We start from the raw sequence: 225637 nt of genomic DNA, 5'->3' as shown, positions 1-225637 counted from the left end.
CTGCCGTGCCACGCATTTCGGATGGGCTGTTATAGAGGCCGGCGCTGTCGGCCTGCCAGATTTCGACGACGGCATCGCGCACAAGCGTGCCGGCACCATCAAGAACGCGGCCGGTAACGGTGATGCGCTCGCCGAGAGTCTTGTCGTTGATCATCGCCGAGCCGAGATCGGTCTCATAGACGCCGCCGATATCGCAATAATTCGGCGTCAGGCCGATATGGACATAGGGGCCGGCGGTTTGCGACGGCGTTTCCTTCAGGTAGCCGAGTTCCTGTACCATCAGTTCCCCTCCAGGCGGTTTTCGAACATGGTCGAGCGGCGACCGCGCAGCACGATGTCGAACTTGTAGGCGCGCGCATCCATTGGAATCGTGTTGCCCCAATCGAGCGGTGCAATCAACTGCTCAATGGCCCGCTTGTCGGGGATCGTGCCGACGATCGGGCACTTCCAGATCATTGGGTCCCCCTCGAAATACATCTGGGTAATCAGACGCTGCGCAAAACCGTGACCGAAGATCGAAAAGTGGATATGGGCCGGCCGCCAGTCGTTGACGCCGTTCGGCCAGGGATAGGCGCCTGGACGAACAGTACGAAACGCATACTGGCCATCGTCGTCGGTTATGCAGCGCCCGCAGCCGCCGAAATTCGGATCGATCGCGGCGAGATAGGTTTCCTTCTTATGGCGGTAGCGGCCACCGGCATTGGCCTGCCAGAACTCGACAAGGGCACCCGCTACCGGACGCCCGCGCTCATCGAGCACGCGGCCATGAACGACGATGCGCTCGCCGATGGCACTTTCGCCTGGCTTGGCGAAGTTGTGGATCAGGTCGTTGTCGAGCTCGCCGATGACAGAATGGCCGAAGACCGGCCCTGTGATCTCGGAGATCGTCCCGTCGAGCGATAGTAAGGCGCGCTGCGGCGAGCGCAACACCGAGGTCTTGTAGCCTGGGGTGAGGGCAGGCGCGTGCCACGCGCGGTCGCGCGCGAAGAAGGCGCCGGTTTCGGGCTTGCGGTTGGGGAGATCGGACATCCTATGCCTTTCAGGCCGCCTTGCCGGCGTCCATCTGTTCGAAAACGTGCTTGGCGATTTTGATGGCGTGATTGGCGGCGGGAACGCCGGCGTAAATTGCCACGTGCAGCAGTGCCTCGCAGATGTCGTCCCGTGAGGCGCCGGTATTGGCGGTGGCGCGCACATGCATCGCCACCTCGTCATCCTGCCCGAGTGCAGCAAGCAGCGCGATGGTGACGATCGAGCGCTCGCGGCGCGTCAGCGTCGGGCGCGACCAGACGTGGCCCCAGGCAGCTTCCGTGATCAGGTCCTGAAACGGCCGGTCGAATGGCGTCGAACTTGCTTCGGCACGATCGACATGGGCATCGCCCAGCACGGCTCGACGTGTCGCCATCCCTTGCTCAAAGCGCTCCGATGGCTCGTGGAGTTCACTCATGGGCTCTTTTCTCCATGCAATGCAAAATCGATGAATGCGCGGATGATTGCCGTCAGCGCTTCGGGCTGCTCCACGCAAGGGATATGGCCTGCGTCGCGAATGATCTCGAAGCGGGCGTTGGGAATGAGCTTGGCAGTCGACTTTACCAGGTCGGGCGGCGTCGAACCGTCCTGATCTCCAACGATGCAGATCGTCGGAACGCCTATCTTCGCGGCGGCCTCCGTGTAGTCGGCATCCCGGATTGCCTCGCAGGTGGCGAGATAGCCTTCCACCGGCTGACGAACAAGCATATTGCTGTAGCCGTGATAGGCCGTATTCTCGGGTCGCCGGAAAGCTGGCGTGAACCACAGCTTCATGACGCCATCGACAATGCTGCCGATGCCCTTGCTGGCCACAGCTGCAATCCGCGCATTCCAGCTTTCATTGGTACCGATCTTGTGCGCGGTATCGCAAAGGATCAATCCCTGCACCATGTCGGGACGGGCCTTGTAAAGCGCCTGGGCAATCAACCCGCCCACCGAAAGCCCACAGATGAAGGCCTGCTTGACCGCCAGAAGATCGAGCAGACCAGCAAGATCGGAGGCATGGTCCTCGATCGAATAGGGAACCTGACCGACATCGGAAAGCCCGTGGCCACGCTTGTCGTAGACAACGATCGCGTAATCCCCGGCCAGTCGCACAATCACGTCGCGCCAGATGCGGAAATCGGTGCCAAGCGAATTGGCAAAGACAATGACCGGCTTGTCGGCGGGACCGCCGATCAGCTGATAATGGATCGCGATGTCGTTGATACGAGCAAACTGCACGGCGAATCTCCTCTCTGCGCCTATCCTGACGCAAGCCGCAATCGACTTGACGAAGGATTCTGCACAGACCCAAGTTCAAATTGGATGTTTAATCTGGTTAGGTAAAATGATATTTCGTGGCATTTCGATAACTCCGGAGTTATGAAAAACCATGATCGACAATCGCGTCAAGTTTCGTCATCTGCAGACATTTGTCGAGGTCGCCCGCCAGAAAAGCGTGATGAAAGCGGCCGAACTGCTCAATGTCAGCCAGCCGGCGGTGACGAAGACGATCCGCGAACTGGAAGACGTGCTGGGTGTGGCCGTCTTCGAGCGCGATGGACGCGGCATCAAGATCACCCGGTATGGCGACGTCTTTCTCCGTCACGCGGGGGCGGCACTGACAGCACTGCGCCAGGGGCTCGATTCGGTTTCACAGGAGCGTTTCGGCGAAGCGCCGCCGATCCGCATCGGCGCGTTGCCGACAGTATCGACGCGGATCATGCCGCGGGCGATGGAGCTTTTCTTGAAGGAGAACACCTGGAGTCGTATCAAGATTGTGACGGGCGAAAATGCAGTGCTTCTGGAGCAGTTGCGTGTGGGCGATCTCGATCTCGTCGTCGGGCGTCTGGCCGGCGCCGAAAAGATGGCGGGCTTCTCCTTCGAGCACCTCTATTCGGAACAGGTCGTCTTTGCCGTTCGTGCCGGTCATCCGCTCCTCAAGTCGCGCCAATCCCTGTTTGCGAACCTCAGCGAATACACAGTGCTGATGCCCACACGCGCCTCGATCATTCGTCCGTTCGTCGAAAGCTTTTTGATTGCCAACGGCGTGGCGAGCCTGCCGAACCAGATCGAGACGGTTTCGGATTCCTTCGGTCGCGCCTTCGTACGTTCGAGCAACGCCATCTGGATCATTTCCACCGGCGTCGTCGCCACCGACATTGCCGACGGCTTGCTTGAAGTCCTGCCGATCGACACGAGCGAGACGAAAGGGCCGGTCGGGTTGACGATGCGTACTGACGCCATCCCCTCGCTGCCTCTCTCGATCCTGATGCAGACATTGCGGGAAGCGGCAACGGAGGTTGCCGCGAAGGCCTAGCAACCCTGTTCGCGATACGGCCTGCATGGTATCGTCAAGCTCGTGCAACTGCGCGTGGGAGCCACACAATGGGAAGTGCAGCCGCATTACACGGAACCTGGCGCATGGTGTCTTGGAAACGCAGGATCGTAGCGTCCGGCACCGTTTCAGACGCGATGGGACCAGACCCGGTCGGTTTCTTGTCGTATCAACCCGACGGCAGAATGATGGCATTGGTCGTCAGCAGCGAACGGCCGGTCTCCAACGGCAAAATGCCGACAGATTCCGAAAAAGTTGCTCTCTTCGATAGCATGCTCGCCTATTCCGGTACCTACACCTTCGATAACGGCCGCGTTATCCACCATGTCGATGCCAGCTGGAACCCGGCATGGGGCGTGACTGACCTGATCAGGCCGTTCTCCATCGACGGCAGCAGGCTGGTGATCAGCGGCGCGCCCGGTGTAGACCCCACGACCGGCGAGGAAGTCGTTTACGAACTCGAGTTCCGCAAGATCTGAGAGGCCCGCCGAGCGTTGCCCAATCACTCCAAAATTGGCCGGCTGCGGCAGTTGACGGCATCGATCGACGCATGCTCCTTCTTCGGACATGGTAGTCTGCGAAGAGGGCTTCATGTCCAAGTGTTTGAGAAAATCTGTGACGACCGGTCGAGGCGAATCGCGGCCCGGCTTGCGCAACGCGGCTGGACGCCTGGCCAACTCAGTTTTCGTCGAGGCTTGCAGTGACCTACCAGGCTGATCGCGGCCGAACCGCGCGAAAGACCGGATATTTCATCAGTTTCCTGATTATGGCTTTGCTGGCCGGCTTGCCGATCGCGGTCTGGATGGATGTCAGCGCACTTTCCCAAAACACAGTGAAACGCCAGGCCGAGGACTTGAGTTCGCTGATCACCAGCATCCGTTCCTACTATGCAAGCAACGTCGTCGGGCGCGTTCTGGCGGCACATGCCGCGGGCGGCGACGTCGGCACGGTTGTAACACACGACTACGCCGATATACCCGGCGCAATCCCGATCCCGGCGACGCTTTCGCTCGAACTCGGCGATGTCATCCGGCAGCAGCAGGCCAATATCACCTATCGCTTCCTCTCAGACCTGCCGTTCAAGCGGCGCGCGCCACACCCTCTCGACACTTTCGAAACGAACGCTCTGGCGGCACTGCGCGCCGATCCCAAAAAGATGCCGACAGAAATCAGCCGCAGCGGCTTTACGAACACGTTTCGGCTTGTGACTCCCGTCGTGATGGGCGCGGCATGCGTCGCCTGCCACAACTCCCATCCGGAAAGCCCGAAGATGGACTGGAAGGTCGGCGATGTGCGCGGCATTCAGGAAGTGATCATCAGGCAACCCTTTGCGCGCAATGTCTTCGCGTTCAAATACCTGCTGCTGTATTTCCTTTGCATGGCGGGACTTGGCATCGGCTTCATCGTCTTCCAGCAGCGCCAGAGGGCCCTGATTGAGGGCGTCAACCGCGAATTGGAATCGGCGAACGAATTTCTGGCCAGCGTTTCCATGAAAATCTCGCGCTATTTGTCGCCTCAGGTCTACAAGAGCATCTTCAGTGGCCAAAAAGACGTCGTTATCCAGACCGAGCGCAAGCGGCTGACGATTTTCTTTTCGGATATCAAGGATTTCACGGCGACCACCGAGCGGCTGCAGCCGGAGGCGCTGACGGAAATGCTGAACGAATATCTGACCGAGATGTCGGCCATTGCGCTGAAGCACGGCGGCACGGTCGATAAGTTCATCGGCGACGCCGTGCTGGTATTTTTCGGCGATCCGGAAACGAATGGCGCTGTTGACGACGCGAAGGCCTGCCTGCGGATGGCCGTCGACATGCAGCGTCGCCTCGGTGAGCTGAAGGAGAAGTGGCGCCTTGACGGTACCGAGGAACCGTTCGTCGTGCGGATGGGGATCAATTCGGGATATTGCAACGTCGGCAACTTCGGCAGCAACGATCGCATGGACTACACGATCATCGGCGCAGAAGCCAATCTGGCCGCGCGGCTGCAATCCATCGCCGAAGGCGGAAAGATCGTGATCAGCTACGAAACCTACGCGCTTGTGAAGGACATCGTCGATGCAACGCCCTTGCCGCCAATCACCATGAAGGGCATTCACCGCGAGGTGGTGCCTTACGCCGTCAACGGATTGTTGGGTGCCGACCGGAACCTGCGCGTGCTGAGCGAGCACTTTGCTGGCCTCGACCTGCACCTCGACCTAGCGCAGCTTGACTCGGATGAGCGTGCACGCGTGCGTGCCGCGCTTGCTGAAGCAATGGCCGCGATCGACGCCCAGCCGCCGCGCACCTCCTGATAGCTTGCAAAAATGGGGCGAGCGGCGGTGGGACGCATTAACCACCGCCGCTCTGCGTGCACCCTTCCGTGGATGGCGGAAGGGAACTAGAAGGGAAGGCCGACGTAATTTTCCGCAAGCGCCGTTGAAGCTGCGCGTGAATGCGTGAGGTAGTCGAGTTCGGCTTCCTGAATCTTTTGGTCGAAGTCACCGGTATCAGGAAACCGGTGCATCATCGTTGTCATCCACCAGGAGAAACGAACGGCCTTCCAGACCCGGGCGAGCGCCCTTTGGGAATAGGTGTCGATGCCTGCGTTCGAACGATCCTGGTAGTGTTCGATGAGGCCAGAAAACAGATAATGGACGTCGCTCGCGGCGAGATTGAGACCTTTGGCACCGGTCGGCGGGACAATATGGGCGGCGTCGCCAACAAGGAACATGCGGCCAAAGCGCATAGGTTGGGCAACGAAGGAGCGAAGCGGCGCGATCGACTTCTCGAAGGACGGCGCGGTAACGAGCGCCTCGGCGTGGTGTGCAGGCAGACGTCGGCGCAGTTCGTCCCAGAAACGGTCGTCGCTCCAATCCTCGATCTTTTCGTCGAGCGGACACTGGATGTAGTAGCGGCTGCGGTGCTCGGAACGCATGGAACAAAGCGCAAATCCCCGCGGGTGGTTGGCATAGATCAGCTCTTGATTGACAGGAGCAACGTCAGCCAGAATTCCAAGCCACCCGAAGGGGTAGACCTTCTCGAATGTTTTCAGTGATTTTTCCGGCACCGCCTTGCGGCTGGCGCCGTGAAAACCATCGCAACCGGCAATGAAATCGCAATCGATGCGCTGGGTGGTGCCGTCCTTCTCATAGGTGACGTGAGGGGTCGCTCCATAAAAATCGTGCGGTTGGACGTTCGCCGCCTCGTAGATCGTCAGCGCGCTGCTAATTGCGCGTCGCTCCATCAGGTCGCGGGTAACTTCCGTTTGCCCGTAGACCATAACGCGCTTGCCGCCGGTCAGGCCGAAAAGGTCGATGCGGTGATCACGCCCGTCGAAGGCAAGCGAGAAACCGTCATGCGGCAGGCCTTCGGCATGCATGCGCCTGCCCGCCTTTGCTTCGTCGATCAGGCCGACGGTGCCTTCCTCCAGCACACCGGCGCGTACGCGGCCAAGGATGTAGTCCTTTCCAACACGGTCCAGGATGATGTTGTCGATACCGGCCTCTGTGAGCAACTGGCCGAGCAAAAGCCCCGATGGACCGGAGCCGATGATGGCTACCTTGGTGCGCATGGTGTCCTCCCTTGTCTTTTGTCAAATTGTGACGAGGCAGGGGGCAATCAACAATGGACAATTCCGTCATGAAATTGCACTAATCGAACATGCGACGGACGGACGCGAAAATGACGAGAATTGTTCCGACATACGAGCTATACGGCGAGAACACCGGTAGAAAGCCGGATTTTTGGCTGCATTGCGAAACGATTCCATCCCGCAGCAGCCTGCACCACTGGGAGATCCGGCCGCATCGCCATGACAGTTTCTTTCAGATATTGTACATAGATAGCGGATCCGGCGAGGCGATGTTCTCTGGCGCCTGGCGTGCGATCAAAGCGCAGTCGGTGATCACCATTCCCCCGGCCCTCGATCACGCCTTTCGTTTCTCCAAGGACATCGACGGCTTCGTCATTACGGTATTGAGCTCGCACCTGAAGACGATTCCCGGCGACCGCAGCCGCCTCGGTGAATGGATGGCATCGCCACATCTGACGAAACTCGACATGGAGAATGAGGACGCACGTTACGTCGCGGCTTGCCTGCTGCGGCTTGGGCAGGAGTTTTCGCAACGGCGCTCCGGACGCAATGATCTGCTGGAGTCGTATCTGACCTCGGCTTTGCTGCTGACAGCGCGCCTCTCTTGCGAAAGACAGGAAGATCAGGCGGCTACCGACGAAAACGAGCGCCGCATGGAGCTGCTGCACGGCCTGATCCAGCGGCATTTCAAATCACATCAGCCGGCAGCTTTCTATGCCAAAGCGCTCGGCATCTCGCCAACGCATCTGAACCGGATCGCGCGCGCCACGACCGGCCACGGCGCTCACGACCTCATCGCTCGCAAGCTTGTCGATGAGGCAAAACGCGAGCTGGTCTTTACCTTTGGCAGCGTTCAGGAAATTGCCTATCGCCTCGGTTTCTCGGATCCCGCCTATTTCTCGCGCTTCTTCCTCAAGCAGGCTGGCCAAACACCCCGGTCATGGCGCATGGCGGAGCGTGCCAAGCTTGGCGTCTAACGCAGCACCAGGCGCAGCGCCTTCTGCGTCTGCCTGAGCAGCGGCAGGTAGCGATCCGGCATTTCCGAAGCCGGCGCATGTGCAGCCGGCGCGCCGATGTTGATTGCCGCCACCGTCTGCCCGCGATCATTTTCAACGGGAACTGCGATGGAACAAAGGCCGATCTCCAGTTCCTGATCGATCACGGCGTAGCCCTGCTCGCGCACGTGACGGAGTTCCGCAACCAGTTCCTCGACATCCGTCTTGGTGTTCGGTGTATTCGGCTTGAGGTCGGTGCGGGCGAGGATTGCTCTGGCGTCAGCCTCAGGCAGCGCAGCCAAAAGGACACGCCCCATCGAGGCACAGAAGGCGGGAAGACGGCTACCAGGCGTCAGGTTGATCGACATGACCCGGCGTTGCGAGGCGCGGGCGATATAGACGATCTCTGTGCTGTCGAGCACCGAGGCAGATGCGCTCTGCCCTGCTTTTTCCGACAGCTGATCGAGATGCGGCTGAATGAGGACGGGCAGGGGCGTTGCCGAGAGGTAGGCATGCCCGAGCCGCAGGATCTTGGGCGTCAGGGCGAAGAACTTACCATCGTAGTCCGCATAGCCAAGTTCGGCGAGCGTCAGCAGCGACCGGCGCACCGTGGCCCGGTCGAGCCCAGTCAACTTCGCGGCTTCCGCGATCGAAAGGCGCTGGCGCGTTTCCTCGAAGGCTTCGATGACCTTCAGTCCTCTGGCAAACCCACTGACGAAATCAGTTTCACGCACGTTTCTTCGACCTGCTCCCGGACGTGTTTGGATCCTCGGGTCAAGCTGCCCCGTTCCAAGTGCCCGCCGCATAATGTGCGATATACGAACAAATGTCAATTATCGCACAAATTTCTTGCCGGTCTTGCCGCCTCGTTTTATTCCATCGGGTGAGAGGCGAGGAGAAGCATCCGGCCGGGCAAGGAGTGATCCAGCATGGACAAGACTATCGGGAGCACGGCTGAGGCCGTCTCCGAAATTGGTGACGGGGCAACCGTCATGATCGGCGGCTTCGGCGGGTCGGGCGCACCGATCGAACTGATCCACGCGCTGATCGACAAGGGGCCGAAGAACCTCACGGTGATCAACAACAATGCCGGCAACGGCCGCATCGGCATTGCCGCGATGATCGACGCGGGCATGGTGCGCAAGATGATCTGTTCCTTCCCGCGGTCGTCGGACCCGCGCGCCTTCACGGAAAGATATCTGGCCGGTCAGATTGAGCTCGAGCTGGTGCCGCAGGGAACGCTTGCCGAGCGCATCCGCGCCGGCGGCGCCGGCATTCCGGCCTTCTACACGCCGACCGGCTACGGCACCGAGCTTGCGCAAGGCAAGGTCATCGCCGAATTCGACGGCCGGCATTATGTGCAGGAGCGCTGGCTGAGGGCCGATTTCGCCATCGTCAAGGCGCATGTCGGCGACACCCACGGCAACCTCACCTTCAACAAGGCCGGCCGTAACTTCAATCCGCTGATGTGCATGGCGGCCGCCAAGACCATCGCCCAGGTCTCCAGCCTCGTTCCCGCCGGCGGCATCGATCCCGAGCATGTCGTCACCCCCGGCATCTTCGTCGACCGTGTCGTCGAGGTCGCCAATCCCGCCCAGGAAGAAGAGCTCGTTCGAGCCGGAGTGGCCTATCAATGACTGTCGTTATCAGCCCCATCAACACGCGCGAAGACATCAAGCTTTCCAATGCCAGCATCGCCTGGCGCGCCGCCCAGGACATTGCCGACGGCGCCTATGTGAACCTCGGCATCGGCTTTCCGGAAATGGTGGCGCGCTACCAGCCGCCCGGCCGCCAGGCGATCTTCCATACGGAAAACGGCATCCTCGATTTCGGCGAGGCGCCGCCCGCCGGCGAAGAGGACTGGGATCTGATCAATGCCGGCAAGCGGCCGGTCACACTGAAGCCCGGCTCGGCCTTCTTCCACCATGCCGACAGCTTCGCCATGGTGCGGGGCGGCCATCTCGACGTCGCGATCCTCGGCGCCTACCAGGTGGCGCAAAACGGCGATCTCGCCAACTGGCGCGTCGGTGCCAAGGGCGTGCCGGCTGTCGGCGGCGCCATGGACCTCGTGCACGGCGCCAAGCAGGTCTGCGTCATCACCGAGCATGTCACCAAGAACGGCGAACCGAAGCTGGTCGACAAATGCACCTTCCCGCTGACCGGCGTCGGCTGCATCACCCGCGTCTATACGAGCCATGCCGTCATCGACATCGTGAAGGGCCGTTTCGTACTGCGCGAGAAGCTCGCCGCCATGACGGTCGAAGAATTGCAGGCGATGACCGGCGCGCCGCTCCATGTCGACGCCCCGGTCGGCGATCTCGTCGTCCCCGAACTCTAAAGGAAAAGCCTGATGGCCGAAGCCTATATCTGCGACTATATCCGCACCCCGATCGGCCGGTTCGGCGGCTCGCTCTCCGCCGTCCGCGCCGATGATCTCGGCGCCGTGCCGCTGAAAGCACTGATCGAGCGCAACGGCAAGGTCGACTGGGAAGCCATCGATGATGTCATCTTTGGCTGCGCCAATCAGGCCGGCGAAGACAACCGCAACGTCGCCCGCATGTCGTCGCTGCTTGCCGGCTTGCCCGTCTCGGTGCCGGGTACGACGATCAACCGCCTTTGCGGCTCCGGCATGGATGCCGTGATTGCCGCCGCCCGTGCGATCCGGGCCGGCGAGGCTGAGATCATGATTGCAGGCGGCGTCGAAAGCATGTCGCGCGCGCCCTTCGTCATGCCGAAAGCGGAGACTGCCTTTTCGCGCCACGCCGAGATCTTCGACACGACAATCGGATGGCGGTTCATCAACCCCTTGATGAAGAAGCAGTACGGCGTCGACTCCATGCCCGAGACCGGCGAGAACGTCGCCGAAGACTATAAGGTGTCGCGTGAAGATCAGGACGCTTTCGCGGTTCGCAGTCAGGCGAAGGCTGCGGCCGCGCAGGCAAATGGTCGGCTGGCCAAGGAAATCACATCGGTGACCATCCTACAGCGCAAGGGCGAACCTGTCGTTGTCGAAAAGGACGAACACCCACGCGCGACCACGATGGAAGCACTCGCAAAGCTCTCCACGCCCTTCAAGAAGGAGGGTGGAACGGTGACGGCCGGCAATGCCTCCGGCGTCAATGATGGGGCTGCGGCCCTGATCATCGCCAGCGAGGCAGCTGCCAGGAAATATGGCCTGACCCCGATCGCCCGCATTCTGGGTGGTGCCTCGGCCGGCGTCCCGCCGCGCGTCATGGGCATCGGTCCGGTTCCGGCGTCCCGCAAGCTGATGGCCCGTCTTGGCATGACGCAAAACCAGTTCGACGTCATCGAACTCAACGAGGCCTTCGCCTCGCAGGGTCTCGCCGTCCTGCGCGAACTTGGAATAGCCGACGCTGATGGCCGCGTGAACCGGAACGGTGGCGCCATTGCGCTTGGGCATCCGCTCGGAATGTCTGGCGCGCGTATCACCGGCACGGCCGCCCTGGAACTGTGCGAGAGCGGCGGGCGCTATTCGCTTTCAACCATGTGCATCGGCGTCGGGCAGGGAATTGCCGTCGCCCTCGAGCGCGTCTGACCCCTCTCGCAACGTGAAAAACGGCGTGGCGATCTTCCGCGCCGTTCTTCATCGCGCAGGCGGGCCTATGGCATCAGCTGGCCGCCATTGACCTCGATAATCTGGCCGGTGACGTAGCCGGAAAGCGTTGGCGATGCCAGGAAGAGATAGGCACCGACACAATCCTCGGGCGTCCCGACGAAGCCCATCGGGATGGATTTGCGCTGCAGCTCCATCTGCTCGTCATTTGTATAGCGCTCGTGAAACGGTGTAGCGATGACCCCAGGCGCGACCGCGTTCACCCGGATCCGATCGGGAACGAATTCCTTGGCGTGACCGCGGGTAATGGTCGAGACGAAGCCCTTCGAGGCGGCATAGAGCACGGCACCGTTGCCGCCGCCGTTGCGCGCCGCAATCGAGGTCGTGTTGATGATGAAGCCGCCCTGCTTCTTCAGCCAGGGATGGGCTGCGCGCGTTGCAGCAAGCACCGAGCGGGCATTCAGATCCATGACCTTGACGTAATGTTCGTCTGTATACTCGGCCGTTGGCTTGCGACCAAGCATACCGCCAGCATTGTTCACTAGCCCGTCGAGATGCCCGAAGGTTCTGGCCGTCTCTTCGACCACACGTTCCGTCTCGCCCTCCTTCGACACGTCACCGTGAACGAGATGCGCGGTGCCGCCGGCGGCCCGGATTTCGTCAGCAAGCGCTTCGGCCGGCTCACGGCTCGCATTGTAATGAACGCCGACTTTCATCTCCTGTGCGGCAAAGGCGCGGACAAGCGCTGCACCGATACCGGTCGAAGCACCGGTGACCAGCACGGCTTTTCCGGCGAGATCCGGAATTTTGATGGATGCAAGCAATTGAGCAAGATGTGCCATGGCAGCGATAGCCTCCAGGAATGTGATGTGACGGGATAAGGGCGAGTTGCAGAAAGCTTATCAGCCGCCAACGGTTGGGGACAATGCCATATCCGCTATGGTGCGAGATCGAGTTCCGGATAATGCCGAAAGATACCTTCCTCGTTGAAGGCGAGCCGGCGGTCCGACCGTAGATAGGCAGCGACGTTCGGCCGCCTGGCGACCGCATCATGCAACGCTGTCAGGCCCGGATAATCGACGCCGTAGGCTTTCATCGCTTTCGGAAAGGCATATCGCAGACCCTCGATCAGCTGAAACAGCGACAGGTCGACATAGGTCAGCCTGTTGCCTACGATCTGGTTCGATCCCATGGGATTTTGCTGCAGCACCTGTTCGAAGTAACCAAGGAACTTTGGAATGCGCTCGTTGATAAAGGCAGCGGAACGGGCCTTTGCCGCCTCCTTCTGATCCTCGTAGTAGAGCGATGCCGCGATCGGGTGATGCGTATCGTGCACCTCCCCCACCAGATCCGTAATTGTCAGCTGCAGGCCGTTGGCGACGTAACGCAGCTTTTCGTCTTCCGGCGCAAGACCAAGTTTCGGACCAAGATAGAAAAGAATGTTGGCGACATGCGAGACAACAAGCTCGCCATCCTTGAGAAACGGGGGCGCGAATGGAATGTGGGGCTCGTGCCTGCTTCTCATCAGCTCTAGCATGGCGCCCGTGCCCATTCCGCGTCCGGACTGTCTGGCGACGTCGACATAGTCTGCCTGGGCTTCCTCGAGCGCCAGGCGCACAAACTCGCCGCGGCCTTGAATACCGTCCCAATAATATAATTGATATGCCATGAGGTCCCTCCCGGTGGCCAGAATCAGATTTTGGCATCAGATCAGCGATGCGTGTGCTGCTCGTTGCGCTTGCGGGTCGCAGCCGCCTTCTTCGCGGAGGCAGAACGTTCAGCTGCGGGGCGCGCCGCAGCAGCCGCGCCGCCCATGCGTCCACCCTTTTCGGATGCCTCGTGAGTATCCTTCTTGCCCCGACCGGAACCGGATTTGTTGCCGCCACCGCTTTCCTTGTTGACCGTCGCCCACGCCCGCCGTTCGGCCTCCTTGGTCGAAACGCCGCGTTCTTCGTAGCCTTCCTCGATGTGTTCGGCCTTGCGCTTTTGCTTGTCCGTGTACGCGGATTTATCGCCTCTTGGCATGATTGCCTCCACTCTGACAAAAAGGGGCAACCAACTGCCTCGCAAAAAGTTCCGGCGACGCATCGATGCGCACGCAAGTGGCCGCCTGGCGACTTTGAGAATAGCGCTCGGACAAGATCCGCCTATTTGCGAGAGTACTTGCGCGAAATCGCCATCATCTTTTCAAGGGTCGGAAAATGCAGCGCAGAGCGCGCACCGGGGAAGAACAGTGCGACCAGATTGTCGATCGCATAGACAAGGATCAGGGCGAAAATCAGATAGGCTATCGCGGCGACGAACAGAGCAGTCATTCCACCCTCAACGACGCAATGAGGAGGTAACAGCCTGCTGCGGCCAATGAAACATCCAAGTCGCTTACGCTCATGGCGATGATCCCACTGCCGCTATCAACATTCGAGTGGGCGTTTGGTTCCATCGTCGATTGCCGCCGCAGCACTTTTTCTGCGAGGCCAAAGCTCTGCGCACTCATCTGTGGTTCTTCCCCCGAAGCGCCCTTCGCGCTCCTCGAAAATCTATAGCCCAGAAGCAATGCAATCATGTGACGGAGGGCGCCATGCGACGCCCTCCGGCATCCAGAAAATTGAAGCGGTCACGCCGATTTTCGGCTGGCTGTCTTTTTGGGAGCCGTAGCTTTGACGGCGCCATTTGCTTTTGGAGTGGAAGCGGTGCGCTTGCGCGTCTTCACCTCCTTGCCATCCAAAGATGCGGCGGATCCTTCAAGCGCTTGGCGCTCGGCCCGTGCCTGTTCCCAATGTACGAAATCTCGTCCCGTTGGACGCCCTTCCTCTTCCCAAAGCGCATAGGCGCGCTTCCTGATCCACTCTTCACGAGTTTCTGTCATCGCCGATCTCCTCAGATAATGCCCGTGGTCTAACGCGATACTGAGGCTAGAGTTCCAGAGGAACCACGCTGATTCAAGCAAATTTTGACACACTGCAAAAAAGAAATTCTGCGCCGCAGCATTCAACCGCTGCGCGGTGCGCGCATTTTTGCTTGCGGGCGAACGTTTTGAGCGCCCAGGGGTGCACAATTGAACGCCGCAGCTTTAGCGTTATAGTTCAACGCAATGTTTTATCTCATATCGACCTATTGGCCGCATATTCTTTTCGTTGTTTCGCTCGCCATGGGCGCCGCGGCAGCGATCCACGCGGCCATGACCAAGGAGGAGGTTCGCGCCGCGACGGGCTGGGTCGGGGTGATCATCCTCTCACCGATCATCGGCGCCGTCCTCTATGCGATCGCCGGCATCAATCGTATCCGTCGCGCTTCGCTGAGCCTTCGGCGCGATGCCCTGATCCCCGAGGCGGATCTCGATGAGCTGGAAAGCTTCGACGCCGACACGGATATCGTCATCAGCGGCTTCGGCCGTCGTTTTGCCGCCCTCCAGACACTCGGCGATCGCGTCGCCCGCAGTCCGCTCGCAACCGGCAACACGATCGACATGCTGGAAACGGGCGACGACTGCTATGCGGCAATGAAGGCCGCCATCGACAGCGCGAAGCGGAGTGTTCTCCTCGAGACTTACATCTTTGACCGCGACCCCATCGGATTAAGAATCGCCGATTCCCTGATCGCCGCGGTAAAACGGGGTGTCGAGGTACGTGTGCTGATTGATGCCGTCGGCGCTCGCTATTCCGTCCCAAGCATACTGCGCTACCTCGCCGATGGCGGCGTTACTGTCTCTGTTTTCAACGGAAACGTCATCATGGGGTTGCGCTTGCCCTATGCGAACCTGCGCACCCACCGCAAGATCATCATCGTCGATGGCCGCATCGCACTGACGGGCGGCATGAACATCCGGGCCGGCTTTACGCGCGAAATGGCAGGGGAGAACTTCGCCCGCGACACCCATTTCAGCGTCACCGGACCGGTTGTTGCCGATCTCTTCAACGTTGCGGCCGAAGACTGGCGCTTCACGACCGGCGAGATCCTGCAAGGGGAGGCATGGCGAACCGCACTGCCGGAGCGGCAGCCAGGCGATCCAGTCTTCATGCGCGTCGTCGCCTCCGGACCCGACAGAAGCGTCGAGACGAACCACAAGATGCTGATCGGCGCCTTTTCCATTGCGCGCAAATCGATCCGCATCATGTCCCCCTACTTTCTGCCCGACCGCGAGCTCATCAGCGCGCTGGCGACAGCGGCACGGCGCGGCGTCGAGGTCGATATCGTCGTTCCGTCCGTCAACAACCTCGTCCTCGTCGACCGGGCCATGACTGCGCAGTTTGATCAGATCCTCAGCAGCTATTGTCGCATCTGGCGCTCCAGCGGTGCCTTCAGTCACTCCAAACTGCTGTCGATCGACGGGGTCTGGTCCTATGTCGGATCGTCCAATCTCGATCCGAGATCGCTGCGGTTGAATTTCGAGATCGACCTGGAAGTGCTGAACGAAGGCTTTGCCAACGAGATCGACGAGCATATCGACGAGGCCATCAAGTCGGCTTCGCCGGTCACGCTGCAGGGGTTACGCGCGCGGCCTTTTCCGGTCCGGCTGCTTGAGAAGGTCCTGTGGCTCGGATCGCCTTACTTGTAGCGGATTTCTGGGGTTAGGACGTGGCAACCTCCCGCACCCGGATCTATAATCCGGTTGGAACCTCGTCGATCAACCGAGCGCCTGTAAACTCCGATGCATGCCAGAAAACAAAGCCTGCCGGCCAACATCCTTGCTTCGATCCGCAATCGAAAAAAGCGGCTGGATGCGGCGCATTCGGAGGACAAACCACGGTCAGATGGCACTCTAATCGCTTCCTACAACGTCCATAAATGCGTCGGCAACGACCGCCGGTTCGATCCGGAACGCACCAGCCGCGTCATCCATGAAATCGACGCCGACGTGATTGCGTTGCAGGAAGCCGACACCCGGTTTGGCGAACGTACGGGTATCCTCGATCTTGGCCGATTGGAACGGGAGACCGGACTGATCCCAGTGCCGGTCAACGGCATGGCAAAGGCTCACGGCTGGCATGGCAATGTCGTGCTTTTCAAGAAGGGTCTCGTGCGCGACGTTCACCAGATCAATCTTCCCGGGCTGGAACCACGCGGCGCGCTTGTTGCCGAACTCGATCTGGAAAACGGCGGCGCCTTGCGCATTATCGCCGCCCATTTCGGCCTGCTTCGCCATTCGCGCGCGCAGCAGGCCAAGATGCTGGTCGAGCTGATGGCCAGGAAGAGCGAGATCCCGACCATCCTGCTCGGCGATCTCAACGAATGGCGGCTTGGCGACCGTTCGTCGCTGCACACGTTCCAATCCGCATTTGGGCCGCAGCCCATGGCAGTTCCGAGCTTTCCGGCACGACTTCCCGTCCTTGCTCTCGATCGTATCATGGCAAACCGCAAGGGCGTCGTGACCGCAGTCGAGGCCCACGATACGCCGCTCGCTCGCGTCGCTTCCGATCACCTGCCAGTGAAGGCCGTGGTCAATCTCAAGCGGGTGGAGGAGCTGAGCACAAAGAGCTAGGCTTCCTCGGCACCCCCTGCGCCGCGGTAGGTTCCACGTCACACAGTATCGTCGTCATCGCAATCCCCAAGCCTTGACACAGACTACGTTCATGGCAGTTTCTGCTCATCTCGACAGACACCTTGGACGAGGAGATTGCATGGTGCTTATGGCCAGGGCTTTGCGGCAAGGGGCCGACGTGTGGCGTGGGCACATATCGGCGGCGATTGCCGCAGCGATGACAAAAGGCAGGGTCGCATGGCTAGTGGCTGGCCTCGCAACGATACTCTTGCCGGCATCCGCCCGGGCCTGGGATCCACCACCCCAGACTCAAGCCTCGAAGCAACAGATCCATAAGCTCGTCGAAACATGGGGGCAGTCCTTCCACAATGCCGACAGCCTTCGCGACCGACGGCAAGCCTTCGAAGACCTGATGGAATCGACCCCCGAGCCGACGCGCATTCAAATCAGGTCCGTCGATGCTGGCGGTATCGATGCGCAGCTCATCTGGCCGGCGAGATTGCATCATCCGCTCGGCCGGCGTGCCATTCTCTATGTACACGGTGGCGGCTTCTACAGCGGTTCATTGCGCACGCACCGAGCAATAGCCGGCGCGCTGGCCAAGGCGGCGTCAGCCGATGTGCTTCTCATCGACTACCGGCTCGCGCCCGACAACCCGTATCCGGCTCAGGTCGATGATACGTTGAGCGCTTATCGCTGGCTGCTCGATTCCGGCTATGAGGCCGACAATATCGTGCTTGTCGGCGAATCCGTTGGCGGGAACCTGGCGATTGAAGCAACCCTGCGGCAGATGCGGGTGAGGGAACCCCTGCCGGCGGCGGTGGTTGCCATGAGCCCCATCACCGATCTGGCAGCAACCGGCACTTCATTGACGGCGAACGCCAGCACCGACCCGCTGATCGACGCCGCTCAACTCGATCTCATCCGCAAGGCCTATCTCGGAACACGTTCGCCAACCGATCCGATGATCTCGCCCCTCTATGCCGACCTGACAGGATTTCCGCCATTGCTCCTACAGGTCGGAGCGGGTGAAGCGCTTCTGGACGACAGCCGGCGTCTGGCCGACAAGGCTCGCGCGGCCGGCGTTGACGTCGAGATCGAAATCTGGCCAGGCATGATCCATCAGTGGCAGATCTTCCCGTTCTGGCTCGATGATGCAAGGCAATCGAACCAGCGGGTTGCGGAATATGCGATCAGGCATTTCGCTGACAAACCGCAGCCGTGATTTGTCCTGTCTTGGCGACGGTTTCGCCTGCGGCGGCAGCGAGTCATCTGCCATCAAACCTTAATGTGCCGTCGGCACTCGTTCTTCTTTTCGCCTGAGCGGCGGCTCTTCCGCTTGCAGGGGAGCCGTATTCAAAGTTTGTCTGCCCCCATCAAACGGGATGCTGTGTAAGATTTCCCCATTCGAACCAGAGAGATGTTCGCTCAATCGGGCAACGCTCCGGTTTCATTTATGCCTTGGGGAACCGCATGGATCTGCAAAAGATCAAGACGCTACTCGACTTCGTCGGGCGTTCACGTGTTTCGGAGCTAACGGTCAGCGAAGCGGGCACGACTGTCATCGTGCGCAATTTGCCTGTCCCGTTTCAACCCACGCCACCGGCGACGCCGCGTGAAAGCGCGCAGATCGCGCCGGCGGCGCCTAAGGAACAGCCAGACCGCAGCCATGTTCACGCGCCGCTGTCTGGCGTGGTGCACCAATCCAACAGCCCCGGCGCGGCGCCGCTCGTTGCAATGGGGGATGTCATCGAGGCGGGGCAAGCGCTCTGCATCGTCGAAGCCATGAAGGTCTTCACGACAGTTCCCGCGCCCTTCGGCGGTGTGGTCAAGCGCATCTTCTTCGATGACGGGCAAGAAGTGAGCCTCGGCGATCCGCTTGTGGAGATCGGCTGATGGGCGCGCCTCTCGATGCAGCCCTGCAAGGCAGCGACCTTCCCTTCACATCCGTATTGATCGCCAATCGCGGCGAAATCGCCGTTCGCATCCGGCGCGCCTGCCTCGAACTGGGACTGCGCCCGATCCTCGTCGCGTCCGAGGCCGACCGGGCTGCGGACGCCTCCAGCGGAAAGGACGGTCTCCTCTCCATCGGACCATCGGCGCCGGCACGCAGCTATCTCAACCAGGCTGCGATCCTGCTTGCGGCGCGCGTCACGGGTGCCGAGGCTGTCCATCCGGGTTATGGGTTTCTGTCGGAAAATGCCGAGTTTGCCGAGGCGGTCGAGAAGGCGGGACTGGTCTTCATTGGCCCGCCGGCTTCAGCGATCCGCACCATGGGCGACAAGATCGCTGCCAAACGAGCGATGATGGCAGCTGGAGTGCCCTGTGTGCCGGGGCCGGGTGAGCCGCTGCCTGGGGATGGCGAGGCCGTGTGCGCCATCGCGGAAGAGATCGGCTATCCGGTTATCATCAAGGCGGCCGGCGGCGGGGGCGGGCGCGGCATGCGCGTCGTGCGCGAGGGCGCGGAGGTCGCCGATGCGATCGCCATCACCCGCGAAGAGGCCCGCCGTGCCTTCGGCAAGCCGGAGCTCTATATGGAGAAATTCCTTGAGCATCCCCGCCATGTCGAGTTCCAGGTGCTCTGTGACAATCACGGCAATGCCGTCTGGGTCGGTCATCGTGACTGCTCCATCCAGCGGCGGCACCAAAAGGTTGTTGAGGAGGCGCCTGCGCCCGGCATTGCGCCGGAACTGGCGCAAAGGATCGGGGAGCGCTGTGTGGAAGCCTGCCGGCAGATCGGCTATCGCGGCGTCGGCACGTTCGAATTCCTCTACGAGCACGGCGAATTCTACTTCATCGAAATGAACACGCGCTTGCAGGTCGAGCATCCCGTCACGGAGATGACGGCCGGTGTCGATCTCGTGCACGAGCAGTTGCGCGTAGCGCAAGGGCAGATGCTCACTCCATCCCGCTTCCGGGGTGAGGCGCTGGGCCATGCCTTCGAATGCCGCATCAATGCCGAGGATCCTGCGACTTTCGTTGCAGCTCCCGGACGCATTACAGCGGTGCGTTTCCCGAGTGGGCCGGGGATTCGTATCGATACGCATGTGTCGGCCGGATATCGAGTCTCTCCCTACTACGATTCCCTGATCGCCAAGCTGATCGTGCATGCGCCAACCCGTGCGGCAGCAATCCGGCGCATGCAGGTCGCCTTGTCGGAAACGCGTATCGAGGGCATTTCCACCAACCTTGCGCTGCACGAGAGGATCTTCGCCGATCCCGATTTCGTGCGCGGCTGCGTCGATATCCACCATCTTGAAAAACGGCTGAGGGAGGAACCCCGTGTCCAGGCGTGACCGCTCGGCAAGCAAAAACACGATCGGCGACCTTTCCGATCCCGCCCTCATCTCCACGCTCACTGGCTGGCTGGAAGCCTCCGGCGCAGGTGAGCTGGAAATTCTCACAGAAGGTGGCGAGGCTCTGAAGATCGTTCTTGGTCCCGCCGCGCACTCGGCGCACGCGTCTGAAACCGCCCCACAGCTGCGCGCAATCCTGCCCGAAGGCCGGGCCGTCAAGGCGCCGATGGCCGGTCTCTTCCGCAGCACGCATCCCGGCAGCGCCGACGCTTCGCCACTTGCCGAAGAGGGTCGGGCGGTCGAAGCGGGCGCCATCGTCGGCTTCATCGAGGTTGGGCCGGTGCTCTTGCCCGTCACCGCGCCCGAAGCGTCAGCCGTCGCCGAGGTCCATGCCCGCACCGGAGACCTCGTCGGCTACGGTGATGCTGTTTTCACGACGGAGCCCTCCCGATGAGCCTCCCGCAATCGACCCCGTTCGCGTCGCCCGCCTCAATCGTGCCGGATACGGACGCACTGGCGAAAATTTCCTTCATCGGCACACGCGCCTTCCTCATGGAAGCACCTGGCGCCTTCGACCTGGCGAACCAGCGGCGCATCTGGGCGCTCTCACATGCCCTCCAGGCACGGGAGGAAATCGCTGAAATCGTGCCGGGCATGACGAACCTGCTGGTAATCCTCAAGGAGACGCCGGAGGCGCCGGACATTGTCGTTCACCAGCTCCAGGAGGAATGGAAGCGGGCACGCGGCGTCGATCTTGCCGGCAGGGACATCGAGATCGCCGTCACCTATGGCGGCGAACATGCGACGGATCTGCCGGCGCTCTGCGATCTTTCCGGCCTCAGCGACCGGGAGGTCGTGCGCATCCATCACGAAGGCACATACCGCGTCTTCGCCCTCGGCAGTGCGCCGGGTTTCGGCTACCTCTTCGGGCTTGATCCGCGCATCCATATGCCGCGCAAGACGGTGCCCTCGCTCAGCATGGCGCGAGGCTGCGTCACGATCGGCGGCATGCAGACAGGCGTTGCGGTGCTGACAGGACCGAACGGCTGGAATTCCATCGGCTTTGCCGAACTCCAGATGTTCGATCCGTTGGCTGCTGCTCCGGCCGTCATGGCTCCTGGCGACACTGTGCGTTTCCTCCCCGAAAGGATCGAACTGTGATCGATATTGTCGCAACAGGGCCGCTGAACACCATCCAGGACCTTGGCCGTCCGGGCTATCGCAATATCGGGGTCACGGCCTGCGGTGCGATGGACCCGCTTGCACTTTTGATCGGCAATATCCTCGTCGGCAATGCGCCGGAGGTTGCAGGTATCGAGGTGCAAACCTTTCCCTTCCGCGTGCGTTTTGCCGCGCGAACTGCCTTCGCGATCACCGGCGCGGATTGCCGGGCAACGCTCGACGGCATCGACTTGCCACCCTGGTGGGCTGCGCAGGCCGAGGCCGGCCAGCTGCTGGAACTATCGCCTCCACTCAAGGACGCGAGAGCCTATCTGAACCTTGCCGGCGGCGCGGACGTCGCACCTGTGATGGGCTCGCGCAGCACGTCGCTGCGCGGCGGTTTCGGCGGTCTTAACGGCAGGGTTCTTGCGACAGGCGACACCGTTGCAACGGGCGCGGCGACGGCAGCCTTTCTTCCGAAGGGTGGATTTGGCGTCGTACCTCCGGCGGTGGCATTGAAGGACGTCTTTCCGGTCGGCGAGGGCGGCTCGCTCATGATCCGCGCTCTGCCAGCCGGTGAGCATGATCTTTTCGGCGCCGATGCACAGCGCTTCTGGAGCCAGCCGTGGAAGATCTCTGCGCGCAGCGACCGGACCGGTTATCGGCTAAGCGGCGATCCGATCCATCCGCTGCAGACGGTGGAGATGCGCTCGCACGGCGTGGTTCCCGGCGTCGTCCAGGTCCCGCCGGCAGGCGAGCCGATCGTCCAGATGAGCGACGCCAATACGGCGGGTGGCTATCCGAAAATCGCGGGCGTCATCGAGGCCGATCTCTGGCGGCTGGGGCAGGCACGTATTGGTTCGATGCTGCGCTTCGTACCGGCAACACACGCGGAAGCGAGGGCCATTGAGCGGGGGCTTGCCGCCTATATCGACGACGTCAGGCAGACCGCCCGGCTGGTCAGCCAGGCGCTCAGCGCCATGGCATAGGAGCATTTCATGAAGGTGGATCTCAATTCGGACATGGGCGAGGGTTTCGGTCCGTACCGGCTCTGCGACGATGAGGCGATGATGGATATCGTCACCTCCGCGAACATCGCCTGCGGCTTCCACGCAGGCGATCCCGAAACGATGGCGCGTATGGTGCGCCTTGCGCGGGAAAGAGGGGTGGATGTCGGCGCCCATCCGGGCCTGCCCGACAGGCAGGGTTTTGGCCGCCGGGAACTGCCCTTCGGCCCGGACGAGCTGCGCCAGCAGATGCTCTTCCAGCTCGGCGCGCTGATGGCGATCGCCAAGGCAGAGGGTGTGACGGTTTCGCATGTCAGCTTCCACGCTGCTATGGGAAACATGATCAACCGTGACCCGGCGCTCGCCGCCGCAATGATGGCGGCGATCCGTACGGTCGATCCCGATCTCATCGTTTTTGGCACGGCCGACAGCATCATCGAGCGCGCCGCGATCGAGGCCGGGCTGAAGACACTGACCCTATTCCTTGCCGACCGCGCCTACGATGCGGAAGGAAAACTCGTGCCGCGCGGCCAGCCGGGCGCACTAGTCAAGGACGAGGCCGCGGTGCGCACCCGCGTGCGGCAGTTCCTCCTCGACGGCGCCGTCACCGCCATCGACGGAGCCCTCATTCCCATGCGCGCGCGGTCCATCCTCGTGCACAGCGATACACCCGGCTCGCTCGACCTCGCCCGCATCGTGCGCAGCGAGATCGAGGCGGCCGGCGGCGCGGTGACGCCTGTTTCCAAGCTTCTGCGATGAATCCCGTCGCAGGCCCCTCATCCCTTTCATCGAGAGCCAAGATCATGTCCGCCATTGCCGACCGCCTGAAGAACGTTTCCGTTTCCGCCTCCGCCGCCATGACCCAGCGCGCCCGCGATCTTGCAGCCAGGGGCATCAAGGTCATCAGCCTTTCATCTGGCGAACCCGATTTCGCAACACCGGCCAATGCCATCGAGGCGGCCCATGCGGCAGCCCTTGCCGGTGATACGAAGTATCCGCCGCTCGACGGCACGCCGGCGCTGCGCCAGGCCATCGCCCGCAAGTTCAAGCGGGACAACAATCTCGACTACGATCCCTCGGAGATCGTCGTTGCCGGCGGCGGCAAGCAGATCATCTTCAATGCCGTGATGGCCACCTGCAATCCCGGCGACGAGATCGTCATCCCATCACCCTCCTGGATAAGCTATGCCGATATCGTGAAGTTCGCCGGCGGCGTGCCGGTGCCGGTCGATTGCCCACAGCAAAACGGCTTCAAGCTGCGCGCCGAAGATCTCGATGCGGCGATCACGCCGCGCACCAAATGGCTGTTCCTCAATTTCCCGAACAACCCGACGGGGGCTGCCTGCTCGCGGCAGGAGATGAAGGCCATCGCGCAGGTTATGCTCAAGCACCCACATGTCTGGATCATGACCGACGACATGTACGAGCACCTCATCTATGACGGTTTCGAATTCTGCACCATCGCGGAGGTCGAACCACGTCTCAAGGATCGTGTACTGACGGTCAACGGCGCTTCCAAGGCCTATGCCATGACCGGCTGGCGGCTCGGCTTCTGTGGCGGGCCAAAGGACCTCATCAAGGCGATCAGCAACGTCAACGGCCAGAACAGTGGCGGTACGTCGACCATCACCCAGGCCGCCGTCGCGGCTGTGCTTGATGGCCCGCAGGATCTGCTCAGGGAACGGGCGGCGATCTACCGGGAGCGGCGCGACTTCGTCGTCGCCCGACTTGGCGAGATCGAGGGCATTCGCTGCCACAAGCCGGAAGGGGCGTTCTACGTGTTCCCGAACATCGCCGAACTGATCGGGAAGACGAGCAGCGGCGGGCGGAAGATCGAGACCGACACCGATTTCGTGCTGGCGCTGCTCGACGAGCATCACGTGACGACCGTGCAGGGCGCCGCCTATGGGATGAGCCCTTTCTTCCGTATTTCCTACGCCACGAGCATGCAACAGCTGGATGAGGCCTGCGGACGCATTGCCGAGTTCTGCTCCGGCCTGCGCTAACTTTGCCCCTTGAGGCGGGCGGTGAGGTCCATGAGGATCGACCGCACCGCCAGCGCCGGCTCCGACAGCTCGCTCTGGTCGGAAACGCAGAGCGACAGTGTTTCCTCAATCTTCGGCGCGATCATGCACGAGACAAGCGGCTCGGAGGATTCCGCGACGATCCGCTCGACGATGGCTCGTGGCATGATGGTGGCGCCGACGCCGCTTGAAACCGCGCGCGCCAACGTGCGGACAACCTCCACCTCCGCCACGACGTTGACGGAGACGCGGGCGCGAGTGAAGGCGAGATCGATGGCGCGACGCACGAAATTGTAGGGCGGCGGCAGAAGAAGCGGCAGGTCGTTGAGCGCGCTCACCGGCAGCGGCGCCGCACCTGGCTCGATGCGGAAATCGCGGTGCGCGACAAGACGGAACTCCTCGACAAAAACGGGTTCGAAGCGCACACCCTTGATCGGACCCGTGCCGTGGATCAACGCCATTTCCAGCCTGCCGTTCATGATCATCTGGCTGTAGGTCTGACCAACGCTTTCGGTCAGGTGCAGCAGGATGCCGGGATGGCGTTTGCGCGTTTCAGTGAGGAGATCGACGGAGAGCGTTGCCGCGCTCGAAAAGGGCACGAGGCCGACCGAGACGCGTCCGACGAGCGTCGAGCCGGCCGCCTTCACGTCGGCCTGCGCCTGCTCCATCTGGCGAAGCACGATCTGGGCGTGGCGGTAGACGGCCTTGCCGGCCTCGGTCATGGACACACCCTGCTGACTGCGGATCAGGAGCTTCTGTCCGAAATGCTCCTCCAGCGCAGCAAGCTGCTGGCTGAGCGCGGGCTGGGCGATGTGCAAAACGTCAGCGGCACGCGTAATGCTGCCGGTGTCGACGATGACGATGAAGGATTTGAGACGCCTGGTATCCATATGCGAGCCTGTCTTGTTTGGCCTCGCATGTTACAGGCCGAAGAGGCGGCGGCAAGCCCATAAGCCTTGCTTATCCATCCAGATTCAAACGGTCTTATCCAGAGCCGGAAAGCTTCGCTACTCTCTTTTCCAACAACAGGGGAACTCCAATGTCATTTTCCGATTACAAAACGGCACTCGTGACCGGAGCATCCTCGGGGATTGGTGCTGCGGTCGTTGAACGGCTCCGGCGCGAGAACCTCGAAGTGCATGCAGTGGCCCGCAGCGCAGCGGCGCTCGAGGAACTGGCCGCGCGCACCGGCTGCATTCCCCACGCGATCGACGTCACCGATCGCGTCGCGCTCGCCAAACTCGCCGGCGAAGTAGAATTCGACATCCTGGTGAACAATGCCGGCGTCGACCGGCCGAAGAAGTTCCTTGAAGCGGAGGATGGTGACATCGACCTCCTGGTCGACGTCAATCTGCGCGCGGTCCTCCATCTCTGCCGGCTGATCGTGCCGGGCATGGCTGCACGCGACCGCGGCCATGTCGTCAACATCTCGTCGATTGCCGGCCTCTACAATTTCGGCGGCAATTCCACCTATCACGCGACCAAGGCCGGCGTCAGCATGCTGTCGAACCAGTTGCGAATCGATACGTTCGGCAAGCGGGTTCGGGTGACGGAGATCTGCCCCGGCCGTGTCGCAACCGACATCTTCAGCCACGTGCACGGCAATGATCCGTCGGTGCGGGAACGCTTCATCGACGGTTTCGAGCTGCCGCAGGCCTCTGACATTGCTGACGCCATTGCCTTCGCGCTTGCCGCACCCATTGCCGTCAATATCGGTCACATGGAAATCACCCCGACGCTCCAGGTGATGGGCGGCCTGCAGACGGCGCGTCCGCAGGCGAAGGAGCCGCAGCCGTGAAGGGCTTCGATCTCGCCGACATCCTCGCCAATCCGGAATATGTTGCCATGCTCGTGCACGGCATCGAGATGACCTTCGTCATCGCCATCTCATCCTGGCTGCTGGCGATGAGTCTTGCCCTGCTGCTGCTCGCCATCCGTTTTGCTCCTGGCCGCATCGGCAATTCGGTCGTGGCAGCCTACGTTTCCTATCACCGCAACGTGCCGACGCTTGTGCAATTGATGCTCTGGTATTTCGGCATCTACACAGTCTTGCCTTCAGGGCTGTCCGACTGGCTTTCTGCCCATTCGGCGGAGATGATCTTCGCGATCATCGGACTCGGCCTCTGCCAGGCGGCCTATTTCAGCGAGGATCTGCGCTCGGGCCTGCGTTCGGTCAATCCGGGCCAGATGGAAGCAGCGCGCGCGCTTGGCCACGGCTACGTCTCGGCCATGCGCTTCGTGCTGATCCCGCAGGGCGTGCGCAACGCGCTGCCAGCCCTCGTCAACCACAGCGTGTCGCTCTTCAAGAACAGCAGCCTTGCCATCGTGATCGGCGCCCCGGAACTCAGTCATGCCATCAAGGAGATCGACAATCTTAGCTTCCGTACGTTCGAGATCTACCTGATCGGCACGCTTCTTTATCTCTTCTTCTCGCTGATCATCATGGCCACCGGCGCCTACGTCACTTGGCGGGCCGATCCCGCGAATGGAGCCAGACGATGATCCACGACCTGATCGCCATCATCGACGAATACTGGCTGCTGCTGCTCATCGGGCAATATCCGAACGGACCGCTCGGCGGCCTTGCCAATACGCTGATCCTCTCGGCCTTGAGCATCGCAATCGCCTTTCCGTTCGCCATCCTGCTCGCCTTCGCGCGCCTTTCGACGTATCGGATGCTGCGTTGGCCGGTGACGGTGCTGGTCTATGTGACGCGCGGCGTGCCTTTGTTGATGCTGGTGCTGTGGAGCTATTTTCTCGTGCCGCTGCTGACGGGTGCCGACGTGCCGAGCTTTTACACCATGCTCGCCACCCTCGTCGTCTACCAGGGCGCGTTCCTCAGCGAAATCATCCGCGCCGGCATCGTCGCCTTGGGGCAGGGGCAGATGGATGCGGCCCGCGCCCTTGGCCACAGCTACTTCGGCGCGATGCGCTACGTCATACTGCCGCAGGCACTCTACAACATGATCCCGAGCATGCTGTCGACCTTCGTGGCAACGATCAAGGACACGACGCTCGGTTACGTCATTAATGTGCCGGACCTGACCTTTGCCGCCAGCCAGGTCAACAACCAGCTCCTCACGCAGCCCTTCCAGGTCTTCCTGATCCTCGCGCTGACCTACTACGTGATCTGCTGGTCGCTCACCGCGCTCACCAATGTCATCGAGCGGCGGATCACGCGCCGGCGCGCCGGGCTTGCCTCGAAGCGCCGCCAACTTGCGATTTCCCTGACACCCAATGCGACGGAGCAGCCATGACCGCTTCACTATCCACATCCGGGAAGGATCAGACGATCCGGCTTGCCGATGTCCGCAAGAGCTACGGCGACTATGACGTGCTGAAAGGAATCGACGCCGCGGTTTCGCGCGGCGAAGTGGTCGTCATCTGCGGCCCGTCGGGCTCGGGCAAGTCAACGCTGATCCGCACCGTGAACCGACTGGAGGAGATCAACAGCGGCTCGATCTTCTTCGAGGGGCAGGACGTCCATGCGCCGATGAGTGGCCGGGAGTTGAACCGCCTGCGCAGCCGCATCGGCTTTGTCTTCCAGAGCTTCAACCTCTTCCCGCATCTTTCCGCCGTCGACAACATCGCCATGTCGCCGGTCCGCGTGAAGGGTATCGCGCCCGGCGAAGCGCATGAAAAGGCCCTGAAGCTCCTCGATCGCGTCGGCCTTCGCGAAAAGGCTGACTCCTATCCGGCGCAACTGTCCGGCGGTCAGCAGCAGCGCGTGGCGATTGCCCGGGCGCTCGCGATGGAGCCGCCTGTCATGCTCTTCGACGAGCCGACCAGCGCGCTCGACCCGGAAATGGTTGGCGAAGTCCTGAACGTGATGAAGTCGCTGGCGGCCGAAGGCATGACCATGATGTGCGTCACACACGAAATGGGCTTTGCCCGCGACGTCGCCGACCGCATCTGGTTCATCGACGGCGGCCAGATCATCGAAACGGCGACGCCAGACGAATTTTTCAAAAGCCCGAAGCATCCCCGCGCGCAGCGGTTCCTCGCAGACCTGCGTCACTAATACCAACCACGAAGGAGAACAGTTATGAAGTGCAGGCATCTCATCCTTTCGGCGACAGTCGCGGCGGCCGCGCTCGCCGGCCCGGTCAAGGCCGATCAGCTCAACGACATCATGACGAACAAGACGCTGCGTTGCGCGACCTTCGCCGACGTGCCGCCATTCGCTTCACCCGATGCGAAGACGCGCGAAATGGTCGGCTTCGACGTCGACCTGTGCGGCGCGATCGCCCGTGAACTTGGTGTAAAGGCCGAGATCAAGCCGGTTTCGGTCGAAGCCCGCGTTCCCGAAGTCAAGCTGGGTCGCGTCGACATCACCGTCGCAAACCTCGCCTATACCAAGAGCCGTGCCGAGCAGATCCAGTTCAGCGATCCTTATTACCTCGCCAAGGAAATGCTGATCGTTCCTGCAGATGACCCCGGCAAATCGAAATCAGACTATGTCGGGCAGCGCATCGCATCCACCAAGGGCTCGACCTCGGAAATGTCCATCAAGCTCAACAAGTCCGAACCACTGACCTTCCAGGACACCGCCTCGGCCTATCTGGCCGCCCAGCAGGGCAAGGCGCGCGGCATGGTCGCCAACACCATGACGACGACCAAGCTCGTTAATGAATCGAAGACCAAGGGCAAGGAGATGCGCATGATCCCCGAGCCCATGTTGTTCCAGCCGATCGGCATCGGCATGGCAAAGGACCAGCCGGCGCTGACGGCCAAGATCAACGAGGTGCTCCACAAGCTTGATGACAGCGGCGAGATCAACAAGATCTGGGACAAGTGGCTCGGCCCGGACACCGAGTACAAGATGACCCGCACCGATAAGGTCGCGCCTCTCTCCGAACTGAAGTTCGACCCGATCCCCTGACGGAAGGGCATAGCTGACCGTTTTCCGAAGCAACTCAGCGGCGGGCTTTACGCCCGCCGCGACGTCCAACCGTGGGAAAAATCATGACGCATATCAAGAAAATGCCCGTCCGCCCGCCTGCCGCCGAGATCGACGCGCTCGCCAAATTCTCGCCAGCAACCATTCACGAGGCGCAGGGGCGCCGCGGGGCGATCTCCTCCCGCATCAAGCCTGTCGACTACCGCATGAAGTTATGCGGCCCGGCTTTCACCGTGCGCTGTGCGCCACGCGACAACATCATGCTTCAACTCGCAATCAATTATGCCCGGCCCGGTGACATTATCGTCGTCTCGGCGGGTGAATACGAGGAGGCGGGCTCCTTCGGCGACGTGCTCGCCAATGCCTGCCTTGCAAAGGGTATCGGCGGACTGGTGACGGACAGTGGCGTGCGCGACACGCTGCAACTGCGGGAACTCGGTTTTCCGGTCTTCTCGCTCAGCGTCTGCATCAAGGGGACCGTCAAGGAGACCCTGACGTCCACCAACGATCCTATCGTCGTTGGCGGAGAACTGATCCATCCCGGCGACATCATCGTCGGCGATGCCGACGGACTGGTCGTCGTCCGCCAGGAAGAGGCACGCGAAGTGGCCCGTCTCTCCCAGGCGCGTGAAGAGGCAGAGGCAGAATACATCGCCGCCTACAAGGCGGGTAAATCGGTGATCGAAGTCAGCAAGCTGGACGCGGTGCTGAAGGCAAAGGGCCTTATCGTCGAGGTGTAGCCGGCGAGCCCTGGGGGACTGTCAGAGGACAAAATCATGAGCAAAATAGAGCTGTTGCAAGTCGGCCCTTATCCTGCGTGGGACGAGGAACGGTTGAATACGACCTTCACCATGCACCGCTATTTCGAGGCGTCGGACAAGGCGGCATTCCTCGCCACGTACGGCGCCGGCATTCGCGGCATCGCCACACGCGGCGAGCTTGGGGCCAACCGCGCCATGATCGAGGCGCTGCCGAAGCTGGAGATCATCTCGGTCTACGGCGTCGGCTTCGACGCGGTGGACCTTGCAGCGGCGCGCGAACGCAGCATCCGCGTCACCAATACGCCCGATGTGCTCACCAAGGATGTCGCCGATCTCGGCGTCGCCATGTTGCTTGCGCAGGCACGCGGCGTGATTGGCGGCGAAAGTTGGGTCAAGAACGGCGACTGGGCGAGGAAGGGCCTCTATCCGTTGAAGACCAGCGTGCACGGCAAGCGCGTCGGTATCCTCGGCCTCGGCCGCATTGGCTTCGAGGTGGCAAAACGCCTTGCCGGGTTCGAGATGGACATCGCCTACAGCGATACCGGCCCGAAGGATTACGCAAGGGACTGGGCTTTCATCGCCGATCCAGTGGAGCTTGCGGCCCGCTCCGATTTCCTCTTCGTCACGCTTGCCGCTTCCGCCGAGACGCGCCACATCGTCGGCCGCAAGGTCATCGAGGCGCTTGGAGAGGAGGGGATGTTGATCAACATCTCGCGCGCCTCTAACATCGACGAAGAGGCTCTGCTCGATGCACTGGAAAAGAAGACCCTGGGCTCGGCAGCGCTCGACGTTTTCGAGGGCGAGCCGAACCTGAACCCGCGCTTCCTTGCGCTCGACAACGTGCTCTTACAGCCGCATATGGCATCCGGCACGGTTGAGACCCGCAAGGCGATGGGCGCGCTGGTCTTCGCCAACCTGTCGGCCCATTTCCAGGGCCGGCCGCTGCCAACCCCGGTTCTGTGAGGGCCACGATGAAAGCAATTGTCATCCATGCGGCAAAGGACCTCCGCATCGAAGACCGGGAGCCGGAAAAGCCCGGTCCTGGCGAGGTGGAGATCCGCCTTGCCGCCGGCGGAATCTGCGGCTCTGACCTGCACTACTACAATCACGGCGGCTTCGGCACGGTCCGCCTGAAGGAGCCCATGATCCTTGGCCATGAAGTTGCGGGCCATGTCGCGGCGCTCGGCGATGGCGTTTCGGACCTTGCCGTCGGCGACCTCGTCGCCGTCTCTCCCTCGCGCCCCTGCGGCGCCTGCGACTATTGCCTCAAGGGCCTGCCCAATCATTGCTTCAATATGCGCTTTTATGGCTCTGCCATGCCCTTCCCTCATATCCAGGGTGCCTTCCGTGAACGGCTCGTCGCCAAGGCCAGCCAGTGCGTGAAGGCGGACGGCCTTAGCGCCGGAGAGGCGGCGATGGCCGAACCGCTCTCGGTGACGCTGCATGCCACTCGTCGCGCCGGCGAGATGCTCGGCAAGCGCGTGCTCGTGACCGGCTGCGGGCCGATCGGTACCTTGTCGATCCTTGCTGCCCGCCGGGCTGGCGCCGGCGAAATCGTCGCGGCCGATATTTCGGAAAAGGCGCTCGGCTTTGCCCGCAAGGTCGGCGCCGACCGCACGATCAACCTGTCGGAAGACCGGGACGGCCTTGCCGCCTACAGCCAGAACAAGGGCTATTTCGATGTCCTCTATGAATGCTCCGGCGCCGCGCCGGCCCTCGTTGCCGGTATCCAGGCTCTGCGCCCACGCGGGGTGATCGTCCAACTCGGCCTCGGCGGTGAAATGAGCCTTCCGATGATGGCGATCACGGCGAAGGAACTCGACCTGCGCGGCTCCTTCCGCTTCCATGAAGAGTTTTCCGTCGCCGTCAGGCTGATGCAGGGCGGCCTGATCGACGTCAAACCGCTGATCACCCATACGCTGTCGCTCGCCGATGCCCTGAAGGCCTTCGAGATTGCCTCGGACAAGGGGCAGTCGATGAAGACGCAGATCGCATTCGCCTGAGGAAGGACCCATGAGCATTCAACTTTTCGACCTGACGGGCAGGCGTGCCCTCGTCACCGGCTCCTCGCAAGGCATCGGCTATGCGCTGGCAAAAGGTCTTGCGGGCGGTGGTGCCGAGATCGTCCTCAACGGCCGCGACGAGGTGAAGCTGAAGGCGGCGGCCAAAAGCCTTGGCGTGAAGCACACGCTCGCCTTCGACGCCACGGATCATGAGGCGGTGCGCAAGGCTGTCGACGACTTCGAGGCGGAAGTCGGCGCCATCGACATCCTTGTCAACAATGCCGGCATGCAACACCGCACGCCGCTGGAAGATTTTCCGGCCGATGCCTTCGAGCGATTGCTGAAGACCAACATCTCCACGGTGTTCAATGTCGGCCAGGCGGTTGCCCGCCACATGATCAAACGCGGCAGCGGCAAGATCATCAATATCGCCAGTGTCCAGACCGCGCTTGCCCGCCCCGGCATCGCGCCTTACACGGCGACCAAGGGTGCGGTCGGCAACCTGACCAAAGGCATGGCGACGGACTGGGCGAAGTACGGTCTGCAATGCAACGCCATCGCCCCGGGCTATTTCGACACGCCGCTGAACGCCGCCCTCGTCGCCGATCCGGCTTTCTCAGCCTGGTTGGAAAAGCGCACCCCGGCCGGCCGCTGGGGCAAGGTGGAGGAACTGGTCGGCGCCTGCATCTTCCTCTCCTCCGACGCTTCCTCCTTCGTGAACGGACATGTGCTCTATGTCGACGGCGGCATCACGGCTTCGCTCTGAGGTGTCCCGGCGCATTGTCCTGATGGGCGTCGCGGGTTCGGGAAAATCCGCCGTGGGTGCGGTGCTTGCCGCTCGTCTGAGTGCGATCTACCTTGACGGCGACGACCTGCATCCGCCCGAAAAAATCGCCAAGATGAGCCGCGGCGAGCCGTTGACGGACGAAGACCGTAAGCCATGGCTTACCCTTGTCGGCCAAAGGCTCGCAGAACCGCATGGCAGCCTCATCGTCGGCTGTTCGGCGTTGAAGCGTCGCTACCGCGACCATATACGCGCGCAGACGCTTGGACCTGTCATCTTCGTCCATCTCGCCGGCAGACAGGAGCTGATCGCAGCCCGCATGGGCGCCCGCTCGGGCCACTTCATGCCGATGAGCCTCATCGACAGCCAGTTCGCAGCGCTCGAACCGCCGGAAGCGGACGAAAACGCAATCACCGTCGACATCGACAATACGATCGAAGCGGTTGTTGCCGCCATCGCAGCCAAGCTGGAAGATCTTCCGTCGTAGCGACGCGGCTCCGCGCACGCGGCCGGGAAATTATTTCGGTCGCGAGATGTGGCCGGATAGGTTCCGAGCCATTTCCTGTCTCATTCCAATCAACGCGCCGAACCCATTGCCTGGCTCTATCGAAGTTCGAATAGACGCCAGCGAAGCATGGGCAGCTTCGAGTAACAGAAATAGATTCCACCGGCCCCCAGCAGGGCCAGCACGACGAGGAGGAGTGCAAGGGTTATCATGGAAATCGTCCGCAGGTTTTGACAATGGTCGAGCTGGACGGCCCGGTCGCAAAAAGGGCGCCGCGCCGACGTCGTGCTCTCATGTCAGAGGGATGGTCCGTTCAATTGATGGTTTCGGAGGGTAACAGTATTCCGTAACTGGGATCGATCCATGTGAGTTCGTCCTTGATTTCAGAGACGCCGGCAACGTTCTCTGCCGCCACCCGCGCCGCGGCTCTAACACGCTCGTCCATGATTGTCCCGCTTAAGGTGACAACTCCACCCTCGACACCGACGTGGATGAGTCCGTTACGCGCCCATTGCTGGGTTCGTAGCTCCGCCTCGACATTCGATCGGATTGTCTGGTCGTCAATCGGAAACACGCAGACCGTGCGGGTCTGCCTGAGTGGCTTCAGAAAATCCTTCGTCGTGACAATCCCGACGAGGTGGCCTCCCACAACGACGGGCAGCCGCTTTACCCGCGTTTGCTCCATCAATTCGGCGGCTTCGGCCAAGGTGGCATACGGCGACACCGTGACGAGCGACCGGGACATGACTTCGCAGACCCTCCTGCCGTTTGCATTCACGTACTCGTCGGCGACCTTGCCGGGGCTCGTGAGAAGCTGGAGCCACCAGGACCGGCGCTTCTCGGTTTGCACTTCTGCGCGTCGCAAAAGATCGGTGTCGCTGATCACGCCGACCAGTGCCCCCTTGCGATCAACAACGGGTAGTCCGCTTATGCGGTGGGTCAGCATCAGTTCGGCGGCGTCGATGACGGTTGCTGCTTCATCAATAACGATGACGTTGTCTGTCATGATGTCGCTTATGCGCATTGTCTCACCCCTATGAGGAGCTGGCGCCTGTGCCATGAGATTGGCGCGAACTCGGCGTACTTGCTTCAGGTGGCAGCCCATTCGAGTCTGAAGGGCCGAACGCCAGTTCGCCGTCATCTGCGATCATCGCGTTCCTCACATTCGAATTCGATGAATATTAGCCCGTCACGGAAGACGTTCATTGACGCAGCGCAAATTAGTCGAAATCCAAGCCGAACGGCCGAGCATGGGTTAGAAGGCGCTGACTGTCAGCAACACACAAAACCCAAACAAGGCCGCAGACCCACATCTTCTGGCGACGAGCGGCATTTCGTCGGCGTTTCCGAGCACGGCGCGGCCGATCGACAGCCATATGCACGAGGCTCCAGTTGCGGCGATCAGGAACGCGGTCAGGACGTCGAAAGCGATGATACCCCGGGGTGGCAGCATCGTGAGCGCGATGATGATCGCTTTCGGATTGAGGAGCGTCGTCGTCACAAGCTGCCTGACGCCCAGCAGGGATGGATCGACCTTGCCTAGTACGCCCCACAGCTTCAACGCGAGATAAAACACCCATGTGGCTGACGCTAGCTTGACGCCTTGGGATACGGCGGGGTGATGTTGAAGGAAAGGACCGGCGAATGAGGAAATAGGCAGGATGACGGCGAGATAGGACAGTAGAACCGCGGCCACCAGCACGCCCATACGCGACAGTGTCAGCCCGAGCGAGGTCATTGCCAGGATTGCGTTCGTCGGACCAGGCAAAACCAGAAGCGCGAAAACACTAACTGCAAACGCGAAAATATCCATTCGGAAATCCTTGAACAGTTTCCGCGCTCTCTTGCACGCTTTCCGCCGGCTGTATTTGACCTAAATCATTTATCGAGGAGCCTTTCCTCTTTTGTTCGCTTCATACGATCGAACCGGAGGTGCTGCAATGCCTCGCTTGATCTGGTTTATCCTCACCCGTTTCATAACAGGATTTGCGCTCGGCTGTGCGACGGGTCTCCTGATCTGGAACATTTATATCTGCGGCTCTGAGCACGGAATGGCGTTATCAGGTTCCCTCATCGCTCAAGGCTTCTTTACCTATCTGTTTGCCAGCACGATGGGCATAGGCTACATGTCAACGGCGCTCTGGATCGAAGAACTCTAAGGGGGCGTGACATCCAATTTCTGTTGTCCATAATGGCTCGACGAAGTCTGGAGCCATAACAGCCCTGCATTGGCTTTACGGTGACGAGAGCCGGTGGCAACGCTCATTCGATACCGAACCGGGACTACCCTCACGACAGCGATCGCGCCTGGTTAATGACCGACTCTCGCTTCACGAACGTACTACTTCGTGCGGCTACTGGTGGCCGCCCCCCAGTCCAAGGCGCTCACAGCATGCCGACGGCGCCAACGCCGCACGTCTTCTGCAGTCAGTTCCAGGGGGCGAGCGAGGTTTCCGTCGGGGCACTTGTCGAGCGCAATGTCGCGAAAGATCTGGATGCACTCGAAGAAACGTTCGGCCGTGGCTCGGGGAGGCGATGCGACGCTCAGGATCCCTCTCCTCGTCACCGTCACTGGCATTGGCACTGGCCAAGATTTCCGGTCCTCCACACTGAGGACGAACGACCCTTTTCGACTGAGCGGATCGAATGCGACAACCCCCACACTCCCTGCGATGAACTCACTCATCGGCAAAGCCCCCGCCTTGCCGTAGTGATGGATATTCCACGGCAGATCTGTTGAAACCGTGGTTATGCCAAGCGTCTGCGTGGGAGAGAAATGCCTCCAACGTCTGTGGTTCTCCGGCGATAGGCGCGGCGGAACCAATGAATTCCAAGATGTCGATGCGCCGGTTCTTATTCCTATTGTCCATCACAGTGACCCCGCCGATGCTTGAGGCAGCCTGGTCGCAGCATCGCGCAAATCCGATCGGTTATAGGAGAACGCCCTCAATAACTGCGAACCGAGACGCGCCTGCTCGGCCATGTCGTCGAAAATCATTGCCGCCTCTTCGATTTCGCCCTGATCGGTCGCCGGACCGAACTGATCCAGTTCCATCAGCAGTTCCATCAGCGTGGTGACCTTCATGCGCTGCCGCACCGCCGACAGGAAGAGCTCGGCGACGACGGCCGCGCGCTCTTTGGGCCGCAAGTTGAGCAAGACTTCCCCGACGACCGACGAGCAGCCACAGTCGAGGTCTGGCCTTTTCGCAAAGGCCTTGATCTGGCGCAGGGCGGACCGCGTGCGCGCATCGGCGGCGGCGACGCCGGCCTTTTGATGTCCTGTAGTCATCGAGCCAATCCTTCTGCGTTTCTAAGCCGCGCTATCCATTCTGCTCCGGCGCGACCGTGGTGGAATCCGTTGGAGAGCGGGAGGTCGGGATGAATGTCTCGAAGCCTGAAGGCTGCTTGTTCGGATCCGATGCTGCTATCGAGCAGGTCGCGGTATACGCTCGCAACGGCGCCCATGTCGCAGCTTTGGGGAGACAGTCTCAGCGACCGGATGCCCAGGGATAGCGTTTCTCCGGGCTCGTCGAGGAGCGCCTGACAGGAGTGCGAGACGGTCTGCACGCCGTTGAGAGCAAGAAAGGGTTGCCCGGAAAGGGTATTCACCGGCAGCCCGTCGGGGTCTTCTTGGCAGACAAACTGGCAGTTGTCCTTGGTACGGCCCTTTGATCTGGCATGAGCGCAGCGCGCCGAGATCGCGAGCGGGATCCGGCCGAATGCAAAGAGTTCGAAACCAACCTCGGGGCAGGATTTCGTGATCTCGGCGACCGACGCCGCCGGCAATTCCGGTGGCAGGCAGATTTCTCTGGCTCCGTTTCGCACCAGGACCTTTGCGGCCGCACCATTATAGACGTTGACGAAAGGTCCGATGGCATGGGACCGGCCCTTCAGCACCTGCAGTGCAGACAGGTCGTTTGCTTCGACCATCCGCGTATCGTCGTGCGCAAGCGATCGCTGGTAGCTCGCTTCCCGATCGAGTGTCACCACGGCGAGGGTCGAGAGCCTTACCTCCTTGCCTGCGGCTTCAAGCCGCTCGACCACCGCTGCGAACTCGGACTCCATGAAATGGAGCCGCTTCGAGCACACTGTCTCCCCGAGCACGACGACGTCGACCGGCGCTTCGTCGGCGATCTGAAAATAGAAGTCACGCCAGCGGGCGGTCGGCCAGAGGTAGAGCAGGGGACCGAGCGTCAATTTAAGGGAGGACGTCATCCGATCATCTCCAGCGTTTCTCGTAAGCGCCATGGGTCGTTTGCTGGCCTTCGCTCAATGCTTTCAAACGGCTCATCAAAGCGGCGCGCTCAGGCGGGGCAGCATTCAGCGTCGCGCGGAGAGTAGAAACGACCTCCGATATGTACGCCTTGCCGCGCTGGCGCCCTTCGACCTTCAGCGCTTTCACCCCGGCTGCACGCAGCTCGTCGAGCTGATCCATCACGTCAAGCGACACGGGATCCTCGAAAGCGTAGGTCTTGCTTTCTTCGATTTCGAAGCGTCCCTTGCACAATGTCGGGTAGCCTGTCGGCTCGTTCGCCGAGAACCTGTTGATCGTGAAACTGCCGAGCTCCGACATCATGTCGCTGCCCGCCTGGCGATACCTGACGTGGCTGGCCGGCGAGCAGACGCCATTCATGTTTGGGGACTTCCCGGTGGCGTAGGAAGAGAGCGAGCAACGGCCCTCCGCCATGACGCAAAGACCGCCGAAGACGAAAACTTCGAGCTCGCAACCCACACGCCGGGAAATACGGGCAATGTCCGATATGGTAAGGGTTCTCGGTAGAACGACGCGCTGGGCGTTGAAGCTCTCGACGAGGTAGATGAGTGCGTCCGGGTTGGAGGCTGACGCCTGAACGGAAATGTGCAGACGCTGTTGCGGGAGCCGTTCCGCCACGTGAGCCATAAGGCCAAAATCGGCGACGATCAGAGCGTCCGCACCCGCATCCGTCGCTTCGTGTGCTCGCCGATACCAGAGATCCTCTTTGCCAGCGGTCATGAAAGTGTTCAGTGCAACGAACGTCTTCACATTGCGCGCTCGCGCATACCCGATCGCTTCACGAAGCTCGGAAAGATCGAAGTTCAATCCTGGGAAATTGCGTGCATTCGTCTCGTCACGAAAGCCGCAGTAGACGGCATCGGCGCCTGCCTCGACGGCTTCACGGAACGAGGAGGGGGTTCCTGCAGGGCAAATCAGCTCCATGCGACACCGTGCGCCTTGAGGGCCTGTCGTCTGATCGATGAGAGGAGCGCCGACACCGAAGACTTCAGTGGCCCGGAAAAGCTCCCGACCGTATTCGCCAGATCGATCTCGCTGTCATCGAGTGCGTTTCGAAGCGCCAGGATTGCCTCCATGTCTCCGCTCACAGCAAGCTTGCGTGCAAAGAAGATGGCGTCTCCATCGACGCGCCCTTCCGCAAGGGCCAGCATGAGGAACAAAGGGCCGGTGATCGTTGCGTCAGTGGCAAGTGCGGCGCCTCGCCGAACTGTTTGGATGTCGCGTGAACTCGGTCGGATGGAGAATGCGAAGGGAAGATCGGTAGGGACAAATCCGAAACGGGACTGGCTATATTCTCCCAGCCGGTCGAACAAATTGGGGTGGGTTTTGAGAACCTGCTGGAAGAGCATGGATGCGATGCGCGCTGCGATCGGCAACGGCACCATATGCACTGGGGCCATCAGGCGGTGTAAGGCAAGCATTGAGGCCTCTTCAATTGGACGAGGCATCCTAGGGTCAATTGCACCGCCGCTATTTGATCTGTGACAAAGACAGCGCTTGTTTCCTCATTGATTGCATCGTCAATGCGCAATGACGATTTCAAAATTCAACGGCACAGCGACTTGCAGTCTTTTCTGCGGGAGCTCGAACAGCGCCGACAGCTCGTTGTCGTGAACGAGCCAGTTTCCCTCGTTCACGAAATGACCGCGCTGCATCAAAAGGTTCTCAGTGAGAACGGCCCGGCGCTTCTCTTCAAGAAACCGATCGATGCAGATGGCCGGTGTTCTCCAGTGCCGGTCGTTGCAAACCTCTTCGGCACCCGGGAACGCATCGAGCTGGGGTTTGGTCTTGAGGAAGGCGGGCTGGAGCGTTTGGGGGATGAACTCGCGCGGATGCAGCGTCCCGAGCCACCGAAGTCGCTCTCCGATGCCTGGAGCAAACTCCCCATGCTGAAGGCAGCCATCAGCATGCGGCCGCGACATCGACGAGCAGCGCTGTCCCAGGAAGTCGTCCACCGGGGGAAGGATATCGATCTTGGAATGCTCCCGGTGCAATGGTGCTGGCCGGGTGAGCCTGCTCCGCTCATCACATGGCCCTTGGTGATCACACAAAGCCCTGACGACCCGAGCGACGTCAACGTCGGCATTTACCGTATGCAGGTTCGAGATCCGGCCTCGCTGATTGTCCGGTGGCTTGCCCATCGCGGCGGGGCCAAGCACCATCGACAGTGGCAGCGAAAGGGATTGGACATGCCGATCGCGATCGCGATCGGGGCAGACCCTGCCACTTTGCTTGCGGGCGTCATTCCGCTTCCAGAAGGTATGAGCGAGCTCAATTTCGCCGGTCTTCTTCGGGGAGCAAGGACGGAAGTCAGCAAGGCAGTTACGGTTCCGCTTCGGGTGCCGGCGAACGCCGAAATCATCCTTGAGGGCGTCGTGTCCGCCGAGGAGACGGCACCGGAAGGGCCTTACGGCGATCACACCGGCTACTACAACTCGGTCGAATCCTTTCCCGTCGTGCGATTGTCCGCGATCACGACCAGGTGTTCGCCGGTCTATCTCTCGACGTATACAGGTCGCCCGCCCGACGAACCCTCGCGCCTGGGCGAGGCAATGATCGAGCTTTTCATCCCGATAGCAAGGCGCCAGTTTCCCGAAATAGTGGATCTGTGGCTGCCTCCGGAAGCCTGCTCGTACCGTGCAGCCGTCGTTTCGATCGACAAGAGGTATCCGGGGCAGGCTCGCCGGGTCATGATGGGCCTCTGGGGGATGCTTTCCCAGTTCAATTACACCAAGCTCATAATCGTCGTCGATCCCGACATCTGCGTGCGTAGCTGGGAAGACGTCATGTGGGCGGTGTCCACTCGTTTCGACGCTGCCAGAGACCTCGTCGTCATCGAAAACACCCCCATCGACTATCTGGACTTTGCTTCGCCCAAGGCCGGATTGGGAACCAAGATGGGGATCGACGCGACCAACAAGATCGCGGCTGAGACCGAAAGGGAATGGGGCCGCGAGCTTCGGATGCCGGATGAACTGACTCAGAAGGCGTCGGCAATGTGGGAAAGGATCAAGCATGACATCATCGGATGAACGCCTCAATGTGGTTCTCGCAGTCACTGGAGCCTCAGGTGCAGCGCTCGGAGTGGCCGTATTGGACCAACTTGCTGATATCGGCGTTCAGGTTCATCTGGTCGTGTCGGACGGTGGCAAGCGAACGCTCGCCCACGAGGTCGGGACCGAGGCTCACGGCAAGATGCTGATCAAGGCCCACCGGCATTACGACAACAGGAACATTGGAGCGGCAATTGCCAGCGGCTCCTTTCCAGTCGCGGGTATGATCATCGCGCCGTGTTCGATGAAAAGTCTCGCAGCCATCTCGACCGGTCTTTCAGACAGCCTGGTGGCACGCGCTGCCGATGTCCAGCTGAAGGAGCGTCGTCGCCTTGTTCTCATGACCCGCGAGACGCCCCTGCACCTGGGACACCTGCGAAACATGACGTCAGCGACGGAAATGGGGGCAATTGTGATGCCTCCGGTCCCCACGTTTTACAACCGGCCTCAGTCTGTCGAAGACATTGTCGATCACCTCGCCCGCCGGGCTATCGATTTGCTGGGGCTACCGGTCCCCCGCCTCACGACCGCGTGGCAGGGAGAATCAAACGCTCGCTCAGCCGATGACAGCCAGGGGGTCCGCGCCGAAAAGCATGCTGTGACCGCCGCCCAAAAGTAACCAGGCGACTGTTAAGCCAGCGAGAACTGCGGCGAGCAGAAGGGCCCGGTCGACCGCTGGCCGCGCCCCTCGAAGGAAGGCTGCGAGTGGCCAGATTGACGTTTGTGCGGACAAGAGCGCCCAGTCTTTGCCGAGCCGTCGCTTTGCCCGCTTCTCGGCCATCGGAATAGAGCCCAGAGCGAATGCCCCGAATCCGCCGAACAACAGCACCGACCGCAAGTCGCCGTTGGCGACCAGGTGTCCGATCGCCCAGAGCGCAAAGCCCCATAGAACCGGATGTCTCGTGATCCTGGTGACCGCTCCAAGATCGGCCCCGGAGCGAACGGAAACCGACAGCGGGTTCCCACTCAGCAGTCCGGCCAGCACCAGGAAGATGCCCAAGGGCGCGAGGACGAACGTGACGCCCGCATGCCATGGCCGGAGCGCCCAGAGTGGAATGTAGTCAAGGGATAACGCGGCTGCGAAGACCCAGACCAGCACAATCGTTGAAACCAGGGAATAGGCGACAAAATAGGTCGGTCTGCCGACGCGCGCTATGATGCCGGCGCGGATCGCCGGAACCGCCGGGACGGAGTGGAGGATTAGGAAAACCGCGAATGCGGAGACGAATGCGATCATGACGACCTCCTTTTCGGAGGCATTCGTAGCAGATGCACGCCGCGGTTATTTTGATCAGGGTCAAGCAGTCATGCAACTTGAACCCACCGGTAGAAGTCAGGAGCCGGTCCGCGTTGCGCTTCGCGAGGCATTGATCGCAATCGTTGGTCAACGCTCGCAGGATTTCAGAGGCCTTTGCCAAACCGGGGCACGGCGTGGGCGAGGTGAGACCTCACTGCCGCGTTACCCGTCATTGCGCCAGCGCAAAGATCTGGCCCTTTTCCCTGATAAAGGTGACGCGATTAGTCATCTTTAAGGGATCGTCGTCATGTCTCGTGCCTCCTGCCTTTGTTTCGCTCCAATCCTTTATGCGGCGATGCCTCTCGTCCTGCACGCCGCCGAATATCCAATCGGCGCGCCAAAGGTCTCTTCAGGCATGGAGGTCGCGGCAGTCTATCTGCAACCGATCGAGATGGATCCTCCCGGCATGATGCTGCCGGCCGATCAGTCGGATATTCATCTGGAAGCCGACGTACACGCGACCGAGACCAACATGAACGGGTTCGCGGAAGGCGACTGGGTGCCCAGTCTTCACATCGAATACAGCGTCAAGAACAACGATACCGGAAAAGAGGAAGCCGGCGCGCTTGAAGCCATGGTAGCCAGCGACGGACCGCACTACGGCGACAATGTGAAACTTTCGGGTCCCGGCCGCTATACGTTGGCGCTGACCGTCCACCCCGGCGGGCATGGAGAAATGGCACTTGGTCGCCATGTCGACAAGGAAACCGGCGTCGCGCCCTGGCCTGAGGCGTTTACACTGAACTACGAGTTTGTCTTCGCCGGCGTTGGGAAGAAGGGGGGCTACTAATGAGCCAACTGGCTTTCCTGTCCTTCTTCGCCGGTTTTGTGCTTCTTGCGGCGACGCTTCCAGCAACGGCAGATCAGGAATACCCAACATTCGAGGTGCACTTCAGCAATGGTATCGTATCGCCGTCCGTGATCGAGGTGCCGGCCAACAGTCGCTTCAAGTTGGAACTCCGCAACGAGGGCTCCACTCCCATCGAGTTTGAAAGCACCGCGCTGCGCAAGGAAAAGGTGCTCGCGCCGGGGGCCTCGAGTTTCATAGTCTTCCACCCACTGGATCCCGGAAACTACGCTTTCTTCGATGATTTCCATCTGGACATGCCCCCTGCGAGGATTGTCGCCAGATGACCCTCAGCATGTCTGCGCAATCCTTCCAGATCGCGTTCGTGGTCTGGCGGGAATCTTTTGAAGCGCTTCTCGTCGTCGGCATCTTGGTGACTTGGTCCTTGAAGCGCGCGCCCGACAAGGGCCGCCTGGCCTTGCGCGCGATTGCTGCAGGCGTCGTATGCGGGCTGGTGCTCGCAATTGCGCTTGCGGCTTTGACCACCTATGCCGCAAGCGCATTCAACGGCCAGGTCGAGGACATCGTTCAGATGCTCATAGCCTTGTCGGCCTGCCTTCTTATCGTAAGAATGGCATTTTGGATGCGTCGCATCGAGAAGGGCGCCATCGGCGGCCTGTCTGCCCAGGCGACGGCTCGCGCCAGCGGCCAAGATTGGCTCGGCCTTGTTGCGCTAACGGCACTTGCCGTGGCGCGGGAGGGTGCGGAGACGGTCCTGTTTCTTTATGGCATACTCTCATCGACAGAGGTCAATCTTGGACGTGGCGTCTTGCCCGCAGCTACAGGCCTGCTGCTGGCTGCGGCCACCTATTGGTCCTTCAAGCTTGGTTCTGTCGGGATACCGAAGAGGATATTTCTTGGCGCCAGCCAAGGCCTGCTGCTGGCCCTGGGAAGCGGTCTCATGATGACCGCTATCGACAAGGCGATTTCCATTGAACTCGTCTCCCCACTGTCCGCGCCCCTATGGAATTCCAGTTGGCTTCTCGACGACTCCAGCGGATTTGGCGCGTTTCTGGCCGGCGTCATCGGTTATCGCTCGCGACCGGAGCTGTTGCCGATCTTTGGAATGACAATCTACTGGGCAACGGCCTCCTTTGCCTTTGTCCGACCAATGCACTCAAGGCTTTCGGCATGATCCCAACCAGAGCGAGGACTGACACGCTGGTCGCAGGCGTCGGAGATCTGCTTGTGCGCCACAAGGCGTTCATCCGGCGCCTGCAGTGGACGACGATTGTCCTTTACGTTGCTCTCCTCGTGCTGCCCGTGTTTTTGCCGCTTCCCACGAGCCGGGACTTCATGTGGAATAACCTCACGCGCTTCGCGCAATTCGTCTTCTGGGGAATCTGGTGGCCGTTCGTGATCCTCGGAACCGCTCTGATCGGGCGGTTCTGGTGTGGCCTTCTATGCCCTGAAGGAGCGCTTTCGGAGTTCGCTAGCGAAAGAGGGGCGGGAAGGGCGATCCCGAGCTGGATGAAGTGGTCGGGTTGGCCGGTCGTGTCGTTTATCTCGACGACTATCTATGGCCAACTTACAAGCATCTATCAGTATCCCAAGCCCGCCGCATTGTTGCTGGGCGGATCCACTTTGGTCGCGATGGTCGTCGGTGCGCGCTATGGCAAGGCCAAGCGGGTCTGGTGCCGGTTCTTATGCCCAGTGAGCGGCGTCTTTGGCCTCGTAAGCAAGATCGCGCCCTTGCATTTCAAGGTGGAATCCGAAGTCTGGAGGCGGCCCGCAACACAGGTTGGCGCGATTTCCGCCGTCAACTGCGCTCCCCTGATACCGATCAAAACGATGCAGGGCGGTTCGGCCTGCCACATGTGCGGACGGTGCAGCGGTCACAGGGGCGCTATCCGGCTTGCATGGCGAAGGCCTGCCAGTGATATCGTGTACGGTTCGGGGAGGGCCGCCACACGCTTCGAGACGTTTCTGATCGTACCGGTGCTGCTCGGCCTCGTGCCAGCCGCGCTCCACTGGTCCAGCAGCAGCCTGTTTCTGTTCATCAGACAATGGCTGGCCGAGCTGTGTGTAAGCGCGCACTGGATCTGGCCGCTTTCGGGTCGCCTGCCTTGGTGGGTGCTGACAAACTATCCGTCGGCAAGCGACGTTATGACGGTCATAGATGGCCTGTCGCTGCTGGTGTTGATCGCAATGTCTGGCGTGCTGGCGTCTTTCATATTCATTGTCGCGCTCGTCGCTTGCTCCCTCGTCCTTGGCCGGCGGAGCCGTGTCATCCACCATCTTGCGCAGGCACTGATTCCGGTGGCGGCGGCCTCGCTCTTTTGCGGCTTGCTGTCATTGACGATCACGCAGCTCCACTCCGATGGCATCGATCTGCCGTTTATCGACCGAGGCCGCGGGATCATCGTACTCCTTGCCGGCGCCTGGTCGGTGGCAATAGCCAGTCGGATAGCGGCACTGTACACCGCAAGTCTCCGGCGCCGAGCGCTCGCGACGACGCTTATGGCTATTCCGACGATTGCGTTCTCATGGGGATGGCTCGTCGTCTTCCTACCCTAGCGCGGCGACTTTCAAAAATCTCGAGACCAATCCAAACCAAAGGCGCGCGATGCAGGCAACTGGCAACGCTATGCCGATGGCCGGGTGACTATGAAGAGAGCGCACGGCATCATCACCGTTGCAATAACAGATGTCACCAAGAGGTTGGGTGCAGCTACCCAAAGTATAATTCCAAAGCTCAATCCCATGGATGTGACTGCAGCAAGCTTAGCCTTGAAAGGAATGGCGCGATTGCGACGCCATGCCTTTATCGGTTTGCCCAGCGTCGGATGCGACAGGAGCCACGTTTCAAATCGAGGCGACGTGCGAGCGAAAATGCCCACTGACAGCAGGAGAAATGGAGTCGTCGGCAAAAGTGGCAGGAAGGTACCGACACAGCCCAATAAGACGGAAGCCCACGCAACCACGATCAGGGCGCCTCGCACGTCTCAATCCCCTAAAAAGTCGATCGAAAAGCTCTTTAGCGCGGTAGTCCGTTATCGAACAAATCGTCATGGCAACACTTCAATCACGCGCGCCGTCCGCGAGATTGAGAAGGCGTTGAGGATCGCACACCGTGAGTTTTTGACGACCGCCTTCCACGATCCCCTTGCTCTCCCACGCGCTGAGAATTCGTGACACCGTGTGAAGGGTGGTGCCGGTCATCTCGGCGATGTCCTGTCTCGATATCGGAAAGTCGATACGAATACCTGCCGCGACCGGGCGTCCTGCCTGCTTGGAAAGCCTGAGGATGGCGTGGGCTACACGTTTTTCCACTTCCTCGGTCGACATCTCGCGGATGCGCGTATGCGCCTCCTCGAGCCGTTGCCCGATCGTCTGCATTGCCGTGACGGCGAGGCGGGGGTTCTGCTCGACGAAGCGCGGCCACATGTCTGTCGGCCAGCCAAGAACAAGGCTCTCGGCCGCAGCCAACGCGGTCCCAGGATAGTCCGATCTGCGAAGTGCCATGGCGAAACCAAACAGATCGCCCGGATGCACCATCCGGACGATAATCTGCTGTCCGTCCTGGGTAACCTGAGTAACCTTCAATCGGCCGTGCAACAGCAAAAAGAACGATCGCGCTGGAGCGCCTTGTTCGAAGACCGCATCGCCTTGGGCGACACGACGTGGAACCGCATGCTCGAGCATGGAGTCGAGGTCGGGATCCGTCATCCGCTCGAAGAGCGGCAACGATCTTAAGATGGTGCGATCAACCTTCATCATGGCTCCGATTCATTGGGGCGCTTACAAACAAGCCAAAGGTGTCCGCTGCGGTTTTGCGCGCGAAGTCTCTGACGCTCTCAAAGAAGGATTGCCTGCGGATCAAGCGGAAGCCAAGATTATCGGGAGGACTTCCGACCGTGCATCCGCCACCCTTTGGATTTCGGACGAAGCTGCTCATCGGCGAGCGATGCCTGCCGGACGCAATCATGATACCGCAGGTCCGCGGGTCTGGCTCCTCTGGCTTGGCTCCGCTGCCAAGATCGACGCGCTTGTTGCAGGTCGATGTCCACTCCCATACGTTTCCACCGAAGTCCACCAACCCCGTCTCGCTTATTCCGAACGACCCTTTGGCTTGTGGCCGCGGATCGATCGACGCAGCCCGGCGCGCTTCACGCTCGTAGTCGGCAAGCCATCGTGTCGCGGGGTTCTTGTCGTCGATGTCGATGCCGAGCGCGTCGTCGGGGAAGCGGTCGGCGGCGGCATAGGCAAGCTCGAAATCCGTCGGTAGTCGCCAGTCCTCTCCTGTACGCTCCGACAGCCACGCTGCGTAGCGCACCGCATCGTCGTAGCTGACGCCCGTCACCGGTATGTCTTCTCGCGACAGGCTATCTCTTCCTTCGGCTGGCGAGCAAACGCTGTCGTCCACGCAGCGGTTATATTCACCGAGCGTGGTCTGAAACTTCATGATGTCCAGCGGCGATCTGACGGCGATCTCGTGCTTGGGAGCGTCGATTGCCAGGCCGTTTCGGAAATACTCCGTGGCGTCACGATAGGCGAAGGTGTGAGGCGCCACGGTCAGGAAGACGGGCGAGGCGACGGTCGCTCCTGGCTCCCTCATCACAACGAATCCGGACTCCACTGCGACCGCTCCTGAAAGGATCGCAAGGAGTGCAAGGGGAACCGCGATGGATATGCCTGAAACCGCTTCAGTCGCAGCGTTCCGAGCCATGGTTTTTACGCACGTAGCGCCTCTCTATAAATGATGGTGCGCAGGCTACCCCAGCCCGCGCACCGCCCCGCCGCCAGGTCAACTTGCCGATGGCGCCCTGACCGAAGTCATAAGGTCGTCGTTCCAGTCGCCTGTGACCTTGAAGTGGGCAGCTGCTCCCAGTTCGAAAGCCTCGATGAGGTTGTGGTTTACATAGGCATAGATACCCGGCTGCGCAAAAGTGTACACCGCCGCGCCTGCAGTGCCGCCCGGTATGAACCAGGTTTCCTGATCGATGTCCGGAACGTTCTGGAACTTGCCCGTCGCCCATACGTACTCGCCGTGGCCGCCGATAAGATGCGGACGAGTGTCACGATTTGCCTGCGAATGGATGATCAGGACCGTCTCGCCGACCTTGGCGGTCATTGCATTGTCGCCGGTCAACGCACCGACTGCACCGTTGAAGACGATGTGGGTCGGCGTCAGCGTTTTCATGACCGCGATGGTATCCTCGTACGCGTCGCCGGGGCTGTCGTATTTCTTGAACTTGCCGTTCGCGTCGCGCGGAACATAGAAGTCCTGCTCGCCGACATAGTAGACCTTGTCGTAGACGATCGGCTTCCCGTGGCCATCGGTGAGGCCATCGCGCGGTAGCACCATGATCGCGCCGTTCATGCCCGAGGTGACGTGCCAAGGCACCATTCCGGGAGGTGCGCAGTGATACACGAAGACGCCTGCCTTGGTCGCCTTAAAGCGGAGAACCGTAGTATCGCCAGGGTTGACGACGGTCAGGGCACCCCCGCCGAGCCCACCGGTGGCGGCATGGAAGTCGATATTGTGCTGCATGGTGTTGGTTTCAGGATTTACGAGTGTCAGCTCGACGTAGTCGTCCTGGTGCACCACCATCAACGGACCGGGCACCGAGCCGTCGAACGTCATGGCGTTGATTTCGGTTCCTTCCTTGTCCAGCACCATCTTCTTTTCCTGGATGGTGAGGGTGAATTCCTTGATTTTGGGGCCGCCCTTGGCCTTCTGGTCATGGGCGTGGACGAACGGCGGCTTCACAAGCTCGACCTTCTCGCGAGGGAGCTTCGACAGGTCGACAGCCGGCTTCCTGCTCGGCTTGAGTGCTTCCGTCGAATGCGCGTCGTCTGCCTTGGCGGCATTGGTGGCTACGATGATTGGCGTCAGTGCTCCGGCGACAGCAGCGCCGGTCAGCATTGTGCGCCGGGTCATTTGCATATTGTTGGTCATTTCCACTCTCCTGAAGTCGAAGACGGAGCGAACGCCGCCCGGTCGAGTTGGAAACTAGTAGAAACCCCAATGAACTCTTTGATTTGGCGCAAACTGGCAATTTGTGGCAGCGCAAAGTTCCAAACCTCTTCTTTGCGTAATCTCAACGACCTGCGTCGTGAAATCCTGCATTGCTGTGTGATCAATCTGGAGACACTGATCATGCAGAAAATAATGGCCAAGGACGAGCACGTTCCGCGCGGAATGTCGCGCTCAGGCCTCGTCCTCTTCTCTTACGGCTTCCGCCCGTTTTTCCTGGCGTCGGCATTATGGGGCATCGTCAGCATCGATCTCTGGGCTGCGTCCCTTAGCTTTGGAATTCCAGTCGCAACCGAGTACGGTACGCTCCTCTGGCATGCCCACGAGATGATCTTTGGCTTTGCGCCGGCAATCCTTGCCGGCTTCCTGCTGACGGCGATCCCTAACTGGACGGGCAGGCTGCCGATTGCGGGGCGTCCTCTGGCGACACTCTTCGCTGTCTGGTGCGCTGGCAGAATTGCCATGCTCATGAGTTCGTCGATCGGAGTGATGCCTGCTGTCGCTGTCGACAGCCTTTTTCTGCCTGCCATGCTGGTTCTATGTGCCCGCGAGGTCGTGGCGGGCAAGAAGTGGAAGGACTTGAAAGTCATCGCCGGTCTCGTGGTATTGTCCATCGCCAACGTGCTCTTTCATGTTCAGGTGATCGCAGGACAAAACCCCGAACTCCCGATCCGTCTCGGCCTCGGAGCCTATGTGCTGCTCGTGACGATCGTTGGCGGACGAATCCTTCCGAGTTTCACACGTAACTGGTTGAATCAGTTCGGTCGCACAGAGTTTCCGGTTCCCTACAACCATTATGACGCCGCCGCCATCATCATGGGTGCCGTTGCGCTTGCCGCCTGGGCCGTGGCGCCTGAAGCGCTGATTACCGGTCTGTGCGCAGTGATCGCCGCAGCCATGAACGGGGTCAGGCTCTATCGCTGGCGGGGCTGGAACGTTTGGCCGGAACCGATACTCTTCGTGCTCCATGGCGCCTACCTGTTCGTGCCACTCGGCTTTGCTGCCGTCGCTCTTGGAACATTGGGAATGCCTCAGGTCGCGGTCCTGCATGTCTTTGCGATCGGTGCGATTTCCTTGATGATGCTGGCAGTGATGACGAGAGCCACCCGCGGGCATACCGGCCGAAAGGTAAAATCAAGCCGCCTGACCAACTACTCCTACCTCATACTGGCAGCCGTCGCACTTCTGCGGCCGACCGCCGAGCTGATACCTTCGTTCAGCTCCGAAATATTGATGGTGTCCGCGATCGGCTGGACGGTCGCCTTCTGCATGTTTGCGCATGAGCATGCTCCGTTCCTGTGCCGTGAAAGGAAGCAATTGGCGAGCAGGTGATCACCACAGGTAAGTTGCGATGCCGTCCGGGGACGGCATTCGCTCTTGTGCTTTTCTGCGGGCGCATACCTCGCTGTCATGCCGCAGGGAGCGGCGAAAGGATCGCCTCGGCTCGGTCGCGCCTGGTGATGAGGGCCCAAATCTCTTCAGCGATATCGTCGGGATCGATCGTGGGAAATCCATCGAGCTTGACCCCGTGCGTCTCCAGAGCGCTCTTGCCCGCCGACGCTTGGGTAACAAGTGGATGATCCTCGCGATCGCGATACTTGTTGGGCAGCAAGGACGCTTCAGCGAGCTGAAACGGTTGATTGGTGGTGTTTCTCAGCAGATGCTCACCCGCACCCTGAAGGTCTTGAGCGTGATGGAATGGTCACGCGAAAGGTCTATCCGACCGTGCCGCCGTAGGTCGAGTATGCTTTGACCAATTTAGGCCATTCACCCTCTTTGCCGCTAACGCATCTCGCGGAATGGGTCGTGGATCATGTAGACCAAATTGAAGCTCACCGAGCTTCACATGGCGAAGCGAACCGATGAATGTCGCAATGGTTGCACGCGCATCGACCGTTTTGGCGTTTGCGCCAGACATGCGTCGAGGGTCGACAAGTTGGATGATGCGTGTCTTGAGGGAGGAGTAAAGTCAGATAGCAAGATCGCTTTACGTGGCGGAGCGAGACGGAGCCGACGACGCAAATCTGGTTTCTTCGCTCACAACGCTGCCGTCGGCCGCCAGGACCGCGATCCATACTCGATTTCCGAGGCGAACAGTCAGGCGTGTCTTACCGAGGTCCGCGTCCTGACCCATTTCGACCCTGCTACGAACAAGACCCTGCGCCATGTAACGTCGAAAGGCTTCCGGCGACAATCCAAACCGGTCCGCCAGATAGGACGCATCGACGGTCAGCTCGTCGAGATCAACTTTGCCCTTGATGCTCATGCCTGCCGCTCTCTACGGGACTAAAGTGAAAACAATTCCGCCATTTCAGGCGACCAAGGCGGGTCGTAGACAAGTCGGACCTGCGCCTCGCTTACCCCCTCCAACGCCTCCACCCGCATTTTTACCGCCTCGGCGAGAAAGCCGGAAGCAGGACAGAAGCGCGTGGTTGTCGTCATTTCCACAGTAACGAAGCCGTCCTGAGAAATCGAGACATCATAGATCAGCCCGAGGTCGACGATTCCGGTTCCGACCTCTGGATCTTCGATTTCTCGGAGGGCATCAAGGACGGCGTCGCGGGTGAGGCTAGGTCCGGACATTGGTCGCATCCAGGGGCGTGGCCCGGATCATGATCCGGTACACCTTTCCCGTTTCATCGAAATTTCCAATCCATTCGTGCCCGCGTTCCTTCAAGAGGTCGAACAGGAAGACCGGCTCCCTGTTCAGAAGCGCGAAAAGAACCTCGCCGTTGCTCATGGTCTCGAGCCTCGACAGAATTCGCTCCATCGGTTCAGGAGGCGGAAGATCGGTCAGGTCGAGGTTCCAGGTCGGGTCCGGCCAGATCGCCTCCGACGCCGCGGCTGCGGGTTGAGTGTCCTGCAGAGCTTCGCGCGGAACGAATTCGATTTCCCAGTCGTCGTCGGCAAGGCGTCTGGACACGTGCGCAAAGCCCCGCTGTTCGAGTTGTCGGATAAGCGGCACCGGTTCAAAGATCGCGTGCAATCGCACTCCTTCGCCGGGATTAAGGGAGGCAAACGTATCCATTATGAGCTGGAAGGGCATCCCGCCGTCACGCAGGACTTGTCGAACATCGAGTTCACGAAGCTGAACCATTGGCGTTACCTCTGTGGTTTGCGGCGAAGAATAGCGCCGGCTGTTGAAATGGTGCTCTTTTGGTGGCTGGCTCCACGTTTGCAAGCGCGCGGGCAAGCAGGAGTTCGACGGCAAGGGCCGCCGTGGCGAAAGTCTGAAGAATGACGGCTGCGTGAAAGCCCAGGTCGGATCCGGCAGCGATTGCCGCAGCGGCGGCAACGACGGCGACGTAGAACATTCCAAGCCAGACTGCAGCACGACTTCCAGCTATCAGATCCCCCAGACGTGGCGTCGGCCTGCGACCTAAGAGGGGTCCAAATGCCTCGATCCAGGTCAGGAAGGGGACAATCTTTAAAAGTTGCGCCAAGCCCAGACCGGAAAGCCATCCGAAGACGAACAGGTAGGCAGCAGCAGTCACGAGCTCCGAACCGGCGTGGAATAAAGGTGCCAGCACCAGCATCGGAGCCGAAATGCCCAAAAGGGCAAACGCGGGTAAGGATCCCGACGTGTTGAGCTCCAGCGTCTTGCGACGCCGCGAGCGATAAGTCCTGAACAACTCTACCAAGTATGCGGCGATCGTGGACTGGAAGACCAGTCCGCCCATCAGAAAGATGCTGCGTGCCAAGGCAGGATCGAACATGGCACAGAACGTGGCGATCGCCAGCATCGAGATACCGGCCGATCCGCTGAGACGGATGAAGGGCGACCTTTTCATATCGTCCGACAGCAGGAACATCGGCAGCAACTTGTAGCTCACCCCGATCGCGGCAAAGGTCATCCACCCGAGCAATCCAAAGCTTGCGTGAAATGGCACCGCGTTCGTCACGAACTCAACGATAGCCGCCGCACCCACGACACCGGAGACAGTTACAGCGAAAAGCGACCCAAGTGCTGCTGTCACGATCAGGCATGCAATAGCAATTAGGACGAGCGGCGACGCAGCGTGTGCGGCTCTACCGCGCCAGAGAACGGCGAAAAGAACGAGGCCGATCGACAGGATGGAAGCCGCAAGCGTGAGCGACGCCGCAACCATCGTCAGTCCGGCAGCGCTCGATCCCGTATTGATCAAATGAAATCCGAACAGCAAAAGACCCAATCCCACGACGAGGCCGCCAAGGCTGGCCGCGTCAATTCGATCGGCCGGAAGGCTCAGACCTGTCATGACAGGCGCAAACTGCAGCAGCGCTCCTATCATCAGAAGACCAAGCCAACCGATGGTAACGGAGTGCACGACGATGAGTGCGTGGGGCTCCGCGATGTCCAACGACGGCGCCCACGCTCCCGCCGCGAGCAGGATTTCTGCGAAGAGCAAAAAGAATACCGCCGCGCCGAAATACGCCATTGTCCAACGCGACAGTGTGGTGCCCACGGGCATCATCGCGCTTCTCCACTCCTAGTGGCTGCCGCAGCAGCAGTCGCAGCCGGCGTCAAGGCGGGTGATCTCGACGCGCCAGACTTCCGGTCCCTGCTCCAGATACTCCCAGGAGAATTTGCCAGGGAACGCGGTCTCGAGCTGATAGTGAAGGGGGCGGGGCTCGTGGTCGCTGGTGATCAACAGGGTGCCGCCGGGGGTCAGGGAACCGAGCGTGCCAAATATCTGCATATGGCGCTGAGCGTGTGGAAGCGTGCGCACGTCTATATGTGGAGCTTCGGCAGGGGGAGTTTGCACATCAGTCATTCTGGCTTGGTTCCTTATCGCCGCCGGCTTGACCACTGACAGGACCGCGGCTCGCCACATGTCAGAAGTCTACGATAGGCGCCATTGAAGGGACCGACTTTGACGACGGACAAATATCAAAGATTTCGCCGAACCGGTGCTTATTGATCTAGGACAAGGAACGCAGAGCCGATCACCATCATAAGCATCGTGACTTTCATGAAGGATGCCACGATGTCAGATTTGGTCGCAAAGTACGGCGAAGCCCGGCTCCCGCGTTATACCAGCTATCCAACCGCGCCCGCCTTTTCGGCAGCGGTCGGGCCCGACGACTACATGCAAGGGCTTGCCAACGCTGCGGAATCTGGATCGGTCTCTCTCTATCTTCATGTTCCATTCTGCCGTTCCATGTGCTGGTACTGCGGCTGTCATACGACGATAACGCGGCAAGATGCCCCTGTTCTCGAATACCTTGACGTGATGAACCAGGAGATCGAGATCGTTTCGTTCGCCGCGGGAAATTCTCTCCGGGTGAAGAACGTTCATTTTGGCGGCGGTACCCCCACGATCATGAAGCCAGAGGAATTTACTGCGCTTATGCGAAAGCTTCGAAGCGCGTTCCAGTTCGAGGCCGATGCCAGCGTTGCCGTCGAAATTGATCCGCGAACCCTCTCTCCGTTGATGATCGAGGCATTGGGCGAGAACGGCGTGGATCGTGCAAGCCTTGGCGTCCAGAGTTTCGATCCGGTGGTCCAGCGGGCGATCAACCGAATTCAGACTTTTGAGCAGACTGAGGCGGCGGTCGCCGGGCTGCGTGCTCACGGCGCCTCGAGCATCAACTTCGACCTGATCTACGGCCTCCCGCACCAGACGGTTGCATCCTGCGTGGAGACCGTCAGGCTGGCGACGGAGCTAAGACCCGAGCGTTTCGCGGTCTTTGGATACGCGCACGTTCCTGCCTTTAAGAAGCATCAGCGCCTGATCGAGGAAGCTGCGCTTCCAAACGCTCGCCAACGCAACGAGCAGGCCGAGGCGATTGCGCAAGAGCTTGTCAGTGCGGGGTACGTCCGGATCGGTCTCGACCATTTCGCCTTGCCCAATGATCAGCTCTCAATCGCTTCCCGCTCTGGCTTGCTGCGGAGGAACTTCCAAGGTTATACGACCGACGAGTGCGACACCCTGATCGGTCTCGGCGCGTCCGCAATCGGACGTCTGCCGTCCGGGTACTACCAGAACCATGTGGCTATCGGCAGGTATGCCGAGATGGTTTCCTCAGGCGTCCTTCCCACCGCGAAAGGATATCTCCTCACCGACGAAGACAAGCTTCGTGCGAGGGTGATTGAGAGACTCATGTGCGACTTCGAAGTCGATCTGCCCAAGCTGAGCGAAGACGCTGGCTATGACATCCGCTTCCTGCTCGAAAGGAACGAGAGACTTCAGGAACTCGTGACCGACGGAGTAGCGACCGTCGTCGACGGCCGGGTCACGGTATCAAAGGACGCGCGCTTCATGGTCCGCGCCGTCGCTGCAGCTTTCGATGCCTACTTCGGCTCGTTGGGAAGGACACACAGCAAGGCCGCCTAGCGATCGGCGATGTCGGCAAGTGGCGCTGAACCGGGACCTTTTGCGTGGCTTGCGAGCGCCTGAAACGGTCAACCTGTGCCCGGCCACGGCTCCTGAGTGCGAAGGACGGTAGCAGAAACAACGTGCTTCGGAAACGCGGCGGCCAACCTTGCTCGGGGTGGGCTGGCCGTCCCTGCCGGATTCTCAGCTCCCCGTTTCAATTGAATAGGCAAAACTAGGCAGTCCTTTTGCAAGGACCGGGCCGTCGCGGCAAGGCGTCACCTTGAAATCACCTGCGTCACTTGTCATATATGAAGCGACAAATGACGCGGAGATGATCCCATGGTGATTGCGGCAGAGAAAATTGTCCCGGAAACGGTGACCGGCGAATTGCAGAAGGTGGCGGCGTTGCTCGGCGGTACGCGCGTCTTGTCGCACAGCCTGACCAGTCCCCTCGATGCGCATGAACTGCTTTTGCGCGGCCTGCCGGCCTCGGCGCTGGATCACCTTGTCGGGCAACTGGTCGTCATCGGCAAGACCGACTCGCTCGAAAAGGCTGTCGGCATGAGTCTCAGGACCTGGCAGCGGCGGAAGGACACGCCCTCCAGGCCGCTCAGCCGGGAACAGAGTGGCCGCGCGTGGAAATTCGCCGAGATTCTCGCAAAGGCAACAGATATCCTCGGATCGCAGGCAGAAGCCGAGCAATGGCTAGAACGCCCGGCGATCGGGCTCGACCAGCGCCGCCCGATCGATCTTCTCGGGACGCCCGCCGGCGTCGAACTTGTCGAGGATCATCTCGAGCGCCTCGAATACGGCGTCTATGCATGACCCTCTTGCCAATCGGGCTCGGCGGGACCGAGTTGGTCGCGTGGCGGCTCGATCAAGCCGTCCATGCGCCGACCTGGGATAGCGGCGAAGGCGCCTATCGCGTTGGCGGCCGCTGGAACAGCAAGGGCGTTCGCGCCGTCTACTGCTCGCTCGATCCCGCGACTGCAATCCTCGAGGTCGCGGTCCACAAGGGGTTTCGGGCTCTCGATACGGTGGCGCATATGATGACGGCGGCTATCATTGCCAATCCTGGCGATGTCCATGTCGTCGATCCAAAAAACGTGTCCAATCCCAATTGGCTGCGCCCGGGCATTCCCGGCGCGGGACAGCAAGTCTTCGGAGACGATCTGCTGCGACGCCACCGTTTCGTCGCGATCCCGAGTGCTGTCTCGCCGCACAGCTGGAACCTGATTTTTCTGGCGGGCGGCGCGACAGAGGCCTATGCCTTGAAGTTCCAGGAAGGCTTTGCCCTCGATACCAGGCTGCACCGACCTATGGCATGAATGAGCCCGGGTTGCGTCACCGCAATCTGTTACGCGAGCGCGCGAACATTCGGGCGAGTGTAGACTGATCGTCCTGCCCGTCGGTCGGGCGCGTACACCGCTCGGCATCGACCCCTAACTGGGTGCCCCGCGTCAAACAGCTGCCCGTGTCAGCGCAGACAGAATCCCAACGGTGTAGCTAACCAATGCCGGACAACTTCGCCGGCACGGCTCATTGCTAGGCCGTCAGGTTGCGGTAGATCGCCGGAAGGGCGCTTGGAAGCTTGGCGATATCTGAAACCAGCGCGAACCCGGCTCGACCGAAGATGGCCGGAAGGTAGTCGCCCGCATTGCGGTCGACGGTGACCGCAAACAGCGCCTGACCGCGACCCCGCGCGTCCATCACAGCACGGCGGCAGTCTTCAAGAGCGAACCGGCCTTCGTAGTGGTCAACATCGTTTGGCTTTCCATCGGTCAGGATCAGCAGCAATCTCTTTCGCGCACCTTGATCCTCGAGCTGCTTCGAAGCGTGACGGATGGCAGCTCCCATACGTGTGTAGTAGCCGGGCTTCAAATTCGCGATGCGCCTTGCGACGTTCGGCGAAAACCTCTCATCGAAGCTTTTGACTGTGTCTATCCGTATCCAATCGCGACGGCGCGACGTAAACGTGTCGATGGAGAACCTATCACCGCAGGCGTCAAGACCGCGTGCCAAAACGTCCAGCGCCTGGATCTCAACGTCCAGAACTCTTCGGTTGTCTACCCAGGAGTCCGTCGACAGCGAAACGTCAACCAATATGGACGTCGCCAACTCATGCGCCGCGGGGCGGGCGCATTCGTAGATGCGGTCGTCTGGTTGTCCGGTCGCGACCAGATCCACGCGCGAGCGGACGACAGCTTCGACATCGAGTTCGTTGCCATCCAATTGCGCTCTTCGAATTTCGCGCTTCGGCCGCAACGTTTCAAACTGGCGCTTCACCTTCCGAATGATCGCCTGATCGCTGGCAATTGGCTTCTCATCCGATTCCGATGCCATCCCAAGTACGACGCGGCAATGATCCGGCAGGTATTCCTGCTTTCGAAAATTCCATTCAGGATAGGTCAGTTCCGTCTTTATTCGCGATGGATCGAAGGCTTCGGGAGAAAGGTCCAGATCGAAATGGAACTTCGACTTCGGCCGCTCCTTCGTCTCGCTCAGAGTAATTTCGTCAAGCTCCTCGGCGGCAGCAGCATCTTCATCCTCCCGGTCGTCCGTCGGTCGGTCGACGTTGACCATCTCTGCCATCGCAAGGATCTTTTCAAAGCGATTCAAGATGAACGGGTCCCGCTTCCGATCGTCGGCATCTGTCTTTCGCCTGGCTTCATGCGACGGCCTGTTGGCATTGCCGTCGTTTCCTTCCGACGGAAGATCGTCACGATGCGATGGGTCACGCTCCGCCTTGCCGACATAGTCTGGCCAGATCGGAAGTGGCAGCATCGGAAGATATCCCGGAGGCGCCACACGTATCGTCGGTCGCGAGGCGTCGGGCAGGGGGTGCCGCAGTGGAAAGGTGAGCGCGGTTTTGGCGAATTCCTCGATTTGCCTCTCTGCGCCTGGCAGCTTGCCGCGCGTGCGGCACGCAAGTATGGCGTGGCTCAGACGCGCGTATCGCTCTTCCATGCCGGGAAAGATCTCGATGACGCTAGCGGAATTAGTTCGGCCGGCTTCAATTCGGGCGATGTCGGCAAGTGCCGGGTCGATTGGTCGCGGTTCAGAGATCGGGGCAACCGCGATGTAGCCGGCGAGCCAGAAATAAAGCTCCCGGTTCAGGGACGTGTCCTCGAACATGTCTATGACGGCCGGGAGGTGGATGGCGGAACCGTCCCATGTCGGATGGTCGCTCCGTTCCTCGCCAAGTCCGACAACCTGGCGCAAGCGCAGTCGATGCAAGGAGGTCTTCTGCCGTGCCTTCTGGATCTGCAGGGTCGCTTCGCCGCCGAACGCGCGAAAGCAGACGGCGAGTTGAGACTTGATTTCGGCCAGATGCACGGCATGCGCCGGATGGCGCGGCCAGGAGCTGGTGTCACCGACGAACCGGTGCCACGCGCGTCCGACTGTCTCCTCGAGTTCCAGAAATTCCAGCATGTCTGACCTACCCAAACGTTGCTTTGGCGATCTCCACCAGAGCGGCCTTTACGTCCGGCTCGTCGGTGAGCGGCTCGATGATGGCGGCGCGCACCGCGTCGGCAGGAGGCAGTCCTGCATCAATGAGCGTCGCACAATAGATAAGGAGGCGCGTGGAAACCCCTTCCTCCAGATCCTGCCCCTTCAGGACCCGCAGACGGCGCGCAAGGTCCACGAGCGGAGCCACCTTGCCTTCCGCTAGCCCACTCTCGAGCGAAACGGTGACGATCTCCTGATCTCGTGGAAGGAAATCGAACTCGATGGACACGAACCGCTGTCTGGTGCTCGGCTTCAGCGCCTTCATGAGGTTCTGGTACCCGGGATTGTAGGAGACGACCACCATGAAGCCCGCCTGGGCTTCCAGGAGTTCGCCAGTCCTTTCGAGCGGAAGGATTCGCCGGTCGTCCGTCAACGGGTGGAGAACCACGGCGACGTCTTTGCGAGCCTCGACGATTTCGTCGAGGTAGCAAATTCCGCCGTTCCGGACCGCCCTTGTCAATGGCCCGTCCACCCACACGGTTTCACCACCCTTCAGCAGGTAGCGTCCGGTCAGGTCGGCCGCGGTAAGATCGTCGTGGCAGGATACCGTCGAAACCGGAAGACCCAGACGCGCCGCCATGTGGTGGACAAATCTGGTCTTTCCGCAGCCTGTTGGTCCCTTCAGGAGCACAGGCAGTTGCCGTGTCCATGCGCTTTCGAAAAGCGCGCATTCATTGCCATGGCTGGTGTAGTGGGGGATTTCAGCGTTCGGATTGAGCGGGGATTTGAGAGCTATGGTCATTTCTGATCTCCAGAAGGAGCCCGCCTATTCGGCGGGCTGGGCTACTGCGTTGGTTGCGCGGGCCCGTCCGGGGACGAGCACCGACCAGATGAACATGATCGCGCTCGCGAAGACGAAGACGCCAGAGCCGAGCCTGACCCAGTAGAACATGCTGAGCTGGTCCTGGACGTCCATGTAGGATTGACCGAGCACTCTCTGCAGGTGGACCTGGATGATGCCGGCGAACGTCAGCGCGAATGTCATGACCGACATTGCCCCGCACATGATCCAGAAGCTGCTGATCGAGAGCCACTGGTTGTAGGGAGCGCGACCCTTAATCTGCGGTATCGCGTAGGCCATCGCAGCAAGGTTGAGCATCACGTAGGCCCCGAAGAAGGCCAGGTGGCCATGGGCTGCGGTCACCTGCGTTCCGTGGGTATAGTAGTTCACCGACGACAGCGTATGCAGGAAGCCCCAGACACCCGCGCCGAAGAAGGCCATGACCGAGCAGCCGATCGACCACAGGAGCGCAGCCTTGTTTTCATGCTTGCGTCCGGCCCGCCATGTCATGACGAAGGTGAAGACGACCATGGTGAAGAACGGGGCGACTTCGAGCGTCGAGAAGAGCGATCCGATCCACTGCCAGTAACCCGGTGCGCCAATCCAGTAGTAGTGGTGGCCGGTACCAAGGATGCCCGAGAACAGTGCCAGGCCGATGATGACGTAGAGCCACTTTTCCACGACCTCCCGATCGATGCCATTGAGCTTGATCATCAGGAACGCCAGAACGGAAGCCATGATCAGTTCCCAGACGCCCTCGACCCACAGATGGACGACGTACCACCAGTACATCTTGTCCAGCGCCAGATTGACCGGATTGTAGAAGGCGAACAGGAAGAAGATTGCGACGCCCCAGAGGCCGAAGAGCAGAATGTTGGTGATCGTCGTCTTGCGTCCCTTGAGGGCCGTCATGGTGACGTTGAACAGGAACATCAATGCAACGATCACAATTCCGACCTTGATCGCAAACGGCTGTTCAAGGAACTCGCGACCTTCGTGAATGTGGAACAAGTAGCCGACGACGGCGACCGCTGCCGCCACTAGGAAGATCCAGAACTGCGCAATCGCAAGCTTCGGGCTGTAGAGTTCCGTCTCGCACTCTTCCGGAAGGAGGAAATAGGTGGTGCCCATGAACCCCATGAGCAGCCAAACGATGAGCGCGTTCGTATGGATCATGCGAACGATATTGAATGGCAGCTCGACGGATAGCGTGTTCGGCAGCACGTAGATCGTGCCCGCCAGCACGCCGAATAGGAGCTGCGCCATGAACAGGCCGAGTGCTCCATAAAAATAGAGCATGGCGACGCTTTGAGTCTTGTACTTCATTGCTTGATCCTCTCGCCTGTCAACCGGCCTGGTTCGGCGGCCAATTCTGTGTCTTCATCTTGCTGACCCATTCGAGGAAGTCGGCAAGATCGTTCACTTCTTGGTCGGTCAGATTGAACTGTGGCATCTGCCTGCGGCCCTCGATGCCGGAAGGCTGCGCCGCCATCCAGGCGTGCAGTGCTTCGCGCGCGTTGGCGGGATCCTTGTCACCGCCCCAGCGAATCCACACGTTTGACAGCTCGGGCGCGAAGTAGGCGCCTTCACCATCGAGCGTGTGGCAGTTGATACAGGAGTTCTTCTCCCAGATGTGCTTGCCCCTTGCGACACTTTCCGTAAGGGTCGCCTCGTCGGTCGAGACGGTTCGGATGTAATAGTGGCTATGGGCGGTGAGGCCCACGAAAATGGCGAAAAAGAATGCCGACCCGCCGTAAAACACGTTTCGGGCCGCGGTTTTTGTTAGGCGTTCAGCCATCGATTATCCTTTCATGTCAGTGGCGGATACGCCGCGACGTCGGAAACCGAGCCAAGGGCTCGCGATGACTTTGATGGCTGAAATGGGCAGACGGGTCTTTGTCAATTCGCAAAGACAGCCGAGAATGCGATGACCTTCACCAAGGCGATTGTCAGTACGACCGCCGCCCAGGCGATTAACGCCCTCCTGGTACTCGCGCCCCTCGATCGAAGGCCGAGGAAGTCGAGCACAACGAGACGCACTTTCAGGAGTGCAAGGGCTGCTGCCACGATTGGTGCAGCCGGTCTCGCTGACGTATTGGGAAGGAGGACCATCACTGCCAGGATGCTGATCGTTAGGATGATCAGGTAAAACAGCGCCCGCTGCGGGTTGGCCGAAATTCCTCTTGGACCGTTCATAGCAAATAAACCACCGGAAACATGACGAGCCAGACGATGTCGATCACGTGCCAGAGGGTCGTGATCAGGTGGACATTCTGGCGGGAAGGAAACCTGGCAACGAGGAGGAGCACCAGCGACCCGAAGGCGACGTGGGCCAGATGAAAACCGGTCAGCAGGATGTAAAGCTGCGCAAACACGTCGCTCGAAACGAGCGTTGCGCCTTCCAGCCAGTATTCGTGGATCTTGAGGGCGAAGAACAAAAGGCCACCAGCAGCCGCTGCCGAGAGTCCGAGGCGTTGTCGCATGCCGGTATCAGACGCGGCAGCAGCGGCCGACCAGCCACTGACGAGCAGAACGATCGTATTGAGAACCGGTAAAACTGGATGGAGCCGGGCTTTGCCGGCTGCAAAGTCTCCGGGCTGCAGCCACGACGCTACGACGAATGCCGCAAGCAACGCGCCGAACGCGACAAGTTCACTCCACGCCAAGATCCAGGTCAGCAGATCGTCGTCCGATCCTTCACCCGCGTAGTCGTCTTTCCCAGTCGAAATGATCGCCGCCATGGCGCGAGAAGCTATTTGCCTCGCGGCGAGCAGTCTTTGATCGATCGCAAAGATGGCGCCAATCATCGCGTCTATGGTCGCCGCAAAGGAGACAGTGATGACAGACGCACAGATAGGACTCTCGATAGCGACCCCGGTGATCGTTCTGTTTGCGATTACCCTTTACCGCATGGGCGTGCTGCAGCGAACCGGCGTCGTGTCGGCCGTCATCGCGGCGATCGCGATCGCCGCAAGCCTGTTCCTGCAGAGGTGAAATGAAAGATATGACATCGAACGCCTTCTCTGATCTCGAGGCCTGCTATGGGCAGCTCATCTCGTGGTGCGATCTTCTCGAAGCGATCGCGGACTTTCTTCCTTGCCATGTCGACGAGCGACTGTGCGAGACCATAACCGTTGGGCTTGTCCCGCTTCTGGCCACAAGCCATCAGCTTGAGGAACGACTTCTCTGCCCAGGCCTTGGGCTGATCATGAACCACGAAGAGTTCAGGGATGCCGATGAGCGTCGGCGCGCCAGCAGGCTCCTCGACTACGACGCAGCCCAGGACGTCGTGGAAACGCTTCTTTCGCTACAAGAGGGAAGATGTGCGCTCTCTTGGGACGCAGTTGGATATCAGCTCCGCTCGTTCTTCGGCTCGATGCGCCGGCATATTCGCTCCGAGCGGGAGATTATGGGCCTGATCAAAAAGGCAATGGCGACCGCTGGCAGTAACCCTGTAACGGGGACCGTAGCGACGGAGGCGGCATGATTGCATCTCAGGCAAGCTATCGGAACTCTCCCCGTATCAGGCTCTCTGTCCAGGGTCCGTGGCACCGCCGCCAAATCGATGGATGCCCTTTAAGAATTCTCTGCGCAGCGCCTGCTACTGAGTGAGCAGGCTCCCCTCAAGGTGCGCGGACGTAAAGTCGTCTATCAAAACCTCAACATCCACTTTCCATCCTGTTGGGTCACTTAGAGACAATACGTCTGCCTGCCAGCCGCCTTCTGGCGACTTCGCAAGAGGGTACTTGATCGGTTCCACCCCGGCGTCCGGATTCATAAGGCGAAGGGATACCGAGCGCGGCTCGAGTGATCCAAAATCGGGACCCATCAGGACGACCCGTGCGTTCGCCGTGCCGGCAGGCTGCGGGGATAGCTCAAGCTGAGCCATGACTTGCGCAGAATGCAGATGCACAGAAAAGCTTGGCTGCTCGGCTGTCGATGGAGCCGGCCCCGCAAAGCGCCAAAGCGACGCTGCGCCAACGATCGCAATCGCCAACACGATTTCGCAAGCTATGCTTCGGCGGAGCCGGACTGTGGCCCCTGGATTTCCCGCCAAGGCCGGCTTGGTAAGCCAGAACCGGTTGTAGCCGGCCAGAACACACAAGGCAGCGACAAGACCCACCTTGAAAACGAGTACCCGACCATAGAGGGAGGAAACGAGGTGCGAAATTTCCGGAAGTTCAATGAACGCAAGCGTTGCGCCGGCCACCAGCATGAGGCCGAATGGCACGGGGATGGCACGCGAGAAGCGAAGAAGCGGTCGCTGGCTGACACGGGTCTTGCTGAGCCTCCAAAGCGGAAGCAGGCTTCCGATCCAGAACATCAAGGCGGCGCCGTGAAGCATTATGCATAGCCTGGCAAGCCAGCGAGGTTCGACGACGTTGCAGTGCCCCGTAAAGGCAAAGGCAGCTGACGCGGTGACCATCGCAAGCACGGCCACGGCGAGAGCGGCTCGACGGTTGGATCGGATCGGGAGCGAAGTCAGCACGATCGACAACAAAGCGAGCGCAGCCGCAACCATGCCATTGCCCTGAGCGGCGGTCGCCAAGGGTTCAAGCCCAGCATACACCGGGCCGCCGCCCAGCTCGTCGAGGCCCTGCAGATATAGTCCCGCCACAAGCAGAACGGCGCCAGAAACGACCGTGGCGACTGTCCGTACCGGTGTTACGCGGTCGGGATCCAGCCAACGGTTGAAGAGCGCTCCGCCGACGACGATCGCCAAGTAGAGGACAGAGATGGTGTGTACCGCCCATATCGCGACAGCCAGGGCGGACGTCGCGCTCTGAGGCATTGCCGCCGCGGAGGTGGAGGGAGCGCCGACGTGAAATACAAGGGACCCGCCGATGGGGTGCCCATCTTCGGATTCGACGCGATAGCTAATGATCACCGAGCCATGCTCGATCGGATCTTGAAGACGGAGCGTTACGGTCGCCCCGGACAGGTCCGCAGTCAGGTTCTGACTGTCTCCATCGGCGTCTCTGGCGGCGGCCCGGATGACCCGCACAGGCTCGTTGAATTGAAGCCGCACGGCCCCTGCTGGCGTCGCGAGGGTCTCATTGCTGGCCGGTGACGAGCTGACGAGGACGGCATGGGCATGTGCGTTAGCCGGCAGGAGCATGCCCGATGCAAGCATCAGCAGAAATGCTGCCGGTTGAAGGAGCGATGTCGCCCAGTTGAGAGCCTTTGAGCGCATGGGCGACTACTCGCATGCTAGGAGCGGGGCTGCTCGACCACGTCGAAATACGGCGCGGGCTTCTCGTAATCGTCGGACGTCTTGCCGGCAGCCGGAATCTCAATCCATCGTTCGGAAGCCCCGTCGGTGCATTCCTGGACAATAGGGACATAGATCCGCGTGCCAAGCGGGAGCTCCTTGGCAACCGTGCCGCGGAAGACGAACTCGTCGTACTCGTCGTCAGCCAGACTACCGCCGCTCCACACGATCTCGCGCACACCTTCCTTGACGGGCTTGCCGTAGAGATCGTAGCTCTTTTCGTAGGTCGCCTTGATCTTTTCGATTGTCCACCCCTGCTTGGGCATCGGCTTGGCGGACAAAAGACCTTCGGGAACCTTGACCCGAACCTTGATCGTCGGCTTGCCTTCACAGCCGTGTCCGATGCGGACAACCGCCTTATAGCCCTTGCCGGAAATGCCTTGGCTTTGCTCAAGCGTTGCGTGGGCATGGGCCGCGCCTACGGCGAAGAGCCCCGCCACGACAGCCAGTGAGACTTGCTGGATCATGAGATTTCTCCATCGTGCGGGATGGCGCGCAGTCAAGCCGCCACCCGCAGCAGATTTTAGTTACTGGGTCACCTGCGCGAGGTCGGCGTCCAGGCGCTTGCGAACCATATTCGGTACCTTGGCAGTCTTAATCGCATCGAGATTGGCGGGCGCATCGCCGACCTGGATCAGGGCGACCATGCCCATGCCGGCATGTGGCGTGCATTTGACCACGTAGGCGCCGGGAAGATCGAACTTGGCCTGGTACTGTTCGCTGGGCTTGGACTTGAACTCGGCCGCACCATCCGGGATGAGCCCCTTGAAGGTCTCGACGTTATGGCTCTTGTCGGTTGGAACGAAAGTGATCGTATCGCCGGGAGCAATCTTCACGAAGCTGGGCTCGAATACCATAGCGCCGGCGGTGCCCTTGTTGAGCATCTGAACCTGATGGTCAGCAGCCATCAACGGCGCCGTCGAAGCTATCAAGGCTGCCGTTGCAGCAATCAGACCGTACTTCAAACGCATTTGCATATCTCCTGTTCTCGAGGTCGTCTTGGCCTCAAGAACGCTTTTAGGACACCTCACGCGGATGATCTTTGACGCTCGTCAAACTGAGAGACGAACCTGTCGCAGATTGAGAAATCGCGTTTGTGTCGCGTGATTACTCTAGGCGCAAGAGGAAGAGCGATGCGGAAGGATTGCCTTACCTACGCCCTTTTCAGTAGGGGTCAGAGCAATTGTGCGAAGTTCCATGAAATACAACAACTTATTATAGTATGGGCTAGTGTTACTCTTTTCAGAGGTTGCCAGCATGTCATCCAAGGAAGATCCGCAGCTGCCCCGCAATACCGCGCGAAGACATTTTCTAGGCGTGGCCGCAGCTGCCGGTGCTCGGCTCGCCAGCCTCACGGCGTTGGCGGCGGCAGTTTCCAAGTCTCCCGCGAGCGCGATGGGCCGGCGTTGGGGGCGGGGTCACTCCGGTGGAGGCGGGAACGGCTCCGGTGGGCAGGGAGGTTCTGGTGGCGGTGACGGCGGCGCGCGGTGCTTCCTGCGTGGGACGGCGATCCTCACGGATTGCGGCGAAAAGCCTGTCGAGGATTTGCGTGTCGGCGACAATGTTGCCCTTCCGGACGGGAGCGCCCGTCCCGTCAAGTGGGTCGGCCGCCAGGTCTTCAAGAAGAGCGGCCAGCGCTGGCAGGAAGGGGTTGTGCCGATCCGGGTTTCCCGCCACGCGCTGGATAGCCGCACACCGCATTCCGATCTCTACCTGTCGCCCGGCCATGCGCTGTTTTTGAATGGCGTTCTGATCCGCGTGAGGGATCTCGTGAACGGCACGACAATCGCGCCGGTCGTTCCGGCCGACGACACGTCGATCGAGTACTATGCTGTCCTGCTCGGTACCCACGAAGTCATCCTTGCCGAAGGTGCCGCGGCCGAGAGCTTCCGTCCCTCGGAGAGCAATCACGAGAACTTCTCCAATTTTGCCGAGTACAAGCACCTGTATGCCGGTGATGAGCACACCGCCATGGCACCTTATGCGACGGTGCTGGGCGAGGTAGGCGGCCGGGCGCACTTGAAAGCGCTTCTTCTCATTGGCGCTTCGCTCCTGGTGCCGATGCGCGATCCGTTCGGGGATGCCTGCGACCAGATCAACGCCCGCGCCAAAGAGCTGTCGGTCTGACCAGCTGCAGGCTTTCCGCGCCGTCGAGCGCCAAAACTACCCCGCCGAGCGTTACGCGCAGCATCGCGCCTGAAGCGCTGGGCCGAAGCCAGACCGCCTGGCGGATCGTCTGTACTTGCGGCAGCCTCAGCGGGCTGACCGCAGCCGCGCGGGCCGGTATGGGCGGTTGGTGCAACCGCGCAGCGGCGCTGTCCTCCATGACGACGAGCGAAATTGTCAAAGCGTTAGCTTCGCGCAGCGCGTCGACGATTTCCGCTTCTGTCTGGCTGCTGTATGGCATCGGCGCGAAGGCCGCCTTGGTGACCTGGCGGATCGCCGCGACGTTGCTTGGCTGTTCAGGGCGGATTTCGTGCAAAGTCAGGTTTGTCAGCATTAGCTGGCATCGAGCAGCTCCCGTATTTTCGCCGCCAGGTCGCGCGCCGTATAGGGCTTGCGCAGCCACTGAGCTCCAGGAACGCCGTCCTGTCCGACCAAGCCGGGCTCTGAATATCCCGACGTGAAGAGGACCGCCATTTCAGGACGAAGGTCTCGCGCCTCGCGGGCGAGTTCATCACCGGTCATTCCGCCGGGCATCACGATGTCGGTAAACAGCAGAGCTATGTTGTCGTTTGCCTGCAGGACCTCCAAAGCGCGGCGTCCGTTTTCTGCCTCCAGAACCGAATATCCCATGGAGGACAGCCTCGCGACGGCGACGCGCCGAACGCGCGGATCGTCTTCGACAACCAGGACCAGTTCTGTCCCTTGGGGGAGGGGGCTTTCAACAGGCTCCGATGCCTGACTGCGCTCCTGTGATCCCGAACTGCTCATGGCGGGCAGATAGATGCGGATCGTGGTTCCGCGTCCAGACTCGCTGTACAATTGGAGGTGACCACCGGACTGTTTCACGAAGCCATAAACCATGCTGAGGCCGAGGCCGGTTCCGGCTCCCACTCCCTTCGTCGTGAAGAATGGCTCGATGGCGCGCTTCTTAACCTCCTCGGACATGCCGGTGCCGGTATCGGTCATCGAGACGAGCACGAAATTGCCACTGCGCACTTCCGGATACATCTTGGCGTAGTCGGCATCGAGGTGCACGCGCGAAATTTCGGTGGTGAGACTTCCGCCCTTCGGCATCGCATCTCGAGCATTCAACGCGATGTTCAAAATTGCGTTCTGAAGCTGCGAACTGTCCACGAGCACGTTCAGACCCGACCCGGAGATAACGGTCGACAACTTGATGTTTTCCCCGAGGGTTCTTCTTAGAAGATCCGAGAAGCCGGTCAGAAGCTGTCCAAGATCCGCGGGCTTCGGATTCAAAGGCTGACGCCGCCCGAAGGCCAGCAACTGTCCCGTCAATTTCGCACCATCAGCGGCGGCACCCTGGGCTTCCCTCAGGATATCTCTAAGCTGGCCTGGCGGGAGCTTGTCCTCGATCATTTCAAGGTTGCCGCTGATGACGGTCAGAAGGTTGTTGAAGTCGTGGGCTATACCGCCGGTCAACTGACCGACCGCCTCCATCTTTTGGGATTGACGGAGATCCTCTTCGATCCTGAAGCGGCTGGTGAGGTCGCGCAGGAAGCCGGTGAATATCCGCTCCCCATTTGCCGTCGTTTCGCCGACGTGAAGCTCCATCGGAAATTGGGATCCGTCGGCTCGCTGGCCCGTGACAACGCGACCGTAGCCGATAATCCGCTTTTCGCCGGTCGTCAGATAATGGTCGATATAGCCGTCGTGAGCGTCACGGTAAGGATTGGGCATCAAGTTACTGACGTTGCGGCCACAGATTTCTTCGGCTGACATGCCGAAGAGCGTCTCGGCCGCCTTGCTGAAGGAGAGGACGTTGCCCCTGTGGTCGATAACAACCATGGCATCCGGAACCGTGTCCAGGATCGAGCTCAAGTGGGCCTCGCGTGCATTTACCGCGTCCTGGGCCCGTCTGAGGGCGCTGACGTCGCTGTTCGTTTGAATGACGGCCAGATCGCCATCGGTCAGGTTCACCAGCACGCAGCGGGTTGCGACATGAATGTCGTGACCACTCTTGTGGCGGTGAATGATTTCGCCTTGCCAGAATCCGCGAGATTTTAACTGCGCATGAATACTGTCGACGGGCTCTGGAAACTGCGTCGCCAAGAGTTCGTACACATTTTCGCCGACGGCCTCTTCTCGCGCCCAGCCATACATGTTCTCGCAGCCGATCGACCAGTGTGTGATGGCCCCCTCGAGACGATGAACGATGATGTCCGCACCATCGAGCACGTGCACCAAGGCGTCCAGTTCCTGAGACGACGCAGTACGCGGCGATATGAGGCGATGCGGCATGGCTTTACCTGCTGGGTTCATGGCATTAGTGCAGACTGACGCTATGGCAGGTTTTGTCCGAGAAATCATCTCCATTCCCCGACAACTGCACCAGACGGCTAAGATTAACGATTCGGAGATCGTGCCGTCCTTCCGGCACGACGATGTTGCGCGCGGCGAGCTTGGTAATCGTCCTGGAGACGGTCTCGATCGTAAGTCCGAGGTAGTCCGCTATATCCTGGCGGTTCATCGGGACGCGAAGCAGGCCGTTTTGCATCTTGGCCTCGCTGCGTGATGCGAGCTTGACAATAAAGCTGCAGAGACGCTCTTCCGCATTAAGCTTCGACAAAAGGACCATCTGGTCGTTGGCCGCAGCGGTCTCCTCGCAGAGCAGGTTGATATAGACGGGGCGCAGAGCGTCGGAGCGAGCGATTTCATCATGAAAGCTCTTGCGCGATACACGCCGGATCTTGCAATCGCTGACTGCCTCCGCCGTAAAGAGAAAGGCGCTTTGAAGCGACGCTCCGATGAGATCGCCCGGGAAATGGAACGCGGTAATCACGCGACGACCTTCGCCGATTATGCGGTGGAGACGTACGACGCCTTCGACAACCTGGAAGAGATGTTTGGCCGCGTCGCCCTCCCAGCAGATCGCCTTTCCGGCCGCAATGGTTTCTGTCGCAGACGTCATGAAGAGGGACGAGAGGGACTGCGCCCCATTCATTCGGTCATGTGTTGCTTCCGCGTGTTCAAAAGCGGTGTTGTTCGGCATCAGCATCGTCGCGTCCCCTCTCGGTTGATGAGGGCACTAGACCGTCGTCGAGTCACACAGGAATGATCGAATGGTTCCAAAGGGTGAGAATTTGTAACAGTTTGTAACAGCACCATGTTTCGACCGAAAGTGAGGCGTCGTTGATTTAGATCAAGGAGCCAATCTCGAGCCCGTGACAGTCCTTCCCGCAAAGTACGAGAGAGCCGGCCGCAAAGCGGTCGTCTGCGCACTGGGGACGACACTATGAAGTACACAACAGAAACGATGGTGGTCGCAGTCGGGGCATTCCTAGCATTGCTGGGTGCAGCCTACGCCCACGATCATCTTTTTGCAGTCCATATGGGCATACTTTCCTTCTGCCTTCTCGTTGGCACCGTACTGCTGATGAGGAACCTGGATTTCTCACCGGCGGGCAGGGTGCCAAAGGTCGAGGCCTCCGGCTACTTCGACGAGGTCATTCGATATGGCTTGATCGCGACGGTCTTCTGGGGCGTCGTCGGCTTCCTCGTCGGCGTGATCATCGCGCTGCAGCTGGCTTTCCCCGACTTGAATATCGCGCCGTATCTGAATTTCGGACGGCTGCGTCCTGTTCATACGTCCGCGGTCATTTTCGCGTTCGGCGGAAACGCTCTCATCATGACCTCGTTCTATGTCGTACAACGCACCTGTCACGCGCGCCTGTTCGGCGGCACTCTGCCTTGGTTCGTCTTCTGGGGCTACCAGCTCTTCATCGTGATGGCGGCGACCGGATATGTGCTGGGCATCACCCAGGCACGCGAATACGCCGAGCCGGAATGGTACGTCGATATCTGGCTGACGGTTGTCTGGGTCGCGTATCTCGTCGTCTATCTGGGAACGATCCTGAAGCGCAAGGAACCGCATATCTACGTCGCGAACTGGTTCTATCTCGGCTTCATCGTGACCATTGCGATGCTTCACGTCGTAAACAACCTTGCGGTTCCAGCATCGTTCCTCGGGGCGAAGAGCTACTCCGCGTTTTCGGGCGTGCAGGACGCGCTCACACAGTGGTGGTACGGCCACAACGCCGTCGGTTTCTTCCTGACCGCGGGCTTCCTCGGGATGATGTATTACTTCGTTCCCAAGCAAGCCAACCGTCCCGTGTACTCCTACCGCCTGTCGATCATTCACTTCTGGGCGCTGATCTTCATGTACATCTGGGCCGGCCCGCACCATCTCCATTATACCGCGCTGCCCGACTGGGCGCAGACACTCGGCATGGTGTTTTCCGTCATGCTGTGGATGCCTTCCTGGGGCGGCATGATCAACGGCCTGATGACGCTCTCGGGAGCCTGGGACAAGATCCGAACCGACCCAATCATCCGCATGATGATCGTCGCCATCGCCTTCTATGGGATGTCGACCTTCGAAGGCCCGATGATGTCGGTGAAGACCGTCAACTCGCTCAGCCACTATACCGAATGGACAATCGGTCACGTGCATTCCGGTGCCCTCGGATGGGTGGGTATGATTACCTTCGGAGCGGTCTACTACCTGACGCCCAAGCTCTGGGGACGAGACCGGCTCTACAGCCTGCGCATGGTAAACTGGCACTTCTGGCTCGCCACCCTCGGCATCGTCATCTACGCAGCCGTTCTTTGGGTTGCCGGCATTCAGCAGGGTCTGATGTGGCGCGAGTACAATTCTCAGGGCTTCCTCGTCTACTCCTTCGCCGAAACCGTCTCCGCAATGATCCCCTACTACGTGCTGCGCGCAGTTGGCGGGACGCTGTACCTGGCAGGCGGCATCGTGATGGCGTGGAACGTCTTCATGACGATCCGTGGACGCATTCGCAACGAAGCCGCTATCCCGACCGCTTACGTGCCCCAGGCACAGCCTGCCGAGTGAGGTGAAAAATGGCATCGATATTAGACAAACACCAAATCCTCGAAAAGAACGCCACGCTGCTTCTCGTCGGCTCGCTTCTCGTGGTCAGTATTGGCGGCATCGTCGAGATCGCACCGCTGTTCTACCTGCAGAACACGATCGAGAAAGTCGAGGGGATGCGTCCCTACACGCCGCTGGAGCTGGCCGGGCGGAATATCTACATCCGTGAGGGCTGCTACCTCTGCCACAGCCAGATGATTAGGCCGTTCCGTGACGAAGTGGAGCGCTACGGACACTATTCGCTGGCGGCCGAGTCGATGTACGACCATCCCTTCCAGTGGGGTTCGAAGCGTACTGGTCCGGACCTCGCCCGTGTTGGTGGACGCTACTCGAACGAGTGGCATGTTCAGCATCTTTCCGATCCAAGGGCCGTCGTTCCCGAGTCGATCATGCCGAAATATGCCTTCCTCAAGGAGCAGGAGATAACCGTCAAGGACGTCGGAATGGATCTGAAGGCCAACGAAGACGTTGGCGTTCCCTACACCGCCGACATGCTTGCGAACGCCGAGTCCGACATGAAGGCACAGGCGGATCCGAACGCGGACACGACGGAACTCCTGGCTCGCTACCCGAAGGCGAAGGTCGGCGATTTCGACGGCGACCCTGCCAGGCTCACGGAAATGGATGCCCTCGTTTCTTATCTGCAGATGCTCGGAACGTTGGTCGACTTCTCGACCTACGACGATGCGACCGGCTACCGTTGAGGTGATCTGATGGAAACTTACACAGCAATGCGGCACTTCGCCGATAGTTGGGGCCTCGTGGCAATGGCCGCGTTTTTCGTAGGCGCGGTCGTCTTCACGCTTCGTCCGGGTAGCAAGCAGACGGCAAAAGAGGCCGCCGATATTCCCTTGAAGGATGATTGAGATGTCGGAAAAACATATCGATGAAGTCAGCGGCGTCGAAACCACCGGACACGAATGGGATGGCATCCGCGAATTGAACAACCCGATGCCAAGATGGTGGGTGTGGACATTCTACGCAACGATTCTGTGGGCCATCGGCTATGCCGTCGCATACCCTGCGATCCCGATGATCACCTCGACGACGAAGGGACTTCTTGGCTTTTCGAGCCGCGCCGAGCTTCAGCAGGACCTCGACCTGGCGAAGGCGGGCCAGGTGAAGTTCCACGACATGATCGCTACGAAGACCGTACAGGAAATCGATGCGGATCCAGGCTTGCGCGAGTTCGCTATTGCAGGCGGGGCATCGGCCTTCAAGGTCAACTGCGCCCCTTGCCACGGTTCCGGAGCAAGTGGTGGCCCAGGCTTCCCCAACCTGAATGACGACGACTGGCTATGGGGCGGCGATCTCGACTCGATTGAAAAGACAATCGCGCACGGAATTCGCTTCGATGCGGACGCCGATACCCATGTTTCGGAGATGCCGGCGTTCAAGGAGATTTTGGACGCAACGCAGACAGAACAGGTCGCAGCTTACGTGTGGGGGCTGACCAACACTCCATCCAAGCCGGAGCTCGCTGAAGCTGGAAAGCAGGTGTTTGCCGACAACTGCGCCGCGTGTCACGGAGAGGACGCGAGAGGCAAGGTCGATATGGGCGCCCCCAATCTCGCCGACGCGATCTGGCTCAAGGGACGTGGTGAAGATGCAATCATCCGTCAGGTCAATTCGCCAAAACACGGAATGATGCCCGCTTGGTCCGCAAGGTTGGGGGAGACCACGGTGAAAGAGCTCACAGTCTTCGTCCACTCGTTGGGCGGCGGGACGTAAGGAGGTCACAATGACAAACCACGATCACAACCCACTCCTCGGTCTCTACGGCACTCCGCGCGCCGTGATCCATTCGCGCGTATCGGCACGCGCGAAAACGGCACCGCCTGTCAGTGAACAGGACGACCCCGAAAAGATCGGCAGTTCGATTGTGAATTTGACCTGCCTCAAAGATCACAAGACCACAAGCCGCTAAAGTGGCGCCTGTCCAGTCGAGGATGTGAGCGCGCATCCTCTCCCAGTATAGACTTTGGGCCGCATCTCCTCGGATGCGGCCATTTTTTTGACGATCGCCCTGCCGCCAGTCGCCGCCTTCGAAGGGCCGGCAAACTACGGAAAAATACCGCGCACGGCGCGATCCGGGTCCGGCGTACCAACTGCGACACGTCCCGCGCTAGGCGACCTCCTGGCGGTTTGACCTATCTCAAAGACGGCAGCCACACCAACCTCTAAGACTCCTGCCGTCCAGTGGAGGTTGTCGCGGATCTTCTTCCCCCGCGGATCTTCCGGGCCACGCCGCCTCTCTCCAAGGCGTGGCCCTCCTTTTTCCGGTCGCTCCGCACCGTTGATGTGGCTCAAGGAACAACAAGCCCAAAGGCCGTTCTGCGCTGCTTGTCCAGTTCCGTTAAGGCCGCGTCTCCAGAGCGCGGTTTTTTTCACGAATTGCCCGTTCTTGATCTGCGTCAAGGAAGGGTGGTCGAGAAGCTGCAAGAACGGGCAGGTTAAATTCGGACACCTCCCATGAACCTATATACCGCGCCAGATCCCGAGAATATCGAACGGTTGAATGCCGAGCCCGTCAACGCCCGCCGAAACCGTCAGCCGCTCTACGCCGCCAGAAAGAAAGTATTTCCCAAAAGAGCTGAAGGTCGATTTCGTCGGTTCAAATGGATCGTGATGCTTATCACGCTTGGCATCTACTATCTCGCGCCGTGGATCCGCTGGGATCGTGGCCCGTATGCCCCCGACCAGGCCATTCTGGTCGACCTGTCGTCACGGCGTTTTTTCTTCTTCTTCATCGAAATCTGGCCGCAGGAATTCTACTACGTAGCGGGCCTGCTTGTGATGGCCGGTTTTGGCCTCTTCCTGGTGACGTCCGCAGTCGGACGCGCCTGGTGCGGATACGCTTGTCCTCAAACGGTCTGGGTCGATCTGTTTTTGGTCGTCGAGCGCGCGATCGAAGGCGACCGCAACGCCAGAATGAAGCTCGACGCCGGGCCATGGAGCTTCGACAAGATTAGAAAGCGCGTTGTGAAGCACGCGATCTGGATCGTCATTGGCGTTGCCACGGGCGGAGCCTGGATTTTCTATTTCGCAGATGCGCCTGGCCTTGCTTCTTCACTGTTTACCGGACGGGCCCCTGCCGTCGCTTACGCGACCGTCGCTATCCTCACGGCAACGACCTACGTGCTTGGCGGCCTGATGCGCGAGCAGGTCTGCACCTATATGTGCCCCTGGCCGCGCATTCAGGGCGCCATGCTTGATGAGAACTCGTTGGTCGTGACCTACAACGACTGGCGCGGTGAAACCCGCTCGCGTCACGCAAAGAAGGCCCAGATCAACGGAACAGCCGTCGGAGACTGTGTCGACTGCAACGCCTGCGTAGCCGTCTGTCCCATGGGGATCGACATTCGAGACGGCCAGCAGATGGAGTGCATCACCTGCGCTCTTTGTATCGACGCGTGCGACGGGGTCATGGACAAACTTGGCAAGCCTCGCGGACTGATCGCATACGCCACCCTCAGCGAGTATGCGAGCAACATGGCCCTTGCCACCGACAACGGACGCACACAGGTCCAGCCCACCAAAGTGCGGAATGCCGACGGAACGTTCGTGGAGGCGATCCGGCACTTCAACTGGCGCATCATCTTTCGTCCGAGAGTGGTGTTCTACGCGGTCGTCTGGTCGTTGATTGGCATTGCCATGCTCGTGCATCTGGCATTGCGGGACCGACTCGAACTCAATGTCGTCCATGACCGAAACCCTCAGTATGTGCTGGAGAGCGACGGTTCGATCCGAAATGGCTACACGCTCCGCATCCTGAACATGGTGCCGCAGCCCAAGCGAGTACAGGTCAGCCTTTCCGGTCTTGAAGGGGCGACGATGCGCATCCCTGAATTCGGCAAAGAGGATGCCCGCAGCTTCACGGTGGACGCTCAACCCGACGTCGCCACCTCGCTGAAGGTATTCGTCACACGCAAGCAGACGGGGGCCGCGGTCAACGAGTTCCTTTTCGTCATCGAGGACGCCGACCATTCCAATCGGGCGACCTACCGCGCCGCCTTCAACGCCCCAGGAGACGTCAAATGACCACTCGCGCTCAAGGCTTCACTGGCCGACACATGCTTCTCGTCACGTCCGCCTTCTTCGCGGTCGTCATTGGGGTCAACGTTACGATGGCCTGGTTCGCATCGTCGAGCTGGAGCGGTCTGGTGGTGGAGAACACTTACGTCGCCAGCCAGGAATTCAACCGCAAGGCCGAGGCCATGAAGGCGATGGCGGCATCGGGCATTGTCGGTGAACTCTCGCTGAAGGACGACGTGATCCACTATGACATCCGCAATAGGGATCGGTCTCCTGCAGCGGTCGACGAGGTCACCGCGAACTTCAAGCGCCCGGTCGGCGACCACGAGGACTTCCAGCTGCCGTTCAGCAAGGTGGGCGAAGGACGGTTCGAAGCGCGCCATCGCCTCGCGTCAGGCGACTGGATCGTTGAGGTGATCTCGCGCAAGGGCGACGCCATCGTCATGCATGAAGCGGCTCGCATCGACACGGCGGGGTTCGGCCAATGACATGCTGCGACCTGAATGCCGAGAGCGTGCTGGCAATGAGCGAGACAGCGTTCAGCGCCGAGGAGATCGCGCTTGCAAGCCACCCGCTGGGGGACGGCCTCCGCCAGCTCGACCTCAGCGTCCCCGACGTCCATTGCGGTGCGTGCATTTCGACTATCGAGAGGGCGTTATCGGCGCTCCCCTACGTTACAAAGGCAAGGGTAAACCTTACCTCTCGGCGAGTGACGTGCATTTACCGGCAGGAGTCTGATAAGCAAACGACAGATCCGACTGGGATCATCTCTGCAATCAACGCAGCCGGATATCGGGCGCATCTTTTCACCCCCATCGCCTCGGAAAATGACACAACGAGGAATCAGCTCCTGCTTGCCGTCGGAGTATCCGGTTTCGCAGCCACGAATATCATGCTGCTGTCGGTTTCGGTGTGGTCGGGGGCGGACGCCGCGACTCGTGACATGTTCCATTGGATCTCCGCGTTGATCGCGGCCCCAGCCCTGGTTTACGCCGGGCGCTTCTTCTTCCGGTCGGCATGGAACGCGCTCAAGCACGGGCGGACCAACATGGACGTGCCCATTTCCCTGGCGGTCACACTCTCGTACGCGGTTTCGCTGTGGGAGACCATGCACCACGGCGAGCACGCGTGGTTCGACGCATCGGTTTCGCTGCTGTTCTTTCTTCTCATTGGAAGAACCCTCGATCACATGATGCGCGAAAAGGCTCGCGCGGCGATCAATGGCTTGGCAAGACTGGCTCCCCGCGGGGCGCTGCAGCTGATGGCCGACGGATCACGGCGTTACATTCCAATTGAGGACATAGCGGTTGGTGACGAAATCGCGATCGCGGCCGGGGAGCGCATTCCGGTCGACGGAATGATCATCAGCGGAGAAAGCGACATTGACCTCTCCATCGTTACCGGCGAAAGCAGCCCCGTGGCCGTCGCCGGCGGGAGCCAGGTCAGCTCCGGCGCCATGAACCTGACTGGCTCGCTCGTCGTGCGTGCGACAAAACTTGCAAAGAACTCCCTCCTCGCAGAGATCATCAATCTGATGGAAGCGGCCGAAGGCGGCCGCGCTCGCTACCGCCGCATCGCCGACCGGGCTGCGTCCCTCTACTCGCCGGCAGTCCACCTTCTGGCGCTTGTCTCATTTCTCGCCTGGGGCTTTTTCGGCGGCGACTGGAAGCATGCGATGCTGGTCGCAGTGGCCGTTCTTATCATCACTTGCCCGTGCGCACTCGGCCTTGCAGTCCCGGTTGTACAGGTCGTCGCTGCGGGCGAACTCTTCCGAAAAGGGGTCATGGTGAAGGATGGCTCGGCGCTGGAAAGACTGGCAGAGGTCGACACGGTTGCCTTCGACAAGACAGGCACGCTGACCATCGGTGTGCCACGGCTTGTTACGACCACGGCCTTGGATGAGACGTTCATCGCGAAAGCCAAGGGCTTGGCGGTTCATTCGCGCCATCCACTGTCGCAGGCCCTTGCGCGAAGCGGGGGGCCGGCTCCGATGCCATTCGATCGGGTGAGCGAGATTCCCGGCGGCGGCCTTCAGGCTTCTCGTGCAGACGAGACCTATCGACTGGGCAACGCGGCCTTCGCAGACGCCACCTCGGCATCGCCAAGTGATGACAGCCCCTTTTCCGAGGTCGTGCTGTCGAGAAACGGCGAAGTCCAGGCCCGCTTCCTCTTTGAGGACACACTTCGACCGGGTGCCAGGGAAGCCGTCGATGAGCTCAAGCTGCGCGGATATGAAACGGTGATCGTCTCGGGCGACCGTCAGAGCGTAGTCGACAACACGGCTTTGGTGCTGGGTCTCGACAAGGCCTTGGGTACTCTCGCGCCACAGCAGAAGGTTGAAGAGTGCCAACGGCTCAGTGCCGATAGCCATCGGGTTCTGATGGTTGGCGACGGCATCAACGACGCCCCGGCGCTCGCTGCAGCCCACGTTTCGATGGCTCCCGCCACGGCGTCCGACATCGGTCGCCAGGCCGCCGATCTGGTCTTCTTCAACGAACGGCTGGAGGCCGTGCCCCAGGCTATCGCGGTCGCGAAACAAGCTGCGAAGCTCATTCGCCAGAACTTCGCCCTCGCGATTGGCTACAACGCGTTGGCGGTTCCGATCGCGATCGCAGGATATGCAACGCCGCTGCTCGCCGCGGTGGCGATGTCCACCTCCTCGATCATCGTCGTCACCAACGCACTGCGGCTAAACACACTCGGCATGCGCCAGCGTCGAGAACGAACGATAACGACGACGAGAGGGGTCAATGCAGCATGAACATGTTGATCTACCTGATCCCGATCGCGCTGCTGATGGGCGGTATGGGGCTCCTTGCTTTCCTTTGGTCGCTTAAAAGCGGCCAGTACGAGGACCTTCAGGGTGCCGCCTGGCGTGTGCTCGCGGACGATGAAAACGAACCGACACCATAACGGTTGCCTCACGCAGGAAAGGAAGGACGATGCTTGCAAGAAATCCCGTGCTTTCGCGATCCGAGTTGCTCGCAGGATTGGATCAAGAAACGGTGGAGACGCTATCGGCATTGGCCGAAGTGCGAACATTCTCTCCCCACGAACAAATCGTCGAAGAGGGCCAGAAAGCCGAGTTCATCTTCTGCGTCACCAGCGGGCTCGTACGCCTTACAAAGAAGGAATCGGCCGGCCGCGAAGCCGATGTCTCCATCTGCGAACCCGGAGACGTCTTCGGGGAATACCTCGTTGCCGGCGGCGCCACATACGCACATGGTGCCTGGGCGGCCGAGTTTACGGAAATCGTGATGTTCGATCTCAAGCGCTTGCGATCACTCGCGCAGCAGCATCATGGTATTCAACGAAACATCATACACATAATGGCGCAACATCTCCTCGGCGCGCTCGATTGCATTGCAGGAGATCGGCTTCACACGGCGGCCCAGCGGGTCGCCAACTACCTCGTCGCCCGATGCCCACCTTCCGTTTCGCGTGTCACATTGCGCCTGCCCTATCAGAAACGAATACTGGCGGGAAAGCTGGGTCTGGCCCCCGAAGCCCTCTCGCGCGCGTTTGCCGCACTGGCACCATTGGGCGTCGCCGTCAAAGGCAAGAACATCTACGTCGAGAGCGTGAGCCTATTGAAAGACGCCTGTTAGCATCGCGAACTATCACCGCAAAGTCGCCTAGAGGTGATTGACCTTGATCGATGTCGTCGTAATGGCCGCCGCCCTTTCCTCGCCCCTCTAATCTTCATTCTTGAGAATCAGGATCCAATCGCCATCACCACCGCTGTTTTCCGCCCCAGCGCGAAACGATTCGAGCCTTTTCGCGCGAAGGGGTGATCCGCTCGCTTCGAAGCCACGCCCCTTGACAGGATCCCACCAGATCGCGCGAACCTGCTTCCGTTCCAACTGCCCCATATTCAAAGTGATCGATCGGTCTTCAGGGATGTAGACAAGCGCCGTCAGGCGATCCGGTGAACGTGCTGCGACACTGCGCTTTTGACCGCTTCCGATCCCGCCGACCAGAAATTCATTGTCGACATCAGGCACAAAATCCTGCCATTGCACATGCGAGAAAAGATCCCGCAGTTGCGTCATGCTGCGAGCGCCTTGGCTGTCCAGCGCATGTTTCCAGCCCCGGGGCACGGGAAACTCATCGGTTCCGTCTAAATACCAGATGGGCGAATTTCCGAATATCTGACCGGATGCACCGGTCAGCAATGCCTGGTAAGCCTGCCCCCTCAGCCTCTGTGTCGAGATACCGGGTACATTTTCATATTGGCTCTCAAGGAGAAAGAAGGGCAGGATTGGCTTTCTCAGATATTGGTCTCTCGCTTCCGGAAAGACCGGATCCCATGTGTAGACATTGTTCAGCTTCAGCCATGCCTCGCTGCCCCAGAGATCCGCACCGGCCGTCCCGTTCGCGTTGTGCGAGGTTTGCAGCGCGTCCGGATCAGTCTCCTGAATGCCGTTGGCGACCGCCCGCACGAGATCAAGATCCGGCGGGTTGGTGTCGCCGTTGATGACCCAGAGCACATTCCGGAAGCGGCTGTAGCGGGCTCCGACGAACCTGCCATAGGCATGCATTTTCTCGGCGCCGGCCGCCTTTATTTCCTGGTACCATCCCTCCGACCCGCCGCCGGCGCCGGTGTAGGACGGTGCCAGCAAGACCAGCAGTCCGAGTTCGGACGCACGTGCGACGATCCAGTCCGCATAGGCGAAATAGGCCTCGTTGGGCATATCGAATCTGCCCGGTGCGAGGAACGGCGCGTCGCCATAGGCATTTGCCGGCGCATTGGTGGCGAAGCGATGCTCGATCAGGTTCACCAGTATTGCGTTGAACCCCCGCGCCTTGCGGTCGAGCAGATAGGCGTCGACATCCTCTCGCTTCAGCTGGGCTATCAACGACCAGGCCGTGTCGCCGTTAATCAGAAAGGGCGTACCCGCCGAATCGACCGTGTATCGTTGGTTCTGCGATATCTTCAGAGGGAACTGTGGGATGACCACGCCAATTCCTGGCAGAACTGTCTCGATATCGACAGGGCGATCTTTCTGCACGGTGTGAACGCTGGCGGCCCTGGTCCCCTGATTACCCGATATTGCCGATAACGCACCCAAACCCAGCGATAGCGCAAGCACGAACCGCACCGCGACCTTGCCTTTCATAATGGCCTTTGCTCCCGACATCTGGCGCGCCTTATGCGAACATGACCATCTCTGCCGGCGCGCCAAAGCGCCCGTCATCGATTTCGCCCATCATCGGTTCGCCAGGTAAAGAGACAACCGGCCGACGACAGCCCTCTTTGACCCAATTCAGTTGGAGAGGAACTGTTGCGTAGATGTGATGCCGGAACAAGCTGCCTATTTGTCGGTGCGGATCCCGGCGAGCCGATCCTTTTGAAGCTGTTCACATCATCAGAAAGACATAGATCGCGGGCATTGACGCCTGGATCGGCAAAGACATGCTCGACGGCAGAGCGAACCCTTCGAGCGGCAGCCATTGGCGCGACATCGCCTCCGGCATTGGCTTGCCCTTCGGTTTCTTCTGATGGATGTCTGTTTTCAGTCCGTTGCCCCGAAGACATTCCTCATTGGTCTTCGAGCGATACGCTGTGACGGCCCAGACAGTCGAGGCGGTATTGTCTTTGGAGACGCATTGCGCAGCTTTTTTTTGCGCTGACGGTCGGGCCTGGTTTATAGCCTGGAAGTCGCCAAAGGAGATTCCGCCTTGAACACGTGACGCCATTATTGCGAATTTTTGGCTTAGTCCTGAGGTTACGGAGATCGATGAGGCCGCTTTGTCGAGAACCCTGCACAGATCCGCGCTGATGAAAGAAGCGCTCTGTAGGGCCAATCATAGGGCCAAGAGGAGATTCCAATTTCAGAGTCCTGATAAGGAAGACAGGTGATTTCGCAAATAATTTCAATATGGTGCGAGCGACCGGATCGAAACCGTATGACCGGAATCGAGGGATTTTAAGCCACCCATCGAAAGGTTAAGGGTGACTGCGACCGGCAGTCGAGCTTCCATTCCTAACTTTGGATTTGCAATCCTGCCTGTGGCGTTGGCAAAAATCCTGCGCTATTTCTCCGTTGCAAGTTCGCAGCGGGACGATTGAGCGAAATGGAATCCGATCGCATTCTAGTAGTCGATGATGACGCCCGGATCAGGCAGATGCTGATCCGTTACTTCGAGGACAACGGCTACCGAGTGCATGCCGTGAGCAACGGCTCCGCCATGCGCGCGGAACTCGCGAAGGCAACATACGCCGCGGTCTTCCTCGATCTCGTCCTTCCGAATGGAGAAAACGGCCTGGAGCTATTGAGGGAGCTTCGCAATACGTCCGACGTGCCAGTGCTGATGCTGACAGGCCAGGACGACGTCACGGACAAGGTTGTCGGACTGGAAGTGGGCGCCGACGACTACATAGCCAAGCCGTTTCATCTGCGCGAACTTCTGGCCCGCTTACGAACCGTCTTGCGTCGACGCACGTCGGCGACGCTTCCATCGCGCGCTCCGGCCGAGGATGAGGAAAGCCTCCTCTTCGACGGTTGGCGGCTGGATCTCGCTCGCAGACGGCTCACCGCTCCGAGCGGCGGTGACGTGCCTCTCACCACGGGGGAGTTCGACATGCTTCTGGTGTTCGTTCGCAATTCCGGCCGCGTATTGTCGCGAGAGACGCTCATGGACCAGACAAGAAACCGAAACCTGGAAGCCTTCGACAGGGCGATCGACGCCCAGATCGTGCGACTGCGCAAGAAGATCGAAGTGGACCCGAAGGCGCCGGCTCTGATCCAGTCGGTCCGTGGGGTTGGATATGTGTTCACGGGTCGCCTAAGTCGTCAGTAATTGATCCGCATCAATGTTCGGGTGATGAACTCCGCTAGTCTCCGGGCGCACAAAGGCGTCTAAAGACAATGGCTATTTGGATTCTCTTCGCGGTCATCACGACCGCAACAACAGCAGCACTTCTTCACCCGCTGGCCTCCGGCGGTCGCTCCCGGCGGCCAGGCGAAACGCAAATCGCGTCCACGGTTTATCGGAACCAGCTTCTCGAGCTCGAACAGGAAAAGGAAGCCGGGCAGATTGCGCCAAGCGAGTATGAACTCGCCCGCGCTGAAACCGCCCGCCGTCTTCTCAGGGCCAAGGACAAGGCGCCAAAGCAGGCGATGTGGCCGCGAAGCCATGTGTGGCTCAGGGTCTCAATCATATCGCTGCTTCCGCTTTTGAGTATCGGCGTGTATGTCGCCATTGGTTCGCCGGCGCTACCTTCGCAACCGCTGCAGGCTCGCTTGAGAAATCCCGGCCAGGACGTTGCGATCCTCATTCAAAAGACCGAGCAGCACCTCGCTCAGGACCCCGCCGACGGACGTGGTTGGGATGTGATCGCCCCGGTTCTGCTCAAGATGGGCAGAGCGGGTGATGCAGAGAACGCCTACCGCAACGCCGTTCGGATTCTGGGGCCAGGCGTTCCGCGTCTCGACGGTCTCGCAGAATCATTGATGGCGCAATCGGGAGGCACTGTGACCACACAGGCGCAGGCCGTATTGCGCCAGGTGCTCGCGCTTGAGCCCGAAAATCCGCGGGCGCGGTTCTACCTTGCGCTGTCGCTGGAGCAGGCAAACGACAAAGTCGGTGCACGACAGGCGTTCGAAGCGCTTGCTGCGACGTCGCCAATGACGGCTCCTTGGATGCCGCTTGTAAGGGAACACATCGCCGTAAACGGCGGCCCTCATATTGAAGGACCCGAAGAGACCGACACGGCAGCGGCCGGGTCGATGCGCCCTGATCCAAAACCCGAGATGATCCGGAAAATGGTCGACAGTTTGGATGCGAGGCTGACCGCCGACCCGAATAATCTCGACGGTTGGTTGAAGCTGATCAGGTCCTACGCGGTCCTCAAAGAGGACGGACGGGCGCTGGCGGCGCTCAAACGAGGACTGACAGCGTTTCCGGCAGACAGCGAAAAAGGCGGCGAACTCGTATCGCTTGGGCGCGAGCTTGGCATTTCCATGGAAGGAACAACCAGATGACGCGCAAGCAGAAACGCTTGGCAATCATCGCTGGCGGCATGAGTTTCATCCTCGCCGCGGTGCTGCTCGTCATGTTCGCCTTCAGCCAATCGGTTGCCTATTTCTACATGCCGGCAGACATTGCAAAGAATCCGGTGCCGCTTGGAACGCGCATCCGTCTCGGCGGCCTTGTCGGCGAGGGCAGCATCGTGCGGGGCGAGGGCTCGACAGTGCAATTTGCCGTCACCGATGCGACGGGTGACCTTGTGAGGGTCCGCTATACCGGCATTCTGCCCGATCTCTTTCGGGAAGGTCAGGGCGTCGTGACCGAGGGCCGCTTCGAGGCGGGCAGCGACGTCTTCACCGCCGATACCGTGCTTGCCAAGCACGACGAGAAGTACATGCCGAAGGAAGTCGCCGACAAGCTGAAGGCGCAGGGGCTCTGGAAGGAAGGGGAGGCGGCGCAATGATCATCGAGATCGGCCACTACGCTCTCATTCTCGCGCTGGCGACGGCGCTTGTGATCTCGGTTGTTCCGGTCATCGGTGCAAGACGCCTCGACCGCGCCATGATGGACGTCGCCTCCGTCGGCTCCGTGGCGATGTTTGCACTGGTCGCCTTCTCCTTTGCCGTCCTGACCTATGCCCATGTGGTTTCGGACTTCTCGGTCGAAAACGTCTGGGAGAACTCGCACTCGCTGGTCCCGCTGCTCTTCAAGTTTTCCGGCGTATGGGGCAATCACGAAGGCTCGATGATGCTCTGGCTGCTGATCCTGGCGCTGTTCAGCGCGCTGGTTGCTGCCTTCGGGGGCAATTTGCCTGACACGCTGCGGGCCAATGTCCTTGCCGTGCAGGCCTGGATCTCGGTCGCCTTCATTCTGTTCATCCTGCTCACGTCCAACCCGTTCATGCGCCTGGATCCGGCGCCAGCCGAGGGCAAGGACCTCAACCCCGTCCTGCAGGACGTCGGCCTCGCGATCCATCCGCCGCTGCTCTACCTGGGTTACGTCGGCTTCTCGGTCTGCTTCTCCTTCGCCGTGGCAGCCCTTCTCGAAGGGCGTATCGATGCCGCCTGGGCGCGCTGGGTACGGCCGTGGACGCTGGCTGCCTGGACCTTCCTGACGCTCGGCATCGCCATGGGGTCTTACTGGGCCTATTACGAGCTCGGCTGGGGTGGCTGGTGGTTCTGGGATCCGGTCGAGAATGCATCCTTCATGCCGTGGCTTGCCGGCACCGCGCTTCTGCATTCGGCGCTCGTCATGGAAAAGCGCGAGGCGCTGAAGATCTGGACGGTTCTGCTCGCCATCCTGACGTTCTCGCTGTCGCTGATGGGCACCTTCCTTGTGCGCTCCGGGGTTTTGACCTCGGTGCATGCCTTTGCCAGCGATCCCTCGCGCGGCATCTTCATCCTGTGCATTCTGCTTGTCTTCATCGGCGGGTCGCTGTCGCTCTTCGCATTCCGTGCCCCGCTCCTGTCGGCCGGCGGCTTGTTCGCGCCGATTTCGCGCGAAGGGGCGCTCGTCCTCAACAACCTCATTCTGACGGTGGCCTGCGGCACGGTGCTGACCGGCACGCTCTATCCGCTGCTTTTGGAGACCATCACCGGCGACAAGATCTCGGTCGGACCGCCGTTCTTCAACATGACCTTCGGGCTCTTGATGGCGCCGCTGCTGGTCATCGTCCCCTTCGGCCCGCTGCTGGCCTGGAAGCGCGGCGACTTGCTTGCTGTTTTCCAGCGGCTCTATCTGGTCGCGATCCTGGCCTTCATTGCGGCCGTTGTGTTCTTTTACGTCGAGCATGGAGGGCCGGTGCTTGCGGTGGTCGGGCTGGCCGCGGGGCTATTCCTGGTTTTCGGGGCGCTTGCTGATCTTTGGTATCGCGCCGGCGTGGGCAAGGTTGCGGCTTCCGTTGCCTGGAAGCGTCTTGCCGGACTGCCGCGCTCGGCTTTCGGCACGGCGCTCGCGCATGCCGGGCTTGGCGTTGCCGTCCTCGGCATCGTCGCGGTGACCACCTTCGAAACCGAGCATGTCGTCGAGATGAAGCCCGGCCAGACCGTGGACGCCGGCGGCTATTCCGTGCGGTTCGACGGCATGACGCCGGCCACAGGCCCTAACTACAGCGAGGAGCGCGGTCACTTCACCATCAGCCGCGGCGGCGTCGAGGTTGCCGATGTCTGGTCGTCCAAACGGGTCTACACGGCGCGGCAGATGCCGACGACCGAAGCCGGCATTGTGACGTTCGGCCTCAGCCAACTCTACCTGTCGCTCGGCGATCCGACGAACGACGGCGGCATCGTCGTGCGCATCTGGTGGAAGCCCTTCATCCTTTGTATCTGGGGTGGCGCGGTGATCATGGCGATTGGCGGGTTCGTTTCGCTGAGCGACCGGCGCCTGCGGGTCGGGGCTCCAAGCCGCAGGGCAAAGCCGGCGCGCCCGGCCATGGAGCCGGCGGAATGATTAGGCGCCTCCTCGTCGTACTGGCGGTCGTTCTGTCGACCACGCCGGCCTTTGCCGTCAATCCGGATGAGGTTCTGGCCGATCCTGGGCTCGAGGCGCGGGCCCGGGCGATCTCCGCGGAACTGCGCTGCATGGTCTGCCAGAACCAGTCGATCGACGATTCCAATGCCGAGCTCGCCAAAGACCTGCGCTTGCTGGTGCGCGAGCGGCTCACCGATGGCGACACCGATGAGCAGGTGATCAACTACATCGTCTCGCGATACGGCGAGTTCGTCTTGCTGAAGCCGCGTGTCAACGCACGAACGATCTTGCTGTGGGCAGGACCCCTGCTGCTTGCCGGGGTCGCTTCCGGAGTCCTCGTAGCCGTTGCAAGGGGAACGAGGGGCAAGACCGTCGTCGTGCTCAGCGATGAGGAGAACGCCGAACTAGAGCGCCTGCTCGCCGCGAAGTTTGACGGAGATCAAAGCCGGGCCGATGCCGAGCCTCTATCCTGATTGACGCATAACAAGATAATGAGGGGCAGGACCATGCAGGCGAAGGACATAATGACCACGAACGTCGTCTCAATCAGCCCAGCAGTCGGTGTGCGCCACGCCGTCGCGGTCATGATCCAAAACAATATCAGCGGGCTTCCCGTCGTCGATGACGAGAGCCGAGTTTGCGGCATGCTTACCGAAGGCGACCTTCTCCTGCGCAGAGAGATACGACTTGCGCCGCGCGCCGTTCGGTCCGCCGAACTCATCTCGGAAATCGATCTGGAGCGCTATATCTGCAGCCATGGATGGAGCGTCGCGGACGTCATGTCTCAGGACGTCATCGTCGCGCGGCCGGACAGCGAAGTGTCGGACATCGCCGAAAGCCTGCAGGCGCATCGGATCAAGCGGCTGCCGATCGTCGAGGACGGCAGACTGGTAGGAATAGTCAGCCGCCGCGACATCTTGCGCATAATCGTTGAAACGCCGTCCGTAACACTGCCACGAGAAGACGAATCCATTCGTCTTGCCATTCGAACCAGGCTGCGCGCCGACCTTGGGCTGACGCCTCAGAAGATTCAGGTGTCGGTCGCTAACGGACAGGTGACCGTAGATGGCCAGGTTGAATCGGATCTTAAGCGCAAGGCCATAAAGGTTCTGGTCGAGAGCCTCGGAATCGGTGGATACCGCGACCGGCTCCGCGTCACGCCCTCCGCAAACGAATGACGTGGCGGACAACCAGCCGGCGGTAACCGCCTCTTTGCGCAACGCTAAAAATCAGACGTCTGGCCGCTGACCAAAGGAGGGGGCGGCGTCGATCGCAGGGTTGATCTCGCGTGAGAGGCTGTTTTCGTCCAACGGTCCGACATGCCTGTGCGTTATCCGTCCCGTGCGATCAATCACAAAAGTCTCCGGAACCCCGTACACGCCCCAGTCCATCGCGTTTCGTCCCGCATTATCGACGCCGATGGCAGCGAACGGATTTCCGTTTTCCTCAAGGAAGGCCAACGCCTTCTCCGGTGCGTCCTTGTAGTTGACGGCCACCAGCTTGACGCGCGGGTCCTTGGCGAGCTGCATAAGTGCCGGATGTTCCTGCCGACAAGGGACGCACCACGATGCGAAGATGTTCAGGACGACGACCTGATTTTCGAAGACGCTATCGTCGAGCGCCGGTGTCTGTAGGCCCGCGAGCGGGGGAAGGTTCACTGCCGGATGCTGCTGTCCGATAAGTGCGGAGGGAATCGTCGTCGGCGAGTACCCCTTTACGGATTCGCGATAGAGAGTATTCGCGACAGCGCCGGCGATTCCCAGAAACACGATCAGTGGGAGACCGGCCACAACGTAGTTACGCATGCGGACGCTCGTCGCGTGGCCGATGACGGCGAACGGGTGCAAGGACTCTCACTTGTCGACGGTAGCTTCGGCCGGCAAGCCAGACCTTGAGAGCCGTTGCCAACATCACGGTAAACGTCAAGGCGTACGCCGCGACCACATAGTGCTCGTGATCCATTTCAATTCTCCTTGTGAACTGCAGCTCTTGCTGCGAGCCTGTGTTGTGCGATGAGCTTTCTTCTCCAGATCTCGTTTCTGATCGACGCCAGGTAGAGCGTGAAGAAGAGCGTGACGAACGCGAGGCCCATGACCATCAATGGCCGCAGGAATTCGATGTCGAGCGCCGGTCCATCCAACCGGAGAACGCTTGCAGGCTGGTGGAGCGTATTCCACCAATCGACGGAAAACTTGATGATCGGGATGTTCACGAACCCGACGATGATGAGAACCGCAGTGACGCGCGCGGCACGCGTCGGCTCATCGATCGCCCGGTTGATGGCGACGAGACCGAGATACATGATGAACAGGATAAACATAGAGGTCAGGCGTGCGTCCCAGACCCACCATGTGCCCCACATCGGCTTGCCCCAGATCGCTCCCGTCACCAGCGATACGAAGGTGAATGTGGCGCCCAGCGGCGCTGCGACCCTGGCAGCAACATCGGCCAATGGATGTCGCCATACGATGGACCCGATCGCGTTGGCGGTCATCACGGTGTAGCAGAGCATGGCGATCCAGGCCGACGGGACATGGACGTACATGATCCTGACCGTCGAGCCCTGTTGGTAATCCACGTCGGAGCTAAAGCTCAGATACAAGCCTCCCACAAGACAGAGCGCGGTGAAAGCCAGCAGGAAGGGAAGCACGCGCTCGGCGACCTCCAAAAACCTGGTGGGCTGGGCCAAACCGACAATGGTGCTTTTCAATCGGGCGTATGGGTTCATGCGTGCATGCCTTAGCGCCAAACTCGCCCCCGCTAATTGATCCCGATCAATGAAGAGATGAAAGCAAGCAACTGCTGCCATTTTACTCTTCGCAGAGAGGGTAGGCCGACCCGACACCTGGACGCGGATCGATTTAAGATGTGAAACGCCAGTTGCTTGACCAAGATCAAATACGACCGCGTCAGCCTCCTGTACCGATCGCTTCGCAGAAGGAGCAGATGATGGATTTCGAAGCATTTTTCAAAAGCGAGTTGGACGGGCTTCACGCTGAAGGCCGCTATCGCGTTTTTGCCGATCTTGAGCGTCACCGCGGCAGCTTTCCGCGCGCCACGCGGCACACGCCAGACGGCCCGAAGGACGTCACGGTCTGGTGCTCCAATGACTATCTCGGCATGGGCCAGCACCCGAAGGTGATCGAGGCGATGAAGAATGCCATCGATCACTGTGGCGCGGGTGCGGGAGGCACCCGGAATATCTCTGGCACCACCCACTACCACGTTCTGCTCGAGCGCGAGCTCGCCGACCTGCACGGCAAGGAAGCGGCGCTGATCTTCACCTCGGGCTATGTCTCCAACTGGGCGGCACTCGGCACGCTCGGCGCCAAGATCCCCGGCCTCATCATCTTCTCCGACGCGCTGAACCACGCCTCGATGATCGAAGGCATCCGCTATGCCAAGTGCGACAAGGTGATCTGGAAGCACAACGACATCCATGATCTCGAAGCCAAGCTGGCGGCCGCCGATCCGACGGCGCCGAAGTTGATCGCGTTCGAATCCGTCTATTCGATGGATGGCGATATCGCCCCGATCAAGGAGATCTGCGACCTCGCCGACAAGTACGGCGCGATGACCTATCTCGATGAAGTGCATGCCGTCGGCATGTACGGACCGCGTGGCGGCGGCATTGCCGAGCGCGAGGGGCTGATGGATCGCCTGACGGTCATCGAGGGCACGCTCGGCAAGGCGTTCGGCGTCATGGGCGGCTACATCGCCGCCTCGACCGCCCTTTGCGACTTCATCCGCTCCTTTGCCTCCGGTTTCATCTTCACGACGGCGCTGCCACCGGCCTTGGCTGCCGGTGCGGTTGCCTCGATCCAGCATCTGAAGGCCAGCCCGTTCGAGCGGGCGCGGCATCAGGATCGGGTCCGCAAGCTCAGGGCCCTGCTTGATCAGCGCGGCATTCCGCATATGCCGAACCCGAGCCATATTGTCCCGGTCATGGTCGGCGATGCCGCCAAGTGCAAGTGGATCTCCGATCTGCTGCTCGACAATTGCGGTGTCTACGTGCAGCCGATCAACTACCCGACGGTGCCGAAGAAGACCGAGCGGCTGCGCATCACCCCGACGCCGCTGCACAGCGATGCCGACATCGAGCATCTCGTCGACGCCCTGCATTCGCTCTGGTCGCGCTGCGCGCTTGCGCGGCAGGTGGCCTAGTTGCCTTAGGCCTGGTCCGAGGCAAAATCGCGGGCGATGTCGCGACCGATCGCCCGCAGATGGTTTGAGATTTCGGACCTCAAGTGGTCCCGTGGACCAAATTCACGCAGAATTTCCTGAGCACGGGTTGCCGCGGGTTCCTCGCGCGGCTCTCCCACAAAGTAGCCCGTTCCGACCGACCACATATCGCATCCGGCACCGAGCAGCGCCTCCACCAGGGAGGCCACACGCGCTGAAGAAGACGCCGACGATTCTACCAATGCCCGGTCCTTGACGCGAGGTTCTTCCGTGCGCCTTCAGGGGAAAACGCATCCCATAAATAGGGCTCATTCACTTACGAAGGGTTAAGTGCAGCACCGACGAGCCGCAGGCGCGGGATGGGGTACGACGTTCTGCGCCGGCGGGCAGAAACCCAGGACCGCTCCATTTGCCAGTCGAGTGAGCCCAAGGGCGTCCGGCCTCGAAAGCGCTTTCCGATAATTGATCATGATCAAAGACGCCACAACCCGTCAGGTGGACAAGGGCACCATCACATTTTTTCGGAGATCAAGGCTTTGATGATAGCTCAGCACGACCGACAGACTGCCAGCCTCAAGGACCAGTCGCTTGAACGCGACGACGCAAGCCGTCATCTACCGCCCTCACGAAAGCAGGCCGCGGCGAGCCTCGTGCAACTTGCTCCTTTTCTCAGACATCATCGCGGGCTGACGATCTGCGCGGTGCTGGCACTCACCTGCGCCGCGTTGATTTCGCTCTCTCTGCCGATGGCCGTTCGTCGCATGATCGACAACGGTTTCGGGCAGGCAGACGGGGCGTTCATCGACAGATACTTTCTCATGGTGATGGCTCTGGCTGTCGCATTGGCCGTAGCCAGCGCGCTCCGCTACTACTTCGTCACCACGCTCGGTGAGCGGATCGTGACCGACCTTCGCTCCAAGGTCTTCGACCACATCGTTCGCCTTCCGGCTCGGTTCTTCGATTCCAATCACTCGGGAGAGATAGCCTCGCGCCTGACGGCAGACGCGACCCAGATCAAAGCGGCGGTCAGCCTGTCGGCGTCCGTGGCTCTGAGAAACTCGATTCTCTGTGCGGGCGCGCTCGGCATGATGTTCGTCACCAGCCCGCGCCTATCCACGATCGCGATCGGCGTCATTCCGCTCATAATCGCGCCGCTCATCTACTTCGGACGGTCCGTGCGCAAGAAATCGCGCGCCGCACAGGATGCGCTTGCCAGCGCATCGGCTTATGCCAGCGAAATCATCGCGGCAAATCGAACCGTCCAGGCTTTCAATACGGAGGATGCCGCCCGACAAAGATATGCCCGCGACGTCGAGCTGTCCTATGACAGGGCTGTTATCGCGGCGCGTGCGCGCGCGTGGCTGACGGGCGTTGCAATCGCTGTGATCTTCAGCAGCGTTGTCGGCGTGCTCTGGTTAGGTGCCCAAAGCGTCCTCGTTGGCACGCTGTCTGCGGGAAACCTGAGCCAATTTCTGATCTACTCGGTTATCGCGGCAGGATCATTGGGCTCGCTTTCGGAGGTGTGGGGAGAACTCGCGCAGGCCGCGGGCGCCGCCGGCAGGTTGTTCGACCTATTAAATGAAGAGACACAACTACCCGAGTCGGGGGCGTGCGTACCGTTGAAGGGTCCGGTAACAGGCGGCATCGAAATCTCCGACCTGCATTTCTCCTATCCTACCGCCCCAGAAAAAGAGGTTCTCGCCGGACTGTCGATGAATGTCGCTCCCGGAGAAACGATTGCGTTGGTCGGACCTTCAGGCTCAGGCAAAAGCACGGTGTTTTCGCTGTTGCTCGGGTTCTACCACGCCGATGCAGGCAAGCTTTCGATCGATGGAAGGGATCTGCGGTCGATTTCTCCGCACGATCTTCGAAAGGAAATATCGATCGTTCCACAGGATGTCACCATATTCGCGAGCTCGATCTTCGAGAACATCGCATTCGGGCGTCCGGACGCCACACGAGAGGACGTCATTGCCGCCGCCACAAGGGCTCAGGCGCACGGTTTCATCAACGCGTTGCCAAACGGATACGATACGGTGGTCGGCGAGCGGGGGCTCACTCTTTCCGGCGGACAACGGCAGAGGATCGCGATTGCCCGAGCCATTCTGAAAGACGCTCCAATCCTGCTTCTCGACGAAGCCACGGCGTCGCTCGACGCGGAGAACGAGCAGTTGGTTCAGCAGGGGCTGGAGCAACTCATGGACAATCGTTCCACGATCGTCATCGCGCATCGGCTCGCAACGGTTCTCAGGGCGGACCGAATTCTGGTGATGGACGGAGGCCGGATCGTCGAGCAGGGCACGCATTCCTCGCTTCTGCGCGGCGGGGGGCTCTACAAGCGTCTGGCTGAACTGCAGTTCAAGACACCGGACGGTCCTGAGCATGAGAAGGATGCCGCATAGGAGCGTAGCGAAAGAGCGGCATAATGCCCGCAGCCAAGCAATCGTTTGATCAGCAGCGCGCATCATTGGTCGGGTGGGTAGAGAGGGCCAAGTGCTTCAGCTTCTCGACCAGTACCAAGGGCACGGTAACATGGGCCGGTAGCGGCCGGTCACGATTTCGGCCTGGCACATGAACGCCGCAATCCTCGAGGCGCGAAGCATACCTGTCCAGGCGTTCCGCAAACCCAAGTGTATCGATTGGAGCCATCCCGATGACCGTCAGCCCCGCATCGATCCGCTTGGTATCGTCGACGAAGTTGTCTCCGTCCATCGACCAGGCAGCCTCGGACAGACCTGCAGCGAGCAGCTCCACCATCAGTGCTATATTGGCGCCTTTGTACCCGCCGAACGGAAGCAGCGCGCCTTTTATGGCTTCGGCGGCGTTGGTGGTTGGCTGCCCGTTCCCATCCAGTGCCCAACTATCCGGAATACTCCGCTTCTCGTCAGCTGCAGAACGCAGTTTGACGAAGGCGGTCGCACTCGACGCCTGGTCGATGACAACGGGCTTTCTTCCTGGTCCTGCGGGCGCCGCAAACGCAATCGGATTGGTGCAGAATATCTTCCTGCGCGAGCCCGGAACTGTCATCAGCGCGGGGCCGTTGGCAACCGCGATGGAAAGAATTCCCTGGGCGGCCAAGCGGCGAACGTAGTAACCGAGTTCGCCTGCGGTAAAGCTGTTCTTCTGGGTGAACGTGGCCACGCCGAATGTGCGAATCCTCTTCACATAGTCCTCGAATATGATGTCGAAGCCAAGCTGAGCGATGCCGCCGTCGGCGTCGACCTGGATAAGGGCCGGTAGCGGATGCTGGATTTTTGGCCTCGCTTGGCCATTGATCCCACCTGACCTGAAGCGTGCGAGGTAATCCATAAGATGTGGAAATCCGAGATCCCGCGTGCCCTCGCAAGCGGCCGATATTGTCGCATCCACCAGCGACCGCGCGACCGAGGAGCTTGCTCCGCAAGCCAAGCAAGCATCCATCGCGAGGCCGCGGATCTCGGGGATCGCCATCGTCAGCGCGTCATCGGGCATCACAATTCCAGCGCTATTTTTCTGCCTTCGTAAAAGGCATAGGGCGCCTGGCGTGGTGCAGCACAGTCCCCGATCTCGACAAAATCGCGCCCGCCCGCGCGTAGTTCCTCGCTGAGCCGGTTGGCAGGTGCATTTGTTGTGGCCAGCACGAGACTGTCTCCTTCCTCGAAGAACCGTTCACCACTGTTGTGATCGAGGAGGGTAGCGCCGTTGCCGTGCCATTCCAGCACGCTGACCTCGAGACGCCAGTTTACACCGAGCCGTCTGAGGGTCTTGCGAAGTGGAACGTCGGCCGTGGTGCGCTGCAACTCCTTTCCGACCAGTGGGTCGGGCGAGAGGATCGTAACGGCATGCCCGTCCTCAGCAAGCTTCCATGCCGTTCCACATCCGCGCCAGCCGCCGCCTTCGTCGAGAAGCAGGACACGTTTTCCGGGGCGGGCCTGGCGTGCCATAACAGCCTCTACCGTGAAGACGTTCCCCTTCTCGTATCCCGGCAGCGTCTCAACGGCGGGAAGTGCCTTCTGGAAGCCAGTCTCGGGCGAAACCGAGCCCGTGGCACTGATGACAGCGTCGATGCCAAGGCCGTCGATGTCGGACGCTTCGACGTAGGTGTTCAGTCGCACGTCGACCTTGAGCTTCGTCAGTTGCCGCTCGTACCAAGCGAGGAGATCGAGAATTTGCGCCCGCCGAGGCTGCAAGCCGGCAAGAAGAAAGTTGCCGCCAACCCTGCTGGACGCCTCTGCCAGCACTACGTGATGACCGCGCTCTGCGGCCACCCTGGCCGCTTCCAGTCCGGCGGGACCGGCTCCTACCACGAGGACGCGTTTCGGCTTCGTGGCTGGCGTGAAGCGGTCGCCACCCCATGCGTGTTCCCGGCCGGCGGAAGGGTTGACGAGGCAACTGATCCAATAATCGCGAGATCGGCGGCCCCAGCACATCTGGTTGCAGGATATGCAGCCGCGGATATCGTCCGGACGATCCTCCATGGCTTTGCGGGCGAGGTGGGGATCGGCGATCTGGCCGCGCACGATGGATACGAGATCGGCGGCGCCTTCGCCAAGAACCGTCTCACCGTTTTCGGGTGTCCTGATGTGACTCTCGGCGATCACGAGCGCCGTCTTTACCGCTCTCTTAATCACGGCGGCGAGGTCAGCGCCGAGCTTTTCCGGATAGACGAAAGTCGGCATGAGTTTGTGGAAGTCGAGATAACCTCCTGAGCCGCATGTGACATAGTCGACAAGGCCCAGTTCGTCGTGCAACGCGACGATCTCGGCAAGCTCTTGCCTGGTAAGAGCGACGCTGTGGTCAGGCTCGTCGCTGATCGCCAGGCCGATGATGAAATCATCACCGCATTGTTCGCGGATTCGGCTCATGATCTCCCGCGAGAAGCGAGTCCTGTTTGCCAACGAGCCGCCCCATTTGTCCTGCCGGCGGTTCGACCATGGGGTCCAGAACTGCTCGACAAGCCCGAGATAGGCCGCCCACACCTCGATGCCGTCGAATCCGGCCTCGCGACATCGGCGCGCTGCCTGTACAAATCCTTCGATCGTTTCAAAGATCTCGGCCTCGCTCATTGGATGCGACCCGTCGCTGTCATGGTAGCTGGGCAGGCCGGACGGAGACCAGTGCGCGTGATAGGAATTGTCGCAGTCCCCGTGAGCCCCAACGTGGTAGAGCTGCTGGATCGCGACTGCGCCGTTCTCCTTGATTGCCGACGTCACCCGTCTGAAGTGCGGAACGACGGCGTCGTCCGCCGGACGGAAATTGCCTCTGGTCAAGACGGCTGCGGGATGGACCGGCATCGGCTCGACCACGATCATCCCCGCGCCGCCGATCGCCCGCTCGGCGTAGTAGGCGGCATGCTGGTTGCCCGGCAACCCTTCTCTGGCCATGTTGGCCGTGTGCGCCCCGAAGACGATACGGTTGCGCAACCGGTGTCCACGAAGGTCGATGGAGGACGTGAGGCGAGGATAGAGCTTCGACATCTGGGATCCTTCTGCACTATGCGTCCGGGGGCGAGAGTTCGGCGGCTTCTTGAACCTTCAATGAGGATGTGCACCAGCGCCGTGACCGGCGATTGCTTTGCATATGTGTCGGATCAACCGCCAGACAGCGAACAACAGAAGGGGCCGTTCGCGATGTGGCCAACCCGACGGCTGCCGTGGTCCGTTATCGCGCTGCATATCCCTGCGAGGATATCCGGTATCGAGGGGGCATGAGAGCGCCTCTTCCCCGCGTCAAAGCACTGCCGCGAGCGGGCGCGAGCGGTGATCCTCGGCATCCTGATTGTTGACCATGGCGCTAGCAAGCTGGCGGAAAGTTACGATGCCGACAGGCTGCCCTGACGCAGAGACGACCGTGACGTCGCCATCGGGCGCGGACGCGAGATTGCGAACGGCCTCTTCAACCGTCGAGCCGGCAACAATTGTCGTCCGGCCTGGAATAGCGCCTGCCTGCCAGGGCTGCATGATTGCTTCCACTTGCACGACGCGGCCCCTGTTGACCTCCTTGACGAAGTTCGCGACATACTCGTCGGCTGGCCGCAAGACGATGTCCTGGCTCGTTCCCTGCTGAATGACTTCGCCGTCGCGCAGGATTGCGATCCGGTCTCCCAGCCGAAGTGCCTCGTCGAGGTCATGCGTGATGAAGACGATCGTCTTTCTGATTTCCTTCTGAATGTCGAGCAGCACCGTCTGCATATCGGTGCGGATCAGCGGGTCGAGCGCAGAATAGGCTTCGTCCATCAAAAGAACCGGCGCGTCGTTCGAGAGTGCTCGCGCCAATCCGACGCGCTGCTGCATGCCGCCCGAAAGCTGGTTCGGGTATTTTTCCTCAAAGCCCTTCAAACCGACGCGCTCCAGCCATCGCATTGCGACGTCGACGGCCTTCGAACGCTCCACGCCCTGGACTTCAAGGCCGAAGAGCGTGTTGTCGAGAACGTTACGATGCGGAAGCAGCGCGAACTTCTGAAAGACCATCGCCGTCTGGTGCCTGCGGAATGTGCGAAGCTCAGTCTCGTCCATCTTGACGACGTCGATGCCGTCGACCAGCACTTCCCCGGCTGTCGGGTCGATCAGTCGGTTGATATGACGAATGAGCGTCGATTTCCCCGAACCGGACAAACCCATGATGACCTGGATGGCGCCCGACGGCATTTCGATGTTGATATCACGCAGTCCAAGGACGTGACCGTATTTTCTGTTCAATTCAGCCTTGGTCAGTCCGTTCTGGACTGCCTCGATATAGGAGCTGGCATTCGGACCGAAGATCTTGAAGAGATGGCGGATCCTGATACCGCCGAAATCATGATCAGCCATGGACGATCTCCCGATGCTTCTGGAGTCGCTTGCCGTATGCCTGGCTGACTCGATCGAAGATGATGGCGATGCCGACGATGGCAAGGCCGTTGAAAATACCCAGCGTGAAGTACTGATTGGCAATCGCCTTCAGAACGGGTTGCCCAAGCCCCTGGACACCGATCATCGATGCTATCACGACCATCGCCAGCGCCATCATGATCGTCTGGTTGATCCCAGCCATGATCGTTGGCAATGCGAGCGGCATCTGCACCTTGAAAAGCTTCTGGGAATTCGACACTCCGAAGGCATCGGCTGCCTCAAGGACGTCCTTGTCGACCAATCGAATGCCAAGGTCGGTCAGTCGGATCATCGGCGCAATTGCGTAGATCACAACGGCGATGAGACCGGGAACACGGCCAATCCCGAGCAGCATGACGACGGGGATCAGGTAGACGAAACTCGGCATCGTCTGCATGACGTCGAGGATCGGATGGACAATTCGCTGGAACCGGTCCGAGCGCGCCATCAGAATACCGATCGGCAAACCGAGCGCGATGGACAAGACCGTACAGACGAAGATCATCGAGACGGTCCGCATGGTGTCGTCCCACATGTCGAAATAGCCGATAAGCAACAGCGTCACTAGACATCCGAGCACAATCTTCAGGCTGCGGCTCGCCAGCCATGCAACAACGAGGATCATAAGCGTTATGATCGGCCACGGCGTCTGGGTCATGAAGCGGTCGACAGCGATCAGGAAGTGTTGCAACGGAGAAAAGAAGCTCTCGATCGCGTCGCCGTAGGCGCGCGTGAACGCGCGAAAACCGTCATCGATCGCCTTCTTTAGATCGCGAAGACTGTCGTCGTTCATATGCGGAAATTTGTAAAACCATTCCATTCGGTTCCCCTTTCTCTGAAAGAGCCGTTGCAAGTCTTTTGGTTATTTCCGGCTTCTGAAAGGGCGGCGCGTCAGAACGCGCCGCCTATTCAACTATCAAAGCGAGGCTTCGATCTTCTTTGCTGCGTCTTCCGACACCCACTTTGTCCATATGTCCTTGTTTTCCTTAAGGAAGTGCTTTGCACCGTCCTCACCGCTTGCCTGGTTGTCGGTCATCCATGCCATCAGCGTGTTGACAGTCTCATTGCTCCAGGAGCGCTTCTGCAGATAGGACATGACATCCGGGCCGGCTTTTTCGGAAAATGGCTTCGCCACCAGAGTGACAATCGTATCAACGGGCCAGGCGTTCGGCTTGGGATCTGCGCAATCCGCCACCGTGTTGCAGCGTTTCCATTCAGCCGCGTCGGCCGGAACACCAGCCTCGAGCTTCACCATCTGATACTTGCCAAGCAAAGCGGTGGGAGCCCAGTAGTAGCCAACCCAACCCTGCTTGCGCTCGTATGCCTTCGCAATCGAGCCATCGAGACCGGCCGCGGAGCCCGTGTCGACAAGCTTGAAGCCCGCCTTCTCTGCGTCGAAGGCTTTATAGAGCTGAGAGGTGACGACCGTTCCGCCCCAGCCTTGCGGTCCGTTGAAAATTGCCCCCTTGGACGAATCCTCCGGGTCAGGGAACAGTTCCGGGTGCTTGAGCATGTCCGGAATGGTCTTCACATCAGGGTGGGCGTCCGCGAGGTATTTGGGGATCCACCAACCTTGGACGCCGCCATCGGGCAGGGGCGAACCAACCTTAACGATGCGCCCTTCCTCGGTGCCTTTCTTCACGACATCAGGAAGGAGATCGACCCAGGCTTCCGGGGCGATGTCGGGTTCGCCTTTTTCGGCCATCGAGGTGATCGTCGGAACGGTATCGCCGACGGTGATTTCCGCCTGGCAGCCATATCCCTCGTTCAAGATGATCTTATCGAGATTCGAAAGAACCTCGGCGCTCTGCCAGTTCATGCTGGCGATCGTCAGGGAGCCGCAGTCGGCGGCGTTCGCATATGAGGCCACTCCCAGCAGCCCGAACATCATGCAGGTGGATGCCAATAGTTTTTTCATTCCCGTTCCCTTTATTATTGCGGCGCATGTCTTGAGAGTGGGATGCCGCGTAGTCCCACCCTACGGTCATCATGGGGAATCGCCCATGCTCTCCGATTTCTTGAACGCGACGGACAATCCCCTGGAGACGGCGTCGTTGAAGCCTGCTGCACGCATTTCCTCGATTGCCGCCGCCGTGACCCCGCGGTAGTCTACAAAAGCACGCACGATGTCGTTCGGACATTCCTGGCGTTTTTCCAGCAGGCGGCCCGTTCCCATAAGCAGCGCGACCACCGCGCGACGCGCCACGTCGACGGAGAGTCCGTGGCCGACCGCATGGTCCATCATCGCCGATGCCAGCAAGGACGGAAAGGCGGGCCCAGTGCCCGAAAAGCCGGTTAGATAATCGATGTCCCGTTCGCTCTTGACCTCGTCCTGGATTCCGCAGGCGCCAAAGATGGTTCTGACGATATCTCGGTCGCGTTCCTCCACACCTTTCGATGCGATCCAAGGGGTGTAGGACATCGAGACTTCCGCCGCGGCATTGGGAAGCGCTCGCACGACCCGTTCGGTCTTGTGTCTTTCCCGCAGCGCGGAAATACGAATGCCCGCCATCACCGAGATCAGCAGCTTCTGCTTCGCGTCGATCGAGACGACGTCCCAGTCCTGCGGTCGAACCGACATGATCACGACATCGGATCTGTCCACCAGCTCCTGGTTATCTGTCGTCCAAAAGGCGCCGGGGAAGCGTTCCGGTTTTGCGCTGCGATAGGAAAGCGAAAGATGCTCTGATCTGACGATGCCTGCGTCGAGGATGGAGCTGGCAATTGCGCCTCCGAGCCATCCGGCTCCGCCAATCACTCCGATCCTCAACGAGACGCTCATCGTCCTTTCCTCCTAGCCGGGCTTGTATCCGTGTCTTGCGTAGAAGCGATCGAGCTCTCGCTGCTGTGGTATCTCGCCAGTGTAGATCGCGATGTATTCCGGGATTCTTTTCATGCGGACGGCGACATCTTCCTTGGCCTGCATGGAGATGTAGCCGATCTGCACGAGGTAAGTCGTTCGTGCGCGAACGTCGGCCGTGTTCTCGGCGTGGCCGAACCGCATGAACATGCGCGCGAGTGCATCCATTCGGGTCCGATCGGCCTCGCGGACCTCTGCGAGAATCCCGTCTGACTGAAGCGCCCAACTTCTGACGGCAAATTCGAACTTGCTGTCAAAAAGCCTGAAATCGAGCCAGCAGTCGAACACGTTTAGCATCGCCTCGGCCAGAGTCTCGGCATAGGCCTCCGACTGCTTGACGATGCTGCCAGTGTTCTTCTCACGCCAGCGCGATACCAGTCCCGCCAGCAGTTCCTCTCTATCTTTGAAGAACCAGTAGAAGCTTGTTCGCGAGAGATTGAGCTTCTTCGCCAGGGGCAAGATCTTCACGGAATCGACCCCGGACTCCAGCAGGGAGTCATAGGCCGCCTCCAGCCATCCCTCCTGCGATCCACGCCAGCCACTGTCGCTTAAACTTTGGTCCATAACCAGCTCCTAGCAAATCGTTCAGGTCGACGCAATCAAAATGTACATTACTGTCAATCAAATTCGACGACTGTGTTTTCATGATTGACACATATGTACATTGTGCTTAGCGTCCGAACCAATTCCTAATCCGGAGCACGACTGATGTCGAACGATCCCCTGCTGCAGCCGTACCAACTCAAGCATCTGACGCTACGCAACCGCATCATCGTGACATCCCATGAGCCAGCCTATCCTGAGGACGGCATGCCCAAGGAACGCTACCGGGCCTATACGGTCGAACGGGCCAAAGGCGGTGTTGCCATGACGATGACGGCGGGGTCGGCAGCAGTCTCCAAGGACAGCCCACCCGTCTTCAACAACCTGCTCGCCTACAAGGACGAGATCGTCCCGTGGATCCGGGAGATGACCGATGCGGTACATGAGCAGGGCGCGGCGATTATGATCCAGCTCACCCATCTCGGTCGGCGTACGCGCTGGGACAAAGGCGACTGGCTCCCAGTCGTGGCACCGTCCCATCATCGCGAAGCGTCGCACCGGGCGTTTCCGAAAAAGATCGAAGACTGGGATATCGAGCGCATCATCAAGGACTTTGCCGATGCCGCCGAGCGCATGAAGGCCGGCGGCATGGACGGCGTGGAACTGGAAGCTTATGGACACCTGATCGACCAGTTTGCCTCTCCTCTGACCAACGAGCTGGAAGGTCCATATGGCGGGCCGCTCGAAAACCGCATGCGCTTCTGTCTGGATGTGTTCAAGGCGATGCGCGAGAGGGTCGGCGACGATTTCATCCTCGGCATCCGCTACACCGCTGACGAGTGTCTTCCAGGCGGTACGGGCAAGGCCGAAGGGATCGAAATTTCGAAGCGGTTGCGCGACAGCGGTCTCGTCGACTACTTGAACGTCATCCGTGGTCACATCGACACGGATCCGGGCCTGACCGACGTCATTCCAATCCAAGGCATGGCCAACTCGCCACACCTCGATTTTGCTGGCGAGATCCGCGCTGCAACAAATTTCCCGACGTTCCATGCCGCGAAGATTCCGGATGTCGCTACCGCCCGTCACGCGATCGCCGCGGGCAAGGTCGATATGGTTGGCATGACGCGCGCGCACATGACGGATCCTCACATCGTCCGGAAGATTATCGAGAAGCGCGAGGACGACATCCGCCCGTGCGTCGGCGCCAACTACTGTCTTGATCGCATCTACCAGGGTGGCATGGCGTTCTGCATTCACAACGCCGCTACCGGCCGCGAACAGACCATGCCTCATGTCATTCCCAAGGCCGAGATGCGCAAGAAGGTCGTCGTCGTTGGCGCCGGCCCGGCAGGCCTCGAAGCGGCGCGCGTTGCTGCCGAACGCGGCCACGAGGTCATCGTCTTCGAAGCCGCGAACAATCCGGGCGGACAGATCCGCCTGACCGCTCAGAGCGAACGCCGTCGGGAAATGATCAGCATCATCGACTGGCGCATGGCCCAATGTGAGAAGTACGGTGTGACCTTCCATTTCAATAGTTGGGCGGAAGCTGACACGATCACCGCGGCGAGGCCCGATGTCGTCATCATCGCGACGGGAGGTCTTCCTCACACCGAGGTTCTGACCAAGGGCAACGATCTTGTCGTGTCGTCTTGGGACATCATTTCCGGCGACGTGAAGCCGGGCTCGAATGTCCTCGTCTTCGACGATGCCGGAGACCACGCGGGACTGCAGGCCGCCGAGTTCCTTGCCAAGGCGGGCGCGAAGGTCGAGATCATGACGCCCGATCGCTCCTTTGCGCCGGAGGTCATGGCCATGAACCTTGTCCCTTACATGCGATCTCTCCAGAAACTGGATGTGACCTTCACAGTCACCTTCCGCCTTGAGGCCGCCGAAAGGACCGGAAACCAGATCGTTGCCACGGTCGGAAGCGATTACGGCGGCGTGTCGAAGCAGCGTGTCGTCGACCAGATTGTCGTCAACCATGGCACGATCCCGCTCGACGAGCTCTATTTCGACCTCAAGCCTCTTTCGAGCAATCTAGGCGAGACCTCCTACGACCAGCTCCTGGCTGGTGAGATGCAGTCGGTGGTCCGCAACGCGCAAGGAAAGTTCCAGCTCTTCCGGATCGGCGATGCCGTCGCGGCTCGCAATACCCATGCGGCCATATACGACGGCCTGCGCATCGCCAAGGACCTCTAGGCGACACTGGAGCGGACCTTAAACGAACGGAGATCCGTCAGTGGCAGAACGTGGTGATCAGCTGCAGCTTCTTGTCGACGCCGCACAGGCGGCGTTCGACAAGCATGCCCACGATCCGCGGGCCCGACAATCACTCGGCCAGGTCTTTTCGGCCCTCCGGGTGCCAGGCGAACAACGCCCGGGGAAAGGCAGCCGATTACCAGCATGCCAGTTCTTGCCGATGATTTCACTCGGTGCCGGCTCGCAGCTGCTGCGGGACCTTCAGTCTCGATTTCAGTCAATCGAGCCACTTCTGACGTGGCGCCGCCGGCAGGACACGTCCGGTACCGCAAGTGAAAACTTTGAGGATGGGCATGCGAACGCGATGATCATCGGACCGGGAGGCCTGGAAGAGCGCAATGACGTCTGGTTTGGTGCCACGCTGATGGCGCCGAACATGCGATATCCTGATCACGACCATGCCCCCGAGGAGGTTTATCTCGTGATGTCCGAGGGAGAGTTCCAGCACGGGGGTTCTGCCTGGTTTTCACCCGGTATCGGCGGATCCTTCTACAACTCGCCGGGGATAAAACATGCCATGCGATCGACGCAGAAGCCACTCTTTGCATTCTGGATGCTCCGGCCCGGACGAAGCGATGGCTCGAACCCGAACTCTAGCGAACAGGTGCCGCCATGAAAATTCTCGTCCCCGTGAAGCGGGTGGTTGACTACAACGTGAAGATCCGGGTGAAGCCGGATGGCACGGGCGTCGAGCTTGCGAATGTGAAGATGTCGATGAGCCCGTTCGACGAGATTTCCGTCGAGGAGGCGCTCAGGCTGAAGGAAGCCGGCAAGGCCGAGGAGGTGATCGTCGTGTCGATCGGTCCGGCCAAGGCGGAAGAGACGCTGCGCACCGCGCTCGCCATGGGTGCCGACCGGGCGATCCTGGTGGAGACCGACGATCAAGTCGAGCCGCTCACTGTGGCCAAGATCCTGAAGGGCGTCGTCGACGCCGAACAGCCGGGCTTGATCATCGTCGGCAAGCAGGCGATCGACGACGACTCGAACCAGACCGGCCAGATGCTGGCGGCCCTGCTTGGGCTCGCCCAGGCGACCTTCGCCTCGAAGATCGAGATCGGTGACGGCAAGGCTCAGGTGACGCGCGAAGTCGATGGCGGCCTGCAGACGATCGAGATCAAGCTGCCCGCCGTCGTCACCTCGGACCTGCGCCTGAACGAGCCGCGCTATGCCTCGCTGCCGAACATCATGAAGGCGAAGAAGAAGCCGCTCGACAGACAAGCTCCTGCCGATTTTTCCGTCTCCACCGCGCCGCGCCTGAAGGTCTTGAAGACCGAGGAACCATCGGGCCGCAAGGCCGGCGTCAAGGTCAAGTCGGTCGCCGAGCTGGTTGAGAAGCTTAAAGTCGAAGCCGGCGTCCTCTAAGGTTCCGAGACAGGGAGATATATCCATGGCCATTCTTCTTCTGGCTGACCACGACGGCAGCCACCTTTCCGACCAGACCGCCAAGACGCTGACGGCGGCCGCCAAGATCGGCGGCGACGTCACCATCCTCGTCACCGGCGCCGGTGCCAGGGCTGCGGCCGATCAGGCCGCCAGGCTGTCGGGCGTGTCCAGGGTGCTCCTTGCCGAGGATGCAAGCCTCGCCCACAATCTCGCCGAGCCGCTGGCCGCGCTGATCGTTTCGCTGGCAGGCAGCTACGACACGATCATCGCCGCCGCCACCTCGACCGGCAAGAACGTCATGCCGCGGGTCGCAGCTCTTCTCGACGTCGCTCAGGTTTCGGAAATAACAGAAGTTGTTTCTTCCGACACCTTCAAGCGGCCGATCTATGCCGGCAACGCCATCCAGACGGTGCAGACGACCGACGCCAGACGCGTCATCACCGTGCGCACCGCCTCGTTCGCCGCCGCTGCCGAAGGCGGTTCGGCTCCGGTCGAAACCATCGCCGCCGCTGCCAATCCTGACCTGTCGACCTTCGTCAAGGATGCACTGTCGGCCTCCGACCGTCCGGAACTGACGTCTGCGAAGATCATCATCTCGGGTGGCCGCGCGCTTGGTTCGGCGGAGAAGTTCAGGGAAGTCATCCTGCCGGTGGCCGACAAGCTCGGCGCCGCCGTCGGCGCAAGCCGTGCCGCCGTCGATGCCGGCTACGCCCCGAACGACTGGCAGGTCGGCCAGACCGGCAAGGTCGTCGCGCCTGAGCTCTACATCGCCTGCGGCATCTCCGGTGCGATCCAGCATCTCGCCGGCATGAAGGACTCGAAGGTCATCGTCGCCATCAACAAGGACGAGGAGGCCCCGATCTTCCAGGTCGCAGACTACGGGCTCGTCGCCGATCTCTTCGACGTCCTGCCGGAGCTGGAAAAGTCCCTCTAGCCACGCATCAAACCAGCGAAAGGTCGACCGCGGTAGTGTCTCGGCCTTCCGACCTGGGCGCCACTGGCAATAGCGGGCTCAACATTGGAATGGCTTGGGCTCGGCTGTGCCCGAGATATAGAGTGGGTGGGAGGGGTGCCCATCCGACGTGAATTTGAGCGCGTAGAGCTTTGACGTCGCGAGCATTCCACAAACGTCAGAAGCTCGACCAAGATAGGCACCATGCCTTCCCCAACCGCACACGATCCGGTCGCAGCTTTCGGACATCTCGCATAAGTATCGATCGTTTTCCGGCCCAACTGGATCCGCTTGCTCATAGAGCCATCTTGGATTGGACGATCGAAGGGCAAAGAGATTCCCGACGACGAGACCACCGAAGCCCCACGACCTTGCAAAGGCAATACATCGACGTAGCGTCGGATCAGTGCTGGAGGCGTCCGCTGTGGATGGGTTGAGCATCAGGAACGCGACAGTTTCCCGTAGGGGGTCCCACTGTCGCTCCAGCCGATATCGATAGCAGCCACACCTTGAAAATCGTGCAGAAGAGATGGTGAAGTCGTCCATCCGCCTTCTCCATTCACCGGCGCTCTCGCCCAGGGCCTAAAGAGGCGCGTTGCGGTGTCCCCCGCGTGTTTCCTGTCAGATGTCTTCCCAAGGGAAAGAGTCCAGGCGCTCCGCTCCTTGCGATGTTACAAGAACCTGTGTTTCCAACTTGATGCTCTCCGACCCTTCCACCGCAATCAGACTTTCGACGTTCAAAACCATGTTCTCTTCGATGAAGCCGCTGAAATTCTGGTCGAAATCGGGGTGGAGCAGGATGCCAGGCCATTCGTCCGCCATTCCTGTCCCGTGCACGGCCAGAGTATAGCGATAAGGCTGGTACTTTTCAGGAATGTGCCAGCTCCTTTCGTTGAATTCAACAAATGTCATGCCAGGACGAATGATCGAAAGGTTATGCTCGATCTGGTCCAGCGCTGCCGAATAGAGCTCCTTTTGCTTGTCATTCATTGCCACATGGCCGCAGGTCCATGAGCGCGACAGATCGGCGCAATATCCGTATGGTCCGATCATGTCGGTATCGAACGAGATCATCTCGCCGCGCTTTATGACGTAGTCGGAGCACTCCTGATACCAGGGATTGGTTCGTGGGCCAGCGGTCAGGAGCTTCGTCTCAAGCCATTCGCCGCCACTGCGGGCATTCTCAAAATGAAGCTCCGCCCAGATCTCGCGCTCCGTTCGTCCCGGCTCGGAGACCTCGTACATGCGGGCCATCCCGGCTTCGCACACTCGGATCGTCCAGCGCATGAGATCGATTTCCTCGGGGCTTTTGATCGATCGGGCTCGTTCGGCCAGCTCCTGGCCATCCAGCAGTTCCAAACCGCGCTTTTGAAGCTCCGACGCCGGCGCCGGCTCCAACCGGTCGACGGCCAGTCTGTTGTTGCGCCCGTGGGACGTCACGATGTCCGCGATTTCGTTGGCCCAGTCCTTCATCCTGTGCTCGACCAGATTACCTGAGGTGAAGAACAGGAAGGATTTGGACGTCCGGATTTCATCGATGCCAGGAAGCCCGTCGTTGACGTGCTCCGATCCCTCGAATTCAAACATGATGGCGGGGCCGTCAGCCAAAATGAGCGCATATCGCGAGGGGTTATGCATCGTCCAAATGCTCATGTTTGACGAATCGAACGCATAACGGATGTTGACCGGATCGTACAACAGCAACGCCGAACAATCCCGTTCCATCATTTTTGATCGAAGGCGGTTCAGCCGATACCGCCGGGCGCTATCGAGAGTCTGGAGAGGGATTGGACTGACGAGTGGCCGATCGGCCCCGGCTGGATTGAGATAGGCCTGCTTGCGTTCGTCCTTGAACACCGAGGGGCCTTGGTCGGAGATGCTGTCTCTGAGCAGCATGGGCGATCCCTAAATATAGTCGTCGAAGGATAGGTCTTGTGGGGCCGAGGCTTCCGGCGTCAGCGATCAATCACCAGGTCGCTGAGAGGCTTGGAGCAGCACGGTAGAAATAGTCCAGCGTCGATCTCTCGTTGCCGTATACCGCCATTGTGGTTCATATCCACGGTGCCAGAAACCAGCTTCGACTTGCAGGTGCCGCATACGCCATTGGAGCAGGACGAAGGGATGCGTACCCCCGTCTTCTTTGCGCAGGCAAGAACGGTCTGGTCGTCGGCGACCTCTATCTTTCGGGATTGCTTGGCGAACTCGACCTGAAAAACCTTGTTTGGTGTCGAGGCCTCACCGATGACCGCCGGTTCGTCGACAATCGCGGCATCGAAGCTTTCCTCGATGTAGCTGTTCGCCGGTACTCCGAGCTGCGCTGCGATCGAGCGGGCGGCAGCCATGAACGGCGCCGGGCCGCAGCACATCACGGTTCGCTCCGCGATGTCGGGCACGGCGAGCTTGAGGAAGTCGGGCGAGATGCGCCCCGTCAGCCCCGGCCAGGATGGCTCCCCATCGACGCTCTCCGGCAGAAACTGCAGGCGAAGGCCTTTCATGCGGGCGGCAAGACAACTCAGTTCGTTGCGAAAGATCAGGTCGACTGGGGAGCGAGCGGCATGGAGAAAGACGACATCGGCCGGCTCGCAGCGATCCGCCAGACCGCGCAGAATGGACATCACGGGAGTAATGCCGGACCCACCGGAGAGAAGCAGTAGCTTCGGGACGGTGACGCGCGGACAGACAAAATGACCGAGCGGCCCTTGAGCCTTCACGGTGATGCCGCTTCGCATGTTGTCGTGAAGCCAGTTCGATATTCTTCCGTTTACGACCCGCTTGACCGTCACGGTGAAGGCGTTGGAGCGGTGCGGCGAGGACGAGATGCTGTAGCAGCGTGGCTCGGCGTCATCGCCAATCGGGAAGTCGAAGAGGAAGTATTGCCCACCATCGAAGCTGAAGCGCTTGCCTTGCGGTGACGCAAAGGTGAAGCTCTTGACGTCGTGGGTTTCCTGATGGACGTCCAGGCACACCAGGGTGTCGTCGTGCTCTGGATCCCATGTGTCGCGCAGCGCTGCGCCGCCCTGCTTCTGTGCGAAATCAATATCCATTTGCGCGCATCCGATCGATATACCACGTGGCAAACTTGTCGAGGTTTGTCTCCGAGAATTGCGAGTAGGGGCCCGGCCGGTAGGCAGGATCGAGTGCGCCGGCATGGGAGCGTGCCACCAGATCAGCGTCCTGGTCGGTTGTTGCAATCCAGACATCGGTGAGCTTGTCGTGATCGTAATCGATGCCCTCGAGCGCATCCTTGTGTACCAGCCACTTTGTCCGGACCAGGGTCTTGCCCGCCGACAAGGGGATAACGATAGCGACCACAGCGTGGTCACCCATGAAGTGGTTCCAGGAGTTGTGGCCCCAAAGATGGGTGTCGCCCAAGTCCTTCCGTGTCATGTGGCCGAGCAGCTTCGATGATGCCGCCGTGGCGTCATGCGTCTGGGATTCGCCCGCGCCAGCGATGATCAGTCTTTGCGTGCGGAAGTTCGTGGCGCAGTCAAGGAGTTGCTCGACGGCAGCAGATCGGAAGCCGTCGGCCTCCCAGGCGTTGGTCTTTTCTTCATACAGCCGGAAGTGTTCTTCCGCCTGCGCGCGGTCCTCCGGGCTCAAGGTTTCCGGATCGAAGCCAAAGTCGAGATCGATGAAGGATACGCAGAGCTCGGGATGGTTCGCAGAACAGTGGTAGCACTCACGATTATTCTCCATCGTCAGCTTCCAGTTGCCATCCTCGATCACATCCGTCTGATGGGCCACCTTCGCATTGCGGATGTCGTAGGGAGCCAGGCGTTCGACCATCGTGCGTTCAAGCACGTCGATGTCCTCGGGTGGGTTATCCGAAAGGCAAACGTAGATCAGACCGCCGATCGACTTGAAGGTCACGGGTTTCAGTCCGTGACAATCCTTGTCAAAGTCCTTGCCCATATGGGGAGCGTAACTGAGCTCGCCGGTCAGCTCGTAGGTCCAGGTGTGATAGGGACAGACAAGCTTCGAAACGATCGTTTTTCCCTCGTCCAGCAGACGGGCGCCGCGGTGGCGACAAACATTGTGCAGCACCCGAATTTCGCCGTCGTCATCGCGAAGCAGGATGAGGCTTGTCTTGCCGATGTCGATGACCGTGGCATCGCCCGCTTCCGGAACGTCGCAGTCGAGACCGATGCAGATCCAGTGTTTGTGGAAGAAAACATCGATGTCGGCGTCGAAGACGTCCTCCCGCGTGTAAAGGCCGGCGGGCAGCGAGTGTCCGTTCGCGCGAGCGTCGAGAAGGGCGGAGATCGAGGAAGGAAGTTTGTTTAGCATGAGAGCCCCTAATGCTTGTCTTTGCTCAGACTGCTCTTGCTACCCAGCCTCTTCAACGGCATTAATTATCACGCACGCATAACGCAGAGTAATGCGATTGAGGATGCGATGCAGTTTCATCGTCGATGATGGCGTTGATCAGTGTCCTGCGAGCTTGGGTTATCCAGGCGGCCGTAGGTCGGCAAATCGCGTTGCTGGCGAATGGTGTTTCCCTCCGGGGCGTCAGCCAGTCCCTTTCGCCCTCCGTCAGCGTGTCAGCCTGCCAGTTTGGAACTGGCAGACTGAACCCAAAGTCGGTGGTCAATCGAGGTTTTGCTTCTGCCGTACAGGCACGTGCACATACCAGCTTCCCATCGCAATATTCGCAATCGCGGTCGGGCATATCACCATCACGCTTTGTCGCGAGAGGCCAAAGCTCTTCGGCGTCCACCGTGCTTTGAGAGGCACCGCGCAGCGAGGAACGAATGTCTTCAGATTGGGCTCCATGACTTCCCATTGCTGAAGCCCCTTGGCGTTCTCATTCGAGATGAAGCGTCTGGCCTCTTCACGGATTTCGAACAGGCCGTGCTTGATTGACGTGGAGCGATCATTTTCGATGTCCCATGATGCCGCGGCCGATGCGGACGCGAAGAAGGCGGCGATGACGAGCAATGATCGAAGCATTGGTGTGCGATTGTCAGCCAACTCCGTCTCCTTTCGCGGGAAAGGCCGCCCGCACCGTGGGGCCCGCACTCGGGATCGACGTCGATACCTGGCGGTTCACCCGTGAACTGCCACACGAAACGCTCAAAAAGAAGATCGTTTGCAGTCCCGAAGGGTAACAGACGCGTTCGCAGCCGGGCCAGACGCAATGCCGATGACGGAAATCTGAACGAAAAAGCGCCGCAACATCGAGGGTCGCGGCGCTTTTTTGTCGTGTCGTTTGTTCAGAATTGCCGCCAATCTTCAGCAGCCGCACCGCCGGCAAAGGCTGTCGAGATCTTTCGTGCCATTGCGGCTGGAGCGTTTCTTTGTGGCGCTCGCGGTGCATAGTGAGATTGCGTCGTCCCGGCAGAGCCCTGAAAGCGGAATTTGGACAGCTGATTTGTCAGCGACCCTGCTTCGTCAGCCAGTCTATGGCTAGCTGCGGACGTCTCCTCGACCATCGCCGCATTCTTCTGCGTGGATTGATCAAGCGAATTCACCGCGGCATTGATTTCTTTCAGGGCCGTGGACTGTTCCTTCGCAGCCTCGACGATCGAGTTCACGTGACGGTTGATTTCCTGCACTTCGCTGACGATCTCTGTCAGCGCCGTGCCGGTCTCCCCGACAAGCGTCACGCCGGAACGCACCTGATCGCCGGAATTGCTGATCAGTTGCTTGATCTCCTTGGCGGCATTGGCGGAGCGCTGAGCAAGTTCGCGAACTTCCTGAGCGACGACGGCAAAGCCCTTGCCCGCCTCTCCGGCACGTGCGGCCTCGACTCCGGCATTCAGCGCCAGCAAGTTGGTCTGGAATGCGATGTCATCGATGACGCTGATGATATTGTTGATCTCGTTCGAGGAACCTTCGATCTGGCTCATCGCGGCGACCGCACGCCTCACGACCTCGCCGGAACGCTCGGCATTGGTGCGTGTTCGTTCAACAAGCTTGCCAGCCTCCTCCGCGCGACGGGTTGCGTCATTAACCGTCGTCGAAATTTCGTCGAGTGCTGCTGCGGTCTGTTCGATCGATGCCGCCTGCTGTTCGGTACGCTTTGCCAGGTCGTTGGATGCTTCACTGATCTCGCGGGCCCCCGCATCGATCGACAATGCGTTATCGCCGATCGTCTTCAACGCAGATTGAAGCTTCTCGACGGAGTTGTTGAAGTTTACGCGCAGTGTATCGAGAGAGACCGCAAACGGCTTGTCGAGACGGACATCAAGATTGCCGCCAGCCATTTCCTCAAGCGCGTGGCCGAGCCGGTGAACGGCATCATTTGTCTGTGCTGCAAGCGCTTCGCGTTCCGCAGCGGTTGCTTCAAGCCGCGCGTTTTCGTCAGCAGTCCGGCGCGCGTCGGCCGCAGCGCGCACCTCGGCCTGCGAAGTCACGGCTTCGCGAACGGCGCCAACGGCCTTCGCCAAATCGCCGACCTCGTCTGTGCGGGCCTCGATATCGCTGGTGCTTTCATTGTTGCCCTCTGCCATCCGCCGCAAGGCGATCTGCAGCTTGGCCATCGGCAAGGTGATCGAGCGGGTCGCGAGGAACGCAGCGGCAACAGCCATAAGGACTGCGCCTGCCAACGAACCCAGCGCCAGCGTCTGGAACCCTGCGACGACAGCGCTGACGCCACTGCCGACGGACTTGTTCAGGTTTTCTTGATAGTCGATGAACTTGTTGATGGCCTTGAGCCAGTCTACGAAGAGCGGCGTTGCCTGCTCGATCAGCATCTTCTTGGCCTGCACCGGATCGTTTGCCATCTGGCGCGCAATGATATCTGCGACAACGGGATTGGTTCTGGACTGAACGTCGGCGATTTCCGCAATAATCGCCTTCTCGGTCTCGGTGGCAGCGCCTGGCACAGCGATCATCGCATTCAACTTCTGCTCGTTTTCGGCATAAGTGGCAGCAAGCTTTGCAATGAGATCGATCGCGGTCTGACGAGCGGCCGGCTCATCGCGCAGAACGACATCGCGAATGGCAATTGCCCGGTCATGAACGCTACCACGGAAATTGATGGCGAAGCGCTGCTTGACGCTGTTGACCTCATTGATCTGCACGAGATCGTGGTCGACATAGTTCACCTTTGAAACGGAAAAAAGCGTCAAGCCAATCATGAGCAGCAACAGGAAACCAAAAGCTGCGTAAAGGCGGGGGCCGATGCCAAATCGGAAACTCATTTGCAATCCTCCAAGCGCAAATAGTCGCGCAAGCAACGAATTGCGCGATGCTGCGACAATGAGCGTTATCCGGGGACGCCGGCCGAGCGCCGTTGAGCTCATTTCCCGCTTTGCGTGAAGAAAGCACTCGTGAACAAACAGATAATGAAAGATGGTTAATAATTATAATATGAGCAAAATAATTGGGCTCCACCCAAGTAATACCAGGCACAAGTATTACAGGTTGCAATTCAACAGCGCTCAGTTTTCTTGATTCGACTCTAAGCGATTGGCTCACCTTGTTCGCAACCAATACCGATGCTTGCAGGTCAGGCATCGGTGCGACGGGGAACAGCCGTGACGGAGGCCGCAGGTTCGCTCTACCGGCAGCCCTCACGCGTGTCATTGGCCACATTCGGATTGGCCCGGACTTCTCCATAGCGACAATAATCTTGTGAAAAATCCGAGACTAGGGCACAATTTATTAATGCACCTGAAGTGCGCAACTATTTCACATCCGGCCATCTCGCGCTGGGTGACAGTTTGCGTGGGAGGGGCGCGTCGATGGGTCAGGGGTTCTTTCTTCTGTTCGCGACGGTGTCCGTGATTGCGGCCCTGACGGTGGTCGTGGCGCGCAATCCCGTTCACAGTGCATTGGCGTTGATGGCTTGCTTCCTGCAGATCTCGGCAATCTTCATCTTGCTCGACGCACCCTTGCCCGCCGTCATCCAGATCTTCGTCTATGTCGGCGCGATCATGGTGCTCTTCCTGTTCGTGATCATGATGATCGATGTGCGCGAAGCAGTGCTGCAGCGGTTCTTGCCGGGCAGCAACCTGCCCGCTCTGGTGCTGCTCGTCCTGCTTGGGGTCGAGATGTTCGCGCTGGTGCTTTGGAGTAAGCGCTTTTCGGTTGTGGAGCCCGCAGCCGTTGGCGACGGCGACGAGATCAGAAAGCTCAGCACGACGCTTTTTGCCGACTACCTGCTGCCGTTTGAAGCAGCCTCCGTCGTCCTTTTGGCCGCCTTGGTCGGCGCCATCGTACTGGCGAGGAAGGGTGAGGGATGATGGCTCCGCTCTCCTGGTACATCGTGCTCGGAGTGGTCCTCTTCGTGATCGGGGCGGCGGGCGTACTGCTCAGGCGCAATATTCTGGTCGTACTGATGTCGCTCGAGCTGCTGCTCAACTCGGTCAACATCAACTTCATCGCTTTTGGGCGCCAGTACGGTGATTTCCGCGGCCAGATCTTCGCGATCTTCGTCATCGCAATCACCGCGGCGGAGGTTGCTGTCGCCCTTGGCATCTTGGTCGCCTTTGTGAGGAACAAATCCACTCTCAAGGTCGACGATGTGACGATGATGAAAGGATAGCGGTTTGGACCCGGTGACATCGATCCGGCCGCTGCTTGCCGTCGCCATCCCAGGTCTGGCGGCCCTTGCGATTCTCCTTTTGAACAACCGCGAGAAACTCCGCGATCTCGTTTCACCGATCGCCGCGCTCGGCATGTTCGCGATTGTCGCCTCGATGGCGCCCACCGTGCTTTCTGGCGGGACAATCGATTTGCGCCTGTTCGAGATCCTGCCGGGTATTGACTTCGCGTTCCGGGTCGATGCGCTCGGGATGGTGTTTGCCACCGTCTCATCGCTCTTGTGGATCGTGGCAGCGATCTATTCCATCGGCTACATGCGGCACCTGAAGGAGCACGCGCAGACGCGGTTCTTCGCCTGTTTTGCCAGCAGTCTTGCGGCCGCCGCCGGTGGCGCCTTTGCCGCCAATCTGTTCACGCTGGTGATCTTCTACGAGGTGCTCAGCCTCGTCACCTACCCGCTCGTTTATCACCACGAGGACGACGAGGCATGGACGGGCAGCCGCAAATACCTTGTCTACCTGATGGGCGCCTCGAAAAGCGCGCTTCTCGCCGCGCTGGCGCTGACCTACTCCCTTGCGGGATCGCTCGACTTTGTGGCAGGTGGGCTGCTGGCGAAGGTTGATGCCTCCGCAGCGCTGCTGACCGTGGTCTACTTCTGCTATCTCTTCGGTTTCGCCAAGGCTGCGGTAATGCCGATGCACGTCTGGCTGCCAGCCGCGATGGTGGCCCCGACGCCGGTCAGCGCGCTGCTGCATGCCGTGGCCGTGGTCAAGATGGGCGTGTTCTGTGTGCTACGCGTGGTGTTCCATGTTTTCGGCACGGGGCTGATGGGCAGTCTGGATCTTGGCGTTGCCACGGCCTATCTGGTCTCCTTCACGATCCTGATGGCGTCCGTCTATGCGCTCACGCGGGACGACCTGAAGGCGAGGCTCGCCTATTCGACGGTCAGCCAGCTCTCCTATATCGTGCTGGGTGCGGTTTTGCTTTCGCCGTTCGCGATGGTCGGCGGGATCATCCATATTGCGGCCCATGCCTTCTCCAAGATCACTCTGTTTTTCTGCGCCGGATCGATCTATTGCGCGTCCGGCAAGCGAAACATCAGCGACATGGCCGGGATCGGCCGCAAGTTGCCGTGGACGATGGGGGCGTTCTTCGTCGGCTCGCTCAGCATGATCGGGGTGCCACCGACCGCGGGCTTCGTCAGCAAGTGGTATCTGACGCTCGGCTCGATGCAGGCAGGAGACGTTGCGTTCCTCGTCGTGCTCCTGGTGAGCTCGGTTCTCAACGCGGCCTATTTCCTGCCGGTGACCTATCTCGCCTTCTTCAGGACGGAGGCTGAGGGGAGCCCGGCAACGGTTCGCGAAATTCCGTTGTTGACGATCCCGCTGGTGGCAACCGCCGTCCTGTCGGTGTCGATGGGCATCTTCCCCGACTATTTCCTCACCCTGGCGGAAGGAGTTGTCAGATGATCAAGCGCGTGGTCGATTTCTTTGGCGACGAGGAATATGCCAATCAGCGGCGCCGGCTATTCTATCTGGTGCTGGTTCTAATCGTCATCGCCGACTTTCTGGTCCCCCGCGAACACGCCGAATATCTGTGGGACCGCCTACCGGGCTGGTCGGCGATCTATGGCTTCGTGTCCTGCGTTCTTTTGATCTTCGTTTCCAAGTTCCTCGGCCATCGGGGCGGGCTCATGCGGCGCGAGGACTATTATGATTGACTTCGTCCATCCTGCCCTGCTGTTCATTCTTGGTGCCCTGCCGATCCCCTTCCTGAGAGGACCGATCCGCAAGGTTTATCTGGTGCTGATCCCGGCGCTGGCGGTCCTGGCGGTGGCTACAATGCAGCCGGGCAGCTATGGAGCGTCGCAGTTTCTCGGGCAGGAGATCCTGATCGCCAGGGTCGACAAGCTCAGCATCGTCTTCGCCACCGTTTTCACCATCATGGCCCTGATCGGAACGGTCTACGCGTTGCACCTGCCCCACCCCGGCCAGCATGTCGCTGCCTTTGTTTACGTCGGTAGCTCGCTCGGCGTGGTGTTTGCCGGTGACTACCTGACCCTCTACCTGTTCTGGGAAATCATGGCCTTTGCTTCGGCCTATCTGGTCTTTGCCGAGGGCGGTCGGCAAGCGATCGGCGCAGGGTTCCGCTACCTCATGGTCCATGTCACGGGGGGCGTCGTCCTGCTTGGCGGCATCATCCTTCACGGGCATTCAACAGGATCGCTGCTCTTCGGACCGATCGGTGAAATGGGCCCGGGCACTTACCTGATCCTTGCCGGGTTCCTGCTCAACGCAGCCGTGCCGCCGCTCAACGCCTGGCTGACCGACGCCTATCCCGAGGCGACCGTGACGGGGGCAGTGTTCATGAGCGCCTTCACCACCAAGACCGCGGTCTATGTGCTGGCGCGGGTGTTTCCAGGGACCGAGCTCCTTGTCTGGCTCGGCACCGCGATGGCGCTTTACGGCGTCATCTATGCGGTGCTGGAAAACGACTGCCGGCGGCTCTTGGCCTATCACATCGTCAGCCAGGTGGGTTACATGGTGGCAGGCATCGGCATTGGGACCGAGATGGCTGTCAACGGGGCTACAAGCCATGCCTTCGCGCATATCCTCTACAAGGCTCTTCTGTTCATGGGGGCAGGCGCGGTGATCTACGTCACCGGGCGGCGCAAGCTGACCGAACTCGGTGGGCTTTATAAGAGCATGCCGGTGACCGTTGCACTTTACATGGTCGGTGCTTTTGCGATCTCGGCATTTCCATTTTTCTCGGGCTTCGTCACCAAGTCGATGGTGATTGCCGCGGCCGGAGAGGACCATCGGGCGCTGGTCGTGCTGGCGCTGACCATGGCGTCGTCCGGAACGTTCCTGCACACTGGCCTCAAACTCCCGTATTACATGTTTTTCGGCACCGACCGGAAGCTCCCGGCGCGGGAGCCGCCGCTCAACATGTTGATCGCAATGGCCATGGCAGCGGTGCTCTGCATTACGATCGGGGTATTTCCGCGGCCGCTCTATGCGCTGCTGCCGTACCCGGTCGACTTCGAACCCTATACAGGCTCCCATGTCACCGAGAGCCTCGGGGTGCTGATGTTTACCGCTTTGGGTTTCGTGCTGTTCCTCAGGGCCCTCGACCCCGAAAACACGATCAGCCTCGACACCGACTGGTTCTATCGCAAGGGCGCGCGGGTCTTCATGTGGTTCGCCGAAAAGCCGCTGGCGCGCTACGAACAGGCCGTGAGCAACCTGTCGGAGACCGCGGTGCTGCCCTTCCTGCATGGGGCGGCGCGGGCCGGGTTGCGGATCGATCTCAGCGGTGTGGACGCGGTTGTCAACGGCGTCGCCCGCTCGATCCTGCACGGCGGCGGGGCGCTGCGGCGACTCCAGACCGGCGTCGTGACCCATTACGCACTGGCAATGATTGTCGGTGTGATCGCAGCCACCGTCGTCTTTGCCGTGGCGTGGCGGTAGGGGGTGTCCATGGGGTTACCGCTCCTCAGCCTGATCGTATTTGCGCCCGCCGCCGGGGCAGCGGTGCTGATGTTTCTGCGTAGCGACGATGCCATACGATGGACGGCGCTCGGCACTACCGTCCTCGATCTCGCTCTCTGCATCGCCATGCTTGCGAGCTTTGACACCACGACCCATGTGATGCAGTTCACCGAGACACACCCATGGGTGCCGGCGCTCGGGATCGACTACATGCTTGGCGTCGATGGAATAAGCGTACTCTTCGTATTCCTGACCGCGCTGTTGGGCTTGATCTGCGTGCTCGCCTCATGGGTCGCGATCGACCGCAAGGTGAAAGAGTTCATGGTCAGTCTGCTGGTCATGCAGGCGCTGATGCTCGGGGTGTTCTGCGCACTCGACCTGTTCCTGTTCTATGTCTTCTGGGAAGCGATGCTGATCCCGATGTACCTCATCATCGGCGTCTGGGGGGGCGAGGGCCGGGTCTATGCGGCGTTCAAGTTCTTTCTCTATACGCTGGCAGGCAGCGTCCTGTTCCTGATCGGTGTCATCGTCCTTTATTTCAACGGCGGCAGGACCTTCGACATTCTCGCTCTGACAGCACAGGATTTGCCGTTTCCGATCCAGTCGTGGCTGTTCTTCGCCTTCCTGGTCGCCTTCGCCGTGAAGGTCCCGATGGTGCCGGTCCACACCTGGCTGCCGGATGCCCATGTGCAGGCACCGACGGCAGGCAGCATCATTCTCGCCGGCGTTCTCCTGAAGATGGGCGCCTACGGCTTCCTGCGCTTCTCCCTGCCAATGCTGCCGGAGGCGTCGGCGTATTATTCGCCGTTGATGCTGGCGCTCTCGGCGCTTGCGATCATCTACGGCGGGCTGCTTGCGCTCGCGCAAGACGACCTGAAGAAGCTGGTGGCCTATTCCAGCATCAGCCATATGGGCTTCGTGACGCTCGGGATTTTCGCGCTGAACCTCCGCGGCCTTGAGGGCGCCATCCTGCAAATGTTCAATCACGGCGTAACGACAGGCGCGTTATTCCTGTTCGTCGGCCTGATCTATGAGCGGACGCATACGCGCAGCATCGCCGACTACGGTGGGTTGATGAAGGCAGCACCCGTCTATACCGCGTTTCTCGCGCTGTTCACGCTGTCGTCGATGGCCCTGCCGGGAACGAACTCTTTCGTGGGCGAGCTGCTCGTGCTGTCCGGTGGCTTTGCGGCCAACCTGGCCGTCGGCGCGGCCGCCGTCCTCGGTGCCTTGCTGAGCGCGGCCTACCTGCTTGGCATGTATGGAAAGGTTGCGCTTGGTCCGGCAAGTGTCGGTGTCCGGTTCAAGATACGCGACGTCAACGCCCGCGAGATGGTTGCGATCCTGCCGCTGGCGGTTCTCGTGCTTTGGCTCGGGCTCTATCCAAAACCCTTTCTTGGCATCATTGACAGCTCGGCAAAGCATCTGATGGTGCAGATGCACGGCAAGGGGAATGGCAAATGACCGCCGCCGCGCTCTTCCAGTCGATCCTTGCAAGCTTGCCCGAAATCGTGGTGGTCACCGGGGCCTGCATCCTGCTCATCTTGGGACAGCTTGTGCGGAAAGGGCAGGGCGATTTCCTTCTCTCGGCTTCGGTCGCGGTCGTGGTTATTGCCGCCGCCATGACATTCACGCTGGCGGGCGAGGTGCGGCCGGCCTATACGGGCATGTTCATCGCTGACCGCTTCTCGATCTTCTTCAAGACCGTTTTTTATCTGGCTACCGTTCTGACACTCCTCCTTTCGCGAAAATACGCCAGCATCGAAGGGATTGAAAACAGCGAATATTATGTACTGCTGCTCCTTGCGCTTTCGGGAATGATGATCATGGCCTCGGCGACAGACCTCCTGTCGATCTATGTGGGCCTCGAACTGACGGTGCTTTGTACCTATGTGTTGACCGGCTTCTTGCGGAAAGAGCGGCGCTCGAACGAAGCGGCGCTGAAATACGTGATCCTTGGCTCGGTCTCGACCGGGATTTTCCTCTATGGCGTTTCACTGGTCTACGGGCTGACCGGCACAACACAGCTGGACGGGATGGCTGCTGCAGTGACCGGCGATCCGCTCGATCCCGGATTGCTGCTGGCGGTGGTCTTCATCGTCGCGGGGCTGGTCTTCAAGGTCGGCGCGGTGCCGTTCCATATGTGGTTGCCCGACGCCTATGAAGGAGCGCCGACAACCATCACCGCCTTCATGTCGGTAGGCCCGAAGGCCGCGGGTTTTGCGGTGATCCTGCGGGTGTTCCTCAACCCGCTGGTCGCAGCCTCGGACGTTTGGATCATCGTCGCCGTCATTGCGGTCGCGACGATGGCACTCGGCAGTTTCGTGGCGCTGGTGCAGGATAATTTCAAGCGCCTCCTGGCCTATTCCAGCATTGCCCATGCCGGCTTCGCCCTGTTCGGCGTGGTGGCCGGCGGTACGGATGGGATTGCCAGCGTAATGCTCTACCTGCTGATCTACTCGTTCATGAATCTCGGCATTTTCGGCACCGTCATCATGATGCGGAACGACGATTTCTCGGGCGAGGTTATCGAAGACTATGCGGGTCTGGCCAAGTCGCATCCCGGGCTGGCGCTTGTGATGTTGCTTTTTCTATTTTCGCTGGCCGGCATTCCGCCGACGGCCGGGTTCTTCGCCAAGTTCTACGTGCTGGTCGCCCTGGTCGAGCGAGGGTTCGTCATGCTGGCAGTGATCGCCGTGCTGCTGAGCGTCATCGCCGCCTATTTCTATATCCGCATCGCGATGGTGATCTACATGCGCGAACCAAGGCGGGCGTTTGCCCCCGCGCTGACGCCCTTGCTGCGTGCCACGCTCGCCTTTACCGCCGTCGGCACCATCGGCATTGGCCTGTTCCCGGCGTGGTTTTTAAGGCTTGCTCAGCATTCGGTGTTTGGCGGCTGATCTATTGAATTTGCAATGATCCACCCGACGGAATACACTGATACTGCAAGAAAGAATTGCACAAGTCGCTTCCCCGGGGCGACTGCAATACCGCCCCGGCGGGGCAGGTGGCAGCCGCAGCAAAACCCCAGGTGGGTGAGCGAGGCGGTGAACTATGACTGCAATGGAATTCCTGCCGGTCCTTGTCATGATCGCCGGAGTTGCTCTGGTGACGGGGGCGACGCTGTTTGTCTCGTCGCTGCTGCGCCCGTCCAATCCCTATCCTGCAAAGAACATGGCCTATGAATGCGGCATGGACCCGGCCGGCGAGGCTGCCGGGGGCCGTTTCAGGGTGCAGTTCTTTATGCTGGCGATCCTGCTGGTGGTCTTCGACGTCGAGACGATGTTTCTCTTTCCCTGGGCTGTCGTCCTGAAAGACATCGGTCCGGTCGGTTATGTCGAGATGTTCGTCTTCATGTTGCTGCTTATCGTGGGTTTCGCCTACGCCTGGCTGAAGGGAGCGCTGGAATGGGAGGCGTAAGCAATGCGATTCGCGACAGCGTGCTGTTCACGACCGCCGACAGCGTCATCAGTTGGAGCCGGCGGTCGGCGCTGTGGCCCGAGACCTTTGGCATTGCCTGCTGCGCCATCGAGATGATCTCGGCGGGTTGCGCGCGTTACGATCTCGACCGGTTCGGTGTGGTGTTCCGGCCGTCGCCGCGCCAGTCCGATGTGATGATCATCGCCGGTACCGTCACCCGGAAATTCGCTCCCGTCGTGCGCCGCCTTTATGACCAGATGCCAGAGCCGCGCTGGGTGATCGCGATGGGTACCTGCGCGATCTCGGGCGGAGTCTATAACACCTACGCCGTGGTGCAGGGTTCGGAGACCTTCGTGCCGGTGGACGTGCATGTGCCCGGCTGCCCGCCGCGGCCCGAGGCGCTGATGCACGGCTTCCTGCTGCTTCAGGAGAAGATCAAGAAATCCCGTGCGCTCGCCGGGACGCCTCTGGATCGGGTCGTCGCCTCATGAGCATCCAGCTGCCTTTCGATCGAACCCTGATCCTGGAGCGCTTCGACGGAGCAATAGATGACCTCGGCGCCGCCCACGGCATTCACTGCTTTGCCGTTCCACCCGAAAAGATCGTCGAATTCTGCCGGTTTCTGAAAGAACAGCCGGCGCTACAGTTCAATTTCCTGTCTGATATCTGCGGGGTCGATCATTACCCGGAGCTACCGCGCTACGAGGCCGTGTACCACCTCTATTCGCTGCCAAACAAATGGCGCGTTCGCATCAAGTGCCGGCTTGGCGATCCGCCTTGCGTCCCGTCGGTCACGGAGGTCTGGCGGACGGCCAATTGGCATGAGCGCGAGGCATGGGACATGTATGGCATCAAGTTCGAAGGCCATCCCGATCTACGCCGGATCTATATGTGGGAAGGCTTCGAGGGCTTCCCCCAGCGCAAGGATTTTCCCTTAAGGGGCTACAAGGACAAACTGAATCCCTTCGGTGCCGAAGGCCCGCCGCCAACGCAGCCAGACATCGCGACCAGGGACATTCCAGAAGGAGGCCGTTCCAAGCCGGAGAGTTGAGATGACCGAAGTCACCGAGCTCAACAGGCCGGAAGGCGAAGCGCTCAAAACCAAGGAAGTGCTTCTCAATCTCGGCCCGCAGCACCCCAGCACCCATGGGGTACTCCGGCTCGTCCTCGAACTGGACGGCGAGTATGTCGAGCGCGTGGACCCACACATCGGCTACCTCCACCGCGGCACGGAAAAACTCGCCGAGAGCTTCACCTATACCCAGATTTTCCCGCTGACAGACCGGCTCGACTATCTCTGCCCGCCTTCCAACAACCTGGCCTTTGCGCTGGCGGTGGAGAAGCTTCTTGGCATAGAAGCGCCGATCCGGGCTCAGTACATCCGCGTTATGATGGCCGAACTGGCACGGATCTCCGGTCATCTCCTGATCACCGGCGCGCTACCGATGGATCTCGGTGCCATGACCGCGCTGCTTTACGTCATGCGCGAGCGCGAAATGATCATGGACCTGATGGAGATGATTACCGGTGCGCGCATGCACACGTCCTTCTGCAGGGTTGGCGGCGTGCGCGAGGATATGCCGGACGGATTCCTTCCCAAGATCCGGGAGTTCTGCGACATCTTCCCCGGCCGGATCCGCGACTATGAGCGATTGCTCGAAGATAACAGGGTGTTCCTCAAGCGTACGAAGGGGATCGGCGTGATCTCCGGCGAGGACGCAGTCGATCTGGGCCTTAGTGGCCCCAACTTGCGTGCCTCCGGTGTCGACTGGGATATCCGACGCGACGAGCCCTACGAGATCTATGACCGGCTCGCATTCAATGTCATCACCCGCAACGAGGGCGATTGCTATGCGCGCTGGCGGTGTCGGGTGGACGAGATGCGCGAGAGCATCCGGATCATCGAACAGTGCATCGACCAGATGCCGGAGGGGCCGTTCCAGATCGACATGCCGACGATCGCCTTCCCCGTGGACAAGGACCGCGTGCACTGCTCGATGGAGGCTTTGATCCAGCATTTCGACCTGTCGGCCTATGGCTTCGACGTGCCCAAGGGCGAGGTCTACTCGGCGATCGAGGCACCAAAGGGCGAGCTGGGATTTTACATCATCAGCGACGGATCGCCGAAACCGTTCCGCATGAAAGTGCGAGCACCGTCCTTCGTCAACCTGCAGGCGCTCTTCGGGGTGACCAACGCACGCTACCTGGCCGACATGATCGCCGTCCTGGGCAGCCTCGATCCGGTGATGGCGGAGGTGGACAAGTAAGGAGATTTGGATGCGATGAGCATGCGCGAAAAGATCAAAGTGGCGGCAGCGCGGTATCCGAACCAGCGCTCGGCGATCATGCCCGCCCTTCTGATCGCGCAGAAGGAACATGGTTATCTGCCTGGTCCGGTGCTCGAGGAAGTCGCCGATATCCTCGGCGTCGAGCGGATCTGGGTTTACGAGCTGGCCACCTTTTACACGCTCTTCCATACCGAACCGGTCGGCCTGTTCCACCTGCAACTCTGTGACAACGTTTCCTGCATGCTGTGCGGATCGGAGGACCTGCTGAAGCATATCGAAGCAGCGCTGGGGATCGAAAAGGGCGAGACCACTGCGGACGGGCTATTCACGCTTTCAACCGTGGAATGCCTCGGCGCCTGCGAGATGGCGCCCGTGATGCAGGTCGGCGACGACTATCACGGCAAGCTGGATGCCGCACGGGTGGACGTACTTTTGGACAGTCTCCGGGCCATAGCACCGCGGGCGGCAAGCGTCGAGAACACCTCTTCACAGCAGCCGGGAGAATAGCGCCATGTTCGAGCCGGTTCTCCTCAAGAATATAAACGCGCCGGACGGTCATTTGCTGTCGACCTACGAGGCTGGCGGTGGCTACCAGGCGCTGAAGAAGGCGCTACATGAGCACACGCCCGACGAGATCATCGGCCTCGTCAAGGAATCAAACCTGCGTGGTCGCGGCGGTGCGGGTTTCCCAACAGGCATGAAATGGAGCTTCGTCCCGAAAAAGACCGGCAAGCCGACATATCTGTGCTGCAACGCCGACGAAGGCGAGCCGGGCACCTTCAAGGACAGGATCATCATGGAGCGCGACCCGCACCAGCTCGTTGAGGGGTTGGCGGTAAGCGGCTACGCGATCGGCGCCAAAACGGCCTATGTCTACGTTCGCGGAGAGTATCAGACGGCGATCCGTCGCCTGGAGCAAGCGATCATCGAGGCCAACGAAAGAGGTTACCTCGGCCGAAATATCCTGGGCTCTGATTTCGATTTCGCCGTGCACATCCATTGCGGCGCAGGCGCCTATATCTGCGGCGAGGAGACCGCGATGCTCGACTCGCTCGAGGGCAAGCGGGCCCAGCCCCGTCTGAAACCGCCGTTTCCGGCGGTCGAGGGGCTCTACGCCAGCCCGACCGTCATCAACAATGTCGAGACACTCGCCTGTGTGCCGCATATCGTCATGCGAGGCGCAAGGTGGTTTCGGGAGATCGGCCCGGATAAGAGCCCCGGCCCGAAGCTCTATTGCGTTAGCGGACAGGTGCGCAAACCCGGGCTCTATGAATTGCCGATGGGCATACCGCTGCGGGAGCTCGTCGAGAACCACGCCGGCGGTCCGTTGCCCGGACGCAGGATCAAGGCGGTGATCCCAGGCGGGGTCTCGGCGCCGGTCATCCCTGAAAGCGGGCTTGACGTGGGGATGGATTTCGACTCGCTTGCTGCCGCCGGCTCGATGCTCGGCTCTGCCGGTGTGATCGTAATCGACGAGGCGACCTGCATGGTCAAGGTCGCAACCCGGATCATCGAGTTCTTCCACCATGAGTCCTGCGGCAAGTGCACCCCGTGTCGCGAAGGACTGGACTGGGCGGTGAAAGTGCTGCGCCGGGTAGAGGCGGGGCAGGGGGAGCCGGGCGATCTGGAACAACTGGACGCCCTTTGCAAAGGCATTTTCGGCAATACGTTCTGCGCTTTGGGCGACGGCGCGGCGATGGGGCTGCGAGCCGCACTCAAGCATTTTCGCGATGAGTTCGTCGCTCATATCGAGGAGCGGAAGTGTCCGTATCACTGAGGTGCGCGGGAAAAACACCGCGAGGAAGCCATGGTTCGTGTCACGATCAATGAACAAACGCTGGACGTGGAAGCTGGCTCCACGGTGCTGCAGGCGGCCGAGCGTCTGGGCATCGACATCCCGACCTTCTGCTACATGAAGCGACTGCCGCCGCTCGCCTCGTGCCGCATGTGCCTGATTGAAATCGAGGGACAGCGCAGGCTGCAACCGTCCTGCGCCACCGCGGTCACAGACGGCATGGTGGTGCGAACGAACACGCCGCTGATCGACGAAACGCGCTCGTCCATGCTTGACATGCTGCTCGCCAATCACCCGCTCGACTGCCCGATCTGCGACAAGGGCGGCGAGTGCGAGCTGCAGGACCAGGTCATGGCCTATGGTCCGCGTGTAAGCCAATTCCGCGACGCCAAACGCGTGTTCCACTCCGAGGATATCCGTCTGAGCCCGGTCGTCATCATGAACGTCAACCGCTGCATCCAGTGCCAGCGATGCGTGCGGATGTGCGAGGAGGTCGTCGGGGCGGTCGCCTTGGGCACGGTCGAGAAAGGCATGGACACGGCCGTGACCGGGTTTGAGGGCAGTCTTGCGAGTTGCGACCAATGCGGCAATTGCATCGAGGTCTGCCCGGTCGGCGCGCTGATGAGCTTTCCTTATCGCTACAAGGCGCGGCCCTGGGATCTGGCCGAGACAAATACAATCTGTCCGCATTGCGGCACCGGCTGCCAGCTGACGGTCGGTACGCGCAAAGGCGAGTTCATGCGCGTGCGTTCGAAGTGGGACGAGGGGCTCAACCGCGAGACGCTCTGCGTGCGGGGGCGATTTGGCCTCGATTTCGTCACCAGCGCGGACAGGATCAAGCGGCCGATGGTCCGTCGTGATGGCGCCCTTGTTCCTGTTTCCTGGGAAGAAGCGGGAGACCACCTGCGACAGCGCCTCTTGGCCGTCGAGGGCAAAGCTGCGGGCGGACTGGCCTCGCCGCGCCTTCCCAACGAGATGCTTTATCAGTTCCAGAAAATGATGCGGACGGTCTTTAGGACCAACAACATAGACAGCTCGACGCGCTGGTCCACGCCTTTCGATGCGCTCGGTCCGCTGGTGACGGGCTTCTACAGCCGCGCGCCGCTGGCGGAGGCGATCGGCAACGACTGCGTGCTTGTCGTCGGTGGTAATCCGACCGAGGAGAACCCGGTCACCGAATACCTGCTGCGGGACGCCGCGCGGCGGCGCCAGACCAGATTGCTGATGCTTTCGGCGCGGCCGTCCCGTCTGGACGCCGATGCTCGCGCGGTCGTTCGCGCTTCGCCGGGCGGTGAGGCGTCAGGCCTTGCCGCGGTGGTCGCCGGTCTTGCGGCGGCCGATCGGGACCTGCCGAGCGAGGTTGTCGCGAAAATCAACGTGCCACCGGCAGCCGCCGGCAGCGGCGAACTGTCCCGGCTGACCACGGCGCTCCTGGACGGGCAAAGCATCACCGTGCTTGTCAGCGCCGAACTCCTGAGGTCGCCAACAGCACGCGTGACGCTGCAGCAGCTTAACAACCTTCTCAAGGTTCTCGGCTTGCTCGGCAAAGGAGCGGCGCTGCAGTTTCTCTTCGACCGCGCCAACCAGCTGGGGGCCTGGGATATGGGCGTTCTACCGACAACCCTGCCGGGGTTGCGCGCGCTCTCCGATGATGCAACGCGCAGAACTCTCGAAGGGGCCTGGGGCGCCGTGATCCCGTCCGAACCAGGCGCGGATTTCGACCGGATGCTGGACCTTAGTGACAGGGGTCAAATGGGCGCACTCTATATCGCCGGAAGCGACCCCCTGATGTCTTATCCCGACCGGGAGTTCGTGCAGCGGGCACTTCGTCGCGCCGATCTCCTGATCGTGCAGGATGCGTTCGTCACGGAAACGACGGGCCTTGCCGAGGTGGTGCTGCCTGCCGCGAGTTACGGTGAGGAATCCGGTACTTTCACCAACAACGAAGGTAGGCTCCAGAAGGTCTGCAAGTTCCGTGAACCCGTTGTCGAGGCGCGGGGCAACCTGGCGATCTTCGACTTCGTCGCAGCCCTTCGCGGCCACTCGATGCGACCATCAGTTCAATGCGAGATTTTCGACGAGATTGCCCGGTTGGTTCCCGCTTACCAGGGGCTGACGCAGGATCGGCTTGGCAGCGATGGCGCGTTTACCAAAGGGGGGCTAACACCACCGGTTGGCGGGTTCTTTGCGCCAGCGCCTGCCCTCGCTGCATCTGACCGTCTCATGCTGGTCACCGGCAATTGCCTGTTCCACAATGGATATCTTTCCGAACGCTCAAAAATCCTGAATACGGTCGCGGATGACCCCTATGCCGAGATGGGCGCGCAGGATGCCGAAGAACTCGACCTTTCGGATGGCGATCAGGTCATCGTGCGGTCCGCCCGGGGCGAGCTGACAGCACAGCTCAAGGTCAACAGGCGTTTTCCCCGCGGCCTTGTGTTCGTTCCCGAAAACTACAGGGCTTTGCGGCTCAACAGCCTGATGCTGCGGGGCGAATACCCATCTCCGGTGGAGGTCCAAAAGGCAAAGGTCGCCCCCACGATTGCCGCCACAGTGGGGCTCGACCCCGGAAACCTCGGCCAAGGCAGCACCGGGGGCTCACCTTAAACCAGGCGCGTCTTGTCAATGATAGCTGACCCCGCAGATGTAATCGTGCAGATCCTGCTCCGTGCGCATCGCTTCCTCGAGCCTGTACTTGACCACGTCGCCGATACTGACAATGCCGGCTATAGTGTCGCCATCCATGACCAGCACATGGCGCGTGCGCCGCTCGGTCATGATCGCCATTACAAGAGGCAGTAAATCGTCGGTCGAGCAGGTCGCCACACGGCGGCTCATGATATCGCGCACGCGCATGACGGGCGCTTCAGTTCCATATTCAGCGACCGCGTTGCAGCAGTCCCTCTCCGACACCGTGCCCAGGCATTCCCCCGGGGAACGGCCAACAATGACGAAGCCGATGTTATTTTCGCGAAACAGTCTCAGAACCTCCACCATCGTGTGGTCCGGCGTGACCGAGATGATCTCGGGAGACTTGCTGTTCAAAATCTGGCACACATGCATCTGCGCCTCCTTTCTGCGCCCTACTTGCGGCTAGCGCGTCATCTTCTGCGGATATTCCGCCACCAGTTGTACCCATGCGGCTCGCTCGTCTCGACCAGGACGTCGCGTTCTGTGTTGAGGCGCGCGGCGACCACGCCGCCGCCGGTCGCCGCCTTTCCCGGCTTGGCGAGCAGATCGTCACGTCCGATCACCAGGTCTTTCGAGGAGAAACTCGAGAATTCATACTGCTGGCCAAGCTTGATCGCGTCGGCCGGGCAGGCGTCCTCACACAGCCCGCAGAAGAGGCACCGGGCCGTGTCGATCTCGAATTTCGCCGGGTGACGGTTACCCTTCTCGTCCTCATAAGGGACGACTTCGATGCAGTCGCAGGGACAGATCCGCGCGCAGAGTTCGCACGCCACGCACTTGATCTCGCCTGCTTCGTCGCGCGTCAGGAAGTGATGCCCGCGATATCGCGAGTAGGGCAGCCATTTTTCCTTATCCGGGTACTGCATGGTCACCGGTTTGGAAAACATGTAGCCGAAGGTCAAAGCCAAAGCGCTCGCGAGGTCGGCGAAGAACGCCCAGCCGATCCATGTTCCAATTCTGTCCTGCGCGTGCGACATCGCTGCCCCACTTCGGAGCCGCTCTGGCCCCTAAAAGAAGACAAGACCAGTGATGATTATGTTCGCCATCGAAAGAGGAAGCAAGACTTTCCATCCGATCGCCATCAGCTGGTCGTAGCGGTAGCGCGGGAAGGTGAAGCGGAACCATATGAACACGTAGACGAAGAACGCGACCTTGAGCGCAAACCAGAGGAGCGGTGGCAAGGGGATGAGTACGCCGTTCCAGCCGCCGAAGAACAGGATCACCACCAGGACCGATACCAATAGGACGATGGAATATTCGCTGATCATGAAGAACGCGAAACGGATACCACTGTATTCGGTGTGAAACCCCGCGCCGAGATCGCCTTCCGCTTCCGCCAGGTCGAAAGGAATGCGTTGTGCTTCGGCCAATCCGGCGACGAAGAACACGAAGAATCCGACCGGCTGGTAGACGATATTCCAGACATCGGCCTGCGCTCGCACGATATCGAGCAGGCTCATGGATTGCGCCAGCATGACCACGCCGATCACCGCGAACCCCATTGGGATCTCGTAGCTGATCATCTGCGCGCAGGTCCTGAGGCTGCCAAGGACAGCGTATTTGCTGTTGGCTGCCCAGCCGCCGAAGATGACGCCATAGACCTCGATCCCGAGCACCGCGAAGACGAAGAGAAGCGCCACGTTCATGTTGGAGACGTAAAGGGAAATCTCCCTGCCGAGCACCGAGATGGATTCGCCGAAGGGGATCGCGACGAACACCACGAAGGGCGGAGCGAGCGCCAGGATCGGAGCCACTTTGAACAGGAAGCGGTCAGCCTCGGCCGGGATGTGGTCCTCCTTGGTCAAGAGTTTTATTCCGTCCGCCACCGGCTGCAGCAGCCCGTGCCAACCAACGCGCATCGGTCCCATGCGTTGCTGCATGTGTCCGGCGATCTTGCGTTCCAGCCAGGTGAGAGGCAAGGGCAGCAGCAGCAGCATCGCAATCAGCAACGCGACCTTGAAGACGATCAATCCGATGGCGAATATGAGTTCCATGATCCGCAGCGGCTTCATTGACGGGTTGAAACACGCGACCGGACTTTGGCTCCGGCTATGCACTTCGTAGTCTGTACCTGTCAGACCAGAAGATACAGCCGCGACGCGCCCCAGACAATGCGATCTTACTGATGTCGTCGCATGTCACGTTATCTGCGGCTAACGGCTTGCAGGTATTTGGCCGCGGCATTAATTCTCACGGTCGCATAATGAAGAGTAATGCGGCAGGGTATGCAATGCAGTTTCGCAGGCGCTTGCCGTCAATGACGGCGTTGATCATGCTGGAAGCGGTCCTTCGCCGGAAGAGCTTCACCATGGCTGCGGGTGAGCTCGGGGTTACCCAGGCGGCCGTAAGCCGGCAAATTGCGTTGCTGGAAGAAGAGCTCGGTCAGCCGATGTTCGTGCGCAAGCACCGTGCAATTGAACCGACCGCCGCATGTCTGGTTCTGGGGGCCTCCCTGGCGCAGAGCTTCTCCAACATTTCCGACGCCATCGATGCCATCAAGGGGGCGGCCCAGGATGTCGTCACCATCGGCGCGACCGTGGCTTTCTCATCGTTCTGGCTGCTTCCCCGGCTCGCCGATTTTCGCGCCCAGAATCCCGGCATTCAGATTCGCGTTGTCTCCCAGGATGCAAAGATCGATCTGGATAGCGGGACGGTTGATCTTGCGATCCGGTTCGGGCTGCCTCCCTTCAGCGACGGAACGGTGATTGCCTCGCGCGGGGACGTGATAATGCTCGTCTGCTCGCCGGAATATCTCAACCGGCGCGGCAACGGTCCATTATCCGCGGCTGACGAGTTCATCGAGACCGACGCGGAGGATCGGTCATGGCTTTCCTGGGGCCAATGGCTGGAAGAACTTGGCGTGCACTTCGAGGTCACGCCCTCTCTTCGCTTCAGCCATTATACCGAGACCATCTTCGCTGCACGCGCGGGTCAGGGGGTTGCGCTCGGCTGGGGCACCCTTGTTCAGACGTTCCTTGATGACGGCACGCTGGTTGCTCTCGATGAGACCAGACTGTCACCAGAAGGCCGGTACAATGTTTTGCTGCCGTTGAAGTCGAGAAGGACCGTGGCGATCGACCGGGCTGCGTCGTGGCTCACTGCCGCACTTCATGCATGATCGTTTTCCCTTCGGGTAACTGACAAAAGGATGACGGCCATTGTTTCGAGCTGGCAATTCAATCGAGGTTGAGGCGGCTGAGTCTCTGACCATTCCTTTGGAACGGCAAAGCAGCCATCACTGACCATCACCTGCGGACCAGTCATCGAGCGCCGCACACTCTCCCGGATATCGGCGGTTCAAAAACCCTAGGAGCACCGCTCCAAATGAGAGATCGTGACGCACTCTTGACTGTCTATCATATGTCTACATAATGTCTTCCAAAAGGAGTCCAAATGAACGACGCGACGATTTCCGAGCGTGCGAACCTCGACCGCAAGGCCAGCTTGGGCCTTGCTCTGCGTCGGCGGATCCTGACGATGGAGCTTGCTCCGGGCGCAATCCTGGACGAAGTGGCGCTGAGCGAGGAGTTCGGCCTGTCGCGTCCACCGGTTCGCGAACTGATGCGTCAGATGGCCGGCGAAGGCTACATCGAACTGGAAACCAACCGCGCCGCGCGGGTCAGCTCGATGAGCTACCAGTCGCTGCGGGATTTCTTTCTTCTTGCACCGATGATCTACATCACCGCAAACAAGCTCGCCGCCGAGAACCGCACCCGGGCGGAGCTCGATGTTCTCAAGCAGATCCAGCAATCCTTCCAGACCGCGATCGATGACAACGACGTAGAGGGTCGCGTCTTCCACAACGATCAGTTTCATCGCCAGCTGGGCGAGATGGCCCACAATGTCTACCTCGTGCCGAGCCTCCGCAGGCTTCAGATCGACCATGCCCGGATCGGGAAGATCTTCTACAAGCATCCCAATACGCCCCGCATGCAGGAAGAGCTCGAACTGGCCTCTCAGCAGCACGAGCAAATGATTGGAGCCATCGAACGGCGCGATGTCGATGCCGCGGGCGAGCTTGCGCGCCTGCATCTCGAACTTTCTCGACGAAACATGGCCATGTACGCGGCCCCGGAAGGCCTGGAGACGCCAGCGCTTTAAGGATCGGGTTCTAGACGTCGCCAGCGTGTTTGCGGTCTCAGATTCTGAAGATGCGGGGCGCGACATTCGATGCTTGCGCCGGATCAATGGATTCACGCAGCTCAAGGCCATCCGGCTTGAGCTTCCGATAGCTTAACTCAGGAGGACCCACGAATGCCAGAATTCCAGTTTCCAGGCCTTAATCTTGCGATCGCCACGCCGTTCGACGACGCGGGACGCATCGACTACAGCAGACTTGAGCACAACATTGAGCGATACCTCGCAGCAGGTGTCCGCAGCTTTCTATTGAGTTCCGGAACGGGCATGCATGTCTATCTTTCCAAGGAAGAATCCGAGGGACTGATCAAACGGGGCGCGCGCATCGTGAACGGTCGCGCCAAGGTCATCGCTCAGACTTCCGCCCTTCTCGTCGAGGATGTCGTCGAGCGGACCGCGCGGGCCCGCGATGCCGGCGCCGAAGGGGTCATGGTTCTTCCGCCATTCTTCGAAGGACCGACCGATGATCAGGATATCCTCGATTTCTACGCCGAGGTCGCAAGGGCCGGCCTTCCGGTGATCGGCTACAACGTACCGCAGGCGGTCGGCGTTGCGATTACGCCGGAGCTCTTGACCAAGCTCAGCGAAATTCCCGGCTTTTGCGCCGTCAAGGATAGTGGCGGTGATCTTGGCAAACAGGCGGAGCTTGTTCGCACCGGCAAGTTCGTCATGAACGGCGCTGACAGCCTTGTCCCATACGCGCTCTATGCCGGCTGCCACGGCCTGATCTGGGGAGGAGCGAATTTCGCACCGAAAACATGCCTTTCAATCGTGGCCGCCGCCGCAAACGGCAACTGGGTCGAGGTTCGCGAACTGTGGAAGCTGCTTGAGCCGGCGATGGCCCTCATTTCAAAGGGTGATTACGTGCAAACCGTTTACGCTGCCGCCCAACTGACCGGCTACGGTGCCGGATCCCCGCGAAAGCCCTTGCGCGGCCTTTCCGCCGATCGGATCCCGGCGGTCCGGCAGTCCCTCGATACGCTGATCGAACGGGAGGCGATGTGACGTGTCCCCCGGTTCCAAAGACGTCTTTGTCGCGTCGAGGCTTCCGAAAAGCGCCGGCGTTTCGGGCTGGGTGGCGACCCTTCCACCGCGCACGCCACGCCCCGCGCTGACCGGATCGGTCACCGCCGACATCGTCATCATCGGCGGAGGTTTTGCCGGTCTTTCAGCAGGCCGGCGCATTTCGCGCCTGGATCCTTCCGCCAGCGTTGCAATCCTGGAAGCTGGGGTCGTCAGCGAAGGACCTGCGGGCGCGAATTCGGGTTTCATTATCGACCTTCCGCACGAGGTTTCCTCCGACGATTTCAGCGGAGAAACCGAAAACAAGTTCAAACAGTCGGTGCTGATCCAGCGCTCGGCGATTGCCTTGGCCACGGAAATGGCAGAGGAATACGGCTGGGGCAGAGACATCTTCGACCGCTGCGGACGCTACAGCGTTGCAATAAGCCCTGAAGGCGACAAGCACCTTGTGGATTACGCCGAGCAGCTTTCAAGGATGGGCGAGGATCATCGGTTGCTGAGCGCCAGGGAGATTGGCGCCGTGACCGGATCGCCGGCCTACACCTGCGGCCTCTTCACGCCCGGCACGGTCATCATACAGCCGGCCGCCTACATTCGCGCGGTTGCCGACAGCTTAAACGACCCGATCAGGCTTTTCGAGCGAACACCTGCACTTTCGTTTGAACGCCGCGAGAGCGGCTGGCTCGTCAAGACACCGCAGGGTTTTCTGCAGGCGGCAAAGATCATTCTGGCGAACAACGGGCATGCGGAGAGCTTCGGTTTCTTCCGAGGGCGCCTGCTCCATGTCTTCACATATGCCTCGCTTACCGAAGAATTCGACCCCTCTCGTCTTGGCGGAGAACGAAAATGGGCGGCAACGCCCGCCCTGCCGATGGGAACGACCGTTCGTCGCATCAACACGGGAAGCAGCGACCGGATTCTGGTGCGCTCACGTTACAGCTATAATCCCGGCATTAAGGTGAATGACGCGGCGATAAGGCACGCCGGACAGCTGCATGACGGAAAGTTCGGTCAACGCTTCCCCGACTTGCACGGGGTGAACATGCAATATCGCTGGGCAGGTGCCATGGCCATTACACGCAACCATGTCCCGGCCTTCGGCGAAGTCGAGCGCAACGTATTTGCCGCATGCGGCTGTAACGGCCTCGGAGCCTCGAACTCGACAGCATCCGGGATCGCGGCTGCCGAACTGGCTCTTGGTCACGACTCTGAACTCGGCCGGGTCTACGCGCGACTGGCCGCGCCGGCAACATTGCCACCACAGCCGTTTACAACGATCGGCGCGAAGGTTCACCTCGCATATCGTGAATGGCGCGCCGGAGCCGAGTGAGCGCAGGGTCGCCACGAACCGCTAGGCTGGCGACGGACGCACTCGGAATTGGGCTTCATCGGCCGAGGTTTCACGCTGGAATGCGTGGGCTGCGCCATCCCTTGCCACCCCCAACGTCTGTCTCTTTCAGACTGGACGTGCCCATGGCCGATAGCTGCCTGTGGCCGGTCCTTGGACTTCTCGGCTTGTCCCAATGCCGAGTTCGCCTCCGATTCCTTTCATCCAGCCCTTGGTCCACAGTGACGCGAAGCAAATCGTCATTACGGATCCACTAGCTATTACAGCTAGTTAGACCATACTCACCCATAATTGTATTCCTCCAGAACTTTTATTGTGTACGCAAAGTACACAATTTATTGACAGCATATTAGATGCGTGCCATGTTTTAGCCATGGCGCAACCAACGGCGTGGAGTGACACATGGCGAAGACCGTGAAGAGCAACCTGTACGAAGACCTGAAACGTCAAATTCTGACGATGGAGCTCGACCCCGACGCCGATCTCGACGAAGCCAGTCTGAGCGAGCGCTATGGCCTTTCACGAACGCCGGTGCGAGACATCTTTCGTCGACTGGCAGGCGAAGGTTATGTCGATATTCGCGAAAACCGCGGCGCACGTGTCATCCCGATGAACCACGCCACGCTGCGAAACTTCTTTCTGGTCGCGCCAATGATCTATGCGGCCATCGGTCGATTAGCGGTCCAGAACTTCAAATCATCACAGCTTGCGGACTTGAAACATACGCAGGAACGCTTCCGCAAGGCCAGCGAAGACCGGGACGCGCTGAGCATGGTCCTCGAGAACAACCGCTTCCACGAGATTTTCGGGGAGATGTCGGCAAACGTCTATTTGCAGCCAAGCCTTGGCCGCCTGCTCATCGACCATGCCCGGATCGGTCACACCTTCTTCAGGCCGAGAAACGACGACATGAAGCGGCGCCTGCAGGTGGCGGTCGAACACCATGACGCCTTCATCGAAGCACTGGCGGCGCACGATGAGGACGCCGTCGTCGATCTCGTCTTTGAACATTGGGAATTGTCCCGCGAGAACATGGAGATGTTCATCGCGCCGCAGGGACTGAAAGCGGACGTCTTGATCGGCGCTCCGGCTGCCAAAACATTGGAGAAATCACAGTGAAATTCGAGGGGATCTACACCCCGGCCATCACGCCGCTCGATCAAAGCGGACAGATCGACCGGAAAGCCTTCGCGGCCGTCCTGGAAACGTTGATCGAGGCCGGGGTTCACGGGATTATCGTTGGCGGGTCGACGGGCGAGTACTACGCCCAGACAAGCCAGGAGCGTTTTGACCTCGCTGCCTATGCCAAGGACGTCATCGGGAGCCGCTTGCCTCTCATCGTCGGAACGGGTGCCACACGGACCGAGGATTCGGTCGAATACGCGAAGGCCGCCAAGGAAATCGGCGCCGATGCGATCCTCGTTTCCACACCGCCCTATGCGCTTCCGACGGAGCGGGAAAATGCCGTTCACGCGCTGACCGTCGACCGTGCGGCCAATCTGCCGATCATGCTCTACAATTACCCGGCCCGCATGGGGGTGATGATGGGCGAGGAGTATTTCTCGCGCGTCGGCAAGTCGAAGAATGTCGTCGCCATCAAGGAAAGTTCCGGCGACATGGGCAACCTTCATCTGCTCGCGAGGAAATTTCCGCACATCGCCCTTTCCTGCGGATGGGACGACCAGGCGCTCGAATTCTTCGCGTGGGGGGCAAGAAGCTGGGTTTGCGCCGGATCCAACTTCCTCCCGCGCGAACACGTCGCCCTGTATGAGGCTTGCGTACGCGAGAAGAACTTCGACAAGGGCCGCGCGATCATGACCGCGATGCTCCCACTGATGGACTTCCTTGAATGCGGCAAATTCGTCCAGTCCATCAAACACGGCTGCGAAATTATCGGGCTCAAAACCGGATCCGTGCGTGCGCCGCTGCGGCCCCTCAACTCTGAGGAAAAACGAACGCTGCAGACGGTCGTCGCCACCTTGAAGCGCACTGTCGCCAACATCACGTCGGGAGCCAACCATGCATGAACCCTTGACCGCTGCCGAATACAAGGCGATCGCTGCTGATATTCAGTTGCCAACAAATGCATTCATCGGCGGCTCCTTTCGTCCGGCAATCTCCGGCAACACGTTCAAGTCTACGAACCCGGCGACAGGCGAAACGCTAGCCGAGATCGCCGCGTGCGATACAGGTGATGTCGACTATGCGGTGGCCAAGGCAAAGGAGGCCTTCGACGACGGTCGCTGGCGGCTGCGTTCGCCTGGTGAGCGAAAAGAGATCCTCCTCAAGCTTGCCAAGCTCATCGAACGCAACCGGCACGAACTCGCCGTCATGGAGAGCCTCGACAGCGGCAAGCCGGTCCGCGAATGCCAGACCGTCGATATTCCTGACACGATCCATACGATCCGCTGGCATGCGGAACTGATCGACAAGCTTTACGACAACACCAACAACGTCGGACCGAATGCCTTGGCCATGGTGGTCCGCGAACCTATCGGCGTCGTCGGCTGCGTGCTGCCGTGGAACTTCCCGTTGCTGATGCTGGCCTGGAAGATCGGTCCGGCTCTCGCCGCCGGATGCTCGGTCATCGTCAAGCCCGCACAGGAAACGACGTTGACAACGCTACGGGTCGCCGAACTCGCCTATGAGGCGGGCATTCCAGCCGGCGTGTTCAACGTCGTGACCGGCAGCGGCCGGGACGTCGGCGAGCCGATCGGGCTCCACATGGACGTCGACATGGTTGCGTTTACGGGCTCGACGCCGACGGGACGCCGCTTCCTGCGCTACGCGGCGGATTCCAATTTGAAGAAGGTGGTCCTCGAATGTGGCGGCAAGAATCCTGCGGTCGTGCTTCAGGACGCGGAGGATCTCGATCTCGTTGCCGAACAGGTGGTCAACGGCGCCTTCTGGAATATGGGCGAAAATTGCTCGGCGACATCCCGCCTGATCGTTCATTCAAGCATCAAGGAAGAGTTACTGAAGCGGATCGGCGCCTACATGCGCGAGTGGAAGACAGGGGACCCGCTGGATCCGGAGAACCGCATAGGCGCCCTCGTCAGTCAGAACCATTTCGAGAAAGTGAAGTCGTTTCTCGACGACGTCAAGACGGAGAACCTTTCGCTCGCCCACGGCGGCGCGACGTATAAAGGTGCCTTTATCGAGCCGACTGTAGTCGATGGGGTCACGCCGGAGAGCCGGTTGTTCCAAGAGGAGATCTTTGGACCGATCCTTTCGGTGACGACATTCGAGAACCTTCCCGAGGCTGTCGCCCTTGCCAACGACACCAACTACGGTCTGACCGCCTCCGTATACACGGGCAGCCTGCGTAACGCCATTCGGCTGTCCCGCGACATCCGGGCAGGCCTGGTGACCGTCAACTGCTTCGGGGAAGGGGACGCGACGACGCCGTTCGGTGGCTACAAGGAGTCCGGCTTCGGCGGTCGAGACAAGTCCATTTTCGCCCACGACAACTACTGCGAATTGAAGACGATCTGGATCGACGTTTCCGATCGCTCGGTTGACGAGACAATCCGATGACGAAGACTATCGTCAGACGGCTCCCCGCTGAATCCGGCGTCTCCGGCTGGGAGGCGATCAGCAACCGCATCGCGCCCATGCGGACGCTCGAAGGCAGTGTGGCGGCTGACTGGCTCATCGTCGGGGCCGGGTTTGCAGGATTGTCCGCAGCCCGACGGCTCTCGCAGATCCGACCGGGCGACAAGATCGTCGTCATGGAGGCGGGAGAAGTCGCCAAGAGCACGGCTGGCCGAAACTCCGGCTACATGATCGATGTGCCGCACAATCTCTCAGCGGGTGAGTATTCGGGCGCCAGCGAAACGGCAACCGCGCTTGAGATTGCGCAAAACCGCTTTGCTATCGATTTCGCGAAGAGCGCTGCTGACGAATACGGGATGTCCCGGGAAACATTCGACCCGTCGGGCAAGATCAATGCCGCCGCAACAACGCGAGGAATGAAGCTGAACGTCAGTTACGGCGAGTCGCTTCGGCGCATCGGTGAAAAACATGTGTTCCTCGACCGATCGCAAATGCGCGAACTCACAGGCTCCGACTATTACCTCGGCGGTTTATATACGCCCGGTGCGGTCATGATCCAGCCCGCTGACTATGTTCGCGGCTTTGCGGCCGGCGTTGGCCAACGCGTGACCATCTTCGAACGCTCGCCTGTAACGGAACTGCGGCGCGAGGGCGGGACCTGGACTGCCAAATCGACACGGGGCTCGGTTACCGCGCCGAAGGTCATCCTGGGGGTCAACGGGCATATCGAGGACTTCGGCCATTTTCGCGGTCGGCTGATCCATATATTTGCCTATGCGTCGATGACGGCTGCTTTTCCGGCGAATGATATCGCACACGCAGCATCCGGGAAGGACAGGTGGGCGTTGCTCCCGGCCGATGCCATGGGCGCAACGGTTCGCAAGATCACGTCGAACGGCCTTTCACGCATCGTCCTTCGCACAAAATACACCTACGACCGGACGGTCACCGTCACCGACAAACGCCTGGCCAAGCTCGCGGCCGCCCATCGCCACTCGCTTGACGCACGCTTTCCGAAATTGACCGATTTGCCGTTCCAATACAGTTGGGCCGGCCGCCTTTGCCTCAGTCGCAATCACATGCCGGCCTTCGGGGAAATCGACGAAGGCTTGTTCTCGGCGTGCTGCGAAAATGGCCTCGGGACCGTGAAGAGCACACTTGCCGGTGTGCTCGCGGCCGAGCTTGCGACCGGAACGGGCTCGGAACAACTCGACAAATACATGGATCATCCGGCGCCCACGAGACTGCCGCCCGAGCCGTTTGCGTGGCTGGGGATCAATTCGGTGATCAAATTGCAGGAATTGCGTGCAGGCCGCGAGGGATGATCCCTTGCCGCGCAATGTGAAGACTGAGCCTAACGCAGGTCTTCAACGAGAATGGGAACAAGAACTAGGAGTAAGAACAATGAAGACTTTGTGGAAAGCGCTCTGCGCCGCCGCGATGGTCGGGATCAGCATCCTTCCTGCTCGCGCGGAAGAAAAGACCATCAACATGGGCACGATGTCATGGGAAGACCTGACGCCCATCACCGGTATCACCAAGAAGGTTCTCGAAGATGCCGGCTATACCGTCAAGGTGACCGAGTTCTCCGAATGGGGCATCGCCTATGCCGCTCTTGCCAAGGGCGACATCCAGGTTCTCACCTCGCAGACGGATTATGTCGCCCAGGACTACTGGAACAAGAACAAGAACCGTCTGGAGAAAATTTCGCCGGTTTCCCACGGCCTCTACCAGGGCATCGCGGTTCCGAAATACGTTCCGATCGACTCTCTGGAACAGCTCAATGAAAACGCCGACAAGTTCGGCGGCAAGATCATCGGCATCGAGCCGGGCGCCGGTCTGATGCGTGACTCTTCCAACGCCGTCAAGGACTACGACATCAAGCTGCAGCTCGTCGAAGGCAGCACGGCGGCGATGACGGCTGCCCTCAAGTCGGCCTATGACCGCAAGGAGTGGATCGCTGTTACGATCTGGGAGCCGTCGTGGATGGTCCAGAAATACGAGGTGAAGTACCTCAAGGACCCGAAGGGTGTCTTCCCGCCCCCGCAGAGCTACTACTGGATCGGCAAGAAAGGGTTCTCCGAAGAAAACCCGCACGCCCGTGAAGTCATGGCCAGCGTCTACGTTCCGATCACCGACATCACCGCCATCAACGGCGAGGTCAAGGATGGCAAGACGATGGATCAGGCTGTCCAGGGCTGGATCGCAGCGCATGCCGACCTGATTAAGCGTTGGGAAAACATCAAGAAGAACTAACCGTGAGAGGGCCGTCCGATCCGGTCGGGCGGCCCTTGAAACCCAATGAGAGAAGCCAGCACCAATTGGCTCAAGGGGATCGCTATGAAAGCCACAAATGCCGATACCAATGAAGTCCTGATTGATTGCCAATCCCTCTGGAAGGTCTTTGGAGACAAGTCCGCCGCCGCCATGAGATCGATCGCCGAACGTGGACTGGGCAAGAAGGACGTGCTGAAGGAGTTCAACTGCGTCGTTGGCGTCTCCAACGCCAGCCTGCAGGTACGACGCGGCGAGATCTTCTGTATCATGGGCCTGTCCGGTAGCGGCAAGTCGACGCTCATCCGGCTGCTCAACAAGCTGATTGCACCAAGCTCCGGAAAGGTCTTCGTGAAGGGCAAGGATATTGCCGCGCTGTCTCCGGCCGAGCTTCGGCAGATGCGCGCCAGGAATATCGGCATGGTATTCCAGAGCGTTGCACTGCTTCCACACCGGACGGTGCTCGAAAACGCGGCCTTCGGCCTGGAAGTCCAGGGTATCCCCAAGCTCGAGCGTAACAAGACCGCCAGGGCTGCCTTGGAAACGGTTGGCCTGGCAGATTGGGTTGACCGTTACCCGAAGGAATTGTCTGGCGGTATGCAGCAACGTGTCGGCCTTGCCCGCGCGCTTGCCTCCGATCCGGAAATCATCCTGATGGACGAGCCTTTCAGCGCACTCGATCCGCTGATCCGTCGCCAGCTTCAGGACGAGTTTCGCCAGCTCACGAAGTCGCTAGGCAAGTCCGCCGTCTTCATCACACACGATCTCGACGAGGCGATCCGCATCGGTGACCGCATCGCCATCATGAAGGACGGCGTCATCATCCAGACAGGTACTGCCGAGGAGATCATCCTCAATCCAGCGGACGATTACGTCGCCGAGTTCGTGGCCGGCATATCGCGGCTCCATCTGATCAAGGCGCATTCCGTGATGCACAGCGTTAGCGAGTTTCAACGCAACGAGCCGCACTCCGACATCTCGTCGCTGGTGCGCACCACTCCGGATGCCGACATCGACGAGTTGATCACGCTGACCATGCAGTCAGACCGCGACGCCATTGCCGTCGTCGACAACAATGAGGTCGTCGGCGTGGTCACACCGCGCAGCCTCCTCATGGGCGTCAAGGGTACCTCCAACAATGATCGCGCGGCCGCCTGAGCGCTGAACCGGAGCTGAGTGACATGGACATTTCAAGCTTCACTGACACCTTCGACGAATGGACCGACACCGCGCTCGAGTGGGTCAGCGAGAACGGAGAATCCCTTTTCGACTACCTCAGATGGGTTCTCGAGGGGCTCTACGGTGGAATCCTGTGGCTGCTGCAGTTTCCGCCGTTTTATGTCGTCGCAATCATCATTGCGCTGGTGGGTTGGCGGTTGGTGAGCGCCTGGTTCGCGATCCTTGGCGGCGTTGCGCTGCTATTGTGCTTTTCCATGGGGCTCTGGCCCGAAACGATGAGTACCCTGGCACTGGTCTTGACGGCAACGGTGCTCGCACTCGCGATCGGTATCCCCGTCGGGATCGCAGCAGGTTTCCTCACGGCTCTCGACCGCTTCATAAAACCGGTCCTCGACCTGATCCAGACGCTTCCGCCATACATCTATCTGCTGCCGGCGATCGCCCTGCTGGGCTATGGTCCAGCGACTGCCCTTATCGCCACCATCGTCGTTGCCATGCCGCCGGCAATCCGGCTGACCTCGCTCGGGATCCGCATGACGCCACGGGAGTTCATCGAACTTGGTGAGGCAAGCGGAATGCGACCGGGCCAGATGTTCTTCAAGATCCGCCTGCCGTTTGCCCTTCCCAGCATCATGGCTGGCATCAACCAGAGCCTGATGATGGCGTTCGGCATGGTCGTTATCGCCGGCATCGTCGGCTCGGGCGGGCTTGGAGAGACGATCTATGGCGCGATCCGCACGCTCGACATCGCCACATCCATCAACGGCGCAATCGCAATCGTCGTCCTGACGATGGTCCTCGACCGCATAACACAGAGTGCGGCTCGGCTTGGAACAGGGAGGTCATCATGAACCCGTCGGTCCTGCAATTTTCGCCGGGCGCTTTTCTGGCTCCGGCGGTTGACTGGCTGAACACCAACCTGCATCCGTTGTTCGCCGCGATCAGCTATTTGGTGGAGGCCGTTCTGTCGGCAATCGAGGCCGCACTGCTTTTCGTGCCGCCTGTTGTCCTGATTGGTATCGTCGTCGTCGCGGCCTTTCTGGCGGTGAATCTGCGAGCGGCAATCCTCGCGGGTCTCTGCCTGGGGTTTTGCCTGATCGTCGGGTTCTGGACGGCGTCAATGCAGACAGTTGCGCTTGTGACCGTCGCGGTCTTGATCTCGGTGCTCATCGCGTTTCCTGTTGGCGTCCTCTGCTCGCGCTACAAGACCCTTGAAGCCATCGTCCGACCAGTGCTCGACGTCATGCAGACCGTCCCGCCGTGGGTTTATCTGATCCCCGCGGTGATGATCTTCAGCCTTGGGCGCGTACCGGCCATCATTGCCACAATCGTCTACGGCATACCGCCGATGTTGCGACTGACCACCTTGGCATTCAACCAGGTGCCGCGTGAGTTCGTGGAGCTTGGCAGCGCGATTGGTGCCCATCCTCGTTCGGTGCTTTGGAAGATCGAAATTCCGCTGGCCAAGCAGACGCTGTTGGTCGGCCTGAACCAGTGCATTCTCCTTTCGCTGGCCATGGTCGTTCTGGCGGGCCTGGTTGGAGCAGGTGGTCTTGGCGCCGAGGTGACGCGCGGTCTGACCCGCATGGAAATGGGGCTGGGTTTGCGCGCGGGGCTGGCAATCGTGGCAGTTGCGCTCCTGCTCGACCGGTTGAGCCGCGGTCTTCTCGACCGTGACGGGGCGCTTCGGAGAGCGTGACTCGAGGAAAGATATGAGAAACAGCTTCTTCTGCATCGACGCCCACACGTGTGGAAATCCGGTGCGTCTCGTTGCCGGCGGCGGCCCGCTACTCCCCCATCTTCCGATGGGTGAGAGGCGCGAGCTCTTTGTCCGCGACCACGACTGGGTGCGCAAGGCCTTGATGTTCGAGCCTAGAGGGCATGACATCATGTCGGGAGCAATCATCTATCCTGCCTATCGTGACGATTGCGATTTCGCGGTCCTTTTCATCGAAGTGAGCGGGTGCCTCCCGATGTGTGGGGCTGGAACGATCGGTGTCGTGACGGCCGCGATCGAGGAAGGGCTGGTGAAGCCTCGCACACCGGGGCGTATTTCCATCGAAACGCCGGCGGGACGGGTCGACGTCGCCTATGAGGAAAAGGATGGATATGTGGACGCAGTCCGCCTCTATAATGTGGCGAGCTATCTGCACGAAGCGGACGTCGCCGTGGACGTGCCTGGAATGGGGCGGCTGGTTGTCGATATTTCCTATGGCGGCAACTACTACGCCGTCGTCGAGCCACAGGAGAACTGGGCAGGACTTGACGGCATGACGGCGGCCGAAGTCATCGGCTTCAGCCGGGGGCTGAGAGAGGCACTCGCTGACGTTTGCGACCCGGTTCATCCGGACGACGGGAGAATTCGCGGCGTTCATCATGCAATCTGGTGCGACCGACCGGTCAATGACCAGTCGGATGGCCGATGCGCCGTATTTTATGGAGACAAGGCGATAGACCGGTCACCTGGCGGAACCGGCACCTCGGCACGGATGGCCCAATTGCACGGGAAGGGACGGCTTGCCATCGGCTCTTCTTACCGACATGAGAGTCTCATCGGAACAGTGTTTCAGGGAAAGGTTGAGGGGGACGTCGACATTGGTGTGTATAAGGGCATCCTTCCGAGCATAGGCGGCTGGGCCCGCGTTGTCGGTCACAATACAATCTTCGTCGATGATCGCGACCCGCTGGCACACGGCTTTCAGATAAGGTGAGTGACGGACGGCAACGGTCCAGTATCAAGGAGATTGAGATGCAACCAGAAGACTATCGGCAAGGAGACGCCGTCGGCAAATCCGCCGGCCGTCTAAAGGTTGGATTTGTGCTTGCTCGATCCTTCACGCTTTCAGCGTTCGCGCTTTTCGTGGATACGCTGCGGCTTGCGAGCGATGAACATGATCGCTCCGGACGCGTGCTGGCGGACTGGCAAGTGCTCGGAAGCACGAGGCACCTGATTGCATCAAGCTGCGGGATCCAGGTAGCACCCACTTCGGATTTCGTGGATCCGACGAGGTTCGACTACATTGTCGTTGTCGGAGGCCTTCTCACAGCGAAAAACCCTGTCGATCACGACACAATTACATTCCTGAAGCGCGCGGATGCCGCCAAGGTGCCCTTGATCGGCCTGTGTACCGGCACCTTCATCCTTGCCGACGCTGGTTTGATGAGGAACCATGAAACATGCGTGAGCTGGCTCCACTACAAGGAGTTTAAAGAGCGCTTTCCCGACCTTGCCGTACGATCGGACAGGATATTCAACCTGGACCGGCAACGCGGTTCCTGTGCCGGCGGTAGCAGTGCAGCTGACGTCGCAGCCGTCCTTGTCCGGCGTTACATCAGCCGCGAGGCCGAAAGACATGCGCTGGAAATATTACAAATCGAAAAGGCGCGTTCCGCCGGCGACATTCAGCCTCGGCGTCCGCTGCACGACGAGTACGAGGATAACCGCGTCAAGGCCGCGATGATCCTGATGGAGCAGCATGTCGAGGGCGGCATGACCATTCTCAAGCTCGCGGCTTCGGTTCGCCTTTCGCGGCGCCAGCTCGAGCGGTTGTTCTTGGAAAAGGCGGGGATGTCTCCCGCCAAAGCCTACACGCGCGTGCGGATGGAAAGGGCAAAGGCCTTGCTTCTGCAATCGAAGGCGTCACTGATCGAAGTCGCGCTCGATGTCGGTTACGAGAACGCCTCCCACTTCACCCGCACGTTCAAGCGCACATTCGGCCAAACGCCCACCCAACTTCGGGCCTCAGGACTGCCACTTCACTAGGTGCCTCAGATCGGAACAATCAAAGAGCTATGGCATGCCTTTGCCTTAGCGGGACGCCATCTCTCTACCAGCTCGGGCGGGAGCACAAACCTCGACATCATGCGGCTGTCGGCAACCTCTTCGAGGAGAGGCCCTGTGCGCACGGCCTACTATACCCGTCCGACTTCATCGGCCACGAGCTCCGGTACTCGTGCGACAAATGCGAACGCAGCAGATCAATGGCCCCGCCGCGGATGCCCTCGCCCGCTACGGCAACACGCCGATGCCGGAATTTCGCTGTGACTTCGCAAGGGAGTTTGGCTGCAATCGTGGACACGATGCGCCGTTCAACGACAACTGCCAGATAAGGTTCGACCACTCTGCCGAGAAGCTGCTGGGCATCGAGGTCCCGCCACCGAAAACCGACAGCGAAAGAACGCTTGGAGAGCTCGCCCAAGACGAGGCGCTGTTCGCGCTATGCCCGCAATGCAAACGACGGAAGCCGATCGATCGGTGGGAGATCCAGCGGAAGTTTGGGAGGGGCTTGACGCTTGGCAACCTCGCCGGCCGCATGCGCTGCAAATGTGGGCACAAAGGCGCCCGGCGGATGGTAAGGCACCTGTCACCGTGATGGCGCAGGAACAACTTGCTCGCGCTGCGGTTACTGCCAAACAATCGCGGAGGTTCATCATGCGTGCTTGCTTGCCCCTAACGGCCCTTGTCACCTTGACCATGTTCACGTCGGTGTCGGCGCAGTCTTTGCCCGACGAGGCCGGACCGTCGATAGGCCAGAAAGACTCTACCTCTCAGCAGGAGAGCATCACAAACCCTGGTGGCTTCGGCAAGTCGTCCAGACTAAAGGCAGTCGATCCAAATCGTACCGACTCCACCGGCAAACTCGACTGCAGACAGCAGAAAGATGTCAGGACCGAGCGAGGTGGTACGGCTAGCAAGGATATGGATTGCGTGCGCTAGCTCCGCAACGTCAGTGCCCATTCCCTTTCAATGGCGTTCCTGAGGTGGGTGGCAACCATCCCTCCCGGGGTGGGCGACACTTCATGCGAACGTAACGCGCCAAGACCGGATCGCTCGCAAGGTGCCGTTGAAACAACGGTTCTTCGATTTGACCACAACAATACGCGTCGACCAGTCGTTGTTGTTCCAGCGTCAACGCCGGAAGAGCAGACGAAGCTGTCTTTTGAGGGCGCAATTCTTCAGTTTTCGAGGTTACGTCGCCGGTCCGAGAAGGCATTGCTGTTCTCCCTTTCCGGAAGAACTTTCGTCGAAACGATGAGTTCCCGCGCGGACTGCATCCTCCTCCAAAAGCGAACTTGAATCCGGTCCGGTGCGCGTTAGTTTGGCCCTACTGCATTTCCAACGCTGACACGGGAGGTACTGGCAGTCGTTGTCGAGATGCATCGAGGAAGGCCGGGCACGAGTGTTCGTTCCGGCCTTTTTCTTTTTCAGCGACGTCTTGCGAAAAAGCGTACAATGTGGGCGTTGGACCAGATGCAAGGCACGGTCCGATTAAGAGACCACTCAGCGCTCTTGCCATTATTGGGAGGAACGCACCATGCAATTCCCCACATTCATCACAATGGAAAACGTAGAGGTGGAAGTCCTGACGTCCGTCATCGGCGCCTGGTGCCATACCAACCAGATGGACCCGGAAAGCGAGTGCGCCCGCGCGGTGACCACGACGGCGCTTGACCTGATGGAGGCCGGTTTCCGGACGCGTGAGAGCCTGTCGATCGCGCTCGCCAACGCATTACATCCTGACGCATAGTGGATCCACCGAAAGGTTGGCTCACAGAAAAAACGACAGTGCTGATATCATTGTCGATATCGATCCAACGAAACGGACGATGATCTGACGTCATGGGTGAGGCCTTCATGGAAGAGCCCTCCGAAATGCCAATCCGGCCGCTCGGCATAGACTTGGATGCGCGCGCCCCGGTGTCTATCGCGTGCTGAGGTCGGTTGCGGCTATGGGCGACGCCTTGATGACGCGCCGGCCGGAAAGCAGGAGGGCGGCGCGTGGCGTGGCGCAGTCGTTGCCTGCCTGAGAGCCTTGGAGACACAGACCAAGCCGCCAGGGCCGCGTTTATCATGGCTGCGGAATACGCCGGAATAAACGTGGACGCCAACGCCGCGCTTTTCGAGCCTCCCCCGAAAACGGAGAACCCGAAGAAATGCTTCGAAGAATTCTTCTGATTGGTTTCATATCGTCGATTGCCGTAGGTGGAGGCGTAGTCGGATGTGCATACCTGATTATGTACCCACCCCTTCCATTGCTACCAGAGATCGCAAAAGGGCTCCCCAGAAAGCTTTCCGACGGCGAGAAGGAGTTTCAAAGGAGAATTGCTGTCAAGTTCTCTGGAACAACTACTGAAAGAGAGCTTGTGACCTACCTGGTCACGGAAGGCTTCACGGTCGATATTGCAGGTCGACGCGCCGTTTTTGAAAAGGGGAGCTTTCCCTGTAGCCTGAGCTGGCGGATTTTCTGGGAGGCTAATGCTGGTTCAGTATCTAACGTGAAAGCTCAATATGACGCTATATGCCTGTAGCCCAGTTCACGCCAGAACCCGCATATGCGCCATGCCTTTGCCGGCAGGTGACCAGGGGTATGCTCGGCTCCAAGGATGCCCGACGCCTTACGAGATCGGACGTCGCGCACATCCGTAGTTGCGGGCATCATCCGCCGTAGCTTCCACGGCGGCGCAACAGAACGATTTCATCAGTGCTTTGTTTGCCGACCTCGACCGAGAGAGTGCAGATCTTATCGTCCGTAGCCACTCACCGCTTTCGAAGATATGTTCGGCCGCGACCCGCGATCTGCTGAATAACGTTTCAATGCCGGCCCTGACGTCGCACTCAATCGCAGCCTTGCGGCTGGCCAATCCTCGATGACTTCTTTGAGCACGCGACACAGCCCTTGATGCTAGTTCGTCAAGGATCAGACCGACCGCGGCTCTTTCTTCAGAAGCCGCGGACTTTTCATCCTAAAGCAGGAGGAGCGCCAGAGAGAGCCTCACCCCACGACACACCGCGGTTGCTTGTGGGGAGAGAGGATGATCATTGGCGCTCCTCACCCGTGTCAACTTTCGCCTAGCCTGAAAGTTCCATCAGACTCCATGTCGTCCATGGCGCGGTTACCGCTCGGGGCCATAGAAAGCCCTTGACGCCCCCTAATCTTTGCGAAATGCTAAGATGTCAGACCAATTTAGAGATCTATGCCTGTAATAAACTGGGGAACCATGAAGGCATCAGTCAACGACAGGCCGCTTATCCGGCCGCTTCCGCCGATCGATCGGGCGCGTCAGGTAACGGACGCGCTGGCCGACTATGTGCAGAGCGCGCAGCTGAAAGCCGGCGATCGGCTGCCGGCTGAGCGCGAACTGATGTCGGCGCTGATGGTGGGCCGCTCGACGATCCGTGAAGCGATCCGACACTTCCAGGCACTCGGCGTTATCGAAACACGCAAGGGCAGCGGCACTTATTTGCTGAAACCGGTTTCGAAGGCGACAATTCATATGCCGCTTTCCCTCGACACCGGCCATCTGCGCGACGTGCTGCTGCAGACGCTGGAGGTGCGCCGCGGGATCGAATGCGAGGCCTGCATGGTCGCCGCAAGAAAGCGGACCGACAAGGATCTCGTTCTCATCGAGCAGAATCTCAACGAGATGGAACGCGTCCACATCGAGAAGGGTACATCAGGCCCGGAAGACCTCGCCTTCCATCTTGCCATCTACGATGCGACCCATAACCCGCTCTTTCGCCAGCTTCTCGAGCAGATGCGCGAGACCTTCTGGCAGTTCTGGCAGCACCCGTTCGAGCGCGAGGATTTCGCCCGCCGCTCCTTCCCCTTTCACCGTACGCTCTTCAATGCGATCGCCGCCCGGGATGCCGAGGCCGCACGGGAAGAGACACTGAAGATCCTCGAGGTTGTCGAGGAAGATATCAAGGAAATGTCGAAATGAATAACGGCGCAGACGCGTTCGATCTTGCCTCGCTCATCACCGCACACGACGAAGGAAACTTCGCCGAAGCTGTCGTGCCGCCGATTTTCCAGACGTCGCTTTTCACCTTTTCAGACTACGACGACATGATCTCCTCCTATCGCGGCGAGAAGGTGCGTCCGATCTATACGCGCGGCCTCAACCCGACCGTTCGCATGTTCGAGGAAATGCTGGCAAAGCTCGAAGGTGCCGAAGATGCGCTCGGCTTTGCGAGCGGCATGGCTGCGATCTCCTCGGCAGTCCTGTCCTTCGTCGAGCCGGGCGATCGGATCGTTGCGGTCAAGCATGTCTATCCCGATGCCTTTCGCCTGTTCGGCACCATCCTGAAACGCATGAAGGTCGAAGTGACCTATGTCGATGGTCGCGACGAGGAAGCCGTCGCAAAGGCGCTGCCCGGCGCCAAGGTCTTCTACATGGAAAGCCCCACGAGCTGGGTTATGGAAACCCATGACGTCGGCGCGCTCGCAGCACTCGCCAGAAAGCATGGCATCGTCACCATGATCGACAACAGCTGGGCAAGCCCCTACTTCCAGCAGCCGATCTCGCTCGGCGTCGATATCGTCATTCATTCGGCCTCGAAATATCTTGGCGGCCACAGCGACGTCGTGGCCGGTGTCGTCGCCGGCTCGAAGGAGATGATCGCCCGCATCAAGGCGGAGGCCTATCCCTATCTCGGCGGCAAGCTGTCACCGTTCGATGCGTGGCTCCTGATCCGCGGCCTGCGCACCTTGCCGATCCGCATGCGGGCGCATGAGGCGGCTGCGATGACGATCGCCAAGCGCCTGCAGGAGCTCGACGTGGTGGAGACGGTCTGCCATCCGGGCCTTGCCAACCGCCTGCCTGCGGGCCTCAACGGCACGTCGGGCCTGTTTTCCTTCATATTCCGCGAGGGTGTCGATATCCGCGCCTTCGCCGATCACCTCAAGCTCTTCAAACTGGGAGTGAGCTGGGGTGGGCATGAAAGCCTGATCGTACCAGGCGAGGTCGTCCTTCAGCAGAAGGCACAGCCGAATTCCGCGCATGCCTTCGGGATCCATGCGCGGTCCGTACGCCTTCACGTCGGCCTCGAAGGAACAGAGGCCTTGTGGAAGGACATCGAGGCGGCACTGGAGGTCGCATCGTAACGTTCAAAACCTGAAAACCTGAAAAAAGGGGAGCAAGCATGAAAAGACTGATCACCGCCACTCTACTCGCCACGATGATGGCCGGCACGGCGCTCGCCGATACCACGCTGAAACTGGTCGAGGTCATCACCAGCCCCGAACGCACCGAGACGCTGAAGTCGATCGTCGGCAAGTTCGAGGCCGCAAATCCCGGCACCAAGGTCGACATCATCTCGCTGCCCTGGAACGAAGCCTTCCAGAAGTTCGCCACCATGGTTTCGGCCGGCGACACCCCCGACGTGATGGAAATGCCCGACACCTGGCTTTCGCTCTATGCCAACAACGGCATGCTCGAAAGCCTCGAGCCTTATCTTGCCAAGTGGGAGCACACCAAGGGCCTGACGCCGCGCGCGCTGGAACTCGGCCGCGACGTCAAGAACACCGCCTATATGCTGCCCTACGGCTTCTATCTGCGCGCCCTGTTCTACAACAAGAAGCTCTTCCAGGAAGCCGGCGTTTCCGAACCGCCGAAGACGCTCGACGATTTCGTCGCGGCCTCCGAGAAGGTTTCCAAGCTGCCTGGCAAGTCCGGCTACTGCCTGCGCGGCGGTCCGGGCGGTCTGAACGGCTGGGTGATGTTCGGCGCGACGATGGCCGGCTCCAACAAGTTCTTCAACGAGGACGGCACCTCGACGATGAACAGCGAAGGCTGGGCAAAGGGTCTCGAATGGGTCGTCGATCTCTACAAGAAGGGTCTGACGCCGAAGGACAGCGTCAACTGGGGCTTCAATGAAACCGTCGCCGGCTTCTATTCCGGCACCTGCGCAATGCTCGACCAGGACCCTGACGCTCTGATCGCCATCGCCCAGCGCATGAAGCCGGATGATTTCGGCGTAACCAAAATGCCGGCCGGCCCAGCCGGCAAGGCCTTCACAACAATCGGATTCGCCGGCTGGTCGATGTTTACGACGAGCCAGAACAAGGATCTTTCCTGGAAGCTCATCGAAACGCTTGAGGGTCCGGAAGGCAATATCGAGTGGAACAAGCGGACGGGCGCGCTTCCCGTCCACACATCGGCCGAGAAGGATCCCTTCTATGCCGGCGAGCAGTTCAAGGGCTGGTTCGAGGAACTGGCCGATCCGAACGTCGTTCCGACTGTCATGCCGACCTACCTCGAGGAATTCGCCTTCTTCAAGGACTCGCTCGCCATCAAGACGACGCAGCAGGCGCTTCTCGGCGACATCACGCCAAAGGAACTGGCTGACCAGTGGGCAGACTATCTGACCAAGGCACAGCAGAAGTTCCTCGCCAAGAAGTAACGGACCACCGGCGGCGGACCTGTCCGCCGCCTCTTTCACTGTTCTTGCGACGGCGCAGAACGCGCCGCGAAACGGATTTTGCCTGATGACCATGACTGCCGATACGCTGGACAGGCGCCAGGACAGACGCCCCTGGCTGAAGCGCGTCGCCGATGCCTCCGAACCCTATCTTTACAGCGCCCCGTCGCTGATCCTGATCATTGCGGTGATGCTGGTGCCGCTGGCGATCGGGGTGTCCTACGCATTTCGCGACATCCAGCTGCTCAATCCGTTTTCGGGCGGCTTTGTCGGGCTTGAGCATTTTCGAGCACTTTCGAAAGACGCAGCCTTCTATGGTGCATTGAAGAATACGCTGTGGTGGACCGGCGCCTCCGTCCTCCTGCAATTCGTCTTCGGCCTCATTCTCGCGCTTTTGCTCGACAAGCCGTTCTGGGGCAGGGGCGTGGTGCAGGCGCTCGTCTTCCTGCCCTGGGCGGTTCCATCCTTCCTCGCGGGTCTCAACTGGGCATGGCTGTTCAATCCGGTGATCGGGCCAATCCCGCACTGGCTGTTTGCGCTCGGCCTCGTGAGCGAACCGGGAAATATCCTCTCTGATCCGCAACATGCCATGTGGGGGCCGATCATCGCCAATGTCTGGTGGGGCATCCCCTTCTTTGCGATCACGCTGCTTGCCGCACTTCAGGCAATCCCGCGCGATCTCTACGAGGCGGCGTCCATCGACGGCGCCGGCTGGTTCCAGCGTTTCCGTTCGATCACCTTGCCCTTCCTCGCACCGACTATTGCCATCACTGTGCTCTTACGCACCGTCTGGGTGTCCAACTTTGCCGACCTGATTGTCGTCATGACCGGCGGCGGACCGGCCGACCGAACGCAGATCGTTGCAAGCTACATCTTCACGCAGGCCTTCAAGCGCCTGGACTTCGGTTACGCCTCGGCGATCGCGCTGGTGTTGCTGGTGCTGCTGCTCGCCTATTCGATGCTGATCATCCTGCTGCGGCAGACCCTGCTGAACAAGGATTGATGCCATGAAGCGATCCATTCTCCCCACTATCGCGCATCGCCTGGCCATTCTCTGCTACATCGTCTTTGCGCTGTTTCCGCTGTTCTGGCTTCTCAAGGTGTCGGTGACGCCGAACGACCTGCTCTACACCGAAGGGGTCCGGATGTGGCCCTCGCGGACGACCTGGGAACACTATACCTTCGTCATCCAGCACAGCGCCTTCCCGACCTTCTTCAAGAACAGCCTGATCGTCTCGGCCTCGACCGCCGTTGTCGTCACGATCTGCGCCTCGCTGTCAGGCTATGCCCTGTCGCGTTTCAATTTCCGGGCCAAATACTGGATCGTCGCGTTGATGTTGCTGACGCAGATGTTCCCGCTCGTCATGCTGGTCGCGCCGATCTTCAAGATCCTGACGCCGCTGCACCTGACGAACAGCCTCACCGGCCTCGTCGTCGTCTACACCGCCTTCAACGTGCCCTTTGCGACCTTCCTGATGCAGTCGTTCTTCGACGGGATCCCGAAGGATCTCGAGGAAGCGGCGATGATCGACGGCGCAACGCAGTTCACCGCCTTCCGGCAGATCATCCTGCCGCTGACGCTGCCTGGCATCGCGGCAACGCTCGGCTTCGTCTTCACCGCCGCGTGGAGCGAACTGCTCTTTGCCCTCATGCTGATCAACGGCAACGACGCGGCAACCTTCCCAGTCGGGCTTCTGACCTTCGTTTCCAAATTCTCCGTGGATTTCGGGCAGATGATGGCAGCGGGCGTGCTCGCGCTCATCCCGGCCGGTCTCTTCTTCCTGCTCATCCAGCGTTATCTCGTCCAGGGCCTGACGGCCGGCGCGGTCAAGGGTTAATCAAAATGGCATCGATCGATATCCAGAACGTCAAGAAGGCCTATGGCCCCGTCAAGGTGCTGCACGACGTCGACCTCAGGATCAAGGATGGCGAGTTCGTCGTACTCGTCGGCCCGTCCGGTTGCGGCAAGTCGACCCTGCTGCGCATGATCGCGGGTCTCGAGGATGTCACCGGCGGCGAGATCCGCATCGCCGGCAATCGCGTCAACGAGTTGCATCCGAAGGACCGCGACATCGCCATGGTGTTCCAGTCCTACGCGCTCTATCCGCACATGAATGTCGCCGGCAACATGAGCTACAGCCTGAAGCTCAGGAAAACGGCCAAGGAAAAGATCGCCAGCGCCGTCGGTGCCGCCGCCTCCAAGCTCGGTCTCGACCCGCTGCTCGAACGCCGCCCAAAGGCGCTTTCAGGCGGCCAGCGCCAGCGCGTCGCCATGGGCCGTGCCATCGTGCGCCAGCCGAAGGCCTTCCTCTTCGATGAGCCGCTGTCGAATCTCGACGCGCGGCTACGCGAACAGATGCGCGCGGAAATCAAGAAACTGCACGGCGATCTCAAGGCAACCTCGATCTATGTCACCCACGACCAGATCGAGGCGATGACGCTCGCTGACCGGATCGTTGCCATGCATGGCGGCGTTGTGCAGCAGGTCGGCAGCCCCCTCGAGCTTTACGACACGCCTGCCAACCTCTTCGTCGCCGGCTTTATCGGCTCGCCGGGCATGAATTTCCTTGACGCGACCTATGCGGACGGCGGTGTCCGCCTCAAGGACGGAACGGTCGTGCCGCTGGCCGCGCCGTTGTCACTCGCTAACGGCACCAAGGTAACGCTCGGTATCCGGCCGGAGCATGTCGTCATTGCCGATCAGGGCGGTCTGAACGCGAACGTCGAACTGGTCGAGCCGACCGGATTTGGCATCATCCTGCACCTGTCGCTGCACGGCCTGCCGTTCAAGATCTTCACACTGGACCGGGCCGCGCTGACATCGGGTCCGACGATCAACGTGTCGTTCCCCGCGCAGCATCTGCACGTCTTCGACACGGATGGAAACAGGGCAAAGTAGGAGAGGCAGCCTCAGCCGTGGGCGAGGCTGCCGCGCAACACGGCGTTATTCAAGTCTGGCCTCGGCGTCGGAATGACGACCGGGATCACCGTCTCCGTACTGACGGGCACAATTGCTTCCGTCGGTGCCGGAACGGCCGGTTCCGTTCCGAAGGTCGCCACAGAGCCCGGCATGGGGATCGGCACCGGCACAGTCGTTGGAACAAGCGCCGAAAACTGTGCCGGCATCATGCTCTGGCCAGGCAGATAATTCATTGCAACTTCATATGAGGGCAACGGTGCAGGCGTTTGCAGTTCGCCATCCCGGCCGCGCTTCTCGTAGAATGCATTGCCGCCTGCAATCGTCACGTAGTGCATATTTTGGTACGGGAACCTCAGGCCATCCGTATGAAAGAACATCGCGTCCTTGACGCCCGGATGCCGTTCGCCACGTAAGATCGCGTCGGCAGCATCTGTCAGTTCGATCTCCGCCATAGGCTCGACTTCGCGCGTCATGACGCCAGGCGCAAACTGCCTCTGTTGAGCAACGACACCACAGATCGAATCGGGATAGGCACCCGATGTCAGACGGTTCATGACCACCGTCCCGACCGCCATGTAGCCGTCACGATCCGAATGCTCGGATTCGAAGTACATCGCCCGCTTCAGGCAATCGCGATCCTTGGCAGTGTAATTGAAGGTGACTTTGGTTGACTGCGCCGCTTGCGCCGCATTCTTGGGCTTGGTGGCCTGGCTCACCACCTTCGGAGCCGGTTGCTGCGCGGTCGTGCAGCCCGCAGCCGCCACGCCCGCCAACAAAATCCCGGCGAGAGATTTTCCCAACGCTAGATGCGCCCTCAATGTCAGGTGCCCCCTATTTGGTGTAGTAAGCCCTTCTCGATTAAGTGGCCGCTTTTTTACCTGCGTTTCGGGTAAATTTCAAACCCAATTAGTATCACAATTTGATTTGGCCGCCTTTTGCTCGCCTACGCAAGCTGATTCGCGCTCCCCTCGCCACTGAAATCGATGATATTTCTGGCCAGGGGGACGGATGCCGAACAGGCGCAACGGCCGAATCAGCCGGCGGTCGCCAAGCTGATTCGGAGCGCCGAAACCGACCACGCCGTCGACTCCGTCGCATCGCTATCGAAACAATTTCCATCGCGTCGGTCTAAAGGCGATCCGGCTGCGATCGAGGGCCCCGGCTTGCGTCGGCGACAGCTCCAGTTCGATCGGCGGATGCCCCTTGCCGATATCGACCTCGATATGGCGCGTGCCGGCAACGCGCCGGCTCGTCGTCAGCAAGCCGGCGATGCAGCCGCCACAGCCATCCCGCAATTCAACGTCGTGCGGTCGGAAATAGATCTGCGCGTCCCCGTCCGCTTCGCCCTCGGCCTGCAGCCCGAGCGGCCGATCCTCGAACCAGATTTCGCCACCATTGACCCGCACATCGAGACAGTTGGACTGTCCGACAAAACCGAAGACGAAGGGGGAGTTCGGGTTGTCATACACTTCGTCGGGTGTTCCGACCTGCTCGATCGCGCCCTGGCTCATGACGACGACGCGATCGGCAAGTTCCATCGCCTCGTCCTGGTCATGCGTGACGAAAACGGTCGTGTGACCCGTGCGATCATGGATCTCGCGCAGCCACTTGCGCAGGTCCTTGCGCACCTGGGCGTCGAGCGCACCGAAGGGTTCGTCGAGCAGAAGCACGTTCGGCTCGACCGCCATGGCGCGCGCCAGCGCCACGCGCTGGCGCTGGCCGCCGGAAAGCTGGGCCGGATAGCGCTTCTCGAGACCCGAGAGCTGGACAAGGTCGAGAAGTTCCAGTGCTCGCCTGCGGATTTCCGCCTTGGGCGGGCGTCGCGCGCCATCGCGCACATTGAGGCCAAAGGCGACATTATCGAGCACGGTCATATGCCGGAAGAGGGCATAGTGCTGGAACACGAAACCGATGTTGCGTTGTTGCACGGTCTTCTTCGACGCATCCTCATCGCCAAAGTAGATAAGCCCCTCAGTCGGGCTCTCCAGACCAGCGATAAGGCGCAACAGCGTTGTCTTGCCGGATCCGGACGGCCCGAGCAGCGCAATCAGCTCACCGGAGCGTATGTCGAGAGAGACGTCGTGCAGCGCCGGAAAGCGCTCGAACTCCTTGCGCAGGTTTTGTACGCGAACTTCCATTCTAATTCCTTCAGTGCCGCCGGCTGGCGGCGATTTCTTCGCTGTATCGCATCTCGAGCAGCGTCTTCAAAACAAGGGTCACGAGCGCAAGCAAGACAAGCAGGGTGGCAACGGCGAACGCGCCGGTGAAATTGTACTCGTTGTAGAGAATTTCCACCTGCAACGGCATGGTGTTCGTCTGTCCCCGGATATGGCCGGACACCACCGAAACGGCGCCGAACTCGCCCATGGCGCGGGCGTTGCAGAGCAGCACGCCGTAGAGCAGACCCCATTTGATATTCGGCAAAGTCACATGCCAGAAGGTTTGCCAGCCACTGGCCCCCAGCGAAATCGCCGCCTCTTCGTCACCCGTTCCCTGTTCCTGCATCAGCGGGATCAGCTCGCGCGCCACGAAGGGAAAGGTCACGAACATGGTGGCAAGAATCAGCCCCGGAACGGCGAACAAGATCTTGATATCGTAGGCACTCAGCCAATGACCAAGGTGGGTATTGGCGCCAAGCAGCAGGACGAAGACCAGACCTGAAATGACGGGCGAGACAGAGAAGGGCAAGTCGATCAACGTCGTCAACAAGGCCTTGCCCTTGAACTCGAACTTGGCAATCGCCCAAGCCGCTGCCACGCCGAAGGTCAGGTTGAGAGGCACGCTGACACCCGCGACGATAAGGGTTAGGCGAATGGCCGAAAAGGTTTCCTCGTCCTGCAATGCCTCGATGAATGGCCCCGCACCCTTGCGAAACGCTTCGACGAAGACGGCCGACAATGGCAAAAGCAGGATCAGCGTCAGGAAAATCAGGGAAGCAAGGATCAGCGTCCAGCGTGCGAACCGATGTTCGGTAACGGCCGAACGTACCTTTGTCGGCTGAAGGCTTGTATCAAGCGCCATAGCCATACCTCCGTCTGCTCCAGCTCTGGATGAGGTTGATGATCAGCAACATGATGAACGAGATCACCAGCATCACGGCGGCAATGCCTGTCGCGGCCGCATAATTATATTCTTCAAGCTTGATGACGATCAGCAATGGCGCGATCTCCGACTTGAACGGAAGATTACCGGCGATGAAGATCACCGAACCGTATTCGCCAACGCCACGCGCGAAAGCAAGCGCGAAGCCCGTCAGGACAGGTGGCGCCAATCCGGGAAGTAGCACACGAAAGATGGTCTGGAGACGAGTGGCGCCGAGCGTTGCTGCGGCCTCCTCGACTTCCTTGTCGATCTCTTCCATCACCGGCTGCACCGTACGCACCACGAAGGGTAGGCCAACGAAGACCAGGGCGATGACGATGCCGAGTGGCGTGAAGGCGATCTTGATGCCGAGCGGCGTCAGAAACTGCCCGATCCAGCCGTTCGGTGCATAAAGCGTCGCCAGCGCGATACCGGCAACGGCAGTCGGCAGCGCGAAGGGCAAATCCACCATGGCATCGATGATGCGCTTGCCTGGGAAGCGATAGCGCACGAGCACCCAGGCGAGCACGACGCCAAAGGCCGCATTGATGCAGGCGGCGGCAAAAGCGGCGCCAAAGCTGATGCGAAGAGCGCTCAGCGTGCGAGGATCGAAGGCAATGGCGAGGAACTTTGCCCAGCCAAGCTCGCTTGACCGCCAGGCAAGGCCCGAAAGCGGGATCAGGATCAGAAGGGTGAGCCAGGTCAAGGTAAGGCCGAGCGCCATTCCAAAGCCTGGAATGACACTCGGCCGTCTGAACCGCCACCGCGTGGGGCTATGTGCTCTCATGCGACGTATTATTGTGCCGGCTTGTAGATTTGGTCAAATACGCCGCCATCGCCGAAGAATTTCGGCTGCGCTACCTTCCAGCCGCCGAAATCGTCGATCGTGGCCAGCTTCAGGTTCGGGAAGCGCGCAATGTCGGCCTTGTCGGCCGCTTCGGGCTTTGTCGGCCGGTAGAAGTGCTTCGCGGCAATCTTCTGGCCCTCGTCCGAGTAGAGATAGTTCAGGTAGGCTTCCGCGAGTTTGCGGGTGCCCTTCTTGTCGACATTGCCGTCGACGACGGCGACCGGCGGGTCAGCGCGGATCGAGACGGTCGGCGTTACGATCTCGAACTGGTCGGGACCAAGTTCTTCGAGCGAGAGATAGGCTTCGTTTTCCCAGGCGAGAAGAACGTCGCCAAGGCCGCGCTGCACGAAGGTCGTCGTTGCGCCGCGCGCGCCGGTATCGAGAACCGGAACATGCTGCAGCAGCTTCGTCACGTATTCCTGCGCCTTGGCGTCATCGCCGCCATTGGCCTGCTTGGCCCAGGCCCAGGCTGCAAGGAAGTTCCAGCGGGCGCCACCCGAGGTCTTCGGGTTGGGCGTAATAACCTGGACGTCGTCCTTGACCAGATCGGCCCAGTCCTTGATGCCCTTCGGATTGCCCTTGCGAACAAGGAAGACGATGGTCGATGTATAGGGCGTCGAATTGTTCGGGAACTTGGTTTTCCAATCAGCGGGGATCTTGCCGGTCTTGGTGGCAATTGCGTCGATATCGCCCTCGAGAGCAAGGGTTACGACGTCGGCATCAAGCCCGTCGATCACCGAGCGCGCCTGTGCGCCGGACCCACCATGCGACGCCTTGATCGTCACCGCCTCACCGGTGTCCTTCTGCCACTTCGCAGCGAAGGCGGCGTTGAAATCCTTGTACAGCTCTCTCGTCGGATCGTAGGATACATTGAGAAGCGTCTGATCCGCGAATGCGGGAGCGAGGGCACCGATTGCGACGCTGCCTGCCAGCGCCACAGCCGCGAGAAGCCGTGTGATCCTTATAGACTGCATGGAAACCTCCTTCGTTTGTGGCCGAAACTCTACCAAGTTGGTCGTATAATGAAACGAAGAATGTTTCTGTTCCCGCCCCCGGTCTGGAATGTCATCCCAATTGAGGCGCCCTTTCGAAATGGGCTTGCTCCCAGAGACGGAGCGAAACTTTGGAGGAGAGCAGGGGAAGTCTGCGTCCGCGAGCACTTACCCTTCATAATTTTGCAGGAGCCGAATCATCTGGTTTTCCCTATGATCGGCAGAAGCGCTAGCGTTGCATTGGGTGAATAGCGCCGTTCCTTGAACTCGCCGGGTCACCTGATGTCTTTCAAAACTGCGTTCCTTGGTTGCGCAGCCACGCTTGCGGCGATCTCCACCACCCAGGCGGCAGATGCCGTCGTTGCCGCCGAGCCGGAGCCGGTCGAATACGTCCGCGTCTGTGACGCCTACGGCACGGGTTACTTTTATATTCCAGGGACCGAAACCTGCCTGAAGATCGGGGGCTATCTGCGTATCGAGGAACGCTTCGGGCGCGACGAAGCCGGTACCTCCGACTGGTCTTCCTGGACACGTGCGCAGGTGACCTTCAGCTCGAAGAGCGAAACCGAGTTCGGGACGCTGACGGGGGTCATCACTCTCCGCAACGAAGCGGAGGACGCCAGCAACTTCAACCCGACCCTGGACGAGGGCTATATCGCTATCGCCGGGTTCAGGATCGGCATGCAGTACAGCTGGTGGGACGACGACCCGAGCGGCGAAACCGACGTCGTCTCCAGCAACGAAACAAACCACAACTCGATCCGCTATCAATATGAGGGCGATGTTATCACCGCCGGCGTCTCGCTGGACGAGCTGGAGGATGCCTACGCCACCAAACCAGCCGAAGGACCGAATACGCTGGGCATTGCCGGACAAGTGTCTTTCAAAGCTGGCGCCTTCGCCGGCTACCTGCTCGGCAGCTACGACACCGACACCGACGAGGGCGCGGTCCGCGCGATCCTCTATGCTGATCTCGGGCCGGGGCAATTGGGGCTCTACGGAGTCTGGGCAAGCGGCGCCAACTACTACTACGAGGAATCGGAGTGGACCGTCGGCGCCCAGTACGAATACAAGGTGACCGACAAGCTGACACTGATCCCCGGTGCGCAATATTTCGAGAACATCGCGCTCAATCCCGACGGCGACGGCTTTTCCGGCGGCAATGCGTGGACCGCCGGCATCACGGTCAACTACATGGTCGTTGCTGACCTCAGGACACGCCTCAGCCTGCAGTATCACGACGAAGAGGAAGGCGACGACCAGATCGAGGGCTTCCTCCGGTTCCAGCGCGATTTCTAACCAGCTCAGCCGCCTGGCTGACCATCAAAGGCGTGAGTCGGCCAGGAAATCCGAATAGAGCTCTTCTGCCGTTCTTGCCTTGCGCATGGCCGCAAGAACGCCCGGCGTCTGCAGTTGGCGTGCGATTGCCGCCAGCACGTTCAGATACTCGCCGCGGTTGGCCTCGCCAAACAACAGCGCGAAGGCAATATCGGTTGGCACGTCGTCAACGGCCTCGAAATCGAGCGGCCGCGCAAAGCGGAGCAGTAGGCCACGCGGATGCGTCATCCCTTCCACCACGGCGTGCGGAACGGCGACGCCATTGCCGATGCCTGTCGAGCCGAGGCTTTCGCGGCTTTCCAAGGCTTGCAATATCTTCCTCTCCTCGATGCCGAAGACGGTAGCCGCCTTTTCCGCAATCGTCTGCAGCCCTCTCCATTTCGTCGCAACCGACACACCGATGAAGGTGTGCTCGGGACGAATGATCAACGAAAGGTCCATGAAGTCTCTCTTGTCGTTTGTGCAAGAACGCGTCGGCAGGAGCCGTGTTCGAACCCGACAGCACCGCTTCCATTGCTGCAAACCGATGCCCCCGGGCAGTATTCTCCGCGTTCATATGCCTGGACGGGATAAAGGATCGAGCATGACAGGCGACCACAAATATAAGCATCGGATAAAGATCATCCAAACTGCATCTATCCCGTCTATCACACCCGACTGTCGCAGAGATGAAGTCCCGAACCCGGTCAAGCTTCGAAGCAAAATGAGCAAATCATCAATTCATGAGCAAAAGCCTCGCAATGCAATTGAATTGCGAAGGCTTCGGGTCTTATAGTCCTTCCCCGAGCCGCGCCGATTTGAGACGGCGCGGGGAGGCAAACGGGAAGGAAACAGACATGGCCAAAGTCCGCGCGCTGGTGCTCGAGCGCCAGCATGAACTTGCGCTCCGTGACATCGACCTACCGATGGACACAGGCCCGGGACAGGTGAAGATCAGGATCCACACGGTCGGCGTCTGTGGTTCCGATGTCCATTATTACACCCATGGCAAGATCGGCCCCTTCGTGGTCAACGAGCCGATGGTGCTCGGCCATGAAGCCGCCGGCACTGTTGTCGAGGTCGGCCCCGGCGTCACCCATCTGAAGGTCGGCGACCGCGTCTGCATGGAGCCTGGCATTCCCGACCCCAATTCCAAGGCAAGCCGGCTTGGTATGTACAATGTCGATCCCGCTGTCACCTTCTGGGCAACGCCGCCGATCCACGGTGTGCTGACGCCTGAAGTCGTCCATCCCGCCAACTATACCTACAAGCTCCCTGATAATGTCAGCTTCGCCGAAGGCGCCATGGTCGAACCTTTCGCCGTCGGCATGCAGGCCGCAGCGAAGGCAAAGATCGTCCCCGGCGATACCGCGGTCGTGCTTGGCGCCGGCCCGATCGGCACGATGGTGGCGGTTGCCGCTCTCGCCGGTGGCTGCGCCCGGGCCGTGGTCGCCGACCTTGCCCAGCCGAAACTCGATATCGCGGCCCAGTATCAGGGCGTCATCCCGGTCAACATCCGCGAGAAGAACCTCGTCGAGGAAGTCGCCCGCCTGACGGACGGCTGGGGCGCTGACGTGATCTTCGAATGCTCCGGCTCGCCGAAGGCCTGGGAAAGCATCATGGAATTGCCAAGACCGGGCGGCGTCATCGTCGCTGTCGGCCTGCCGGTCAATCCAATCGGCTTCGATGTTTCGACGGCCTCGACAAAGGAAATCCGCATTGAGACCGTATTCCGCTACGCGCACCAGTACGAGCGCTCGATTGCGCTGCTCGGCTCCGGCCGTGTCGATCTGAAGCCGCTGATTTCAGAGACATTCAGCTTCGAGGACGCCATCACGGCCTTCGATCGCGCCGTCGAGGCGCGTCCGAGCGATGTGAAGCTGCAGATCGTGATGGGGTAGCGCACGGTCGGTGGCGTTTCGGGAAACAGCCAAACACCATCAGATGCTGCGGGAGAAGAAGATTTCCGTGTGCCTGACCTCGTCGGGGATCTCGCGGAACGGCGCGCAGCGTCTGAAGGCAAACGCCTCATAGAGCGCAACGGCCTGCTTCATATAGACCGTTGTATGCACCAGTGCCTTGCGGCGGGTGCCTTGGCCGATTGCCTCCAAAGCAGCTTCCAGCAATGCGTGTCCAATACGCTTCCCGCGAAATGCCGTGTCCACGTAGAATTTGTGAATCTCGCTGGCCTGCCCGTCGAAGGCGGAAAAGCCAACGCAGCCGGCCGGCACTCCGCTCCAGCTCGCAATGAACATCCGGGCACCGGGCGAACTGAACTTGCGGGCAAGGCTGTCGCCGGTGTCCCCGTGATAGAGCCCGAGGATCAAGTCCGCCGAAATTCCATAGGCTTTGCCATGCATCACATCCCATTCGCCAAGCGCCCGGCAGAGGCTCGCGCAGGTCTCAAAGTCTTTCGGTGTTCTTGCAGGCGATATCGAGATCATCGTGCACCCGTCCTTGAGATCATCCCGAGCTGGCATCGATGCTGAAATCTGTCTATGTGGGCCGAGCCACTTCGGTATCAGCCCAATCGCACTCGAATGCCAGTACCGGTTTCGTAAACCCCTTGAGGCGCCGGCGCGTCGCATTGGCGAAGAGATCGGCCGCTCCGTGCTCTCTAAAGATATTCTCCGACACAAGGATCTGATCAACCCCGGCGGTCGCACAGAGCCGAGCGGCCAGTTGCACGGTCGAGCCGAAGAGATCGTGGCTGTCCTCGATCGGCTCGCCACAATCAAGCCCGATGCGAACATGGATCGGTTCCGGCGTGCCGCCGTTATAGGTCCTGAATTCGCGCTGGATACTCATCGCGCAGCCGACGGCCGCATGCGTGGAGACGAACGAAGCCATGATGCCATCACCGGTGTGCTTGACCTCTCGGCCTTCGCATTGTGCCAGGCAGCGGCGCACGATCGCATCATGCGCCCGCACGAGCTCGGCGGCCATCCGATCACCGAGCCGCGATGTCATCTCCGTCGAGCCGACGATATCGGTAAACAGGATCGCCCGATGCCCGGCATCCCTTTCGACGCCCGTCTCTCCGGCCTTCTGTTCGGGCTCGTGAATGCGCCCGAGGAAGGCCTCGACCGCAGACAGCGCCACCTCGACCACTTCACCCGCGACAAAACCATGTGCCTCGCGATGCACGCATTGGGCGGTTTCGGCGTCCGGCGCATCGATCAGACAGAACGCGGTTCCGCGCCGCTGGTCATACCAGTAGGTGAGGAACTTCACCCCATACCGATCCTCGACGGCCAGATCCCTGCGATGCGCCTCGGCAATGTCTTCAGCGGATGTCCCCGCAAGATCATGCCGGTCCATGAAGATAGCCACGTGCGTGCGTCCTTCGGAGAGCCCCCTCAGCATTGGCGGCATCTTACGCCGTTGCCGCTGCTCGGTCCACAGCAGGGAATGTCAGGCACGTCAGGCGGACGCGACCGCTGTCGCGCACAACCACAGACGGAAGGCGGACATCGCCGGCGCCTCCGGGCGAGACTGCAGGCGGGTCAGCCAGTAGCTACCCATGGTGACCGTGGTCTCGAAGGGCTGGCGGATTGCCTCGGCAAGCAGATGGCGGGAAAACATCAGCGGCGGCGCCAGGGCAACGCCGGCGCCCTGCAATGCGGCCTCCATCATGGCAAGCGACGAATCGAAGACAATGTTCTTCAAGGGCGGCAGGTTCGCCTCCAGCCCGGCGGCAGCAAACCACTGCGACCACTCATCCGCTCGATATGAGCGCAACAGGGTCTGCTTCAGAAGATCGGCTGGCGAGTTCAGTTGCGTCGCGATCTCGGGAACGCAAAGCGCCGACAGCGGCGCCTCCAGCAGATGCAGCGCCTCGATGCCATGCCAGCAGCCCGAACCGAAGCGGACCGCATAATCCAGGCCCTCGGCGGCAATATCGACACGGTTATTGTTGGTCGAAAGACGCAAATCAATGAAAGGGTGCTGAGCCTGAAATGCTCGCAGCCTCGGCAGCAGCCAGCCGACGGCAAAGGTGCCGACAGCGCCGACGCGAAGCACCTCGCGATAGTGTCCGCCCTCGAACTGCTCGAGCGTTCCGGCGATGCGATCGAAGGCGTCACGCAGCGCCGGCAGCAGCGTCTCGCCTTCGCTGGTCAGCATCAGCCCGCGCGGCAGCCGCTCGAACAGTGTCACGTTCAGCCTCGTTTCCAGGCTCTTGACCTGATGGCTGACGGCGGCCTGCGTCACACACAGCTCGATCGCAGCCTTGGTGAAGCTGAGGTGTCGCGCGGACGCTTCAAAAGCACGCAGCGCATTCAACGGTAGATGCGGACGAACCACCTGATACCCAAATTTTTCTAATGCCTCACGCTAGATATCGTCGTTTGAGGCGGCCGTACAGGCCCCGTATACCAATCCCGCCTGACCCAATCCGCTTTGGCAAAACCGCCGGGAATTCCCGATTGCCCCATATCTCAGGGGATCTTGCATTGGACGTCCTGCCGCCGCGAAGAGATCGCGGCGTTTCCACGAAATCCCGAGGCACCGTATTTGTTATGAGAAATATTCCGCAATCCATATTTGGTACCCTCACTGCCGCTTCAATCTTTGTCTGCGCCAGCGCGCAAGCGGGCGAACGTCAAACCGGGCTTGCCCGCGTCGTCGACGCCGTAGCCGTCCCTCTGATGGCGAAGAACGATATTCCCGGCATGGCAATTGCCATCACGGCGGGGGGAAAGCGATACGTCTACAATTACGGCCTCGCATCCAAGGCGAGCGGGCTGCAGGTTACCGACGCGACGCTGTTTGAAATCGGTTCGGTCAGCAAGACCTTCACCGCAACGCTTGTTGGCTACGCTCAGGCGAGCGGCGACCTTTCGCTCACCGACAGCCCGGACAAGTATCTCCGCGAATTAGCCGACAGCCGCCTTGCCGACATCACCATGCTCGACCTTGGAACCTACACGGCAGGTGGCCTGCCGCTGCAGTTCCCGGACGAGGTCACCGATCACAAGACGATGGTCGGCTACTACAAGAACTGGAAGCCGGTTTATGCCCCGGGAACCCATCGCATCTATTCCAATCCGAGCATCGGCCTGTTCGGCTACGCAGCAGCAAAGGCCATGGGTTGGCCCTTCGATGATCTGATGCAGCAGAAGCTATTCCCGGCACTCGGTCTCAGCCATACCTTCATCATGGTTCCGAAGGGCGACGCCGACAGCTATGCCTATGGTTATTCAAAGAGCGGCAAGGCCGTGCGCGTTTCGCCGGGCGTCCTGGATTCCGAAGCCTACGGCGTGAAGATGTCGGCGAGCGACATGCTCGGCTTCATCGAAGCCAATATGGATGGTTCCAATCTCGACAAGACAATGCGATCGGCGATCGCCACAACTCATACCGGCTACTACAAGGTTGGCGGCATGATCCAAGGCCTCGGTTGGGAAATGTACACCTACCCGACGACTCTCGATCAGCTCTTGGCGGGCAACTCTGCCGAGATGACCCTCAAGGCCAACGAGATCGAGAAACTGTCGCCGCCGCGGCCGCCGGTCAAGGACGTGCTTCTCAACAAGACTGGGTCGACCAACGGCTTCGGCGCCTATGTCGCCTTCGTGCCGTCCAAGAGCATCGGGATCGCACTCTTCGCGAACAAGAACTATCCGAACAGCGAGCGTGTAAAGGCAGCCTATAGAATATTGGCGGCGCTCGACGACGATCTACCGGCCGTAAGCGCCGACTGAATTCCTGCGGATAGGCGATAAGCCTGAACGTCTCTGCAAAGGCGACCAGCTTTCGGCCAGCGGCGCTGATGAGGCGGATAATGAGCTTGTCCCGTCGCGGATACGCCGCAAGGCGTCGAAGACGCATCGGGACTGAAGATCCAACGCCGGCTAAACCGCCTTCAAATCCCCGAGCAGCGTCGGGATCAGCTCGGACACCGTCGGATGGATAGGCACGGCCCATTTCAACACCGGGTAGGGGGCTTTGGCATTCATCGCGTCGATGAAGCCGTGGATCGCCTCGTCGCCCTCGATCCCAAGGATGGCGGCGCCCAGGATCTGCTGCGTCTCGGCGTCGGCGATCACCTTCATGAAACCCTTGGTCTCGGCACGCTCATTGGCGCGACCGACCCGGCTCATCGGCCGGGTCGAGATCATGATCTTGCGGCCGGTGGCGCGCGCTTCCTTCTCGCTCATGCCGACGCGGCCGAGCGGTGGGTCAATGTAAAGCGCATAGGCGAGGATGCGGTCACCGAGCTTGCGGTCTTCGCCGTCAAGCAGGTTGGCGGCAGCGATCTCGAAATCGTTGTAGGAGGTATGGGTGAACGCTCCCCGGCCATTGCAATCGCCGAGCGCAAAGATGCCCTCGACGTTGGTGGCAAGCCTATCGTCAACAGTGATATAGCCGCGCCGGTCGGTGACGACGCCAGCCTTGTCGAGGCCAAGGTCGTCGGTATTCGGCGTGCGTCCGGTGGCAACAAGCACGTGGCTTGCCTCGATGGCCGGCTGACCATTGCCGATGCTGACCTCGATGCCGCCGGACGTCTTTGAAAATCCGATCCCGTCGGCATCCGTGTGCACGGCAATGCCTTCCGAGCGCAGGATATCGGCGATCGCATCCGAGATATCCGCATCCTCCCGCGAAGCAAGCTTCGGGCCGCGCTCGATCACCGTCACGTCGGCCCCGAAGCGGCGATACATTTGCGCGAACTCAAGCCCGATATAGCTGCCGCCGATGATCGCCAAGTGCCTGGGCAGCCGGTCGAGATGGATGATCGAGGTGCTCGTCAGATACTCGATATCGCCGATACCGGGCATGTCGGGAATGGTCGGCCGCGCGCCGACATTCAGGAAGATCTTCGGGGCCGTCAGGGTCTCGCCGTTGACGGTTACGGCATGAGGGTCTTCGAAGCGCGCGTGGCCATAAATGACGGTCATGCCGTCCATGCCGGAAAACCAGTTGATGAGGCCGTTGCGGGCGTTCATCGTCACTGTTTCGGCACGCTTGCGCACCACCGTCATGTCAATGCCGACGGCACCCGGAATCATCACGCCAAAGTCTGCGCCGCGTCGGGCCATATGGGCTGCGCGGGCGCTTGCCACCAGCGTCTTCGTCGGCATGCAGCCGGCGTTGACACAGGTGCCGCCAAGGAACTTGCGCTCGATCAACGCCACTTTCATGCCGTTTGCGACCATACGGGCGGCGAGGAAGGGACCGGATTGGCCGGCCCCGATGACGATGGCGTCGAAACTAGGCATCACACTGCTCCCACGATGATGAGCGCGCCGATGATCGCAACCGCATCCTCGATCAGCGCAGCCGGTGTATCCTTGCCGAAGGCGGCCGCGAGCTTACCACGAGCCGCCGCTCCGCCGAATGTGCCAACCGCGGCACCGACGACACCGGCAATGAGCCCCCCGACAAGCGACCCGCCGGAGGCGCCGATCGTGGCACCGGTCAGCGCGCCCATGATCAGCCGCGCGGCAAATTGCATGGGAACCTTGCGGGACGGCGTCGAGGGTAGTTGGTCGGTAATCAATTCGACGACGGCAAGCAGGCTGAACACCCACGGCGTCCAGCGATATCCCATGAAGGCAAGCGATGTCTGGGAAACGTCAAACCAGCCGAGAGCAGCTCCCCAGGCAACGGCGGCTGGCGCCGTCATGGCTCTGAGACCTGCGATAACTCCAATCAGAAAGGCAAGAAACAAAAACATGTGCAATCCCCCATGCCGCGCACAATCTGATCGCGGTTACGGGAGGCTGGCACATTGTCGCGCAGGTTTCAACTTGCGCGATAGTCGGTGCGGCCTCAATTGGCGAAGGCGGAAATTCCGGTGACGGCGCGGCCGAGGATAAGGGCGTGGACGTCATGCGTCCCCTCATAGGTGTTGACCACTTCGAGGTTGACGAGATGGCGGGCAATGCCGAACTCGTCGGAAATGCCGTTGCCCCCGAGCATGTCGCGCGCAAGTCTCGCAATATCGAGCGCCTTGCCGCACGAATTGCGCTTGACGATCGAGGTCAACTCGACCGGCGGATGCCCGTTCTCCTTCATGCGGCCAAGCCTGATGCAGCCCTGCAGGCCGAGCGAAATCTCCGTTATCATGTCGGCAAGCTTCTTCTGGATCAGCTGGTTGGCGGCGAGCGGCCGGCCGAACTGCTTGCGATCGAGAACATATTGGCGTGCCTTGGCATAGCAGTCCTCGGCAGCACCGAGCGCCCCCCAGGCAATACCGAAGCGGGCCGAGTTCAGGCAGGTGAAAGGACCCTTGAGGCCGGAGACATTGGGCAGCAAATTCTCTTCCGGCACGAAGACCTCGTCCATCACCACCTCGCCGGTGATCGAGGCGCGCAGACCGACCTTGCCATGGATCGCCGGCGCAGACAGACCCTTCCAGCCTTTCTCCAGGACGAAGCCGCGGATAACGCCGTCTTCTGTCTTGGCCCACACGACGAAGACATCAGCGATCGGGGCATTGGAAATCCAGGTCTTGGCGCCGGTCAGGCTGTAGCCGCCATCGACCTTTCGCGCCCGCGTCACCATCGAGCCCGGATCCGAGCCGTGGTTTGGTTCGGTGAGGCCGAAGCAGCCGATCCACTCGCCCGAGCTAAGCTTCGGCAGGTATTTCTGCTTCTGTGCCTCTGAACCGAAGGCATCGATCGGCACCATGACGAGGGAGGACTGCACGCTCATCATCGAGCGGTAGCCGCTGTCGACGCGTTCCACCTCGCGGGCGATCAGGCCATAGGCAACGTAACCGAGGCCGGCGCCGCCATATTCCGGAGCGATCGTCGGTCCAAGCAGCCCAAGCTCGCCCATTTCGCGGAAGATCTTTGGATCGGTCTTCTCATGACGGAAGGCGTCGAGCACGCGCGGCGCCAGCTTGTCTTGCGCGTAAGCGTGCGCCGTCTCCTGCACCATGCGCTCCTCATCCGTCAGCTGCTCCACGAGCCTGAACGGATCGGCCCAGTCGAAGATCTCGCGGGTATGCTGCATGGTCCTTCCTCCTCATTCCCTGCCGGTGCGAACATCCTTCGGGCATAGACCCGCAGGTCAGAAGGGTCAACTCGCCAGGAGATTTCGACGTCGATCTACCGTTTCACCCAGGGCGGAATGAAGCGGACATCCTCGCCAACGACCGCCTCGTGCAGGAAATCGATAACCGCCCGTACTCGTGGCGACTGGCGAAGGTCGCGATGGCAGGTGATCCAGTAGTGCCGCCTGAGATCGACCTCGTCGGGAAGAACACGCTCGAGTTCGGGGTAACGGCTGGCGAAGAAGTAGGGAAGAACACAGAGCCCGAGGCCGTTTCGCGTTGCCGTCAGCTGCGCAAAGATGCTCGAGCTTTGAAACTGCGGTTTGATGCGCGGATGGACGTCGCCGAGATAGTCGAGGCCGGGCGCAAAGATCATCTCCTCGATATAGCTGATGAAGGGGTGCTCCAGGAGGTCGTCGCGGCAGGTGATCGGCGCGCTTCGTTGCAGGTACTCCTTTGAGCCGTAGACCTGGAGATGATAGTCGGTGAGCTTGTCGGAAAAATAAGGTCCACCCTTCGGCTCATCGAGGACGACGGTGATATCCGCCTCCTTGCGCGACAGCGACATGATCTGCTGGATGGTCACGAGCTCGAGCGACAGGTTGGGATGGCTTGCAACGAACCGCGGCAAAACACGCGCAAAAAAGAAGTTGGAGAAGCCCTCCGGTGCGCTGAGGCGCACGACCCCGCGCTGTATCGTTGCGCCGTCGGCAAGATCAGCTCGCAGCCGCTCCGTTTCCTGCTCCATCTTTTCGGCGGTCTCGACGAAGCGCGCGCCCATCGCCGTCATGACGTAGCCGCGTGGGTTGCGCTCGAAGAGCTTGACCTTCAGGGCAAACTCCAGCCGGTCGATGCGGCGCGAGACGGTCGCATGGCTGGTGCGCAATTGCCGCGCGGCAGTCGACAGCTGTCCGGTGCGAGCAACCGCCAGAAAGAACTGCAGGTCATCCCAGGTAAATTGCGGCGGATTGTTCATTCGAGCCCCCTGCCAGCCCTGCCATCGCCCGGCCACTCGATATTGGACTTTCGTCTAATGCGGCACTGCCTGCCCCTCGCCGCCGTCCGCCCTAGCTTCCAAGGAAAGCACCCTAACGATCTGCATTCATTGAGTCACGGCCACGACAGAGCGACAGTTCTGTTCAAAAACGAACAGATACTGTTTGGAATTAGTTGTAAAGCGGCCTTGCCTGATTGGTGCAATTCCATGATCGTGAGGCATGGGTTGGCGGCTTTGAGGAGGGCGGCTGGCCAAATTTGAACAGATCCGCATTCTGGCCAATCTCTGGGAGGAGAGACATATGCGAAAGAATCTCATTGCGTCGCTGGCATTTCTGCTTGCAAGCAGCACCGCCGTACTCGCTGGTAGTGCATCCGACGGCAAGGTAAAAATCGGCATCTTGAACGATCAGTCCGGTGTCTACGCCGATTTCGGCGGCAAGTCCTCGGTCGAGGCCGCCAAGATGGCGGTCGAGGATTTCGGCGGGAAGGTGCTCGGCGTCCCGGTGGAGATCGTCGATGCCGACCATCAGAACAAGGCCGACATCGCCTCCAACATCGCCCGTCAGTGGTACGATACCGAGCAGGTCGACGCGATCATGGAGTTGACCACATCTTCGGTGGCGCTCGCTGTCCAGGCGATCGCGAAGGAGAAGAAGAAGATCGACATCGTCACCGGCGCGGCAACAACCGACCTGACCGGCAAGGCCTGCTCGCCCTACGGCTTCCACTGGGCCTATGACACGCATGCACTGGCCGTCGGCACGGGCGGCGCGCTTGTCAAACAGGGCGGCGACAGCTGGTTCTTCCTGACGGCCGACTATGCGTTCGGCTATTCGCTGGAAGGCCAGACGAGCGATTTCGTCAAGTCCGCTGGCGGCAAGGTGGTCGGCGCCGTGCGTCATCCCCTGTCAAACCAGGATTTCTCATCCTTCCTGCTGCAGGCCCAATCGTCCGGCGCCAAGGTCATCGGTCTTGCCAATGCCGGTCTCGATACCTCCAACGCCATCAAACAGGCAGCCGAGTTCGGCATCACCCAGGGCGGCCAGCATCTGGCGGCGCTGCTCTTCACCTTGGCCGAGGTTCACGGCCTTGGACTGGACGCAGCACAGGGCCTGACGCTGACGGAAGGCTACTACTGGAACCTCGACGACAAGAGCCGCGAATTCGGCAAGAAGTTCTTCGCCCGCACCGGCAAGATGCCGAACATGGTCCACGCGGGTACCTATTCGGCCGTCCTTCAATACCTCAAGGCGATCGACAAGGCGGGCACCGACGACACCGAAGCCGTCGCCAAGCAACTGCACGAACTGCCCGTCGACGACGTCTTCGGCCGCGGCGGCACCGTCGGATCGAATGGTCGAATGATCCATGACATGTACCTTCTACAGGTCAAGAAGCCTGCCGACAGCAAGGAACCGTGGGACTACTTCAACGTGCTCGCAACCATTCCCGGCAAGGAAGCCTATATCGATCCCGCCAAGAGCGGCTGCGCCCTGGTGAACTGAACCGATGGCGGTTTCCGCGACACAATCGAATGCTACCCCGCGGGTGGTCCTCTCCGCCCGCGGCCTGCGCCGTGACTTCGGCGGGTTCACGGCCGTCAAGAACGTCGATCTCGATGTGCACGACGCGAGCGTGCATGCTTTGATCGGCCCCAACGGCGCCGGCAAGACGACAGTCTTCAACCTTTTGACGAAGTTCCTGCAGCCGACATCAGGCACCATCACGCTGATGGGCACCGACATCACGAAAACGGCGCCCGACAAGGTCGCGCGCATGGGGCTGGTGCGATCGTTCCAGATTTCGGCCGTATTTCCGCATCTCAGCGTTCTCGATAATGTGCGCGTGGCCCTGCAGCGGCCAAACAATTTGTCGACGCAGTTCTGGCGTCCATTGTCGGCTCTCGATGCGTTGAACGAACGCGCTGAACAGCTGCTTGCAAAAGTCGGCCTCGCCAAGGAGCGCGACGCGATCACGGCCGATCTTTCCTATGGCCGCAAGCGCGTGCTTGAGATCGCAACGACGCTTGCCCTTGATCCACGGGTGCTCCTGCTTGATGAGCCGATGGCAGGTATGGGGCACGAGGATGTCGGCGTCGTCTCGGCGCTGATCCGGGAAGTGGCGCGCGACCGCGCCGTCCTGATGGTCGAACATAATCTGTCGGTCGTCGCCGACATCTGCCAACATGTAACTGTGCTGCAGCGGGGAGAAATCCTTGCCGAAGGCGACTATGCGACTGTCAGTGCCGATGAGCGGGTACGCCAAGCCTATATGGGCTCGGAGGAGGGGTGATGGCAACACTTCTGGAGGTCCACGGGCTGAACGCGTGGTACGGCGAAAGCCACATCCTGCACGGTGTCGACATGCGGGTCGGTGAAGGTGAGACGATCACCATCCTTGGCCGCAACGGCGTCGGAAAGTCGACGACTCTGCGCACCATCACCGGCATCGTCCGTGCCCGCAAAGGAAAACTGACGTTCGCCGGTGAAGACATGATGCAGGTGCCTTTGCACAAGACGGCGCACCGGGGCATCGGCTTCGTGCCGGAGGAACGAGGCATATTCTCGACCCTGACGGTGTCTGAAAATCTGATGCTACCGCCAGTCGTTGCCTCGGGTGGCATGACCGTTGACGAGATCTACGAACTGTTCCCGAACCTCTACGAGCGCCGCAACAGTCCGGGCACGAAGCTGTCGGGCGGTGAGCAGCAGATGCTGGCGATCGCGCGCATTCTTCGCACCGGCGTTCGCATGCTCCTGCTCGACGAACCCACCGAGGGATTGGCGCCTGTCATCGTCCAGCGCATCGGCGAGGTGCTGAAGCAACTGAAGGAGCGTGGCATGACGATCCTGCTCGTCGAACAGAATTTCCGCTTCGCTAGCCGGATTGCCGATCGCTTCTATCTTATGGACCACGGGCAGATGGTGTCAGAGTTCCCGGTGGGCGAGTTGCCGGAGCGGATGGATACGCTGCACAAGGTTCTGGGAGTGTGATCTGATGACGATGATCTTCGGCATTCCCCTGCAGGCGTTCATGGGCCAGTTGCTGATCGGCCTGATCAATGGTTCGTTCTACGCCCTTCTGAGCCTCGGCCTTGCCATCATCTTCGGCCTGTTGCGCGTCATCAATTTCGCGCATGGCGCCCAGTATATGCTCGGCGCCTTTGCCGCCTATCTTCTGCTTGCCTATGCCGGCATCGGCTATTGGCCGTCGCTGATCCTGGCGCCCGTCATCGTCGGGCTGGCTGGCGCGGTGATCGAGCGATTATTCCTTCGCCGGCTCTATGATCTCGATCCGCTCTACGGCCTGCTCTTCACCTTCGGCCTCGCTCTGGCTGTCGAGGGCACCTTCCGCTACCTCTATGGCTCCTCAGGCCAGCCCTATGCGCAGCCCGCAGCCCTTGCCGGCGCCGTCAATCTCGGCTTCATGTTCCTGCCGATCTATCGCGGCTGGGTCGTCGTCGTCTCGCTTGTGGTCTGCCTTGGCACCTGGCTGCTGATCGAGAAGACGAAGCTTGGCGCCTATCTCAGAGCCGCCACCGAGAATGCGACGCTCGTCCAGGCATTCGGCGTCAACGTGCCGGTTCTCTTGACATTGACCTATGCGCTTGGAGCCGGTCTTGCAGCCTTCGCGGGTGTGCTTGCCGCACCGATCTATCAGGTGTCGCCGCTGATGGGCTCCAGCATGATCATCGTCGTCTTCGCCGTCGTCGTGGTCGGAGGGATGGGCTCGATCATGGGCGCGATCATCACAGGCTACGTGCTTGGCATTGCCGAAGGCCTGACCAAGGTGTTCTATCCGGAGGCGTCCAACATCGTGATCTTCGTCATCATGGCAATTGTTCTTCTCATCAGGCCCGCGGGCCTCTTCGGCCGGGATGCATGATGACAGAGATCACCGAAACCATCAGGGCCGAAAAGAGTCGCACTGCCCTTTCGGTGCAGGCGGCCTTCCTGATCATCGGGCTGCTGCTCCTGTTGCTCGCACCGTTCTTCTTCTACCCGATTTTCCTGATGAAGCTCCTGTGCTTCGCGCTGTTTGCCTGTGCCTTCAACCTCCTGCTTGGCTACACCGGGCTTTTGTCATTCGGCCATGCAACCTTCTTCGGTGGGGCCGCCTATTTTACGGCCCATGCCGTGAAGGAGTGGGGACTTTCGCCGGAGCTCGGCATTCTCGTCGGCGTGGCGGGTGCCGCCATCCTCGGTCTCGTCATGGGGTTCTTCGCGATCCGTCGCCAGGGCATCTATTTCGCGATGATTACGCTTGCCCTCTCTCAGATGTTCTTCTTCTTCTGCCTGCAGTCGGAGTTCACCCACGGCGAGGACGGCATCCAGTCCGTGCCGCGCGGCCATCTGTTCGGCATCATCGATCTTAACAGCTCGACCAACATGTATTATTTCGTCTTGGCCGTCTTCGTCGTCGGCATCCTGATCATCTGGCGTTTCATCAATTCGCCCTTCGGGATGATCCTGAAATCGATCCGCGAAAACGAGCAGCGGGCGATATCGCTTGGTTATTCCGTCGCCCGCTACAAGCTCGGCGCCTTCGTGATGTCGGCAGCACTCGCGGGCCTTGCAGGAGCGGTGAAGTCGCTGGTCTTCCAGTTCGCGACCTTGACCGATGTTGCCTGGCAGATGTCCGGCGAAGTGATCCTGATGACGCTGCTTGGCGGTATCGGCACGTTGATCGGTCCGCTGTTTGGCGCCGGCCTGGTCGTCACGCTGGAAAACTACCTTGCAACTTCGGAATTCCCGGTGACGATCATCACCGGCATCGTGTTCATGATTTGCGTGCTGATATTCCGCCGCGGCATCATTGGTGAGTTCTACGCGTCGCGCCTCGGCCGCAAACTCGGCTTCGTCTACCGCCGCTAACCCGCCTGGCATTCGCATGGATCGCTTCGACTACATCATCATCGGTGCCGGCAGCGCCGGCTGCGTACTCGCCAATCGGCTGTCCGAGGACCGGAACACGCGCGTTCTCTTGCTGGAAGCGGGCGGCAGCGACAATTACCACTGGATCCATATTCCCGTCGGCTATCTCTACTGCATCAATAATCCGCGCACGGACTGGTGCTTCACGACGGCTCCGCAAGAGGGATTGAACGGCCGCGCGCTCAACTATCCGCGCGGCAAGGTGCTCGGCGGCTGCTCCTCGATCAACGGCATGATCTACATGCGCGGTCAGGCGCGCGACTATGATCTCTGGCGGCAGATGGGATGCACCGGCTGGAGCTGGGACGAGGTACTGCCGTTCTTCCGCAAGTCGGAGGATTTCTATCGCGGCGAGAATGACGTGCATGGCTCGGGCGGGGAATGGCGCGTGGAAAAAGCCCGCGTCCGCTGGGCCGTGCTCGATGCATTCCAGGCCGCCGCCAAGGAGGCGGGTATTCCCGAAAGCCCGGATTTCAATACGGGCAATAACGAAGGATCGGGCTACTTCGACGTCAATCAACGATCCGGCATTCGCTGGAACACCGCCAAGGCCTTCCTGCGTCCAGCCATGCGGCGAGGCAATCTGACGGTGCTCACGAAGGCTCAGGCACGCCGGCTGCTGATCGAGGAGGGCGCCGTCACCGGAGTCGATTATCAGCATGCCGGCACGACGGAGCGCGCCTACGCGGCGAAGGAAACGATCCTTGCTGCGGGCGCGATCGGTTCACCGCATATTCTTGAGCTGTCCGGCCTTGGCCGCGGCCACGCGCTGAAGAATGCCGGCATAGAGGTCGTCAAAGAGGTGAGCAGCGTCGGCGAGAACCTGCAGGATCACCTGCAGCTTCGGATGGCCTATAAGGTCACCGGCGTTCCGACACTGAACGAGAAGGCAACAAGCTTCATCGGCAAGGCCACGATCGGCCTGGAATATCTCGCCAGGCGTTCAGGACCGATGGCAATGGCGCCGAGCCAACTCGGCGTTTTTACCCGCTCCGGTCCCGACAAGGAGACGCCTGATCTTCAGTATCATGTGCAGCCGGTGTCGCTCGACAAGTTCGGCGATCCAGTCCATCCATTCCCGGCCATCACCGCGAGTGTCTGCAACCTGAGGCCGGAGAGCCGCGGTTCGGTGCACGTGGCAAGCCCCGATTTTGCCGCCCAGCCGACAATCAGCCCGAACTATCTCTCGACCGAACGCGATCGCGACATAGCTATTCGTTCGATACGCCTGACACGGAAAATCGTCGCGCAACCGTCATTCGCGCGGTTTGACCCGGAGGAGTTCAAGCCGGGCCCGAGCTATCGTACCGATGCAGAACTGGCGCAGGCGGCCGGCGATATCGGGACGACGATCTTTCATCCCGTCGGAACATGTCGGATGGGTTCCGATCGGGAAAGCGTCGTCGACCCTCGCCTGAAGTTCAGGGCGCTGTCGAAGCTTCGCATTGCCGACGCCTCCGTGATGCCGACGATCACATCGGGCAACACCAATTCACCGACCATCATGATCGCCGAAAAGGCGGCGGCCATGATTCTGGAAGACAACAGATAGGAGACTGTCATGGCAAGGATCGCCTTTATCGGGCTCGGCAATATGGGCGGACCGATGGCCGCCAACCTCGTCAAGGCCGGACACGAGGTCACCGGCTTCGACCTGGCAGCGCCGGTCCTGCAAGCGGCAGAAGCCCACGGCGTGACGGCAGCAAGCCATATCAGCCAGGCGGTCTCGAACGCGGAAATCGTCGTGACCATGCTGCCGCAGGGCAAGCACGTTCTCAGCGCCTGGACTGATATCCTTCGCACGATCTCCGCCGGCACGCTTGTAATCGACAGCTCCACGATCGACGTCGACAGCGCCCGCAAGGCGCACGACATGGCGAGCAGTGCCGGTTGCCTTTCCCTTGACGCCCCGGTTTCGGGCGGCACTGGCGGGGCGGCGGCCGGCACACTGACTTTCATGGCCGGAGGTTCCAACGAGGCCTTTGTGAAGGCCAAGCCGATCCTGGAAGCCATGGGCAAGAAAATCGTTCATTGCGGGGATGCAGGCGCCGGACAGGCTGCCAAGATCTGCAACAACATGATCCTCGGCATATCGATGATTGGCGTCTGCGAGGCCTTCGCGCTCGGTGAAAAACTTGGGCTTTCCCATCAGGCCTTGTTCGACGTTGCCTCGACGTCGTCGGGGCAATGCTGGTCGATCAGCACCTATTGCCCTGTTCCAGGGCCGGTTCCGACATCGCCCGCGAATAATGATTACAAACCGGGCTTTGCGTCCGCGCTGATGCTGAAGGATCTGCGGTTGTCGCAGGAGGCGGCACTTTCCACCGGCGCGTCCACGCCGCTTGGGGCCGAGGCCTCGCAGCTTTATGCCCTTTTCGAGAAACAGGGGAACGGTGGGCGCGATTTCTCGGCGATCATCGAAATGCTCCGCGGCAAGTCGCAATAGCCTCCGCAACGACTTGACACCCCGTTCTATATGCGCGACGCCCCGCCTGCCGCAACGAGGCGGCAACCGGCTACAGGAATTTTGACATGCAACCGCAGCCTACCGCGACTGCCTTCAAGAACGTCGTACTGATGGGCGTTGCTCTGATGCTGCTCGGGGACTTTCTCTTCGCCCTCAATGACGCGATGGGTAAGTGGCTGGTGACGAACTTCTCTGTCGGACAGGTGCTGCTCATCCGCTCGCTCGGAAGTTTCGTCATTCTGGGGCCGCTCATCGCTCGGCAGGGACCTGCCCAACTTTTCAGGGTGGAGCAGAAGAGGCTGCAGGTCCTGCGCGTCCTCTTCGCGACGCTCGACGTCGGCTTGTTTTACGCCGCCGTCGCCTATCTGCCGCTGGCTGACGTGATGACCTTCTACATGGCCGGACCGATCTATGTTGCGGCTCTATCGCACTTCTTCCTCAACGAGCGGATCGGCTGGCGCCGTTGGCTCGCGGTCTTCGTCGGCTTCTGCGGCGTCGTGATCGCACTGCGCCCATCCTCGGCGATGCTGTCGCTGCCATCTCTCTTCGGAATTGTCGGCAGCCTGTCCTTTGCGATGACGCTGGTGCTCAATCGATACCTCCGCAACACCAGCGACACGACGCTTGTTACCTGGCAGATGGCCGCCGCCCTCGTTGTCGGCGCTGTGCTTTCGATCGGCGCCTGGCAATCCACCACGCCGGTAGAACTCGGCGGCATGCTCGCCCTCGGCGTCGTTGCCTCCTGCGCCCACCTTTTGATCACGCGTTCGCTCAAGCTCGCCCCAGCGTCACTGCTGGCACCGCTGCAATACAGCCTGTTGATCTGGGCGATTGCGCTGGGATACGTGTTCTTCGGCGACGTTCCGGATCTCTACGTGATCACCGGTGGGACGATCATCGTCGTCGCCGGCCTGTTTATCTTCCATCGCAAGAACCTGCTGGAAACCATGCCGCCGGAAGCTGTTGCCCCCGACGGCCATTGACTTCGCGGCCAGGTCAAGCGCTAGGCGGCCGTCGGCTTGATCACGCCGCGGCGTATCTGGTCGGCTTCGATGGATTCGAAAAGCGCCCGGAAGTTGCCTTCGCCGAACCCTTCGTCGCCCTTGCGCTGGATGAATTCGAAGAAGATCGGACCGATCACGGTCTTGGAGAAGATCTGCAGCAGGATCTTCGTCGCTCCGCCATCGAGCACGCCTTCGCCGTCGATCAGGATGCCATGCCTGCGCATTCTGTGGATTGGTTCGTCATGTCCATGCACGCGTTCGCTTGACATGTCGTAGTAGGTCTCGGGCGGGCCTGGCATGAAGTGAAGGCCATTCTCTGCAAGGCTGTCGGTCGCCTCGTAGATGGCATCGGTGCCGACAGCAATATGCTGGATGCCTTCGCCCTTGTACCGCTTCAGATACTCCTCGATCTGGCTGGTCTCGTCCTTCGATTCATTCAGCGGAATCCGGATCTTGCCGCAGGGCGAGGTAATCGCGCGGCTCATCAGGCCGGTGATGCGGCCGTCGATGTTGAAGAAGTGGATCTGTTTGAAATTGAAGAGTTCGCGATAGAAATCCCACCACTTGTCCATGTTGCCGCGATAGACGTTATGGGTCAGGTGATCGAGGTAGAAGAAGCCGACGCCCTTTGGTCGCGGATCACGCTCGCCCAGCCAGTCGAATTCGAGATCGTAAGCTGATCCTTTCGTACCGTAACGCTCCACGAGGTAGAGAAGCGACCCGCCGATCCCGACGATTGCCGGCACATTGAGCGTCTTGTCGTTACCTTCGTAAGGTGTCGCCCCCTTCGCAACGGCATGGTCGAAGGCGTGCTTGGCGTCGACGACGCGCCACGCCATCGAGGGAGCACAGGGGCCATGATCGTCAACGAAGCGCATGGCATGGCTACCCGATTCGGCGTTGACGATGTAGTTGATGTCACCTTGACGCCAGACGGTGATGTTCTTGGTCCTGTGCTTTGCGACCGGTCGATATCCCATGCGGGTGAACAGTTCCGCGAGCTTTTCCGGCTCTGGATGCGCAAACTCGACGAATTCGAACCCGTCCGTTCCTGCGGGGTTGTCCGGGGTAATCTGAGACGGCGGTGCGTCGTGTGGATACGGGCCCATTTGCTCCTCCTCTTGGCTTAAGCCATTTGGATGCAAATCATGATCCTTCTTCGACGCAATGTGCTTGCATTGTGAGCGCTCTTAGCAAATTATCCGCACGGAACATGCAAAGAACGAGCATATCATACAATGTCTGAGCAACTGGATGGATTTGACCTCAAGATCCTCGCTGAACTGCAAGGCGATGGCCGTTTGACCAATATCGAACTGTCGGAACGCATTGCCCTTTCAGCCTCGCAATGTTCGCGACGGCGAACGCGACTGGAGGCCGAGGGCTTCATTCGCGGCTATCAGGCAAATCTCGATCCGGACAAACTGGGACTCAATCTGCTGGTCGTCATTTCGGTTACGCTAGCGACCCACAATCGCGACAACGCCCGCCGCTTTGCGCAATTGGTCAATGGTCTTCCCGAGGTCCTGGAAGCCTATGCGCTGACAGGCGAGATGGACTATCACCTCAAGGTCGCAACCCGTGGTCTCGCCGGCCTTTCGCGGTTCGTCAACGATGTGCTTCTACCGCACGAATCCGTCCAGCACGTGAAGACGTCGATCGTTCTCAATACGCTGAAGAACTTCGAAGGCTATCCGTTGAGCGGATCATCGTTCACCTGATTTGCGCCGGAGTCCGGCAGACACTTCGATCGCCTGGAGCGCAAGGTCGAGCTGGCGGAGCGCCTCGTCACCAAGCCTCAAACGCAATGTCTCCTGGTACTTCTGCGCAAGCACGGTGATCTTCTGGTAATATTGTCTCCCGAGTGCCGTAAGTTCGATCTGCTCGAAGCGCCGGTCGGTTTGGCTTGGAACTCTCTTCAACCAGTGGCGCTGTTCCAAGGTATGAACCGCCCGGCTGACCTTCGTCTTATGCATGTGCGAATGAGCACCGATGTCCTTGGCCGTCATCACGCCAACACTGCCAAGCGCGGCCAGCGTCCGCCATTCCGGCCGGGTCAGATCGAACTCCTCCTTGTACTGCCGGGCAAACGACAGGCTGATCAGTTCCGATGCCCGGTTGAGCCGGTAGGGAATGAAGCCGTCAAGCTCGAATCGATCCGCCATGTTCATTCCTTGATGGTTACAAAATAGACGGTTACATTTGTAACTATAGGGATGGAGGAGATGCAAGCATGGATACCACGGAAGCGCCGCTTTCCCGCGCGCGGACAGAAACAAGGGCACCGTCTTACATGCCGGGGTTTGGCAACGATTTCGAAACGGAGGCGCTTCCCGGGGCACTGCCGCAAGGCCAGAATAGCCCGCAGAAATGCAATTACGGTCTCTACGCCGAACAGCTTTCGGGCTCACCGTTTACCGCTCCACGTGGGACGAACGAGCGTTCCTGGCTCTACCGCATCAGGCCAAGCGTGCGTCACACGCGCAGATTTGCCAATGCGAGCTATCCATTCTGGAAATCGGCTCCATGCCTCGACGATCACTCCTTGCCACTTGGCCAGCTGCGGTGGGATCCGATTCCCGCACCGACGGCACATACGGACTTTCTCGCAGGAATCCGAACAATGACAGCGGCCGGCGACGTCATGACCCAGGTCGGCATGGCCGCGCATGCCTACGTCTTCAACGACGACATGGTCGATGACTATTTCTTCAATGCCGACGGCGAACTGCTGATTGTTCCGCAACTCGGCACCATCCGCGTCTTCACCGAAATGGGGGCGATGGAGGTCGAGCCAGCCGAGATCTGTCTTGTCCCCCGCGGCATGATGTTCAAGGTCTCGCGTCTTAGAGACGGCCCCGAATGGCGTGGCTATATCTGCGAGAACTACGGGGCCAAGTTTACCATGCCGGATCGTGGGCCGATCGGCGCCAATTGCCTGGCGAACGCACGCGACTTCAAGACCCCGGTTGCTGCCTTCGAGGACAAGGAAACGCCCTGCCGGGTGCATGTAAAGTGGTGCGGCAAGTTCTATGTGACGGAGATCAATCATTCGCCCCTCGACGTCGTCGCCTGGCATGGCAACTACACGCCGTTCAAATATGATCTGCGGACCTTCTCTCCGGTCGGAGCCATTCTCTTCGATCACCCGGATCCCTCGATCTTCACGGTGCTGACAGCACCGAGCGGCGAAGAGGGTACGGCGAATGTCGACTTCGTGATCTTTCCGCCGCGCTGGCTGGTTGCCGAGCACACCTTCCGGCCGCCCTGGTACCATCGCAACATCATGAGCGAGTTCATGGGCCTGATCCACGGACAATACGACGCCAAGGAAAAGGGTTTCGTCCCGGGTGGCATGAGCCTGCACAACATGATGCTGCCGCATGGACCCGACGCGTCAGGCTTCGAAAAGGCGTCCACCGTGGAGCTGAAGCCGGCCAAGCTCGATCACACGATGGCGTTTATGTTCGAGACCCGTTTCCCGCAACAGCTGACGAAATACGCCGCTGAGCTGGAGACGCTGCAGGACGATTACATCGATTGCTGGGATGGCCTGGAAAGGCGCTTCGATGGAACGCCAGGCATTAAGTGAGCGATTGAACCCGGACAGATCTTATGAAGCTCGCCACACTCAAAGATTCCACTCGGGACGGCCAGTTGATCGTCGTCTCCAGAGACCTGATGCGTTTTGCACATGCAGGCGAGATCGCCCGCACCCTGCAGGCGGCACTGGACGACTGGAGGGCAGCTGCGCCGAAACTTGCCCGCCTCGCCGAGCGACTGGAGGCCGGCTCGGAGCCATCGGAGCGCTTTGACCAACGGCGTGTGCATTCGCCGCTGCCCCGCGCTTACCAGTGGGCCGACGGATCGGCCTACGTCAATCATGTCGAACTGGTGCGACGAGCTCGAAACGCCGAGATGCCCCGCACGTTCTGGACCGATCCGCTAATGTACCAGGGTGGTTCCGACAGCTTTCTCGCACCTCGCGACCCGATCCTTGCTGCCGACGAGACGTATGGCATCGACATGGAAGGCGAGGTCGCCGTTATTGTCGACGACGTCCCGATGGGCGCGACACCTGAGCAGGCACGCAACGCAATCCGGCTGGTAATGCTGGTGAATGACGTATCGCTACGAGGCCTCATTCCCGACGAACTCGCCAAGGGATTCGGCTTCTTTCAATCGAAGCCGTCATCGGCCTTCTCGCCCGTCGCCGTGACACCTGACGAGCTTGACGATAGCTGGAAGGAGGGCAAAATCCATCTTCCCTTGCTAGTGAGCCTGAACGGTATTCCGTTTGGCCGCGCCAATGCCGGCGTGGACATGACATTCGACTTCGGACAGCTGGTTTCGCATGCAGCAAAAACGCGCGCGCTGACGGCAGGCTCGATCATCGGTTCCGGCACGGTTTCCAACAAGCGTGATGGCGGCCCTGGCAGACCGATCGCCGAGGGAGGAGACGGATATTCCTGCATTGCCGAGATCCGGATGATCGAGACCATCGAGCACGGCGGACCCAAGACACCCTACCTGCATTTCGGTGATACGGTTCGCATCGAGATGAACGACGAGCAGGGGGCTTCGATCTTCGGCGCGATCGAACAGACTGTAGGCCGCTACAGTGGAGAGAAGCTGCAATGACAGAGATCGTGCTCTACGACTACTGGCGTTCCTCCGCGAGTTACAGGGTCCGCATCGCGCTGCAAACGTTAGGGCTTGCCTATAAAACCATCCCGGTGGACCTTCTTGCCTCCGCGCATAAGGACGGAGCTTACCTCAAGATCAATCCCCAGGGCCTGGTTCCGAGCCTGCACATCGATGGGCATACGCTGACGCAATCGTTGGCCATCATCGAATACCTTGCTGAGACAAGGCCAGACAGTGGTTTCCTGCCCGGCAGCATCGTGGGGCGGCAACGGGTGAGGGCGCTGTCCTATGCTGTTGCGATGGACATCCATCCGATCTGCAACCTCAACGTCGCTTCCCACGTCGCCCGCCTTGCAGGCGACGAGGGCGCGCGAACAAAGTGGATGATCAAGTTCATCGGCAGTGGACTGCAGGCGCTGGAGCAGATGCTTGATGATCCGACAACGGGCCGCTTCTGCTTTGGCGACACGCCGACCATGGCCGATTTCTGTCTCGTGCCGCAGGTCTACAATGCCCATCGCTGGGGCATTGAAATGTCACCGCTTTCCCGCGTCGCGCGGATCGCCGACGAATGCAACATGCTGCCGGCGTTCAAGGCAGCCCATCCGGACGCGGTGAAGCCGGCGTAACCGCAACGGGTCGCGAAGCATCTGTGACGCCGGCCTTTGGTAACCCTCCACACGCAGCCTTCTTCCGCTCCTCTTCGGCGTAGTCCCCCGCCACTTCGCGTTCCGGCGAATAATATTCCGCGCCTCGGATTGACCACCGCGAAAAATCGTAGTTTGATTAAATCAAATTGATTGACTAAATAAAATCAAGCTCACAAGAGGGAACTTAAGACCATGAAAACAGGACTTTATTGCGCGTTTTCGCGCCGCGCTATCCTTTTGTCTGCGACCAGCCTCGCAGTCTCCCTGATGACCAATGGAGGCGTCCTCGCAACGCCGGCGAAAGCCGAGGCGACGCTGTCGATGCATATCGAGGAGCAGACCAGCTGGGTCAGGAATTTCAATCCCTTCGACCTTGCGGGCCGACGCCAGAGCACGATGGATTTCATCTACGAGCCGCTGGTCATCTTCAATGCCGATGACGGCGGCAAGCCCATTTTCCGGCTAGCGACAAGCTACAAGTTTTCCGACGACCTCAAGTCGATCACCTATGTCTTGCGCGATGGCGTCAAATGGTCCGACGGCCAGCCGCTGACGTCCGCAGACGTCAAGTACACGCTGGAACTGATGCTGAAGAACCCGGCGACCGATACGGCAGGTGTCGGTGAGACCGTCGCGTCGGTTGAGGCGCCATCGCCGAGCGAAGTCAAGATCAACCTCAAGGACGTGAATACCGAATTCCCGGAATCGCTTGCCGATTTCCCTGTCGTGCCGGAACATGTCTGGAAGGACGTCGCCGATCCGGTCGCCTTCAAAAACGAAAACCCGGTCGGGTCCGGCCCGATGACCGAGATCCGCCGTTTCACGCCGCAAGTCTACGAACAGTGCCGTAATCCGAACTATTGGGACGCAGCCTCGCTGCATGTCGATTGCCTCAAACTCCCGCAGATATCGGGCAATGACCAGATGCTGGCCCTGCTGCCCGAAGGGACGATGGACTGGATCGGTTCGTTCCTGCCGCAGATCGACAAGACATTCGTGGCGCTGGACCCGAAGAACAACGGCTATTGGCAGCCGCCGGCCGAAACAGTCGCGTTCCAGATGAACCTGAAGACCGGCAATGCCGCAAACGCTCAGGCGTTCAATGATCTCAATTTCCGCCGCGCCTTCAGCCTCGCCATGGATCGCGCCTCGATGGTCGATGTCGCGGGCTTCGGCTATCCGGTCGCAAGCCAGCATGCAAGCGGACTGCCGCCACGCTTCGAAGCTTGGCGCGACAAGGCAGCCGAAGGGGCTGCTGACGAATGGATGGCCTATGACGTCGGCAAGGCAAACAAGGTTCTCGACGACGCCGGCTACAAGAAGGGCGTCGACAATTTCCGGACGACGCCGGGCGGACAGCCGATTGCCTTCACGATCATCATCCCCAACGGCTGGACCGACTGGATCGACGATGCGCAGATCGCCGCCGAGGGGTTGCGTGCGGCCGGCCTCAATGTGTCGGTGGCAACGCCGGAATACGAGCAGTGGCAGAAGCAATTGCTCGACGGCAGCTTCGATGTTGCTCTGAACTCCCGCGCCGACGGCTCGACACCTTTCCGTGGCTACTACCAGTCGATGTCGACGGCCTTTGCCGGCCGCATCACGAGTGCAGCGACACGCTACTCCAACCCGAAGCTGGACGAAGCGTTCAACGCCTACCGCAAGGCGACGAGTGACGAAGAACGCCGCAAGCTCTTCGACGAGATTCAGGTGATCGTCGCTGACGATATGCCGATGGTGCCCGTATTCAACGGTCCAACCTGGTACCAGTATTCGACCAAGCGCTTCACCGGCTGGGTGACGGACAAGGAACCCGTCATGAACCCGGAAAATCATGACAATAACCGTATGCGTCTCGTTCACCTTTTGCGTTTGAAGCCCGTGCAATAAGCCCTCGGCCAGGGAAGCAACAGCATGCGTATTTCCTCTCGACGCCTCGGCGTCTACGCGATCGCGCTGGTGTTTGCGATTGTCATGAACTTCACGGTCCCCCGGCTGATGCCGGGGACTCCCGTCGACGCGATGATCGCGCAACTCGGCTCACGTGCCACGCCGGCCGCGATCGAAGCGATCAAGGCGCGCTTCGGCGCAGTCGATGCGCCGATCGCCAGCCAGTTCGTTGATTATCTGAAAGAGCTGGCAACGCTCGATCTCGGGGTTTCGGTGAAATACTATCCGCAGACCGTCGTCGAGGTGCTCGGTCGCTCGACCCTGTGGACCGCCTTCCTCGTCCTTACGGCGATCCTGTTTTCCCTGCTCGTCGGCGTGACGCTCGGCGCGGTGGCCGCATGGCGGCGCGGCGGCCGTTTCGACACGGTCGTGTCCCCCTTGTCAGTCGTCATGATTGCCGTGCCACCGGTGATCATTGCACTGACGACGCTCTTCGTGTTCGGCGTATCGCTGCGCTGGTTTCCCGTCGGCTATGCCTACGATCCAAGCCTGGACCCCGGGTTGAATTTCGCATTCGTGGGCAGCGTCTTCTTTCACGCGATCATGCCGGTGCTGACGCTGTCGCCTTATCTCATCGGCGAGTTCCAGACGACGATGCGATCGTCGATGATTTCCGTGCTCGGCGAAGACTACGTCACCATGGGTCGGGCCAAGGGCTTGACGTCGATGACCGTGATGTTCGGCTACGGCGCAAGAAACGCCATGCTGCCAGTGTTGACGAACCTCGCACTGATGCTCGGCGCCGTCTTCGGTGGGTCGATCGTGACTGAGATCGTTTTCAACTATCCGGGTCTCGGCCTGACCTTGTTTACCGCAAGCGTCGCCCGCGACTATCCCGTCATCCAGGGACAACTCTTGCTGATGACGCTGGCAACACTTGGAGCCAACCTGCTCGTCGACATCATCTACGGTCTTGTTGATCCCAGATTGCAGGAGGCTCCCGAATGAATGCCGCATTCAAACTGATGCGCCAGCAGCGCAAGGCGATCATCGGTCTTGTCATCATCGTGGCGCTTTGCCTGATGGCGATCCTGGCGCCGGTCATCGCACCGGGAAACCCCAGCGCGCGCGTCGGCCGCTCGCATCAGTCTCCAACGATCGAGCACGTCATGGGCACGACCAAGATGGGCCGCGATGTCTACACCCAGTTCGTCTGGGGAGCGCGCACATCGATCGCGGTCGGCTTTGCAACAGGCATTGCGATTACGGTTCTTGGCACGGTGATCGGCCTGATTGCCGGCTACGTCGGCGGCCGTACGGATGCAGCGCTCGACCTTGCGACGAATGCCGTCCTTGTCATACCCAACATACCGCTTCTCATCCTGCTTGCATCGTTTGCCGGCGCCGTCGGGCCGCTTGCGATCATGGCAATCATCGCCCTGACCTCCTGGCCCTGGGGAGCGCGCATGACCCGATCGCAAACGCTGGCGCTGCGGACCCGCGATTTCGTCACTGCTGCGAGAATGATCGGCGAGCCGGGCTGGCGTATCGTCTTCGTCGAGCTCCTGCCGAACCTGTTGCCGCTTATCGGCATCAACCTGGTCGGCAGCATTATTTACGCGATCGTCGCGCAAACCACGCTCGAATACCTCGGCTTCGGCGACCCCTTGCAGGTCAGCTGGGGAACCATGCTTTACAACGCGCAGAACTCATCGGCGATCATCCTTGGCGCATGGTGGGATATCGGGGCACCGGCCGCCGGCATCGCGCTGATCGGCCTTGGCCTGGCGCTTGTGAACTTTACCTTTGACGAGATTGCCAATCCGCAGCTTCGTTCCGGCCCTGCGCTCAGCCGCTGGCTCCGGCTCAATCGTGCACGCAATCGAAATCTGGAGGCTGCCCGATGAGCAATGATCTCCTTGAGATACGCAACCTCAACGTCGACTATCTGCTCGACCGAGGCGAGTTCCGCGCGGTGAAGGATGTGTCCTTCACTATCGGCCGAGGCGAGTTGTTCGGCCTTGCTGGCGAGTCCGGCTGCGGCAAGAGCACGATCGCCTATGCCATAACGCGTCTTTCGAAACCACCCGCCTGGGTCGCCAGCGGCGAGATTCTCCTCGACGGGCAAGACCTCCTGCGGTTGCCGCAGGGGGAGATGCAGAAGATCCGCTGGAAACGCGTCGGCATGGTGTTTCAGAGTGCAATGAACTCGTTGAACCCGCTCATGCGGGTCGATGCGCAGTTTCATGACGTGCTGCATCGGCACACGGGGTGCTCGAAGCGCCAATCGCGCGAGCAGGCGGAAGCAATGTTCAAGCTGGTCGGTATTCCAACCAGCCGTGTATCGGACTATCCGCATCAATTCAGCGGCGGCATGCGGCAGCGCATCGTGATTGCAATCTGCCTGGCGCTAAGGCCGGAATTGATCATCATGGATGAGCCGACGACCGCGCTCGACGTCGTCGTGCAGCGGGAGATCCTCGAGCAGGTCATCGACCTGCAACGAGCCTACGGCTTCTCGGTGCTGTTCATCACCCACGACCTGCACCTGATGGCACAGCTCTGCCACCGGATCGGGGTCATGCTGAAAGGTGAACTCGTCGAGGTCGGTGATGTCAGGCAGGTTAGTCTGGCGCCGGCGCACGACTACACTCGCAAACTATGGAACGCCATACCTCAGCTCCCGGGCCGGCATCTGGTTGGAGCGATCGCATGACCACGAACCCTCAACTGTCCAAGGCTTCGTCCGAACCCGTGATCCGTCTGACCGATATCGAACGCCGCTTCGGTCGTCTTCACGCCTTGCGCGGGATCTCGCTATCGCTCAATCCCGGCAGAGCTCTGGCGCTCGTCGGAGAATCTGGCTGCGGCAAGACCACCTGCGCCCGCATCATCGCGCGCATGGATCAACCGACGTCAGGCAAGCTCTGGTTCAAGGGACGCGATTTCACCGCCGTCGGCCCCGCAATGGATGAACGCGCTTATCGGCGGGAAGTTCAGATGGTGTTTCAGGATCCATTCTCCTCGCTCAATCCCGTCTTTTCGATCGAGCACCACCTGTCGCGACCGCTAACCCTGCACAAGCATGCAAAGGGCAGGGCCGCCCTCTCGAACGCTGTCTCGACGCTCCTCGCCGATGTTGGGCTTGATGCTGCGATCACCAAACGGAAGTTTCCGCACGAGCTCTCAGGTGGCCAGCGCCAACGCGTCAACATCGCGCGTGCACTCGCGGTAGCGCCAGGTGTACTCGTGGCCGACGAACCGACGTCCATGCTCGATGTCTCGATCCGCATGGGAATTCTGGATCTTCTTGCCCGTATCAAGCGTGAAAAGAACCTCGCACTTCTCTACATCACCCACGACATAGCCACGGCCGCGCATGTCGCCGAGGAAATTGTCGTGATGTTTGCCGGTCAAATGGTCGAGTGGGGGGATACAAATTCGGTCATCGGCAGTCCGCGGCACCGATACACGCAACTGCTGCTGTCAGCTGTGCCCGACGGCGGCAAGCCGTTCGTCACCGGAGGAAGCGCCCGCTTTCTCGAGCAGGCCGAAAAGGTCCGTGCCCTGAGCCGGCCGCCATCGACAGCGGTCGAACAGGTCGGGCTAAACCATTTCGTCCGTCCGCTTGCGGCATCGAATTAAAGGGAGGCTGTCTTGGACTATCTCGTCAATCTATCGGTCCTTGAGCCGAATGCGGATCTCATAGCCAGGATGAAGGACCTTGGCGTGACGATCCGACGCCCACTCGCTCCGGAAGCCAGGCTCGTGACCAAATGGGTCGCAGATGAGTTTGGCGACGGCTGGGCGAGCGAGACGGCTGTCGCACTGACCCGCCAGCCGCCAACCTGTTTTATCGCGACCCGTGACCAACGCCTGGTCGGTTTTGCCTGCCACGAATCCATTGCGCTCAGCTTTTTCGGGCCGACCGGCGTCGAAGAAGAATCGCGTGGGCTAGGGATCGGGCATGCCCTGCTGCTTGCCAGCCTCTTCGATCTCAGGACCATGGGCTACGGATACGCCATCATTGGCGATGTCGGGCCCGCCGCCTTTTACGAGAAAGCCGTCGGCGCCATGCCGATCCCCAATTCCGCTCCTGGCATCTATGCCGGAATGCTTCGAACCTAGTCCCTGCAACGTTATCAAGAGATGATCATGTCGATACAGCGCCAATCCGCCCTGCGGCTCGAAACCTCATGGCTACCCGCTTCCGAAGAACGAGCCCAGGCATACACGCTCAGTCTGAAGAACGTCTCGTCGAAGTCGATCACCGATTTCACCCTCTGCGTCAGCGGACCGGGACGGGTGGATCCGGCGGTTCGGATCGAGGGTGGCACGATCGGTCGCCGGCTATCGAATTTTACCGAATTCCTGCCACCCGCAAATTTCGAGCTTGAGGCAGGCAAGACATGGACGTTGATCATCTCTGCTCTCAGCTGGTCGTTCCAGCATTGGACGGACGGCGCAACCGGCGCCTATGTGGCGTTCGCTGACGGCAGCACGGTGTCGCTTTCGGTCGAGCCGACCCGATCGCTCGCCAACAATGCGCCACTGAAGCGTGGCGCGGAAATCTATCCCGTACCAGCCAATCCGCCGGTGCCTGTCGCAATCGTGCCGTGGCCGAACGAGGTGTCGGTATCGGGCAAGCGTTCGGTCCCTTCGGGCTTTGCGCTCAACGCCAGCAATCCCCAGGCCATTGCCGCGGCGGCTGCCTTTACCGGCCTCGTCGAACAACTCTTTGCCGTCGAAGGGATCGTGCGTCCCGCCTCCGAAGGCGGAATGCCTGTGATGCTTGACGTGGTCGACGGCTTCGCGCCAGAGGCCTATCGCGTGTCCTTCGCCGGCGATATCGTACGCGTTTGCGCCAGCACGCAGACCGGCTTGCTCTATGGCCTGGTCACGCTTGGCCAGATCTGGCGCGGCGCGCATCTTTATCCGCACGCGTTCCGCTTCCCCGTCGCAGGCGAGATCCTCGATGAGCCATCCATGGGATGGCGGGGCCTGCATCTCGACGTCGCCCGCCAGTTCTACGGCAAGGCTGAAATCAAGAAGCTGCTCAGCATCCTCGCCTGGAACAAGGTCAACCGCTTCCATTGGCACCTCTCGGACGACGAGGCCTGGCGCGTCGAAATCGACGCCTATCCCGCCCTGACCGAAGTCGGCGCCTGGCGCGGACATGGCCTTGCCATTCCGCCACTCCTCGGCTCGGGCGCGGCACGCACCGGCGGCTATTACACCAAGGCTGCGGTGCGCGAGATCGTCGCGCACGCCAAGGCGCTCGGCATCGAGGTCGTGCCGGAGATCGACGTGCCTGGACATTGCTATGCCATGCAGCAGGCGATCCCCGAGCTTCGTGATCCGCAGGAGGTCGGAAGCTATTTTTCTGTCCAGGGCTTCCCCGACAACTGCGTGAACCCCGCGCGCGAGAAAACATATGAGGTTCTCGAAACAATCTTGCGCGAACTGATCGAGCTCTTTCCCTTCAAGACGATCCATATCGGCGCCGACGAAGTGCCCCTTGGCGCGTGGTCGGGCTCGTCGGAGGCCCTGGCGCGGTTGCGCGAGATCGGTGGAGATGCCATGGCCAGCGCCCATGCCAAGCGCCTCAACGTCATCACCAACACGCATGGCGCCGACGATATCGACGGATCCGGGGCCGCCGTTCTGCAGTCCATCTTTCTCGCAAGGATCCAGACGTTTCTCGCCGAACAGGGCTGCATTACCGGCGGATGGGAAGAAGCAGCGCACGGCAACGTCATCGACAAGACAAAGAGCTATCTCTGCGGCTGGCGCAGCGTCGAGGTCTCGGCAGCGCTTGCCGGCCAGGGCTACGAGATGGTGGTCTGCCCTGGGCAGGTCTACTACCTCGACATGGCAAACAGCCCCGACTGGGACGAGCCCGGTGCCAGCTGGGCCGGCTGGTCGGAGCCGGAAAAGCTCTACAACTTCGATCCCGTCGAAGGCTGGAGCGAAGAGCAAAAGACGAAGTTGCGCGGCATCCAGGCCTGCATCTGGTCGGAACCGATGACCGATCGCGCGGTCTTCGATCGCCTGGTATTCCCGCGGATCTCGGCGCTTGCCGAAAGCGCCTGGACGAAGCCGACCGACAAGTCCTGGGAGCGCTTCAAGGCAGTCGCCGGATTGATGCCAGTCCTTTATGCCTATCCCTGAGGCTATCGGCCGAGAGGCTTTTGAAGGACATCGAACTGCGGGTTCGTTTCCGAAAAGATCGGCAGTGCCGCGGCGCCCAAAATCGCCGTGTCCCTGCCGGTCGCCCCGATCATGATGCGGGGAAGGTTTCGCTCCTCCCCGGGATTCACCGGCGTATATAAGGGCTCCAGCTGACGAGCGAGGCGCTGCAGCAGCGATGGAGGCATCGAACCGCCAAGCACGATTGTCTGCGGATCAAAAGCCAATTCCAGAAAATCGATTGTCTGACGCATCGGTTCGGCGGCAGCCTCTGCCCAGGCGTCAATCCGACTGTTGCCTTGCTCGACAAGCGCTGCCAGAATTTCAGGATCCTGCTCTCTCGAACCACGAATCTCGAGATATCCATAGGCCGAGCCGAGTGAGACATAGCGGTCCAGACAACCACGCTTGCCGCACACGCAGGGGAGACCGTTCGGGACGACGATCATATGGCCAATCTCACCGGCATTGCTGCGGCTTCCCTTGTAGAGATGGCCGTCGAGGAACATGCCGGCGCCGATGCCCCCGCCAAGAAACAGGTAGATAAAGCTGCTTAAGCCACGGGCAACGCCGTACAGGCGCTCGCCGATCGCAGCGGCGGTGGCGTCGTTTTCGACAAGGACAGGCACGCCAACAAGCTCGGCAAGTTCTCTGGCCACCGGGAAGCCCTGCCAGCCAGGGAGCGTTACCGGGCTCAAAGATGTGACACCTTCGGCGGCATAACGCCCCGGCATCGCAATACCCACACCCAGGAGGCGGGCGCGATCGAAGCGGAAGCTGTGTTGCAGTTCATCAGCGATAGCGGCGAGGATCGGCATCGCCTCGGCCGGCGCCGGCCTGTCGACGGCCTTCTCGATCCTGGCTCGGACACTTCCCGAAAGATCGGTCAGCACGCCAACCGCATGATCCCGCTCCAGCTCCAGGCCAATGGAATAGGCGCCGTCCGGATTGATCGAGTAGGGCGTGATCGGCTGTCCACGAGCCGCCTTCTGCGGCGGTTCCGCCTTCAATAGCTCGGACCCTTCCAGCTCTTCGACGATATTCGATACTGTCTGCGTGCTGAGCGCCGTCAACCGAGCCAGTGCCGCTCGCGACAACGGCCCATTCGTTCGGATCGCCTCGATCACGACACGCCGGTTGTGCGATTTTGCCTGCTCTAGGTTGGTGCCTGAAATTGCCTTCATTGACTCGACTTGCGGGCGTTCAAACCAATCATGTGCCCTACCGCATAAGGGGTTCCGCCACGGATAGCCAGCGGTTTGCGTCGGGCATCCTCGGCGAACTGAGGGATTGCGGTGCTGAATCGACGCAGCGACATGCCGGCGACTTTCCCGGAGGTCTCGACCACAACAGGACTGTGGGTGTCGGGCCGGGTTGACAGTATGGGGGGCGCATGTCAGTTATGTAACTAACTGGTTATTTATTCTGGGAGGAAGACACAGATGGCGACGATATCGCTTGGCATGATCATGCATGGGATCACTGGCCGCATGGGCTATAACCAGCATCTGGTGCGGTCCATTCTGGCTATCCGGGAGCAGGGCGGGCTTCAGCTTTCCAACGGCGACCGCCTGATGCCCGATCCGATCCTCGTCGGCCGCAACGCCGACAAGATCGAAGCGATCGCCCGGAAACACGGCCTGACGCGCACGACCACCGATCTCGACAGTGCGCTTGCCGATCCGAGCAACAAGGTCTTCTTCGACGCCGGCTCCACGCAAATGCGCGTCTCATTGCTCAAAAAGGCAATCGAAGCGGGCAAGCATGTCTATTGCGAAAAGCCGATCTCGGAGACGCTTGAGGAGGCGCTTTCCGTGGCGACGCTCGCCGAGGAGCGCGGTGTCAAGAACGGCGTCGTTCAAGACAAGCTCTACTTGCCGGGACTGCGCAAGATCGCGCTTTTGAAGGACAGCGGCTTCTTCGGCAAGATCCTCTCGGTGCGCGGCGAATTTGGCTACTGGGTATTCGAGGGTGATTGGGGCGTGAAGGCGCAGCGCCCCTCCTGGAACTACCGCGCGGCCGACGGTGGTGGCATGATCCTCGATATGCTGCCGCACTGGCGCTACGTGCTCGACAACCTCTTCGGTGAGGTCAAGGCGGTCAGTTGCTATGCCTCCACCCATATTCCGAGCCGCGTCGACGAGAACGGAAAGACCTATCGGGCCGACGCCGACGACGCAGCCTATTCGACCTTCGAGCTTGAGGGCGGCATCGTCGCCCACATCAATTCCTCCTGGGCAGTCCGCGTGCGTCGCGACGACCTCGTGACGTTCCAAGTCGACGGCACGCACGGTTCAGCCGTTTGCGGTCTGACGAAGTGCTGGACCCAGCATCGTGTCAATACGCCAAAGCCGGTCTGGAACCCGGACCAGCCGCAGACGATCGACTTCTACAAAACCTGGGACGAGGTGCCGGAAACCCAGGTCTTCGACAACGGCTTCAAGGCGCAGTGGGAAGACTACCTGCGCTACGTCGTTGAGGACGCACCGTGGAAATTCACCCTGCGCGAGGGCGCCAAGGGCGTTCAGCTTGCCGAACTGGCCCAAAAGAGCTGGAAGGAGCGCCGCTGGGTGGATGTTCCCTCGCTCGCCGACACCTCCGTTCGCAAGGTTGCCTGACGACCATGACCGCGACACTTCGTCTCCCCGTTTCCGGCGGCGCCCTGCAGGACTACACCGTTACCAACACACCGCTTGCCGCACCGGAACACCCGGCCGGCGGGCACGCCTTCAACCGCGTGGCCTTTGCAGCCGCGCACGTGGTGGTCGATCCGTTGGCCGACAACGATCCCTGGCTCGATCGCAACATCGATTGGGAGCGCACTGTCGCGTTCCGCGAATACCTTTGGGACCTCGGCCTCGGCGTCGCCGAGGCGATGGACACTGCCCAGCGCGGCATGGGACTTGACTGGACGGGCGCCAAGGAACTGATCGCCAATGTCCAATCGGCTGCGCGCAAACGCCCTGATGCACTGATCGCCTACGGCGCCGGCACCGACCATCTGTCCCCCGGCCCTGATATCAGCATCGATGACGTGATCCGCGCCTATGAGGAGCAGGTCGCCTATGTCGAAGGGCAGGGGGGCCGGATCATCCTCATGGCAAGCCGGGCTCTTGCCGCAGCCGCCAAGAGCCCCGAGGATTACGTGCATGTCTATGACCGCATCCTGCGGCAGGTTCGCCAGCCGGTGATCATTCATTGGTTGGGCGACATGTTCGATCCTGCGCTCGCGGGCTACTGGGGTTCGGGCAATGACATGCAGGCCATGGAAACGGCAGTCGCGATTATCAACGATCACGCAAGCAAGGTGGACGGCGTGAAGATTTCTCTGCTGTCGGCGGAAAAGGAGATCGTCATGCGCCGCGAGCTTGATCCGGCCGTCAAGATGTATACCGGCGACGACTTCAACTACGCGGAGCTTATTGCCGGGGACGAACAAGGCTACTCGCATGCCCTCCTCGGCATTTTCGACGCCATCGCCCCTGCGGCGAGCGCTGCCTTACAGAAGCTCGCCGCAAATGATCTCACTGGGTTTCACAATATCCTGGCGCCGACCGTGCCGCTGTCTCGACATATCTTCAAGGCGCCGACCCGGTTCTATAAGACCGGGGTCGTCTTCCTGGCCTATCTCAACGGCTTCCAGGATCACTTCCAGATGCTCGGCGGCCAGCAGAGTGCGCGCTCGATCACGCACCTTGCGGAACTGTTCCGCCTTGCCGACCAGGCCCGCGTCCTGCGCGACCCGGATCTCGCCACCGAACGAATGAAAACAATCCTCGCCACGGCAGGGATCTGAAACACCACGGCATCCGCCTCGCATCGACGAGGTGAGGGAGGACAGCGCATGGCAGTCGACGGCCTTTCGATCAATCTGGCGACAGTTCGAGAACAGTACAATATGAAGCAGGCCGTCGAAGCGTGCCTCAAGCAGGATGTCGTAGCGATCGCTCCGTGGCGTGATCAGGTTCATGCCATCGGGCTTTCGGAAGCGGCCCGTATCGTCGCCGACAACAGATTGCAGGTGACCGGCCTTTGCCGCGGCGGCATGTTCCCGGCCGCTGATGCTGCGGCACGGGCCGCCGCCATCGACGACAACAGGAAAGCCATTGACGAAGCTGCGGCTCTCAACGCCGACTGCCTCGTCCTTGTCGTCGGTGGCCTGCCCGCGGGATCCCGGGATATTGCGCATGCGCGCGAAATGGTTGCCGATGGGATCGCCGCAATCCTCCCGCACGCGCGCGCCGCCGGCATACCGCTAGCCATCGAACCGCTGCATCCGATGTATGCCGCAGACCGCGCTTGCGTGAACACGCTCGAGCAGGCACTCGACATCTGCGACCTGCTTGGCGACGGCGTTGGCGTCGCCATCGACGTCTACCATGTCTGGTGGGATCCGAAACTTCAGCAGCAGATCGCGCGCGCCGGGGCGTCTGGCCGCATCCTCGCACACCACATCTGCGACTGGCTGGTTCCGACAACGGATCTTCTGCTCGACCGCGGAATGATGGGAGACGGCGTCATAGACCTCAAGGCAATCAGGCGCGCAATCGAAATGGCGGGCTACGGAGGCCCCCAGGAAGTGGAGATCTTTTCGGCCGGAAACTGGTGGAAACGGCCTGGCGAAAAGGTGCTTTCGACCTGTATCGATCGCTTCCGAAGCGTCTGCTGACGACGATGCACCGTGCCGTCTAAATCTTTGGCCAAACACGCATTTTTTTTCTTACGGCAGCCAATTAAGCATTCTCTTCCGCTAGGTCTTATTGCCTGAGGGGCGACATAAGCTGGAAAATGCCCTCAAAGGAGCCTTGTGGAGGAGGCATCGTGGCCATGATCGGGCGCATTTGCCTCCTGCGAGCCCGCGCCTATGTCCTGAATGCACTGATAGAATCACGGACGACAGGGTGATTTGTCAACCGCAATCGACCGGCTACCTGCGAAATCAAAAGGCCGGCGAGGCCCTAGCATGGCGGACTTCCGACCAAACTGACGCCCCTTCGACGGCGCCACAGGGTGGACGCCTAGCTGAATGTTCCCCGCGGGGAACTCTACCGAGCGGCAAGAAGGCAGCGCTTCGCCTGCCCGGCAATAGGGGTGGCGCAAGCCTTTCTGACGCCGGACGCAACCAACGGCACGAGCACCGCACCCTACCTTGTCGCTCACCGATGCACTCTGCGAGCCGGCGCGGCATTTCCGCCGTCACACTTGATCATCAACAGCAGCACAAGTCTCTTCCTCTGCGGAGACGAACGAAATACCCGGCCATCATCCGTGAGCGGTTCTGCAGAAAAGGCGCCGGTCTAACTGTTCCCCGCGGGGAACTCTGTCCGACTGGACAAAGGCAGCGCCCCGCCTCGCCCAGCAATACTGGCTGCAAGCCTATCCGACTCCGGGCCCTGCCAACGGCGAGAGCAAAGCCGTCCTACCCTGCTGCCTCGCCAATGCGGCCAGGCGAACCACTGCCGCGCCCCCCGCCGTCAACCTCGCCGGCCTACCCGGCGCGCCCTTCTGTCTTCGCCACCAGACAAGCAAGAGGCCTCCCTGAAGTTCTCCGTGATCAGTCAGCCCAACTGTATTGCGAGATAGCTGATCTCCTTCATGTGCCCAGGACACAGGGCAACCAAGCGTCGGTCGGACCGGCGTACGCGCGCCCACGCCGACAGACGCAAGCTGAGATCATCGCGAAACAACCTCCGAAAAGCCCGCGACAGCCTCAAACAAATGCGTGAAAACCGGCCGCACAGTCGACCTCCGCGAACAACGAGATGTTTTTCGCTGCCTCGCGGAGAGAGCCCACCGACTGCGTCGGCATATCCCCCAAGGCGGACACTTATGCCAGCGACCAGGAGATCTGCCCCGACATCCCGCAGTCCCCTCGGGCGTGCCCGCCAGAGATCGCCCTCAACACCGGCTCGGGATATATTTCGTGGCGATAGCGGCGCAAAATGACGCCTCTACCGGGTCGGTCCGTAGATCCCGCGAGCGGGCGCCTTCGTTCACCCACGGCGAGACACAAAACCCGCGAATTCCTTCCGCGCGGTCTGGATCAGATCGGTCGGGGCAACCAAAAAGAGCCGAACACACTTCCTCGGCTTGCACCCGGCGAACGCTTCGCCAGCGCTCATGCCCCAGTGGCGACAGGAACCGAATTGAATTTCTGCGCCGGGTTCCGTATCCGGAAGGCCGCTTCGGACACCGCGGCCAACGCGATGCTGGACAGTCAAATCGGCCACACAGGACACCTGCAATTCCCGGCGAGACGATTGCAACTGCTTCCCAACGCCACCAGCATCCGCAACGATCCCGCCAGCCGCATAGCCTGGCTCCTACCGATTCCCCCCAATTCCGAACTCGTCGGACGGATGCCGGTGACAAATCCACAGCCACGCATAAGAGGCACCTCGACAGCGTCGGGCGCAGGAACTATTTCTAAAATATGACTATTCATAACGACGACACCATAGCTGGCCGCATAAGTCGCGCGCTCGCAGAGCGCATTGTGACCGGTGCCTTGCCACCAGGCTCGAAGCTGAAGCAGGATCACATAGCAGAGGAGTTCGGGTCGTCGCACGTCCCCGTGCGCGAAGCTCTGCGCCGCCTGGAAGCGCAGGGTCTTGCCGTCAGCGAACCGCGCCGCGGCGTTCGTGTTGCCTCCTTCGATTTGAAGGAGGTGCAGGAGGTTGCGAAGATGCGCGCCGCGCTCGAAGGGCTGGCATTGCGCCACTCGGCCGAGCACCTTACGCCATCACGTCTTGATCAGGCCGAGCAGGCGACGATCGACGGTGACAATGCGCGCGACGTTCGCACCTGGGAAGAGGCCAATCGCAGGTTCCATACGCTCATTCTTGAACCCTGCGGCATGCCGCGCTTGCTCTCCGTCATCGACGACCTCCATGCAGCAAGCGCCCGATTTCTATTCGCCACCTGGCTGACCGACTGGGAGCCGCGGGTCGATAGCGACCATCGCACCATTCTCACATTTCTTCGTTCCGGCAAGGTCGAAAATGCCGTGACCGCGCTGGAGCGGCACGTGCAATGGATCGGAGGGCCGCCGCGGCGACTGCAGCACGCCGCGCGTGAGCGGTTTGCAATCGTCGGCTAGTGCCGACAATCGGAAAGCGCGGCGTGGTTTACACTACGTCGAATGGTGTCGCTCGTCTGCGACGCCTGAACTGAACGAGCCCGGCGCCCCTTGCCGCGAGCCGCGGCATACGTGCTCCTAGCAGGCGCGCCTGTTGCAAGCTGTGACAATAACGTGGATTCCGACGTCCTCATGATGCAGGCTGAAGGCCTGCTTCGCGACCAACTCCACCGTCAGCGACGAGCCAGAAAAAGGCGCTTGCCTACTATTGTTTTAGCCGATTATAGATAAAATTATCTTCTATCTACGAATCGAAGCTTCATGACGAGAGGATTTTGAACTGATGCCGTCCACTTCAGCCCATTCGACGCAGGAAATCCAGGGTAGCAGCGCCTTTGCAGGCGTCACAACCCAATCGGAAGCCACGATTATCTATAATTTGCCTTTCGGCGACCTCCTCTATCGCGCTCACGGCATTCATCGCGCCAATTTCGATCCGAACGCGGTGCAGATGAGCCGCCTTCTGTCGGTCAAAACCGGCGGATGCGCCGAGGACTGTGGCTATTGCAGCCAGTCGGCCCACTACCCGACCGGGCTCAAGGCCTCGAAACTGATGGAAGTCGAGCGCGTTCTCGCCGAAGCACGAAAGGCCAAAGAAGGCGGCGCCACACGATATTGCATGGGTGCCGCCTGGCGCAGCCCCAAGGATCGCGACATGGACGCGATCGTCGCGATGGTCGAGGGCGTCCGGGCGCTCGGGATGGAGACCTGCATGACGCTTGGGATGCTGACCCCACAGCAATCGGCAAGGCTCGCCGACGCCGGCCTCGACTACTACAATCACAACATCGATACCTCGGAGCGCTTCTACAGCGAGATCATCACGACCCGCAGCTTTGCGGATCGGTTGGAGACCCTTGCCAATGTACGTGAAGCGGGCATCAAGGTTTGCGCCGGCGGCATTCTCGGCATGGGCGAGACGGCGGAAGATCGCATCTCGATGCTTGTCACGCTTGCAAACCTGCCGACGCCGCCCGAGAGCGTGCCGATCAATATGCTGATCCCGATCCCTGGCTCGAGGCTCGCCAATGCCCAGCCGATCGATCCGATCGATTTCGTACGGACCGTCGCACTGGCACGCGTTCTGATGCCGACGTCCTATGTCCGGCTATCCGCAGGTCGCACGGATATGTCGGACGAGACCCAGGCGCTCTGTTTCTTTGCCGGCGCCAACTCCATCTTCGTGGGCGAGACTCTCCTCACAGCCGACAATCCCGGCGAGGATCAGGATGCGGCACTCTTTCGTCGTCTCGGGCTGAAGGCGGAGCAGCTGGAGCGGGCGGAATGACCGCCGCGAGCCTTGCGGTCTATGAGCACAAGCTCGCTGGTCTTGATCGCAAGGGGAGGAGCCGAAGCCTCGTTGCCGTATCCGGCGCCGATTTCACCTCGAACGACTATCTGGGCCTCGCCCATTCAATGCGGCTCAAGGACGCGCTTCGCGACGCAATCGATCGCGGCGTGCCAGTCGGGGCTGGTGGCTCGCGCCTGCTTCGCGGCAATCATCCCGAGCATGAGACGCTGGAGCGGGAGGCCGCCGCCTATTTCGGAGCGGCGCGTGCTCTCTACTTCGGCAGCGGCTATGCGGCCAATGTAGCGCTGTTTTCGACACTGCCGCAGCGCGACGACATCATCGTCTATGACGCGTTGATCCATGCGAGCGCCCATGAGGGGATCTCGACAAGCCGCGCACCGTCGGTCGCGGCCGCACACAACGATGTGGACGCAGTCGCCGATGCGATCGGCAGATGGCGCCGTGCCGGGGGCACCGGTCGACCGTGGATCGCGGTCGAAAGCCTCTACTCCATGGACGGCGATTGCGCCCCGCTCCGTGAACTGATGGACGTTGCTACACGGCATGATGGCTTCCTCGTCATTGACGAGGCGCACGCAACGGGTGTCTTCGGCCAGGGTGGCCGCGGCCTCTCGGAGGCTGTCGGTCATCCGGAAAACTGCATTACCCTGCATACCTGCGGCAAGGCGCTCGGTGGATCAGGTGCGCTTATCCTCGGACCGGCAATCATCTGCGATTTCCTCATCAACCGCGCCCGGAATTTCATCTATTCGACAGCACCATCCCCACTCATGGCTGCGACGGTGCGAGAGGCGCTGAGGGTCCTAGCCGATGAGCCGGAGCGCCGCGACAGGCTTGCCAAACTTGTATCTTTCGCCGGTCGCACGATGGAAACGGCAACGGGGATGCAGGCGAGCAGATCGCAGATTCTGCCGGTTGTGATCGGCGACAATCGTCGCGCGGTGCTCATCGCTGAGCGCTTGCGCAGCGAGGGCTTCGACGTCAGGCCGATCCGGCCTCCCACCGTGCCCGAAGGTACGGCGCGGTTGCGCATCTCGATCACCCTGAATGTCGATGAAGCAACTGTCTCGCAAGTGTTCGAAAGGCTCGCCGAGATCCTGCGGGAGGAGCGGCAATGACGCAGCGCTTCGTCGTCACCGGCACCGACACGGGTATCGGCAAGACGGTCTTTTCCGCCGCTTTGACATCCGCGCTCGGGGCATACTACTGGAAACCTGTGCAGGCAGGGCTGGACGAGGAGACGGATGCTGAAACGGTAAGCCGATTGGGCAGGGTATCGCCCGACCGCATTGTCCCCGAGGCCTACCGGCTGAGAACGCCCGCATCCCCGCACCACGCGGCGGCGCTCGACGACGTGACGATAGATCCGGACGCACTTGCGCTACCCTCGCTTCCCGACTCGCTCGTCATTGAGGGCGCGGGCGGCGTTCTCGTCCCGCTGACATCAAAGATCCTTTTTGCTGACGTTTTCGCCCAGTGGCAGGCACCGGTCGTCCTGTGCGCAAGAACCACTCTCGGCACCATCAATCATACCCTGATGTCGGTGGAAGCACTGCAGCGACGTTCGGTTCCAATCTTCGGCATTGCCTTTGTCGGTGAACACAACGCCGAAACGCAGAAGATCATCGTCCACATGAGCGGAGCACGCTCGCTGGGGCGCCTGGAGCCAACCGACCCGCTCAGCCACGAAACGCTCATGGCGGCCTTTCATCGCGGCTTCGAGGTCGCGATGTTCCGGAGCATGCAGTCATGACCCGCTCCCCGGTATGGCATCCGTTCACGCAGCATGCCCTTGTGCCGACGATGAAGAAGGTCGTGGCCAGCGAAGGCGCCTATCTCATCGACGAAGACGGCAACCGCATTCTCGACGCGATCTCCTCATGGTGGGTGGTCACCCACGGCCATCGGCATCCGGCGATCATGGAGACTATCCGCACGGCAACAGAGTGCTACGACCAAATCATCTTTGCCGAATACACTCACGCCCCGGCGGAGGATCTTGCCCGTGGGCTAATCGCTGTAAGTCCGGCCGGGCTCGAGCACGTCTTTTATTCCGACAGCGGCTCGACGGCCGTCGAAGTCGCATTGAAAATGGCGCTCGGTTTCTTTCACAACAAGGGGCGACAGCGCGACCGGATCGTCGTCATGGAGCACGGCTATCATGGTGACACGATCGGCACCATGTCCGTCGGCGAAAGGGGCGTCTTCAACGCCGCCTATGAGCCCTTGCTGTTTGGCGTCGATCGGATTGCCTTTCCAGAACCCGGCAGAGCGCAGAACACGGTTGATGCCTTCGAACTTGCCTGCCGCTCCGGCCGCATTGCTGCACTGTTGATCGAGCCGCTCGTGCTTGGCGCCGGTGGCATGAAGATGTTCGAGCCCTCGCTGCTTGGCGAACTCAGCAGGATCGCACGCTCCCACGACGTGCTCCTCATCGCGGATGAGGTGATGACCGGCTGGGGCAGGACGGGCACTCTTTTTGCATCCGAACAGGCGGGAATCTGTCCAGACATCCTCTGCACGTCGAAGGGATTGACTGGCGGCGCTTTGCCACTTGCCGCGACACTTTGCACAAGCGAGATCTTTGATGCGCATCTTTCGACCGACCGCCGCAAGACCTTCTTCCATTCGAGTTCCTATACCGCCAATCCGATCGCCTGCGCGGCTGCCGTCGCGAACTTGACGATCTGGTCGGAAGAGCCGGTTCAGGCACGCGTCGATCGCCTCGCTACCCTGCAAGCAAAGGGGCTCGCTCGCTTTGCGCAAGATCGGCGCTTCAGGAACGTGCGCCAGTCCGGAACCATTGCCGCTTTGGATTTGGCTGCTCCCTCGGACGGATATTTAGCCGACATAGGACCGCGGTTGCGCGCCTTTTTCCGCGAGCGTCAGCTCCTTATTCGCCCGCTTGGAAACGTCATCTATCTGATGCCACCCTATTGCGTATCGGAAGCCGAGATCGACCGCCTGTATGATGCGATCGACGAAGCGGCAAGTATCCTGATCGGAATTCCAGCATGACGAACGTCCGCTCCGCGCGCATGGCAGGGTTCGGGCACAGTGTCCCGGGCCGTTGCGTCGAAAACGTCGAAATTGAACAATCGCTCGGTCTCGAGGCCGGCTGGATCGAGCGCCGCACCGGCATTCGCACGCGCTACTGGGCGAAAGAGGACGACACCCTGAGCGGCCTTGCCGCTGAAGCAGGAGCCATGGCGCTCGACAATGCCGGGATCGGCCGTTCTGAGATCGGCTTGACGCTGCTGGCAACCTCCACACCGGATCACCTGCTGCCACCGACAGCGCCGCTTGTGGCGCACAGGCTCGGACTTGAGCACTCCGGCGCGATCGACCTTGCCGGCGCCTGCTCCGGGTTCTTGTACGCACTGACACTCGCAGACGCCTTCGTGCGCGCACAGGGCAGGGCCGTCCTTATCATCGCCGCCAATATTCTCAGCCGTCGCATCAATCCTGCGGAACGAGCCAGTTGCGTGCTGTTTGCCGATGCGGCGGGCGCCGTCGTGCTGTCGCCCTCCAGCGATCCGGCCATCGGTGTCCTCGGCACCGACCTGTGCTCCGAAGGCAGCGGCTATGACCTGATCTCGATTGCCGCCGGCGGCAGCAACAAGCCCTTCGCACCGGAGCGCGCAGCTGCCGAATATCTGATGACGATGCGAGATGGACGCGAGGTGTTTTCGCGGGCAGTCGAGATGATGAGCACCGCCTCGCAAAGGGCGCTCGATAGGGCGGCCGTTCAGGCCCGGGCAATTACCCGGTTCGTGCCTCACCAGGCCAATGTGCGAATCTTCCAGGCGGTCGCAACCAACCTTGGCATCGAAGCCGAACGGACCGTCTGCTCGCTTGACCGGTTTGGGAACTCTTCGGCCGCAACGATCCCGCTCTCCTTGTCCCTGGACATCGCTAAACAGCCTCTTCGGGACGGTGAGACCCTCCTTCTTTCTGCCGCTGGCGCCGGACTTACCGGTGCAGCCGTCGTCTATCGCGCCTAGGTCTTCAGCAAAGACGGCGCGACGGACTTAAAGACGCTAGCGATTGATGCGCGTCGACAGGATGATCGACGAGAGCGTTTTTTCCACGCCATCGATATCGCCGATTTTGTCGATGACCATGTCGAGCTCGCTGATCGATGCCGCCGCGACGATTGCGATCATGTCAAAGCTGCCGCTCACCGAATGAACGGACCGGACATGGGCGATCGACTGCAGCTCCTGTGTGACGCGCCCGAGCGCCTTGGCCGCCAGGGTGATGAGCACATGCGCCTTTATCTGGCCGCTCTCGAAGTCGTCCGATAGGCGCACCCCGTAGCCCGCAATCACGCCGTCCCGTTCCAGGCGCTCGATTTTCGCCTGCACCGTGGTGCGCGACAAGCCAAGCCTGCGCGCCAGCATCGCGGTTGGCATACGGGCGTTCTCGCTGAGAATCGACAGAAGTTGCCGATCCTTGTCATTCATCGTCATATTGAGCATCCACGACGGCGATATGTCAAAAATATCTAGTCGATTTTATCATTCTCGCGCTGTGAATCAACCGAACCGACGGGAATAAAGAAGGCATAAAGATTTCTCGATCCAACAGAGGGAACGCATATGAAAAACATCGTTGTCATCGGCGCCGGCAAGATCGGCTCGACGATTGCCCGTCTTCTCATCCATTCCGGCGACTACCACGTCACGTTGGCCGATCGCAGCAGGCAGCAGCTGGATCACATGGAGACCAATTCCGCCCTCAGCCTTGCGGAAGTCGACATTGCCGACCACGCTTCGCTGGTCAAACTCCTCTCCGGCAAGTTTGCCGTCCTGAGTGCCGCCCCGTTCCATCTGACGATTGCGATCGCCGAGGCTGCGGCCGAGGCTGGCGTCCACTACCTCGACCTGACCGAAGACGTCGAATCCACGCGCCGGGTCAAGGCGATCGCCGCCAGCGCATCAACCGCCTTCATCCCCCAGTGTGGCCTGGCTCCAGGCTTCATCTCGATTGTCGCAAACGATCTTGCCAGCCGCTTCGACACGCTCGACAGCGTCCGCATGCGCGTTGGTGCGCTACCGCAGTATCCCTCGAACGCCTTGAACTACAATCTGACCTGGAGCACCGATGGCGTTATCAACGAATACATCGAGCCCTGCGAGGCCATCGTCGACGGACAGCTGATCGAAGTTCCGGCACTGGAAGAGCGGGAGGAATTTTCCCTTGATGGCGTGACCTACGAGGCCTTCAACACATCCGGCGGTCTCGGCACCCTGTGCGAAACGTTGAAGGGCAAGGTGCGGACGCTGAACTACCGCACCATCCGCTATCCCGGTCACGCGGCCATCATGAAGGCACTGCTCAGCGATCTCGGTCTGCGCCACCGCCGCGAAGTGCTGAAGGATATTCTGGAGCACGCGCTGCCCTCGACGATGCAGGATGTCGTGATCATCTTCGTGACGGTTTCGGGCTGGAAGAATGGTCGACTTGTGCAGGAGACCTATGCCAACAAGGTTTACAGCGCTGTGGTTGCCGGCCGCATGATGAGCGCCATCCAGATCACCACCGCATCGAGCATTTGCGCCGTGCTTGACATGCTGGCCAAGCAAGAGCTGCCGACGAAGGGCTTCGTACGACAGGAAGACATTGGTCTCGACGCGTTCCTCGACAGTCGCTTTGGCCACTACTATGCGCAAAAGGCCTACGGCGAAAAGATCGCCGGCTAAGTCCAGCGTAACTCGAGCCGTCAACAAAAAACGCCCGGTATCACACATAATCCGGGCGTTTTTTGTTTTTCATACGGCCGTTGAGACGAGACCGGTCATCGCGCCGATCAGGTTAGCTGCCGGCAGGCAGCTGCGATACGCTCAAGCGCCTCCTTCAGATCTGCTTCCGCTGAAGCGTAGGAGATCCTGAAATACGGGGAAAGGCCGAAAGCCGAACCCGGAACGACGGCGACATTCGCCTCTTCGAGGAGATAGGCGCAAAACTCGCTATCCGTCGTGATCTTGCGGCCGCTCGGGGCGGTCCGGCCGAGAATTCCGCCACATCCGCAGAACGTATAGAAGGCGCCCTCGGGCGTACGGCAATCAAGACCGTCAATGCGGTTCAGACCGGAAACGACAAGATCGCGCCGCCGCCTGAAGCTCTCCGTCCGCTCGGCCAGAAAGTCCTGAGGTCCGTTGAGTGCCGCAACGGCCGCAGCCTGGCTGATAGAGGACGGGCAGGACGTCGCCTGACTCTGTACCACGGCCATCGCCTTGATCAGTGGCGTGGGACCGGCGGCATAGCCGATGCGCCACCCGGTCATGGCATAGGCCTTGGAGACGCCATTGATCGTCAGCGTTCGCTCACGCAGGCGCGGTTCCAGCTGCAACGGCGTAACGAAGCGGAAATCGTCATAGACGATGTGCTCGTACATGTCGTCCACCATCAGCCAGACATGCGGATGCCTGAGCAGCACATCCAGCAACGGCCGGTAGTCGTCGGCGCTATAGGCGGCGCCGGATGGGTTGGATGGCGAATTCAGCAACAGCCAACGCGTCCGCGGCGTGATCGCCGCTTCGAGCTTCTCCGCGGTTAGCCGAAAGCCGCTCTTTGCATCGCAAGGAACGAGAACGGGCTTGCCTTCGCAGATCTGAACAATGTCGGAGTAGGACGTCCAGTAGGGCGTGGGAATGATGACCTCATCGCCAGGGCCGACACTCGCCATCATCGCGTTGAAAAGGATCTGCTTGGCGCCGGTCGCGACCGTTATTTCGCTGACATCGAACGCGAGGCTATTTTCGCGCTGGAACTTGGTGCGGATCGCTTGCTTCAGCGCCGGCGTACCGTCGAGCGCCGTATACTTGGTGTCGCCGCGCTGCATTGCGTCCCAGGCGGCCTGCTTAATGTGGTCGGGCGTTTCGAAATCGGGTTCGCCGGCACCGAGGATGATGACAGGCTTGCCGTCCCGCTTCATGGCTGCCGCGCGCGCGCCGATCTTAAGGATTTCGGAGACGCCGATGGCGGATATTCTTGAGGCGGGCCTGAAGCCCGCCTCCTCGATTTTCACGTCGATCGTCATGATTGCACCTACTCGATCTCGAAGGAGACGCCCTGGGCGAGCGGCAGTGCCTTGGAGTAGTTGATCGTGTTGGTGGCGCGGCGCATGTAAGCCTTCCACGCGTCGGAACCGGATTCGCGGCCGCCGCCCGTTTCCTTCTCGCCACCGAATGCGCCGCCGATCTCGGCGCCAGACGTACCGATGTTGACGTTTGCGATGCCGCAATCGGATCCGTCGGCCGCCAGGAAGCGTTCAGCTTCACGCAGGTCCAGCGTAAAGATCGACGACGACAGACCCGCACCGACGGCGTTGTGGTCTTCGATAACCTTGTCGAAGTCGGTGTATTTCATCACGTAGAGGATCGGCGCGAAGGTTTCTTCGAGCACTGGCCCGACCTGCGAGGGCATTTCCACCAGTGCCGGCTTCACGTAATAGGCTTGGTCGTGTGGCATTGCGACGCGATCGCCGCCGTTTACCGTGCCGCCATGGGCCTTCGCCTCGCCAAGCGCCTTCTGCATGCCGTCGAAGGCAAGCTTGTCGATCAACGGGCCGACGAGCGCCGTGCTTTCGAGCGGATTGCCAACGGAGACATTGGCATAGGCCTTTTTCAGCCGCGGCACGAGCTGGTCGTAGACGCTGTCGTGCACGAAGAGGCGGCGGAGTGTCGTGCAACGCTGGCCGGCGGTACCCATGGCGCCGAAGGCTATGGCGCGCAACGCCATCTCGAGATCGGCCGACGGGCAGACGATACCCGCATTGTTGCCGCCGAGCTCCAGGATCGACCGGGCAAAGCGGCGGGCGAGCCGCGGGCCAACCTCGCGGCCCATCCGCGTCGAACCCGTCGCCGAAACAACCGGCACCTTCGCATGGTCGACGAGGACTTCACCAATGGTACGATCGCCGATCAACACTTCGCTCAGGCCCTCAGGTGCATCGCCGAAACGAGCAATGGCACGCTGCAGAATGGCTTGCGAGGCAAGGGCGGTCAGCGGCGTCTTCTCGGAAGGCTTCCACACCACCGCATTGCCGCAGACCAGAGCAAGAGCGGCGTTCCAGGCCCAGACCGCCACGGGGAAGTTGAAGGCGGAGATGACGCCGACGACGCCGAGCGGGTGCCAGGTTTCCATCATTCGATGGCCCGGCCGTTCGGTTGCAATGGTCAGGCCGTAAAGCTGACGGGAAAGACCGACCGCGAAATCGCAGATGTCGATCATTTCCTGCACTTCACCGAGACCTTCGGACGGAATCTTGCCGGCCTCGATCGACACCAATCGGCCAAGTTCCGTCTTGACCGCACGCAACTCCTCGCCAAGCAGCCGGACAAGCTCGCCGCGCTTGGGCGCAGGGACAAGACGCCAGGCCTGAAAGGCGCGGGCAGCCGTCTCTATCTTCGCGGTCGCCGCTTCCCGGCTATCTGTTTTCAGGGCCGCCAGTTGCGCGCCCGTGACCGGGCTGTAGGAGGCCATGTCTCCGCCGGTATAGAGCGTCTTGTCGACGCCGATCTTGTCGAGAAGCGCAACGGCCTCCGCCACTACATTGACTGCTCTTGCTGCGATGGTCATGTGAGGACCCCTTATCTTGGTGTTTGATATGTGCCAGTTGCCGTCGGGTTGCTTCACTCGGCCGCTTCAGCGGCGGTCAGCCGAGCCAGGCAATCCGCGATCGATTGCGCCTCGATACCGGCATAGTGATCGAATTCATTGAGAACCGAGGTCCCGAGATCACGCTCGAAGCGCTGCTGATTGGGGCTGGCGGTGAACTCCTGCGCCGCTTCCTCGCCGAGATTGGACTGGAAGATACCGGCCGCGCTGACGGGCAGGAAGTCTTCGTAGACGATCGGATCGAAGCCGACGAGGCCGTCTGCTACCAGTCGATCGACGCTGCTTTCGGCCGACGCAACCGCGCCGTCGCCCCTTTCCGTCAGCCAATAGCGGAAATAGCCAAGCCCCTGTGCACGGATTTCGGCCCAGTCATCCGGGAAGGGCACGAAGGCATCGGCAAGGGCCGTCTCGTAGGCCGCCGCGTTCGAGCCGTCGGCCGCGGGACGCACAGCCTTGCGCGAGTCCGTCAGGAGCCTGTCGTAGAGCGCACGACCCTTAGGCGTCAGCGCAATGCCACGGCTTTCGATCTCTCCGAAACGGGCAGTATGTGTGCCCTTCTGCCAATTGCCGTTCGCATCCTGGAAGGAAACGGCTTCCTCAAGAGCCTTGAACGATGTCTGCCGCAGAAGGATTGCGCAGCGACGGCTTGGCGGACCTTCGACGACCGCCTTCGGCGCAATGCCGTGTTCCGGCATCAAACGCTGCACCTGATCGATGTCGAGCGTGCGCGGCGTCAGGTGATTGATATGCGGCCCCTTGAAGGAGACAACGTCGGCAATCAGCCGGTGCGCATCATGCAGGCGCTTGTACATGGCGAGATCGACATTGGCCTGATCATGCCAGCGGAAGGTTTCAAGCGCTTCCGCAACGAAGCGCCTGGCATCGTCGTCATCGAGACCGCCCTGGCGTTCGGCCTTTTCCGTCAGTTCGATGGCGCCGGCAGTGAAGATCTGGCGTTTTTGCAGGATCGCCTCGGCTTGCGCCCGCAACTCTTCGTCGGCAATCAGGTCGAGGCGTAGCAGGGAGGTGAAGACGCGGAACGGGTTGCGCTTCAGCGCCGCGTCGCCGACCGGCCGGAAAGCGGTGGAGTGGACTGGTACCCCCGCTTCGCTGAGGTCGTAGTAGCCGACAGGATACATTCCCATGACCGCAAAGACGCGTCTCATCATCACAAGTTCGGCAGCCGTGCCGAGGCGAATGGCACCGTGACGCTCTTCGGAGACACGCTCCAAGGAATCAGTTTCTTGAAGTCTGCGCTTAAGGGTCGGATCGGCGGCAAGCGTTTCCGCGTTCACGGTGGCAACAATGTCCATCAGCGTGCCGTAAGCGGGGACCTCGGTCCGATACATGGCCGACATGGCCGCGGAAAATGCAGAGCGGATATTGCAGGAGGAGACGTAACTTCTGGTCGACATATCTTTTCTCACAGACGTCAATTCGACGAGTTCATTCTGGATTGCGATCATATCGCACGTAGAGTAGATGAATAACGACAAATGAAGCTGAGATGATGCGGTTTCGGAATGATATTGCCTCGAAAGCTGATACCCGACCTGACCACGCTGCAGTCATTCGAGTCGGCCGCGCGCCACGGCAACTTCACGCGCGCAGCCCTTGAGCTCAACCTCACGCAAAGCGCCATCAGTCGACAAATCAAGGACCTGGAGACCCAGCTTGGCGTCCTTCTCTTCGAACGGGTCCGGCAGCGCGCGATCCTGTCGGACGCCGGCAGGCGGCTGCTGCCCGATGCACGACGCCTGCTGCACCAGACCGAGGAGATGATGATCCGGGCAGCATCCGGCACGGACGCGACAGCGACACTTTCGATCGCCACCCTGCCGACGTTTGGCAGTCGTTGGCTAACACCACGGCTACCAGCTTTCCTGGCAGCCTATCCCGGCTCGCTCGTGGACATTACATCGCGCTCCGAGCCATTCGATTTCGAACAAGAGAACGTCGACCTCGCCATTCATTACGGCCAACCGATCTGGGCACGGGCAACCTGTACGTTTCTCTGCGACGAGAAGATCGTTCCCGTCGCCAGTCCGAACCTGCTGCAATCGGATCCTGTCGCCAGCCCCACCGAACTGCTCCAGAGGCCGCTCCTGCATCTGGCGACACGCCCGCGGCTCTGGCGCCAGTGGTTTGAACGCTGCAACATAGACGCCGACCCTTCGTATCGCGGCAACCGGTTCGACCAATTCTCGATGATCATCGAGGCGGCGGCGATGGCGATGGGGTTTGCCCTGCTTCCACTCTACCTGATCGAACAAGAGCTGAACTCCGGGAAGCTCAAGATCGTCTTCGACCAGCCGATGTCGACGGAAAACAGCTATTACATCGTGACCCCGGACGGGAAGCGTGAACACGCGCTCGGCTTGGCCTTTACGGCTTGGCTACTCTCGCAGGTAAGCACCAGGGACCCGACTGAACAGTGAGTAACGATCAAACGCCATCCGACATCCCGACGGCACGTATGCTGAGCTGGGCCAGAAACTCGACGATCTATCGGCTCGAGCGACAAATGCTGACCGAAAGACAACTATCCGATGCCATTGTCAGGAAGGCAAAACAGAAATTCGAGGACATCACAGAAGGACAGCTCAAGGCTGTTGCTGACCAGGCAGTGGCCTTCGCTTATGACCACGGTGGTCTGAACGACACGACTTATGCCGAGGTCAGTACCCGTTCGGGTGTTCGCAATGGCAGATCGAAGCGGCGTATCGCTCAAAAGCTGTCACAGAAGGGCGTCGATCGTGAGGTCATTGCGACCGCACTTGATGAAGCGGATGATTTGTTGGCGGCAGTGTTCTTCGCGCGCAAGCGCGCCTTCGGGCCGTTTCGCCGTGGCGACGGCGATCGGGAACGCGTGACAAAGGAAATGGCCGCATTCGCGCGCAGCGGTTTCAGTTTCGACATCGGAAAGACCGTGCTCGGCATGAGTCGCGTGGAGGCAGAAGACGTCCTGATCGCACGATCTTGGTAGCTGGCTACAAAAAGCCATTCGTAGGAACAAGCATTACCGTCCGGCAGTCCTTTCCTCGCCAAGCTTGTCAAGTTCTTTCACGAGTCCATATGCCCCAGAGGTTGCCCTTCCTGCGTAGGGATCGCGACCCCGTATTGTCAAACGCGCATTAAACCGCGAAGGGATCCGTGCATGAACAGTATCGCGAGACTTCTCGTTCAGTCGGCGATAACCGCTTTGACCATCTGCGGCTTGCTCATCATCATGCTGCCACTCTTCCTTGATCGACAGGACATCCCCGACCACAAGACCTTCGTCGCCATGTTTGTCGCGATGGCGCTCAGTCTTTGGCTCTATGAGCTTATTTTCAAACGACATCGCTGAAACGTCGTCCTCGACCCTCAAGCGGTCGAGCCCCATCGCGCCGTGCAAGTCAGAGTGATGCTATGGGGGCCTTCCACTTCGGCATCGTGACGTTCGATCAGTTCTACCACCGCGTCGATGAAGGCGACATGGTCGAGACCGAGTGTCGTCAAGTCGTTGCAGTCCCATGCCGCCATGGCGATCCCATCCTGGCCGACAATGGCAATATCGTCGGGCGTGCTCTTGCCAAGCACACGCCGGGCCGCATCCCGCGCGCCGATCGCCATGACGTCATTGCCGCAGATGATGGCGTCAACCTTGGCGCGGTGGAGGAGCAAAACCGCCTCCTTGAAGCCCGAATCGTAGCTGTAGTCGCCGAAGGCTTCCGCCTGCAGGCTAAGGCCGCGTTTGGCCAGCGCATCGACAAACCACTTGCGCCGTAGTTTGTCGATCCAGCTCGACTTCGTCCCGGAGAGATAAGCGAAGCGCTTCTTTCCGTCGCCAACGATCTTGTCGATTATCTCGTCAGCGGCCGCCGACCCATCTATTCGGATGCTCGAGACCTTTTCATTGTCGAGCGGTTCGAAGGAAACAATGATCGGCTTCGTCGTATGGAAGATGTCGACCGCATCCTGCATCGACACCATGTCGGAGAAGACGACGACGTGGTCCACCTGATAGGTGGAGGCAAGCCGCATAAGCTGCAACCGATCGTCGTGATCGGCACAGCACAGAATGATCGGCAGAAGCTGCCTGGCCTGCAGCCGATGGACGAGAAGCTGCTGCTCTTCAGCCTCGCACGGATTACCGATTGCATTGACGACCAACGCCACCAGCCGCGAGCGCTGGTTGTTCAATGAGCGTGCGATCGCGTTTGGCTGATAGCCGTACTCGCGGGCGACGGCCAGGATGCGGTCGCGCGTCGCGCTTCCGATCCTTGAATCCGGCGAAAAGGCCCGCGAGATCGTGGCAGACGACACCCCGGCGAGCTTTGCCAATTCCTTCGAGGTGATCCGTCGCTTGTTCATTACCAGCATTCCATGCCTATGGCGCGGCTATCCTGACGGGCACCCCGTCTGCCGCGGCCGATTCCTTGATCGCATCCCAGAGCCTAGCGAATCGTAGGCCCATTTCAACGGAGCCGGTGTTTTCCATCGTCCCAGCGCGAATGGCGAGGAAGTTTTTCATCGGATTGCCAAGAATTTCCGCCTCTTCACGCGGTTCCCTATTGCGACCGACGCTGATCTCGCGCCACCCGCCCCAGGCATCGATACGAACGATTGCCTTCGAATAGAAAAAGGTGATGTAGGAGGCGCAGCCCGGGGGACCTTCGCCGGCAGCCGAAAGTGTCGCCAGCGCGCCGTTCTTAAGCCGGGCGGAAACGGCCGTTGCAATGTCGACCTTCTTGCCGCGATTGTTCATATAGGCCGACACGCTCTCGAAATCCGAATTGGCAAGCAGGCAGACGGTGTTCATCATATGCGCGCCGGTGTCGAACATGAAGCCACCACCCGAGATCTCCGGCTGCTGCTTCCAGTGACCGGCATAGTTGCTGGACCAGCTTTCCCAGATCATCCCCGATATCGCGATCAGCTCGCCAAACTCGCCGGCAAGTGCCCGTTTGCGCGTATCGATCACCAGCGGCGAAAGACCGCCCTGGAAGGCGGTTACAACAGTCACGCCGCTCTTCTTCTGCGCCGCAATCAGGCGTTCCGCTTCCGCAACCGTCGTCACCATCGGCTTTTCAAGGAAGAGATCGAGCCCCGCCTCGGCAACAGCCGTTGCCTGCTCGCCGTGCAATGCATGCGGCGTGGAAACGTAGACGATATCGAGATCTTCCCGACAGGACGCCAGCATCTCCCGATAGTCCCCGAAGCTCTTCGGTTCGGATGCGCCTGCGGCAAGGCAAACGTCGATCAGCCGCTGGCAAGAAGAAGGCGTCGTGTCAGCAAGCGCGACGAACTCGATCTCCGGCATGCGTACCCAGCTTGCCGCATACTCAGCCGCTTTCAGGCCAGCGCCGATGACGCCAAGCCGCAATTTCTCTGACATGAACAGTCCTCCCGAATACAATGTGCATACGGTTACACAAACGACATGGCGAAGACAAGATATATTTAATCTTTAAGAATCAATGTCTTAATTATCATTGGAAATCATAAAGGAAACCATCTTGCCTACAATTGGAATACGTGTACATTTTCAGTCGTGGTGCTGGAGGGCGCCGCATACCAAAAGGGAGGACTTCCGTTGAAGAAGACGGTCATTGGTGGCCTGTGCGCCATTCTGCTCAGCGCCGTTTCGACGCTGGCGCATGCCGAGACAATCCGAATTGCAAATCACGGTCAGGCCGGCATCGACGCCATGAAGTCGACGGTCGAGAGGATCGAGAAGAAATACGGCGTGACCGTCGAGGTCGTTGAGTATCCCGCGCCTGACAAGGACTATCTGACGAAGCTCTTGACCGAGCTTGGCGCCGGAAACGCGCCCGATCTCTTCTCCATTCCGACAACGGCCGCGGTTGCCGATATGGTCGAGGCTGGCTACCTCGCGCCGGTCACCAAGGAAATCAAGGCTTGGGACGGTTACGCCAAGTTCTACGACGTCGCCAAGCAGCTGGCGGTCAGCCCGGATGGCGAAACCTATGTCATGCCGTTCATGCTGGGCATCCAGGAAATCTACTACCGTAAGGACGTTCTCGACAAAGCCGGCATATCGACGGCGCAGCCGAAGAGTTGGAAGGAGCTTCTCGATCGTGCCGCTGAAATCAAGAAGAAGACTGGCGCCTATGGCTTGCTCTTCCCGGCCGGCGTTTCCTGGGGAAGCGGCGCTTTCGACGAGGGCTTCCAGCATCTGATCGTTGGCTCAAAGACCCCGCAGCTCGTCGATGCTGACGGCAAGCTCGATCTGAACGGCGAGGGCGTCAAGGATGCCTTCGATGTCTACAAGCAACTGATCGACAATGACCTGATGCCGACACAGCCCTTGCTCGGACCTGAGCCGTGGGTCGTGCCGAAATATCAGATGTTCCCTCAAGGCAAGCTCGCTGCGACCACCTGCGGATCCTGGTGCTACATCTTCGACTGGGGTCGCGAGAGCAAGAACCCGATTCCTGAGGTCACCAAGGTTGTCGGCACCTGGACAGTTCCCGGTCAAAGCGGTGGCCAGTATGTTCTGGCCAACCTTGCAGCCCCGTGGGCCGTCAACGCCAAGTCGGCCAATGTCGAGCTTGCCAAGAAGGCCTTGATGGAGATCGGCTCGGTCGAAACGCAAGTTTCCTACGCCGCCCGTATCGGCAATATTCCGTCGAGCAAGGATGCGGCCAAGAACGCCGACTTCCAGAAGCTCACGGAACTCGTTGCGATCCATGCTGCTGCGGAGAACGGCACTTTCCTCAAGCAGGCGTCCGGCTTCGGGACGGTCGCGGAAGGTGTCGCCCGCGCCACCGAAGCGCTGCTGCGCAAAGAAACCGATGCTGCCGGCGCCCAGAAGATCCTTGTCGACTATGTCAAGGAAACGCTGGGCGACGACGTTATAAAGTAAGCTGTGTCTTACTGATTGAAAATGCCAGGGAGGCGCGGGCTTGCCCCGCGTCTCCGGACTTCCCGTCGAACGAGTTACAGAGCTTTCCATGGCCCGAAACGTCCACGAAAAGCGCGCCGAACGGCAGCTTCTTGTTATCCTGCTGCCGTCGCTTGCGCTGCTTCTGGCCTTTGTGATCTATCCCGCGCTTTATTCCGTCTATCTGAGCTTCACCAATGAAGCGCTGACGGGGGCTGCCGCACTGCGGCCGCGCTTCGTCGGTATCCGCAACTATGCGCGACTTCTGAACGACGCGAAGTTCTGGAACGCTTTGCTCGTCACCTTCCTGTTTGTCGTTGGTTCGGCCGTGATCGGTCAGTTCGTGCTTGGCCTCATCTCGGCTATGGCGCTTCGCCGCCGCATCCATTTTCGACGGCTCTTCTCATCGATCATCCTTCTGCCCAATGCCGCACCCGAGGTGGTTGCTGGCTTCATGTGGATTTCCATGCTGGCCGGTGGAGAGCAGGCAACGCTCAGCCGTATCGTCAGCTTCTTCGGTGTAACGCCCGCCGACTGGCTGCAGGTGTTTCCGCTTTCTATGATTATCGTCGTCAACACATGGCGCGGGATCGCCACCGCCATGATCCTTTTGACCGCCGGGCTCAGCACCATTCCGACCGAAATCTACGAGGCAGCCCGTATGGATGGCGCAACGCCGTCGCAGATGTTTCGTCGTATCACCCTGCCGCTGATGATGCCGACCATCCTGCTCTACATGCTGATTTCGGCGGTCTCGACCATCGCCGTCTTCGGTCTCGTCTATGCGCTCACCCGCGGCGGGCCGGGCGGAGCGACGGAACTCGTCAGCATCTACATTTACAATCAATCCTTCACCGCCTTCCAGCTTGGCTACGGTGCAGCTGTGGCGGTCGTCGCGCTGCTGATCTCGCTTGTCCTTGGCATTGGCTATGTCAGAGCCATGAAGGTGGAGGTCTGACATGGCGGTGATCTCTCCCAGCGAAAACGCCAACAAGACCCGCTCTGACCTGCTTGCCTATGCAACGCTGTCGCTGATCTCGATCTTTTGCGCCGTTCCCTTCTTCTGGGTGCTTCTCGCTTCCTTCGATGGCAACGCCCAGCTCTTCCTTCGATGGCCCGAACAATGGAGCCTCGCCAATTACCTCCGCGTCTTTACAAAGGAGGATGGAGCGAAATGGCTGTTCAACTCCCTCTTCGTCGTCGGCGGTGCAACGGTACTGGTGATGGTACTGGCTGGCCTTGGCGGCTATGCGCTGTCGCGCACGAGGGCTTGGTGGAAGCTGCCTTTCCTTTACGCCATCCTGTTGATCCGTGTCCTGCCACCGACAGCGCTCGTCGTGCCGCTCTATAAGTTCCTCCTGACATTGAACAATGCTGAAAGTGCCATTCTGCGGCCGATTTTCGGCGAGTATACCCGGCCGATCATGCGCTGGACCGGTTTTATCGATGGCTATCTCGGTCTGATCCTCGTGCTTGCGACGATGCAGTTGCCACTCGCCCTGTGGATCATGAAAACGTTCTTCGACGGCCTGCCGCGCGATTACGAAGAAGCCGCACTGATGGACGGCGCGACATTGGTGCAACGCATTCGCCGCGTCCTCATTCCGCTCGCACTGCCAGGTCTCGCTGCCGCGGGGCTGTTCGCCTTCATGTCCGCCTGGGGCGACTTCCTGCTGCCGCTGATCTTCCTCTCCTCACCGGAATTGCAGACGCTGCCCCTCGGGCTATTCCGCGCATTCTTGCGCATAAACGAGATCGACTACGGCCTGCTTGCCGCACTCGCCTTCGTCTATCTCCTGCCGGCAGTCGTCGCCTTTGGTTTTGCGCGCCGCTTTCTCGTTGAGACGTTCGCCGGCGGCGTCAAAGGCTGACAGCAGAAAGAGCTATGCGATGATCAATCTCAGGAACGTTCGCAAATTCTACGGTGCATTGGAGGTCATCAAGGGCGTCGATATTACCGTGGAAGACGGCGAGTTCGCGGTGTTTGTTGGGCCATCGGGCTGCGGAAAGTCGACCTTGCTGCGGATGATTGCCGGACTTGAGGGTATTGACGATGGTGACCTCATCCTCAACGGCAAGCGCATCAATGACGTCCCGCCCGACAAGCGCGGCATCGCCATGGTGTTCCAGTCCTACGCGCTTTATCCGCATATGACGGTCGCCGAGAATATCGGCTTCTCGCTCAGCTTGAAGAAGGTGGCCGAGGCGGAAATCCGCCGGCAGGTCGAAGCTGTCGCCGAGATCCTGCAACTGGCTGACTATCTCCACCGTCGTCCCGCAGCGTTATCCGGTGGCCAGCGCCAGCGCGTCGCTATCGGCCGCGCAATCATCAAGAAGCCGTCGCTCATCCTTTTCGACGAGCCCTTGTCCAATCTCGATTCCGCCCTTCGCGTGCAGATGCGCGCCGAACTGCAGCGCCTGCATCGCGAACTCAAGGCGACGGTCGTCTATGTCACGCATGATCAGGTCGAGGCCATGACCATGGCTGACCGGATCGTCGTCCTCAACAAGGGGCTCGTTGCCCAGCAGGGGGCGCCGATGACGCTCTATCACCAGCCGGACAACGAGTTCGTCGCAACCTTCATCGGCTCCCCGAAGATGAACACCATTCCTGTGTCGATCACGAAGCCGATCACCGGCAGGCTCCATGCCCAAGGCCCGCTCGGTCTATCACTCGACCTATCCGATACCGGCGGGACTGTCGCGCAGGGTCGGGCGACGCTCGGCATCCGGCCCGAGCACCTGAAGATCACAGCAAGCGGGCAGGGCGATCTTTCGGCAGAGGTCATGATCGTCGAACGCCTCGGCGTCGAGACCTACATGACCGTCGGCTTGCCGGAACAGCCGATCGTTGTCCGTGCCGAAGGCGACATCGCGCTGCGGCCGGGCGATCGCGTGTCTCTCATCGCCGATACCTCCGCCTGCCATCTGTTCGATTCCACCGGGCGGCTCATCCGTACGGCCCAAGCTTCATAACATCGAGGACACCATGACAATCAAGATCACCATCTGGAACGAAGGCCGCCACGAACAGCTGCACAAAGAAGTCCAGGAGATATACCCCGATCGCATCGACGGCGCGATCGCGGCGGGCATTGCCGGCCCGGATTTCGAGATCCGCCGCGGCACGCTCGATGATCCGCACGAAGGTCTGCCGGAATCCCTGCTCAATGACACCGATGTCCTTCTTTGGTGGGGACACATGGCACATGAAGAGGTGAGCGACGGACTGGTCGATCGGATACAGCAGCGCGTTCTCAAAGGAATGGGCCTTGTCGTGCTGCATTCCGGCCATCACTCCAAGCTGTTTCGCCGACTGATGGGAACCAATGCCAATCTCTCCTGGCGCGAAACGCCGCAAGGCGATCTCGAGCGGGTCTGGGTGGTCAATCCGGCGCACCCGATTGCCAAGGGGCTGCCGCCCTATTTCGAGGTCAACGCCTCGGAAATGTATGGCGAGCCTTTCGACATCCCGCAGCCGGACGAACTCGTCTTCATCTCCTGGTATTCAGGCGGCGAGGTCTTCCGCAGCGGCTGCACATGGCAGCGCGGTCGCGGTCGGATCTTCTTCTTCAGCCCGGGTCACGAGACCTATCCGATCTACCATGACAAGACAGTGCAGAACGTCATTTCAAACGGAATCCGCTGGGCCAGGCAAAGCCACACGGATGGCCGGATCCTGGAAAACTGGCACCGCGCCGACCCGATCCACGTCAGGCCGGCATAGGCAATCGGCCTGCAATCTCGCCTTATGTTGGGCGCCCCGCGTGGGCGTCCGGCTCAGGCAGTGCAAGCAGACGACGCAGCGGCATCGCCGGTCGGGTCAGGTCGGCGAGCGTATAGCCGTCGAGCACATCGAGGAATGCAGCGGCGGCGGCAGCCAGCGCCCGCTTCAGCACACAGGCGGGCTGCACGACACAGGCAATCTCGTCACTCTTTTCCATGCAAGGCACGATCGCAAAATCAGGCTCGCAGGAGCGAACGATCTCGCCGACCCCAATCTGCGCGGCACCGCGCGCAAGCCGCATGCCGCCCTGGCGACCGCGCACCGTATCGATCAGGCCTTTCTGTGCGAGTTCATGGGTGATCTTCATCAGATGCGCCTTCGAAATATCGTAGGCTTCCGCAATTTCCGAGATCGTCGAGAGGCGATCTCCTTTGAGCGCGAGATACATCATGAGCCGCAACGCGTAGTCGGAATAGACGGTCAGCCGCATTCGCAGATCCCTCACGAAAATCGTATGCACCGACATAAAGATATTCAAACGATGCATCAATTGGCAAAGCGGCCATTCCTTGACCGCCTTGCCGATCTTTATACCTAGGCCGCCTCGAGTTCGTCGGCCGGGCCGAAGAATTCATAATGGATCCTGTTTTGAGGGACCCCGGCTTTTGCCAGACCACTGACAAACAGGGCCAGGAACGGTCTTGGTCCGCAGAGATAGAAGTCGGCTTCTGCGATGGGCGTATTCTCGGCCAGCCAGTCAACCGTGATGAAGCCATCGTGGTCGAAGTGAACGCCCCTTTCATCCTGCTCCTGTGGGCTGCCATAAAAAATTGCCGTTTTGAAAGAGGCCCGATCTTTCACGATATCGCGCACATGCGATCCCATCGCATGGACCCGCCCGTTCTCGGCACCATGCACATAGTGAACGGGAAACTCACCTCCGCTGTTTGCGATCGTCTCCAGCATGCTGACCATCGGCGTCAGCCCGACACCACCACTGAGCAACACGACGGGCCTATTCTGGCCGGGTGGCAGGTGGAAGTCTCCAGTCGGCGGCGCTACCTCAATGACCGCACCCTCCTCGATCTGCTCGTGGAGGAACCGCGACACCAGCCCATGCGTCTCGCGCTTGACCGAGATGCGATAGGTCTCACCGTTCGGAGCGGAGGAGATGCTGTAGTTCCTGTGCTGTGGCTGCAGTCCCGGAATATCGAACCGGAACGTCAGGTACTGCCCGGGCCTATGGCGAACCACGGCCCTGCCATCAACCGGTCGCAGTACGAACGATGTGATGATGTCGCTTTCTTCCCGCTTCGACACGACGGCAAACTGCCGCCAGCCATTCCAGCCGCCCTCTCTCGATTGAAGATCATCGTAGATCTGCTTCTCGCGCTCAATCAGGATGTCGGCGAGAAACCAGAAGGCCTCACCCCAGGCACTGACAATTTCATTCGTTGCCGCATCGCCGAGAACGTCCTTGATCGCGCCCAAAAGGGCGGCCGCAACATGAGGATAGTGATCAGGACGGATGTACAGCCCGACATGCTTCTGCGCGATCCGCTCGACAGCTCCGGTGAGTGCGGCCAGATTGTCGATGTTTTCGGCGTAAGCAAGAATTGCCTGGGCCAGCGCCTTCGTTTGACGCCCGCCTTCACCTTGGTTCGACTGGTTGAACAACGTCCGGACCTCAGCATTCTCAAACAGCCGCCTGTACATGGCGGTCGTAATTTCGGTACCGTGCCTTGCGAGTGCCGGCACGGTCGCGCGAACGGTGGCCTTCGTGGTCTCAGTCAGTATTTGCGTCATCATGGTCTCCAAACGTTTTCTGTCGACGCCGGTGACGTAGCTCCCATAAGATACATTTACAATATATGTATAAGCCCTGTGCCGTTCGGTCGCAGACCTGGCAGCGGTAGCTCTGAAGATCGAGCGAAGCGCCGCCTTGCCTGCATCAGGGGGTTCCCACCGGCCTAATCTTTGAAGGAGATGATCCTTCAAGCTTAGCTCCTGTGGTCAGTGCCCTGCCGACACCGCTTCATTGGCCCGATCGGCGAACCACGCACCGTCGGCCATATTCATGTTGCGCCGTTCGGCCTCGGATCGACGACATCAGCTGCCTGACCTGTTCCCACCATTACTCACATCAGGCGAGCAAACCGTATCCGCGTCAGGCATATCCGCGCTTCCCGCTAGCCGACCCGCCTGGTTCCACCGCCTTGCGCACGCACCAATGACATCAACATCGGCCCGACGGAGAATTCGCCTTTCTCCGCGCGACGCGTTAGATCTCTGAGATAGCCCCCAGCCGAGTTGATGTGGCCGCCGCGCTCAAGAATGCATGCCATCACCGTTGCCGCGTTCTCCGGGCCCATAACGATCGCGGCCTCTTCGTAAGCTGCCGGGCTGACCCCCAGCATCCCGCGAACAACAACCGCTGCGGCCATCATGTCTCGCCAATTTGCAATCGAGCCACCAGGCCCGTAGTTTGCCATGTCGGGGCAGGCCTGCAGCACGAGGCCGAGCGGGAACGACTTCAGGACCGAAGCATCATCCTTCGTACGGCTTCGGGCACGGCCTGCCGTTTGATCGTCAAGTTTTTGCTTTTGCCCAGGCAAAGCGATGTGAGGCTCAATCTGGAATGCCGAGTTTGCTCCCTGCTTTTTCTCTAAAGCTGGTTCAGGATCAAAAGTAGAGTCGGGGTTTGAATTCTGTATGTGACGCTCATTCTGAGCGGGATTGCCGCTTGTTTCTTTCGCTTTTATCAATGTTTCCAATCGATTAGTAATGTCGTCGCGCAGTGTCTGCATTTCCTCGAGGGCGACTGCAATTTGTTCAGCGGTCGGGGTGCGCGGTAGGGCCTCGACAAGTTCCCTGAAATAGCCGAATGCCGTTTCCCAATCACCCGCAAGTTCTTCCTCGATCGCGGCCTCAATCAGCTTGGCGACATCCCGGCGGCAAAGAGTGAATTGCTCACGCAACCGCTGCAGAGAAAGCCGTTCCGCTGCCACCTCAGCTGCCAAACGTTCGATTTCCTCGGCGCGTACAATCAGAGGCGCCAGCGAGAAGCCGAATGCCTCTCCGATCTCGCCACCGCTCGCCCTACGGGCGTAGCGTTTGCCGTTTGGACTATCTTTGCGGATGATCAGCCCGGCTTCGACCAGTACAGCCAGGTGGCGGCGGATCGTCTGCTCGGCCATGCCGTGCGAGCGTAGCGACAGCTGCTGGTTCGACGGAAAGACGACCAGACCGGTTTCTTCCGATAGGATATTTTGCGGATGAAAGCTGAGCAGCGCATTCAGGACCGCAAGAGCGCGATCGGTCACGCCAAGCAGAGGCTTGGCCGCACACAATGACCTGTAGATCTTCCACTTGTCGACTGACTGATCAGCCTGAAGCTGGCTTGCCGCCTTCTGGCTGGCGAGCATGGCAAGCGTCATCGAACGCTGCCCAAAGGGCGTCGTCACATTTCCTGGTTCCATCACCTTCACCTTGTCGAAGGCAAAAGAAATCCACCCACCAGATCGGTGCCAACTCTTGACAGGGATTCCCGGAAATGCGATTCTCTAGCTGCTAACCTATGAGAAGGGCTTCCGCGACGGCAACGTTCGGGAGCTTTTTTCTTTTGCGGCGTTATCCTTTGCTGCTGCGTTGTGCCGACTGCACGAATTCGCTGTGAAGCGCCTCCATGCGATCATTCAGAAAATCGACGAAACTTGCTGGAACGGCCTTCGTAAAGCTGATTTTCGGGCCGGTCTTGGCGTAGCTGACCGTCGCCAGAAGAAAACCATTTGCTCGGATCTCCGTCACGGCAGACGGCACCGCCGCCGCGGCTGCTTCGGCCTTCAGCGCGCCAAGAGCGATAGCAAAGCGATCTTTCCCGGCAGCGGCGTTGTCCTGGCCAAGCGAGTGCTTGACGCGCACCACACCGTCCTCGCGCTTGGCAAAGGCGTCGGCAAAATCAATCCATCGGCGGCGGCCAATCTCCGGCGACGAGCCGATGGCAAGCAGTACATCTCGCGGGATCGCGGTTGCGATCCGCAGCATCTCTGACACATGCGACTTTCCCGTCGCCAGCGATGCGCAGATCACGTCACGCCGATATCCCGCCTGTTCTTGCGACAAGGCGAATGCACACTTTTCGATGAACGACAGATCATTGCGATTGGCGTTCTCTTCGCCCTGGAAGACGATTGCCTCTTCGTCGCTGAGTTCGCGCACAATGGCGCGAAACTTCAGGCCAAGCGTCTTGACTGCGGCCAATCGCCGCCGACCGAACACGATCTGATAGGGCGCCCCATCGCCCTTATGTGGCCTGATCAAACCTGGGACAATCTGCCCGCGCTCCCGAATCGACGTCGCAATCTCGTCGATTGCCGCATCATCATAGGCGCCGTCGAAGCGATCGGGGATCGAGGACGGTGCAACATCGTCGGGATCCACCTCTACGATATGGTCGCCGTCCTTGAGGAGCCTGTCGAGAACCGCACCCTTTTCCTGTATCTGCCTGACGCCTGCTGCGACCTTGAGGAGGTGCGGAGACGTGGTCGGCTTGGCGACCGGCGCTGCGGCCGGTTGTTCAAGCTGGCCAAGCACATTGGCAAACATGCCACGAGAATCTTTGCGGCTCATTCGCGCCCCCATGCTGCCCAGAGCAACTTCTCGATCTCGGCATTGGCCGCGTTGATCGATTCCATCGCACGGTCGTAGGTCTTTGGCGCCGAGAAACGCGAGCGCTGCACCTCGTAAAGGCTCTGCTTCCACGTCAAGGCGTCGGCAACTGCGGTTGATTTGGCGACCATGTTCAGCAACAGGTCTTCACCGAAAACCTGTCGCATCAACGCAGTCATATTGGCTTGCGGGTGATCGTTGGCCTCGAACTTGGTCACCAGGAACTTTGCAAAATCCCACTGCGCCGAAGTCCCCATCTCGCTCAATATCTGCATGTACGACGAGGCAAGCTCGAGGAATTTCCCGGTTGAATCCACGTCGAGCATGTGGGCGGGAACCGGTATGACGACGCCGGTGGCAGCAGTCAGCGACGAAAGCGTCAGGAAGTTCAACGAAGGCGCCGAATCCATCAGAATGACATCGTACTCGTCCGCAACCTGCTCGAGCGCCTGCGAGACCCGCAGGAGGAAGCTCGTGCCCCCGTTCTTGCGCATCTCGAGAGCGACCGCCGTTTCAAACTCCGTCAAATCGAGACCCGCGCAGATCACGTCGAAGCCGGCAATATGGGTGTTGTGGATGAGCGATTTCGTCGGCTTGGGATCAGAAAAGCGGATGGCGGCATAGAGTGTTTCGTCTTCCCGGGGATCGAAATCAGGAAGCGTGCCGTGCAAGCTGGTAAGGGATGCCTGCGGATCGAGATCGACCGCCAGGACCCGGTAGCCCTTCAGCGCCAGGTAGTGACCGAGATGAATGGTCGTGGATGTCTTGCTGGATCCGCCCTTGAAATTGGTGACCGCAATGATCTGGCATTCCTCGCCCTCGATGCGGCGCGGGTTCATCCATTTCTTGCGCCCCTTCTCGGCCAGCATCATGCGAAGCTCGAGGATCTGCTCCAGCGTATACATGCGACGACCGTTTGACGTGGTCTCGGGCGACGGGCCCTTGTCCTTCAGAACGATCTGCCGGATATAGGCTTCCGAGACATCCAGCAGCGCTGCAACTTCCGACGAGGAAAATTTGCGCATCTCGCGGCGCGCATCGGGTGGATACTGGGCCATCGAGAGATTTTGCAAAGCGAGCTCCAATTTGGTGGAAAAGCTCTGCATGAACTCGAGGCTGCTTAAGTGCCGATTCAC

Annotated in this window: 229 protein-coding genes and 2 pseudogenes (1 of these 231 cut by a window edge); 141 read left to right on the top strand and 90 right to left on the bottom strand. The window is 60.3% G+C overall.

Translation table 11 applies throughout. From position 1 onward, the window contains the following. The 4 genes in view from pcaG to pcaD are tightly spaced (at most 10 nt apart) and all read right to left on the bottom strand, a layout consistent with a single transcriptional unit that may run on beyond the window. Positions 1 to 280 carry the 5' portion of a protocatechuate 3,4-dioxygenase subunit alpha gene (gene pcaG, locus NBG89_RS19930; RefSeq protein ID WP_431323864.1) on the bottom strand. Its footprint begins 335 nt before the window's first position, so 280 of the gene's 615 nt are visible here — the first part of the coding sequence; it begins with the start codon at positions 278 to 280; the stop codon falls past the left edge of the window. Beyond that, entirely contained in the window at positions 280 to 1029 is a 750-nt protein-coding gene (gene pcaH, locus NBG89_RS19925) for a protocatechuate 3,4-dioxygenase subunit beta (RefSeq protein ID WP_431323863.1), read from the bottom strand. Before pcaH ends, pcaG begins: the two co-directional genes overlap by 1 nt. 10 nt (positions 1030 to 1039) lie before the next feature. Continuing rightward, on the bottom strand, positions 1040 to 1444 hold the full coding sequence (gene pcaC / locus NBG89_RS19920) for a 4-carboxymuconolactone decarboxylase (RefSeq protein ID WP_088705323.1): 405 nt from the start codon (positions 1442 to 1444) through the stop codon (positions 1040 to 1042). Beyond that, the gene (pcaD, locus tag NBG89_RS19915) at positions 1441 to 2250 is read right to left on the bottom strand and encodes a 3-oxoadipate enol-lactonase (protein ID WP_431323862.1); all 810 of its coding nucleotides are present in this window, start codon (positions 2248 to 2250) and stop codon (positions 1441 to 1443) included. Before pcaD ends, pcaC begins: the two co-directional genes overlap by 4 nt. Before the next feature lie 151 nt (positions 2251 to 2401). On the opposite strand from pcaD, the gene pcaQ reads away from it, so the two are divergent. The 3 genes from pcaQ to NBG89_RS19900 all read left to right on the top strand — a co-directional run bounded on the left by pcaQ (position 2402) and on the right by NBG89_RS19900 (position 5639). Further along, entirely contained in the window at positions 2402 to 3328 is a 927-nt protein-coding gene (pcaQ, locus tag NBG89_RS19910; protein ID WP_431323861.1) for a pca operon transcription factor PcaQ, read from the top strand. 68 nt (positions 3329 to 3396) lie between these two features. Next, positions 3397 to 3825 (top strand): lipocalin-like domain-containing protein, encoded by a 429-nt coding sequence (locus NBG89_RS19905; RefSeq protein ID WP_431323860.1) that lies wholly within the window; start codon positions 3397 to 3399, stop codon positions 3823 to 3825. Positions 3826 to 4112: 287 nt separating this feature from the next. Beyond that, positions 4113 to 5639: an adenylate/guanylate cyclase domain-containing protein gene (locus tag NBG89_RS19900; protein WP_431324585.1), complete on the top strand. Its 1527-nt coding sequence runs from the start codon at positions 4113 to 4115 to the stop codon at positions 5637 to 5639. 86 nt (positions 5640 to 5725) lie between these two features. Here the strand turns inward: NBG89_RS19900 and pobA are convergent, their stop codons facing one another. Continuing rightward, positions 5726 to 6898, bottom strand: a complete 1173-nt coding sequence (gene pobA / locus NBG89_RS19895) for a 4-hydroxybenzoate 3-monooxygenase (protein ID WP_431323859.1) — start codon at positions 6896 to 6898, stop codon at positions 5726 to 5728. Between the two features lie 110 nt (positions 6899 to 7008). On the opposite strand from pobA, the gene NBG89_RS19890 reads away from it, so the two are divergent. Further along, positions 7009 to 7896 carry a helix-turn-helix domain-containing protein gene (locus NBG89_RS19890; protein ID WP_431323858.1) on the top strand — a complete coding sequence of 296 codons (888 nt, stop codon included), beginning with the start codon at positions 7009 to 7011 and terminating at the stop codon, positions 7894 to 7896. On the opposite strand, the gene NBG89_RS19885 is transcribed toward NBG89_RS19890, so the two are convergent. Beyond that, on the bottom strand, positions 7893 to 8648 hold the full coding sequence (locus tag NBG89_RS19885) for an IclR family transcriptional regulator (RefSeq protein ID WP_431323857.1): 756 nt from the start codon (positions 8646 to 8648) through the stop codon (positions 7893 to 7895). The genes NBG89_RS19890 and NBG89_RS19885 overlap by 4 nt on opposite strands. Before the next feature lie 195 nt (positions 8649 to 8843). On the opposite strand from NBG89_RS19885, the gene NBG89_RS19880 reads away from it, so the two are divergent. Genes NBG89_RS19880 through pcaF form a run of 3 tightly spaced genes read left to right on the top strand, consistent with a single transcriptional unit; the run spans position 8844 to position 11470 of the window. Further along, entirely contained in the window at positions 8844 to 9551 is a 708-nt protein-coding gene (locus tag NBG89_RS19880; protein WP_431323856.1) for a 3-oxoacid CoA-transferase subunit A, read from the top strand. Next, positions 9548 to 10252: a CoA transferase subunit B gene (locus tag NBG89_RS19875; RefSeq protein WP_431323855.1), complete on the top strand. Its 705-nt coding sequence runs from the start codon at positions 9548 to 9550 to the stop codon at positions 10250 to 10252. The genes NBG89_RS19880 and NBG89_RS19875 overlap by 4 nt, the downstream gene beginning before the upstream one ends. A 12-nt stretch (positions 10253 to 10264) precedes the next feature. Beyond that, positions 10265 to 11470: a 3-oxoadipyl-CoA thiolase gene (pcaF, locus tag NBG89_RS19870; protein ID WP_431323854.1), complete on the top strand. Its 1206-nt coding sequence runs from the start codon at positions 10265 to 10267 to the stop codon at positions 11468 to 11470. Positions 11471 to 11535: 65 nt separating this feature from the next. Here pcaF and NBG89_RS19865 read toward each other — a convergent pair whose 3' ends face one another. The 6 genes from NBG89_RS19865 to NBG89_RS19840 all read right to left on the bottom strand — a co-directional run bounded on the left by NBG89_RS19865 (position 11536) and on the right by NBG89_RS19840 (position 14354). After that, a complete protein-coding gene (locus NBG89_RS19865) occupies positions 11536 to 12330 on the bottom strand; it encodes an SDR family NAD(P)-dependent oxidoreductase (protein ID WP_431323853.1) in 795 nt (264 codons plus the stop codon). Positions 12331 to 12425: 95 nt separating this feature from the next. After that, positions 12426 to 13157, bottom strand: coding sequence for a glutathione S-transferase (locus NBG89_RS19860; protein ID WP_431323852.1), 732 nt, complete (start codon positions 13155 to 13157; stop codon positions 12426 to 12428). Between the two features lie 41 nt (positions 13158 to 13198). Next, entirely contained in the window at positions 13199 to 13513 is a 315-nt protein-coding gene (locus NBG89_RS19855) for a plasmid stabilization protein (protein WP_431323851.1), read from the bottom strand. Positions 13514 to 13635: 122 nt separating this feature from the next. Next, positions 13636 to 13803: a hypothetical protein gene (locus tag NBG89_RS19850; RefSeq protein WP_431323850.1), complete on the bottom strand. Its 168-nt coding sequence runs from the start codon at positions 13801 to 13803 to the stop codon at positions 13636 to 13638. Then, positions 13800 to 13982: a hypothetical protein gene (locus NBG89_RS19845; protein WP_431323849.1), complete on the bottom strand. Its 183-nt coding sequence runs from the start codon at positions 13980 to 13982 to the stop codon at positions 13800 to 13802. Before NBG89_RS19845 ends, NBG89_RS19850 begins: the two co-directional genes overlap by 4 nt. 120 nt (positions 13983 to 14102) lie before the next feature. After that, positions 14103 to 14354, bottom strand: coding sequence for a DUF2934 domain-containing protein (locus tag NBG89_RS19840; protein WP_431323848.1), 252 nt, complete (start codon positions 14352 to 14354; stop codon positions 14103 to 14105). Between the two features lie 225 nt (positions 14355 to 14579). Between NBG89_RS19840 and NBG89_RS19835 the strand changes: the two genes are divergently transcribed. The 10 genes from NBG89_RS19835 (at position 14580) to NBG89_RS19790 (ending at position 24437) form a co-directional block, all read left to right on the top strand. After that, positions 14580 to 16043, top strand: coding sequence for a phospholipase D-like domain-containing protein (locus tag NBG89_RS19835; protein ID WP_431323847.1), 1464 nt, complete (start codon positions 14580 to 14582; stop codon positions 16041 to 16043). A 93-nt stretch (positions 16044 to 16136) separates the two neighbouring features. Next, positions 16137 to 16967: an endonuclease/exonuclease/phosphatase family protein gene (locus NBG89_RS19830; protein ID WP_431323846.1), complete on the top strand. Its 831-nt coding sequence runs from the start codon at positions 16137 to 16139 to the stop codon at positions 16965 to 16967. 139 nt (positions 16968 to 17106) lie between these two features. Continuing rightward, positions 17107 to 18192: an alpha/beta hydrolase gene (locus NBG89_RS19825; protein ID WP_431323845.1), complete on the top strand. Its 1086-nt coding sequence runs from the start codon at positions 17107 to 17109 to the stop codon at positions 18190 to 18192. A 248-nt stretch (positions 18193 to 18440) separates the two neighbouring features. After that, complete coding sequence (locus NBG89_RS19820; protein WP_431323844.1) at positions 18441 to 18863, top strand: acetyl-CoA carboxylase biotin carboxyl carrier protein; 423 nt, start codon at positions 18441 to 18443, stop codon at positions 18861 to 18863. Next, positions 18863 to 20263 (top strand): acetyl-CoA carboxylase biotin carboxylase subunit, encoded by a 1401-nt coding sequence (locus NBG89_RS19815; protein WP_431323843.1) that lies wholly within the window; start codon positions 18863 to 18865, stop codon positions 20261 to 20263. The genes NBG89_RS19820 and NBG89_RS19815 overlap by 1 nt, the downstream gene beginning before the upstream one ends. Beyond that, positions 20250 to 20717 carry an acetyl-CoA carboxylase biotin carboxyl carrier protein gene (locus tag NBG89_RS19810; protein ID WP_431323842.1) on the top strand — a complete coding sequence of 156 codons (468 nt, stop codon included), beginning with the start codon at positions 20250 to 20252 and terminating at the stop codon, positions 20715 to 20717. Before NBG89_RS19815 ends, NBG89_RS19810 begins: the two co-directional genes overlap by 14 nt. Further along, positions 20714 to 21424, top strand: a complete 711-nt coding sequence (pxpB, locus tag NBG89_RS19805) for a 5-oxoprolinase subunit PxpB (RefSeq protein WP_431323841.1) — start codon at positions 20714 to 20716, stop codon at positions 21422 to 21424. Before NBG89_RS19810 ends, pxpB begins: the two co-directional genes overlap by 4 nt. Continuing rightward, positions 21421 to 22413 (top strand): biotin-dependent carboxyltransferase family protein, encoded by a 993-nt coding sequence (locus NBG89_RS19800; RefSeq protein ID WP_431323840.1) that lies wholly within the window; start codon positions 21421 to 21423, stop codon positions 22411 to 22413. Before pxpB ends, NBG89_RS19800 begins: the two co-directional genes overlap by 4 nt. A 9-nt stretch (positions 22414 to 22422) precedes the next feature. Continuing rightward, positions 22423 to 23190, top strand: coding sequence for a 5-oxoprolinase subunit PxpA (locus NBG89_RS19795; protein WP_431323839.1), 768 nt, complete (start codon positions 22423 to 22425; stop codon positions 23188 to 23190). Between the two features lie 44 nt (positions 23191 to 23234). Further along, positions 23235 to 24437: a pyridoxal phosphate-dependent aminotransferase gene (locus tag NBG89_RS19790; RefSeq protein ID WP_431323838.1), complete on the top strand. Its 1203-nt coding sequence runs from the start codon at positions 23235 to 23237 to the stop codon at positions 24435 to 24437. On the opposite strand, the gene nac is transcribed toward NBG89_RS19790, so the two are convergent. Continuing rightward, positions 24434 to 25345, bottom strand: coding sequence for a nitrogen assimilation transcriptional regulator NAC (gene nac, locus NBG89_RS19785; RefSeq protein WP_431323837.1), 912 nt, complete (start codon positions 25343 to 25345; stop codon positions 24434 to 24436). The two genes, NBG89_RS19790 and nac, sit on opposite strands and share 4 nt — an antisense overlap. Positions 25346 to 25494: 149 nt before the next feature. Between nac and NBG89_RS19780 the strand changes: the two genes are divergently transcribed. From NBG89_RS19780 to NBG89_RS19735, 10 genes are all read left to right on the top strand, one after another. Continuing rightward, positions 25495 to 26253, top strand: coding sequence for an SDR family oxidoreductase (locus tag NBG89_RS19780; protein ID WP_431323836.1), 759 nt, complete (start codon positions 25495 to 25497; stop codon positions 26251 to 26253). Beyond that, positions 26250 to 26957, top strand: coding sequence for an amino acid ABC transporter permease (locus tag NBG89_RS19775; RefSeq protein ID WP_431323835.1), 708 nt, complete (start codon positions 26250 to 26252; stop codon positions 26955 to 26957). Before NBG89_RS19780 ends, NBG89_RS19775 begins: the two co-directional genes overlap by 4 nt. After that, positions 26954 to 27712, top strand: a complete 759-nt coding sequence (locus NBG89_RS19770) for an amino acid ABC transporter permease (RefSeq protein WP_431323834.1) — start codon at positions 26954 to 26956, stop codon at positions 27710 to 27712. The genes NBG89_RS19775 and NBG89_RS19770 overlap by 4 nt, the downstream gene beginning before the upstream one ends. Then, entirely contained in the window at positions 27709 to 28476 is a 768-nt protein-coding gene (locus tag NBG89_RS19765; protein WP_431323833.1) for an amino acid ABC transporter ATP-binding protein, read from the top strand. Before NBG89_RS19770 ends, NBG89_RS19765 begins: the two co-directional genes overlap by 4 nt. 24 nt (positions 28477 to 28500) lie before the next feature. Next, positions 28501 to 29337, top strand: coding sequence for an ABC transporter substrate-binding protein (locus NBG89_RS19760; RefSeq protein ID WP_431323832.1), 837 nt, complete (start codon positions 28501 to 28503; stop codon positions 29335 to 29337). 83 nt (positions 29338 to 29420) lie between these two features. After that, positions 29421 to 30095: a 4-carboxy-4-hydroxy-2-oxoadipate aldolase/oxaloacetate decarboxylase gene (locus NBG89_RS19755; RefSeq protein WP_431323831.1), complete on the top strand. Its 675-nt coding sequence runs from the start codon at positions 29421 to 29423 to the stop codon at positions 30093 to 30095. A 36-nt stretch (positions 30096 to 30131) separates the two neighbouring features. Continuing rightward, on the top strand, positions 30132 to 31079 hold the full coding sequence (locus NBG89_RS19750) for a 2-hydroxyacid dehydrogenase (RefSeq protein ID WP_431323830.1): 948 nt from the start codon (positions 30132 to 30134) through the stop codon (positions 31077 to 31079). Positions 31080 to 31087: 8 nt separating this feature from the next. Further along, entirely contained in the window at positions 31088 to 32119 is a 1032-nt protein-coding gene (locus tag NBG89_RS19745; RefSeq protein ID WP_431323829.1) for an L-idonate 5-dehydrogenase, read from the top strand. Positions 32120 to 32129: 10 nt separating this feature from the next. After that, entirely contained in the window at positions 32130 to 32885 is a 756-nt protein-coding gene (locus NBG89_RS19740) for an SDR family oxidoreductase (RefSeq protein WP_431323828.1), read from the top strand. Then, positions 32854 to 33390, top strand: coding sequence for a gluconokinase (locus NBG89_RS19735; RefSeq protein WP_431323827.1), 537 nt, complete (start codon positions 32854 to 32856; stop codon positions 33388 to 33390). The genes NBG89_RS19740 and NBG89_RS19735 overlap by 32 nt, the downstream gene beginning before the upstream one ends. 331 nt (positions 33391 to 33721) lie before the next feature. Here NBG89_RS19735 and NBG89_RS19730 read toward each other — a convergent pair whose 3' ends face one another. Further along, on the bottom strand, positions 33722 to 34414 hold the full coding sequence (locus NBG89_RS19730) for a CBS domain-containing protein (RefSeq protein WP_431323826.1): 693 nt from the start codon (positions 34412 to 34414) through the stop codon (positions 33722 to 33724). Between the two features lie 249 nt (positions 34415 to 34663). After that, positions 34664 to 35221, bottom strand: coding sequence for a threonine transporter RhtB (locus tag NBG89_RS19725; protein ID WP_431323825.1), 558 nt, complete (start codon positions 35219 to 35221; stop codon positions 34664 to 34666). A 127-nt stretch (positions 35222 to 35348) separates the two neighbouring features. On the opposite strand from NBG89_RS19725, the gene NBG89_RS19720 reads away from it, so the two are divergent. Further along, a complete protein-coding gene (locus NBG89_RS19720; protein WP_431323824.1) occupies positions 35349 to 35567 on the top strand; it encodes a hypothetical protein in 219 nt (72 codons plus the stop codon). A gap of 710 nt (positions 35568 to 36277) precedes the next feature. On the opposite strand, the gene NBG89_RS19715 is transcribed toward NBG89_RS19720, so the two are convergent. Genes NBG89_RS19715 through ubiT form a run of 4 tightly spaced genes read right to left on the bottom strand, consistent with a single transcriptional unit; the run spans position 36278 to position 39102 of the window. Beyond that, a complete protein-coding gene (locus NBG89_RS19715) occupies positions 36278 to 36697 on the bottom strand; it encodes a hypothetical protein (protein ID WP_431323823.1) in 420 nt (139 codons plus the stop codon). Next, positions 36694 to 37623: a ubiquinone anaerobic biosynthesis protein UbiV gene (ubiV, locus tag NBG89_RS19710; RefSeq protein WP_431323822.1), complete on the bottom strand. Its 930-nt coding sequence runs from the start codon at positions 37621 to 37623 to the stop codon at positions 36694 to 36696. The genes NBG89_RS19715 and ubiV overlap by 4 nt, the downstream gene beginning before the upstream one ends. Positions 37624 to 37627: 4 nt before the next feature. Beyond that, a complete protein-coding gene (gene ubiU / locus NBG89_RS19705; protein WP_431323821.1) occupies positions 37628 to 38605 on the bottom strand; it encodes a ubiquinone anaerobic biosynthesis protein UbiU in 978 nt (325 codons plus the stop codon). Continuing rightward, complete coding sequence (ubiT, locus tag NBG89_RS19700; RefSeq protein WP_431323820.1) at positions 38596 to 39102, bottom strand: ubiquinone anaerobic biosynthesis accessory factor UbiT; 507 nt, start codon at positions 39100 to 39102, stop codon at positions 38596 to 38598. Before ubiT ends, ubiU begins: the two co-directional genes overlap by 10 nt. A gap of 102 nt (positions 39103 to 39204) precedes the next feature. On the opposite strand from ubiT, the gene NBG89_RS19695 reads away from it, so the two are divergent. After that, positions 39205 to 40713, top strand: coding sequence for a UbiD family decarboxylase (locus tag NBG89_RS19695; RefSeq protein WP_431323819.1), 1509 nt, complete (start codon positions 39205 to 39207; stop codon positions 40711 to 40713). Then, on the top strand, positions 40697 to 41353 hold the full coding sequence (locus NBG89_RS19690) for a UbiX family flavin prenyltransferase (RefSeq protein WP_431323818.1): 657 nt from the start codon (positions 40697 to 40699) through the stop codon (positions 41351 to 41353). Before NBG89_RS19695 ends, NBG89_RS19690 begins: the two co-directional genes overlap by 17 nt. Here the strand turns inward: NBG89_RS19690 and NBG89_RS19685 are convergent. Then, positions 41291 to 41971: an NnrU family protein gene (locus tag NBG89_RS19685; protein ID WP_431323817.1), complete on the bottom strand. Its 681-nt coding sequence runs from the start codon at positions 41969 to 41971 to the stop codon at positions 41291 to 41293. The two genes, NBG89_RS19690 and NBG89_RS19685, sit on opposite strands and share 63 nt — an antisense overlap. Before the next feature lie 307 nt (positions 41972 to 42278). Between NBG89_RS19685 and NBG89_RS19680 the strand changes: the two genes are divergently transcribed. The 4 genes from NBG89_RS19680 to NBG89_RS19665 are packed head-to-tail and all read left to right on the top strand — an operon-like array spanning position 42279 to position 45395. Continuing rightward, positions 42279 to 42821, top strand: coding sequence for an iron transporter (locus tag NBG89_RS19680; RefSeq protein WP_431323816.1), 543 nt, complete (start codon positions 42279 to 42281; stop codon positions 42819 to 42821). Further along, positions 42821 to 43165 carry a cupredoxin domain-containing protein gene (locus NBG89_RS19675; RefSeq protein ID WP_431323815.1) on the top strand — a complete coding sequence of 115 codons (345 nt, stop codon included), beginning with the start codon at positions 42821 to 42823 and terminating at the stop codon, positions 43163 to 43165. The genes NBG89_RS19680 and NBG89_RS19675 overlap by 1 nt, the downstream gene beginning before the upstream one ends. Continuing rightward, positions 43162 to 44013 (top strand): FTR1 family iron permease, encoded by an 852-nt coding sequence (locus NBG89_RS19670; protein ID WP_431323814.1) that lies wholly within the window; start codon positions 43162 to 43164, stop codon positions 44011 to 44013. The genes NBG89_RS19675 and NBG89_RS19670 overlap by 4 nt, the downstream gene beginning before the upstream one ends. Beyond that, positions 44010 to 45395 (top strand): 4Fe-4S binding protein, encoded by a 1386-nt coding sequence (locus NBG89_RS19665; RefSeq protein WP_431323813.1) that lies wholly within the window; start codon positions 44010 to 44012, stop codon positions 45393 to 45395. Before NBG89_RS19670 ends, NBG89_RS19665 begins: the two co-directional genes overlap by 4 nt. A 68-nt stretch (positions 45396 to 45463) precedes the next feature. Here NBG89_RS19665 and NBG89_RS19660 read toward each other — a convergent pair whose 3' ends face one another. The 4 genes from NBG89_RS19660 to nirK all read right to left on the bottom strand — a co-directional run bounded on the left by NBG89_RS19660 (position 45464) and on the right by nirK (position 48780). Next, complete coding sequence (locus tag NBG89_RS19660) at positions 45464 to 45802, bottom strand: YbaN family protein (RefSeq protein ID WP_431324584.1); 339 nt, start codon at positions 45800 to 45802, stop codon at positions 45464 to 45466. Positions 45803 to 45899: 97 nt separating this feature from the next. Next, a complete protein-coding gene (locus NBG89_RS19655) occupies positions 45900 to 46595 on the bottom strand; it encodes a Crp/Fnr family transcriptional regulator (RefSeq protein WP_431324583.1) in 696 nt (231 codons plus the stop codon). Next, positions 46585 to 47547 carry an SUMF1/EgtB/PvdO family nonheme iron enzyme gene (locus NBG89_RS19650; RefSeq protein WP_431323812.1) on the bottom strand — a complete coding sequence of 321 codons (963 nt, stop codon included), beginning with the start codon at positions 47545 to 47547 and terminating at the stop codon, positions 46585 to 46587. The genes NBG89_RS19655 and NBG89_RS19650 overlap by 11 nt, the downstream gene beginning before the upstream one ends. Positions 47548 to 47625: 78 nt before the next feature. Beyond that, positions 47626 to 48780: a copper-containing nitrite reductase gene (nirK, locus tag NBG89_RS19645; protein ID WP_431323811.1), complete on the bottom strand. Its 1155-nt coding sequence runs from the start codon at positions 48778 to 48780 to the stop codon at positions 47626 to 47628. 201 nt (positions 48781 to 48981) lie between these two features. Here nirK and NBG89_RS19640 point away from each other — a divergent pair, with 201 nt between their 5' ends. Beyond that, on the top strand, positions 48982 to 50190 hold the full coding sequence (locus tag NBG89_RS19640) for an NnrS family protein (protein ID WP_431323810.1): 1209 nt from the start codon (positions 48982 to 48984) through the stop codon (positions 50188 to 50190). A 76-nt stretch (positions 50191 to 50266) separates the two neighbouring features. Here NBG89_RS19640 and NBG89_RS19635 read toward each other — a convergent pair whose 3' ends face one another. Next, positions 50267 to 50470: a hypothetical protein gene (locus tag NBG89_RS19635; RefSeq protein WP_431324608.1), complete on the bottom strand. Its 204-nt coding sequence runs from the start codon at positions 50468 to 50470 to the stop codon at positions 50267 to 50269. Between NBG89_RS19635 and NBG89_RS19630 the strand changes: the two are divergent. Beyond that, positions 50420 to 50724: pseudogene (locus NBG89_RS19630) on the top strand (winged helix-turn-helix transcriptional regulator). The gene NBG89_RS19635 and the pseudogene NBG89_RS19630 overlap by 51 nt on opposite strands. Positions 50725 to 50845: 121 nt before the next feature. On the opposite strand, the gene NBG89_RS19625 reads toward NBG89_RS19630, so the two are convergent. Genes NBG89_RS19625 through NBG89_RS19605 form a run of 5 tightly spaced genes read right to left on the bottom strand, consistent with a single transcriptional unit; the run spans position 50846 to position 53612 of the window. Further along, positions 50846 to 51124 carry a DUF6522 family protein gene (locus tag NBG89_RS19625; protein ID WP_431323809.1) on the bottom strand — a complete coding sequence of 93 codons (279 nt, stop codon included), beginning with the start codon at positions 51122 to 51124 and terminating at the stop codon, positions 50846 to 50848. A 20-nt stretch (positions 51125 to 51144) separates the two neighbouring features. Next, positions 51145 to 51441, bottom strand: a complete 297-nt coding sequence (locus NBG89_RS19620) for a metal-sulfur cluster assembly factor (RefSeq protein WP_431323808.1) — start codon at positions 51439 to 51441, stop codon at positions 51145 to 51147. Further along, complete coding sequence (locus tag NBG89_RS19615) at positions 51428 to 51955, bottom strand: DUF2249 domain-containing protein (RefSeq protein ID WP_431323807.1); 528 nt, start codon at positions 51953 to 51955, stop codon at positions 51428 to 51430. The genes NBG89_RS19620 and NBG89_RS19615 overlap by 14 nt, the downstream gene beginning before the upstream one ends. Continuing rightward, positions 51939 to 53312, bottom strand: a complete 1374-nt coding sequence (locus NBG89_RS19610) for a hypothetical protein (protein ID WP_431323806.1) — start codon at positions 53310 to 53312, stop codon at positions 51939 to 51941. Before NBG89_RS19610 ends, NBG89_RS19615 begins: the two co-directional genes overlap by 17 nt. 15 nt (positions 53313 to 53327) lie before the next feature. Continuing rightward, positions 53328 to 53612, bottom strand: a complete 285-nt coding sequence (locus NBG89_RS19605; protein ID WP_431323805.1) for a DUF2249 domain-containing protein — start codon at positions 53610 to 53612, stop codon at positions 53328 to 53330. A 213-nt stretch (positions 53613 to 53825) separates the two neighbouring features. On the opposite strand from NBG89_RS19605, the gene hemN reads away from it, so the two are divergent. The 3 genes from hemN to NBG89_RS19590 all read left to right on the top strand — a co-directional run bounded on the left by hemN (position 53826) and on the right by NBG89_RS19590 (position 56485). Beyond that, positions 53826 to 55175 carry an oxygen-independent coproporphyrinogen III oxidase gene (gene hemN, locus NBG89_RS19600; protein ID WP_431323804.1) on the top strand — a complete coding sequence of 450 codons (1350 nt, stop codon included), beginning with the start codon at positions 53826 to 53828 and terminating at the stop codon, positions 55173 to 55175. Positions 55176 to 55496: 321 nt separating this feature from the next. Further along, a complete protein-coding gene (gene parS, locus NBG89_RS19595) occupies positions 55497 to 55982 on the top strand; it encodes a type II RES/Xre toxin-antitoxin system antitoxin (RefSeq protein ID WP_431323803.1) in 486 nt (161 codons plus the stop codon). After that, positions 55979 to 56485 (top strand): RES family NAD+ phosphorylase, encoded by a 507-nt coding sequence (locus NBG89_RS19590; RefSeq protein ID WP_431323802.1) that lies wholly within the window; start codon positions 55979 to 55981, stop codon positions 56483 to 56485. Before parS ends, NBG89_RS19590 begins: the two co-directional genes overlap by 4 nt. 217 nt (positions 56486 to 56702) lie before the next feature. Here NBG89_RS19590 and NBG89_RS19585 read toward each other — a convergent pair whose 3' ends face one another. The 6 genes from NBG89_RS19585 to NBG89_RS19560 all read right to left on the bottom strand — a co-directional run bounded on the left by NBG89_RS19585 (position 56703) and on the right by NBG89_RS19560 (position 62189). Continuing rightward, positions 56703 to 58589, bottom strand: coding sequence for a nitric oxide reductase activation protein NorD (locus NBG89_RS19585; RefSeq protein WP_431323801.1), 1887 nt, complete (start codon positions 58587 to 58589; stop codon positions 56703 to 56705). 7 nt (positions 58590 to 58596) lie between these two features. Then, positions 58597 to 59409: a CbbQ/NirQ/NorQ/GpvN family protein gene (locus tag NBG89_RS19580; protein WP_431323800.1), complete on the bottom strand. Its 813-nt coding sequence runs from the start codon at positions 59407 to 59409 to the stop codon at positions 58597 to 58599. A gap of 24 nt (positions 59410 to 59433) precedes the next feature. After that, a complete protein-coding gene (locus tag NBG89_RS19575) occupies positions 59434 to 60774 on the bottom strand; it encodes a cbb3-type cytochrome c oxidase subunit I (RefSeq protein WP_431323799.1) in 1341 nt (446 codons plus the stop codon). 19 nt (positions 60775 to 60793) lie between these two features. Next, on the bottom strand, positions 60794 to 61246 hold the full coding sequence (locus NBG89_RS19570; RefSeq protein WP_007795217.1) for a c-type cytochrome: 453 nt from the start codon (positions 61244 to 61246) through the stop codon (positions 60794 to 60796). 101 nt (positions 61247 to 61347) lie between these two features. After that, complete coding sequence (locus NBG89_RS19565; protein WP_431323798.1) at positions 61348 to 61644, bottom strand: cytochrome C oxidase subunit IV family protein; 297 nt, start codon at positions 61642 to 61644, stop codon at positions 61348 to 61350. After that, a complete protein-coding gene (locus NBG89_RS19560; protein WP_431324582.1) occupies positions 61641 to 62189 on the bottom strand; it encodes a cytochrome c oxidase subunit 3 in 549 nt (182 codons plus the stop codon). The genes NBG89_RS19565 and NBG89_RS19560 overlap by 4 nt, the downstream gene beginning before the upstream one ends. Positions 62190 to 62286: 97 nt before the next feature. On the opposite strand from NBG89_RS19560, the gene NBG89_RS19555 reads away from it, so the two are divergent. Together NBG89_RS19555 and NBG89_RS19550 are read left to right on the top strand one after the other, a co-directional pair. Beyond that, positions 62287 to 62442 carry a hypothetical protein gene (locus tag NBG89_RS19555; RefSeq protein ID WP_088694100.1) on the top strand — a complete coding sequence of 52 codons (156 nt, stop codon included), beginning with the start codon at positions 62287 to 62289 and terminating at the stop codon, positions 62440 to 62442. Between the two features lies 1 nt (position 62443). Continuing rightward, positions 62444 to 62935 (top strand): hypothetical protein, encoded by a 492-nt coding sequence (locus NBG89_RS19550; RefSeq protein ID WP_431323797.1) that lies wholly within the window; start codon positions 62444 to 62446, stop codon positions 62933 to 62935. Positions 62936 to 63049: 114 nt separating this feature from the next. Here the strand turns inward: NBG89_RS19550 and NBG89_RS19545 are convergent, their stop codons facing one another. From NBG89_RS19545 to NBG89_RS19535, 3 genes are read right to left on the bottom strand one after another with little or no spacing between them, the layout of a single operon-like run. Further along, a complete protein-coding gene (locus tag NBG89_RS19545; protein ID WP_431323796.1) occupies positions 63050 to 64642 on the bottom strand; it encodes a copper resistance CopC/CopD family protein in 1593 nt (530 codons plus the stop codon). Positions 64643 to 64659: 17 nt separating this feature from the next. After that, positions 64660 to 65187, bottom strand: a complete 528-nt coding sequence (locus NBG89_RS19540) for a YcnI family copper-binding membrane protein (RefSeq protein WP_431323795.1) — start codon at positions 65185 to 65187, stop codon at positions 64660 to 64662. A gap of 60 nt (positions 65188 to 65247) precedes the next feature. Further along, a complete protein-coding gene (locus tag NBG89_RS19535; protein ID WP_431323794.1) occupies positions 65248 to 65691 on the bottom strand; it encodes a pseudoazurin in 444 nt (147 codons plus the stop codon). Between the two features lie 286 nt (positions 65692 to 65977). Here NBG89_RS19535 and NBG89_RS19530 point away from each other — a divergent pair, with 286 nt between their 5' ends. Continuing rightward, on the top strand, positions 65978 to 66847 hold the full coding sequence (locus NBG89_RS19530; protein ID WP_431323793.1) for a Hint domain-containing protein: 870 nt from the start codon (positions 65978 to 65980) through the stop codon (positions 66845 to 66847). A 41-nt stretch (positions 66848 to 66888) separates the two neighbouring features. Further along, positions 66889 to 67037, top strand: a pseudogene (locus tag NBG89_RS19525) (LysR family transcriptional regulator); the annotation flags it as partial. A 182-nt stretch (positions 67038 to 67219) separates the two neighbouring features. On the opposite strand, the gene NBG89_RS19520 reads toward NBG89_RS19525, so the two are convergent. Continuing rightward, positions 67220 to 69145, bottom strand: coding sequence for a PAS domain S-box protein (locus NBG89_RS19520; RefSeq protein WP_431323792.1), 1926 nt, complete (start codon positions 69143 to 69145; stop codon positions 67220 to 67222). 25 nt (positions 69146 to 69170) lie between these two features. Beyond that, complete coding sequence (locus NBG89_RS19515) at positions 69171 to 69902, bottom strand: Crp/Fnr family transcriptional regulator (RefSeq protein WP_431323791.1); 732 nt, start codon at positions 69900 to 69902, stop codon at positions 69171 to 69173. Positions 69903 to 70139: 237 nt separating this feature from the next. Between NBG89_RS19515 and ccoN the strand changes: the two genes are divergently transcribed. The 10 genes from ccoN to NBG89_RS19465 all read left to right on the top strand — a co-directional run bounded on the left by ccoN (position 70140) and on the right by NBG89_RS19465 (position 79444). Beyond that, the gene (gene ccoN, locus NBG89_RS19510) at positions 70140 to 71762 is read left to right on the top strand and encodes a cytochrome-c oxidase, cbb3-type subunit I (RefSeq protein ID WP_431323790.1); all 1623 of its coding nucleotides are present in this window, start codon (positions 70140 to 70142) and stop codon (positions 71760 to 71762) included. An 8-nt stretch (positions 71763 to 71770) separates the two neighbouring features. Next, positions 71771 to 72505 (top strand): cytochrome-c oxidase, cbb3-type subunit II, encoded by a 735-nt coding sequence (gene ccoO, locus NBG89_RS19505; protein ID WP_431323789.1) that lies wholly within the window; start codon positions 71771 to 71773, stop codon positions 72503 to 72505. 9 nt (positions 72506 to 72514) lie between these two features. Beyond that, positions 72515 to 72667, top strand: a complete 153-nt coding sequence (locus tag NBG89_RS19500) for a cbb3-type cytochrome c oxidase subunit 3 (protein WP_088705395.1) — start codon at positions 72515 to 72517, stop codon at positions 72665 to 72667. Between the two features lies 1 nt (position 72668). After that, positions 72669 to 73532 carry a cytochrome-c oxidase, cbb3-type subunit III gene (ccoP, locus tag NBG89_RS19495; RefSeq protein WP_431323788.1) on the top strand — a complete coding sequence of 288 codons (864 nt, stop codon included), beginning with the start codon at positions 72669 to 72671 and terminating at the stop codon, positions 73530 to 73532. Positions 73533 to 73542: 10 nt separating this feature from the next. Then, a complete protein-coding gene (locus NBG89_RS19490; RefSeq protein ID WP_088705397.1) occupies positions 73543 to 73728 on the top strand; it encodes a hypothetical protein in 186 nt (61 codons plus the stop codon). Positions 73729 to 74273: 545 nt separating this feature from the next. Further along, positions 74274 to 75842, top strand: coding sequence for a cytochrome c oxidase accessory protein CcoG (gene ccoG / locus NBG89_RS19485; RefSeq protein ID WP_431323787.1), 1569 nt, complete (start codon positions 74274 to 74276; stop codon positions 75840 to 75842). Then, positions 75839 to 76324, top strand: a complete 486-nt coding sequence (locus NBG89_RS19480; protein ID WP_431323786.1) for a FixH family protein — start codon at positions 75839 to 75841, stop codon at positions 76322 to 76324. The genes ccoG and NBG89_RS19480 overlap by 4 nt, the downstream gene beginning before the upstream one ends. Beyond that, complete coding sequence (locus NBG89_RS19475) at positions 76321 to 78597, top strand: cation-translocating P-type ATPase (protein ID WP_431323785.1); 2277 nt, start codon at positions 76321 to 76323, stop codon at positions 78595 to 78597. Before NBG89_RS19480 ends, NBG89_RS19475 begins: the two co-directional genes overlap by 4 nt. After that, positions 78594 to 78749, top strand: coding sequence for a cbb3-type cytochrome oxidase assembly protein CcoS (gene ccoS, locus NBG89_RS19470; RefSeq protein ID WP_088694157.1), 156 nt, complete (start codon positions 78594 to 78596; stop codon positions 78747 to 78749). Before NBG89_RS19475 ends, ccoS begins: the two co-directional genes overlap by 4 nt. Positions 78750 to 78778: 29 nt before the next feature. Beyond that, entirely contained in the window at positions 78779 to 79444 is a 666-nt protein-coding gene (locus NBG89_RS19465) for a Crp/Fnr family transcriptional regulator (protein ID WP_431323784.1), read from the top strand. Between the two features lie 87 nt (positions 79445 to 79531). Here the strand turns inward: NBG89_RS19465 and NBG89_RS19460 are convergent, their stop codons facing one another. Both NBG89_RS19460 and NBG89_RS19455 read right to left on the bottom strand, forming a co-directional pair. Continuing rightward, the gene (locus tag NBG89_RS19460; protein ID WP_431323783.1) at positions 79532 to 80977 is read right to left on the bottom strand and encodes a DUF4038 domain-containing protein; all 1446 of its coding nucleotides are present in this window, start codon (positions 80975 to 80977) and stop codon (positions 79532 to 79534) included. A gap of 220 nt (positions 80978 to 81197) precedes the next feature. Continuing rightward, positions 81198 to 81536 (bottom strand): hypothetical protein, encoded by a 339-nt coding sequence (locus NBG89_RS19455; RefSeq protein ID WP_431323782.1) that lies wholly within the window; start codon positions 81534 to 81536, stop codon positions 81198 to 81200. A 378-nt stretch (positions 81537 to 81914) separates the two neighbouring features. Between NBG89_RS19455 and NBG89_RS19450 the strand changes: the two genes are divergently transcribed. From NBG89_RS19450 to NBG89_RS19425, 6 genes are all read left to right on the top strand, one after another. Beyond that, complete coding sequence (locus tag NBG89_RS19450) at positions 81915 to 82640, top strand: response regulator (RefSeq protein WP_431323781.1); 726 nt, start codon at positions 81915 to 81917, stop codon at positions 82638 to 82640. A gap of 68 nt (positions 82641 to 82708) precedes the next feature. Next, a complete protein-coding gene (gene ccmI / locus NBG89_RS19445; RefSeq protein WP_431323780.1) occupies positions 82709 to 83824 on the top strand; it encodes a c-type cytochrome biogenesis protein CcmI in 1116 nt (371 codons plus the stop codon). Beyond that, a complete protein-coding gene (ccmE, locus tag NBG89_RS19440; RefSeq protein WP_431321824.1) occupies positions 83821 to 84273 on the top strand; it encodes a cytochrome c maturation protein CcmE in 453 nt (150 codons plus the stop codon). Before ccmI ends, ccmE begins: the two co-directional genes overlap by 4 nt. After that, positions 84270 to 86258 (top strand): heme lyase CcmF/NrfE family subunit, encoded by a 1989-nt coding sequence (locus NBG89_RS19435; RefSeq protein ID WP_431323779.1) that lies wholly within the window; start codon positions 84270 to 84272, stop codon positions 86256 to 86258. Before ccmE ends, NBG89_RS19435 begins: the two co-directional genes overlap by 4 nt. Then, positions 86255 to 86752, top strand: a complete 498-nt coding sequence (locus NBG89_RS19430) for a cytochrome c-type biogenesis protein (protein ID WP_431323778.1) — start codon at positions 86255 to 86257, stop codon at positions 86750 to 86752. Before NBG89_RS19435 ends, NBG89_RS19430 begins: the two co-directional genes overlap by 4 nt. 33 nt (positions 86753 to 86785) lie before the next feature. After that, on the top strand, positions 86786 to 87457 hold the full coding sequence (locus NBG89_RS19425) for a CBS domain-containing protein (protein WP_431323777.1): 672 nt from the start codon (positions 86786 to 86788) through the stop codon (positions 87455 to 87457). Between the two features lie 51 nt (positions 87458 to 87508). On the opposite strand, the gene NBG89_RS19420 is transcribed toward NBG89_RS19425, so the two are convergent. The 3 genes from NBG89_RS19420 to NBG89_RS19410 are packed head-to-tail and all read right to left on the bottom strand — an operon-like array spanning position 87509 to position 89007. After that, entirely contained in the window at positions 87509 to 88084 is a 576-nt protein-coding gene (locus NBG89_RS19420; RefSeq protein WP_431323776.1) for a DsbE family thiol:disulfide interchange protein, read from the bottom strand. After that, positions 88077 to 88241: a heme exporter protein CcmD gene (ccmD, locus tag NBG89_RS19415; protein WP_431323775.1), complete on the bottom strand. Its 165-nt coding sequence runs from the start codon at positions 88239 to 88241 to the stop codon at positions 88077 to 88079. Before ccmD ends, NBG89_RS19420 begins: the two co-directional genes overlap by 8 nt. Before the next feature lies 1 nt (position 88242). Beyond that, on the bottom strand, positions 88243 to 89007 hold the full coding sequence (locus NBG89_RS19410; protein WP_431323774.1) for a heme ABC transporter permease: 765 nt from the start codon (positions 89005 to 89007) through the stop codon (positions 88243 to 88245). Positions 89008 to 89228: 221 nt separating this feature from the next. On the opposite strand from NBG89_RS19410, the gene hemA reads away from it, so the two are divergent. Next, positions 89229 to 90443, top strand: a complete 1215-nt coding sequence (gene hemA / locus NBG89_RS19405) for a 5-aminolevulinate synthase (RefSeq protein ID WP_431322705.1) — start codon at positions 89229 to 89231, stop codon at positions 90441 to 90443. Positions 90444 to 90448: 5 nt separating this feature from the next. On the opposite strand, the gene NBG89_RS19400 is transcribed toward hemA, so the two are convergent. Then, positions 90449 to 90703, bottom strand: coding sequence for a hypothetical protein (locus NBG89_RS19400; RefSeq protein ID WP_431323773.1), 255 nt, complete (start codon positions 90701 to 90703; stop codon positions 90449 to 90451). 297 nt (positions 90704 to 91000) lie between these two features. On the opposite strand from NBG89_RS19400, the gene NBG89_RS19395 reads away from it, so the two are divergent. Beyond that, on the top strand, positions 91001 to 92863 hold the full coding sequence (locus NBG89_RS19395; protein WP_431323772.1) for an ABC transporter transmembrane domain-containing protein: 1863 nt from the start codon (positions 91001 to 91003) through the stop codon (positions 92861 to 92863). A gap of 49 nt (positions 92864 to 92912) precedes the next feature. On the opposite strand, the gene NBG89_RS19390 is transcribed toward NBG89_RS19395, so the two are convergent. The 7 genes from NBG89_RS19390 to NBG89_RS19360 all read right to left on the bottom strand — a co-directional run bounded on the left by NBG89_RS19390 (position 92913) and on the right by NBG89_RS19360 (position 100733). Beyond that, on the bottom strand, positions 92913 to 93932 hold the full coding sequence (locus tag NBG89_RS19390) for an Ldh family oxidoreductase (protein WP_431323771.1): 1020 nt from the start codon (positions 93930 to 93932) through the stop codon (positions 92913 to 92915). Continuing rightward, entirely contained in the window at positions 93932 to 95917 is a 1986-nt protein-coding gene (locus NBG89_RS19385; RefSeq protein WP_431323770.1) for an FAD-dependent oxidoreductase, read from the bottom strand. Before NBG89_RS19385 ends, NBG89_RS19390 begins: the two co-directional genes overlap by 1 nt. A gap of 252 nt (positions 95918 to 96169) precedes the next feature. Then, positions 96170 to 97249 carry a quaternary amine ABC transporter ATP-binding protein gene (locus tag NBG89_RS19380; RefSeq protein ID WP_431323769.1) on the bottom strand — a complete coding sequence of 360 codons (1080 nt, stop codon included), beginning with the start codon at positions 97247 to 97249 and terminating at the stop codon, positions 96170 to 96172. Then, positions 97242 to 98129, bottom strand: a complete 888-nt coding sequence (locus tag NBG89_RS19375) for an ABC transporter permease (RefSeq protein WP_431323768.1) — start codon at positions 98127 to 98129, stop codon at positions 97242 to 97244. Before NBG89_RS19375 ends, NBG89_RS19380 begins: the two co-directional genes overlap by 8 nt. Before the next feature lie 96 nt (positions 98130 to 98225). Further along, a complete protein-coding gene (locus NBG89_RS19370) occupies positions 98226 to 99227 on the bottom strand; it encodes an ABC transporter substrate-binding protein (protein WP_431323767.1) in 1002 nt (333 codons plus the stop codon). Between the two features lie 69 nt (positions 99228 to 99296). Further along, a complete protein-coding gene (locus NBG89_RS19365) occupies positions 99297 to 100091 on the bottom strand; it encodes a pyrroline-5-carboxylate reductase family protein (protein ID WP_431323766.1) in 795 nt (264 codons plus the stop codon). A 12-nt stretch (positions 100092 to 100103) separates the two neighbouring features. After that, positions 100104 to 100733, bottom strand: coding sequence for a TetR/AcrR family transcriptional regulator (locus tag NBG89_RS19360; protein WP_431323765.1), 630 nt, complete (start codon positions 100731 to 100733; stop codon positions 100104 to 100106). A gap of 144 nt (positions 100734 to 100877) precedes the next feature. On the opposite strand from NBG89_RS19360, the gene NBG89_RS19355 reads away from it, so the two are divergent. The 4 genes from NBG89_RS19355 to NBG89_RS19340 are packed head-to-tail and all read left to right on the top strand — an operon-like array spanning position 100878 to position 105291. After that, positions 100878 to 102914, top strand: coding sequence for an FAD-dependent oxidoreductase (locus tag NBG89_RS19355; protein ID WP_431323764.1), 2037 nt, complete (start codon positions 100878 to 100880; stop codon positions 102912 to 102914). 40 nt (positions 102915 to 102954) lie between these two features. Further along, positions 102955 to 103590, top strand: coding sequence for a dimethylsulfonioproprionate lyase family protein (locus NBG89_RS19350; protein WP_431323763.1), 636 nt, complete (start codon positions 102955 to 102957; stop codon positions 103588 to 103590). After that, positions 103587 to 104336, top strand: coding sequence for an electron transfer flavoprotein subunit beta/FixA family protein (locus tag NBG89_RS19345; protein WP_431323762.1), 750 nt, complete (start codon positions 103587 to 103589; stop codon positions 104334 to 104336). The genes NBG89_RS19350 and NBG89_RS19345 overlap by 4 nt, the downstream gene beginning before the upstream one ends. A gap of 25 nt (positions 104337 to 104361) precedes the next feature. Further along, positions 104362 to 105291: an electron transfer flavoprotein subunit alpha/FixB family protein gene (locus NBG89_RS19340; protein WP_431323761.1), complete on the top strand. Its 930-nt coding sequence runs from the start codon at positions 104362 to 104364 to the stop codon at positions 105289 to 105291. A gap of 78 nt (positions 105292 to 105369) precedes the next feature. Here NBG89_RS19340 and NBG89_RS19335 read toward each other — a convergent pair whose 3' ends face one another. The 6 genes from NBG89_RS19335 to NBG89_RS19310 all read right to left on the bottom strand — a co-directional run bounded on the left by NBG89_RS19335 (position 105370) and on the right by NBG89_RS19310 (position 112454). Further along, positions 105370 to 105855 carry a DUF1643 domain-containing protein gene (locus tag NBG89_RS19335; RefSeq protein WP_431323760.1) on the bottom strand — a complete coding sequence of 162 codons (486 nt, stop codon included), beginning with the start codon at positions 105853 to 105855 and terminating at the stop codon, positions 105370 to 105372. Positions 105856 to 105930: 75 nt separating this feature from the next. Continuing rightward, positions 105931 to 107205 (bottom strand): M24 family metallopeptidase, encoded by a 1275-nt coding sequence (locus tag NBG89_RS19330; protein ID WP_431323759.1) that lies wholly within the window; start codon positions 107203 to 107205, stop codon positions 105931 to 105933. 59 nt (positions 107206 to 107264) lie between these two features. Then, positions 107265 to 108353, bottom strand: a complete 1089-nt coding sequence (locus tag NBG89_RS19325; RefSeq protein WP_431323758.1) for an FAD-binding oxidoreductase — start codon at positions 108351 to 108353, stop codon at positions 107265 to 107267. Continuing rightward, the gene (locus NBG89_RS19320; protein ID WP_431323757.1) at positions 108343 to 109596 is read right to left on the bottom strand and encodes an aromatic ring-hydroxylating dioxygenase subunit alpha; all 1254 of its coding nucleotides are present in this window, start codon (positions 109594 to 109596) and stop codon (positions 108343 to 108345) included. The genes NBG89_RS19325 and NBG89_RS19320 overlap by 11 nt, the downstream gene beginning before the upstream one ends. Positions 109597 to 109896: 300 nt before the next feature. Next, entirely contained in the window at positions 109897 to 110259 is a 363-nt protein-coding gene (locus NBG89_RS19315; protein ID WP_431324581.1) for a hypothetical protein, read from the bottom strand. Between the two features lie 263 nt (positions 110260 to 110522). Beyond that, a complete protein-coding gene (locus NBG89_RS19310) occupies positions 110523 to 112454 on the bottom strand; it encodes a HAMP domain-containing methyl-accepting chemotaxis protein (protein ID WP_431323756.1) in 1932 nt (643 codons plus the stop codon). A gap of 543 nt (positions 112455 to 112997) precedes the next feature. Between NBG89_RS19310 and NBG89_RS19305 the strand changes: the two genes are divergently transcribed. The 14 genes from NBG89_RS19305 (at position 112998) to nuoG (ending at position 127400) form a co-directional block, all read left to right on the top strand. Beyond that, positions 112998 to 113498, top strand: a complete 501-nt coding sequence (locus NBG89_RS19305; RefSeq protein WP_431323755.1) for an NADH-quinone oxidoreductase subunit J family protein — start codon at positions 112998 to 113000, stop codon at positions 113496 to 113498. Continuing rightward, positions 113498 to 113800, top strand: a complete 303-nt coding sequence (gene nuoK, locus NBG89_RS19300; RefSeq protein ID WP_088691674.1) for an NADH-quinone oxidoreductase subunit NuoK — start codon at positions 113498 to 113500, stop codon at positions 113798 to 113800. The genes NBG89_RS19305 and nuoK overlap by 1 nt, the downstream gene beginning before the upstream one ends. Before the next feature lie 4 nt (positions 113801 to 113804). Beyond that, positions 113805 to 115268: a monovalent cation/H+ antiporter subunit D family protein gene (locus NBG89_RS19295; protein WP_431323754.1), complete on the top strand. Its 1464-nt coding sequence runs from the start codon at positions 113805 to 113807 to the stop codon at positions 115266 to 115268. Next, on the top strand, positions 115265 to 115519 hold the full coding sequence (locus NBG89_RS19290; RefSeq protein WP_431323753.1) for a hypothetical protein: 255 nt from the start codon (positions 115265 to 115267) through the stop codon (positions 115517 to 115519). Before NBG89_RS19295 ends, NBG89_RS19290 begins: the two co-directional genes overlap by 4 nt. Next, entirely contained in the window at positions 115512 to 117269 is a 1758-nt protein-coding gene (locus tag NBG89_RS19285) for a Na(+)/H(+) antiporter subunit D (protein WP_431323752.1), read from the top strand. The genes NBG89_RS19290 and NBG89_RS19285 overlap by 8 nt, the downstream gene beginning before the upstream one ends. 9 nt (positions 117270 to 117278) lie before the next feature. After that, positions 117279 to 118754 carry an NADH-quinone oxidoreductase subunit M gene (locus tag NBG89_RS19280; protein WP_431323751.1) on the top strand — a complete coding sequence of 492 codons (1476 nt, stop codon included), beginning with the start codon at positions 117279 to 117281 and terminating at the stop codon, positions 118752 to 118754. Continuing rightward, positions 118751 to 120190, top strand: coding sequence for an NADH-quinone oxidoreductase subunit N (locus NBG89_RS19275; RefSeq protein WP_431323750.1), 1440 nt, complete (start codon positions 118751 to 118753; stop codon positions 120188 to 120190). The genes NBG89_RS19280 and NBG89_RS19275 overlap by 4 nt, the downstream gene beginning before the upstream one ends. Positions 120191 to 120344: 154 nt before the next feature. Beyond that, positions 120345 to 120710, top strand: coding sequence for an NADH-quinone oxidoreductase subunit A (locus NBG89_RS19270; RefSeq protein ID WP_431323749.1), 366 nt, complete (start codon positions 120345 to 120347; stop codon positions 120708 to 120710). Beyond that, the gene (locus NBG89_RS19265; RefSeq protein ID WP_431323748.1) at positions 120698 to 121201 is read left to right on the top strand and encodes a NuoB/complex I 20 kDa subunit family protein; all 504 of its coding nucleotides are present in this window, start codon (positions 120698 to 120700) and stop codon (positions 121199 to 121201) included. Before NBG89_RS19270 ends, NBG89_RS19265 begins: the two co-directional genes overlap by 13 nt. Then, the gene (locus NBG89_RS19260; RefSeq protein WP_431323747.1) at positions 121198 to 121761 is read left to right on the top strand and encodes an NADH-quinone oxidoreductase subunit C; all 564 of its coding nucleotides are present in this window, start codon (positions 121198 to 121200) and stop codon (positions 121759 to 121761) included. The genes NBG89_RS19265 and NBG89_RS19260 overlap by 4 nt, the downstream gene beginning before the upstream one ends. 1 nt (position 121762) lies before the next feature. Then, positions 121763 to 122977, top strand: coding sequence for an NADH dehydrogenase (quinone) subunit D (gene nuoD, locus NBG89_RS19255; protein WP_431323746.1), 1215 nt, complete (start codon positions 121763 to 121765; stop codon positions 122975 to 122977). A 15-nt stretch (positions 122978 to 122992) separates the two neighbouring features. Next, a complete protein-coding gene (gene nuoE / locus NBG89_RS19250; protein ID WP_431323745.1) occupies positions 122993 to 123505 on the top strand; it encodes an NADH-quinone oxidoreductase subunit NuoE in 513 nt (170 codons plus the stop codon). A gap of 4 nt (positions 123506 to 123509) precedes the next feature. Next, positions 123510 to 124775, top strand: coding sequence for an NADH-quinone oxidoreductase subunit NuoF (nuoF, locus tag NBG89_RS19245; protein WP_431323744.1), 1266 nt, complete (start codon positions 123510 to 123512; stop codon positions 124773 to 124775). 30 nt (positions 124776 to 124805) lie between these two features. Further along, the gene (nuoG, locus tag NBG89_RS19240; RefSeq protein ID WP_431323743.1) at positions 124806 to 127400 is read left to right on the top strand and encodes an NADH-quinone oxidoreductase subunit NuoG; all 2595 of its coding nucleotides are present in this window, start codon (positions 124806 to 124808) and stop codon (positions 127398 to 127400) included. A 15-nt stretch (positions 127401 to 127415) separates the two neighbouring features. Here the strand turns inward: nuoG and NBG89_RS19235 are convergent, their stop codons facing one another. From NBG89_RS19235 to nuoH, 3 genes are read right to left on the bottom strand one after another with little or no spacing between them, the layout of a single operon-like run. Then, positions 127416 to 127856, bottom strand: a complete 441-nt coding sequence (locus NBG89_RS19235; protein ID WP_431323742.1) for a CBS domain-containing protein — start codon at positions 127854 to 127856, stop codon at positions 127416 to 127418. A 38-nt stretch (positions 127857 to 127894) separates the two neighbouring features. Next, positions 127895 to 128461 (bottom strand): NADH-quinone oxidoreductase subunit I, encoded by a 567-nt coding sequence (locus tag NBG89_RS19230; RefSeq protein ID WP_431323741.1) that lies wholly within the window; start codon positions 128459 to 128461, stop codon positions 127895 to 127897. A 30-nt stretch (positions 128462 to 128491) separates the two neighbouring features. Continuing rightward, a complete protein-coding gene (gene nuoH / locus NBG89_RS19225; protein WP_431323740.1) occupies positions 128492 to 129478 on the bottom strand; it encodes an NADH-quinone oxidoreductase subunit NuoH in 987 nt (328 codons plus the stop codon). Between the two features lie 236 nt (positions 129479 to 129714). On the opposite strand from nuoH, the gene NBG89_RS19220 reads away from it, so the two are divergent. The 22 genes from NBG89_RS19220 (at position 129715) to NBG89_RS19115 (ending at position 154100) form a co-directional block, all read left to right on the top strand. After that, a complete protein-coding gene (locus NBG89_RS19220) occupies positions 129715 to 130602 on the top strand; it encodes a LysR substrate-binding domain-containing protein (protein ID WP_431323739.1) in 888 nt (295 codons plus the stop codon). 275 nt (positions 130603 to 130877) lie between these two features. Continuing rightward, complete coding sequence (locus NBG89_RS19215; RefSeq protein ID WP_431323738.1) at positions 130878 to 131585, top strand: GntR family transcriptional regulator; 708 nt, start codon at positions 130878 to 130880, stop codon at positions 131583 to 131585. Between the two features lie 153 nt (positions 131586 to 131738). Further along, positions 131739 to 132626, top strand: a complete 888-nt coding sequence (locus NBG89_RS19210; protein WP_431323737.1) for a dihydrodipicolinate synthase family protein — start codon at positions 131739 to 131741, stop codon at positions 132624 to 132626. A gap of 1 nt (position 132627) precedes the next feature. Next, positions 132628 to 133974 (top strand): NAD(P)/FAD-dependent oxidoreductase, encoded by a 1347-nt coding sequence (locus NBG89_RS19205; RefSeq protein WP_431323736.1) that lies wholly within the window; start codon positions 132628 to 132630, stop codon positions 133972 to 133974. A gap of 420 nt (positions 133975 to 134394) precedes the next feature. After that, positions 134395 to 135111, top strand: a complete 717-nt coding sequence (locus tag NBG89_RS19200; RefSeq protein WP_431323735.1) for a GntR family transcriptional regulator — start codon at positions 134395 to 134397, stop codon at positions 135109 to 135111. Then, entirely contained in the window at positions 135108 to 136019 is a 912-nt protein-coding gene (locus NBG89_RS19195) for a dihydrodipicolinate synthase family protein (protein WP_431323734.1), read from the top strand. The genes NBG89_RS19200 and NBG89_RS19195 overlap by 4 nt, the downstream gene beginning before the upstream one ends. Continuing rightward, the gene (locus NBG89_RS19190) at positions 136012 to 137529 is read left to right on the top strand and encodes an aldehyde dehydrogenase (protein WP_431323733.1); all 1518 of its coding nucleotides are present in this window, start codon (positions 136012 to 136014) and stop codon (positions 137527 to 137529) included. Before NBG89_RS19195 ends, NBG89_RS19190 begins: the two co-directional genes overlap by 8 nt. Further along, a complete protein-coding gene (locus NBG89_RS19185; protein ID WP_431323732.1) occupies positions 137526 to 138872 on the top strand; it encodes an NAD(P)/FAD-dependent oxidoreductase in 1347 nt (448 codons plus the stop codon). The genes NBG89_RS19190 and NBG89_RS19185 overlap by 4 nt, the downstream gene beginning before the upstream one ends. A 79-nt stretch (positions 138873 to 138951) precedes the next feature. Next, entirely contained in the window at positions 138952 to 139803 is an 852-nt protein-coding gene (locus NBG89_RS19180; RefSeq protein ID WP_088705478.1) for a glycine betaine ABC transporter substrate-binding protein, read from the top strand. An 84-nt stretch (positions 139804 to 139887) separates the two neighbouring features. Continuing rightward, positions 139888 to 140979 (top strand): quaternary amine ABC transporter ATP-binding protein, encoded by a 1092-nt coding sequence (locus NBG89_RS19175; protein ID WP_431323731.1) that lies wholly within the window; start codon positions 139888 to 139890, stop codon positions 140977 to 140979. 23 nt (positions 140980 to 141002) lie between these two features. Further along, a complete protein-coding gene (locus tag NBG89_RS19170; protein ID WP_431323730.1) occupies positions 141003 to 141851 on the top strand; it encodes an ABC transporter permease in 849 nt (282 codons plus the stop codon). Continuing rightward, on the top strand, positions 141848 to 142699 hold the full coding sequence (locus NBG89_RS19165) for an ABC transporter permease (RefSeq protein ID WP_431323729.1): 852 nt from the start codon (positions 141848 to 141850) through the stop codon (positions 142697 to 142699). Before NBG89_RS19170 ends, NBG89_RS19165 begins: the two co-directional genes overlap by 4 nt. Before the next feature lie 13 nt (positions 142700 to 142712). Beyond that, complete coding sequence (locus NBG89_RS19160; protein WP_431323728.1) at positions 142713 to 143711, top strand: 4-hydroxyproline epimerase; 999 nt, start codon at positions 142713 to 142715, stop codon at positions 143709 to 143711. Positions 143712 to 143749: 38 nt separating this feature from the next. Further along, positions 143750 to 144763: a GlxA family transcriptional regulator gene (locus NBG89_RS19155; RefSeq protein WP_431323727.1), complete on the top strand. Its 1014-nt coding sequence runs from the start codon at positions 143750 to 143752 to the stop codon at positions 144761 to 144763. Between the two features lie 1552 nt (positions 144764 to 146315). Beyond that, positions 146316 to 146528 (top strand): hypothetical protein, encoded by a 213-nt coding sequence (locus NBG89_RS19150; RefSeq protein ID WP_431323726.1) that lies wholly within the window; start codon positions 146316 to 146318, stop codon positions 146526 to 146528. A gap of 406 nt (positions 146529 to 146934) precedes the next feature. Then, a complete protein-coding gene (locus tag NBG89_RS19145) occupies positions 146935 to 147309 on the top strand; it encodes a hypothetical protein (protein WP_431323725.1) in 375 nt (124 codons plus the stop codon). Between the two features lie 690 nt (positions 147310 to 147999). Further along, on the top strand, positions 148000 to 148722 hold the full coding sequence (locus NBG89_RS19140) for a FadR/GntR family transcriptional regulator (RefSeq protein WP_431323724.1): 723 nt from the start codon (positions 148000 to 148002) through the stop codon (positions 148720 to 148722). Beyond that, the gene (locus NBG89_RS19135; RefSeq protein WP_431323723.1) at positions 148719 to 149885 is read left to right on the top strand and encodes a PLP-dependent transferase; all 1167 of its coding nucleotides are present in this window, start codon (positions 148719 to 148721) and stop codon (positions 149883 to 149885) included. The genes NBG89_RS19140 and NBG89_RS19135 overlap by 4 nt, the downstream gene beginning before the upstream one ends. A 38-nt stretch (positions 149886 to 149923) precedes the next feature. Beyond that, positions 149924 to 151183, top strand: coding sequence for an ABC transporter substrate-binding protein (locus NBG89_RS19130; protein WP_431323722.1), 1260 nt, complete (start codon positions 149924 to 149926; stop codon positions 151181 to 151183). 85 nt (positions 151184 to 151268) lie between these two features. After that, positions 151269 to 152204, top strand: coding sequence for a carbohydrate ABC transporter permease (locus tag NBG89_RS19125; protein ID WP_431323721.1), 936 nt, complete (start codon positions 151269 to 151271; stop codon positions 152202 to 152204). Positions 152205 to 152208: 4 nt separating this feature from the next. Continuing rightward, positions 152209 to 153039 carry a carbohydrate ABC transporter permease gene (locus tag NBG89_RS19120; RefSeq protein ID WP_431323720.1) on the top strand — a complete coding sequence of 277 codons (831 nt, stop codon included), beginning with the start codon at positions 152209 to 152211 and terminating at the stop codon, positions 153037 to 153039. Positions 153040 to 153044: 5 nt separating this feature from the next. Beyond that, a complete protein-coding gene (locus NBG89_RS19115; RefSeq protein ID WP_431323719.1) occupies positions 153045 to 154100 on the top strand; it encodes an ABC transporter ATP-binding protein in 1056 nt (351 codons plus the stop codon). Positions 154101 to 154111: 11 nt separating this feature from the next. On the opposite strand, the gene NBG89_RS19110 is transcribed toward NBG89_RS19115, so the two are convergent. The 5 genes from NBG89_RS19110 to NBG89_RS19090 form a co-directional block, all read right to left on the bottom strand. After that, positions 154112 to 154939, bottom strand: coding sequence for a cell wall hydrolase (locus NBG89_RS19110; RefSeq protein ID WP_431323718.1), 828 nt, complete (start codon positions 154937 to 154939; stop codon positions 154112 to 154114). Between the two features lie 282 nt (positions 154940 to 155221). Then, entirely contained in the window at positions 155222 to 156259 is a 1038-nt protein-coding gene (locus NBG89_RS19105; RefSeq protein ID WP_431323717.1) for a sulfate/molybdate ABC transporter ATP-binding protein, read from the bottom strand. 10 nt (positions 156260 to 156269) lie between these two features. Continuing rightward, positions 156270 to 157142: a sulfate ABC transporter permease subunit CysW gene (cysW, locus tag NBG89_RS19100; RefSeq protein ID WP_431323716.1), complete on the bottom strand. Its 873-nt coding sequence runs from the start codon at positions 157140 to 157142 to the stop codon at positions 156270 to 156272. Beyond that, positions 157132 to 157989, bottom strand: a complete 858-nt coding sequence (gene cysT / locus NBG89_RS19095; RefSeq protein ID WP_431323715.1) for a sulfate ABC transporter permease subunit CysT — start codon at positions 157987 to 157989, stop codon at positions 157132 to 157134. Before cysT ends, cysW begins: the two co-directional genes overlap by 11 nt. 8 nt (positions 157990 to 157997) lie before the next feature. Further along, positions 157998 to 159023, bottom strand: a complete 1026-nt coding sequence (locus NBG89_RS19090) for a sulfate ABC transporter substrate-binding protein (RefSeq protein ID WP_431323714.1) — start codon at positions 159021 to 159023, stop codon at positions 157998 to 158000. A gap of 300 nt (positions 159024 to 159323) precedes the next feature. Here NBG89_RS19090 and NBG89_RS19085 point away from each other — a divergent pair, with 300 nt between their 5' ends. After that, complete coding sequence (locus NBG89_RS19085) at positions 159324 to 160340, top strand: porin (protein ID WP_431323713.1); 1017 nt, start codon at positions 159324 to 159326, stop codon at positions 160338 to 160340. 24 nt (positions 160341 to 160364) lie between these two features. On the opposite strand, the gene NBG89_RS19080 is transcribed toward NBG89_RS19085, so the two are convergent. Next, entirely contained in the window at positions 160365 to 160820 is a 456-nt protein-coding gene (locus tag NBG89_RS19080; RefSeq protein ID WP_431323712.1) for a PTS sugar transporter subunit IIA, read from the bottom strand. Between the two features lie 395 nt (positions 160821 to 161215). Between NBG89_RS19080 and NBG89_RS19075 the strand changes: the two genes are divergently transcribed. Next, positions 161216 to 162259: an NAD(P)-dependent alcohol dehydrogenase gene (locus NBG89_RS19075; protein WP_431323711.1), complete on the top strand. Its 1044-nt coding sequence runs from the start codon at positions 161216 to 161218 to the stop codon at positions 162257 to 162259. 39 nt (positions 162260 to 162298) lie between these two features. On the opposite strand, the gene NBG89_RS19070 is transcribed toward NBG89_RS19075, so the two are convergent. The 3 genes from NBG89_RS19070 to NBG89_RS19060 form a co-directional block, all read right to left on the bottom strand. After that, complete coding sequence (locus NBG89_RS19070; RefSeq protein ID WP_431323710.1) at positions 162299 to 162802, bottom strand: GNAT family N-acetyltransferase; 504 nt, start codon at positions 162800 to 162802, stop codon at positions 162299 to 162301. Positions 162803 to 162854: 52 nt separating this feature from the next. Further along, a complete protein-coding gene (locus NBG89_RS19065; RefSeq protein WP_431323709.1) occupies positions 162855 to 163691 on the bottom strand; it encodes a nickel-binding protein in 837 nt (278 codons plus the stop codon). 90 nt (positions 163692 to 163781) lie between these two features. Continuing rightward, entirely contained in the window at positions 163782 to 164663 is an 882-nt protein-coding gene (locus tag NBG89_RS19060) for a LysR family transcriptional regulator (RefSeq protein WP_431323708.1), read from the bottom strand. Positions 164664 to 164878: 215 nt separating this feature from the next. Here NBG89_RS19060 and ampC point away from each other — a divergent pair, with 215 nt between their 5' ends. After that, positions 164879 to 166063, top strand: coding sequence for a class C beta-lactamase (gene ampC, locus NBG89_RS19055; RefSeq protein WP_431323707.1), 1185 nt, complete (start codon positions 164879 to 164881; stop codon positions 166061 to 166063). 150 nt (positions 166064 to 166213) lie between these two features. Here the strand turns inward: ampC and NBG89_RS19050 are convergent, their stop codons facing one another. From NBG89_RS19050 to NBG89_RS19035, 4 genes are all read right to left on the bottom strand, one after another. After that, complete coding sequence (locus NBG89_RS19050; protein ID WP_431323706.1) at positions 166214 to 167581, bottom strand: FAD-containing oxidoreductase; 1368 nt, start codon at positions 167579 to 167581, stop codon at positions 166214 to 166216. Further along, positions 167581 to 168039, bottom strand: coding sequence for a DUF4126 domain-containing protein (locus NBG89_RS19045; RefSeq protein WP_431323705.1), 459 nt, complete (start codon positions 168037 to 168039; stop codon positions 167581 to 167583). Before NBG89_RS19045 ends, NBG89_RS19050 begins: the two co-directional genes overlap by 1 nt. Before the next feature lie 95 nt (positions 168040 to 168134). Beyond that, a complete protein-coding gene (locus tag NBG89_RS19040) occupies positions 168135 to 169322 on the bottom strand; it encodes an acyl-CoA dehydrogenase (protein WP_431323704.1) in 1188 nt (395 codons plus the stop codon). Positions 169323 to 169417: 95 nt separating this feature from the next. Then, positions 169418 to 170338 carry a LysR family transcriptional regulator gene (locus tag NBG89_RS19035; protein WP_431323703.1) on the bottom strand — a complete coding sequence of 307 codons (921 nt, stop codon included), beginning with the start codon at positions 170336 to 170338 and terminating at the stop codon, positions 169418 to 169420. Positions 170339 to 170660: 322 nt separating this feature from the next. Between NBG89_RS19035 and NBG89_RS19030 the strand changes: the two genes are divergently transcribed. The 8 genes from NBG89_RS19030 to NBG89_RS18995 all read left to right on the top strand — a co-directional run bounded on the left by NBG89_RS19030 (position 170661) and on the right by NBG89_RS18995 (position 178745). Further along, positions 170661 to 171866 carry an ABC transporter substrate-binding protein gene (locus tag NBG89_RS19030; protein WP_431323702.1) on the top strand — a complete coding sequence of 402 codons (1206 nt, stop codon included), beginning with the start codon at positions 170661 to 170663 and terminating at the stop codon, positions 171864 to 171866. Between the two features lie 4 nt (positions 171867 to 171870). Beyond that, a complete protein-coding gene (locus NBG89_RS19025) occupies positions 171871 to 172653 on the top strand; it encodes an ABC transporter ATP-binding protein (protein WP_431323701.1) in 783 nt (260 codons plus the stop codon). Beyond that, complete coding sequence (locus tag NBG89_RS19020; protein WP_431323700.1) at positions 172653 to 173354, top strand: ABC transporter ATP-binding protein; 702 nt, start codon at positions 172653 to 172655, stop codon at positions 173352 to 173354. The genes NBG89_RS19025 and NBG89_RS19020 overlap by 1 nt, the downstream gene beginning before the upstream one ends. Positions 173355 to 173358: 4 nt before the next feature. After that, on the top strand, positions 173359 to 174246 hold the full coding sequence (locus NBG89_RS19015; RefSeq protein WP_037126504.1) for a branched-chain amino acid ABC transporter permease: 888 nt from the start codon (positions 173359 to 173361) through the stop codon (positions 174244 to 174246). Then, a complete protein-coding gene (locus tag NBG89_RS19010) occupies positions 174246 to 175235 on the top strand; it encodes a branched-chain amino acid ABC transporter permease (protein ID WP_431324580.1) in 990 nt (329 codons plus the stop codon). Before NBG89_RS19015 ends, NBG89_RS19010 begins: the two co-directional genes overlap by 1 nt. Before the next feature lie 16 nt (positions 175236 to 175251). Next, complete coding sequence (locus tag NBG89_RS19005) at positions 175252 to 176847, top strand: GMC family oxidoreductase (protein ID WP_431323699.1); 1596 nt, start codon at positions 175252 to 175254, stop codon at positions 176845 to 176847. 9 nt (positions 176848 to 176856) lie between these two features. Then, positions 176857 to 177741, top strand: a complete 885-nt coding sequence (gene mmsB, locus NBG89_RS19000) for a 3-hydroxyisobutyrate dehydrogenase (RefSeq protein ID WP_431323698.1) — start codon at positions 176857 to 176859, stop codon at positions 177739 to 177741. A gap of 86 nt (positions 177742 to 177827) precedes the next feature. After that, positions 177828 to 178745, top strand: a complete 918-nt coding sequence (locus NBG89_RS18995) for a DMT family transporter (protein ID WP_431323697.1) — start codon at positions 177828 to 177830, stop codon at positions 178743 to 178745. Positions 178746 to 178765: 20 nt separating this feature from the next. On the opposite strand, the gene hppD is transcribed toward NBG89_RS18995, so the two are convergent. Then, positions 178766 to 179875, bottom strand: a complete 1110-nt coding sequence (hppD, locus tag NBG89_RS18990) for a 4-hydroxyphenylpyruvate dioxygenase (protein WP_431323696.1) — start codon at positions 179873 to 179875, stop codon at positions 178766 to 178768. Positions 179876 to 180004: 129 nt separating this feature from the next. Between hppD and NBG89_RS18985 the strand changes: the two genes are divergently transcribed. Further along, positions 180005 to 180487, top strand: a complete 483-nt coding sequence (locus tag NBG89_RS18985) for an Lrp/AsnC family transcriptional regulator (RefSeq protein ID WP_431323695.1) — start codon at positions 180005 to 180007, stop codon at positions 180485 to 180487. Here the strand turns inward: NBG89_RS18985 and NBG89_RS18980 are convergent. Further along, a complete protein-coding gene (locus tag NBG89_RS18980) occupies positions 180473 to 180931 on the bottom strand; it encodes a MarR family winged helix-turn-helix transcriptional regulator (protein ID WP_431323694.1) in 459 nt (152 codons plus the stop codon). The two genes, NBG89_RS18985 and NBG89_RS18980, sit on opposite strands and share 15 nt — an antisense overlap. A gap of 68 nt (positions 180932 to 180999) precedes the next feature. On the opposite strand from NBG89_RS18980, the gene hmgA reads away from it, so the two are divergent. The 10 genes from hmgA (at position 181000) to NBG89_RS18930 (ending at position 192124) form a co-directional block, all read left to right on the top strand. Then, complete coding sequence (gene hmgA, locus NBG89_RS18975) at positions 181000 to 182358, top strand: homogentisate 1,2-dioxygenase (RefSeq protein WP_431323693.1); 1359 nt, start codon at positions 181000 to 181002, stop codon at positions 182356 to 182358. A gap of 23 nt (positions 182359 to 182381) precedes the next feature. Further along, positions 182382 to 183407 carry a fumarylacetoacetate hydrolase family protein gene (locus NBG89_RS18970; RefSeq protein WP_431323692.1) on the top strand — a complete coding sequence of 342 codons (1026 nt, stop codon included), beginning with the start codon at positions 182382 to 182384 and terminating at the stop codon, positions 183405 to 183407. Then, entirely contained in the window at positions 183404 to 184042 is a 639-nt protein-coding gene (gene maiA, locus NBG89_RS18965) for a maleylacetoacetate isomerase (protein ID WP_431323691.1), read from the top strand. Before NBG89_RS18970 ends, maiA begins: the two co-directional genes overlap by 4 nt. A 213-nt stretch (positions 184043 to 184255) precedes the next feature. Next, positions 184256 to 185953: an ABC transporter substrate-binding protein gene (locus tag NBG89_RS18960; protein ID WP_431323690.1), complete on the top strand. Its 1698-nt coding sequence runs from the start codon at positions 184256 to 184258 to the stop codon at positions 185951 to 185953. 24 nt (positions 185954 to 185977) lie between these two features. After that, positions 185978 to 186961, top strand: coding sequence for an ABC transporter permease (locus tag NBG89_RS18955; protein WP_431323689.1), 984 nt, complete (start codon positions 185978 to 185980; stop codon positions 186959 to 186961). Then, the gene (locus NBG89_RS18950; protein WP_431323688.1) at positions 186958 to 187860 is read left to right on the top strand and encodes an ABC transporter permease; all 903 of its coding nucleotides are present in this window, start codon (positions 186958 to 186960) and stop codon (positions 187858 to 187860) included. The genes NBG89_RS18955 and NBG89_RS18950 overlap by 4 nt, the downstream gene beginning before the upstream one ends. Beyond that, complete coding sequence (locus tag NBG89_RS18945) at positions 187857 to 188669, top strand: ABC transporter ATP-binding protein (protein WP_431323687.1); 813 nt, start codon at positions 187857 to 187859, stop codon at positions 188667 to 188669. The genes NBG89_RS18950 and NBG89_RS18945 overlap by 4 nt, the downstream gene beginning before the upstream one ends. Beyond that, entirely contained in the window at positions 188666 to 189598 is a 933-nt protein-coding gene (locus tag NBG89_RS18940; RefSeq protein ID WP_431323686.1) for an ABC transporter ATP-binding protein, read from the top strand. The genes NBG89_RS18945 and NBG89_RS18940 overlap by 4 nt, the downstream gene beginning before the upstream one ends. Positions 189599 to 189610: 12 nt before the next feature. Further along, a complete protein-coding gene (locus tag NBG89_RS18935; RefSeq protein WP_431323685.1) occupies positions 189611 to 190081 on the top strand; it encodes a GNAT family N-acetyltransferase in 471 nt (156 codons plus the stop codon). Positions 190082 to 190102: 21 nt separating this feature from the next. Continuing rightward, entirely contained in the window at positions 190103 to 192124 is a 2022-nt protein-coding gene (locus NBG89_RS18930; protein ID WP_431323684.1) for a beta-N-acetylhexosaminidase, read from the top strand. A gap of 2 nt (positions 192125 to 192126) precedes the next feature. Here the strand turns inward: NBG89_RS18930 and NBG89_RS18925 are convergent, their stop codons facing one another. Continuing rightward, positions 192127 to 193326, bottom strand: a complete 1200-nt coding sequence (locus NBG89_RS18925; RefSeq protein WP_431323683.1) for an ROK family transcriptional regulator — start codon at positions 193324 to 193326, stop codon at positions 192127 to 192129. 258 nt (positions 193327 to 193584) lie between these two features. Here NBG89_RS18925 and NBG89_RS18920 point away from each other — a divergent pair, with 258 nt between their 5' ends. The 9 genes from NBG89_RS18920 (at position 193585) to NBG89_RS18880 (ending at position 204596) form a co-directional block, all read left to right on the top strand. Further along, positions 193585 to 194760, top strand: a complete 1176-nt coding sequence (locus NBG89_RS18920; RefSeq protein ID WP_431323682.1) for a Gfo/Idh/MocA family protein — start codon at positions 193585 to 193587, stop codon at positions 194758 to 194760. 5 nt (positions 194761 to 194765) lie between these two features. Then, a complete protein-coding gene (locus NBG89_RS18915; protein ID WP_431323681.1) occupies positions 194766 to 195938 on the top strand; it encodes a dihydrodipicolinate synthase family protein in 1173 nt (390 codons plus the stop codon). A gap of 48 nt (positions 195939 to 195986) precedes the next feature. After that, the gene (locus NBG89_RS18910) at positions 195987 to 196811 is read left to right on the top strand and encodes a sugar phosphate isomerase/epimerase family protein (RefSeq protein WP_431323680.1); all 825 of its coding nucleotides are present in this window, start codon (positions 195987 to 195989) and stop codon (positions 196809 to 196811) included. A 1764-nt stretch (positions 196812 to 198575) separates the two neighbouring features. Further along, a complete protein-coding gene (locus NBG89_RS18905; protein WP_431323679.1) occupies positions 198576 to 199241 on the top strand; it encodes a GntR family transcriptional regulator in 666 nt (221 codons plus the stop codon). 322 nt (positions 199242 to 199563) lie between these two features. After that, the gene (bioB, locus tag NBG89_RS18900) at positions 199564 to 200568 is read left to right on the top strand and encodes a biotin synthase BioB (RefSeq protein ID WP_431323678.1); all 1005 of its coding nucleotides are present in this window, start codon (positions 199564 to 199566) and stop codon (positions 200566 to 200568) included. After that, positions 200565 to 201710, top strand: a complete 1146-nt coding sequence (locus tag NBG89_RS18895; protein WP_431323677.1) for an 8-amino-7-oxononanoate synthase — start codon at positions 200565 to 200567, stop codon at positions 201708 to 201710. The genes bioB and NBG89_RS18895 overlap by 4 nt, the downstream gene beginning before the upstream one ends. Then, entirely contained in the window at positions 201707 to 202345 is a 639-nt protein-coding gene (gene bioD / locus NBG89_RS18890; protein WP_431323676.1) for a dethiobiotin synthase, read from the top strand. Before NBG89_RS18895 ends, bioD begins: the two co-directional genes overlap by 4 nt. Beyond that, the gene (locus tag NBG89_RS18885; protein ID WP_431323675.1) at positions 202342 to 203610 is read left to right on the top strand and encodes an adenosylmethionine--8-amino-7-oxononanoate transaminase; all 1269 of its coding nucleotides are present in this window, start codon (positions 202342 to 202344) and stop codon (positions 203608 to 203610) included. Before bioD ends, NBG89_RS18885 begins: the two co-directional genes overlap by 4 nt. Then, positions 203607 to 204596: a beta-ketoacyl-ACP synthase III gene (locus NBG89_RS18880; protein WP_431323674.1), complete on the top strand. Its 990-nt coding sequence runs from the start codon at positions 203607 to 203609 to the stop codon at positions 204594 to 204596. Before NBG89_RS18885 ends, NBG89_RS18880 begins: the two co-directional genes overlap by 4 nt. Before the next feature lie 36 nt (positions 204597 to 204632). On the opposite strand, the gene NBG89_RS18875 is transcribed toward NBG89_RS18880, so the two are convergent. Then, the gene (locus NBG89_RS18875; protein ID WP_088691702.1) at positions 204633 to 205064 is read right to left on the bottom strand and encodes an Lrp/AsnC family transcriptional regulator; all 432 of its coding nucleotides are present in this window, start codon (positions 205062 to 205064) and stop codon (positions 204633 to 204635) included. A 129-nt stretch (positions 205065 to 205193) separates the two neighbouring features. On the opposite strand from NBG89_RS18875, the gene NBG89_RS18870 reads away from it, so the two are divergent. After that, complete coding sequence (locus tag NBG89_RS18870) at positions 205194 to 206297, top strand: saccharopine dehydrogenase C-terminal domain-containing protein (RefSeq protein WP_431323673.1); 1104 nt, start codon at positions 205194 to 205196, stop codon at positions 206295 to 206297. 107 nt (positions 206298 to 206404) lie between these two features. On the opposite strand, the gene NBG89_RS18865 is transcribed toward NBG89_RS18870, so the two are convergent. Genes NBG89_RS18865 through hglS form a run of 3 tightly spaced genes read right to left on the bottom strand, consistent with a single transcriptional unit; the run spans position 206405 to position 210632 of the window. After that, positions 206405 to 207637, bottom strand: a complete 1233-nt coding sequence (locus NBG89_RS18865; protein WP_431323672.1) for a pyridoxal phosphate-dependent aminotransferase — start codon at positions 207635 to 207637, stop codon at positions 206405 to 206407. A gap of 8 nt (positions 207638 to 207645) precedes the next feature. Beyond that, positions 207646 to 209178: an L-piperidine-6-carboxylate dehydrogenase gene (gene amaB / locus NBG89_RS18860; protein WP_431323671.1), complete on the bottom strand. Its 1533-nt coding sequence runs from the start codon at positions 209176 to 209178 to the stop codon at positions 207646 to 207648. Positions 209179 to 209231: 53 nt separating this feature from the next. Then, positions 209232 to 210632, bottom strand: coding sequence for a 2-oxoadipate dioxygenase/decarboxylase HglS (hglS, locus tag NBG89_RS18855; RefSeq protein ID WP_431323670.1), 1401 nt, complete (start codon positions 210630 to 210632; stop codon positions 209232 to 209234). Positions 210633 to 210740: 108 nt separating this feature from the next. Here hglS and NBG89_RS18850 point away from each other — a divergent pair, with 108 nt between their 5' ends. From NBG89_RS18850 to NBG89_RS18840, 3 genes are all read left to right on the top strand, one after another. Continuing rightward, the gene (locus NBG89_RS18850; protein ID WP_431323669.1) at positions 210741 to 211655 is read left to right on the top strand and encodes a LysR family transcriptional regulator; all 915 of its coding nucleotides are present in this window, start codon (positions 210741 to 210743) and stop codon (positions 211653 to 211655) included. Further along, complete coding sequence (recX, locus tag NBG89_RS18845) at positions 211652 to 212203, top strand: recombination regulator RecX (protein WP_431323668.1); 552 nt, start codon at positions 211652 to 211654, stop codon at positions 212201 to 212203. The genes NBG89_RS18850 and recX overlap by 4 nt, the downstream gene beginning before the upstream one ends. 171 nt (positions 212204 to 212374) lie before the next feature. Continuing rightward, entirely contained in the window at positions 212375 to 212566 is a 192-nt protein-coding gene (locus NBG89_RS18840; RefSeq protein ID WP_431323667.1) for a hypothetical protein, read from the top strand. Positions 212567 to 212583: 17 nt separating this feature from the next. Here NBG89_RS18840 and NBG89_RS18835 read toward each other — a convergent pair whose 3' ends face one another. Together NBG89_RS18835 and NBG89_RS18830 are read right to left on the bottom strand one after the other, a co-directional pair. Then, positions 212584 to 213582: a LacI family DNA-binding transcriptional regulator gene (locus NBG89_RS18835; RefSeq protein ID WP_431323666.1), complete on the bottom strand. Its 999-nt coding sequence runs from the start codon at positions 213580 to 213582 to the stop codon at positions 212584 to 212586. A 7-nt stretch (positions 213583 to 213589) separates the two neighbouring features. After that, positions 213590 to 214597, bottom strand: a complete 1008-nt coding sequence (locus NBG89_RS18830; protein WP_431323665.1) for a Gfo/Idh/MocA family protein — start codon at positions 214595 to 214597, stop codon at positions 213590 to 213592. A gap of 198 nt (positions 214598 to 214795) precedes the next feature. Between NBG89_RS18830 and NBG89_RS18825 the strand changes: the two genes are divergently transcribed. The 5 genes from NBG89_RS18825 to NBG89_RS18805 all read left to right on the top strand — a co-directional run bounded on the left by NBG89_RS18825 (position 214796) and on the right by NBG89_RS18805 (position 219833). Then, positions 214796 to 216088 carry an ABC transporter substrate-binding protein gene (locus NBG89_RS18825; RefSeq protein WP_431323664.1) on the top strand — a complete coding sequence of 431 codons (1293 nt, stop codon included), beginning with the start codon at positions 214796 to 214798 and terminating at the stop codon, positions 216086 to 216088. A gap of 88 nt (positions 216089 to 216176) precedes the next feature. Then, a complete protein-coding gene (locus NBG89_RS18820) occupies positions 216177 to 217064 on the top strand; it encodes a carbohydrate ABC transporter permease (protein WP_431323663.1) in 888 nt (295 codons plus the stop codon). Position 217065: 1 nt separating this feature from the next. Further along, positions 217066 to 217977: a carbohydrate ABC transporter permease gene (locus tag NBG89_RS18815; protein WP_431323662.1), complete on the top strand. Its 912-nt coding sequence runs from the start codon at positions 217066 to 217068 to the stop codon at positions 217975 to 217977. Positions 217978 to 217996: 19 nt separating this feature from the next. Further along, on the top strand, positions 217997 to 219082 hold the full coding sequence (locus NBG89_RS18810; RefSeq protein WP_431323661.1) for an ABC transporter ATP-binding protein: 1086 nt from the start codon (positions 217997 to 217999) through the stop codon (positions 219080 to 219082). A gap of 13 nt (positions 219083 to 219095) precedes the next feature. Continuing rightward, on the top strand, positions 219096 to 219833 hold the full coding sequence (locus tag NBG89_RS18805; protein ID WP_431323660.1) for a ThuA domain-containing protein: 738 nt from the start codon (positions 219096 to 219098) through the stop codon (positions 219831 to 219833). Positions 219834 to 219855: 22 nt separating this feature from the next. On the opposite strand, the gene NBG89_RS18800 is transcribed toward NBG89_RS18805, so the two are convergent. The 5 genes from NBG89_RS18800 to repA all read right to left on the bottom strand — a co-directional run bounded on the left by NBG89_RS18800 (position 219856) and on the right by repA (position 225637). Further along, positions 219856 to 220323, bottom strand: a complete 468-nt coding sequence (locus NBG89_RS18800) for an RrF2 family transcriptional regulator (RefSeq protein ID WP_431324579.1) — start codon at positions 220321 to 220323, stop codon at positions 219856 to 219858. A 104-nt stretch (positions 220324 to 220427) separates the two neighbouring features. Then, on the bottom strand, positions 220428 to 221639 hold the full coding sequence (gene hmpA / locus NBG89_RS18795; RefSeq protein ID WP_431324578.1) for an NO-inducible flavohemoprotein: 1212 nt from the start codon (positions 221637 to 221639) through the stop codon (positions 220428 to 220430). A 383-nt stretch (positions 221640 to 222022) separates the two neighbouring features. Further along, positions 222023 to 223312, bottom strand: a complete 1290-nt coding sequence (repC, locus tag NBG89_RS18790; RefSeq protein WP_431323659.1) for a plasmid replication protein RepC — start codon at positions 223310 to 223312, stop codon at positions 222023 to 222025. A 151-nt stretch (positions 223313 to 223463) separates the two neighbouring features. Continuing rightward, positions 223464 to 224462: a plasmid partitioning protein RepB gene (repB, locus tag NBG89_RS18785; RefSeq protein ID WP_431323658.1), complete on the bottom strand. Its 999-nt coding sequence runs from the start codon at positions 224460 to 224462 to the stop codon at positions 223464 to 223466. Continuing rightward, complete coding sequence (gene repA, locus NBG89_RS18780; RefSeq protein WP_431323657.1) at positions 224459 to 225637, bottom strand: plasmid partitioning protein RepA; 1179 nt, start codon at positions 225635 to 225637, stop codon at positions 224459 to 224461. Before repA ends, repB begins: the two co-directional genes overlap by 4 nt.

This window comes from Rhizobium sp. YTU87027 (assembly GCF_050644135.1).
Taxonomy (GTDB): Bacteria; Pseudomonadota; Alphaproteobacteria; order Rhizobiales; family Rhizobiaceae; genus Rhizobium.
Note: the sequence above shows the minus strand (reverse complement) of the source record. Positions and strands in the feature narration are given on the sequence as shown.

Bases quoted from the DNA above. Each gene is read 5' to 3' on its own strand.
- NBG89_RS18905 (WP_431323679.1), top strand. From the start codon at position 198,576: ATGACTATTCATAACGACGACACCATAGCTGGCCGCATAAGTCGCGCG.
- hmpA (WP_431324578.1), bottom strand. From the start codon at position 221,639: ATGACGCAAATACTGACTGAGACCACGAAGGCCACCGTTCGCGCGACC.
- NBG89_RS19725 (WP_431323825.1), bottom strand. From the start codon at position 35,221: ATGGATATTTTCGCGTTTGCAGTTAGTGTTTTCGCGCTTCTGGTTTTG.
- NBG89_RS19435 (WP_431323779.1), top strand. From the start codon at position 84,270: ATGATCATCGAGATCGGCCACTACGCTCTCATTCTCGCGCTGGCGACG.
- NBG89_RS19880 (WP_431323856.1), top strand. From the start codon at position 8,844: ATGGACAAGACTATCGGGAGCACGGCTGAGGCCGTCTCCGAAATTGGT.
- NBG89_RS18930 (WP_431323684.1), top strand. From the start codon at position 190,103: ATGATCATGTCGATACAGCGCCAATCCGCCCTGCGGCTCGAAACCTCA.
- NBG89_RS19015 (WP_037126504.1), top strand. From the start codon at position 173,359: ATGACGATGATCTTCGGCATTCCCCTGCAGGCGTTCATGGGCCAGTTG.
- NBG89_RS19220 (WP_431323739.1), top strand. From the start codon at position 129,715: ATGCAGTTTCGCAGGCGCTTGCCGTCAATGACGGCGTTGATCATGCTG.
- NBG89_RS19395 (WP_431323772.1), top strand. From the start codon at position 91,001: ATGATAGCTCAGCACGACCGACAGACTGCCAGCCTCAAGGACCAGTCG.
- NBG89_RS19530 (WP_431323793.1), top strand. From the start codon at position 65,978: ATGTCATCCAAGGAAGATCCGCAGCTGCCCCGCAATACCGCGCGAAGA.
- NBG89_RS18910 (WP_431323680.1), top strand. From the start codon at position 195,987: ATGGCAGTCGACGGCCTTTCGATCAATCTGGCGACAGTTCGAGAACAG.
- parS (WP_431323803.1), top strand. From the start codon at position 55,497: ATGGTGATTGCGGCAGAGAAAATTGTCCCGGAAACGGTGACCGGCGAA.
- NBG89_RS19270 (WP_431323749.1), top strand. From the start codon at position 120,345: ATGACTGCAATGGAATTCCTGCCGGTCCTTGTCATGATCGCCGGAGTT.
- NBG89_RS18970 (WP_431323692.1), top strand. From the start codon at position 182,382: ATGAAGCTCGCCACACTCAAAGATTCCACTCGGGACGGCCAGTTGATC.
- NBG89_RS19575 (WP_431323799.1), bottom strand. From the start codon at position 60,774: ATGAAGTACAAGACTCAAAGCGTCGCCATGCTCTATTTTTATGGAGCA.
- NBG89_RS19290 (WP_431323753.1), top strand. From the start codon at position 115,265: ATGATCAAGCGCGTGGTCGATTTCTTTGGCGACGAGGAATATGCCAAT.
- NBG89_RS19265 (WP_431323748.1), top strand. From the start codon at position 120,698: ATGGGAGGCGTAAGCAATGCGATTCGCGACAGCGTGCTGTTCACGACC.
- NBG89_RS19260 (WP_431323747.1), top strand. From the start codon at position 121,198: ATGAGCATCCAGCTGCCTTTCGATCGAACCCTGATCCTGGAGCGCTTC.
- NBG89_RS19780 (WP_431323836.1), top strand. From the start codon at position 25,495: ATGTCATTTTCCGATTACAAAACGGCACTCGTGACCGGAGCATCCTCG.
- NBG89_RS19820 (WP_431323844.1), top strand. From the start codon at position 18,441: ATGGATCTGCAAAAGATCAAGACGCTACTCGACTTCGTCGGGCGTTCA.
- NBG89_RS18880 (WP_431323674.1), top strand. From the start codon at position 203,607: ATGACGAACGTCCGCTCCGCGCGCATGGCAGGGTTCGGGCACAGTGTC.
- NBG89_RS19420 (WP_431323776.1), bottom strand. From the start codon at position 88,084: ATGCGTAACTACGTTGTGGCCGGTCTCCCACTGATCGTGTTTCTGGGA.
- NBG89_RS19425 (WP_431323777.1), top strand. From the start codon at position 86,786: ATGCAGGCGAAGGACATAATGACCACGAACGTCGTCTCAATCAGCCCA.
- NBG89_RS19310 (WP_431323756.1), bottom strand. From the start codon at position 112,454: ATGAGTTTCCGATTTGGCATCGGCCCCCGCCTTTACGCAGCTTTTGGT.
- maiA (WP_431323691.1), top strand. From the start codon at position 183,404: ATGACAGAGATCGTGCTCTACGACTACTGGCGTTCCTCCGCGAGTTAC.
- NBG89_RS19040 (WP_431323704.1), bottom strand. From the start codon at position 169,322: ATGCAGCATACCCGCGAGATCTTCGACTGGGCCGATCCGTTCAGGCTC.
- NBG89_RS19685 (WP_431323817.1), bottom strand. From the start codon at position 41,971: ATGATCGCATTCGTCTCCGCATTCGCGGTTTTCCTAATCCTCCACTCC.
- NBG89_RS19080 (WP_431323712.1), bottom strand. From the start codon at position 160,820: ATGGACCTTTCGTTGATCATTCGTCCCGAGCACACCTTCATCGGTGTG.
- pobA (WP_431323859.1), bottom strand. From the start codon at position 6,898: ATGCGCACCAAGGTAGCCATCATCGGCTCCGGTCCATCGGGGCTTTTG.
- NBG89_RS19715 (WP_431323823.1), bottom strand. From the start codon at position 36,697: ATGACTACAGGACATCAAAAGGCCGGCGTCGCCGCCGCCGATGCGCGC.
- NBG89_RS19385 (WP_431323770.1), bottom strand. From the start codon at position 95,917: ATGTCGAAGCTCTATCCTCGCCTCACGTCCTCCATCGACCTTCGTGGA.
- NBG89_RS18850 (WP_431323669.1), top strand. From the start codon at position 210,741: ATGATATTGCCTCGAAAGCTGATACCCGACCTGACCACGCTGCAGTCA.
- NBG89_RS19690 (WP_431323818.1), top strand. From the start codon at position 40,697: ATGACATCATCGGATGAACGCCTCAATGTGGTTCTCGCAGTCACTGGA.
- NBG89_RS19150 (WP_431323726.1), top strand. From the start codon at position 146,316: ATGCAATTCCCCACATTCATCACAATGGAAAACGTAGAGGTGGAAGTC.
- NBG89_RS19500 (WP_088705395.1), top strand. From the start codon at position 72,515: ATGGAAACTTACACAGCAATGCGGCACTTCGCCGATAGTTGGGGCCTC.
- pcaQ (WP_431323861.1), top strand. From the start codon at position 2,402: ATGATCGACAATCGCGTCAAGTTTCGTCATCTGCAGACATTTGTCGAG.
- NBG89_RS19330 (WP_431323759.1), bottom strand. From the start codon at position 107,205: ATGCTGCTCAGAGACAGCATCTCCGACCAAGGCCCCTCGGTGTTCAAG.
- NBG89_RS18945 (WP_431323687.1), top strand. From the start codon at position 187,857: ATGAGCAATGATCTCCTTGAGATACGCAACCTCAACGTCGACTATCTG.
- NBG89_RS19605 (WP_431323805.1), bottom strand. From the start codon at position 53,612: ATGACTGATGTGCAAACTCCCCCTGCCGAAGCTCCACATATAGACGTG.
- NBG89_RS19755 (WP_431323831.1), top strand. From the start codon at position 29,421: ATGACGCATATCAAGAAAATGCCCGTCCGCCCGCCTGCCGCCGAGATC.
- NBG89_RS19340 (WP_431323761.1), top strand. From the start codon at position 104,362: ATGGCCATTCTTCTTCTGGCTGACCACGACGGCAGCCACCTTTCCGAC.
- NBG89_RS19520 (WP_431323792.1), bottom strand. From the start codon at position 69,145: ATGCCGCATCGCCTCATATCGCCGCGTACTGCGTCGTCTCAGGAACTG.
- NBG89_RS18840 (WP_431323667.1), top strand. From the start codon at position 212,375: ATGAACAGTATCGCGAGACTTCTCGTTCAGTCGGCGATAACCGCTTTG.
- nuoD (WP_431323746.1), top strand. From the start codon at position 121,763: ATGACCGAAGTCACCGAGCTCAACAGGCCGGAAGGCGAAGCGCTCAAA.
- NBG89_RS18835 (WP_431323666.1), bottom strand. From the start codon at position 213,582: ATGCTGGTAATGAACAAGCGACGGATCACCTCGAAGGAATTGGCAAAG.
- NBG89_RS19045 (WP_431323705.1), bottom strand. From the start codon at position 168,039: ATGTTTTTGTTTCTTGCCTTTCTGATTGGAGTTATCGCAGGTCTCAGA.
- NBG89_RS19090 (WP_431323714.1), bottom strand. From the start codon at position 159,023: ATGCAGTCTATAAGGATCACACGGCTTCTCGCGGCTGTGGCGCTGGCA.
- NBG89_RS19815 (WP_431323843.1), top strand. From the start codon at position 18,863: ATGGGCGCGCCTCTCGATGCAGCCCTGCAAGGCAGCGACCTTCCCTTC.
- NBG89_RS19735 (WP_431323827.1), top strand. From the start codon at position 32,854: ATGTCGACGGCGGCATCACGGCTTCGCTCTGAGGTGTCCCGGCGCATT.
- repB (WP_431323658.1), bottom strand. From the start codon at position 224,462: ATGAGCCGCAAAGATTCTCGTGGCATGTTTGCCAATGTGCTTGGCCAG.
- NBG89_RS19475 (WP_431323785.1), top strand. From the start codon at position 76,321: ATGACATGCTGCGACCTGAATGCCGAGAGCGTGCTGGCAATGAGCGAG.
- NBG89_RS19075 (WP_431323711.1), top strand. From the start codon at position 161,216: ATGGCCAAAGTCCGCGCGCTGGTGCTCGAGCGCCAGCATGAACTTGCG.
- NBG89_RS18980 (WP_431323694.1), bottom strand. From the start codon at position 180,931: ATGGCGGATCGATTCGAGCTTGACGGCTTCATTCCCTACCGGCTCAAC.
- NBG89_RS19430 (WP_431323778.1), top strand. From the start codon at position 86,255: ATGATTAGGCGCCTCCTCGTCGTACTGGCGGTCGTTCTGTCGACCACG.
- NBG89_RS18810 (WP_431323661.1), top strand. From the start codon at position 217,997: ATGATCAATCTCAGGAACGTTCGCAAATTCTACGGTGCATTGGAGGTC.
- NBG89_RS18870 (WP_431323673.1), top strand. From the start codon at position 205,194: ATGAAAAACATCGTTGTCATCGGCGCCGGCAAGATCGGCTCGACGATT.
- NBG89_RS19275 (WP_431323750.1), top strand. From the start codon at position 118,751: ATGACCGCCGCCGCGCTCTTCCAGTCGATCCTTGCAAGCTTGCCCGAA.
- NBG89_RS19540 (WP_431323795.1), bottom strand. From the start codon at position 65,187: ATGATCCAGCAAGTCTCACTGGCTGTCGTGGCGGGGCTCTTCGCCGTA.
- NBG89_RS19720 (WP_431323824.1), top strand. From the start codon at position 35,349: ATGCCTCGCTTGATCTGGTTTATCCTCACCCGTTTCATAACAGGATTT.
- NBG89_RS19770 (WP_431323834.1), top strand. From the start codon at position 26,954: ATGATCCACGACCTGATCGCCATCATCGACGAATACTGGCTGCTGCTG.
- NBG89_RS19285 (WP_431323752.1), top strand. From the start codon at position 115,512: ATGATTGACTTCGTCCATCCTGCCCTGCTGTTCATTCTTGGTGCCCTG.
- NBG89_RS19765 (WP_431323833.1), top strand. From the start codon at position 27,709: ATGACCGCTTCACTATCCACATCCGGGAAGGATCAGACGATCCGGCTT.
- NBG89_RS19695 (WP_431323819.1), top strand. From the start codon at position 39,205: ATGCGCAATGACGATTTCAAAATTCAACGGCACAGCGACTTGCAGTCT.
- NBG89_RS18865 (WP_431323672.1), bottom strand. From the start codon at position 207,637: ATGACGATCGACGTGAAAATCGAGGAGGCGGGCTTCAGGCCCGCCTCA.
- NBG89_RS19585 (WP_431323801.1), bottom strand. From the start codon at position 58,589: ATGCTGGAATTTCTGGAACTCGAGGAGACAGTCGGACGCGCGTGGCAC.
- NBG89_RS19025 (WP_431323701.1), top strand. From the start codon at position 171,871: ATGGCGGTTTCCGCGACACAATCGAATGCTACCCCGCGGGTGGTCCTC.
- NBG89_RS19750 (WP_431323830.1), top strand. From the start codon at position 30,132: ATGAGCAAAATAGAGCTGTTGCAAGTCGGCCCTTATCCTGCGTGGGAC.
- NBG89_RS19875 (WP_431323855.1), top strand. From the start codon at position 9,548: ATGACTGTCGTTATCAGCCCCATCAACACGCGCGAAGACATCAAGCTT.
- NBG89_RS19480 (WP_431323786.1), top strand. From the start codon at position 75,839: ATGACCACTCGCGCTCAAGGCTTCACTGGCCGACACATGCTTCTCGTC.
- NBG89_RS18925 (WP_431323683.1), bottom strand. From the start codon at position 193,326: ATGAAGGCAATTTCAGGCACCAACCTAGAGCAGGCAAAATCGCACAAC.
- NBG89_RS19375 (WP_431323768.1), bottom strand. From the start codon at position 98,129: ATGGAATGGTTTTACAAATTTCCGCATATGAACGACGACAGTCTTCGC.
- ubiV (WP_431323822.1), bottom strand. From the start codon at position 37,623: ATGACGTCCTCCCTTAAATTGACGCTCGGTCCCCTGCTCTACCTCTGG.
- NBG89_RS19085 (WP_431323713.1), top strand. From the start codon at position 159,324: ATGTCTTTCAAAACTGCGTTCCTTGGTTGCGCAGCCACGCTTGCGGCG.
- cysW (WP_431323716.1), bottom strand. From the start codon at position 157,142: ATGGCGCTTGATACAAGCCTTCAGCCGACAAAGGTACGTTCGGCCGTT.
- NBG89_RS18920 (WP_431323682.1), top strand. From the start codon at position 193,585: ATGGCGACGATATCGCTTGGCATGATCATGCATGGGATCACTGGCCGC.
- NBG89_RS19140 (WP_431323724.1), top strand. From the start codon at position 148,000: ATGAAGGCATCAGTCAACGACAGGCCGCTTATCCGGCCGCTTCCGCCG.
- NBG89_RS19210 (WP_431323737.1), top strand. From the start codon at position 131,739: ATGCCAGAATTCCAGTTTCCAGGCCTTAATCTTGCGATCGCCACGCCG.
- NBG89_RS19840 (WP_431323848.1), bottom strand. From the start codon at position 14,354: ATGACAGAAACTCGTGAAGAGTGGATCAGGAAGCGCGCCTATGCGCTT.
- NBG89_RS19380 (WP_431323769.1), bottom strand. From the start codon at position 97,249: ATGGCTGATCATGATTTCGGCGGTATCAGGATCCGCCATCTCTTCAAG.
- pcaF (WP_431323854.1), top strand. From the start codon at position 10,265: ATGGCCGAAGCCTATATCTGCGACTATATCCGCACCCCGATCGGCCGG.
- NBG89_RS19890 (WP_431323858.1), top strand. From the start codon at position 7,009: ATGACGAGAATTGTTCCGACATACGAGCTATACGGCGAGAACACCGGT.
- NBG89_RS19860 (WP_431323852.1), bottom strand. From the start codon at position 13,157: ATGGCATATCAATTATATTATTGGGACGGTATTCAAGGCCGCGGCGAG.
- NBG89_RS19170 (WP_431323730.1), top strand. From the start codon at position 141,003: ATGGACATTTCAAGCTTCACTGACACCTTCGACGAATGGACCGACACC.
- NBG89_RS19455 (WP_431323782.1), bottom strand. From the start codon at position 81,536: ATGGCGTCACGTGTTCAAGGCGGAATCTCCTTTGGCGACTTCCAGGCT.
- amaB (WP_431323671.1), bottom strand. From the start codon at position 209,178: ATGACCATCGCAGCAAGAGCAGTCAATGTAGTGGCGGAGGCCGTTGCG.
- nuoG (WP_431323743.1), top strand. From the start codon at position 124,806: ATGGTTCGTGTCACGATCAATGAACAAACGCTGGACGTGGAAGCTGGC.
- NBG89_RS19370 (WP_431323767.1), bottom strand. From the start codon at position 99,227: ATGAAAAAACTATTGGCATCCACCTGCATGATGTTCGGGCTGCTGGGA.
- NBG89_RS19010 (WP_431324580.1), top strand. From the start codon at position 174,246: ATGACAGAGATCACCGAAACCATCAGGGCCGAAAAGAGTCGCACTGCC.
- NBG89_RS19105 (WP_431323717.1), bottom strand. From the start codon at position 156,259: ATGGAAGTTCGCGTACAAAACCTGCGCAAGGAGTTCGAGCGCTTTCCG.
- NBG89_RS19315 (WP_431324581.1), bottom strand. From the start codon at position 110,259: ATGCTTCGATCATTGCTCGTCATCGCCGCCTTCTTCGCGTCCGCATCG.
- NBG89_RS19235 (WP_431323742.1), bottom strand. From the start codon at position 127,856: ATGCATGTGTGCCAGATTTTGAACAGCAAGTCTCCCGAGATCATCTCG.
- NBG89_RS19555 (WP_088694100.1), top strand. From the start codon at position 62,287: ATGACAGACGCACAGATAGGACTCTCGATAGCGACCCCGGTGATCGTT.
- NBG89_RS19125 (WP_431323721.1), top strand. From the start codon at position 151,269: ATGACCATGACTGCCGATACGCTGGACAGGCGCCAGGACAGACGCCCC.
- NBG89_RS19325 (WP_431323758.1), bottom strand. From the start codon at position 108,353: ATGGATATTGATTTCGCACAGAAGCAGGGCGGCGCAGCGCTGCGCGAC.
- mmsB (WP_431323698.1), top strand. From the start codon at position 176,857: ATGGCAAGGATCGCCTTTATCGGGCTCGGCAATATGGGCGGACCGATG.
- NBG89_RS19135 (WP_431323723.1), top strand. From the start codon at position 148,719: ATGAATAACGGCGCAGACGCGTTCGATCTTGCCTCGCTCATCACCGCA.
- NBG89_RS18830 (WP_431323665.1), bottom strand. From the start codon at position 214,597: ATGTCAGAGAAATTGCGGCTTGGCGTCATCGGCGCTGGCCTGAAAGCG.
- ccoP (WP_431323788.1), top strand. From the start codon at position 72,669: ATGTCGGAAAAACATATCGATGAAGTCAGCGGCGTCGAAACCACCGGA.
- pcaC (WP_088705323.1), bottom strand. From the start codon at position 1,444: ATGAGTGAACTCCACGAGCCATCGGAGCGCTTTGAGCAAGGGATGGCG.
- NBG89_RS19550 (WP_431323797.1), top strand. From the start codon at position 62,444: ATGAAAGATATGACATCGAACGCCTTCTCTGATCTCGAGGCCTGCTAT.
- NBG89_RS19035 (WP_431323703.1), bottom strand. From the start codon at position 170,338: ATGAACAATCCGCCGCAATTTACCTGGGATGACCTGCAGTTCTTTCTG.
- NBG89_RS19545 (WP_431323796.1), bottom strand. From the start codon at position 64,642: ATGCGCTCAAAGGCTCTCAACTGGGCGACATCGCTCCTTCAACCGGCA.
- NBG89_RS19280 (WP_431323751.1), top strand. From the start codon at position 117,279: ATGGGGTTACCGCTCCTCAGCCTGATCGTATTTGCGCCCGCCGCCGGG.
- NBG89_RS18815 (WP_431323662.1), top strand. From the start codon at position 217,066: ATGGCGGTGATCTCTCCCAGCGAAAACGCCAACAAGACCCGCTCTGAC.
- NBG89_RS18800 (WP_431324579.1), bottom strand. From the start codon at position 220,323: ATGCGGCTGACCGTCTATTCCGACTACGCGTTGCGGCTCATGATGTAT.
- NBG89_RS19665 (WP_431323813.1), top strand. From the start codon at position 44,010: ATGATCCCAACCAGAGCGAGGACTGACACGCTGGTCGCAGGCGTCGGA.
- NBG89_RS19655 (WP_431324583.1), bottom strand. From the start codon at position 46,595: ATGAAGGTTGATCGCACCATCTTAAGATCGTTGCCGCTCTTCGAGCGG.
- repC (WP_431323659.1), bottom strand. From the start codon at position 223,312: ATGGAACCAGGAAATGTGACGACGCCCTTTGGGCAGCGTTCGATGACG.
- NBG89_RS18820 (WP_431323663.1), top strand. From the start codon at position 216,177: ATGGCCCGAAACGTCCACGAAAAGCGCGCCGAACGGCAGCTTCTTGTT.
- ccmI (WP_431323780.1), top strand. From the start codon at position 82,709: ATGGCTATTTGGATTCTCTTCGCGGTCATCACGACCGCAACAACAGCA.
- NBG89_RS19905 (WP_431323860.1), top strand. From the start codon at position 3,397: ATGGGAAGTGCAGCCGCATTACACGGAACCTGGCGCATGGTGTCTTGG.
- NBG89_RS19850 (WP_431323850.1), bottom strand. From the start codon at position 13,803: ATGACTGCTCTGTTCGTCGCCGCGATAGCCTATCTGATTTTCGCCCTG.
- NBG89_RS19355 (WP_431323764.1), top strand. From the start codon at position 100,878: ATGTCGAACGATCCCCTGCTGCAGCCGTACCAACTCAAGCATCTGACG.
- ccmE (WP_431321824.1), top strand. From the start codon at position 83,821: ATGACGCGCAAGCAGAAACGCTTGGCAATCATCGCTGGCGGCATGAGT.
- NBG89_RS19160 (WP_431323728.1), top strand. From the start codon at position 142,713: ATGAGAAACAGCTTCTTCTGCATCGACGCCCACACGTGTGGAAATCCG.
- bioD (WP_431323676.1), top strand. From the start codon at position 201,707: ATGACGCAGCGCTTCGTCGTCACCGGCACCGACACGGGTATCGGCAAG.
- NBG89_RS19650 (WP_431323812.1), bottom strand. From the start codon at position 47,547: ATGGCTCGGAACGCTGCGACTGAAGCGGTTTCAGGCATATCCATCGCG.
- NBG89_RS19120 (WP_431323720.1), top strand. From the start codon at position 152,209: ATGAAGCGATCCATTCTCCCCACTATCGCGCATCGCCTGGCCATTCTC.
- NBG89_RS19410 (WP_431323774.1), bottom strand. From the start codon at position 89,007: ATGAACCCATACGCCCGATTGAAAAGCACCATTGTCGGTTTGGCCCAG.
- nuoF (WP_431323744.1), top strand. From the start codon at position 123,510: ATGTTCGAGCCGGTTCTCCTCAAGAATATAAACGCGCCGGACGGTCAT.
- NBG89_RS19130 (WP_431323722.1), top strand. From the start codon at position 149,924: ATGAAAAGACTGATCACCGCCACTCTACTCGCCACGATGATGGCCGGC.
- NBG89_RS19565 (WP_431323798.1), bottom strand. From the start codon at position 61,644: ATGAACGGTCCAAGAGGAATTTCGGCCAACCCGCAGCGGGCGCTGTTT.
- NBG89_RS19190 (WP_431323733.1), top strand. From the start codon at position 136,012: ATGCATGAACCCTTGACCGCTGCCGAATACAAGGCGATCGCTGCTGAT.
- hemA (WP_431322705.1), top strand. From the start codon at position 89,229: ATGGATTTCGAAGCATTTTTCAAAAGCGAGTTGGACGGGCTTCACGCT.
- ampC (WP_431323707.1), top strand. From the start codon at position 164,879: ATGAGAAATATTCCGCAATCCATATTTGGTACCCTCACTGCCGCTTCA.
- NBG89_RS18895 (WP_431323677.1), top strand. From the start codon at position 200,565: ATGACCGCCGCGAGCCTTGCGGTCTATGAGCACAAGCTCGCTGGTCTT.
- NBG89_RS19590 (WP_431323802.1), top strand. From the start codon at position 55,979: ATGACCCTCTTGCCAATCGGGCTCGGCGGGACCGAGTTGGTCGCGTGG.
- NBG89_RS19050 (WP_431323706.1), bottom strand. From the start codon at position 167,581: ATGCCTAGTTTCGACGCCATCGTCATCGGGGCCGGCCAATCCGGTCCC.
- pcaH (WP_431323863.1), bottom strand. From the start codon at position 1,029: ATGTCCGATCTCCCCAACCGCAAGCCCGAAACCGGCGCCTTCTTCGCG.
- NBG89_RS18985 (WP_431323695.1), top strand. From the start codon at position 180,005: ATGTCTGAGCAACTGGATGGATTTGACCTCAAGATCCTCGCTGAACTG.
- NBG89_RS19115 (WP_431323719.1), top strand. From the start codon at position 153,045: ATGGCATCGATCGATATCCAGAACGTCAAGAAGGCCTATGGCCCCGTC.
- NBG89_RS18955 (WP_431323689.1), top strand. From the start codon at position 185,978: ATGCGTATTTCCTCTCGACGCCTCGGCGTCTACGCGATCGCGCTGGTG.
- NBG89_RS19515 (WP_431323791.1), bottom strand. From the start codon at position 69,902: ATGCTGATGCCGAACAACACCGCTTTTGAACACGCGGAAGCAACACAT.
- NBG89_RS19230 (WP_431323741.1), bottom strand. From the start codon at position 128,461: ATGTCGCACGCGCAGGACAGAATTGGAACATGGATCGGCTGGGCGTTC.
- NBG89_RS19610 (WP_431323806.1), bottom strand. From the start codon at position 53,312: ATGATGCCCGTGGGCACCACACTGTCGCGTTGGACAATGGCGTATTTC.
- hemN (WP_431323804.1), top strand. From the start codon at position 53,826: ATGTCAGATTTGGTCGCAAAGTACGGCGAAGCCCGGCTCCCGCGTTAT.
- nac (WP_431323837.1), bottom strand. From the start codon at position 25,345: ATGGATACCAGGCGTCTCAAATCCTTCATCGTCATCGTCGACACCGGC.
- NBG89_RS19450 (WP_431323781.1), top strand. From the start codon at position 81,915: ATGGAATCCGATCGCATTCTAGTAGTCGATGATGACGCCCGGATCAGG.
- NBG89_RS19390 (WP_431323771.1), bottom strand. From the start codon at position 93,932: ATGCCCGATGACGCGCTGACGATGGCGATCCCCGAGATCCGCGGCCTC.
- NBG89_RS19070 (WP_431323710.1), bottom strand. From the start codon at position 162,802: ATGATCTCGATATCGCCTGCAAGAACACCGAAAGACTTTGAGACCTGC.
- NBG89_RS19165 (WP_431323729.1), top strand. From the start codon at position 141,848: ATGAACCCGTCGGTCCTGCAATTTTCGCCGGGCGCTTTTCTGGCTCCG.
- NBG89_RS18875 (WP_088691702.1), bottom strand. From the start codon at position 205,064: ATGACGATGAATGACAAGGATCGGCAACTTCTGTCGATTCTCAGCGAG.
- NBG89_RS19615 (WP_431323807.1), bottom strand. From the start codon at position 51,955: ATGGTTCAGCTTCGTGAACTCGATGTTCGACAAGTCCTGCGTGACGGC.
- ubiU (WP_431323821.1), bottom strand. From the start codon at position 38,605: ATGGAGCTGATTTGCCCTGCAGGAACCCCCTCCTCGTTCCGTGAAGCC.
- NBG89_RS19180 (WP_088705478.1), top strand. From the start codon at position 138,952: ATGAAGACTTTGTGGAAAGCGCTCTGCGCCGCCGCGATGGTCGGGATC.
- NBG89_RS19580 (WP_431323800.1), bottom strand. From the start codon at position 59,409: ATGACCATAGCTCTCAAATCCCCGCTCAATCCGAACGCTGAAATCCCC.
- NBG89_RS19625 (WP_431323809.1), bottom strand. From the start codon at position 51,124: ATGAGCATCAAGGGCAAAGTTGATCTCGACGAGCTGACCGTCGATGCG.
- NBG89_RS19320 (WP_431323757.1), bottom strand. From the start codon at position 109,596: ATGCTAAACAAACTTCCTTCCTCGATCTCCGCCCTTCTCGACGCTCGC.
- ccmD (WP_431323775.1), bottom strand. From the start codon at position 88,241: ATGGATCACGAGCACTATGTGGTCGCGGCGTACGCCTTGACGTTTACC.
- NBG89_RS18885 (WP_431323675.1), top strand. From the start codon at position 202,342: ATGACCCGCTCCCCGGTATGGCATCCGTTCACGCAGCATGCCCTTGTG.
- NBG89_RS18915 (WP_431323681.1), top strand. From the start codon at position 194,766: ATGACCGCGACACTTCGTCTCCCCGTTTCCGGCGGCGCCCTGCAGGAC.
- NBG89_RS18940 (WP_431323686.1), top strand. From the start codon at position 188,666: ATGACCACGAACCCTCAACTGTCCAAGGCTTCGTCCGAACCCGTGATC.
- nuoE (WP_431323745.1), top strand. From the start codon at position 122,993: ATGAGCATGCGCGAAAAGATCAAAGTGGCGGCAGCGCGGTATCCGAAC.
- NBG89_RS19795 (WP_431323839.1), top strand. From the start codon at position 22,423: ATGAAGGTGGATCTCAATTCGGACATGGGCGAGGGTTTCGGTCCGTAC.
- NBG89_RS19855 (WP_431323851.1), bottom strand. From the start codon at position 13,513: ATGCCAAGAGGCGATAAATCCGCGTACACGGACAAGCAAAAGCGCAAG.
- NBG89_RS19640 (WP_431323810.1), top strand. From the start codon at position 48,982: ATGCAGAAAATAATGGCCAAGGACGAGCACGTTCCGCGCGGAATGTCG.
- NBG89_RS19830 (WP_431323846.1), top strand. From the start codon at position 16,137: ATGCATGCCAGAAAACAAAGCCTGCCGGCCAACATCCTTGCTTCGATC.
- nuoH (WP_431323740.1), bottom strand. From the start codon at position 129,478: ATGGAACTCATATTCGCCATCGGATTGATCGTCTTCAAGGTCGCGTTG.
- NBG89_RS19200 (WP_431323735.1), top strand. From the start codon at position 134,395: ATGGCGAAGACCGTGAAGAGCAACCTGTACGAAGACCTGAAACGTCAA.
- NBG89_RS19790 (WP_431323838.1), top strand. From the start codon at position 23,235: ATGTCCGCCATTGCCGACCGCCTGAAGAACGTTTCCGTTTCCGCCTCC.
- pxpB (WP_431323841.1), top strand. From the start codon at position 20,714: ATGAGCCTCCCGCAATCGACCCCGTTCGCGTCGCCCGCCTCAATCGTG.
- ccoN (WP_431323790.1), top strand. From the start codon at position 70,140: ATGAAGTACACAACAGAAACGATGGTGGTCGCAGTCGGGGCATTCCTA.
- NBG89_RS19900 (WP_431324585.1), top strand. From the start codon at position 4,113: ATGGCTTTGCTGGCCGGCTTGCCGATCGCGGTCTGGATGGATGTCAGC.
- NBG89_RS19670 (WP_431323814.1), top strand. From the start codon at position 43,162: ATGACCCTCAGCATGTCTGCGCAATCCTTCCAGATCGCGTTCGTGGTC.
- NBG89_RS19305 (WP_431323755.1), top strand. From the start codon at position 112,998: ATGGGTCAGGGGTTCTTTCTTCTGTTCGCGACGGTGTCCGTGATTGCG.
- NBG89_RS19185 (WP_431323732.1), top strand. From the start codon at position 137,526: ATGACGAAGACTATCGTCAGACGGCTCCCCGCTGAATCCGGCGTCTCC.
- NBG89_RS19730 (WP_431323826.1), bottom strand. From the start codon at position 34,414: ATGACAGACAACGTCATCGTTATTGATGAAGCAGCAACCGTCATCGAC.
- hmgA (WP_431323693.1), top strand. From the start codon at position 181,000: ATGGATACCACGGAAGCGCCGCTTTCCCGCGCGCGGACAGAAACAAGG.
- NBG89_RS18995 (WP_431323697.1), top strand. From the start codon at position 177,828: ATGCAACCGCAGCCTACCGCGACTGCCTTCAAGAACGTCGTACTGATG.
- NBG89_RS18950 (WP_431323688.1), top strand. From the start codon at position 186,958: ATGAATGCCGCATTCAAACTGATGCGCCAGCAGCGCAAGGCGATCATC.
- bioB (WP_431323678.1), top strand. From the start codon at position 199,564: ATGCCGTCCACTTCAGCCCATTCGACGCAGGAAATCCAGGGTAGCAGC.
- ubiT (WP_431323820.1), bottom strand. From the start codon at position 39,102: ATGCTTGCCTTACACCGCCTGATGGCCCCAGTGCATATGGTGCCGTTG.
- NBG89_RS19465 (WP_431323784.1), top strand. From the start codon at position 78,779: ATGCTTGCAAGAAATCCCGTGCTTTCGCGATCCGAGTTGCTCGCAGGA.
- NBG89_RS19620 (WP_431323808.1), bottom strand. From the start codon at position 51,441: ATGTCCGGACCTAGCCTCACCCGCGACGCCGTCCTTGATGCCCTCCGA.
- NBG89_RS19825 (WP_431323845.1), top strand. From the start codon at position 17,107: ATGGTGCTTATGGCCAGGGCTTTGCGGCAAGGGGCCGACGTGTGGCGT.
- NBG89_RS19865 (WP_431323853.1), bottom strand. From the start codon at position 12,330: ATGGCACATCTTGCTCAATTGCTTGCATCCATCAAAATTCCGGATCTC.
- hglS (WP_431323670.1), bottom strand. From the start codon at position 210,632: ATGTCGACCAGAAGTTACGTCTCCTCCTGCAATATCCGCTCTGCATTT.
- NBG89_RS19490 (WP_088705397.1), top strand. From the start codon at position 73,543: ATGACAAACCACGATCACAACCCACTCCTCGGTCTCTACGGCACTCCG.
- NBG89_RS19365 (WP_431323766.1), bottom strand. From the start codon at position 100,091: ATGAGCGTCTCGTTGAGGATCGGAGTGATTGGCGGAGCCGGATGGCTC.
- NBG89_RS19175 (WP_431323731.1), top strand. From the start codon at position 139,888: ATGAAAGCCACAAATGCCGATACCAATGAAGTCCTGATTGATTGCCAA.
- NBG89_RS19570 (WP_007795217.1), bottom strand. From the start codon at position 61,246: ATGGCTGAACGCCTAACAAAAACCGCGGCCCGAAACGTGTTTTACGGC.
- ccoS (WP_088694157.1), top strand. From the start codon at position 78,594: ATGAACATGTTGATCTACCTGATCCCGATCGCGCTGCTGATGGGCGGT.
- NBG89_RS19760 (WP_431323832.1), top strand. From the start codon at position 28,501: ATGAAGTGCAGGCATCTCATCCTTTCGGCGACAGTCGCGGCGGCCGCG.
- NBG89_RS19740 (WP_431323828.1), top strand. From the start codon at position 32,130: ATGAGCATTCAACTTTTCGACCTGACGGGCAGGCGTGCCCTCGTCACC.
- nirK (WP_431323811.1), bottom strand. From the start codon at position 48,780: ATGACCAACAATATGCAAATGACCCGGCGCACAATGCTGACCGGCGCT.
- NBG89_RS19360 (WP_431323765.1), bottom strand. From the start codon at position 100,733: ATGGACCAAAGTTTAAGCGACAGTGGCTGGCGTGGATCGCAGGAGGGA.
- NBG89_RS19560 (WP_431324582.1), bottom strand. From the start codon at position 62,189: ATGGCGGCGATCATTTCGACTGGGAAAGACGACTACGCGGGTGAAGGA.
- ccoO (WP_431323789.1), top strand. From the start codon at position 71,771: ATGGCATCGATATTAGACAAACACCAAATCCTCGAAAAGAACGCCACG.
- NBG89_RS19845 (WP_431323849.1), bottom strand. From the start codon at position 13,982: ATGAGTGCGCAGAGCTTTGGCCTCGCAGAAAAAGTGCTGCGGCGGCAA.
- NBG89_RS19835 (WP_431323847.1), top strand. From the start codon at position 14,580: ATGTTTTATCTCATATCGACCTATTGGCCGCATATTCTTTTCGTTGTT.
- NBG89_RS18805 (WP_431323660.1), top strand. From the start codon at position 219,096: ATGACAATCAAGATCACCATCTGGAACGAAGGCCGCCACGAACAGCTG.
- NBG89_RS19745 (WP_431323829.1), top strand. From the start codon at position 31,088: ATGAAAGCAATTGTCATCCATGCGGCAAAGGACCTCCGCATCGAAGAC.
- NBG89_RS19335 (WP_431323760.1), bottom strand. From the start codon at position 105,855: ATGGACGACTTCACCATCTCTTCTGCACGATTTTCAAGGTGTGGCTGC.
- NBG89_RS19460 (WP_431323783.1), bottom strand. From the start codon at position 80,977: ATGTCGGGAGCAAAGGCCATTATGAAAGGCAAGGTCGCGGTGCGGTTC.
- cysT (WP_431323715.1), bottom strand. From the start codon at position 157,989: ATGAGAGCACATAGCCCCACGCGGTGGCGGTTCAGACGGCCGAGTGTC.
- nuoK (WP_088691674.1), top strand. From the start codon at position 113,498: ATGGCTCCGCTCTCCTGGTACATCGTGCTCGGAGTGGTCCTCTTCGTG.
- ccoG (WP_431323787.1), top strand. From the start codon at position 74,274: ATGAACCTATATACCGCGCCAGATCCCGAGAATATCGAACGGTTGAAT.
- NBG89_RS19020 (WP_431323700.1), top strand. From the start codon at position 172,653: ATGGCAACACTTCTGGAGGTCCACGGGCTGAACGCGTGGTACGGCGAA.
- NBG89_RS19030 (WP_431323702.1), top strand. From the start codon at position 170,661: ATGCGAAAGAATCTCATTGCGTCGCTGGCATTTCTGCTTGCAAGCAGC.
- NBG89_RS19675 (WP_431323815.1), top strand. From the start codon at position 42,821: ATGAGCCAACTGGCTTTCCTGTCCTTCTTCGCCGGTTTTGTGCTTCTT.
- hppD (WP_431323696.1), bottom strand. From the start codon at position 179,875: ATGGGCCCGTATCCACACGACGCACCGCCGTCTCAGATTACCCCGGAC.
- NBG89_RS19145 (WP_431323725.1), top strand. From the start codon at position 146,935: ATGCTTCGAAGAATTCTTCTGATTGGTTTCATATCGTCGATTGCCGTA.
- NBG89_RS19345 (WP_431323762.1), top strand. From the start codon at position 103,587: ATGAAAATTCTCGTCCCCGTGAAGCGGGTGGTTGACTACAACGTGAAG.
- NBG89_RS19535 (WP_431323794.1), bottom strand. From the start codon at position 65,691: ATGCGTTTGAAGTACGGTCTGATTGCTGCAACGGCAGCCTTGATAGCT.
- NBG89_RS19680 (WP_431323816.1), top strand. From the start codon at position 42,279: ATGTCTCGTGCCTCCTGCCTTTGTTTCGCTCCAATCCTTTATGCGGCG.
- NBG89_RS18960 (WP_431323690.1), top strand. From the start codon at position 184,256: ATGAAAACAGGACTTTATTGCGCGTTTTCGCGCCGCGCTATCCTTTTG.
- NBG89_RS19005 (WP_431323699.1), top strand. From the start codon at position 175,252: ATGGATCGCTTCGACTACATCATCATCGGTGCCGGCAGCGCCGGCTGC.
- NBG89_RS19155 (WP_431323727.1), top strand. From the start codon at position 143,750: ATGCAACCAGAAGACTATCGGCAAGGAGACGCCGTCGGCAAATCCGCC.
- NBG89_RS19215 (WP_431323738.1), top strand. From the start codon at position 130,878: ATGAACGACGCGACGATTTCCGAGCGTGCGAACCTCGACCGCAAGGCC.